169 protein-coding genes, 7 tRNA genes and 2 pseudogenes (2 of these 178 only partly in view) are annotated in these 230,686 nt (G+C 38.4%); 104 read left to right on the top strand and 74 right to left on the bottom strand.

The genetic code is table 11. The annotated features are described in order from the left end of the window. Positions 1 to 2,944: the 5' portion of an efflux RND transporter permease subunit gene (locus tag GQR87_RS13810; protein WP_158970267.1), read on the bottom strand. Its footprint begins 479 nt before the window's first position; only the first 2,944 of its 3,423 coding nucleotides appear in the window; it begins with the start codon at positions 2,942 to 2,944; its stop codon lies off the left edge, out of view. Between the two features lie 23 nt (positions 2,945 to 2,967). Further along, a complete protein-coding gene (locus GQR87_RS13805) occupies positions 2,968 to 3,264 on the bottom strand; it encodes a metalloregulator ArsR/SmtB family transcription factor (RefSeq protein ID WP_158970265.1) in 297 nt (98 codons plus the stop codon). A gap of 131 nt (positions 3,265 to 3,395) precedes the next feature. Between GQR87_RS13805 and GQR87_RS13800 the strand changes: the two genes are divergently transcribed. Both GQR87_RS13800 and GQR87_RS13795 read left to right on the top strand, forming a co-directional pair. Next, entirely contained in the window at positions 3,396 to 3,584 is a 189-nt protein-coding gene (locus GQR87_RS13800) for a DUF2892 domain-containing protein (protein ID WP_158970263.1), read from the top strand. A gap of 3 nt (positions 3,585 to 3,587) precedes the next feature. After that, a complete protein-coding gene (locus GQR87_RS13795) occupies positions 3,588 to 3,938 on the top strand; it encodes a rhodanese-like domain-containing protein (RefSeq protein ID WP_158970261.1) in 351 nt (116 codons plus the stop codon). A gap of 39 nt (positions 3,939 to 3,977) precedes the next feature. Here the strand turns inward: GQR87_RS13795 and GQR87_RS13790 are convergent, their stop codons facing one another. The 4 genes from GQR87_RS13790 to GQR87_RS13775 form a co-directional block, all read right to left on the bottom strand. Next, positions 3,978 to 4,430: an MOSC domain-containing protein gene (locus GQR87_RS13790; protein WP_158970259.1), complete on the bottom strand. Its 453-nt coding sequence runs from the start codon at positions 4,428 to 4,430 to the stop codon at positions 3,978 to 3,980. A gap of 1 nt (position 4,431) precedes the next feature. Then, positions 4,432 to 5,790: an MATE family efflux transporter gene (locus GQR87_RS13785; RefSeq protein WP_158970257.1), complete on the bottom strand. Its 1,359-nt coding sequence runs from the start codon at positions 5,788 to 5,790 to the stop codon at positions 4,432 to 4,434. Between the two features lie 202 nt (positions 5,791 to 5,992). After that, positions 5,993 to 7,213: a gephyrin-like molybdotransferase Glp gene (gene glp / locus GQR87_RS13780; RefSeq protein WP_158970255.1), complete on the bottom strand. Its 1,221-nt coding sequence runs from the start codon at positions 7,211 to 7,213 to the stop codon at positions 5,993 to 5,995. A 120-nt stretch (positions 7,214 to 7,333) separates the two neighbouring features. Beyond that, on the bottom strand, positions 7,334 to 8,194 hold the full coding sequence (locus GQR87_RS13775) for a TraB/GumN family protein (RefSeq protein ID WP_158970253.1): 861 nt from the start codon (positions 8,192 to 8,194) through the stop codon (positions 7,334 to 7,336). 387 nt (positions 8,195 to 8,581) lie between these two features. Here GQR87_RS13775 and nirB point away from each other — a divergent pair, with 387 nt between their 5' ends. The 3 genes from nirB to GQR87_RS13760 are packed head-to-tail and all read left to right on the top strand — an operon-like array spanning position 8,582 to position 14,324. Then, complete coding sequence (gene nirB, locus GQR87_RS13770; protein ID WP_158970251.1) at positions 8,582 to 11,173, top strand: nitrite reductase large subunit NirB; 2,592 nt, start codon at positions 8,582 to 8,584, stop codon at positions 11,171 to 11,173. 10 nt (positions 11,174 to 11,183) lie between these two features. Further along, on the top strand, positions 11,184 to 11,531 hold the full coding sequence (gene nirD, locus GQR87_RS13765; RefSeq protein WP_158970249.1) for a nitrite reductase small subunit NirD: 348 nt from the start codon (positions 11,184 to 11,186) through the stop codon (positions 11,529 to 11,531). Between the two features lie 3 nt (positions 11,532 to 11,534). Then, the gene (locus tag GQR87_RS13760; protein WP_158970247.1) at positions 11,535 to 14,324 is read left to right on the top strand and encodes a nitrate reductase; all 2,790 of its coding nucleotides are present in this window, start codon (positions 11,535 to 11,537) and stop codon (positions 14,322 to 14,324) included. 177 nt (positions 14,325 to 14,501) lie between these two features. Here GQR87_RS13760 and GQR87_RS13755 read toward each other — a convergent pair. After that, positions 14,502 to 15,706: pseudogene (locus GQR87_RS13755) on the bottom strand (IS256 family transposase). Between the two features lie 185 nt (positions 15,707 to 15,891). Between GQR87_RS13755 and GQR87_RS13750 the strand changes: the two are divergent. Both GQR87_RS13750 and GQR87_RS13745 read left to right on the top strand, forming a co-directional pair. Next, positions 15,892 to 16,927 (top strand): IS630 family transposase gene (locus GQR87_RS13750; RefSeq protein ID WP_158970245.1). Its coding sequence is split into 2 segments (ribosomal slippage): positions 15,892 to 16,350 and positions 16,352 to 16,927, totalling 1,035 coding nucleotides; the frame shifts between segments, so codons are not numbered across the junction. Between the two features lie 51 nt (positions 16,928 to 16,978). Next, on the top strand, positions 16,979 to 18,037 hold the full coding sequence (locus tag GQR87_RS13745; RefSeq protein WP_158970243.1) for a cupin-like domain-containing protein: 1,059 nt from the start codon (positions 16,979 to 16,981) through the stop codon (positions 18,035 to 18,037). 50 nt (positions 18,038 to 18,087) lie between these two features. Here GQR87_RS13745 and GQR87_RS13740 read toward each other — a convergent pair whose 3' ends face one another. Further along, positions 18,088 to 19,644, bottom strand: coding sequence for an EAL domain-containing protein (locus tag GQR87_RS13740; protein ID WP_158970241.1), 1,557 nt, complete (start codon positions 19,642 to 19,644; stop codon positions 18,088 to 18,090). A 97-nt stretch (positions 19,645 to 19,741) separates the two neighbouring features. Beyond that, on the bottom strand, positions 19,742 to 20,743 hold the full coding sequence (locus GQR87_RS13735) for a DUF3500 domain-containing protein (RefSeq protein WP_158970239.1): 1,002 nt from the start codon (positions 20,741 to 20,743) through the stop codon (positions 19,742 to 19,744). 266 nt (positions 20,744 to 21,009) lie between these two features. Here GQR87_RS13735 and GQR87_RS13730 point away from each other — a divergent pair, with 266 nt between their 5' ends. Then, the gene (locus tag GQR87_RS13730) at positions 21,010 to 22,662 is read left to right on the top strand and encodes a sulfatase (RefSeq protein WP_233267267.1); all 1,653 of its coding nucleotides are present in this window, start codon (positions 21,010 to 21,012) and stop codon (positions 22,660 to 22,662) included. 82 nt (positions 22,663 to 22,744) lie between these two features. Here the strand turns inward: GQR87_RS13730 and GQR87_RS13725 are convergent, their stop codons facing one another. The 4 genes from GQR87_RS13725 to GQR87_RS13710 form a co-directional block, all read right to left on the bottom strand. Further along, the gene (locus GQR87_RS13725; protein ID WP_158970237.1) at positions 22,745 to 23,413 is read right to left on the bottom strand and encodes an RluA family pseudouridine synthase; all 669 of its coding nucleotides are present in this window, start codon (positions 23,411 to 23,413) and stop codon (positions 22,745 to 22,747) included. 88 nt (positions 23,414 to 23,501) lie between these two features. Continuing rightward, positions 23,502 to 24,983 (bottom strand): tryptophan halogenase family protein, encoded by a 1,482-nt coding sequence (locus GQR87_RS13720; protein ID WP_158970235.1) that lies wholly within the window; start codon positions 24,981 to 24,983, stop codon positions 23,502 to 23,504. A 115-nt stretch (positions 24,984 to 25,098) separates the two neighbouring features. Then, entirely contained in the window at positions 25,099 to 27,639 is a 2,541-nt protein-coding gene (locus GQR87_RS13715) for a hypothetical protein (RefSeq protein ID WP_158970233.1), read from the bottom strand. A gap of 17 nt (positions 27,640 to 27,656) precedes the next feature. Continuing rightward, entirely contained in the window at positions 27,657 to 31,244 is a 3,588-nt protein-coding gene (locus tag GQR87_RS13710; RefSeq protein ID WP_158970231.1) for a TonB-dependent receptor, read from the bottom strand. Between the two features lie 793 nt (positions 31,245 to 32,037). Between GQR87_RS13710 and GQR87_RS13705 the strand changes: the two genes are divergently transcribed. Next, on the top strand, positions 32,038 to 33,543 hold the full coding sequence (locus GQR87_RS13705) for a tryptophan halogenase family protein (protein ID WP_158970229.1): 1,506 nt from the start codon (positions 32,038 to 32,040) through the stop codon (positions 33,541 to 33,543). Positions 33,544 to 33,546: 3 nt separating this feature from the next. Here GQR87_RS13705 and GQR87_RS13700 read toward each other — a convergent pair whose 3' ends face one another. Both GQR87_RS13700 and tnpA read right to left on the bottom strand, forming a co-directional pair. Beyond that, complete coding sequence (locus GQR87_RS13700; RefSeq protein ID WP_158970227.1) at positions 33,547 to 35,070, bottom strand: tryptophan halogenase family protein; 1,524 nt, start codon at positions 35,068 to 35,070, stop codon at positions 33,547 to 33,549. Between the two features lie 287 nt (positions 35,071 to 35,357). After that, positions 35,358 to 35,625: pseudogene (gene tnpA / locus GQR87_RS13695) on the bottom strand (IS200/IS605 family transposase); the annotation flags it as partial. A gap of 342 nt (positions 35,626 to 35,967) precedes the next feature. On the opposite strand from tnpA, the gene GQR87_RS13690 reads away from it, so the two are divergent. Further along, entirely contained in the window at positions 35,968 to 37,038 is a 1,071-nt protein-coding gene (locus GQR87_RS13690) for a cupin-like domain-containing protein (protein ID WP_158970225.1), read from the top strand. 70 nt (positions 37,039 to 37,108) lie between these two features. Here GQR87_RS13690 and GQR87_RS13685 read toward each other — a convergent pair whose 3' ends face one another. After that, positions 37,109 to 38,632 carry a tryptophan halogenase family protein gene (locus GQR87_RS13685; protein ID WP_233267266.1) on the bottom strand — a complete coding sequence of 508 codons (1,524 nt, stop codon included), beginning with the start codon at positions 38,630 to 38,632 and terminating at the stop codon, positions 37,109 to 37,111. 1,119 nt (positions 38,633 to 39,751) lie between these two features. Between GQR87_RS13685 and GQR87_RS13680 the strand changes: the two genes are divergently transcribed. Together GQR87_RS13680 and GQR87_RS13675 are read left to right on the top strand one after the other, a co-directional pair. Then, the gene (locus tag GQR87_RS13680) at positions 39,752 to 43,396 is read left to right on the top strand and encodes a TonB-dependent receptor (RefSeq protein ID WP_158970223.1); all 3,645 of its coding nucleotides are present in this window, start codon (positions 39,752 to 39,754) and stop codon (positions 43,394 to 43,396) included. A 65-nt stretch (positions 43,397 to 43,461) separates the two neighbouring features. Further along, on the top strand, positions 43,462 to 45,699 hold the full coding sequence (locus tag GQR87_RS13675; RefSeq protein ID WP_158970221.1) for a hypothetical protein: 2,238 nt from the start codon (positions 43,462 to 43,464) through the stop codon (positions 45,697 to 45,699). A gap of 89 nt (positions 45,700 to 45,788) precedes the next feature. Here GQR87_RS13675 and GQR87_RS13670 read toward each other — a convergent pair whose 3' ends face one another. After that, on the bottom strand, positions 45,789 to 47,255 hold the full coding sequence (locus tag GQR87_RS13670; RefSeq protein ID WP_158970219.1) for a tryptophan halogenase family protein: 1,467 nt from the start codon (positions 47,253 to 47,255) through the stop codon (positions 45,789 to 45,791). Between the two features lie 372 nt (positions 47,256 to 47,627). Between GQR87_RS13670 and GQR87_RS13665 the strand changes: the two genes are divergently transcribed. The 3 genes from GQR87_RS13665 (at position 47,628) to GQR87_RS13655 (ending at position 53,395) form a co-directional block, all read left to right on the top strand. Beyond that, positions 47,628 to 48,356, top strand: coding sequence for a SapC family protein (locus GQR87_RS13665; RefSeq protein ID WP_158970217.1), 729 nt, complete (start codon positions 47,628 to 47,630; stop codon positions 48,354 to 48,356). 263 nt (positions 48,357 to 48,619) lie between these two features. Beyond that, the gene (locus GQR87_RS13660; RefSeq protein ID WP_158970215.1) at positions 48,620 to 52,954 is read left to right on the top strand and encodes a PAS domain S-box protein; all 4,335 of its coding nucleotides are present in this window, start codon (positions 48,620 to 48,622) and stop codon (positions 52,952 to 52,954) included. A gap of 36 nt (positions 52,955 to 52,990) precedes the next feature. Then, a complete protein-coding gene (locus GQR87_RS13655; protein WP_158970213.1) occupies positions 52,991 to 53,395 on the top strand; it encodes a DUF1801 domain-containing protein in 405 nt (134 codons plus the stop codon). A gap of 176 nt (positions 53,396 to 53,571) precedes the next feature. On the opposite strand, the gene GQR87_RS13650 is transcribed toward GQR87_RS13655, so the two are convergent. Next, complete coding sequence (locus tag GQR87_RS13650; RefSeq protein WP_158970211.1) at positions 53,572 to 55,644, bottom strand: TonB-dependent siderophore receptor; 2,073 nt, start codon at positions 55,642 to 55,644, stop codon at positions 53,572 to 53,574. A gap of 142 nt (positions 55,645 to 55,786) precedes the next feature. Then, positions 55,787 to 56,302 carry a peptide-methionine (S)-S-oxide reductase gene (locus GQR87_RS13645; RefSeq protein WP_158970209.1) on the bottom strand — a complete coding sequence of 172 codons (516 nt, stop codon included), beginning with the start codon at positions 56,300 to 56,302 and terminating at the stop codon, positions 55,787 to 55,789. Between the two features lie 378 nt (positions 56,303 to 56,680). Between GQR87_RS13645 and GQR87_RS13640 the strand changes: the two genes are divergently transcribed. The 4 genes from GQR87_RS13640 (at position 56,681) to GQR87_RS13625 (ending at position 60,877) form a co-directional block, all read left to right on the top strand. Continuing rightward, positions 56,681 to 58,540 (top strand): TonB-dependent siderophore receptor, encoded by a 1,860-nt coding sequence (locus GQR87_RS13640; RefSeq protein ID WP_158970207.1) that lies wholly within the window; start codon positions 56,681 to 56,683, stop codon positions 58,538 to 58,540. A 67-nt stretch (positions 58,541 to 58,607) separates the two neighbouring features. Next, entirely contained in the window at positions 58,608 to 59,486 is an 879-nt protein-coding gene (locus GQR87_RS13635) for an EamA family transporter (RefSeq protein ID WP_158970205.1), read from the top strand. 156 nt (positions 59,487 to 59,642) lie between these two features. After that, positions 59,643 to 59,819, top strand: a complete 177-nt coding sequence (locus GQR87_RS13630; protein ID WP_158970203.1) for a Type I secretion system protein TolC — start codon at positions 59,643 to 59,645, stop codon at positions 59,817 to 59,819. A gap of 77 nt (positions 59,820 to 59,896) precedes the next feature. Continuing rightward, positions 59,897 to 60,877, top strand: a complete 981-nt coding sequence (locus GQR87_RS13625) for a transposase (protein WP_158970201.1) — start codon at positions 59,897 to 59,899, stop codon at positions 60,875 to 60,877. A gap of 632 nt (positions 60,878 to 61,509) precedes the next feature. On the opposite strand, the gene GQR87_RS13620 is transcribed toward GQR87_RS13625, so the two are convergent. Continuing rightward, complete coding sequence (locus GQR87_RS13620) at positions 61,510 to 62,784, bottom strand: DEAD/DEAH box helicase (protein WP_158970199.1); 1,275 nt, start codon at positions 62,782 to 62,784, stop codon at positions 61,510 to 61,512. A 191-nt stretch (positions 62,785 to 62,975) separates the two neighbouring features. Between GQR87_RS13620 and GQR87_RS13615 the strand changes: the two genes are divergently transcribed. From GQR87_RS13615 to GQR87_RS13605, 3 genes are all read left to right on the top strand, one after another. Continuing rightward, a complete protein-coding gene (locus GQR87_RS13615; protein WP_158970197.1) occupies positions 62,976 to 63,443 on the top strand; it encodes a CreA family protein in 468 nt (155 codons plus the stop codon). 147 nt (positions 63,444 to 63,590) lie between these two features. Further along, a complete protein-coding gene (locus GQR87_RS13610) occupies positions 63,591 to 64,208 on the top strand; it encodes an ANTAR domain-containing response regulator (RefSeq protein WP_199271620.1) in 618 nt (205 codons plus the stop codon). A 15-nt stretch (positions 64,209 to 64,223) separates the two neighbouring features. After that, positions 64,224 to 65,309, top strand: a complete 1,086-nt coding sequence (locus GQR87_RS13605; protein ID WP_158970195.1) for a CmpA/NrtA family ABC transporter substrate-binding protein — start codon at positions 64,224 to 64,226, stop codon at positions 65,307 to 65,309. A 100-nt stretch (positions 65,310 to 65,409) separates the two neighbouring features. Here the strand turns inward: GQR87_RS13605 and GQR87_RS13600 are convergent, their stop codons facing one another. Further along, positions 65,410 to 65,763, bottom strand: a complete 354-nt coding sequence (locus tag GQR87_RS13600; protein WP_158970193.1) for a DUF1428 domain-containing protein — start codon at positions 65,761 to 65,763, stop codon at positions 65,410 to 65,412. Positions 65,764 to 66,286: 523 nt separating this feature from the next. Here GQR87_RS13600 and GQR87_RS13595 point away from each other — a divergent pair. From GQR87_RS13595 to GQR87_RS13560, 8 genes are all read left to right on the top strand, one after another. Beyond that, positions 66,287 to 67,753, top strand: coding sequence for a NarK family nitrate/nitrite MFS transporter (locus tag GQR87_RS13595; protein WP_158970190.1), 1,467 nt, complete (start codon positions 66,287 to 66,289; stop codon positions 67,751 to 67,753). Positions 67,754 to 67,802: 49 nt separating this feature from the next. Then, positions 67,803 to 69,518 carry a bifunctional protein-serine/threonine kinase/phosphatase gene (locus GQR87_RS13590; protein WP_158970188.1) on the top strand — a complete coding sequence of 572 codons (1,716 nt, stop codon included), beginning with the start codon at positions 67,803 to 67,805 and terminating at the stop codon, positions 69,516 to 69,518. A gap of 975 nt (positions 69,519 to 70,493) precedes the next feature. Continuing rightward, the gene (locus GQR87_RS13585; RefSeq protein WP_158970186.1) at positions 70,494 to 71,897 is read left to right on the top strand and encodes a CmpA/NrtA family ABC transporter substrate-binding protein; all 1,404 of its coding nucleotides are present in this window, start codon (positions 70,494 to 70,496) and stop codon (positions 71,895 to 71,897) included. Positions 71,898 to 71,988: 91 nt separating this feature from the next. After that, positions 71,989 to 72,978: an ABC transporter permease gene (locus GQR87_RS13580; RefSeq protein ID WP_158970184.1), complete on the top strand. Its 990-nt coding sequence runs from the start codon at positions 71,989 to 71,991 to the stop codon at positions 72,976 to 72,978. Between the two features lie 46 nt (positions 72,979 to 73,024). Beyond that, a complete protein-coding gene (locus GQR87_RS13575; protein WP_158970182.1) occupies positions 73,025 to 73,870 on the top strand; it encodes an ABC transporter ATP-binding protein in 846 nt (281 codons plus the stop codon). 47 nt (positions 73,871 to 73,917) lie between these two features. Continuing rightward, positions 73,918 to 75,132: an alginate export family protein gene (locus GQR87_RS13570; protein WP_158970180.1), complete on the top strand. Its 1,215-nt coding sequence runs from the start codon at positions 73,918 to 73,920 to the stop codon at positions 75,130 to 75,132. 305 nt (positions 75,133 to 75,437) lie between these two features. Then, complete coding sequence (locus GQR87_RS13565) at positions 75,438 to 77,459, top strand: methyl-accepting chemotaxis protein (protein ID WP_158970178.1); 2,022 nt, start codon at positions 75,438 to 75,440, stop codon at positions 77,457 to 77,459. Between the two features lie 53 nt (positions 77,460 to 77,512). After that, positions 77,513 to 77,866, top strand: a complete 354-nt coding sequence (locus GQR87_RS13560) for a VOC family protein (protein WP_158970176.1) — start codon at positions 77,513 to 77,515, stop codon at positions 77,864 to 77,866. 100 nt (positions 77,867 to 77,966) lie between these two features. Here GQR87_RS13560 and rnhA read toward each other — a convergent pair whose 3' ends face one another. Then, the gene (gene rnhA, locus GQR87_RS13555; RefSeq protein WP_158970174.1) at positions 77,967 to 78,431 is read right to left on the bottom strand and encodes a ribonuclease HI; all 465 of its coding nucleotides are present in this window, start codon (positions 78,429 to 78,431) and stop codon (positions 77,967 to 77,969) included. 93 nt (positions 78,432 to 78,524) lie between these two features. On the opposite strand from rnhA, the gene dnaQ reads away from it, so the two are divergent. From dnaQ to GQR87_RS13525, 6 genes are all read left to right on the top strand, one after another. Continuing rightward, positions 78,525 to 79,232, top strand: a complete 708-nt coding sequence (gene dnaQ / locus GQR87_RS13550; protein WP_158970172.1) for a DNA polymerase III subunit epsilon — start codon at positions 78,525 to 78,527, stop codon at positions 79,230 to 79,232. 171 nt (positions 79,233 to 79,403) lie between these two features. Then, complete coding sequence (locus GQR87_RS13545; protein ID WP_233267489.1) at positions 79,404 to 80,816, top strand: TIGR03503 family protein; 1,413 nt, start codon at positions 79,404 to 79,406, stop codon at positions 80,814 to 80,816. Between the two features lie 156 nt (positions 80,817 to 80,972). Then, positions 80,973 to 81,049, top strand: a tRNA-Asp gene (locus tag GQR87_RS13540). Between the two features lie 69 nt (positions 81,050 to 81,118). Further along, positions 81,119 to 81,195 (top strand) — tRNA-Asp (locus tag GQR87_RS13535). Positions 81,196 to 81,226: 31 nt separating this feature from the next. Beyond that, positions 81,227 to 81,303 (top strand) — tRNA-Asp (locus tag GQR87_RS13530). Between the two features lie 135 nt (positions 81,304 to 81,438). Further along, positions 81,439 to 81,891 (top strand): DUF302 domain-containing protein, encoded by a 453-nt coding sequence (locus GQR87_RS13525; protein WP_158970168.1) that lies wholly within the window; start codon positions 81,439 to 81,441, stop codon positions 81,889 to 81,891. Positions 81,892 to 81,926: 35 nt separating this feature from the next. Here GQR87_RS13525 and GQR87_RS13520 read toward each other — a convergent pair whose 3' ends face one another. Then, entirely contained in the window at positions 81,927 to 83,372 is a 1,446-nt protein-coding gene (locus GQR87_RS13520; RefSeq protein ID WP_233267265.1) for an AraC family transcriptional regulator, read from the bottom strand. A 344-nt stretch (positions 83,373 to 83,716) separates the two neighbouring features. On the opposite strand from GQR87_RS13520, the gene GQR87_RS13515 reads away from it, so the two are divergent. The 5 genes from GQR87_RS13515 to GQR87_RS13495 all read left to right on the top strand — a co-directional run bounded on the left by GQR87_RS13515 (position 83,717) and on the right by GQR87_RS13495 (position 89,215). Continuing rightward, positions 83,717 to 84,466: a helix-turn-helix domain-containing protein gene (locus GQR87_RS13515; RefSeq protein WP_158970166.1), complete on the top strand. Its 750-nt coding sequence runs from the start codon at positions 83,717 to 83,719 to the stop codon at positions 84,464 to 84,466. Between the two features lie 111 nt (positions 84,467 to 84,577). Beyond that, positions 84,578 to 86,023: a sulfatase gene (locus GQR87_RS13510; RefSeq protein ID WP_158970164.1), complete on the top strand. Its 1,446-nt coding sequence runs from the start codon at positions 84,578 to 84,580 to the stop codon at positions 86,021 to 86,023. A gap of 175 nt (positions 86,024 to 86,198) precedes the next feature. Further along, positions 86,199 to 87,263, top strand: coding sequence for a CNNM domain-containing protein (locus GQR87_RS13505; protein ID WP_158970162.1), 1,065 nt, complete (start codon positions 86,199 to 86,201; stop codon positions 87,261 to 87,263). A 24-nt stretch (positions 87,264 to 87,287) separates the two neighbouring features. Continuing rightward, positions 87,288 to 87,980 carry a lipoprotein-releasing ABC transporter ATP-binding protein LolD gene (gene lolD / locus GQR87_RS13500; RefSeq protein ID WP_158970159.1) on the top strand — a complete coding sequence of 231 codons (693 nt, stop codon included), beginning with the start codon at positions 87,288 to 87,290 and terminating at the stop codon, positions 87,978 to 87,980. Further along, the gene (locus GQR87_RS13495; protein ID WP_158970157.1) at positions 87,980 to 89,215 is read left to right on the top strand and encodes a lipoprotein-releasing ABC transporter permease subunit; all 1,236 of its coding nucleotides are present in this window, start codon (positions 87,980 to 87,982) and stop codon (positions 89,213 to 89,215) included. The genes lolD and GQR87_RS13495 overlap by 1 nt, the downstream gene beginning before the upstream one ends. 143 nt (positions 89,216 to 89,358) lie before the next feature. Here the strand turns inward: GQR87_RS13495 and GQR87_RS13490 are convergent, their stop codons facing one another. Continuing rightward, a complete protein-coding gene (locus GQR87_RS13490) occupies positions 89,359 to 90,714 on the bottom strand; it encodes a dicarboxylate/amino acid:cation symporter (protein ID WP_158970155.1) in 1,356 nt (451 codons plus the stop codon). Positions 90,715 to 90,866: 152 nt separating this feature from the next. Here GQR87_RS13490 and GQR87_RS13485 point away from each other — a divergent pair, with 152 nt between their 5' ends. The 3 genes from GQR87_RS13485 to GQR87_RS13475 all read left to right on the top strand — a co-directional run bounded on the left by GQR87_RS13485 (position 90,867) and on the right by GQR87_RS13475 (position 96,988). Then, positions 90,867 to 93,080 (top strand): Ig-like domain-containing protein, encoded by a 2,214-nt coding sequence (locus tag GQR87_RS13485; protein ID WP_158970153.1) that lies wholly within the window; start codon positions 90,867 to 90,869, stop codon positions 93,078 to 93,080. Between the two features lie 607 nt (positions 93,081 to 93,687). Next, on the top strand, positions 93,688 to 96,330 hold the full coding sequence (gene topA, locus GQR87_RS13480; RefSeq protein ID WP_158970151.1) for a type I DNA topoisomerase: 2,643 nt from the start codon (positions 93,688 to 93,690) through the stop codon (positions 96,328 to 96,330). Between the two features lie 88 nt (positions 96,331 to 96,418). Further along, the gene (locus tag GQR87_RS13475) at positions 96,419 to 96,988 is read left to right on the top strand and encodes a DUF2058 domain-containing protein (protein ID WP_158970149.1); all 570 of its coding nucleotides are present in this window, start codon (positions 96,419 to 96,421) and stop codon (positions 96,986 to 96,988) included. A gap of 59 nt (positions 96,989 to 97,047) precedes the next feature. Here the strand turns inward: GQR87_RS13475 and GQR87_RS13470 are convergent, their stop codons facing one another. Next, positions 97,048 to 98,850, bottom strand: a complete 1,803-nt coding sequence (locus GQR87_RS13470) for a sodium:proton antiporter (RefSeq protein ID WP_158970147.1) — start codon at positions 98,848 to 98,850, stop codon at positions 97,048 to 97,050. A gap of 166 nt (positions 98,851 to 99,016) precedes the next feature. Between GQR87_RS13470 and GQR87_RS13465 the strand changes: the two genes are divergently transcribed. After that, positions 99,017 to 99,340, top strand: coding sequence for an MliC family protein (locus tag GQR87_RS13465; protein WP_158970145.1), 324 nt, complete (start codon positions 99,017 to 99,019; stop codon positions 99,338 to 99,340). Between the two features lie 52 nt (positions 99,341 to 99,392). On the opposite strand, the gene GQR87_RS13460 is transcribed toward GQR87_RS13465, so the two are convergent. The 3 genes from GQR87_RS13460 to GQR87_RS13445 form a co-directional block, all read right to left on the bottom strand. Beyond that, entirely contained in the window at positions 99,393 to 100,388 is a 996-nt protein-coding gene (locus GQR87_RS13460) for a family 16 glycosylhydrolase (protein ID WP_158970143.1), read from the bottom strand. 97 nt (positions 100,389 to 100,485) lie between these two features. Then, the gene (locus GQR87_RS22385; RefSeq protein WP_233267264.1) at positions 100,486 to 102,129 is read right to left on the bottom strand and encodes a hypothetical protein; all 1,644 of its coding nucleotides are present in this window, start codon (positions 102,127 to 102,129) and stop codon (positions 100,486 to 100,488) included. 80 nt (positions 102,130 to 102,209) lie between these two features. After that, positions 102,210 to 103,331 (bottom strand): DUF2339 domain-containing protein, encoded by a 1,122-nt coding sequence (locus tag GQR87_RS13445; protein WP_158970141.1) that lies wholly within the window; start codon positions 103,329 to 103,331, stop codon positions 102,210 to 102,212. Positions 103,332 to 103,638: 307 nt separating this feature from the next. On the opposite strand from GQR87_RS13445, the gene pnp reads away from it, so the two are divergent. Next, positions 103,639 to 105,759 carry a polyribonucleotide nucleotidyltransferase gene (gene pnp, locus GQR87_RS13440; RefSeq protein ID WP_158970139.1) on the top strand — a complete coding sequence of 707 codons (2,121 nt, stop codon included), beginning with the start codon at positions 103,639 to 103,641 and terminating at the stop codon, positions 105,757 to 105,759. A gap of 183 nt (positions 105,760 to 105,942) precedes the next feature. Here pnp and GQR87_RS13435 read toward each other — a convergent pair whose 3' ends face one another. Continuing rightward, a complete protein-coding gene (locus tag GQR87_RS13435) occupies positions 105,943 to 107,061 on the bottom strand; it encodes a DcaP family trimeric outer membrane transporter (RefSeq protein WP_158970137.1) in 1,119 nt (372 codons plus the stop codon). A 156-nt stretch (positions 107,062 to 107,217) separates the two neighbouring features. On the opposite strand from GQR87_RS13435, the gene acs reads away from it, so the two are divergent. Both acs and GQR87_RS13425 read left to right on the top strand, forming a co-directional pair. Further along, positions 107,218 to 109,158 (top strand): acetate--CoA ligase, encoded by a 1,941-nt coding sequence (acs, locus tag GQR87_RS13430; RefSeq protein WP_158970135.1) that lies wholly within the window; start codon positions 107,218 to 107,220, stop codon positions 109,156 to 109,158. 26 nt (positions 109,159 to 109,184) lie between these two features. After that, positions 109,185 to 109,844 (top strand): response regulator transcription factor, encoded by a 660-nt coding sequence (locus GQR87_RS13425; protein WP_158970133.1) that lies wholly within the window; start codon positions 109,185 to 109,187, stop codon positions 109,842 to 109,844. Here GQR87_RS13425 and GQR87_RS13420 read toward each other — a convergent pair. Then, entirely contained in the window at positions 109,792 to 113,220 is a 3,429-nt protein-coding gene (locus GQR87_RS13420; RefSeq protein ID WP_158970131.1) for a PAS-domain containing protein, read from the bottom strand. The two genes, GQR87_RS13425 and GQR87_RS13420, sit on opposite strands and share 53 nt — an antisense overlap. A 367-nt stretch (positions 113,221 to 113,587) precedes the next feature. Here GQR87_RS13420 and GQR87_RS13415 point away from each other — a divergent pair, with 367 nt between their 5' ends. Further along, on the top strand, positions 113,588 to 115,477 hold the full coding sequence (locus tag GQR87_RS13415; RefSeq protein ID WP_158970129.1) for a bifunctional acetyl-CoA hydrolase/transferase family protein/GNAT family N-acetyltransferase: 1,890 nt from the start codon (positions 113,588 to 113,590) through the stop codon (positions 115,475 to 115,477). Next, positions 115,474 to 116,397 (top strand): histone deacetylase family protein, encoded by a 924-nt coding sequence (locus GQR87_RS13410; RefSeq protein ID WP_158970127.1) that lies wholly within the window; start codon positions 115,474 to 115,476, stop codon positions 116,395 to 116,397. The genes GQR87_RS13415 and GQR87_RS13410 overlap by 4 nt, the downstream gene beginning before the upstream one ends. A 139-nt stretch (positions 116,398 to 116,536) precedes the next feature. Here GQR87_RS13410 and GQR87_RS13405 read toward each other — a convergent pair whose 3' ends face one another. From GQR87_RS13405 to GQR87_RS13395, 3 genes are all read right to left on the bottom strand, one after another. Further along, positions 116,537 to 116,974 carry a hypothetical protein gene (locus tag GQR87_RS13405; RefSeq protein ID WP_158970125.1) on the bottom strand — a complete coding sequence of 146 codons (438 nt, stop codon included), beginning with the start codon at positions 116,972 to 116,974 and terminating at the stop codon, positions 116,537 to 116,539. A gap of 201 nt (positions 116,975 to 117,175) precedes the next feature. Then, positions 117,176 to 118,912: a sodium:solute symporter family protein gene (locus tag GQR87_RS13400; RefSeq protein ID WP_158970123.1), complete on the bottom strand. Its 1,737-nt coding sequence runs from the start codon at positions 118,910 to 118,912 to the stop codon at positions 117,176 to 117,178. Further along, a complete protein-coding gene (locus GQR87_RS13395; protein WP_158970121.1) occupies positions 118,912 to 119,166 on the bottom strand; it encodes a DUF4212 domain-containing protein in 255 nt (84 codons plus the stop codon). The genes GQR87_RS13400 and GQR87_RS13395 overlap by 1 nt, the downstream gene beginning before the upstream one ends. Before the next feature lie 286 nt (positions 119,167 to 119,452). Between GQR87_RS13395 and GQR87_RS13390 the strand changes: the two genes are divergently transcribed. From GQR87_RS13390 to GQR87_RS13375, 4 genes are all read left to right on the top strand, one after another. Beyond that, positions 119,453 to 121,330 carry a putative nucleotidyltransferase substrate binding domain-containing protein gene (locus GQR87_RS13390; RefSeq protein ID WP_158970119.1) on the top strand — a complete coding sequence of 626 codons (1,878 nt, stop codon included), beginning with the start codon at positions 119,453 to 119,455 and terminating at the stop codon, positions 121,328 to 121,330. Between the two features lie 14 nt (positions 121,331 to 121,344). Next, positions 121,345 to 122,016, top strand: a complete 672-nt coding sequence (locus GQR87_RS13385; protein WP_370459608.1) for an exonuclease domain-containing protein — start codon at positions 121,345 to 121,347, stop codon at positions 122,014 to 122,016. Between the two features lie 152 nt (positions 122,017 to 122,168). Continuing rightward, a complete protein-coding gene (locus GQR87_RS13380; protein WP_158970115.1) occupies positions 122,169 to 122,717 on the top strand; it encodes a hypothetical protein in 549 nt (182 codons plus the stop codon). Between the two features lie 363 nt (positions 122,718 to 123,080). After that, entirely contained in the window at positions 123,081 to 123,632 is a 552-nt protein-coding gene (locus GQR87_RS13375) for an NAD(P)H nitroreductase (protein WP_158970113.1), read from the top strand. A 95-nt stretch (positions 123,633 to 123,727) separates the two neighbouring features. Here the strand turns inward: GQR87_RS13375 and GQR87_RS13370 are convergent, their stop codons facing one another. From GQR87_RS13370 to GQR87_RS13360, 3 genes are all read right to left on the bottom strand, one after another. Then, positions 123,728 to 125,065 carry a DEAD/DEAH box helicase gene (locus tag GQR87_RS13370; RefSeq protein WP_158970111.1) on the bottom strand — a complete coding sequence of 446 codons (1,338 nt, stop codon included), beginning with the start codon at positions 125,063 to 125,065 and terminating at the stop codon, positions 123,728 to 123,730. Positions 125,066 to 125,171: 106 nt separating this feature from the next. Continuing rightward, complete coding sequence (locus tag GQR87_RS13365) at positions 125,172 to 125,936, bottom strand: hypothetical protein (RefSeq protein ID WP_158970109.1); 765 nt, start codon at positions 125,934 to 125,936, stop codon at positions 125,172 to 125,174. Positions 125,937 to 126,006: 70 nt separating this feature from the next. Then, entirely contained in the window at positions 126,007 to 126,696 is a 690-nt protein-coding gene (locus GQR87_RS13360; RefSeq protein WP_158970107.1) for a sensor histidine kinase KdpD, read from the bottom strand. Between the two features lie 233 nt (positions 126,697 to 126,929). Here GQR87_RS13360 and cysB point away from each other — a divergent pair, with 233 nt between their 5' ends. The 4 genes from cysB (at position 126,930) to GQR87_RS13340 (ending at position 132,550) form a co-directional block, all read left to right on the top strand. Further along, positions 126,930 to 127,904 carry an HTH-type transcriptional regulator CysB gene (cysB, locus tag GQR87_RS13355; protein ID WP_158970105.1) on the top strand — a complete coding sequence of 325 codons (975 nt, stop codon included), beginning with the start codon at positions 126,930 to 126,932 and terminating at the stop codon, positions 127,902 to 127,904. Between the two features lie 386 nt (positions 127,905 to 128,290). After that, positions 128,291 to 129,319 (top strand): LacI family DNA-binding transcriptional regulator, encoded by a 1,029-nt coding sequence (locus GQR87_RS13350; protein ID WP_233267263.1) that lies wholly within the window; start codon positions 128,291 to 128,293, stop codon positions 129,317 to 129,319. 229 nt (positions 129,320 to 129,548) lie between these two features. Continuing rightward, complete coding sequence (locus GQR87_RS13345; protein ID WP_233267262.1) at positions 129,549 to 130,913, top strand: glycoside-pentoside-hexuronide (GPH):cation symporter; 1,365 nt, start codon at positions 129,549 to 129,551, stop codon at positions 130,911 to 130,913. Beyond that, entirely contained in the window at positions 130,910 to 132,550 is a 1,641-nt protein-coding gene (locus tag GQR87_RS13340; RefSeq protein WP_158970103.1) for a glycoside hydrolase family 43 protein, read from the top strand. Before GQR87_RS13345 ends, GQR87_RS13340 begins: the two co-directional genes overlap by 4 nt. A 75-nt stretch (positions 132,551 to 132,625) precedes the next feature. Here GQR87_RS13340 and GQR87_RS13335 read toward each other — a convergent pair whose 3' ends face one another. Together GQR87_RS13335 and pabB are read right to left on the bottom strand one after the other, a co-directional pair. Further along, positions 132,626 to 133,198 carry a CoA pyrophosphatase gene (locus tag GQR87_RS13335; RefSeq protein ID WP_158970100.1) on the bottom strand — a complete coding sequence of 191 codons (573 nt, stop codon included), beginning with the start codon at positions 133,196 to 133,198 and terminating at the stop codon, positions 132,626 to 132,628. A 20-nt stretch (positions 133,199 to 133,218) separates the two neighbouring features. Continuing rightward, on the bottom strand, positions 133,219 to 134,619 hold the full coding sequence (gene pabB, locus GQR87_RS13330; protein WP_158973012.1) for an aminodeoxychorismate synthase component I: 1,401 nt from the start codon (positions 134,617 to 134,619) through the stop codon (positions 133,219 to 133,221). A gap of 127 nt (positions 134,620 to 134,746) precedes the next feature. Between pabB and GQR87_RS13325 the strand changes: the two genes are divergently transcribed. Together GQR87_RS13325 and rmuC are read left to right on the top strand one after the other, a co-directional pair. Further along, complete coding sequence (locus GQR87_RS13325; protein WP_158970098.1) at positions 134,747 to 136,264, top strand: fumarate hydratase; 1,518 nt, start codon at positions 134,747 to 134,749, stop codon at positions 136,262 to 136,264. Between the two features lie 84 nt (positions 136,265 to 136,348). After that, a complete protein-coding gene (rmuC, locus tag GQR87_RS13320; RefSeq protein WP_158970096.1) occupies positions 136,349 to 137,830 on the top strand; it encodes a DNA recombination protein RmuC in 1,482 nt (493 codons plus the stop codon). Between the two features lie 64 nt (positions 137,831 to 137,894). On the opposite strand, the gene GQR87_RS13315 is transcribed toward rmuC, so the two are convergent. Beyond that, entirely contained in the window at positions 137,895 to 138,290 is a 396-nt protein-coding gene (locus tag GQR87_RS13315; RefSeq protein ID WP_158970094.1) for a DUF3718 domain-containing protein, read from the bottom strand. A 242-nt stretch (positions 138,291 to 138,532) separates the two neighbouring features. Between GQR87_RS13315 and GQR87_RS13310 the strand changes: the two genes are divergently transcribed. The 5 genes from GQR87_RS13310 (at position 138,533) to GQR87_RS13290 (ending at position 143,219) form a co-directional block, all read left to right on the top strand. Next, a complete protein-coding gene (locus GQR87_RS13310) occupies positions 138,533 to 138,931 on the top strand; it encodes a VOC family protein (RefSeq protein WP_158973011.1) in 399 nt (132 codons plus the stop codon). Between the two features lie 107 nt (positions 138,932 to 139,038). Beyond that, positions 139,039 to 140,409, top strand: a complete 1,371-nt coding sequence (locus tag GQR87_RS13305; RefSeq protein ID WP_158970092.1) for a DUF1800 family protein — start codon at positions 139,039 to 139,041, stop codon at positions 140,407 to 140,409. Next, entirely contained in the window at positions 140,406 to 141,560 is a 1,155-nt protein-coding gene (locus tag GQR87_RS13300; protein WP_158970090.1) for a DUF1501 domain-containing protein, read from the top strand. Before GQR87_RS13305 ends, GQR87_RS13300 begins: the two co-directional genes overlap by 4 nt. Positions 141,561 to 141,581: 21 nt before the next feature. After that, positions 141,582 to 142,265, top strand: a complete 684-nt coding sequence (locus GQR87_RS13295; protein WP_158970088.1) for a 2'-5' RNA ligase family protein — start codon at positions 141,582 to 141,584, stop codon at positions 142,263 to 142,265. A 63-nt stretch (positions 142,266 to 142,328) separates the two neighbouring features. After that, on the top strand, positions 142,329 to 143,219 hold the full coding sequence (locus GQR87_RS13290; protein ID WP_158970085.1) for a dienelactone hydrolase family protein: 891 nt from the start codon (positions 142,329 to 142,331) through the stop codon (positions 143,217 to 143,219). Between the two features lie 90 nt (positions 143,220 to 143,309). Here GQR87_RS13290 and GQR87_RS13285 read toward each other — a convergent pair whose 3' ends face one another. Further along, positions 143,310 to 144,806, bottom strand: a complete 1,497-nt coding sequence (locus GQR87_RS13285; RefSeq protein WP_199271619.1) for a sulfatase-like hydrolase/transferase — start codon at positions 144,804 to 144,806, stop codon at positions 143,310 to 143,312. A 27-nt stretch (positions 144,807 to 144,833) separates the two neighbouring features. Further along, entirely contained in the window at positions 144,834 to 146,363 is a 1,530-nt protein-coding gene (locus GQR87_RS13280) for a sialate O-acetylesterase (RefSeq protein ID WP_158970083.1), read from the bottom strand. A gap of 171 nt (positions 146,364 to 146,534) precedes the next feature. Between GQR87_RS13280 and GQR87_RS13275 the strand changes: the two genes are divergently transcribed. After that, positions 146,535 to 147,566, top strand: coding sequence for a LacI family DNA-binding transcriptional regulator (locus GQR87_RS13275; protein ID WP_158970081.1), 1,032 nt, complete (start codon positions 146,535 to 146,537; stop codon positions 147,564 to 147,566). A 133-nt stretch (positions 147,567 to 147,699) separates the two neighbouring features. After that, entirely contained in the window at positions 147,700 to 148,719 is a 1,020-nt protein-coding gene (locus GQR87_RS13270; protein WP_158970079.1) for a LacI family DNA-binding transcriptional regulator, read from the top strand. Positions 148,720 to 149,269: 550 nt separating this feature from the next. Here GQR87_RS13270 and GQR87_RS13265 read toward each other — a convergent pair. The 7 genes from GQR87_RS13265 to GQR87_RS13235 all read right to left on the bottom strand — a co-directional run bounded on the left by GQR87_RS13265 (position 149,270) and on the right by GQR87_RS13235 (position 160,940). After that, entirely contained in the window at positions 149,270 to 151,732 is a 2,463-nt protein-coding gene (locus tag GQR87_RS13265) for a GH36-type glycosyl hydrolase domain-containing protein (protein ID WP_158970077.1), read from the bottom strand. 49 nt (positions 151,733 to 151,781) lie between these two features. Then, the gene (locus GQR87_RS13260) at positions 151,782 to 153,335 is read right to left on the bottom strand and encodes an MFS transporter (protein WP_158970075.1); all 1,554 of its coding nucleotides are present in this window, start codon (positions 153,333 to 153,335) and stop codon (positions 151,782 to 151,784) included. Positions 153,336 to 153,740: 405 nt separating this feature from the next. After that, on the bottom strand, positions 153,741 to 154,442 hold the full coding sequence (locus GQR87_RS13255; RefSeq protein WP_158970073.1) for a DUF6445 family protein: 702 nt from the start codon (positions 154,440 to 154,442) through the stop codon (positions 153,741 to 153,743). A 2-nt stretch (positions 154,443 to 154,444) separates the two neighbouring features. Beyond that, positions 154,445 to 155,935: a tryptophan halogenase family protein gene (locus GQR87_RS13250; RefSeq protein ID WP_158970071.1), complete on the bottom strand. Its 1,491-nt coding sequence runs from the start codon at positions 155,933 to 155,935 to the stop codon at positions 154,445 to 154,447. Positions 155,936 to 155,960: 25 nt separating this feature from the next. Continuing rightward, positions 155,961 to 156,995, bottom strand: a complete 1,035-nt coding sequence (locus tag GQR87_RS13245) for a cupin-like domain-containing protein (protein ID WP_158970069.1) — start codon at positions 156,993 to 156,995, stop codon at positions 155,961 to 155,963. Positions 156,996 to 157,023: 28 nt separating this feature from the next. Continuing rightward, positions 157,024 to 157,749: a SapC family protein gene (locus GQR87_RS13240; RefSeq protein WP_158970067.1), complete on the bottom strand. Its 726-nt coding sequence runs from the start codon at positions 157,747 to 157,749 to the stop codon at positions 157,024 to 157,026. Between the two features lie 155 nt (positions 157,750 to 157,904). Then, positions 157,905 to 160,940 carry a TonB-dependent receptor gene (locus GQR87_RS13235; protein WP_158970065.1) on the bottom strand — a complete coding sequence of 1,012 codons (3,036 nt, stop codon included), beginning with the start codon at positions 160,938 to 160,940 and terminating at the stop codon, positions 157,905 to 157,907. A gap of 495 nt (positions 160,941 to 161,435) precedes the next feature. On the opposite strand from GQR87_RS13235, the gene astE reads away from it, so the two are divergent. Continuing rightward, positions 161,436 to 162,464: a succinylglutamate desuccinylase gene (gene astE / locus GQR87_RS13230; protein WP_370459607.1), complete on the top strand. Its 1,029-nt coding sequence runs from the start codon at positions 161,436 to 161,438 to the stop codon at positions 162,462 to 162,464. Between the two features lie 44 nt (positions 162,465 to 162,508). Here the strand turns inward: astE and GQR87_RS13225 are convergent, their stop codons facing one another. Next, positions 162,509 to 164,029 carry a tryptophan halogenase family protein gene (locus tag GQR87_RS13225; RefSeq protein ID WP_158970062.1) on the bottom strand — a complete coding sequence of 507 codons (1,521 nt, stop codon included), beginning with the start codon at positions 164,027 to 164,029 and terminating at the stop codon, positions 162,509 to 162,511. A 156-nt stretch (positions 164,030 to 164,185) separates the two neighbouring features. Continuing rightward, positions 164,186 to 164,929 carry a SapC family protein gene (locus GQR87_RS13220; RefSeq protein ID WP_158970060.1) on the bottom strand — a complete coding sequence of 248 codons (744 nt, stop codon included), beginning with the start codon at positions 164,927 to 164,929 and terminating at the stop codon, positions 164,186 to 164,188. 373 nt (positions 164,930 to 165,302) lie between these two features. Between GQR87_RS13220 and GQR87_RS13215 the strand changes: the two genes are divergently transcribed. Further along, positions 165,303 to 166,595, top strand: coding sequence for a JmjC domain-containing protein (locus GQR87_RS13215; protein ID WP_158970058.1), 1,293 nt, complete (start codon positions 165,303 to 165,305; stop codon positions 166,593 to 166,595). Positions 166,596 to 166,717: 122 nt separating this feature from the next. Here GQR87_RS13215 and GQR87_RS13210 read toward each other — a convergent pair whose 3' ends face one another. The 8 genes from GQR87_RS13210 to GQR87_RS13175 all read right to left on the bottom strand — a co-directional run bounded on the left by GQR87_RS13210 (position 166,718) and on the right by GQR87_RS13175 (position 175,939). Then, a complete protein-coding gene (locus tag GQR87_RS13210; protein WP_158970056.1) occupies positions 166,718 to 169,810 on the bottom strand; it encodes a TonB-dependent receptor in 3,093 nt (1,030 codons plus the stop codon). Between the two features lie 509 nt (positions 169,811 to 170,319). Continuing rightward, positions 170,320 to 172,137 (bottom strand): hypothetical protein, encoded by a 1,818-nt coding sequence (locus tag GQR87_RS13205; RefSeq protein ID WP_158970054.1) that lies wholly within the window; start codon positions 172,135 to 172,137, stop codon positions 170,320 to 170,322. A gap of 38 nt (positions 172,138 to 172,175) precedes the next feature. Next, entirely contained in the window at positions 172,176 to 172,922 is a 747-nt protein-coding gene (locus tag GQR87_RS13200; protein WP_158970052.1) for a PKD domain-containing protein, read from the bottom strand. Positions 172,923 to 173,033: 111 nt separating this feature from the next. Further along, on the bottom strand, positions 173,034 to 173,189 hold the full coding sequence (locus GQR87_RS13195; protein WP_158970050.1) for a DUF2897 family protein: 156 nt from the start codon (positions 173,187 to 173,189) through the stop codon (positions 173,034 to 173,036). Positions 173,190 to 173,202: 13 nt separating this feature from the next. Next, on the bottom strand, positions 173,203 to 173,877 hold the full coding sequence (locus GQR87_RS13190; RefSeq protein ID WP_158970048.1) for a M15 family metallopeptidase: 675 nt from the start codon (positions 173,875 to 173,877) through the stop codon (positions 173,203 to 173,205). Further along, on the bottom strand, positions 173,874 to 175,004 hold the full coding sequence (gene dapE, locus GQR87_RS13185) for a succinyl-diaminopimelate desuccinylase (RefSeq protein ID WP_158970046.1): 1,131 nt from the start codon (positions 175,002 to 175,004) through the stop codon (positions 173,874 to 173,876). The genes GQR87_RS13190 and dapE overlap by 4 nt, the downstream gene beginning before the upstream one ends. Then, positions 175,001 to 175,345: an ArsC family reductase gene (locus GQR87_RS13180; RefSeq protein WP_158970044.1), complete on the bottom strand. Its 345-nt coding sequence runs from the start codon at positions 175,343 to 175,345 to the stop codon at positions 175,001 to 175,003. Before GQR87_RS13180 ends, dapE begins: the two co-directional genes overlap by 4 nt. Before the next feature lie 87 nt (positions 175,346 to 175,432). After that, positions 175,433 to 175,939, bottom strand: a complete 507-nt coding sequence (locus tag GQR87_RS13175) for a PTS glucose transporter subunit IIA (RefSeq protein WP_158970042.1) — start codon at positions 175,937 to 175,939, stop codon at positions 175,433 to 175,435. 263 nt (positions 175,940 to 176,202) lie between these two features. Between GQR87_RS13175 and GQR87_RS13170 the strand changes: the two genes are divergently transcribed. The 5 genes from GQR87_RS13170 to aldA all read left to right on the top strand — a co-directional run bounded on the left by GQR87_RS13170 (position 176,203) and on the right by aldA (position 182,007). Further along, positions 176,203 to 177,261, top strand: a complete 1,059-nt coding sequence (locus GQR87_RS13170; protein WP_158970040.1) for a patatin-like phospholipase family protein — start codon at positions 176,203 to 176,205, stop codon at positions 177,259 to 177,261. Positions 177,262 to 177,535: 274 nt separating this feature from the next. Continuing rightward, positions 177,536 to 178,642 carry a mandelate racemase/muconate lactonizing enzyme family protein gene (locus tag GQR87_RS13165; RefSeq protein WP_158970038.1) on the top strand — a complete coding sequence of 369 codons (1,107 nt, stop codon included), beginning with the start codon at positions 177,536 to 177,538 and terminating at the stop codon, positions 178,640 to 178,642. Between the two features lie 11 nt (positions 178,643 to 178,653). Then, a complete protein-coding gene (locus GQR87_RS13160; protein WP_158970036.1) occupies positions 178,654 to 179,676 on the top strand; it encodes a zinc-binding dehydrogenase in 1,023 nt (340 codons plus the stop codon). Between the two features lie 36 nt (positions 179,677 to 179,712). Beyond that, positions 179,713 to 180,477: a 2,5-didehydro-3-deoxy-L-galactonate 5-reductase gene (locus GQR87_RS13155; RefSeq protein ID WP_158973009.1), complete on the top strand. Its 765-nt coding sequence runs from the start codon at positions 179,713 to 179,715 to the stop codon at positions 180,475 to 180,477. Positions 180,478 to 180,558: 81 nt separating this feature from the next. Continuing rightward, a complete protein-coding gene (aldA, locus tag GQR87_RS13150) occupies positions 180,559 to 182,007 on the top strand; it encodes an aldehyde dehydrogenase (RefSeq protein ID WP_158970034.1) in 1,449 nt (482 codons plus the stop codon). A 138-nt stretch (positions 182,008 to 182,145) separates the two neighbouring features. On the opposite strand, the gene GQR87_RS13145 is transcribed toward aldA, so the two are convergent. Beyond that, positions 182,146 to 183,942 carry a M61 family metallopeptidase gene (locus tag GQR87_RS13145; protein WP_158970032.1) on the bottom strand — a complete coding sequence of 599 codons (1,797 nt, stop codon included), beginning with the start codon at positions 183,940 to 183,942 and terminating at the stop codon, positions 182,146 to 182,148. A gap of 138 nt (positions 183,943 to 184,080) precedes the next feature. Here GQR87_RS13145 and GQR87_RS13140 point away from each other — a divergent pair, with 138 nt between their 5' ends. The 4 genes from GQR87_RS13140 to GQR87_RS13125 all read left to right on the top strand — a co-directional run bounded on the left by GQR87_RS13140 (position 184,081) and on the right by GQR87_RS13125 (position 187,394). Further along, positions 184,081 to 184,767 carry a flagellar brake protein gene (locus GQR87_RS13140; RefSeq protein ID WP_158970030.1) on the top strand — a complete coding sequence of 229 codons (687 nt, stop codon included), beginning with the start codon at positions 184,081 to 184,083 and terminating at the stop codon, positions 184,765 to 184,767. Between the two features lie 91 nt (positions 184,768 to 184,858). Beyond that, positions 184,859 to 185,320, top strand: coding sequence for a DUF962 domain-containing protein (locus GQR87_RS13135; RefSeq protein WP_158970028.1), 462 nt, complete (start codon positions 184,859 to 184,861; stop codon positions 185,318 to 185,320). A gap of 174 nt (positions 185,321 to 185,494) precedes the next feature. Next, a complete protein-coding gene (locus GQR87_RS13130) occupies positions 185,495 to 186,586 on the top strand; it encodes a sensor histidine kinase (RefSeq protein ID WP_158970025.1) in 1,092 nt (363 codons plus the stop codon). Continuing rightward, positions 186,576 to 187,394: a LytTR family DNA-binding domain-containing protein gene (locus GQR87_RS13125; RefSeq protein ID WP_158970023.1), complete on the top strand. Its 819-nt coding sequence runs from the start codon at positions 186,576 to 186,578 to the stop codon at positions 187,392 to 187,394. Before GQR87_RS13130 ends, GQR87_RS13125 begins: the two co-directional genes overlap by 11 nt. A gap of 62 nt (positions 187,395 to 187,456) precedes the next feature. On the opposite strand, the gene GQR87_RS13120 is transcribed toward GQR87_RS13125, so the two are convergent. Both GQR87_RS13120 and GQR87_RS13115 read right to left on the bottom strand, forming a co-directional pair. After that, on the bottom strand, positions 187,457 to 188,416 hold the full coding sequence (locus GQR87_RS13120) for an alpha/beta fold hydrolase (RefSeq protein ID WP_158970021.1): 960 nt from the start codon (positions 188,414 to 188,416) through the stop codon (positions 187,457 to 187,459). Positions 188,417 to 188,810: 394 nt separating this feature from the next. Then, the gene (locus GQR87_RS13115) at positions 188,811 to 189,107 is read right to left on the bottom strand and encodes a DUF2007 domain-containing protein (protein ID WP_158970019.1); all 297 of its coding nucleotides are present in this window, start codon (positions 189,105 to 189,107) and stop codon (positions 188,811 to 188,813) included. Between the two features lie 629 nt (positions 189,108 to 189,736). Between GQR87_RS13115 and GQR87_RS13110 the strand changes: the two genes are divergently transcribed. From GQR87_RS13110 to GQR87_RS13095, 5 genes are all read left to right on the top strand, one after another. Next, entirely contained in the window at positions 189,737 to 190,666 is a 930-nt protein-coding gene (locus tag GQR87_RS13110) for a DMT family transporter (RefSeq protein ID WP_158970018.1), read from the top strand. A gap of 49 nt (positions 190,667 to 190,715) precedes the next feature. After that, positions 190,716 to 191,897: an FAD-dependent monooxygenase gene (locus tag GQR87_RS13105; protein ID WP_158970016.1), complete on the top strand. Its 1,182-nt coding sequence runs from the start codon at positions 190,716 to 190,718 to the stop codon at positions 191,895 to 191,897. Further along, positions 191,897 to 192,073, top strand: a complete 177-nt coding sequence (locus GQR87_RS22185; protein ID WP_199271618.1) for a hypothetical protein — start codon at positions 191,897 to 191,899, stop codon at positions 192,071 to 192,073. The genes GQR87_RS13105 and GQR87_RS22185 overlap by 1 nt, the downstream gene beginning before the upstream one ends. 77 nt (positions 192,074 to 192,150) lie before the next feature. Then, positions 192,151 to 193,167, top strand: a complete 1,017-nt coding sequence (ylqF, locus tag GQR87_RS13100) for a ribosome biogenesis GTPase YlqF (RefSeq protein WP_158970014.1) — start codon at positions 192,151 to 192,153, stop codon at positions 193,165 to 193,167. Positions 193,168 to 193,224: 57 nt separating this feature from the next. After that, a complete protein-coding gene (locus GQR87_RS13095) occupies positions 193,225 to 193,620 on the top strand; it encodes a YkgJ family cysteine cluster protein (protein ID WP_158970012.1) in 396 nt (131 codons plus the stop codon). A 269-nt stretch (positions 193,621 to 193,889) separates the two neighbouring features. Here GQR87_RS13095 and GQR87_RS13090 read toward each other — a convergent pair whose 3' ends face one another. The 7 genes from GQR87_RS13090 to GQR87_RS13060 form a co-directional block, all read right to left on the bottom strand. Beyond that, positions 193,890 to 195,302 carry a sodium:alanine symporter family protein gene (locus GQR87_RS13090; protein ID WP_158970010.1) on the bottom strand — a complete coding sequence of 471 codons (1,413 nt, stop codon included), beginning with the start codon at positions 195,300 to 195,302 and terminating at the stop codon, positions 193,890 to 193,892. Between the two features lie 763 nt (positions 195,303 to 196,065). Continuing rightward, a tRNA-Gln gene (locus GQR87_RS13085) sits at positions 196,066 to 196,140 on the bottom strand. Between the two features lie 78 nt (positions 196,141 to 196,218). After that, positions 196,219 to 196,293: transfer RNA gene (locus GQR87_RS13080), tRNA-Gln, on the bottom strand. 4 nt (positions 196,294 to 196,297) lie between these two features. After that, a tRNA-Leu gene (locus GQR87_RS13075) sits at positions 196,298 to 196,382 on the bottom strand. A gap of 28 nt (positions 196,383 to 196,410) precedes the next feature. Continuing rightward, positions 196,411 to 196,487 (bottom strand) — tRNA-Met (locus GQR87_RS13070). A gap of 176 nt (positions 196,488 to 196,663) precedes the next feature. After that, entirely contained in the window at positions 196,664 to 198,274 is a 1,611-nt protein-coding gene (locus GQR87_RS13065; RefSeq protein WP_158970008.1) for a PH domain-containing protein, read from the bottom strand. After that, on the bottom strand, positions 198,267 to 198,809 hold the full coding sequence (locus tag GQR87_RS13060; protein WP_158970000.1) for a PH domain-containing protein: 543 nt from the start codon (positions 198,807 to 198,809) through the stop codon (positions 198,267 to 198,269). Before GQR87_RS13060 ends, GQR87_RS13065 begins: the two co-directional genes overlap by 8 nt. 521 nt (positions 198,810 to 199,330) lie before the next feature. On the opposite strand from GQR87_RS13060, the gene dapB reads away from it, so the two are divergent. The 4 genes from dapB to greA all read left to right on the top strand — a co-directional run bounded on the left by dapB (position 199,331) and on the right by greA (position 205,441). Further along, positions 199,331 to 200,134, top strand: a complete 804-nt coding sequence (gene dapB / locus GQR87_RS13055) for a 4-hydroxy-tetrahydrodipicolinate reductase (protein ID WP_158969993.1) — start codon at positions 199,331 to 199,333, stop codon at positions 200,132 to 200,134. A 276-nt stretch (positions 200,135 to 200,410) separates the two neighbouring features. Next, a complete protein-coding gene (gene carA, locus GQR87_RS13050; RefSeq protein ID WP_158969979.1) occupies positions 200,411 to 201,568 on the top strand; it encodes a glutamine-hydrolyzing carbamoyl-phosphate synthase small subunit in 1,158 nt (385 codons plus the stop codon). 58 nt (positions 201,569 to 201,626) lie between these two features. Next, positions 201,627 to 204,845, top strand: coding sequence for a carbamoyl-phosphate synthase large subunit (carB, locus tag GQR87_RS13045; RefSeq protein ID WP_158969977.1), 3,219 nt, complete (start codon positions 201,627 to 201,629; stop codon positions 204,843 to 204,845). 119 nt (positions 204,846 to 204,964) lie between these two features. After that, the gene (gene greA, locus GQR87_RS13040; RefSeq protein WP_158969975.1) at positions 204,965 to 205,441 is read left to right on the top strand and encodes a transcription elongation factor GreA; all 477 of its coding nucleotides are present in this window, start codon (positions 204,965 to 204,967) and stop codon (positions 205,439 to 205,441) included. 114 nt (positions 205,442 to 205,555) lie between these two features. Here the strand turns inward: greA and lnt are convergent, their stop codons facing one another. The 5 genes from lnt to miaB all read right to left on the bottom strand — a co-directional run bounded on the left by lnt (position 205,556) and on the right by miaB (position 211,085). After that, a complete protein-coding gene (lnt, locus tag GQR87_RS13035) occupies positions 205,556 to 207,085 on the bottom strand; it encodes an apolipoprotein N-acyltransferase (RefSeq protein WP_158969973.1) in 1,530 nt (509 codons plus the stop codon). Positions 207,086 to 207,127: 42 nt separating this feature from the next. Continuing rightward, a complete protein-coding gene (gene corC / locus GQR87_RS13030; RefSeq protein ID WP_158969971.1) occupies positions 207,128 to 207,988 on the bottom strand; it encodes a CNNM family magnesium/cobalt transport protein CorC in 861 nt (286 codons plus the stop codon). Between the two features lie 62 nt (positions 207,989 to 208,050). Continuing rightward, on the bottom strand, positions 208,051 to 208,554 hold the full coding sequence (ybeY, locus tag GQR87_RS13025) for an rRNA maturation RNase YbeY (RefSeq protein WP_158969969.1): 504 nt from the start codon (positions 208,552 to 208,554) through the stop codon (positions 208,051 to 208,053). 12 nt (positions 208,555 to 208,566) lie between these two features. Beyond that, entirely contained in the window at positions 208,567 to 209,610 is a 1,044-nt protein-coding gene (locus GQR87_RS13020) for a PhoH family protein (protein WP_158969967.1), read from the bottom strand. Between the two features lie 38 nt (positions 209,611 to 209,648). Continuing rightward, on the bottom strand, positions 209,649 to 211,085 hold the full coding sequence (gene miaB, locus GQR87_RS13015) for a tRNA (N6-isopentenyl adenosine(37)-C2)-methylthiotransferase MiaB (protein WP_158969965.1): 1,437 nt from the start codon (positions 211,083 to 211,085) through the stop codon (positions 209,649 to 209,651). Between the two features lie 255 nt (positions 211,086 to 211,340). Between miaB and kdsA the strand changes: the two genes are divergently transcribed. Next, the gene (kdsA, locus tag GQR87_RS13010) at positions 211,341 to 212,192 is read left to right on the top strand and encodes a 3-deoxy-8-phosphooctulonate synthase (protein WP_158969963.1); all 852 of its coding nucleotides are present in this window, start codon (positions 211,341 to 211,343) and stop codon (positions 212,190 to 212,192) included. Positions 212,193 to 212,344: 152 nt separating this feature from the next. Here kdsA and GQR87_RS13005 read toward each other — a convergent pair whose 3' ends face one another. After that, positions 212,345 to 212,656, bottom strand: a complete 312-nt coding sequence (locus tag GQR87_RS13005) for a hypothetical protein (RefSeq protein WP_158969961.1) — start codon at positions 212,654 to 212,656, stop codon at positions 212,345 to 212,347. Positions 212,657 to 212,875: 219 nt separating this feature from the next. Here GQR87_RS13005 and GQR87_RS13000 point away from each other — a divergent pair, with 219 nt between their 5' ends. The 16 genes from GQR87_RS13000 to GQR87_RS12925 all read left to right on the top strand — a co-directional run. After that, the gene (locus GQR87_RS13000; protein ID WP_158969959.1) at positions 212,876 to 213,784 is read left to right on the top strand and encodes a transcriptional regulator GcvA; all 909 of its coding nucleotides are present in this window, start codon (positions 212,876 to 212,878) and stop codon (positions 213,782 to 213,784) included. After that, entirely contained in the window at positions 213,765 to 214,415 is a 651-nt protein-coding gene (locus GQR87_RS12995; RefSeq protein ID WP_158969957.1) for an alpha/beta family hydrolase, read from the top strand. Before GQR87_RS13000 ends, GQR87_RS12995 begins: the two co-directional genes overlap by 20 nt. A gap of 124 nt (positions 214,416 to 214,539) precedes the next feature. Next, positions 214,540 to 214,911, top strand: a complete 372-nt coding sequence (locus tag GQR87_RS12990) for a DUF423 domain-containing protein (RefSeq protein ID WP_158973008.1) — start codon at positions 214,540 to 214,542, stop codon at positions 214,909 to 214,911. Then, positions 214,911 to 215,987, top strand: a complete 1,077-nt coding sequence (rlmM, locus tag GQR87_RS12985; protein ID WP_158969955.1) for a 23S rRNA (cytidine(2498)-2'-O)-methyltransferase RlmM — start codon at positions 214,911 to 214,913, stop codon at positions 215,985 to 215,987. Before GQR87_RS12990 ends, rlmM begins: the two co-directional genes overlap by 1 nt. 226 nt (positions 215,988 to 216,213) lie before the next feature. Beyond that, positions 216,214 to 217,005, top strand: a complete 792-nt coding sequence (locus GQR87_RS12980) for a hypothetical protein (protein ID WP_158969953.1) — start codon at positions 216,214 to 216,216, stop codon at positions 217,003 to 217,005. Positions 217,006 to 217,320: 315 nt separating this feature from the next. After that, positions 217,321 to 217,686 carry a DUF4870 domain-containing protein gene (locus GQR87_RS12975; protein ID WP_158969951.1) on the top strand — a complete coding sequence of 122 codons (366 nt, stop codon included), beginning with the start codon at positions 217,321 to 217,323 and terminating at the stop codon, positions 217,684 to 217,686. A 192-nt stretch (positions 217,687 to 217,878) separates the two neighbouring features. Continuing rightward, entirely contained in the window at positions 217,879 to 218,319 is a 441-nt protein-coding gene (locus GQR87_RS12970) for a DUF2059 domain-containing protein (protein WP_158969949.1), read from the top strand. A 221-nt stretch (positions 218,320 to 218,540) separates the two neighbouring features. Beyond that, positions 218,541 to 219,263 carry a FadR/GntR family transcriptional regulator gene (locus GQR87_RS12965; protein ID WP_158969947.1) on the top strand — a complete coding sequence of 241 codons (723 nt, stop codon included), beginning with the start codon at positions 218,541 to 218,543 and terminating at the stop codon, positions 219,261 to 219,263. Positions 219,264 to 219,559: 296 nt separating this feature from the next. Further along, positions 219,560 to 220,468, top strand: coding sequence for a 2-dehydro-3-deoxygalactonokinase (locus GQR87_RS12960; protein ID WP_158969945.1), 909 nt, complete (start codon positions 219,560 to 219,562; stop codon positions 220,466 to 220,468). Continuing rightward, on the top strand, positions 220,465 to 221,121 hold the full coding sequence (locus GQR87_RS12955; RefSeq protein ID WP_158969943.1) for a 2-dehydro-3-deoxy-6-phosphogalactonate aldolase: 657 nt from the start codon (positions 220,465 to 220,467) through the stop codon (positions 221,119 to 221,121). The genes GQR87_RS12960 and GQR87_RS12955 overlap by 4 nt, the downstream gene beginning before the upstream one ends. A gap of 58 nt (positions 221,122 to 221,179) precedes the next feature. Continuing rightward, positions 221,180 to 222,589 (top strand): solute:sodium symporter family transporter, encoded by a 1,410-nt coding sequence (locus GQR87_RS12950; protein ID WP_158969941.1) that lies wholly within the window; start codon positions 221,180 to 221,182, stop codon positions 222,587 to 222,589. A gap of 68 nt (positions 222,590 to 222,657) precedes the next feature. Continuing rightward, the gene (locus tag GQR87_RS12945) at positions 222,658 to 223,422 is read left to right on the top strand and encodes an SDR family NAD(P)-dependent oxidoreductase (RefSeq protein ID WP_158969939.1); all 765 of its coding nucleotides are present in this window, start codon (positions 222,658 to 222,660) and stop codon (positions 223,420 to 223,422) included. Positions 223,423 to 223,523: 101 nt separating this feature from the next. Then, a complete protein-coding gene (ilvD, locus tag GQR87_RS12940) occupies positions 223,524 to 225,221 on the top strand; it encodes a dihydroxy-acid dehydratase (protein ID WP_158969937.1) in 1,698 nt (565 codons plus the stop codon). Further along, entirely contained in the window at positions 225,221 to 226,171 is a 951-nt protein-coding gene (locus GQR87_RS12935; RefSeq protein ID WP_199271617.1) for a dihydrodipicolinate synthase family protein, read from the top strand. Before ilvD ends, GQR87_RS12935 begins: the two co-directional genes overlap by 1 nt. A gap of 260 nt (positions 226,172 to 226,431) precedes the next feature. Next, entirely contained in the window at positions 226,432 to 229,677 is a 3,246-nt protein-coding gene (locus GQR87_RS12930) for a chondroitinase family polysaccharide lyase (RefSeq protein ID WP_158969935.1), read from the top strand. Positions 229,678 to 229,751: 74 nt separating this feature from the next. Continuing rightward, a protein-coding gene (locus GQR87_RS12925) for a hypothetical protein (protein WP_158969933.1) crosses the window boundary here: on the top strand, positions 229,752 to 230,686 show its 5' portion. The gene runs 262 nt beyond the window's last position; only the first 935 of its 1,197 coding nucleotides appear in the window; its start codon is at positions 229,752 to 229,754; its stop codon lies off the right edge, out of view.

Genomic DNA, 230,686 nt, shown 5'->3' with positions numbered 1-230,686 from the left:
TAGCCGACATAATAATCAAGGCCAGGCCGCTACTTGAGGTTTGCCAGCGTAATACAAAAAAGATACCCACCAAGGCAAAGGCAAAGGCAATGCCCATATCACGGAACACATCAATGGTAATTAGCCATTCTCCTTCGCCGCCAAAATTAACCTCAACACCTTCAGGTAATGCCCAGTTGATCCCCGCCCCAGAACTTAAATAGGTACGTGACTGCCAGTCTGTTTGTGGAGTTTGTTGGCTCATCGCTTGATTGATTTTACTGGAACTGGCCATGTCACTTGTGTCGACAAAGTCACTACTAATATCGGCAATAATTTCGGCGGGTGTGCGCCCAGACAATTCAGCTGTAACATAAATAACAGGTCTTAAGTCCTTGTGTAATATGGGCTGACTCACAGTAAAAGACTGCCACTGGCCTAATTCTGCCAAACTGACTATTGGTTGCGGAGCGGCTTGTAAGCCTACGCCTGCATCTTGTTGAGCCACGCCTAGCATGCCTTTTAACGGTAAGGCATCAAAATCACTGATTTGATTGGCCGTGGCAAAAGGTAACTTTAATTCAATGTCTATTGGTGTGGTTTCGTTGTCTTGTTGAAAAATACCTGCACTTAAACCTGTTACTGCTAAGTCTAAGGTTTGATTAACGTCGGCAGTTGAAATACCAGAAAGCGCGGCTTTTTGTTTATTCACCACAAAACGCTGTATTTGTTGAGTGGCTGTCAGGCTTGAGTCAACTTCAACCACATAGGGTTCTTTTTTAAGTCTAGCCATTAACACTTCTGCAGCCTGTTGCTGAGTCGCTAGATCGACAAAAGGTTCGGCATAAATTTCGGCCACTAAGGTACTCAGTACAGGCGGGCCAGGGGGCACTTCTACTACTTTGATATGTGTATGTTTAGCCTGTAAAGGCGCTAGTAACTCTCGAAGACGTAAAACCACACCATGAGACTGATGTTCGCGGCTATCTTTGTCGACTAATATCAGTCTCACTTCAGCTTGGTTAGGATTATTGCGTTGATAATATTGGCGTACCATACCGTTAAAATCCATAGGCGAGGCTTCGCCTACGTAAGCCGCTAGCATGTATACTTCTGGGAGCTTTTTGGCTATTTCGATCACGTCTTGGGTTAAGGCCGCACTTTGTTCTAACGTGGCTGATTCGGGTAAGTCTATTAATAGTTGAATTTCATTCTTATTGTCAAAAGGCAATAGTTTTAGTGGTACACCCCGTAAAACGGGTAATAAGCTGGCAGCAATAAACAATACCAATACTGTCCAAAGACCTATTTTTGCCCGCTTTTTATTAGCAATGAGTGGGCTGAGTAATTTGTCGTACATTGATTGTTGGGTTGATTCAGCTTGCTCTTTAGGTTTTAGAATGCTCGATGCTAACCAAGGCGTAATTAAAAAAGCGACTATGCTAGATAAGACTACGCTAATAGGCACATTAAAAGCCATTGGTGCCATGTATGGCCCCATCATTCCAGTAATAAAAGCGAGGGGAACAAAAGCTAAAATAATGGTGATGGTTGACATAATAAGGGGTGAACGAATTTCTGCCATTGCCGCGACTATACGCTCGGCTTTAGTACGTTTGTCTTTTGGAATATTCAAAAAACGGCTGATGTTATCAATGCCAGTAATGGGATCATCAACCAACAAACCTAAAGATAAAATCAGGGCAAACAAGGTCACGCGGTTAATGCTATAGCCCAGCATGAGGTCTAGTAATAAAGTCAGCCCATAACATACAGGTACTGCCAAACCCACAACAATTGCGGCGCGCCAACCTAAAAATATGGCAATAAATATCACCACAGTGAACACAGCAAAGGCTAAACTTGTACTCAAGTTATTGACCTTTTCGTTGGCTGTTTGGCCATAATCTCTAAGTATTTTGTAGTGTATTTCTGCCGGTAAGAAGTTTGCTTTAAGCTCAGCCATTTTAGCTAAAACTTGTTCAGCCACCTTAACGGCATTGGTGCCTTTTTGTTTGGCTACACTAATAGTCACCATAGGGTTAGCTTGCTGACTTAGGGATTTATCAACAGCGCTTTGACTGTTGTTTTTGGCTTGATGGCTGTATTCAAGCCATTGATATGCAGATACTTCTTCTTGGCTGTCGGTGATCTTGGCAACATCTTGTAATAACAAGGCTTTACCGTTGATCATGTTAACCACTAAATTATTTAATTCGTCTATGCTGCGTATCACATCACCTGATTCAATTAATACCGCATTGGCGCCCATAATCACCCCAGAAGACTGGCGTAATTGATTCGATTGTCTAATGGCATCATAAACATTCAACGCACTGGTTTGATGTGCAGCAAGGGCAGTGACATCTAATTCAACTATTACTTTTCGTGTACGTCCGCCTACTACTTTTAATTCGCTGGTGTTGTCTATGCCTTGCAGCAGAGTCGATACTTCTTGAGCAATACGGCGCAACGCCACGTCGTTGTATTGTTGTTCATCACTGCTGATTAAGCCCAGCATGACGATAGGCACATCGTCTACTTCAATCGGTTTTAATAGCCAATTTCTTACAACCGAAGGGATAATATCTTGATTAGCGTAGAGTTTATTGTAAGTGTTTAATAAAGCATCTTCGCGATTTTCACCCACATAAAAACGTAGGGTGACGGATAACTTACCGTCTAATGAAGTGGAGTAAACATGTTCAACCCCAGAAATTTGTGTCAGCAATTTTTCTAATGAAGTCGTGACTTGGCGTTCAACTTGACGGGCCGTTAAATTGGGTACGTCTACCATAACTTCAATCATAGGCACGACTATTTGCGGCTCTTCTTCACGGGGAGTGGCTTGTAAAGCGATAAAGCCTGCAAGCAAAGAAAACAAAAATAAAAATAGCGGTAAGCCACCCTTTAAAGTGTAACGAACAGCCTTGTCGAGAGGATGAGAACTGAATGGATCAGGCATGGGGTATCTCCATTTTTAAAAAATTAAGCACCACAGAAAAACTCATAGAGTTTTTGTATGATCTGAATAACCCGAGGATCGCTAACTGAATAATAAATACTTTGGGCATTTCGTCGACTATCAACCAATTTATGTTTTCGTAGTATTGCCAAATGTTGTGACAAAGCTGATTGGCCTAGAGGAATACTTTGATTCAATTCAGACACGCTGCGCTCTTGATCCATCAAAGTACATAAAATCATTAAGCGGTTTTTATTGGCCAATATTTTCAAAAATGACTCGGCGTGACCGGCATTATTAGCTAGCTGTTCAAGGTTCATATTTATCCTAATACAGGAAATAACTGAGAATATGTTGCCAGTATAACAAGTATATTAGAATTTACTAATATTAGTTGCTTCTTATATTAGTAAGAGATAATATAAATGTAACTTGATACTGGAAAGACAAAATGAAATTACACGCCGCGTTACGTTTATTTGCTGGTAGTATGCTTTTACTATCATTAGCTTTAACATACTGGGTTCATCCAAATTGGGTTTTCTTCAGTATATTCATTGGGCTGAATTTAATTCAATCAGCATTTACTTGCTGGTGCCCTGCAATCGCAATGTTAAAAAAATTAGGTTTAAAGGAGTAAGGTATGTTGAAACCTGTAGGTGATTTAATTGCACAAGTAAAACAAAACATTCGCTGTATTGATGCGCAAACTGCTGCTGATGAACGAGCTGCTAATAAAGGTTGGTTGATTGATGTACGTGAACCTTCCGAGCATTTAGCCTTGCCAGCAGAAGGGGCGATAAATATTCCCCGAGGTTTACTAGAAATGAAAATGATGGAGCTAGAAAAAGATCCTCAGCGTCCAATCTATTTACACTGTGCTACTTCTGCTCGTGCTGCCTTAGGGGCAGAACAATTACAAAGGGTAGGCTATGAAAATGTGTCGGTCATTACCTGTAAAATGGATGAAATTCAGCGTTGTTGTAACATTTAAAAAGCGTTCATTAGACTGTCTATGTTAATAAATTAATGTCTATTTTGATGGATTTAAGTCTAAAATTTGTACGGTATCGCCAACTGATATTCGCCCATCGGCGAGGACTTTACAGCATACTCCTCCTCGCCAGTCGGGCATTAATGCTTGAGTGAGCCCTTGATGTTGGGCATCCATTCTTGGACAGGGATCCGTTTCTCGGGTGATCAATAACAGTAACTGGCCAATTTGGATTTGCTTACCCAGATAACTGGCATCAAAAGAGATCCCATCAACCAGTAAATTTGCACGGCGGTATGTCCAAGGCATTGGAGTATTTAACTCATCACATGCAAGTTGCCATTGATCTTGACTCAAGACAGTCACTTGCCGTTTACCGGGTTTACCTCGACAATCACCATCAACACCCGCCACACGAGTTACCATGCTTGTTGTTTTAGTTTGCATGGGGGCGGTTGAGTGTTCGTGATAAGCGATATCCAGTAATTGCATGTTAGGCTTTTCTTTGCAGTTGAACATGGTGATTTTGAATATACTTGAGACGAATACCTAACGTAATCGCCGCACAGGTTAAGCCACAAATAAAGCCAATCCAAAAACCTGCTCCGGCCATTTTAGGTACTATCCAATCGGTTAAGCCTAAAACACAACCAATGCTGAGTCCTACTAGCCAATATGAGGTAAAACTTAGATAAAACATAGCAGCAGTGTCTTTATAACCCCTTAATGCTGTACCCGAAATAACCTGGATAGCGTCAGAGAATTGAAACAAAGCAGCCAATAATAATAGACTTGATGCCAACTCAATCACCAAGGGATCAATACTATAAAGCTCTGCGATAGTATTGCGAAAAATCATGGTGAAACTGGCAGTGAAAGTGGCAATAGAAATACCTACCAAAAAGGCGCAACGGGTGGTGATTTTTGCTTGCTCTGGTCTGTTTTCTCCCAACAAATAACCGATACGAATACTGGTAGCCATGCCAATACTTAAAGGGATCATAAACATCAGGGCAGAAAAGTTTAGCGCCACTTGATGAGACGCCACCACAATTGAGCCAAATGGCGCCAATAATATGGCTACAACGGCAAACAAAGTGACTTCAAATAGTATGGTCATAGCGATGGGTAAGCCTAGTTTTAAGCATTCTTTGATAACCGTTAGATCGGGTAAATATAGATGACGATATAATTCATACTTGGCTAAGGCTTTTGCTTTTAGTGTGTATAACCAAGTGCCGATAAACATGGCGACAAATACCAGCGCTGTGGCCACCCCGCAGCCAGCACCACCCATTTCAGGTAAACCAAATTTCCCATAGATAAGTATATAATTGGCGGGAATATTCACCAATAAACCAATGCCCATAATGATCATACTGGGTTTTGTGATGGATAAACCTTCACAATAATTACGTAGTACTTGGTACAAAGCAAAAGCAGGCATCGAAAACAACACATACTGGATATAATCTACCGCTATTTTGCCTAGCTCTTTCTCCATTTGAATATAATGGGTGAGGGGTTCAAACAAAAAGCCAAATACCACTGCAATGGCTGAAAAGGCCAAGGCTAACCAGACCATTTGCTGAGTGTAGTTGGCGACTTTGCTGACATCTTTCGCCCCATTTAAGCGAGAAATAATAGGCGGCAAGGCTAAGGTAATGCCTTGTATAAATACAATAATTGGTAGGGTAAAACTGAAACCAATAGCTACAGCCGCCATATCGGTAGCCGAGTATCGACCCGCCATTATGGTGTCTGACACACCCATTAAAGTTTGAGTAATTTGTGCTATGAGTAACGGCCATGCAAGATGAGCAATGGTTTTTAGTTCTTTTTTAAATGCCACTTAGGGTCTCGAATGTAAAAGTAAAAGCAGCGACGAATGTTTAGTTTCGAGCTACTAGTTAAAAAGTAAAAGCAGTGACGAGTGACGAGCCCCGAGCTGCGAGTGTAAAAGTGAAAGAAGCTATGCGTGTTTAACTAAGCGCATGATAATTATGCTATTTTTAATTATTTAGTATTTTCATCATTGACTAGCTTCTTGCATCTTAAAAAGGCTCAATTTTAACGGGCTCACCTTGGTTGATGTTAGCTGACTCTTGTGGCAGCATCATATAACAGTTTGCGTTAGCGATGGAGCTCATTATGCCTGAGCCTTGTTTGCCGTTGGGCTTTACCCATAATTCACCAGTCTCATCTCGGTAAAAAATACCTCTTTGATAATCTGCACGGCCTGGGCGTTTACGAATGGTTTCGGCTGCCTTGGCAATAAAATAATGAGGGCTAGAGGTTTGTTGCCCAGTTAATTTTTCTATTAGTGGTGTCACTAATTGTTCAAAGGTTACATATGAAGACACTGGATTACCTGGTAAGCCACAAAACCATGCTTGTTTGAGTTTACCAAAAGCAAAAGGTTTACCCGGTTTAATGGCGACTTTCCAAAAATTGATTTCGCCTAATTCTTGTAGAATATCTTTGACATAATCCGCATCACCCACAGAAACTCCGCCACACGAAAGCACTAAATCACAGTCTTGATCTGCTTGGAAAAATACTTTTCTTAGGGATGTTTTGTCATCCTTCACAATACCGTAGTCTATGACTTTTACTGGGTAATCCTCAAGCAGTGCCTGTAAGGCGTATCTATTACTTTCATAAATAGCACCGGGTGCTAAATCTTGCCCCGCTGGCGTGAGTTCGTCACCAGTAGCGATTAAACCGACTGTTAATTTTGTTGTGACGTCTACTTCAGCTACACCAATCGAAGCAATTAATGCTAGGTGTGCCGCTGTAAGTTTTGTGTCTTTTGCTACAACTACTTGACCAAGTTGAATATCTTCGCCGGCTTTTCGAACACTATTGTCTTCGTCTGGGATCTGTTTAAAGGTAATAGTATTCCCATCTGCTTGGGTATTTTCTTGCATCACTACAGAATTAGCGCCAGTGGGAATAATTGCACCTGTCATTATGCGTACACATTGTCCTTCAGCAACAGTACCAGTAAAGGGTTGTCCGGCTAATGCTGTTCCCATTAATTGTAAGTTGTTACTTATGGCTAAGTCTTCACAGCGCATGGCATATCCGTCCATTGCCGAATTATCTGCCGGTGGCACTTGAATTTTCGATACTATATCTTTGGCTAATACTCTGCCTCGTGCAGAAACAAGTGTTACTTTTTCCTGAGTATTTGGGCATTCAAGCTGTAATAAAATAGCAGAGATAGCCTCTGAAATAGGTAACAGACCGGGATTATCACAGGTGTGTAGCATAGGAGAATTTTCACTTAACTAAGAGTATGGCTTGGCTATTAATAATAGCCAACACTATGGCAAAAATGATTTAAAAGAGGAAGAGCAAAAATTTAAATTTTGCTCTTTTAATGTATCATTTTATAACTTTTCTATTTTGTAGCCCTTGGCTTTCAATTTAGTTAATACACTATCGGGGCCTGCTAAATGCATAGCACCCACTAAAATGAATTCAGTGGCTGGGGTTTTTAGCATACTTTCTATTTCCGGTAGCCAATTGTTATTCCGTGTTACTAGAAGATCTTGATAAATTTGTGGGTAATCAGTTTTAAATTCTTTAATACTGATATCTGTCATGGTCTGCATGTCACCAGCGCGCCATGCCAGACGGAGTTTTTCTATCATGTCTGGCATTTTTTTAATGTCTTTTAAGGTGTATTCAATCATTTTATCTTCATCTCCTTGACCAAGATCCATTAAAAACTGGATCTGTTGATCGGGAGATTCTAGCCATAATTGTGCTTTGTTTTGTTTGCTAGCCAAATTGGAATAATATGCATCTACGCCTTCACTACTTAAGCCAATCAATTTTAGTTCAATCATACTTAAACTAATGGCCAGTAAGCTGGGTTTAAAGTTAACGAAATTTTGTATGGGTAGACCACGAGCTGCTAAATGCTCAAGTAAAGCCTTATAAGTGCTGGGTTTGAGTACTTTATCTAATGTTGTGCCGTCAGAGTACATCATTTTTGACATTAACTGTTGCGCAAACTCAGGGGATGTTACAGCTTTCATATCCGTCTCAAAAACGAGTTTGTCTGAGGCTTGGTAAGCTTGGTCATATTCTTTTGGTAGTGGGTAATCCTCTGCAGTTAATACATGCATAGTACCGCCTATAAAAATTTGCTTATTTTCAGATGTGACCTTCCAGACTGAAGCTGCTTGAACGTGTAATGCGAAGAATGTGCCGGTGATGAGTGCGATCTTTTTTAGTAAGGCCATGAAATTATAATAATCCATTAAGTGAAGGGCAAAAAACCTGCTCAGCATACAGTTAGTTATTTACTAAAGGCAACGGCTAAATTGTAAAATCACAAGATTCTGTATTTACTGAACCAATTTGGTGCAAACGCCCCAAATTAAAGCGATATGTATAAGTGAAATAAATAGCTTTATTGTTAACTATATGAATTATAAGGGATAAAAAACTGGCATTAAATCTGTATATGTAAATGCACTAAACAAATCAAAGCAGTTTGTTTGATACAACTTATTGTCCGTGTCTTCACAATAGCGTGAGGTTATGGTCTGGCAAAGAAGCCCACCCTAATTTATTACGATTAATTAGTGTGGGCTTTTTTGTTTTTAAAGCAATTACAGAGGTGAATAATGTCAAGTTCAGTTAATCTAGGTAGCGCGCAAAAAATGCGTATTGTAGTAGTAGGTAATGGCATGGTGGGACACCACTTTGTTGACCAACTGATTCAACAAAATACAACAGATAATAGTACAAAATTAGATGTGGTGGTTTTGTCTGCAGAACCTCGCTTAGCATATGACAGGGTTCATCTTTCAGAATATTTTTCAGGTAAAACAGCTGACGAATTAGCCTTAACTACTCCTGAATATTATGAGCAGCATAATATTAATTTTGCCTTGAATGCTAAGGTCGTCAACATCAATAAGTTGGCAAAATCTGTTACCACCGAGTCTGGTGATGTGTATGAATATGACAAGTTAGTGTTATCGACTGGCTCTTATCCTTTTGTTCCTCCAATTCCTGGTAACGATCAACCACATTGTTTAGTTTATCGTACTATTGAAGATTTAGAAGCCATCAGTGCTTCATCTGAAGTCAGTAAAGTGGGCGTTGTAGTGGGCGGTGGGTTGTTAGGTTTAGAAGCAGCCAATGCATTGAAAGAAGCAGGTCTTCAAACTCATGTGGTTGAATTTGCTCCACAATTAATGGCTGTGCAAGTAGATGGTGGTGGTGGACGTTTATTACGTAGCAAAATCGAAGCTTTAGGCGTGCAAGTGCATACCCAAAAAGCCACCCAAAGTATTGAAGCCGGTGATACCTGTCGTTATAAAATGTGTTTTGCTGACGGTGAAGAATTAGAAACAGATATGATTTTGTTCTCTGCAGGTATTCGACCTTCAGATGCCTTAGCCAGAGAATTTGATATTGCCATTGGTGAGCGTGGTGGAATAGTGGTAAATGACCATTGTTTAACCAGCGATGCAGATATCTATGCTATAGGTGAGTGCGCCCTGTGGAATAACTTTATTTATGGTTTAGTCGCCCCTGGCTACACTATGGCTAGAGCCGCAGCTAGCCATATCACAGGGGGAGATGTCACTTTCCAAGGTGCTGACATGAGTACTAAGTTAAAACTCATGGGGGTAGAAGTGGGGTCAATTGGTGATGCCCATGCACGTACCGAAGGCGCACTTTGTTATACTTACGAGAACCAACCTGAAGAAGTGTATAAGAAGATTGTGGTTGATGCTGCTCAGAAAAAATTGATAGGTGCTGTATTAATTGGTGACACCAGTGACTACGATACTTTGCTGCAATACGCGTTAAACGATATTGAATTACCAGAAAGCCCAGAAGGACTGATTTTACCTGCAGGTTCGGGTGATGCACCGGCATTAGGTGCCGATGCCCTTCCAGATACAGCGACCATTTGTTCATGTCACAATGTGTCTAAAGGCGACATTATTGAAGCGGTAGATCAAGGCGCTTGTGATGTGGGAGCTGTGAAAGGTTGCACTAAAGCGGCGACTGGCTGTGGTGGTTGTGCTGCTTTACTTAAATCTGTGGTCGACAGCGAGCTAACTAAGCGAGGTGTTGAGGTAAAAAAGGACATATGTGAACATTTCGCTTACTCTCGCCAAGAATTGTTTCACCTAGTTAAAGTCGGCAAAATTAAAACGTTTAATGATTTAGTAGCAAAGCATGGTAAAGGCCTAGGTTGTGAAATTTGTAAGCCTGCCGCAGCATCTATTTTAGCCTCGGTTTGGAATGATTTTATATTGAAGTCAGATCACGTTAGCTTGCAAGATACCAATGATACTTACCTTGGTAATATGCAAAAAGACGGTACTTATTCGATTATCCCTCGTATCGCTGGTGGCGAAATCACCCCAGAAAAACTCATTGTTTTAGGCCAAGTTGGTAAAGACTATAAGCTTTATACCAAAATCACCGGTGGACAACGTATCGATTTGTTTGGTGCTCGAGTAGAGCAATTACCTGAAATCTGGGAAATTTTGATTAATGCTGGTTTCGAAACCGGTCATGCTTACGCTAAATCCCTTAGAACCGTTAAATCTTGTGTGGGTAGTACTTGGTGTCGTTATGGTGTGCAAGATTCTGTTGGCCAAGCCATTGACTTAGAAAACCGTTACAAAGGTCTACGTGCCCCGCACAAATTTAAATTTGCTGTTTCTGGTTGTACCCGCGAATGTGCCGAAGCACAAAGTAAAGACATAGGCATAATTGCCACAGAAAATGGCTGGAACTTATATGTCTGTGGTAATGGCGGTATGAAACCTCGCCACGGTGACTTGTTTGCCACCGACCTAGATACCGAAACTATGGTCAAATATATCGACCGTATTTTGATGTTTTATGTACGTACCGCAGATCGTTTACAACGTACTTCTGTGTGGATGGAAAACCTTGAAGGCGGCTTAGAATATTTACAACAAGTGGTAATTGAAGATTCACTTGGATTAGCTGCCGAGCTTGAAGAGCAAATGCAACACGTTGTTGATACTTATCAATGTGAGTGGAAAACGGCGATTGAAAACCAAGAGTCGCGTAAACGTTTCCGTCAATTTGTGAATAGCGATAAGTCTGACTTAAACATTGTGTTTGTAGAAGAAAGAGATCAAATTCGTCCTGCTACTGAACAAGAAAAACAACAACATGCACAACAAAAAGCTGAAGAGCTTGCTGTAGAACTGGTTTAAGGAGCTGACAATGACAACACAAAATGATTGGATTAACGTTTGTACACAAGCCGATTTAGTGTCTAACTCTGGTGTTTGTGCACTAGTGAATGAACAACAAATCGCTATTTTTAAAATGATAGTCGATGGCCAAGCACAACTTTTTGCAGTGAGTAATTGGTGTCCGTTTGGTAAAGCTAATGTGTTATATCGTGGCTTATTAGGTTCGGTTGAAAATAAAAAGGTGATTATTTCTCCTCTATATAAACAACGTTTTAGTTTAGAAACGGGTATTTGTTTAGATGACGAAGCAGTTAAACTGACGGTTTATCCTATTCGTATCGAACAAGATCAAGTGCAATTAAAGCTGGCTGATTAATATATGGGTATTATCAGCACAACTGCTGAGAAAAACATAGAGAACACCAAACTAGCTTGTCAGCCCTCTTTAGTGAACACAAGCTGCCCATACTGTGGTGTAGGTTGTGGTGTGGAAGTGTCGGTTGATGAAAATCGCCAACTGACTGCTTTACAAGGCAGTTCAGATCATCCGGCTAATTTTGGTCGCCTGTGTGTTAAAGGCAGTAAATTATTAGAAACCAATTCGATAAATGGCCGTTTACTCGTGCCCACTGTCAATGGTGAAAAATCGACTTGGAGTCAGGCTGTAACAACAGTTGCGGATAAGTTTAAACAAGTCATTGCTGAGCACGGCCCTGATTCTGTGGCTTTTTATGTGTCGGGGCAATTGTTGACTGAAGACTATTATGTGGCCAATAAATTAATGAAAGGCTACATAGGCAGTGCCAACATAGATACCAACTCTAGATTGTGTATGTCTTCAGCCGTCGCCGGTTATAAGCGGGCATTTGGCGCCGATGCCGTGCCTTGTTGTTATGAAGATCTTGAATTAACTGAATTATTAGTTTTAGTGGGTTCAAATGCAGCTTGGACTCATCCCGTTTTATTTCAGCGTATAGAAAGAGCTAAAAAGCTTAATCCTGAAATGAAAGTGATCACTATTGATCCTAGGCGAACGGCTACTTCAGAAATAGCAGAAACTCATTTAGCCATTAAACCCGGTACCGATGTGGCTTTATTTAACGGCTTAATTCACTATTTAGCTAATAATGGAGGACTAGACCCAAGTTATATTGACTCTTTTACCCAAGGCTTTGAACAGGTACTTAACGAGTCAAATAGTTGGACTTTGGAGCAGGTCGCCGATACATGTGATATTCAAAAAGCAGAGATCCTTAAATTTTATCAACTTTTTAGCCAAACAGATAAAGTCGTCACCGCATACTGTATGGGGGTGAATCAATCGACATCTGGTACCGATAAGGCCAACAGTATTATCAATGCTCATTTGGCCACAGGTAAAATAGGCCATGAAGGTTGTGGACCTTTCTCATTGACAGGGCAACCTAATGCTATGGGAGGCCGAGAAGTAGGGGGATTAGCCAATATGTTGGCTAATCATATGGATATTGAAAATGCTCAGCATAGACAAATTGTACAGGATTATTGGCAGTCACCGACTATAGCGAATAAAGCCGGCCTTAAAGCCGTAGATATGTTTGATGATATTGACACTGGCAAAGTCAAAGCGGTTTGGATTATGGCCACCAATCCAATGGTCAGTATGCCTAATCGTCAAAAAATCGCGGCGGCACTACAAAAGTGTGAGTTAGTGGTGGTGTCTGATTGTGTGGATAAAAACGACACACTGGCCTTTGCTGATGTGACCTTTCCGGCAACGGGCTGGTCTGAAAAAGACGGCATGGTGACCAACTCTGAACGCAGAATGTCACGACAAAGAGGCATGTTAGCCCCCAGTGGTGAAGCCAAACATGATTGGCAAATTATTTGTGAAGTAGCAAAATCCATGGGACATTCTCAGGGGTTTGAGTTTACTCATCCAAGTGAAATATTTGCCGAATATGTGGGCTTAAGTGCAGCCGAAAATAATGGTACTAGAGATTTAGATTTATCAGGTTTGATGGCCATGTCGTTACCAGAGTACGACAGGTTTAAACCTATTCAATGGCCAGTTAATAAACAGGCTCCAGATGGGACTAAACGTTTATTCACCGACGGCAAGTTTTATACAAAAAGTGGTAAAGCCCAGTTTGTATTGACTGAGTACACCCCTCCAGAACAGCTGACTACGGATGAATTTCCCTTTGTGTTAAACAGTGGCCGTATTCGTGATCAATGGCACACTATGACACGTACCGGCAAAACGTCCGAACTCACCTCTCATGTCAGTCGTCCATTTTTAGCGATACATCCAGAAGATGGGGCAAAGTTAGAGTTGAATGATAATGACTATGTCAACTTAACGGCTGAACATTTAAGTGATGAGCAGTCAAATGTATGCCTATCAGTGGTACTGGATGATAAGCAGCGCAAGGGCGAAGTGTTTGCACCGATTCATTGGAGTGCCACTAATAGCTCTAGCTCAAATATTACTGCTTTATATACAGATGCCAATGATAAGGTATCTGGTCAGCCTGAGTTAAAGCATGGGGCGGTAGCCTTAAGTAAAATGAGCTACCCATTACAAGGGCAGATCTTTGTAAAGCAGCCATTGGCGGTAGAATTGCTAAGAGAGAAGTTTAACTATTTTGTTACTAGCCCCGTTGAACAAGGCACATGGATCTATTTTGCTACCGAACATAGCGAAGCCGAAGTGAAGTTATGGTTACAACTTAATTTACCTTTATATGATGAGTGGGTGAGTGTGACAGGCGGTGAGATAGCCAGTACCTTTGCCTTAAGAGAAGGAAGGTTGTCATTAAGTGTGTTTATGGCCGAGGGTTTTCTCGATGTTGACACGACTTGGATAAATAGTTTATTTGCAGGCGGTGAAGTCAGTCTTGAACAAATCCATGGTTTATTGAACTTACAGCCTGATGAAGCATTTAAGCAAGGTAAGTTAATTTGCAGTTGTTTTAAAGTAGGTGAAAACAGCATCATTGATGCCATTCAACAAGGTTGTGATTCAGTTGATAAATTAGGTAAACAACTTAAATGTGGGACTAATTGTGGTTCATGTAAATCTGAATTAAGTCAGTTGGTAAATCAATACAAAAGTTTATCCGTCACTACTCCCTCTAAAGACCCAGAATTGTTGGACATAATGATCCCGGTTGCAGAAATCGATTAAAAACTTAGAAATAGGCGCTGACTATAAAGTTACTAATAATGACAAGTAATATCAGTCTTTATTGTGATCTAGGAAAATGTAAATAGATAGTCTGTTAAGTAAAGCCAGATATTAAAAAATATTAACTGTTTTTATACAAGCGTGAGGATGTAACAGATTCTGTGTAACTGCCATTAGTTAAATATGTCCTTCGAGTCTAGACTCGAACTCAATCATAAATCGGATCATTGCCTGACGCCAGTTTTGGATCGGCATGGTCCATTTTTTAGATGCATCCATAATAGCCAGGTACACCATTTTCTTAGCTGAATCATCATTGGGAAATACTTTCCGCTTCTTCAACGCTTTTCGAATGACGCTGTTAAGTGATTCGATTGCATTAGTGGTGTAAATTACTTTACGTATATCGCTAGGGTACTTAAATATTGTATTGAGATTGTGCCAATTAGCATGCCACGACTTGCTGATTTGTGGATATTTGTCATCCCAGGTTTCGCCAAAACGCTGCAGCTCAAGTAAGGCTTCATCCTCAGTGTTGGCTTGGTAAACCTTTTTCAGTTCAGTGGTCACGATTTTGTAATCTTTCCAAGGCACAAACCTTAACGAATTACGCACCATATGTACGATACAGAGCTGAACCTGTGTTTGAGGGAACACTGCATTTATGGCCTCTGGAAAGCCTTTTAGGCCATCGACACAAGCGATAAAGATATCTTTTACTCCACGGGTTTGTAATTCCGTGAGGACGTTTAACCAGAACTTGGCTCCCTCGTTCTCAGCTATCCACATGCCCAACAAGGTTTTGTGCCCGTCTAGATTGATACCCAAGGCTAAGAAGATAGATTATTCATCACCCTATTATCTTGGCGTACTTTAATGACAATGCAGTCCATATAAACGATTGGATAAACGGTATCCAGTGGCCGAGCCTGCCATTCAGTGATTTCGTCAATGACGGCATTGGTGACTCTTGATACCAAGGTGGGAGATATTTCTGCACCGTACCATTCATCAAATGCTTCGACAATTTCACGGGTACTCATGCCTTTAGCGTATAACCATAGGATTTTTTCATCCATTGAGGTAAAACGAGTTTGTTGTTTTTTGACAAGCTGAGGCGCAAAAGAGCCATCTCTATCACGAGGAGTATCAAGCTCAAACTCACCGTCCTCGGTCTTTATGCGCTTACTAGTTTTACCATTACGGCTATTGCTGACAGCTGATTTTTCATGTTTGCCATAGCCTAAATGCTCATCCATCTCCGCATTCAATGCTGCTTCGACCGTGATTTTTTTGAGCATCTGACTAAACTCATTTAAATCTTGAGGGGTTTTAATACCTTTCGCTGCTTCTTTAGCAAACGCTTCTAATTCTTTATTCATTTTCATTGCCTATCCTTAAACTCTGCTTAGAGTAAATTATGATAGGCAGTTACACAAAGTATGTTACAGGCTCCAAAGCGTAGTTTAAATAAACTTACAATAGGAGGGTATGTAATTTATAGTTATACCATTTTCACTAAGTTTGTGATCTAATTGAGTTATGTATTCTTATCTTAATTCTTCTCATGCATAGCTTAAAAAATATCGATTTTTCGACACTCATAGCGAAGGAAAAAAATGCTCGGATGCGAGTCAGATTAATGGCCCTTTCACATATTCAACAAGGCGTTAATCGCACGCAAGCGGCTCGGTATCTGCACGTCAGCCGTAGAATGGTGAATGAGTGGGTGAAGCGCTTCAACCAAGATGGTTTGGACGGATTAAAGGAAAAGCCGCGCTCTGGTCGGCCTTGTGCTTTATCAGCTGAGCAACTGCAGACGTTGAAAATTTACATTGAGTCTCATGCCATAAAACCTGATGGTGGAAGGCTCAAAGGCACACTCATCATTGACTATGTGAAGCAAGAATTTGATATTACCTATGGCCTGACTAACATATATCGTCTACTGCATCAGCTAGGGTTTTCTTGGATAACCAGTCGCTCTAAGCACCCTAAGCAGTCCCAAGAAGCTCAAGACGAGTTTAAAAAAACTGCAGATTGAAACGATCAAATTGATCCCAGGCCATGTCACACTGGATAAAGTCGATATTTGGTTTCAAGATGAGGCTAGAATAGGTCAACAGAACACCACTACACGTTTATGGGCGAACAAAGGTAGTCGCCCTAGAGCGGTCAAGCAACAACAGTTTGAGTATGCGCATTTATTTGGGGCTGTATGCCCAGCGACAGGTGAAACAGAAGCCTTGATAACCCCTGTGGTGAACAAAGACATTATGAGACAACATTTACAATTAATATCAAATCGCACACAACTGGATCGCTATGCAGTAGTGATTATGGATGGTGCGGGTTGGCATACAGACGATATTGCGCATGACCTAGATAACGTGAGTATCATCAAGCTTCCGCCCTATTCTCCAGAGCTAAACCCAATCGAGCAGGTATGGCAATGGCTTAGGCAAAATGAGTTGGCCAATCAATGCTTTGATAGCTATGAGGATATTGTCATACAATGCAGTCGGGCATGGAATAACTTTATCAGCGATAAAGAAAAGGTTATCAAATTGTGCGCCAGAAATTGGGCACAGGTGGGAAATTAATTATCGTGATTGGTATTAGATGTTTAATCAGAATTCAATAAAGGGGCGAGGGTGCAAAAAGTTCAAGAATATGATTTATCGCTAACGGCTACTACGGCTAATGAAATTATTACAGGTTCACATAAACCTGTTGTTTTGAAAAACTTTGTCAGCAATTGGTTATCGGTCAAAGAAGCAAATAAATCTGAGCAATGCTTGTATGATTATTTACTCAAATTATCTGCAGGAGGGACAAACGGAATAGAGGCGTTTGAAGCTCCAGAAGATACTCATGGCCGTTATTTTTTTGGCGAATCATTTGAAGATTTTAACTTCAATAAAGTTGATTATTCCTTTTCTAATTTTTTACAACGAATAAGTCATATTGCCCAATCGAAATCTGACAACGCGTCCATTTATGCTGGAGGCGTTGTATTGTCTGAGCATTTAAGTGATTTTGCTAAAGATAACACACTTGAGTTTGATTTTGGCCGTGACGTTTCACCAAGAATGTGGCTGGGGAATTCATCCGTTATCTCTACACATTTTGATACTACCGATAATATAGCTTGTTTAATTAGTGGTAAAAGAACCTTTACTTTATTTCCAACAGAACAAGTTAAAAATCTTTATCCTGCTCCATTTAATCACACTATAGCAGGTGCAGCCGTGAGTATGGTAGATATCACATCTCCAGATTTTGACAAACATCCACGGTATCAAGAAGCTTTAGATAATGCATATGTGGCTGAATTGGAGCCTGGAGACGCAATCTATATTCCGAACCTTTGGTGGCACAATGTTCGTTCAGAGGGGGATTTGTGTATGCTGGTCAATTATTTTTGGACTGCTGATACTAGAAAGTTAGAGTCTCCAATGAATTTTTTGTATCATGGTTTGTATACGTTATCTCACCTTTCTGAGGAAGAAAAGTCAGCTTGGAAAGCACTGGTAGATCATTTTGTATTTAAAATTAATGGTGAACCGATGAGCCATCTACCTACAGATAAACAAGGGATATTTGGAACTGTTACACCGGATCATGCATACGATATCCGAGATTATGTATTAAGAGAAATGGGTTTTGATTTTGATTTTGTGACAAAAGGAAAATATTCCAAATCCAAATGATTTTTAATATTCATATGTAATGGCTCTTATCTTTTAACTAAAGAGCCTAATTATTCACCTTTATCATTAGTAAATCGATAGTCACTATTGTCTGTTAGATATTTTTGAAATTCGCTAAAGGGTAGGGCTTTGGCGAAGTACCAGCCTTGGCCATATTTGATATTCATTTTTAATAATTCGTTTACTTGTAATTTATTTTCCACGCCTTCCGCCACTATTTCTGCCTTTAATTTTTCGGCAATAGAAATAATCGTTGGAATAAAAGTGGAACGAATTGAGCCCGTTTCAATCTCGTCGACAAAAGATTTATCTATTTTTAATGTATCTATATCTAACAATTTTAATTGGGATAAATTGGAGTAACCTGTACCAAAATCATCAATAGAAATTTGTATGTTAGTAGCTGAAAGTGCCTCTAATGTATTACTTACTTGATTAAAATGTAATTTTTCATCTTCGGTGACTTCAAAACAAACTTGCAGGTCGGCTGGTATGTTTTCGAGTAATGTTAGCGCTTTCAGAATATCTTGGTTATTGATGTCTTTAGGAAAAACGTTAATAGACAAATAAAAGGGGGCACCGTCTGTTTGTATATGGCTAAAATCTTTAATAGCTGCGCGAATGAAATATTCTGTCATGGGCCAAGACAGGTTGAGTTCGCTCACGACTGGGATAAATTTATCTGGGTATAGTGGCCCCATTTTATCTTCAAAACGAGCAAGTAATTCACAGCCTATTACTTTCCCCGTTTTTAATTCGACTATGGCTTGATAATGAGGGATAAAACGATTTGCAGGCAAACCTGAAATAATCCTTCTATTCATACTACGTAAGTAGTTAATGTACTTATCATAAATATATAAAACTGTGATGCCGGTAAACACAGATACTATGAACAAGATTATCAGCAGAGTACTGAATTTTAGTTCGGTAAAGTTTTGTTGCTTTATCGCGATACAAATTTTACCGCTAGGATCACAAAACTCTAACGCATGTGAAAAAATGCCAATGTAAAAGTGTTTTATATCATTTGATGCTTTAGCTTGAAAAATACCTTGCTCACCATGCAGGTGTATATAATTGTCTTTCTTTTTGGCAACAATTTGATAATGATTAAAGGTTTTGTATTCATCTAATAAGCCGTTAAAGGAAAGCACAATATTGTATTTATCTTTACGAATTAATACCCCTTTAACAGACTGGTCTAGTGTTTCTAAGGTATGACCAAACCAAAACTTGTGACCTTGATGAAAGAAGTGATGTTGTCGTTCTTTGACTGGGTTTGTGAGTATGCCTGCGCCTGTGGTACAAATTAACGTATCTTCTATGAAAAAACCTATATCCCTAATATCATTTGATTTAAATTGCGCCTTGCGCATTTGTAATAAATTTTCTTCAGAACATGTATTCAAGCCCAATTGATTTAGTTGATTAATTACCGCGAAGCCGGTAGAAGCACTATTTAATAAGTCTTGAAAAATTTTGTCGCCTTCTTCTGCCATTTTGTTTTGTAAAACATGTGAATATATGAAAAAAAGCAAACATAAACTTGAACCAATTCCAGTTAGGCAGGCTAAAAATTTGTGGAATAAGTCAGTCTTTACCATTAAAAAACCTCATTAGGTAAGGGAGTATAAAACAAGGCTACTCTATTACACATTCTGAGAGGTTGAAACCGCTAGATTGCATATGTTAAAGATATTTTTAATGTTGATGACTTGTATGGTGTTCTTTGAGAATATCCCGGCCAAAATCGCCTTTAAAGTCTCGCCAAACTGTGTGGATATGATTACCATTTTGCTGCACGTTGTCGTATTCAATTAAAAAAGTGTCTCCTTGGATACGATAATAATGTTTATTATCGACTTGCGTGCTGCCAGCCCAAGCAAATTGTAAGCTGTTAAGTGATTGTTTTTGGATATTCTGATAACGGCTTAGGGCGATATTTTCAGGCATATTGTCTAAATATACAGAAATTAATTTTAACATCAGTTGTTTCTGCGCGGAGTTGAGGTCTTGATAGAAAATACCTTTATTTTCTAGCGGGCTGACAACGCTTTTATTTTTGGTCAGAATATCGCCATATGCTTTATCTGAAATAATAGCTAATGTTTGTTGCTTAGCCGACAGACTGTTAATTAATTCTCGCCCAAGATCTTCTTCTTTTTGCAGGACTCTTAATCCTTGTTTTTCGCCAGTCGCCACTTTAGCTGGGTTGGCTCCCCAAAAGTTTGGTGTGACTGCTGATAAATTACCATCTTTAATTGTGAAATTTAGGGATAGATGATGGCCTTCAAAACGCCAGCCCCATATAGCGTCTTGGCTTGGTTTACCAAATATACTTATGTAGTACAATTCATCGTCTCGAAAAGCTTTACCACTTAATAAAAATAATACTTGTTCGAGACCAATTATGTTTGTTGCTTTTTGATAACCCTGTTTACTTAAACTGAGATGTAAAATAGCTAAGCCCTGTTGTTTTTGCTGTTCATTTAATTGTTTTAGCGGAATGCCTTTTCTGGCGGCAGGAACAAACTTCCAATCGAACCTTTGTTCATCAGAATATTTAAAGATAGCTGTAGATTTTTGCATAGGGGACAGAGAGTCGACAAATTCTTGTGCTGAGTTATTTATTTGACTGGCACTGACTAATGTAGAAATAGCGTAAAACAAAAAAGAAAATAGAATGATAGTTGATTGAGTCATTTGTAATGATAGTTAACTAAAGTATGCGTCATACTAGCTGCAATCTCAGTATATTTATAGTGTTATGGTTTTGTTAAAAAAGAGTGGGGTCGAACGTTAACAATTAATGTTTTCTTGTTTTAAATTTTACCATTGTAAGTCATTGGTTTTATTAGGATTGGCAATTATTAACAAAATCATTGTTATCATATATAAAAAGTAGTGTTTGTATTTCAAGGTTATAATCGATTACACTTGTTCAGAATTGTGACAATATGGAAAATATAATGAATAAAACGTTAAAAATATTGAGTAGTTACACCTCAATCAGTTTGCTTAGTTTGTTCTTGGTTGGTTGTGGGCAAGATAGTACAGCTACAAAATCAGCTGTCAAAGATGTCGTCAAACAAGAAAAGAAACCTTATAACATTCTTTACATCATGACAGATGATCACGCTGCACAAGCCATAGGTACTTATGGTAGTCGTTTAGCCAAATTAAACCCTACACCTAATCTTGATAAATTAGCCAGTGAAGGCATGGTGTTTGAAAATGCGTTTGTTACTAACTCTATCTGCAGTCCAAGTCGTGCCACAATCTTGACTGGGCAATATAGTCAAACTAATGGAGTACAAGATTTAAAAGGTGGCATTGGTAAAGACCAACAATATTTACCTACTGAAATGAAAAAAGCCGGTTATGAAACGGCTATTGTAGGTAAATGGCATTTAAAACAAGAACCTGGTGCTTTTGATTATTACCAAGTGTTACCTGGTCAAGGGCATTACTTTGATCCTGACTTTAGAGTACAAGGTGATAAACCATGGCCAAATAATACCACTGAATATAAAGGCCACTCTTCAGACATAATTACTGATATCTCGATAAATTGGTTAAAAAATCGTAAATCTGATAAACCATTCTTCTTAATGCATCAGTTTAAAGCGCCTCATGATTATTTTGAATATGCCCCTCGTTATAATGATTATTTAGCTGATGTGACTATTCCAGAGCCAGTAGATTTATACGGTGTACCGGATACCTTTGGCTCAAAAGCGACCCGCGGTGAAAATGATTCATTAATTCATGAAATTGGTACCTCTATATCCAAACGTAATCCAAGACGTAACTATGGTCAGTATTATAAAATTGATCAAAGTTTGCCTGATGATGAATACACACACCAAGCTTATCAAGAATATGTAAAAGGCTATTTACGTTGTATTAAAGGTGTAGATGACAATATTGCCCGTTTAATTCAAAGCTTAAAAGATCAAGGTTTATACGACAACACCATCATTGTTTATACCTCTGACCAAGGCATGATGTTAGGTGAACATGATTATCAAGATAAACGTTGGATATGGGATGAATCTATTCAAATGCCGTTTATTGTTAGACACCCAGGCATCGACAATGCGGGTCAACGTAGTGATTTATTGATTAATAACACTGATTACGCACCATTTTTGCTAGATTTGGTAGGACAAGAAACACCTGAATATATGCATGGCCGTAGTTTTACCCCTGCACTTAAAGGTGAAACGCCTGACAACTGGCGTACTGCTACTTTTTATCGTTATTGGACGCATCGTATGTATCATGAAGTTCCGGCGCATACAGGCTTACGTAGTAAAGATTATAAGTTGATATTTTTCTATGGTGATAACTACCGTGAAAAACAATTTCCATTTTACGATCAGAAGTGGGTTAAAAAGACAGGTCTTGAGCCAAACAAAATACCTACACCAGCAGGCTGGGAACTTTACGATATGAGAAATGACCCTGATGAATTGGTCAATATCTACAATGATCCTAAATACGTGGGTGTGATAAAAGAGCTTAAAACAGAGTTAGTCAGACAGCGAGAGTTGTATAACGAAACTGATGTTAACTATCCAAGAATGGAAGCGATCTTTAATAAACATTTTAATGACTAATAGCTAGTCTGCCAAATGACTAAAAAAGCCCTGAATATTTACATGTTCAGGGCTTTTTTTATTGATGAAAATACAAAGCTAGTTAAAAAGGGCAGGGGCAATCTATTCTCATTGATTGTTGATTTGTTGGGTGTTTAAAACTAATTTTCGAGGCGTGTAATAACAGTCTTGGCGCCATTGCCTGAGTTTGAGCGGTGCCATAAAGATCACAACCTAAAATCGGGTGACCTATGCCTTGGCTATGAATTCTTAATTGATGAGTTCGTCCTGTTAAGGGAGTGAACAATACGCGAGTTCTATCTGGGTTATTGAGGCGTTCAATAACCTGATAATGAGTCGTAGCTACTTTACCCGTTTGAGTACAAATTTTGAGTCTAGGAAAGTTAGCGGGATCTTTTGCTATAGGCATATTTATATGGCCTTCATCATTCACTAAATGACCGTGCAAGATACTGATATATTGTTTTTGGATTAACTTGTCTTGAAATTGTTTGGTTAGATTAGCGTTTGCCGACTTGTGTTTAGCTAATAACAAAAGTCCTGAAGTACCAAAATCTAATCTGTGTACAAGGGTTATGCCTGCAAAATCTTGGATCAAGCGAAAATGTACCGAGTCTTTATTTAACGGGTTTTTACCCGACAAGCTCAGTAAACCACTGGGTTTATTGATCACCAATATATGTTCATCTTCATACAAATATTCAATTTCTTGATGGCATTGTGGCGCGATAAAATTATCTACAACTGACATGTGAGACTTGTATAGTGAGGTATATTTTTATACTAACATGAAGTTTAAGGCCTTTGATTCATTATCAATAGGCCTAGTTTCTGCTTGCTTAGTTTTTTGCAGCGCAATATAGATCGATAAATTTTTGATGAGAGGGCAGGGAGGATGCGCGTTTATATTCAAGTTCTCGCATATCATTCAAAAATTTAAACAGCTCATTGTCACTCATATTATCCACAATAGGATGATAGTTTTGTGGGATTAATCCTTGGCCGATCATGACTTGCATCCAAGAGTCTTCAAATAATTCGTCATTTTTAAGGCATACATGACCCGATTGTTTAAACAATTCAATTCTATGTTTGAGTGAATCAGGCAATTGCATTTCTTGTTGATATTGCCAATAGGGACTGTCTTTTCGTTCGGTGACCACATAATGTAAAATAATAAAGTCGCGAATAGAGTCGATATCCACAGCTGTTTGCTGATTGAATTCGTTTATATCTACTTGGCGTAGTCCATTGACCGGAAATAACTTAAGTAGTCGTATTATTGATTGTTGAATAAGGTGAATGCTGGTTGATTCTAAAGGTTCTAAAAAGCCAGAAGAAAGCCCAATGGCGACACAGTTTTTATTCCAATGCAGTTTACGTGTACCTGTTTTAAAAGCTATTTTTCGTGGTGAGGTAAGTGTTTCGCCTTCAATATTGTTGAGTAGATGCTTTTCGGCATCTGTATCAGACATAAATTTACTACTGTAAATTATGCCATTGCCCACGCGGTGTTGTAAGGGAATTTTCCATTGCCAACCACTATCATGAGCAATAGAGCGGGTATACGGTTTGGGGGATTCAGTTGATTTTGTTTGCACAGCAATAGCACTGTCATTTACTAACCAATGTGACCAATCTTCGAAGGGAGTATTTAGCGCCTCACCAATCAATAACGCCCTTTGACCGGTACAATCTATAAATAAATCGCCTTCAAACTTTTGTCCAGATTCAAGGGTTAAACTTCCAATTTCTCCAGAGTTTTGCAATAAGTCAACGCTGGCTATTTTCCCTTCAACTCTTGAAAAGCTAGTATTTTTTTCACATAACGTTCTTAGGTACGCCGCATATTTTGTTGCATCAATGTGATAGGCATAATTAATACCCTTATTTTTGACTCGAGCGAATTTATCCATTTGCGCCGCCACTTGTTCTACACAAAAGTCCCCAAATTCATGTTTTAAACCGAGTTTTTTACCTCTTAACCAAAAATGTTGGAAATCAGCTGCCCAACATCCTTTGCCAGTTTCACCAAAGGCATGAAAATATTTATGCTCTTTAGTTTTCCAATTTTCGAAGCTAATCCCTAGCTTAAAAGTGCCACCCGTTGCTTTTAAAAGTTCAGCTTCATTGATGTTCAATATTTCATGGAAAAATTGTAGGGTAGGGATAGTAGCTTCGCCTACGCCAACCGTAGCAATTTCGTCAGATTCAATTAATACTACTTGGGTATTTTTAATTAACCGAGACATAGCTACCGCTGTCATCCAGCCTGCTGTACCACCGCCGGCTATTACTACTTTTGTTATATTTTCTTGCACTGTATTCTCTAACTTACTTTAAAATTATAGGTTTATTGTAAAGATTATCTTTGCTAACAAAAAGGCCTAGTGAAAATCACTAGGCCTTTAAATTTAGCTTATCAGAAATCTAAGATTACTGAGGTACTGGGAATAACTTAACGTTATCTATATAGAATGTTTGGTTAGCTGGAATATTAATTTCCACGCGAACTTTTGCATTTTCCCAATCAAACTCTACATCGCTTGCATACTGACTACCGTTCCAATCGGTACCAACAGATTGTGTATTTAAGTGATATGAGTAGGTATTCCAAGCAGTTGCACTTGGTTTAGAAAATGCGCCTTTACGTACCCAGTTACCCGACTCTTCATCTACTATTCTTGCTAGTAGTGGAGAGGGGTCAGCTCCATTTATTCCCGCATAAGTTGGGTTGCGTAAATCAAACTGCAAGATATAACGCATGCCTTTTTTGATCCCACCTTGAATTAGGGTGTTTGAATCCAAATAAAGCACACCACCACCTGCGCCACCTGCTGCTTCAAGTCCATATTGCAGGTCGTCTGAGTTTTGAACTTTATTAGCATCTTCAGTAACCGCTAGGGTTACATCTCCAGATACAGCCCAACCGCCTGCAGTACCAGAGGTAAATACACCATCTGGGACTAAATCGCGAGATTTAGCATATCCGAACTTCACTAAAGAGAAGTTATCGTATGTACCTGTGGCTAAACGATAAGTCACATCGAATGTTGAATCCTGCTGGAAGAACTCGTCAGCGTCCAAATAGGTTAAGGTATGTTCTACCCAATTTGTTGTGCCGCCATTCGGTGATTCTTCGATTTGGAAGCTATCGCTGGTGTCGCCATTTTTATTAAAAGTAACACGTACACCGCCCCAAGCTGTGGTCTGTTTACCGTAGAAGTTGATGTAGTAATCATCACCTTCTTCGATTCTGCCTTGGTCAATACCTGTTTGATCAATTTCAAAGAAGGTACTGTCCGCCGATACGTTCAGACCATACTCACCAACAGCAGCTGCTTCAGCGGCAACGGAGACAACGCCGTCTCCACCCATCCAAGCACTTCCGTCTAGGCTACCTGTTTCAAATCCATTGTGAGCAGGCTCAGCTTTGTGGAAAAGGTTGTGGTTAGCACCAGTTAACGTAATGTTTAATGTATGCTCTTCTGATGTGAACAAACCATCTGTCAACTTATAAGTGTAACTTAATACCTGTTCTTCACCTGGTGCTAAGTTTAAGAACCCGTATGGGTCAACTCTAACCACGTTAGGATTAGACAAATCAACACCATAACCATCACTACCAGCAGTTGCTACAAAATCAACCACTTCCATATTGTCGCCATCCAGGTCAATTGCCCCGGACTGTAAACTAAATACAGAAGTAAATGCTGAAGTTGACATCGATACTTCTGTTGTCGGCTCATTGAACTCCGGCGGATTAACTAAATCTGCACCTTTGATATTCACGAAGAAACTACGGTCAACAGTGTTGTTACCATCTGTAACTTGAAAAGTAAATTCTAAATCTACTTCTTCTCCACGAATTAACAAATCAGCGTAAGGTGCTGGATCTATTTCTACCGTGTACTCTGTCACACCACGTTCTTCTGTCCATCTAGAAACTGAATTTACGTCGTTAAACACACCTGCAGGCATACCAGCTGGACCTGTTATACCAATAATACTTAAACGTTCTACAGCATAATGTGCTGTCTCGTAAATTTCGGTTAAGTCGCCTTTTTTAGCTATTAGCTCTTGAATATCTTCAATATCCTGATCATAAATACCATGTGCAATATTGAATCGAACAGGTGCTGATTTTTCAGAAAGCGATATTGAAATTTCGCTTTGAGGGATGCTTTCACCAGTATCTGGATCAATTACTACCTCATCGCTGTCTATAAACCTTTGAAGGAATACAGGTGCGGCATCTTCACCGTCGATAACAACTTTAATACGTCTATCAATAGTGGATACACCATCTGTCACTTTATAAATAAGGTGAAGCTGGGATGTTTGTCCGTTTATCAAAATAGGTGCAAAGGCAGAGGGTGTTACCATTAATGAGGTTTCTTTGATTTGGAAACCATAAATCACTTCATTGGTAATCGGTAAGTTTTGATACTCACGTATATCTTCTTCTTGTTCAAAGCTGGTATTAACGATATTACCTTCTGCGTCAATTAAGCCCAGTGCCTCTAAAATAGGATTACACATTTCAGGGTAAACTGGTGCTATTGCAACGGTACTTGAACAATTTGGGCCTTCCCACACAAATTGAACATCTTTAACTTGTAAGTTAGACCCGTTGTCAGCATCGGTAATACCCGTTAATAAATCAATTTCAATATGCGCAACAGGTTCAGGGTTTCTTGCATCGTTACTTGGGAAGTCACCTGCACTTTCCTTAAAACGATATTCCCATTCCATCTTGCCATCTGCATTGTCATAGGTAGACGTCATCCACTTAATTACATCATCAGCATAAGCAACAGCGTCGCTATTACCTTCAACTAAAAGAGCAGATGCATCCAAAATAGGGGCAGTTTTATTTTCTATTTTAACAATATCTTTATTATCAGATCCTCCACCGCAACCATATAGTGCGGTCATGATGGCTGGAACTAATAGATTTTTATATTTAAATTTCATTTTAATCATCCTTCACTCTAGAAGTTAACACGTAGGTCTAAACGGTAAGTTCGGCCGCTAAACTGCAATAGCGAAGTTCTGCTTGTATCTGCATCATCATTAAGGGCATTACCCTCGTTAAACAGAATTGAATTGCCTTGCGCATCTACATCACCTAAATCATGTTCACGACTGGTGTAGTAACGTCTTGTTTCTTCGTTAGTCACATTAATGGCTTGGAAAGAAACCCGAATATCGTTCGATATCTGGTAACTCGCCGATAAATCAAGCGTGCCATTACCTTCTTGCCATACTGAACCTTCGTTACTAAAGCGATCCACTAATTCATCAGACTTACCTCGGTAAGCTAAACGAATTTGGTGTCCGTCTTGTTCCCAGAAAACCGTCGCATTGTAACTATGTTTAGGTGTCCATGCTTGTGGAAACTCAGGTAAAATTTTACCTTCTTCAATAGTAGACTCTTGTTCGTCTGTCTTAGACTCTTGGTAGGTATAGTTCATGGTAGTACCTAAACCACTCCAAATTCCCGGTAAGAAATCATAAACTTGTGAATAAGAAAGTTCGATACCGGTAATAGTTGCGCCCACACCGTTAATAGAACGGCGTGCGTCATATCTACCACAGTAATTGATTAAGTCAGAATCATCATAAAACCAATCATTACTTACTTGGTTTACTGCTGCCCTAGCCGGCGCACAAGCTGCATTTCCAATACTTGTAAAACCTGTTGGATTAACAGCAAAATACTCACGGATCTGCTCTTCGCTTATGATCAAGTTACCGGCATCATAATCAGTTAAATCTTTGTCCCGTAAATCATCTACGTATACCACCGACGATTCTTCTTCAATAAAGTCAGACATGTCTTTATTGAATATAGCTACAGATACCATGCTGCTAGGATTAAAGTACCACTCCAAAGATAAATCTAAATTGATAGACTCTTGTGGTAACAACTTAGGGTTGTTTAGTGTAATGTTGGAACCTCGCGTGGATAGACCAGGATCACCCCAAATACCTTCGTTTAATTGGAAGCCTGGTTTTAAACTATCAATTGGCGGACGGGACATGGTTTTTGACACGGCAAAACGGCCAATTAAGTCCTGAGACATTTGATAATTTAGGTTTAAGCTAGGTAAAAATAAATCATAAGTGTTAGTTCCGCGTGTTTTGAAAGTACGTAAACTGTTGTCGATGTTTGCATCAGGATCATCGGTAAAAATATCATTTACCAATGTTGATGGATCACTATGGCGCCAGTTCCACCAAGCGCCACTTTGGCTGGCGTTTTGGGTTGTACGCCAATCAAAACAAGGGTAACCCGCTGGGTCTTGAGGAATACGGGTAGGATTTTCTGGATCAGTTGTTCTATCCCAACCTATGCCGTCAATACGGTTTTCGCGCATTAAGGCTTGTCCGTTGGGGTCATACAAGTTGTCTGTGTTACAACTTTCTAAATTTGGATTACGTAACTCTTTCCACACAAATGGATCGAAGTAACGGTTTAAGTTGGTACTAGCGAATTTAGCTCCTGAACTACCAGAGGTTTCAAGCTCAGTCTTCACATAACGAATACCCACATCACCGGTTAGTTTTCCATCTAGGTATTCAAAATTGGCTTTAAAGTAAGCGGCAGTGTTTTCTAAAATAGCTTGGCGAGTACGAGAGTCATCTACTTCTATGTTGTTGCCATCAATACCGTAAGCCATTTCGATAAGCTTTTGGTCATCAACCATGGTCCAACCATCGGTAATATTGTTACGTGAAATACCGAAAGTAGACATAAAGTTATCTACTGGGAATGTTTCATCAGAAATAAAGTTAGCGGCGCTAATAGTATTGATTCCGTCGCCAGCTACTATACCTTTCAGACCGATAGCGTTTCCTTCTGGGTCATAACGCACCACCACTACTGGCTCTACTGTCGTACGGAATTGACCATTTTGGTCATCAACATATTTATCACGCTCTGACCACTTTGCACCAAACTCAATTTTAGTAATACCAGCAAAATCCATGTCGTAATCAAAATCTACAAACGCGGTCTTCTGAGTGTCTTTTACTTCACGGTCACTTAAGGACATCCAATTCACTGCTTGTGCCGCGATATCGTCTGGGTTAAAGGCTGAACGCCCCATGTTATCGCCATTGTCTTCAGGATCCATCAAAGATGCATAACCATCACCAAAGACCATTTCACATAAACCACTTGTACAATCGTAGCCAGCTGGTTGGATACCTGTATGTGGAGTGCCGAAAGCATCAGCTCGCGCTTTTACTTGTGATTGAACGCCATAGCTGTTTAACAGGTTCATAGACACTGTATTAGTAGGCTCTAAGTGAGTTTCAGAATAGTTTAGGCCAACTTCAACTTTAAAGTCTTCAGTAATGTATTGAGAAATATTTAAGTTGGCTACTTTGTTTACTGTGGTACCGCCACCATTTCGACGTTGCATACCGCCGTCAGCAAAACGGTTAGTGTTCTTAACTAAGTTTCTTGACTCAGTGTCTACTACCCACCAATCTTCTTGCGGATCTGAGTAAGTCGGATAGTTGTCTTCACCACCACCGGCCGAAGTCGGATTGTATATACCTTCTTCGTAATTTGGTAGGTGGTTGTTAGGGCGAATATTGACCCCGTGGTTGGTGTCCACTACATCTTGTTTCGCCCAATTAAGGTTTAAAACGATGTTAGTGTCATCTGTGGGTAGGTATTGTATAGAGGCATCTAATCCCTGACGATTACGCTCGTTAGTGAATAAAGAATACTCGATTCCTTTAGCAGCTAATACGGAGAAATCATTTATGATATTACCGTCTAGATCCCTTGCTACATGTCCAGTAACTACATCATATTCGTTAATACTCATTTGATCGCGACGAATAGATGAGGTTTCATCTACAGCGGTAATCAAAATGCCTAAGGTTTCATCTAACAATTTGTGAGAAAACGTACCTGAAAGCTTATAGTCACCTTTTTCGGAGAATTCATTGTAACGACCTTGCAAGGTTAAACGACGCACATCTTTACTGATGTCTAATGGTTTAACTGTATTAAGTTGAATTGATGCACCTAGTGAACCTTCATCGTGATCAGCACTTGGGGTTTTAACAACATTAATACTAGACAATACGTCAGAAGAGAAAGCACTTAAATCTACCGATTGGTTAAAATCAGCGGTAGTAAGTGTCACACCATTCAAACTAATGACGTTTTGGTTCGGGTTAGCACCACGAACCGTGACCATAGTTCCTTCACCATCTGTACTTTGTACAGATACACCGGTTACCCGTGATAGAGCATCAGCGATGTTTTGGTCGGTAGATTTACCAATGTCTTCGGCAAAAATCGAATCAGAAACGTTTCCGCTTAATCGTTTTTGGGCCATTGATTTTAGTAAGCTGCCTTTAAAGCCAGTTACTTCAATGATCTCTGTTTCATCATCATTTTCATTTATTGTGTCATTGCTTGCGACTTGACTGGTTTTAACACCTGCCACTTCAGCTTCTTGAATTTCGTTTTCAGCCGCATAAGCGACCGAACCACTAGCTAACATAGCTAATGTCAAAGCACTAAGCTTGAACTTCATTCGTGTATTATTCATGTATGCCTCCGAGTAGACGGTTTTAACTCTGATCGCAGCTGACTCTATATTTGCCGTTTTCAGCGTTTCTCTAAATATTGTGTTTTTATGATTTAATTATTTTAAATTCAAAACTAATTTATCGTATATAAATATCACCTAGTTGATTATAGCTAAAGTAGCGTAAAACAATTTATCAGCATAGGAGATTGTTAACAATATTGATAAGTGTTAATTAAGTCAACAATTCTTTTACAAAAATACGTATGTTAATGATTGTAAGGAACACAGCAATACACTCTTAAGCTGCTTGTATTTAGTTTGTTTTAATGTTTTTTTTACCTTTTTATAGCATTCTGTGTTTACAGTGAAATAATACTAAATAACATTGTTAATATTGATTTGCCTGTAAATTTAACTTTTTAAACACGCACCTTTGGTTGTTTTTTATGCGTGCTGGCATGCTGTTATAGGCAAGATGCCGTTGATTGGTGAAATAGTCAGCCACAAGGTGGCTGTACTCTCAGTTTTAATCTATTTGTGTAATATTGAAGTTCTAGCGCTATGAAGGTGTTTAATCTAGTTCATTCTGTGTATCGAACTCAGCATAAAACTGAATTAAAATAACTTTTAATATCATTTATTTACTGATGTTAGGTCTTGCTAATTGAAGCCTTGATAACGAAATATTGTTGTTGTACTGTCAGATTGCTGAGTCTTGGTGGATTCACACAATGTGCATGTATGGAGTATTAAATACTGCGCAATAACGCTATGTTGATTATATAACTATTAAAAGTGTAAATTCTGAGCCATGAAAAAAAACACATCTTCTGAAAAAAATATCCTAATTGTGGGCGGTGGGACTGCAGGATGGATGACAGCTAATTTATTAGCAAAATCACTTTCTTCACAAGGTTTTAACATTTCACTGCTGGAGTCTAGCAATATTCCTACAGTTGGAGTGGGCGAAGGCTCAACACCCTATATAAAGAGGTTCTTCGATACCTTAGGCATAAGTGAGCAAGAATGGATGCCGGCATGCCATGCTACATACAAAGGCGGAATTACGTTTGACAATTGGTCTACAAAAAATGGCCATTCAAGTTACTTTCACCCTTTCACAAGCTCGTTAGATGCAAATAGCTTCGATGTGTTTAAACAGGTCACTATGTTAAGACATGCTAATTATCATGTAGATGCTCACCCTAATAGCTACTTTTTACAGGCCGAATTGATTAAGCAGGGTCGTTTACCCGTTTCAAATAATCAATCTAAAGTTAGCTCTATATACGCCTACCATTTTGACGCTACCAAACTAGGTGCGTTTTTAAAACAGCATGCAGCAACACTAGGAGTGAAGCATGTAGTTGATGAAGTCAATCAGGTGAATTTAGGCAATTCAGGGGAGATTGCTTCAGTAACTACTAAAGCAGGGCGCACAATAGAGGCCGATATATTTGTTGATTGCACCGGTTTTAAAGCGCTGCTTATACAAGAAACATTAGGTGTTGAGTTTAATTCCTTCAAAGATAACTTATTTAATGATTCGGCCGTAGCTATAGCGACGGTGAAAAAAGAGCAGTATGCCCCTCACACCGTTTCAACAGCGTTAAGTACAGGTTGGAAGTGGGATATCCCCCTGACTTCCAGAACCGGAAATGGTTATGTATATAGTAGTGATTTTTTGTCTGCAGATTTAGCTGAGCAGGAATTAAGGCAAGCTATCAATGCTACTGACGGTAATACAGATGCAAGGCACCTTAAAATGAAAGTAGGCCGCTTGGAAAAACATTGGCATAAAAACTGTGTAGCTATTGGATTATCTCAGGGATTTATTGAGCCATTAGAGGCAACTGCTTTACACATAGTACAGTTGTCGATTGAGCAATTTATTGTGCAATATGAACGTGGTAACTATACAAACCAATATCAAGATTTTTTTAATCACGGGGTTAATCATGTGTTTGAACATATTCGTGATTACATTGTGCTGCATTATTTAACAAATAGTCGAGACGACAGTGAGTATTGGAAAGCCTGTCGAAACGACATTAAAATATCAGATCGGTTACAAGCCGCAATGGAAGTTTGGTGTAATGGTGGCGATTTAGATGCTGAGCTTAATCACCAACAAGTAACACAATATTACTCGTCAATGTCTTGGCATGTGTTACTGGCAGGCATGGGAGTATTTCCTGAACTTAATGTCGCACAGGAAAATCCTCATCTCCAAGCTCAACAAGTACTTAAAGATTTAAGGAAAGAAATTGGCAGCCATACCCATTTCTTTCCATTAAGCTCTAACAATAGGGGCTAATAATTAACTCGAATATTTGGCTTTTAAATTGTTTAGAAAATCACTGTGAGCTGGAAGTTTAGCCACCTCATTTTGAATTGCTGAATGTACATTTTTTAATACTTGGGCCGCCGCTTCTCCCGATACGCCTGGCAGTGAAAAACGTTCATAACTATCCAGGTATTTTTGGCCAATTAATATTTGCACCCAACTTTCGAAACTAAACAACTCACGGGGATCAATATTGATATAACCTGTTTTAGAAAATTCTGCTAAACGTAATTCTAGTTCTTTAGGTATTGTCATTGTTTTGCAATCCTTCCAAAACTTTGAGTCATCTCTTTGGTTTACGTGGTAGTGCAAGACGAGAAAGTCTCTAATTCCTTGGGTTTGAAATGCAAAAGTGGTATTAAACATTTTACTATCGTGCCAATTACCTTCATCTAGTTGTTCTCTAAGCAATAAGGCATACCTATAAATTAGATGAATGCTGGTTGACTCCATAGGTTCCATAAAACCACTGGATAGCCCTATGGCGACGCAGTTTTTGTACCAAGGTTTGGTTAAGCAGCCAGTTTTAAAGGGAATGATCCTAGGTTCGGTGATCGCTTCTCCATCAAGTTGAGACATTAATTCTTGCCGTGCTTCTTGGTCAGAGATGTATTTGCTGCAATATACATAACCATTACCGGTTCGAGTTTGTAAGGGAATTTGCCAACGCCAACCTGCTTGCATTGCAATGGCTTTAGTATAAGAAGCCAGAGAATGCGATTCATTTTTGGTTTGTACTGCAATCGCTTTGTCGCAAGGTAAAAACTCTGTCCAATCTTCAATTTGTTGACCTAACTCTTGTTGGATTAAACGGCCTACACTTCCCGAACAGTCGATGAATAGATCGCCATCTATTTGTACATCATTATCTAAGGTTAAACTGGAAATATCACCCGTAGGGGATAATTGCACATCCTTAACTGTTGCAGTGATATGTTCAATTCCATTTTTAACACTAAAATCTTGTAAGTATTTGGCCATAAGGCTTGCATCAAAGTGCAATGCAAAAGACAAATTACACAATGGATAAAACCCTTTGTCGTCTGCATCTTTAGGTTTAGGGGCCGGTGGCGCAAACCTGTTGTTGTAAGCAGCTACCGCAGAAGGGAAAAATGGAGTAATACTTGTACTACCGGTTTTATGAGCCGTTCTAAACCAAAAATCTAAAAATGGTATTTGATCAACTTTAGTCCCCAGTTCGCCAAATGCATGCATATATTGCTCGCCTGGTTTTGACCAGTTTTCAAAATGAATACCATACTTAAAACTACCGTCAACTTTAGTGATCAGATCACTATCATTTAATTCCAAATATTCTATTAGTGAATATATAGGTGGAATACTGGCTTCTCCTACGCCAATTGGCTGTATTGTGTCTGATTCAATTAATGTGACGGTATAATTAGTTTGCGCTAAATTTTTGGACAATATTGAGGCTGTTACCCAGCCGGCTGTGCCTCCCCCTAATACCACTATTTTCTTTGTTGTGTTGGTCAAGGTCGCTCCTCAATGGGTTACAAAAGGTGTACTAAAAAACGTTGTGTTATTTCAGTATTTGAAATGAATTATAAGCATCTCTGAATTATTCATCTATAAAACTTTCTATTTAAAGTCATTTCTATATCTAGATTTATAGAATTTAAGCTAATTAAATGTGGGCATTATGTTTCTTTATGAGAGGCCGTGCTGATGTTTTAAACGTCTTAGTCATTAATAATCCCAAATTAATTAGCGAAGAAACCATCTGACCGAAATTCACCACCCCACAACTGCTTTTTAACTTATGGACATTCTTTAAATATATCTTTTAATCATGGTAACCAGCTTAGTAACACTATAAGTTGGAACTGATTGAACCAAAAAATGAACATGATCTAAATCAGTACCTATCTCAAGGAACTTAATTTCATATCGTTTTTCTATTTCTAAACATATCTCTTTTAGTTTTTCATCTACTTTTGGATCAAATTCAACCTTTCTATATTTTGCAGGGAAAACTAAGTGGTACATCAAAACGGTTACATTATAACGCTTGTGAATATATTCGCTCATGCGAATACTCTATAAGATTACGCCGCAAGCGGCGAGGAATCAAACCCGAAGAAGATTAATACACGGCATGTGAAGGCTAGAGCTTTATTGCAATATGCTTGAGTCACAATCAAAACTAACTTTATAAGTGCACAATTTATCTTGGGTTATGTATTCAGCCTTAAACTTTAGCAGAATCACTCATTAATCGATGTTTTCACCAATAATTCATAAAATATAATTTAAAATAAAGTGTAAAAATGTTTACGTGAATTTATACTTGCTGGTTAACTCCCAATGGGGGCTTTTATTAATTTGAGAGTCTAAGTAAGTATTAATAGTTATTTAATATGGAAGTTTACAGTGCAAAAAGTCAAAGAGTATAATATATCGGCCGCGAATGTTTCGCTTGAGAATATCATTAAAAATTCACATCAACCTGTTGTTTTTAAAGGGCTTGTAAGTGATTGGCAGTCGGTTAAAGAGGCAAGAAAGTCAAACGAGTGTTTAAATAAATATTTGACTCAATTATCTTCTAAGCCATCCAATAGAATAGAAGCATATGAAGCAACTGAAGAAAGTAACGGGCGTTACTTTTTTGGTAATTCATTTGATGAGTTTAATTTCAATAAAGTTGCTTATTCTTTTACTGATTTTTTACAAAAAATTCAGTACATTTCTCAACAAAACTCAAATAAGACGTCTATTTATGCCGGTGGTAAACAACTTTCTAAACATCTTGATAATTTTGCTAGGGACAATGCGCTTAGTTACGATTTTGGGCGACCAGTCGAACCTAGAGTTTGGCTTGGGAATTCGTCCGTCATTTCTACACATTTTGATACCACTGATAATATTGCGTGCCTTGTGAGTGGTAAAAGAACATTTACCTTGTTTCCAACTGAACAAGTGAAAAACCTTTATCCTGCGCCGTTTAATCATACGATTGCGGGCGCAGCAGTCAGTATGGTTGATATTTGTAATCCTGATTTTGAACAACATCCACTTTATCAAGAAGCACTGGATAACGCATTCGTTGCTGAATTAGAGCCTGGGGACGCAATTTATATTCCTCTCCTTTGGTGGCACAACGTTCGTTCAGAGGGAGACCTTTGTATGTTGGTTAATTATTTTTGGACCGCTGATACTAGAAAATTAGAGTCTCCTATGAACTTTTTATATCATGGTTTATATACGTTATCTCATCTTTCACCCGAAGAAATACTGTCTTGGAAAGCCTTGATAGATCATTTTGTCTTTAAAACAAATGGAGAGCCTATGACTCATTTGCCTACAAATAATCAAGGGATATTTGGTGAGATCACGGCTGAACATGCATACGATATCCGAGATCTAGTGCTAAGAGAAATGGGCTTTGATTTAGAGTTTGTTAAAAAAGGAAAATATTCGACTCCAAGCTCAGCAAGTACTTAAAGAGCTAAGGAAAGAAATTGGCAACCATACCCATTTTTTTCCCTTAAGTTCTAGCAATAGGGGCTAATAGTTAATCCGAATATTTGGCTTTTAAATTTTTAAGGAAATCACTATGAGCTGGAAGTTTAGCGACTTCACTTTCAATGGCTGAGTATACATTTTTCAAAAATTGAACTGCTCCATCTGCTGGGATATCGGGTTGAGCGAACTTTTCGTAACAGCTTAAATACTTTTGCCCAATCAAAATTTGTACCCAACTTTCAAAGCTAAATAACTCTCTAGAGTCAATATTAATAAAGCCAGTATCTGAATATTCTTTAAGCCTTGATATAAGTTGCTCTGGCAAATCCATATTGCGGGAGTCTATCCAAAACTTGGAATCGTCACGTTGGTTAATATGATAATGCATGACAAGAAAGTCTCGAATGCTCCGAGTTTCAAAAGCAAAGGTGCTGTTAAATATTTTCTTGTCTATCCCTTTATCTCCATCTAATTGTTTGCGCAATAAAAGTGCGTACCTGTAAATTAAATGAATACTGGTCGATTCCATGGGCTCCATAAATCCACTCGACAAACCAATCGCTACACAGTTTTTATGCCAAGGCTTGTCTAAGCATCCTGTTTTAAATGGAATGATCCTAGGCTCTGTAATGGGCTTTTCTTCTAACGAAGACATCAATTCTTGCAATGCTTCTTGGTCAGATATGTATTTACTACAATAAACATAAACATTACCTGTTCTACTATGTAGTGGTATTTTCCAACGCCAACCAGCTTTCATAGCAATGGATTTTGTATAAGAAGGTATGTTTGTCCCGTCATTTTCGGTTTGTACAGCAATAGCTTTGTCACAAGGCAAATAGGCTGACCAATCTTCAATCTCTTGTTCTAAAGCTTGTTTGATCAATCGTCCAGAGCTGCCTGAACAATCTATAAATAAGTCACCATTGATTTGGTCACTACTATCTAAAATGAGACTAGTAATGTCTCCAGCCTTAGAAAGCTTTACGTCAGTGACGGTTGCTGTGATATGTTCAACACCATTATTAACACTAAATTCTTTTAAATACTTAGCCATAAGGTTTGCATCAAAGTGCAAGGCATAAGCTAAATTACATAAGGGGTAAAAAGCGTTGTCTGGTGCTCCTTTGGGCCTAGGTGCAGGAGGTGCAAATTTATTGTTATACGCAGCAACCGCAGATGGGAAAAAAGGCGTGATATTAGTACTACCGGTTTTTTCGGCAGTTTTAAACCAGAAGTCTAAGAAGGGGATTTGATTTAGTTTGGTTCCTAATTCACCAAACGCATGCATGTAGTGCTCGCCAGGCTTAGACCAGTTTTCAAAATGAATGCCGTATTTAAAACTTCCATCAATTTTAGCCACTAAATCGCTGTCGTTAAGTTCTAAAAATTCTATTAATGAGTAAATGGGCGGAATACTAGCTTCACCTACACCTACTGGTTGAATTAAATCAGACTCAATAATAGTAAGGGTATAATTGGTTTGCGATAAGTTTTTTGAAAGTATCGAGGCTGTAACCCAACCAGCAGTCCCCCCACCTAAAATCACTATTTTCTTTTTATTTTGTGTCAAGTTAACTCCTCAGTGGCATGTGAATTAGCATGCAGTGTCGAACTATTAATTTAAAATGAATTATAAGTACAGCATATATATTCATCTATAAAATTTCACATTTAAATTTAGTGGTGTTTTACATGGTTTGGGATCTACATATACAAAGTAGTGTTTAAAAGCCTTGTAAAGAGATGTCTGAGCTATCTAGAAGATGCCTATCATCAGATACATAATTATTCTTCATGCAGAATACCGATAAAATAGTTTTAGTTTTATTCAATTAAAACCTTTAGCTCAAGCATAAATATTCAAACTATTAATTAATTTAAGGTTAGCGCTGATTGAAGCTATTTTCTGGTGTATCGCGATATCGTAAAATAATGGTATTTTTTTATTTACATTAATGACCTCGTTTTTTCAAGTTAACATGCCAAATCACTGTAGTTCTTTGTTCGTTTAAATATAAATGTTTTGTTTGTAATTTAAATTAACCTTGTTACTTAGTTACTAAATAATTTTATTTTTAATCACATAATTTAGTTTTTTGGAAAATTTATAGTGAGTCCTATTTTTACCTCTATTTTAATGGTTTTATCATTTGTATAGGAATGTTAAGGCTTAAATTTTATATAGATAAGCTGACATGACTTCAAATATCCTGAAGTGTCGATATTTATTGAAATGGCTGCTCCTTTAATTACATAGTTTTTACAACTGGCGAGAGACGGGGAATCTCACTTTTGTAAATGCAGCCTGTTTTTTGTACAATGTTCAGTCATTGCATTTGGTGTATTGTTAACAATTGTGGTTTTTGTTTATATTCAAACTTACAAGTGAAAAATTTTTATTTTTTAGTATTGATCCTATAAATTCTAGCTTTTAGGGTTGCTTTGTTTTTATTTTTGTATGTAAAAGTAGTTATTCCCATATAAAGTTCTGGTGTTTTTTGGTTGTTTTTTGTCATCTATTTGTTAATCAGGAAAACATGGTTAAATGAAGATTGTTAACAAAAAGTAATTGACAAGTGAAAGTCTGCAAGTCTAAAGTGGCGATAAATCGCGTTATTAGATTTGGTTTTATCATTACTGGATTTAGTAAGCCGATGACATTCAATAACTAGAACTTTGGGACACTGAAATGACACAGACCAAACACAATTTTAAACTCAGCTCTATATGCATAGCGGTCTTGGCCGCAACAAGCATAAATGCTTTCGCTCAACAAGAAGACAAAAAAGAAGATGGGCTTGAAGTAATCGAAATTACTGGTATCAAAGGTAGTTTGAAAAAATCTATTAACGATAAACGATTTGCTTCAGGCATTAGAGACACAATTAACGCTGAAGATATAGGTAAGTCTACCGACCAAAATATCGCAGATGCTCTAGGGCGTGTGACAGGTGTAACTGTGGTGAGTAATGATGGGGAAGGTACTCAAATCACAGTACGTGGTGCTGATGCTAACCAAAATGCTATTACCCTTAACGGACAAACTCTTACTTCTACCGATTTTTCACAGGCTGTAGATTTAAGCTCTTTTTCTGCAGATACACTTTCTAAATTAGAAGTGGTTAAAACCGCTAGTGCCGATCATGACGAAGGTTCGTTAGGTGCATCAGTTAACTTAGTGACTGTAAGACCTCTTGATGTAGTCAATGATGTTCGTTCGGCAACGGTGCAAGGTCGTTATAGCGACTTCTCTGAAGAAGCCAATCATAAATTCCAGTTTTCAGTTAGTGAAAAATTCTTAGATGAAACTTTAGGTGTAGCATTAACTGTCGTTGATGAAACTAATGCTTATCGCCGAGATCAATATAGTGCAAATAATTATCAGGCGACACCGACCTTAAGACAAGGGCTTGACCAAAACGGTAATGTGATTTCTAATTTTAGAGCAATTGAGCCAGCAAACACTCAATATGAATTGCATGAAAACGAAAGTAACCGTCAAGGTTTAAGTTTAGGTGTTCAATATTTACCCACTGATACATCTGAATTAATGTTTGATGTGAATTTTAGTAAACAAGATTTAGTACGTACTTATGATTCTATTCAAGCCCGTGCAAACGCTGGTAAATTAAATCAAATTGAAGGCCTACCTTCTGCTGATAACCGTCCAGTTGCTCCGCAAACTGATCCTTATGAGTGGTATCAAGTAGATACTAGTACCAGTACTATGATGAAACGTCAGAATCGTTATGGCGCAGGTAATATGGCTCGCTCTGATGGTGGTACTGATAATGAAAACTTTAGTGCGACATTAAACTTTAAAACTGAGCTGACTGATTCATTACGTATGTCTGCTTTAGTGGGCATGTCAAAAAGTACATCTAATAGTAAACCAGGCAATGCTTATACTGTTATGCAAAACTGGGCACAAGTGACGCAGGGCATGCTTTATGATGCCGGAGCAGATATTCAGCCTGTAGGTTACGATTGTACAACAGGTGTAACCTGTACCATGATCCATGGTGAAGATATTATAGATTTTGGTGATAACCTCGACGATTATTATGATGAAGAAGGCGTGCTTAGAGCGGCCAATTGGGATAACACTGGTTTAACTGGTTTTAACCCTGCGGATACAAAAAGCTTTTTCTTAGGTTATATTCGGGAAACAGATGTAACCGTTGAAGATGAAATTAAAAACGCACAAATCGATTTCGATTACGATTTAGATGCGTTTGGTATCACTTCTGTTGAGTTTGGTGTAAAAACATCTACCCGTACTAAGTTTGTTGATAATCAAGCATATAACTATACGTCAGTTGCAGAAGGTTCGGTAGTAGAGCAACCTGATGGTTCTTTAGTGACTATTGTTAGCGGTACAATGATGGATATTACCGGTGACCTAATCGCTGGTGAGCCTATGGAATATGATAATTTCATGGAGTCCTTAGGATACGCTTCTAGTAGTGCTACCAGTGGTTGGGCACCGATTGATATTAAAAAAGCGAGAGAATCATTATTAGGGGCTGATGATCTGGTTAGAGACGTAGACAATACAGAAACTCGTTCTGCTGATATAGATACTTCTGCAGCGTATTTAAAGTTTAATTTTGAAGCCTTAGATGGCGCATTAACGGGTGACATAGGTCTACGTTATGTGAAAACAGAGGTTGAAGCTAATGGCTACAATGGCTTTAGTTTTTATGGTGATCCTAACCGCCCACAATTTGAATTTGATTTTAACCGCGTTACCTTAAGAGATTTACGTAATACTGATTTACCCCAATGTCGTCCATTTACACCAAGTATGGAAGGTGGTGGATATAACAATAAATATCAACGTGTTGATGGTTTAGGTTGGGACACTAGCGCAGGTCCAGATCCTTCTACATGGGTACGTATTCCAGATCAAGGCGCTTGTCATGATCCTGAGTATGCAACTTTTGCTCAAGCTTATGACGATTTCTATAATGATGAAACAAACACGTTAACCAGGCCTGCTAACGCAGATTATGGTATTAATTGGTTTAACATGTGGATGTATACAGATGTTAGAGGTAGCCGTTTTTACGCATATGATGAATTACCCACTTGGGATGGAGGCTTTGCAGCTAATGATACGACCCCGTATGACACAGTAACTGATAATAAATCTTTAAAAGCTACGCCTACTTCTGGCACTCATAGTTACTCAAATGTATTGCCGAGCTTAAACTTAAATTACGCTTTTTCTGAAGAAATGATTGGTCGTTTCGCTATTTCTAAGACTATGACTCGACCAGAAATTGATTTACTGCGTCCTGGTTATAAAGTCACAGAAGGGGGGTATTGGGGCACGGGTAATCCAAATGTGGGTTCCGTTACGTCGTATAATACTCAGTTAGAACCGCTTACATCGAATAACTTAGATCTATCCTTTGAATGGTATTTCTCTGATACGGGTATGTTGAGCGTGGCGTTGTATCGTAAAGACATGTCTAACTTTACTGATTTACAAACTTCCAATCAATATATCTTAGATGTGCGTGATGACAATGTTAATCCTGCAAGTGTCAATGACCTAGTAATGACGGTAGATGAAACTGATAGTGCATCAGAAAACTATGGTCTTGAAGGATGTCTTGGTTTAATGACCACTACTGATTTTGCTTGGTGGGCAACTGATCCGACTATCATGAGTAATGATTTACGCGACCTTTGTGCCAAGCCTAGTGTGACTAAAACTGTTAACGCTGAAGATGCCACTATTACCGGTCTTGAGATTGGTTATGTGCAAACTTATGACTTCTTATCAGAAGACTTTGGCTTACCTGAGTGGACCAATGGTTTTGGTTTATCTGCCAACTATACATATCAAGATAGCAGTTATGATTCAGAGATTGATGACGCCAACCCATTTGCTTATCCAGTTGCCGATACACCAGAGCATAGCTATAACGCATCGTTTTTCTGGGAGCAAAACGGTCATTCTATTAACGTGAGTTTCCGTGGCAGTTCTGATTCATTAGTGGGGCGCGACTGGAATACTAATCAAGGGGGACGTTATTGGAATAATGGATCGATCTGGAATGAAGGTAGGCAAACGCTAGACTTGTCAGCAAATTGGCAGGTTATGGACAATGTGTCTGTTAGTTTCCAAGCGATCAACTTGACCGATGAGGCCTATAGAACTTATTTCACTAGCCGAACTTTACAAGTTCAATCAGATGGGAACGGAGGTTTTACTAATCTAGTAGAAGGTAATCCGTTAGAGGGGGATGCCCCTCAACATCGTACGTATACACGTTATAAAGTAGGTACAACATACCGTCTTGGTGTCCGTGTAAACTTCTAAGAATACTACGATATGTGCGGGCTAAGGCCCGTGCATGGAATTGACAGATATTGGTAAATATAATTATGAAAACATTTAAAAAATCTCATGCTTTATTAGCCGGCTCGGTGTTATTAGCCTTAACTGGTTGTAATACACCTGATTATGAATATGAAGCAAAACCAAATACTAGTGCTCCTACCCACGGTGGTGATATTTTTGTATCTTTACCTGAAAAGTGGGAATTAAAAGTTGTTGATTTATTAGGTACAACTACCTCAGGTAATACAACCAACGATACTGTGGCTAAAGACGCAGATAAGGATTACTTGACAGTTAAAGACGTTGTTTTGACTGCGTCTATTAAAGATACATCAGGAAATGTTATCACCAGTGATTTGGAGCTGGTAGCTGGCGCAGTAGTGATAGACGGTAATTTTATTAATTATCGTCCAATTTTGGCAGAAGCTCAGGTTGATAGCGATCAAATATTATCAGTTGTTGCTGAGTATAATATTTCAGATGGTGAACATAGTGTAGCGCGTAAAGTGACGGTTGAGTTGGTAGGTGAAGACTTTGCACCGGAATTTGAAGCTGGGCTATCAGCTGGTGGCACGTTAGATAATGACACCATTAGCTTGGAATTATTAACGGGAGTCACAGATCAAGATGCTCAAGATGCGGTATTGTCTGCATCTAATATCGTTGCTGACGCAGCCAATCCATTTGACCTAGCCTTTTCTATAGTTGATGTTGAAAAAGTGAATGATATGGGTACACCTGACGACGCAGAGGATGATGTGACATATACAACACAACAAGTAGAGTTTGATGTCACTTCAATTTCTAGCTTGTTAACACGCGGTTTAAGTTATGACTTTAAGTTTACCTATGATGTGAATGATCATAATCACGCACTTTCACGTGATTTATCTCTTACCCTTTTGGCGGTTGAAGACATACCTGGTTCACCTAAAGTAGAAGAATATTTTACTAATGAAATTGTTCCTGAAACCTCAGGCGTTACTGTTGTTGATTTAAAACAGGGGATTGTTGAGCGTGAAGGAGATGAAATTGTCATTAGTGATGTAACAGTCAATGGTAAAACTTCTGATCTAGATTTTGGTATTTTAGATATTGATGAAGCAAACGGTACTGTGACAATCGATTCTCATGCTTTTTTCACAGAAGCTAAAGTGGGTAAAACATTTAAAGCGGCTGAAGTGATTTATACCGTAGCGGATGATAATGGTAACGTAACTGATGGTAAGCGTACTTTATCTATCATGGTTGAAGGAGAACAAGTTAACTTAGGGGCTGTTGTTGCGTCGAATGTTGATTTAGAAAACCCTTTATATGTTGGTCAATTTACCCAAGCTAATCTTGCTACTTTTACCTTCGGTTACGCCCATAACTGGAACTGTGGTGGTGATCAAGGGATCTTTATTTCAGAAGACGCTGCGCGGTCTGGTAATTATGGGTTACTGCTCGATGGGGCTATTTGTTATATTGGTCTTGATGACATTGCTACCCTAGAAGCAGGTCAAAAATACGCATTTTCTTATGGTTTAAGAAACCCAGAAGACTTGCCTAGTTCTGCTAACCCGTTTTCTCCAGTTTGGGTAACTAACACTACTTTAAACAATAAGTTTTGGAATGCAGCTCGTCCTGCGGTACAACCAGCTGGTGAGTGGAAAGAAATTATCACTCTAGTCGGTACGCATATGGGTGCATGGGCTGGTTATGAAGGTTCAACTCTGCAATGGGATATTGGACAATATGATCCAAGAGCGGTACATCACTTTGATGACATTTCTGTGGTTGAATACGGCGGTATCGACACGGCTGTGCATGATATCTTAGTAGATAATATAGGTTTGTTTGAAAATAACGAAGCTATTGTGTCTAACGCAGGTGTTGTGGAAATTCGTGATGACGCTGGCGATAAAAAGCTGTTCGTTGATGTTGGCGCTGAGTCATCAGTCACAGTGAGTTTACCTCTTAAAGCTGGCGCGATTAAATCTAATGCTCGTTACGTTTTATCTATAGAAGGTCAACTAATCAATCATGCTGCTTTGGGGTTAGCTGATTCTGTTGGTTATAGCGTGAGTTTATCAAATGGCGTAGACAGTATTGCTGCTAGTAATAATCCTATTACTTGGGCTGCTAACATTATGCCACAAGATGTGATTATTTCTGAGAATTACGGCAGAAGCGCTGAAATCGATTGGTCGCAAGAAACGATGACCCTTGATATCACATTTACTCAAGCAAATGCTCAATATTACATTAATAATCTACGTTTGATTGCTATTCCAAACTAGATAATAATTAATAAAAGCCCGGTGGATTGTTTCATCGGGCTTTTTTATTGGGTATAGAATAGTGTCTTTAAATTTTAGTTTAATTCAGGTTATTTACTAATAGACTTTAAATACTCACCGTGAGTGGGCATTTGTTGCACTTTTGCTTGAATATCATTTTCTATTTGCTTTAAAAAATTTGCTAATGCCGGTTCAGTTAATTCATCTGCAATAGGGTGATGTACATCTGGCACTAGACCTTGACCTATCATTACTTGTAACCAAGAATCGACAAATATTTCATTTCTTTTTTGTACAAATCGGCCTGTCTTTTTAAATAATTCCATTCTGGCTTTTAAAGAATCAGGTATATTCATATTTTTACAAAACTTCCAAAAAGGTGAGTCTTCCCTTTCTGTTTGGCAGTAATGCAAAATGATAAAGTCTTTAATTTCATTGTAGTCACGGCACATATAATCATTATACTCAGCCACTTGCAATTCGTTGATATCATTGCTTGGGAAATATTGGATCAACTGCATGATCCCTTGTTGAATAATGTGTATAGCAGTGGATTCTAAAGGCTCGATAAATCCGCCGGCTAAGCCCATGGCAATACAGTTTTTGTTCCAAAGCTGTGTTCTATGACCTGTTTTAAATTTGATTACTCTTGGTTCAGTCAGAGTTTCCCCTTCAATGCTGGATAACAGCATACTCTTTGCTTCATCATCATTCATATATTGACTGGAATAGACTATGCCATTACCCATACGGTGCTGTAAGGGGATGCGCCATTGCCAACCTGCATGATGAGCTATGGAACGAGTGTAAGGGGCTGGCGAATTGGTTAATTTGGTTTGTACGGCAATCGCGCGATCCATAGGTAACCAATGTGACCAGTCAGTGAAAGGGGTTTTTAAGGTTTCATCAATAAGTAGCCCCTTAAATCCAGAGCAATCAATGAATAAATCCCCTTCAATTTTTTGCCCGTCTTTTAATTCAAGGCTAGTGATATTGCCGTTCATAGGATCCGTATGAACTTGATTGACCATGCCCTCGATACGAGTGACGCCATTTTTAATGGATTCTTGTTTTAACATCTTAGCGTAAAGGCTAGCATCTAGATGATAAGCAAAGTTCACCCCGTTTGCTTGATGGGCAAATTTATTGTCAAGTGCAGCTTGAGCTTCAAAATTATAACGGCTAAAAGGTTTGGAAATACCTAAATCAAGGCCTCGTTTCCAATATTCATGAAAATTGGCTGCCCACATGCCTAAACCTGTTGAACCAAAACCATGAAAGTAACTGGCATCTTGTTTATGCCAGTTTTCAAATTGGATACCGAGTTTGAAAGTGCCAGAGGTTTGTTTGGTAAACTCAGTTGAGTTGAGACCTAAAATGTCATTAAAAAAATGTAAGCTGGGAATAGTGGCTTCACCGACACCTATTGTACCAATTTGATCAGATTCTACTAAGGTAATATCTAGTTTGGTTAGAGTTTTTGAAATCATTGCTGCTGCCATCCAACCAGCAGTACCACCACCTAGGATAACCAATTTATTTATCTTGTTGCTCATTTAAACCTCACCATGATTTTATGAATAACCCAATTCACATTTGCTTAATATTAAGTAAAATAGCTAACTGGATGCAGATTGTTAACAATACATAATAAAGGACTAAATTAGAATATGTGTTACATGATATTGCTCAAATATGCTGGTTTAAAAATTTCTATTAATACTTGAATACATCATTATTTGGCGTTTTAGGGATTTAAATTAATTGTTAACAATTGGTTTCATTTCTGATCTACGTTAATATCTAGCAACAGAATTATCAAATCATACACTTACTTTGCAGACTCGAATAATATTCAGTCAATGTGAGCTGTTAGTTTAAAAAAACAAAATACCTCTGCGGTATTAATTAATTTAATTGAGGGATATATGACTGAATCAACAAATAGTACTTTTGAGTTGTTAGACAGCAAAATACATAAAAATCTTAAGATCGACACTAGTCTATTAAATACCAAACTTAATAGAGTAAATGTGTCGAGTGTTATTGTTAGTGAGTTAAATACCTTAGTTCACGAATACGCTATTTTTATGACTAAAAGCCCTAGTTCTGGTGAGCTGCAATTAACCGCTGTTTTAGGTTTTGACGCTGGCGAAAACTTGTATTTAGATGGTAATAATTGGCGTGCGACATATATGCCTTTAGATATTATTCGACGTCCATTTCAAGCTTACATGCCTGATAAAAATAAAATGGATCAAGGGCATCTTGCAATTGATGTTGCTGCTGAACAAGTGAATAAAAAGAAAGGTGCAGCCTTGTTTGATGAACAGGGTAATAAAACAGAATATCTGCAGAAAATAGAGACGACTTTTTCACAAATAATGGGAGGAGTGCCTTATACGGCCGCATTACTTAAAGAAGCCGAAGATCTAAAACTGATTGAACCTGTGACAATAACAGTAGAGATCCCAAATAGAGGCAAAGTCGATTTAAATGGATTATACGGTTTTGATAAAAAGGCCATTGATAAATTAACCGGCGCAGCTTTGAAAAAAGCCCATCAATCCGGTCTTTTACAAGTTATTCATCTTATGTTGAGCTCAACCATACATTTACAAAAGTTGATAGGATGGTCGGCGGCGAACAACAAATAATTGCTCGTTATTAAGCATACATTTTCAGATTATTATCAATAATATTTACCAAGGACTTGCTACCAACAATTAGATGAGTTGTATTCCTAGAATAACAATTCATATGAGGTATCAAGTTCTTTCGCTATCCCCCTTCGGTATCATTTTTTTATTCTTCCATTAGGTATATTGCTTAATACCCGTTGCTAGTATTGATACTGTTTAGAATTGAGTGCGATCTATACCCTAGACTGCTATTAATTTAATAATGTGGATATTGTGCCATGGCACTGCGTATATTTTTGGATTGGTTGATTAGCATTCAATGGATAGTTTTATGCCTTTTTAGCCGCGCAATTTTTGCTGTCAACTCTGATTTCACAGAATTTAGTCAAGAAACAATTAATGTGAGTTACCTTACTCTAGGAATAATATCGGCTATTGTGCTGATCCTCTTGCTGGTCCTAAAGTTTAAATTATCTAATAGTCGCAAAACATTAAATAATAAACATATACAACTAAACCAACAGCTGGCATTACAAAGCGAAGTTAAGTCAGGAATAGTGCATATAAACACTGCTGGACATATTGTTTATATAAACAGTACTGCAGCCACTTTACTAGGCGGTAAAGCAGACAAGTTGTTACAGCAAACCTTCGCCAGTTTATTCAGCGAGAATTGCCAAGAGCATGTCAAGCAGGCTCTTTCGGTCTCTCAATACTCCAGCTTTCAAACATATTTAGCCACCAGTCGTCGCCATTTACACTTAGGGTTTAGCCAAGCAGATCCAGCTTTAACTGGTGTAGCTTATGTGCTGTCTTTAGTGGATGTGACTAATTATCAAAATAGAATTAACCAGGTCGAGAATGACATTAGTAATTTAGATGAGGCATTAATTAATAGTGGCGTAGCTAAATTAAGCTTGGATTTTGTAAATAATACTTTTACTGCTGATCCTGTATTTGTCGCTTTGTTTGCAGATCTCGATCTTGAACTGAACGAAATAAAATCTCTTAATCAAAGAATAACGAAAGCTCACCTATATGAGTGGGAACAAGCTTTAGCTAAAGCAGTCACCAGCCATCAATTAGATATTCGTTGTGAATTAATCTTTGATTTGAGTCAACAACCAGTTGTTAATGGTAGTCAGCCTATTGAACAAAGTGCTGTAAAAGTTGTACCTATTAGATGTGTGGGCCTAAGTCGTGAGAAAAATGCGGAAGGTCAGACAGTTAAAATGGATTTATTGGTGCATGATTTAACTGAATTAACTCAACAAAAAAATGCGAATCAAGCGCAACAAATACAAATTAAAACCTTGCTGACATCGAGCCCCAACCCTATTTATATTACCGATAAAGATGCCAATTTAATTGATTGTAATTTGGCTTTTGAACGTTTATTTAAACTAAAGCAAAGTAATATTTTAGGTAAATCGATTGAAGAACTGGCTTTATGGCCTGAAGAAATCAATAAGTTACATATGGCTAAGACGAGAAATACTGTTGCCGTTAGTTTATCTAAGGACAAGGAATTTGTTAGCCAATTGGCCGATGGCAAACCTTTAACTTTAAAGTTAAAACTGCAGGAGATGATAAATAGCAATAAACAAAGCACTGGTATGTTAGGTGTGCTGCAAGATTTGACTGAATTAACTCAAACTAAAGCAGAGTTGCTACAAACCCGTAAACACTTCACTACTATTTTAGATTTAGCGCCACTTTCGGTGGCTACTATTGATGCGGATGATCGTATTGTTAGCGCCAATATTGCTATGACTGACAAACTCGGCGTCAGTGAACGTGATCTTAAACAAGGTACATTTTATCAACTATTTAATGATCCTAGTAATGCAGGTAAAGCGGCTAAGTTGATCCAACAAACAGGACGGTTACGCCAGTTTCATGCGCATATTAAAGGCAAAAATGGTGAATTATATGCCAGTGAATTACATGTTGATCTGTTAAATAAAGAAAAACAAGAATACCTATGCTGGATTTCGGACAGGGCAGGGGAACAATTTCAACAAGATAAATTTGAGAGTTTGTTACAACACAGCAGCATGCCAATGGCTATTTTATCTGAGCAAGGATTTACTCAGCTTAATCCGGCAGCTTGCGAGTTTTTCAAAATAGAAGATCAACAAGAGTTATTGGGGGAAATGCCTTATTCACCAAAACTAAATGTAGATGAAATAGCGGCAACTGAGCTAGAAAGGCAAGTCACTAAAGTTAAACTAGATGGCAAGGCGAAGTTTTTTAGTTGGCAGCATAAAGTAGGAAATGAAAACCTTCCTTGCCAAGTTACCTATGTGCCTATGTATAAAGGCCAAGAGTTTGATTCAATTTTGTGTCTTTGGATGGATTTCAGACAAATCCAACAAGCTGATCAAGCAAGAAAAGAAGCTATTCATCTTCATCAAGAAGCTGAAAAACAAGTGGCAGAAAAACAGCAGCAATTACAATCTAGCCAAGCCCAACTTGTATCTAAGATGCAAAATCTAGCCAAAACAGAATCTCAATTACAAGCTGCTCAGGATGACTTGAGTGAGAAACAACAAGCCTTTAGTAGTTTGCAAGAGGCCCATGATAGTGTCACTCACAACTTACAAAGTTTACAAAAAGAATATAAACAAAACCGTTCTATGTTGGCGGAGGCGCAAGATGCCAATAGCGAACTGACAGCTCAATTAGAAGAGTCAATTGAAAAAGTAACAGGTTTACAAAATCAACGTAATCAAATTTCTGATGCTCTGCAATACAGCGAGAAAAAATTCAAAGCCGCACAAAAAAATCTGCAAGAAAGCGAAAAAAATGCCGAAAACTTACAACAGCAACAAATGGTTCAACAAAATAAAATGCAAGATTTTGTCGCTGAAATAGAACAATTACAACATTCTATCGAAGAAAAAGATCAACAGATCAATCAAGTAGGCAGTCAAATTAGTTCGTTACAATCCCAGTTAACCAGTTCAGATAATACCAGTGAAAAACTAAGACAGTCATTAATCAATCAACGTAAAGCTAGCGAACAAGCAGAATTACAACGTCGTCAGTTAGAACAAACTTGTAAAATGGCGCAGTCGGAATTAACCAATAAAGTGCGTCATGTTGAACATTTGCAAAATGAAATGCAAAAGTTTGAAGAAATGTCGACTCAGCAAAAAGGTGACATGCAACAACAACAGACGCAGTTGATGCAAGAGTTACAAGCTAAACAAGAGCAGTTACAAGAAACTGAACATGCTTTATTAAAAACAATTCAACAAACTGAAGCTGAAAAACGTGAGAAAAAAACACAACAGGCCTTGTTAGAAAAATTACAAACTGAGCTGTCTGAAATGGAACAAAGCAGTACTCAGCAAAAGCAAAAAATCGCTCAAACAGATCAAGATTGGCAACAACAACAACAAGCATTACAGAGTGAAGTGCAGGCTAAACGGCATGAATTAGCTAACACCCAAGGCAAGTTAGCAGAGATACAAAGCCAAGCCGATACCGAAAAATTAGCCCGTTTAGCTCATCAACAAAAACTAGAACAATTAACTGTTGAACTGTCTGATGTTGAAAATAGAGCTAGTAAGCAAAAAGAAATGATTGAGGGTAGTGACGAACAATGGCGTAAACATCATGCTGAGATTGAATTACAAAAACAGCAATTGCAGCAAGCTTTACTTGACGCTGAAAAGCAAAATACCCAACTTCAAGAAACCTTAGCCGGTAATTTACAACAGTTACAAGTTGCAGAGTCACAAGTATCTGAAACGCAATCAGGTGAACAAAAATTACAACAAGAGCTAGATGAAGCACGTAAGCAAGCAGAGCAGTTAGCTGAACGTTTAAAGCAACAAGAGCTACAAGAGAACAAACTCCAACAACAATTAAAGCAGCAGCAAAATTCTTTACAGGGTAGTGAGCAAAATATTCATTCTTTAGAAGCCAAACAAGCTGAACTGACTCAGGCATTAGCCAGTGTGCAAAAAGAATATGCTGACAGTAAAGAAAGTCTGAATGATAAACATAGTGATCATGCTGAATTATCTGCGCAGCTAAAAAACTTAGAGCAAGAGTTACAAACCAGTAAACAGCAACTGGATTCTAAAGAATCAGCCTTACAAGAGGCTAAACAACAACTCGAAACGAAAGAATCAATGTTAGCGGCTCAAGAATCTGAATTACTAGAAGCTCATAAAGAAGAGTTACAACAGGCTCAAGAACAAGAAATAGACAGCCCAAATGAAAGGTTACAGGCTATTGCTCAATTAACCATGCCGAGTGAGCCTGCTGTGTGGTTTGACTTGTTGCATTATCTACAGAAACAAACAAGTAACGAACCTTTACCTGTGGCACTGAAAGCCTTAATGGAAGAATTTGAACAAGCTATCGAACTGACAGAACAAGCTATTGACGAAGAAGACGTCACCAGTATATTACGTGGCGCCCGTAAATTATCTTTTGTGGCACAAAGTGTAAATTCTGCAGCCTTAACTGATGTAGTGAGTCGATTAGAAACAGATTGTCAGCAAGGTTTAGTAGACAATATCTCTATTTCTTGGCCTACTGTGAAACGTTCACTAAACAATAGTTTACGGGTGATATATTCTCATTTGAAAAATTAATGTTTGGTTTTTACAGAGTTCAAAAGGAATCTTGTTATGGAGCTTGGAGTACAACAAAAATTTGCTACTTACCCACCTGAGGTAGCGGTGTTGTTACACAATTTACGTGACCTTATTTTTACTGTAGCTGAACAACAGAAAATTACTGATATCAGTGAAACCTTAAAATGGGGTGAGCCCAGCTACTTGTGTAAAAGCGGCAGTACCATTCGATTTGACTGGAAAGCCAAAAATCCTGCTGAGTATTGTCTGTATTTTAATTGTAAAACTCGTTTAGTTGATACATTTAAAGAACTGTACGGTAACACTTTTACCTATGCCGGAAACCGCGCCATAGTGTTAACTATAGGGCAACCCATCCCCAGTAAAGAACTCGCTCATTGTTTGTCTTTAGCCTTAGGTTACAAAAAATTTAAACATTTGCATTTGTTGGGCGCATAACTTTACGGTTAGCTTGATATATTGTTCGTTCAGTAAAGAAAAAAATAGAATAAAACGGAATAATGCAGACTTGAGCTGACAGGGGCAAGTGCAGCAGCTAAATGTAGTGAAAACATAAGGTTAATAAAACAAAGCCTGTGAGGGCTTTGTTTTATTTATATACTTTAAAAAAGCTTCTAAAACTTATAGCTGACACCCATCTCAAAAGAACGTTCTGGTCCAACATAAATGCCTTGGCGTAAGCCTGTAATATAGCGCTTATCTGTGATGTTTTTCACCGCGCCAAACAAGCGTATATTATTAGCTAAAGAATATTGTGCGGTTAAATCTAGCAAAGTATAAGCTGGGATCAAACCACCCCAAATACCGCCTGCCGCATCAGTTGGAATAACTTCAATGTTAGTCGCATCGCCAAATTGTTCACCTTGATGGTGAGCCGTAAGTGCAGTGCTGATACCTTCATGTTGATAGTTGAAGGACAGGTTGGCTATTATTTTTGGAGTATAAGGCAAGCGATTGCCTAAGTTCTCGCCACTTTTAAACTCTGAGATAGGCACCCAAGTGGCGTTACTATCGATACTGAAACCAGAACCCAGTTTATAACCTAACATAAACTCCATTCCACGGTGTTCAGTTTTACCGCCATTAGACTGAGACAAAGTGGGATCGCTGTTGCCAGTAACTACTTGGTTACTAAAATTCATGGCAAAAGCCGCTACTTCGTAACTTAATGCACCTTGATTGCTGCGTAGACCAAATTCATAATTCGTTGAGTTCTCGCCTTCTAACTCTTGATCTGTTAAACCATCGAGTGCTACACCATTAGTGGCCGGAGAAAATGCACGATAGACACCACCATATAACTGGGCAGATTGGTTAAGATTATAAGTGGCGCCTACACCTGGTAATAACTCAGTATTACTGGTTTTAGCGGTACTATTATTATCGGTCAGTATGACTCGAGTTTGTTCGTATGATTCAACTCGCAAACCAGGTGTCACAGCAAAACGCTCGCTCAGTTCAATACGGGTTTGACCATGGGCTGCATAACTGTCTGCAGAATCAATACGGTGACGATCATTTACTCCGGTACGATCAGCAGAACGTACTGCACGTATGCGCGTATCATTTGCTTCTTCTTGCATGTAACGTACGCCAAATTCACTATTGGCTGGCATACCCAAGAATTTGTGATCTAAGGTTAAACGGGTTTCTATGCCCACTCGATCAAATGTACGGTTATTGCCGGTTAATGAATCAGTAAAGACCCATCGACCTGCTTCATTAGAAGCGTCAGTATCGACATTATAACGCCAGTAATCACGTGTCACTTCACTCCAATATACCAAGGTTTTTAATGTTGCTTGGTTAGAAAGTGTTATCTCATGATTAATATCGAAAGCAGTACGGTCTGTTAAATATTTATCGTCTGCTCCAGGGTTGTAATTTTCTCCGGCCAAATAATCATCTTTCAACATACCGCGATAAGAAATATCGGCGTCATTTTCATAGCGAGATATTTTAATGCCAAGCTTTTGATCATTACTTAGAATGACTCCTGCTTTTGCCATGACATCGGTCATTTCGTAACCTTTATCCATAAAACCATCACTGGAGGCATGAGTTGCCACTATACCGGCAAAAGCATCACCTGATGTGTTTTTACCGCCAGCTTCTAGACTGACTTCTTGCATATTAAATGAACCAACTCTACCTGTTAGCATTGCACCATCGTCAGGGGTTTTAGTTTGATAGTTGACTACGCCACCAATAGTGGAAGGGCCATAGCGCAGTGATGAAGATCCTTTTAGGACTTCGACTCGCTCTATACGTTGAATACGAGGATTATAGTAGCGATCATTGCCAATAAATAAACCTGGAGCGACAGGCACACCATCTTCTAACATTAAGGATTTTGATTCGCTGGCAGACAAACCTCGGATACCAAAGTTGGCAACTATAGCTGTTTCTTCTTCACTTTTAGTGTTTATCCCTGGGATGCGGCGCAGAATATCTTCGGTAGATAAAGGCTGAATTTTTTCTATTTGTTTTCTTTCTACCACTACAACAGAACCTGTGTGTTCTAGTATCACAGAATTAGCACTACCTAATACTTGAATAACTTCTAAGGTAGGCATAATGGTCTTATCTTTGTTTTCAACTGCATCGCTTTTCTGCTGAGCAACAGTATTTAGTGATACTAAGGCTAGCGTTATGGCTACCGAGAGAGAAGATTGTCTGGTCTGCATATTTGGAATACTCACGTCAAATTAAATTATAGATTCTTAATTGTCGTGATTAGAACATTAACCCTAATGAGAATCAATATCGTTAAGGTTTAATTTTCTACTGAATCAATATAACTATTAATAAACTGGACTAAAGGCGTAATTAATCGGATTTGTATTTGTGCAAAATTGTCTTGGGGATATGGCAGTAATCGTTTGGAAAGCGGCTTAATCTTTCTTGGTGCTCTTCATCACTTTTTACATAGTTAGACAGAGGTAGGAGCTCAACCACTATCTTAGCTGCGTCGTCACGTTGTTGAATATATTGCCCTGCTGATTTCAAGTGACTATCAAGCGTGCTGTATATGCCTGTGCGGTATTTTTTCCCCACATCCTCACCTTGTTGGTTAATACTGTATGGATCAATAATTTCAAAAAAGTAGCCAGTTAGTTGATTAACATTGATTGTGTTTATATCAAAGGTGACTTTTACGCACTCTGCATAACCATCATATTCGCTATGGGTGGTTTTGCTTAAACCATTGGCTCTGCCAGCTTCGGTTGCAGTTACTCCTGGTAGGTGTTTAAAAAACTCTTGCACACCCCAAAGGCAACCACCTGCAAAATAAATGATTTCAAGCTGGGAGTTTGTATGCTTGTTTTGTTGCTTTGTTTTCATGTTTAGGCTGCTTGAAAAAGTATTAGAGATTAAGGGCTACCGGTTTTTGCACAGAGGCAGGATTGTTGGCAAAACTATTGGCGCTAGCAAAGTAGTAGGTGTTTACAACATCAAAAAATTAAATACGAACCATTATCATGTGAAATGTTTCACTCGGTAATATACAATGCCGATCATGACATATCAACCAAGCTTAACATTATCTTAGGGTAAGTCAGTTTGCTTGTTTCAGCCTTTAAAGTTGCCTTATGGCAGCAGTCGAAGAAATTCATCCCCAGTTAGTTAAAGCCAGTGTTGAGTGGCAAATAATCGCTCTTGCTTATGGCTAGATCATACTGGGTGAAATTGCCCATAATTGTGTTAAAGAGAGAAGATTAAATGAGCCAAATTAGACCAAGTGTTTTGCTTGCTTTGTTATGCAGCGCAGGAACTTGTGCAGTAGCATCCAGTGATACTAATGACGAAAATAGTGGCATTGAGAAAATTACAGTTAAAAGTTCCGCTACAGCTAATAAAGAACCTGTAGGCACCTTTGTTTCCTTAGTTTCAAACTTGGAATATGATCCGCGTGTTGATTTACAGTCACGAAATATGGGCGAGGCGCAAGCTGATGTGACCATCCGTGGTGGGATATTTGAAAATACCGGTTTTCGGGTGGGCAGTGCCACTTTACTCGATCCGCAGACCGGCCATTACTTTGCTGAAATTCCTATTGCTCCAGAAATGTTGAGCGGGCCAGAAATATTGACGGGGGCAGATAATGCCCTTTATGGGGTTAATAGCTCGGTAGGAACGGTTTCCTTTGGCTGGAAACCGATTAAAACCGCAGGCAGTGTTTCCCTCGGTGCAGGTAATCACAACTTTAACTTAGGCAGAGTACATGCCGGTTTCAGTGTGCCACTGGAAAACAGCAAGGATTGGCTTATCGGTTTTGAAGGTGAATACTCTTTTTCTGAAAGTGACGGCACTATCGAAAATGGCGACCACGATTTCAATCGAGCCTCTGGCCGTGTGCAACTTGTAGGGCCATCATCTCAAACTGATTTGTTTTTTGGCTCCCAAGATAAGTTTTTTGGCTGGCCAAACATGTATACGCCATTTAATGTTAATGAGACTGAAGACCTGAGTACACAGTTGTTAATGCTTAATCATAAACAGTATTACGCTAGCGATAGTAGCTTTGAGGTTTCCGCATACAGCCGTCGCCATAAAGATCATTATGTTTATTCTCGTGACAACCCTAGTGCATTTCAGGCCTTTCACGAAACAGAAGTTAAATCTGTGGCGTTTTCTGGACGTCATAGTCAAACTCAATCGTTTGCCCTGAATTATTCAGCACAGTTTATGGAAGACTCAATCGAATCCACTACGCTAGAAAATAACTTTACTACTCGCCAATATTACAAAGCGAGTGTTTTGCCTGAATACCAAATGAGTCTAAAAGATGATCAGCAATTAAGGTTTCGCCTAGGCGCAGCTTTTGATGATACCAATCGCGATGATTCTGAGGTTTCATTACTGGGTGATATAACCTGGAACTCATTCAACAGTGACAATACATCCCAGAGCATTTATCTGTCTTATGCACAAGCCAGTCAAGTGGCGGGCTATACTGCTATTGGTGGCAGTAATAGCAGTGGTTTATTCAGAAGTAATTATGATCTTGAACGAGAAACGACTACAAACTTGGAATTGGGCTTGGTATTAGACGGATTATCTTGGACCTTTGATTCTGCGATTTTTTATCGTAAGGATAATGACTTAACCGATTGGACCTATAGCTTAAGTTCAACCTCGGCTCGTTCCGCTAATCCGGTGGATATCGATACCTTAGGCTTTGAAGTACTTGCCACTAAACGTTTCGCCAATGCAGAGATCATCAGCAGTTACACTTTTTTGGATAAATCTGAAGACTATGGCTCTGCGGATATTGATGCCAGTTTTTACGCCTTGAACTATCCAGATCATCGCCTAACACTCGGTGCCATTTGGCATCCGACAGATATGGTTGAAATCAGTGTGGATAACGAGTGGCGTAAACAGCAGGAAAATATTCTGCGCAATGGTGACGATCAGGCTTTATTCACTCACTTAACATTAAAAGTTTCTCCTGCACAGGTTCAAGGTTTAGAACTGGTTCTTGCTGCAGACAATCTTTGGGGCGAATCTTTTGAAGAAATTCCCGGTACACCCGGACGAGGGGAGCAGTATACTTTGACTGTGACTTACCGCTGGTAAAGGTTTAAGTAAGTACTTTGTTTAGGGCGATACACAAATTGAAATCAATTATTAGAGGTTATGTTTAATGATCTATTTAGTGATCACCACGCTAATTTGGGCTTTTTCTTTTGGTCTTATTGGCTCTGCGCTTAAAGGTCTGGATCCTCTGCAAATAGCGGATACTCGTTTATTGATTGCGCTGCTGGTGTTTTTGCCATTTCTGAAATTGGCTCACACCAGTTGGCAGGAAAAATGGCAGCTTACGCTCATTGGTGCGGTGCAGTATGGCGTAATGTATACCTGCTACCTTTCGGCCTTTAGCTTTTTACCCTCACATTTGGTGGCGCTATTTAGTGTGCTGACGCCACTTTACATTGTGATTATTAACGATCTTCGTCAGCGTAGTTTTACCCCTTGGTATTTGTTGGCAGCAATCCTCTCTATTTTTGGCGCCGCAGTGATAAAAATTGGCGATATAGATCCAAGGGAAATTTGGCTAGGCTTTGGCTTGATGCAAATATCCAATTTAGCCTTTGCTTTTGGTCAAGTATATTATCGTGACTGGAAACGAGCCCGACCAAATATAAGCGATAGCGCAGTATTTGGTTTGTTATACCTAGGCGCTGCTGTTTTCACTAGCATTGCTGTGTTACTCATTTCTCAGCAACCGCCCATTCCTATCAGCGCCACACCAAGCCAATGGCTAGTTTTGGTTTATCTGGGGTTGGTTGCATCTGGACTGGGTTTCTTTTTTTGGAACAAAGGCGCCACACAAACAACAGTGGGTGTACTCGCCGCAGCTAACAATGCAGTGGTGCCACTGGCAATGTTTGCTTCTTTGTTTATTTTTGGTGAAGCCAAAGGCGGAACAATAGAAGAATTAGTTAGGCTTAGCGCCGGATCGGTATTGATAGTAGTAGCTTTGTTTATAGCCAAAAATAGAGCCAGTACGCAACGTGATTAACAGCATAATATGTGTAGTAAGGTAAATTTAGATAGAAACTCGGAATTGCAATATCACAAGAATGATATCACAAGAATGACACCCATTATAAAAATTAGCAAAAGTTCGTTTATGTTCTAAGCTTTAAAGTATTCAAACAACCAAGGATGGTGAGTTATGCCTCAGTCACGTAAATCCCAAATTTCTCTTATTGATACGCCTTATTATCATTGTGTTTCTCGCTGTGTTCGCCATTCATATTTATGCGGTGAAGATAAGTTTACGGGGCAAAGTTATGAGCATAGGCGTGCTTGGGTAGAAGAGCGTTTATTGCTTTTGATATCACAAGAATGACACCCATTATAAAAATTAGCAAAAGTTCGTTTATGTTCTAAGCTTTAAAGTATTCAAACAACCAAGGATGGTGAGTTATGCCTCAGTCACGTAAATCCCAAATTTCTCTTATTGATACGCCTTATTATCATTGTGTTTCTCGCTGTGTTCGCCATTCATATTTATGCGGTGAAGATAAGTTTACGGGGCAAAGTTATGAGCATAGGCGTGCTTGGGTAGAAGAGCGTTTATTGCTTTTAGCCTCAGTATTTGCCATAGACGTATGTGCTTATGCAGTGATGAGTAACCATACGCATATTGTTTTGTGTGTTGATAAAGAAGAGGCAGATAACTGGTCATTGAAAGAAGTACTTTATCGTTGGCATCAATTACATAAAGGAACCTTACTTAGTCAACGATTTATGCGTGACGAGGCACTCAGTCAAAGTGAGCTATTTACCTTACATGAGACAGTTAATATCTATCGTCAACGTTTGTACGATATCAGTTGGTTTATGAGAAGCCTGAATGAATACATAGCCCGTGAGGCAAATAAAGAAGATGACTGTACCGGTAGATTCTGGGAAGGACGATTCAAATCCCAAGCCTTGCTAGATGAATCAGCAGTACTAGCCTGTATGGCCTATGTGGATTTAAATCCAATTCGAGCCAAAATAGAAAAAACGCCCGAAACCTCAAAACACACCAGTATCCAACAGCGTATCCAGGCTTTACTGCAAGAAGAACAACCCAAAAAACTCATGCCTTTTGTGGGTAATCACAGACAAGATATGCCTAAAGGCATTCCCTTCAACATAATAGATTACTGTGAATTAGTAGATTGTACAGGTCGATGTATTCGAGATGATAAAGCAGGGCATATCGAACACCATCACAGCGCTATTCTTCAGCGTCTAGGCCTTAATTCTGACCAATGGTTGACCCTAACCACAGAGTTCGAAAAACACTTTCATACTGCGGTGGGCGGTGAGCATATGATGCAACAATTTAAACAGCATACACATCATCAACGAATACGGGGCATGGCAAAGGCCAGAGTTTTGTTACAACAAGCCTAAAGCCATTAAATTTGATACTTTATTATTAAACATATCAAGCTAACTTGGCGACTTTTGTTGTTTTATATTTCAGTTAATTCAGATGCTTAGCTAAAAAAACACTGCTCAACGTAAATTCATCACAATTTTTTCTTTAATAAACTCACAAGTAAAAATATTTATAAGATTTTGTACTTATTGATTTATTCGTATTTATGGAAATTATTACTTTGGGTGTCTAGGTTAAATTAGTTGTTTTATATTTCAGTTAATTCAGATGCTTAGCTAAAAAAACACTGCTCAACGTAAATTCATCACAATTTTTTCTTTAATAAACTCACAAGTAAAAATATTTATATGATTTTGTACTTATTGATTTATTCGTATTTATGGAAATTATTACTTTGGGTGTCTAAGTTAAATTGGGTGTCTAAGTTAAATTAATAAAGTCAAATAAGCGCATTTAAATTCTCGCTGAGTGGCAACTTATCAATACGGATTGGTATGACTTTCGTCTGCGTATTTCATGGCTTTACGGCGAAGCCGTGCTTTGCGAATGAAGTGAATAATCTCAGTGTATTAAGTACATAAATAAATGCATTTATGCCCAGCTTGGGCTAAGCATAAATGGCTTGTTTTACACGACTAAAGGATTATGCTTTTTTCCCTTTAGGTGCCGCTTTTTTGGCTTTGTTACCAGTAGTTTTCTGGAAACTAATTTGTATCGCAGAGGCTTTGTTAGATCGGCTATTACGAGCATTTCTGCTAACACTTTTTAACAGACTCACTCGGTTACTTACTTCAAATCCTGGTTTCACAATACGTTTAATTTTGCTGTCAATTAAACGTTCTATTTTAGCCACAGTGTTTTCTTCTTCACGACTCACAAAAGAGATAGCGTAACCTTCTTTACCCGCTCTACCTGTGCGACCTATACGGTGTACGTAGTCTTCTGGTAAGTAGGGAAGGTTGAAATTAACGACATAATCTAAGCCTTGGATGTCTAAACCACGAGCGGCTACGTCAGTGGATATAAGCACTTGTAGTTCGCCTGATTTAAAGTCAGCAATGGCACGGCGGCGAGCGCCTTGGCTTTTATCACCATGGCAAACAGCCGCATTCATTTTACTTTTCTTTAAAGCTGCCATTAACATATCAGCTTGTTGTTTAGTGCTGGTAAATACTAATACTTGATACCAGTTTTGCTCTTTTAATAAAGCTTTAAATAAGTCAGTTTTTCGCGCTTCCTCTACCGGATACATAACATGAGCAACGGTTTCGGCAGTAGTATTAATCTTAGTCACTCGGATCACCGAATGATTACGTAATACTTTGTGCGACAGTTCGTTTAATGCCGGTGATGAGGTGGCTGAAAATAATAAGGTTTGATGCTGCTTACTGGCATTATGCAAAATATTTTGTACATCGGCGACAAAGCCCATATCTAACATACGGTCAGCTTCATCTAGTACGACAAATTCTACATTGGCTAAATTAACGTGACTTAACGTGATATGTTCTAACAAACGGCCTGGTGTCGAAATCAAGATATCGACACCATTTTTAAGCTTAGCTGATTGTCCGCCCATTTTCACTCCACCGTATAAAGCGGTTACAGATAACTGGGTGAACTGTGCATAAGCACCGATAGTATTAGCTAACTGTTCTGCTAACTCTCTGGTGGGCGTTAAAATTAATGCTCTAGGGCTGCCAGAAAGGGTGGCTTGAGGATTATCCAGTAATTTTTGTAGAATAGGCAAAGCAAAGGCGGCAGTTTTACCTGTGCCGGTTTGTGCGTTTACTAATAGGTCTTTACCACGTCTAGCTGGTATTATGGCTTGTTCTTGCACTGGGGTCATTTGACTGTACCCACAAGCCTCGATAGCTTGTTGCAGTTCGTTGGCTAAACCTAAATTGGAGAATTTCATATCGAGGATCCTGTATATGTGCTAATTCGATGGCGGAATATACAGTATTTTAACGAATAAAGTCAGCAAGATCGGCTTTTTTATGTACTAATATGTATATAAAAGTCTGATTATGAGAGTTCGTGGAAATATAGTAGGGCAGCTAGCCAATATTGATAGTTTAATCGCCAATAAAATTGAGAAAATAGAAAATGAATAAATCCATAGTGTGTCTGATATGTTTATTGTTAGTGGCTTGTGATAAAAATGAGGTCGGGGATATTTCGTTAGGGGTATTTACCACTAAAGACATAAAATTGAATACCTTAGTTGATCCAATAGTCACTGGTGTCACATGTCATGTAGCGAGTATCGAAGCTGATTTGAGTTTTTCTGACCCTTCTGATAGTTCTATTGCTTGTCGCCAAACGGGCGAAATTACCGCACAAATGATTGCGCAAATTGATAAATCAAAATCAGGCGAGGTAGTGTTTAAAAAGTCTAAAAGTGTGTTTTTTAAAACTATGAAAATCCGTCGTATTTATGATCAACAAAGTCAAACCTTGATGTATGTTTCATATTCAACCAAAGAAACCTCTGGTAGTTTTAAACATAGTTTGTCTACCGTTCCGCTATGGGGAACGCAGGCCTATCAAGTCACTTCTGTCCCTGCTTCATAATGGTGCATCAGCACTGTTATAGGCTGTGGCAAGCTAAGTATTGTCAAAGTAATGAACTTAACATACTGATAATAAACAATTATGTATTTGGCTTAGTGATTGCACTAATAATTTATTAGTTTATTTATTTTCCCTTGGGTAATCCAATTGCAATACGACGATTCACCTAGCAAGCAACAAACAGCATCTACAAAATTACGCATTTTATTAATAGACGACAATAAACAACGTGTCGCTTCGTTGACTGACGTATTAGATAACTCTCGTTATATTGTCAGTCATTTGGCCAGTCCTACGTCACATTTATTAAAACATGTGGATCTGATTAAACCCGACATCATAGTGATTGATATTGAGTCACCCAGCCGAGATATTCTGGAGAGTCTTACTGCTATTTCACAATATGCACCTAAACCCGTGGTGATGTTTTCTGGAGAGGAAGGTACAGATACTATCACTCAGTCAATCGAGTCTGGTGTCAGTGCTTATGTAGTAGGCGATTTAGAGCCCAAAAGAGTAAAACCTATCTTAGATGCAGCTGTTGCTCGTTTTAAAGCGTTTCAAAAACTTAAAAATGAATTAACTGAGACCAAACAAGCGTTAGCTTCTCGTGATTTAGTGGAGAAAGCGAAACGGTTATTAATGAAGAAAAAGAACTTAGATGAAGACGCCGCCTATAAAACTATGCGCAAAACCGCTATGGATACTGGGCAAAAGTTAGAAGATGTTGCTAAGACACTTATTTCTTTATTAAATACATTTTAATAATTAGGTTAATTTATGATTAAACTAGAACAAACAGAGTTTACTTTAGGTTTTATACCTTTAACTGATTCCGCGCCATTAGTGGCAGCAAAAGAAATGGGATTTTTCGAAAAATGGGGCTTAGATGTTAAGTTACAAAAACAAAATTCATGGGCGACATTACGAGATAAACTACATACAGGAGTGTTAGATGCAGCTCAAATGTTAGCGCCTATGCCCCTTGCCAGTTCTTTGGGTGTTGGCTGTCCCAAAACTGCAGTTATCACCCCGTTAGTACTTAGTTTAAATGGCAATGGCATTACACTTTCCCAACAACTGCATAATGAAATTTTAACTGAAAATAATATCAACCAAATAACCTTACCCTTAGCTGGTTATTTGTTGCGTAGTATTATTAAAAAACGCAAAGTACAAAACAGGCCTAAGTTAAGATTTGCCACTGTATTCCCTTATAGCTGCCACTTTTATCAACTTAGAGATTGGTTATCTTCTGCCCAAATAACCCCTGATGAAGTTGATATTATTGTGGTGCCACCAGTCAATATGGTGGGGCATTTGGCCAGTGATGATATCGATGGTTTTTGTGTTGGTGGCCCTTGGAATGCCCAAGCTGTAAGAGCAGGAATCGGTTTTACTGCTTTAACCTCTTATGATATTTGGCAGGACTCGCCAGAAAAAGTGTTGGGTATTTTACAAGCTTTCTATGATGAAAAACCCAACACAGTTTTAGCGTTACTTTGCGCATTAAAAGAAGCGTGTATTTGGTTAGAAGACACGCCTAATCGTTTTGAAATTGCTCGATTATTAAGCCAGCAACAATATTTAGATGCACCTGTAGATGTGATCGCCCCTTCATTAATAGGCAGTTGTTTAACCGATATATCTAGTCCACCTAGGGCTGTGCCTAGTTATAATCAATTTTATCGAACAGATGATATTTTAATCAATATACCAGAACATGTGAGAGGTGAGTGGTTGTTATCAAAAATGCTTAATGCGGGGCAATTGCATAATATTGAAGTACCAGATGATATCGTTAAAACGGTATTTAGGCCAGATATCTATGAACAAATGAGGGTGTTACTTACTGCTAAAAATTAATTATTTATCTGAAAAATAATTTGGCTCATAATCTATTAAATTATGTTGAATTGTAAAAGCCGCAGAGTGCTTTCATTTTGCTTTGCGGCTTTTTATCCAATTACAATTCGGATATTAGGGTAAATCCACCGTATATTAAACGTTTGCCATCAAAGGGCATAGGATGACTATCAGGATGCATTCTGGGATCATTCATTGAAGACTGCCAACCTAAGTCTCTTGCTTCTTTAGACGGCCAAATAATCCAAGAAAAAACAACGGTTTCATCTTCTTTCTTCTTTACGGCCATTGAAAAAGAAGTGACTTCACCCTCGGGTACCTCATCTCCCCATGTATCCACTACTTGTACTGCGCCATTTTCTGTAAATACGCCAGCCATTATTTTTGCATGGTCGATATATGCTTGTTTATTTATATTGGGTACTGCTGCTACGAAACCATCTATATAAGACATTACTAACCTCTATTGTGAATGAAAAAAACGAACAAATACTAATCGCATAAATGTTAGTCAAATATGTGAATATTAAACAGCTCTTCAATACTTTAATTTGTTTTCATTTAAGCCCTTTAATAGTGCAAGTCTGCACATGTCTGGGTTTTAACACTCAATACACTATTTATATATTAATCTAAGTTGTTGACTTTGTTGAATAAAAAAACTTGGCCTTGATTGTGCTTTATGACTTTTGAGTGTTGTGTACCTTTCGTTTTGATTAGGTGCTCTTTTTACAGAACAATTTTGTTCATTATGCTTAAAATAAAAAGTGATTAACGTTTAAGTATGTTGATTGCTAATAGGCAACGTAGCCCACAAACATTTACTATTTGGTAAATGTTTGTGGGTTTTTTTTTGTAATATTAAGTTTGAATTGGTTGATAACTAATCACTAAAGTTTTTCAAGCTGACTTGTCAATCTGCGCATAAATGTTTGTGCCAAGGTTGAACATAATCGTACTAACAAAGGTTAAATCTAATGAGTGTTGAAAAATTTAATTTACTCTCTTTCACTGGCAAAATGAAAACGCTGCACCTTTCCTGGATGGCCTTTTTTATCACCTTTATGGTGTGGTTTAATATGGCTCCTTTGAAAGGGGCTATTATTGATGGTGTGGGTTTAACCCTTAGCGAATGGAAAACGTTGCTGATTATAAATGTCGCGTTAACTATACCTGCCAGGGTCATTATTGGTGCCCTAACTGACAAGTTTGGCCCTCGATTAGTTTATTCATATTTATTGGGCATTTGTTCTATTCCTTGTTTTGCATTTGCCTTAGCTGACAGTTTTACCCAATTATTGATTGCTCGATTTGCATTAGGTTGTATCGGTGCCGGTTTTGTTGTGGGTATCAGAATGGTCAGTGAATGGTTTCCACCTAAAGAATTAGGTACGGCCGAAGGTGTATATGGCGGATGGGGTAACTTTGGTTCTGCCGCAGCGGCTTTTACCTTACCTACCTTAGCGATTTTATTTGGCGGCGATGACGGTTGGCGTTATGCCGTGGGTATAACCGGTTTAATGAGTTTATTGTTTAGTGTGATTTATTATAAGAACACCACAGATACACCTAAAGGTTCCACTTATTTTCGTCCTAAAAATTTAGGTGGCATGGAAGTCACCAGTGTCGGCGATTTCTATTTATTACTGTTAATGAAAACCCCTATGTATTTAGCCTTAGCACTATTAAATTGGAAGTTGTCTCCCGAAGGTGTGTCACTTTTAAGTGAAAATATTGTATTAGCTATTTATCTTGGCTTAGCGGCTTTATATGTTTATGACTGTTTTGCAACTTATAAAGTTAATAAAGAGATTTTTGTTACGCCAGTAGCTGAAGTCCACCGTTATTCATTCAAACAAGTCGCAGTGTTAAATATTTTGTATTTTGCGACTTTTGGTTCTGAGTTGGCCGTTATATCCATGCTGCCTGCATTCTTTGCTGAAACCTTTGAGTTAAGTATGGCTACGGCAGGTTTGTTGGCGGGTATGTATGCTTTTATGAACCTAATGTCTCGACCTGGTGGAGGGCTTTTATCTGACAAATTTGGTCGAAGAAAAACCTTGTTAATTTTAACCGCAGGTTTGGCACTCGGCTATTTTTGTTTGAGTTTAATTGATGCCACTTGGCCTATTTGGTTAGCGGTTGTTGCTGTTATGGCATGTTCGTTCTTCGTACAATCAGGAGAGGGCGCGGTGTTTGCAGCAGTACCATTAATTAAACGTAGATTAACTGGACAAATTGCAGGTATGACAGGGGCTTATGGTAACGTAGGGGCTGTGGTTTATCTTACGGTTTATTCGCTAGTCGATACCTCAACCTTTTTCTTGGTGATAGCTGGCACAGCGATTATTGGCTTTATTGCTTTATTGTTTATGAAAGAGCCGTCTGGAACTATGACTGAAGTGCGTGAAGATGGTAGTGTTGAATTGATCAAGGTAACTTAACCGGAGTTCAGGTTAGTTAATTTTACTTTTACTTTATGAGTTATTTGAATTGGAAAAACTAAAGTTAGAATTCGGCGGTTTTTCCAGTCAAGGAGTGAAGGCTGAGAATCAAGATGCCTTCGCCGCTTATTTACCCAAAGATCATGATCTGGAAAGCAAAGGGGCTGTCGCCACTATTGCTGATGGCGTAAGTGTTTGTTCACGAGCCAAAGAAGCTGCCAATACTTGCGTCAGTAATTTTATTCAAGATTATTATCAAACCCCACCTACTTGGACAGTCAAAAGAGCTGTCGGCCAAGTCTTACAAGGGCTTAATCGTTGGTGCCACGGTCAACATGACTATGAAAATGGCGGTCATAGTCAATTGGTCACTACTTTTAGTGGCATGTTATTTAAATCGACTTCAGGGTTTATTGTTCATGCAGGCGATAGTCGAATTTATCGTGTGCAAGGTAATGAATTAGAACAACTGACAACGGATCATGTTTTCCCACAAGGCGGCAAAAATGTCTTAACACGTGCAGTAGGAATAGACGCTCATCTAGACGTAGATTACAGCACAGTCGATCTTACAAGAGGTGATATTTATCTGTTCACTTCGGATGGAGTACATGAGTTTCTAACGAACAAAAAATTATTGGCGCTAATTCATGACTCTGATTACGGGTTAGAGCAGCGAGCACATAATATTGTACAAGCAGCACTTGATGCGGGCAGTGACGATAACGTAACTTGTTTATTGGTTTATGTTGTTGAATTACCTACAGCCAGTTTAGACGAACACTTTCGACAAATTAGCCGTTTGGCTATGCCTCCGGCTTTAGAAGTTGGTATGAAGCTAGAAGGTTATCGAGTGGTACAAACCTTGTTTAATGGTACTCGAAGTAGCTTGTACAAAGTTATTAATGAAGAAGATGATAAGGTATATGGTTTAAAAATTCCTTCCCAATATTTTGCTGATGATCCCGTTTATCTGAGTGGTTTTTTACGTGAAGAGTGGATAGGTCAGCACATTAAACATCATAATGTGATGGCTGTGTATAAACGCCCTGACAATGCTAAGTTTATCTATCACTTATGTGAATACATAGAAGGTCAAACGCTAAGACAATGGATGGTAGACAATCCTCAACCTAGTCTTGAACAAGTGCGCAAGATCATTAGCCAATTGGTGGCAGCTTTACGAATATTACAACGTAAAGATATGGTGCACAGAGATGTCAAACCTGAAAACGTAATGATTAGCCATAATGGTGAAGTAAAGTTAATTGATTTTGGCACTGTATTGGTCAATGCCTTAGCCGAAACGAACTCATTGCCTGATGAAGATGTAGCTGTGGGGTCAGTGCATTATATTGCTCCAGAATATTTGTTAACACATAAAAGTGATCATCAGAGTGACTTATTTTCTGTGGCCGTAGTGGTGTATGAAATGTTAGCGGGCCAGCTTCCATTTAAAGACTTTAAATATCAGGATTATATCCCTAATTCATATGACGAATGGCAGTATCAAAGTATTCGGTTGCTAAGACCTGATTTACCATTGTGGGTCGATTTAACTTTACGCAAAGCTCTACAGCCCAATCCTAAGTATAGGTATGAGGCGTTTTCTGAACTGCTTATGGATTTAGACAAACCCAATCAGGTGATGTTAGGGGCCTTACAGAAACAACCTTTAATCAAACGAAACCCTATCTTGGTGTATCAGGGGCTGTGTGTGATCCAGTTTGTGCTGATTATTATCTTAGTGATTCAACTGACGTAATATTATAAGGGGATTAAGAAGTCTCAGCTTCTTCGAGCAGGCGTTGATTAGCGCGTTTAATTATTCTTATTGCCACTTTCTTCAATATTGGGCAGTCTGTATTTAATTTGTTATGGACTTCAATGATGCCCCTAGCTGCTGCACGAACTAATAATGCTTCTGATGTTTCAAGTAACTACATAGAACGTTCATCTCGTGCAAGTCCGTAATATATGTGATGTAGTGAGAATTCGGCTTCGGGATTGCGATTTTTAACGTCTTGCTCTAGTTTGGCCCTCAAATCTTGGTTAAATTCATGCTGTTGTTCAAAAAATTCTTACCATTTGTTCAGCTTATTAGCATCGACATCTGGTAAATTTGCTAGGTCAATAGCTATGCCTCTGAATTTATTGTATTTATTTTGTCTGCTAATTTGTGCTCCACTGTTCGGAAAACTAATTGGTTATTTGTTTCATCAAAATGAAGATGTAAATCCTGTTTCTGAAACTTCATACCATTCTCTTGAAAAAAGTGTATTTGTTCCTTTAACTTATCATTTTTAGATAGCTGAGACTCTCAATGATTTGATGTAAATAACTGAACTCTAAAGACCAGTGTACTGTTAATTAAATTTTCAAAACTTCAATGTAAAAAATGTTGAAACGCAACAGGTTATTCTGAAACTAGCACTGTGGTAGTGCGTCTTTGCACAAGTTTGGTTTTTAAGTTATTTTTAGTAATAGTTGTTATTTTGTTTAACTCTTTGAAATTATTGTTATTTTTAAAGTTGGCATTGTAGATGCAATATGTTTGCTCGAGTGTTGTGTATCTATTTTAATATAGGTGCTTTTTACAGAACGATTTCGTTCAAGTGCTTAACATATTATCCGTAATTCCACAGTGTTGTGTTTATTCCGGTTAGGCAATGTAGCCCACAAATATTTATCTTTTGATAAATATTTGTGGGTTTTTTTTTGGAAAAAATTCGGAGTTAAAATGGCTAACAAACAATTATTAAAATCATTAAAACTTGCTGTTAAATCACTCCGTATAGGTGTGGTTTCAACAGTATTAAGCGGCTCATTTATGGCCGCTCATGTGTCTGCTGAAGAGTTAGGCTGGGCTGAAAAAGAAGAACTAAAATTTGGTTTTATCAAATTAACCGATATGGCGCCTTTGGCCATAGCGTATGAAAAAGGATATTTCGAAGACGAAGGCTTGTATGTCACTTTAGAAGCACAAGCTAACTGGAAAGTTCTATTAGATCGAGTGATTGATGGCCAGTTAGATGGGGCTCATATGTTAGCAGGCCAACCTCTTGGTGCAACCATAGGGTATGGCACTAAGGCTGATATTATTACCGCCTTTAGTATGGATCTGAATGGTAATGCAATTACCGTTTCTAATGATATTTGGCAACAAATGAAAAAACATGTGCCTCATGTTGACGGCAAGCCAGTTCATCCCATTAAGGCTGATGCTTTAAAACCAGTGGTAGATGATTTTAAGAGTAAAGGTAAACCATTCAAAATGGGTATGGTTTTCCCAGTGTCTACCCATAACTATGAATTACGTTATTGGCTAGCTGCAGGTGGTATCCACCCTGGTTATTATTCTCCGCAAACGGGTGATACCAGTGGCCAAATTAGCGCAGATGCCTTGCTATCTGTGACGCCTCCACCACAAATGCCTGCCACTATGGAAGCCGGTACTATTTATGGATATTGCGTAGGTGAACCATGGAACCAACAAGCTGTATTTAAAGGTATTGGTGTACCTGTAGTGACTGATTACGAAATTTGGAAGAACAACCCAGAAAAAGTATTTGGCGTGAGCAAAGGTTGGGCTGATAAGTATCCAAATACTCATATTCGAGTGGTCAAAGCAATGATCAGAGCGGCCATGTGGTTAGATGAAAACAACAATGCTAACCGCCCAGAAGCTGTGAAAATTCTCTCTAAAAGCCAATACGTTGGAGCTGATTACGAAGTGATTGCTAATAGTATGACTGGTACCTTTGAATATGAAAAAGGTGATAAACGAGATGTACCTGATTTCAACGTATTCTTTCGTTATAACGCGACTTATCCTTTCTACAGTGATGCTATTTGGTATTTGACTCAAATGCGCAGATGGGGGCAAATTTCTGAGCCTAAATCTGACTCTTGGTACAAAGACATTGCCAAACAAGTATATCGACCTGATATATATGCTCAAGCAGCTAAAGCCTTGATTAAAGAAGGCAAGGCAAATGCAAAAGACTTCCCTCAGTTTGCTTCTGAGACTGGCTTTAAATCACCGCAAACTCATTTTATTGACAACATAGTGTACGACGGTACTGCGCCAAACGCTTACCTAGATAAATTTGCGATCGGTCTTAAAAGCGATAGCAAGCTCTAACTACTCGCACCTTAACTACGACAACTTTAACTGAGATATAAGTGGGGCTTATACATAAATGTATAAGACCCCTTGCTCTGGAGTAATTAAAATGACTAAACAAGTCGCGGCACTGACAATATTGCATCAAGTTAAAGATGCTAATTTACCGAATATAGGAAAAGTTCTGGGTAATTTAGCGTTGCCACTTATTGGTATTGTGTTGTTTTTAGGCCTATGGAGTGTAATGGCCAAAAACATAGATACTTCGTTAGGAAAATTCCCTGGACCCGCCGCCGTATGGGAACAAACCATAGGTTTGATTGATGAACATGCTGCTCAAATGGACAAAGCAGACAAGTTTTATGCACGTCAAGAAGAGCGTAATGCGGCCCGTGTGGCGCAAAATCCTAGCTATGTGGCAAAAACCAGAGCGTTCACAGGTGCTCCTACTTTTTTCCAACAGATTTGGACCAGCCTTTATACCGTAATGGTTGGATTTATTGTGGCCTCTTTATTAGCCATACCTATTGGCATTATTTGCGGCTTGAGTAAACAAGCTTATTCAGCCATTAACCCATTGATCCAATTATTTAAACCTGTCTCTCCATTAGCATGGTTACCGCTGGTGACTATGGTGGTAAGTGCTGTGTATGTGAGCACTGATCCTATGTTTTCAAAATCATTTGTCACATCAGCTGTAACCGTATCACTTTGTTGTTTATGGCCAACTTTAATTAATACTGCTGTTGGTGTTTCTGCCATAGATAAAGATTTACTGAATGTCAGCAAAGTCTTGCGCTTAAACGCTTTAGATCACGTTTTAAAAATTGTTATTCCTTCGTCAATTCCTGCCATCTTCACCGGTTTACGCTTGTCCTTGGGGATTGGCTGGATGGTGCTAATTGCCGCAGAAATGTTGGCGCAAAATCCTGGTTTAGGAAAGTTTGTCTGGGATGAATTCCAAAATGGTAGTTCAGAATCTTTAGCTCGGATTATGGTGGCGGTACTGACCATTGGAGTTATCGGATTTGTACTAGATAGATTGATGTTGTCACTGCAAAAGAAAGTCAGTTGGGACAAAAATGCAGTATTAAGATAGCAGTATTAACACCAGTACAAAATTTTACGAATAGCAGGAGAATATTATGAGTGCGACACATCATTTAGAACTGACGCAAGTAGGCATTGATTTTCCTACACCTAAAGGGCCTTTCACTGCGTTACAGGATGTAAACCTGAAGATTGCTAAAGGTGAATTTATATCACTGATTGGGCACTCTGGTTGTGGTAAATCCACAGTATTAAATATAGTGGCAGGTTTATATCAGGCGACTCATGGAGGGGTGATTTTAGATGGTAAAGAAGTGAGTGAACCAGGCCCAGAGCGTGCAGTGGTGTTTCAAAATCATTCATTATTACCTTGGTTAAGTGCCTATAAAAACGTAGAGCTAGCGGTTAAACAAACGCAAAAAGGCCGCTCTAAACAAGAGATGAAAGAGTGGGTGGAACATAATCTTGAATTGGTTCATATGACTCATGCTGCGGATAAGTTACCCGCTGAAATATCCGGTGGTATGAAACAAAGAGTAGGGATCGCCAGAGCATTAGCTATGGAACCTAAGGTGTTACTAATGGATGAACCATTTGGCGCCCTTGACGCTTTAACCCGTGCTCATTTACAAGACTCTGTGATGGAGATCCATGCTGAGTTAGGAAATACGGTGATCATGATTACCCACGATGTAGACGAAGCTGTGTTGTTATCAGACCGCATCGTCATGATGACTAATGGCCCAGAGGCGACAATAGGCGAAATTTTACCTATTGATTTAGCCCGCCCAAGAAACCGCATAGCCTTGGCTGATGATCCTAAATATAACCACTATCGCAGTGAAGTTCTCAAATTTTTATATGAGAAACAACGAAAAGTGGAATCAGTCAGTGAACATAAAGCTAAGAAAGTGAAAGCTAAGTCGGCCAACGTGGCTTAGGCCAATATACACAACAAAATCAATATTATTAAACTTAAGAGAAGACTATGAAAACACTTAATAAAACTAAATTAACCCTAGCATTAACAACCGCTATGTTAGCAAGTGCTACAAGCCAATCAGTTATGGCAGAATCAGTGACTGAAGCTCTGACATCTGGTAAGGCTAGTGTCAATATGCTGCTACGTTATGAGTCGGTCGAACAAGAAAATAGCGCAAAAGATGCCAGCGCATTAACATTACGTACTCTTTTGGCCTACAAAACGGGTAGTGTAAACGGTTTTTCAGCTACTGTTGAAATGGAAGATACTCGCATTGTCATGGGGCAAGGTGATTATACCGTTGGACCTACTGGATATAACTCAGGTATTTATTCTGTGATTGCGGATCCTGAACATACAGAGCTTGATCAAGGTTTTATTCAATATTCAGCAGAAGGGATCACCGCCAAATTAGGTCGCCAAGTAATGACTATGGATGGCCATCGTTTTATCGGCCATGTGGGATGGCGTCAAGATAGACAAACCTTTGATGGTTTGAGTGTTGCTTATGCTCCTAGTAAAGATCTCACTTTGAATTATGCTTATATTGATCAGCGTAACCGTATTTTTGCTGAAGCTGCGGATTTAGATGCTAAAGATCATCTACTTAATGCTTCTTATAACACCTCTGTGGGTAAATTAACTGCATATAGTTATTTGCTCGAAATGGATAACGGCACTGAAAATAGTTTAGATACCTTTGGTGTCAGTTTTGTTGGCAGCACAGCTGCCGGTGAAACTAAAATTTTATACGCTGCTGAATATGCTTCACAAAGTAATGAAACGGCGAGTACAGATTACAGTACTGATTATATAAACTTGTCTATTGGTGCTGTTTTTACTGGTATCACAGCTAAATTAGGTTACGAGTCATTAGGCTCAGATGAAGGTATGGTTGGTTTTGCTACACCTTTGGCCACCTTACATAAATTTAATGGTTGGGCTGATATATTTTTAGGTACGCCTGACGAAGGTTTAGTGGATGTCAATGTTACGATAGCGGGTAAAGCTTTTGGTGGTGGCTGGACTGTGATGTATCACGATTTTTCTGCAGATGAGGCCAGTGACACTGTGGATGATTTAGGCAGTGAATTAGATTTGTCTTACGTTAAAAGCTATAACAAATATTATTCAGCAGGGATTAAATACGCGGCTTATTCAGGTGACAGCGGTAAAGTTGATACCGATAAACTATGGGTTTGGGTGGGGGCTAAGTTTTAATTTTAGCTATTTATATTCGAAAAAATCGTTAAATGATGCTATGACTATAGTGATTATTAATATAGTTATCAGAAAAAAATCATTGGTATGTTCAACCCACTTAATATAAGTGGGTTTTTCTTTTTAGAGACTTAATTCTGACAAGTCCTAAAAAAATATGTTTTGTTGTCGATATTAATAAACTATTGATTGTTAAATTAGTCGATTAAGTCCTCACCAACCGCCGCCGCTAAAAAGTGAATATGAATGTCAATTCTAAGCGCACTGCCAACAGTCTCATCAATCTTTGCAAAATAGGAATTTAAATGAGTTTTAAACAAATTGTTTCTCGCAATGTTTCAATGTTAATTGTTGTACCCTCTATTTTACTGATGGTCTTAGTGTTGATTAATATATTCTCCTTTACTAAAAATATGTATCAATCTTCTGCGGGAATAACATTATTATATGTCGCTGATAATGCTGCTGATTTAGTTCATGAATTACAGAAAGAGCGTGGGATGTCTGCAGGTTATTTAGGGGCGAAAGGCAGTAAATTTAAAACTGAGTTGAAACAGCAGAGAATATTAGTTGATAACAAACTCAAAAAGTATCAGGCATTCGCTGAGCAAAATCAGGATGATTTAGCGGACACTATACAATCAAATATTCAGAAAGTTATCTTTGCACTCAAACAATTATCTGTGATTAGGCAGCAGGTAGATAATCTATCTATTAGCCTGCCAGATGCCTTGGCGTTTTATACTCAACAAAATTTAGCTTTAATTAATCAACCCTTAAAATTAATTGACTTATTAAACAGCTCTCGTTTAGTGCAAGGATTAACAGCCACCTATAATTTAATGCAAGTCAAAGAAAAATCAGGGGTTGAGAGAGCCGTTCTGACAAATATACTCGCAGCAAAGTCATTGTCTGAAGCAAATAAAAGAAGGATGTATACATTGATAGCACAACAGAGTGCGTATCAGGATGCTTTTTTAAAATCGATGCCTACAACTGGTGATTGGCTTGAGGGATTTAATCAGTTTAAAAATAGTATAGAAAATGAAACTATTATTAAGTTACGTGAACAGGTGATTAAAGATGCTTTGACTGATTTATATAGTGTGTCAGCCGAGCAATGGTTTGAAGCATCAAGCAATAGAATTGCTGAATTAAAGTCACTTGAAACAGCAGGCTTTAAAAAAATGCATTTGGAGATTAATAATATTTATTCTAAAGCCTTAAGTTTAATAAGTTTCGAGATCATTTTAATGTTGTTTGTGCTGTTTTTGACCTATTTAATCTTTGCCTCGGTGAAGCTAATGCGTAAACAAGCAGATTTGATTAGTCAAACTGTAAATGAGATCCAAAAAAATCGTAATTTAACTTTACAAATCCCTGTTTTATCACAAGATCATCTTGGCCAATCAGCGGCTAATTTCAATCGATTATTAGAAATGGTGAGAGGCGATTTAGTCAAAATAGCTGAAGTGGCCTTTAACGCAGTCACATCTACCCGTGCAACTATTAGCTCAGTTGCTGAAAATGACGATAGTATTGAAAAACAATTAATGGCCACAGAAAGCGCATCTACAGCAGTGGAAGAAATTTCAGTTAGTGTGGCAGATATAGGCTGCCAAATTAAAGACTCAGCCAACTCCGTTTCTTTAGTGGTTTCCGATTGTGATGCTGGCCGATTGTCGGTGAAAAAGGCTTTGAATAGTATCCAAAGTGTCGCTTCTGAAATCGATAATTTAAAAGACGTTATTAATGCTTTAAACGAAGGCGTGGTTAATATATCTTCAGTATTGGTTGTGATTCAATCTGTTGCTGATCAAACAAATTTGCTTGCCTTAAACGCGGCAATTGAAGCCGCAAGAGCTGGGGAGCAGGGTAGAGGATTTGCTGTTGTGGCTGACGAAGTCAGAGCATTAGCTAAGAGTGTGCATACTTCAACCGAAGAAATTGCGATAATTATAAACTCACTGCAAATTGATTCTAATAAAGCGATGCAGGATATTCAAGAAGGGCAAGAAAAATCACGGGAAGCGGTTCAATTATCGAGTTCGATTGATCAAGTCTTTAATCAGATCTTACTGAGTATACAAAAAGTTGAACAGACTAGTAATTCAATTAGCAGCACTACAGAACAACAGATATTGGTCACTCAAGGAGTGAGTCAAAGTGTAAGTGAAATTGGGATTATGTCTCGCGATAATATGCAAGGTGCACAAAAAATAGGACGTTCAGCTAGCCAACTTTCTGATGTGACTTTATCATTATTGAACGTTGTTAAAATGTATAAAATTGAAGAGTCAGATCGTTTCATTATTTCTGAGCATTAGAAATAATGACTATGCAGTGTTACTTTTATTAAAAATGTATAACAGGTGAATATATGAACCAACATCATAAAATTAATTATATTGAAATTCCTGTCAAAGCGATGGCTTCTAGCAAGGCTTTTTTTAGGAAGGCTTTTGGCTGGGACTTTGTTGATTATGGTGATGACTATGCCGCAATCAAAGGTGCAGGAATAGAAGGGGGGTTATTTGTTTCTGAAAACTACGTGGCTGTTGAAAATGGCAGTGTGTTAGTGGTTTTATACAGTGATGATTTAGTCAAAAGCCAAGCTGAAATTGAAGCTGCTGGTGGTAAGGTTAAAGTGCCTACTTTTGAGTTTCCTGGTGGACGTCGATTCCATTTTTGTGACAGAAACGGTAACGAATATGCTATGTGGAGTGACAAGTAAGACGGAGCTCGAAATCATTTTGAGCAACGAGCAACGAGCAACGAGCAACGAGCAACGAGCAACGAGTCGAATGTTTATCCCTCGTAGCTCGAACCTTTTATTATTCGCCGCTAAATCCAGTGTCTTCTAACTGGTTTTTACTTTCAGCCCCTTGCCGAGCTAATTGATCACAGGCTTCGTTTTCTGGGTGGCCTGAATGACCTTTGACCCAAAACCACTGAACTTTATGGCGGTTGACTTGCTCATCTAAACGTTTCCACAGATCCACATTCTTGACTGGTTTTTTGGCTGAGGTTTTCCAGCCATTTTTTTTCCAGCCTTTAATCCATTGGTTAATGCCGTTTTTTACATATTGGCTATCTGTGGTTAGGTTGGCCTCACAGGTTTCGTTTAAACAGGCTAACGCTTCAATGGTGGCTAATAATTCCATCCTATTATTGGTAGTGTGTTTAAAGCCTTGGCTCAGCTCTTTTCGATGTTTATCAAAAATGAGTACCGCGCCGTATCCTCCCGGTCCAGGATTGCCTAAACAAGAACCATCGGTATAAATATCTATTTTTTTCATATGTTTTTTATATTAAATGCAAATGTTTATAATTAAGGGCAGTATAATGTCGTTTATTAATAATGACATCAATTCAATCGAAACGAGTGAGTAATGAGACAAATTGTATTAGACACAGAAACCACGGGCATTGACCCTAAACAAGGGCACCGGATCATAGAAATTGGTTGTGTTGAGTTAATTAATCGTCGATTAACCGGAAATACTTTTCATGTTTACATCAACCCTGAGCGATTAGTCGAGCAAGAAGCTATTGAAGTACATGGCATCACTAACGAATATTTAGTTGATAAACCTGTATTTAGAAACATAGCGCAAGAGTTTATTGATTTTATTCGAGGCGGCCAGTTAGTCATCCACAATGCTCCCTTTGATGTGGGGTTTATGGACCATGAGTTTGCTAGATTAACCGGACTAGCTGAAAACAAAACCGAGAATATGTGTACTGTACTTGACACGCTCGGATTGGCAAGGCAATTACACCCAGGTCAAAAGAATAATCTTGATGCTTTGTGTAAACGTTACGGTATCGATAACTCCCACCGAGAAAAACATGGGGCATTATTAGACGCCGAAATATTAGCTGATGTTTACCTGATGATGACAGGTGGGCAAACGGATCTAAACCTAAGTGGCAAGGCGAGCGGCGAGGGCGGAGTACAAATGGAAACTATTCGTAGATTACCTGCAGAGAGAAAACCATTAAAGGTTGTGTTTGCTACAGCCGATGAATTAGAACAGCACGAATCTCGTCTTGACTTAGTTTTAAAAGAAGGCGGTAGTTGTCTTTGGCGACAATAATAAATAACAAACGGGTGGAAAGGCATGATTAGAAGACTAAAAACTGCATTTATACTTATCAATTTATTGATTTGTAGCGGCTTTAGTTATGGATTCAGTGCCATTCCACTTGCCTCACAGTCTAGCGCTGCCAATCTTGAATTAGGTAGTAATGACTTAACATCACAAGATATGGCGTTAAAACCGAAAAAAGAAGTCTCTCCATTAACTCAATTAGGTAATGAGTTTCACAATAGTATTGAGTTGTTACAGAATCGCTTCAGGATTGATTATGAAGTTGATGAAATTACTATGGTTTTCTTCCGTGAGTATGGTTCTGTTCCAATTATATTAGTCCAGCCTGACGGTTCAAAAATATTTCAGTCTGCGGCTGATGGCGAAAATATCTTTTGGTTTGATACTAGCACTTACGACATGATCAGTATTAAAAAACCTAAACTTGGGCCATGGCAAGCAATCGGTAATATCGTGCCTGGCAGCCGAGTGATGGTGATCAGTGATTTGGCTTTACATGCAGAGCATTTACCCGAACTGATATTTTCTGGGGAAATTCTTAAGCAAACTGCTTATTTGACTAACTCAGGTGAGCCAATTGATTACACCGCATTTCGAGACGTGGTGGAGTTAACTATTTCTTTAGCAAGTACCAATAATCCTAATTACAATAATTTTGGCGCAGGCTCACATATAGTGGCTACTTTTCAAGATAATGGTAAAGGCATGGATGAGGTGCCATTAGACGGAGTATTCACCGGACAATTTAATTTGTCGATTGCTGATGGTGAGTGGATCCCTACTTTTAACGTTTCTACCCCCATGTATTCTAGAGAACAAGTCGATCCTACTATCATGTTGTTACCTAACCCAATTTCAGTGGAGGTAGACATAGATGATGGTAAAGCTGGATATCATATTCTTAAAGTGGATGCAGACCGTGAATATGTGGATATATCGAGTTTGTTAATTGATGGCAAAGTACGTTATCCAAACGGTGATATCCAGAATTTCTCTATTACGGAAATGTCTGATGATGTTCGATTACATGAAATTGTGAATTTTGATTTTGGTCTGCATAGGGTCAAGTTGACGGCTTTTGGTAATACCTTAGAAGGCCGAGAGTTTATTTTAGACGTACCTGAATATTCGTTTTTAGTAGAAGAGCCTCAACCTGAGGTTATCCCTCCTGCGGCAGGTACGACAGATCCCGCAATCAATCCTATGGATGGACAGAGCATAGACCCGAATATCGGAAGTACAGCTGCAGAGCCATTAATTGTTGAAGAAAAAATGACAACGACAGCTTTAGTTTCTTGGATCGTCGGCCTTAATTTATTTTTACTGATTATTGGAGGAGGATTAATTTGGTTTATCGCCAGCGATAAAAAATTAAGTTTTGCTTTATTTAAAAAATCGACAAAAGAACAAGCTAAAAAGCAAGATGAGAAAAAACCAGGTTTATTCACTAGGTTATTTACTAAAAAAACAAAAGAAACTAAGCCTACCGAAGATAACAATAAAGAATCGCCAGCGCCGAAGGATGCAACAGATAGTGGATTTGTCGATTTAGCAATGCCTAAGGAATAGGCTAATTGGTCAATACTCAAGCAATCAAACTAATTTACTCACTTTTCGTAAAAAAAGCTATTGACTCAACCTTAGGTAAGCCGTATTATCTGCGCCGCGGTTGAGGAGGGGTTCATAGAGTTTCTTCATTAACTGTTTGATATTATTAAAGATTGTGGAGTGGTAGTTCAGTTGGTTAGAATACCGGCCTGTCACGCCGGGGGTCGCGAGTTCGAGTCTCGTCCACTCCGCCAACTTTAACAGTATCGATTTATTTAAGGCTTATTTATAAGTGTTAAATAAATAAAGTTTTGATTACGGCTGGAGTGGTAGTTCAGTTGGTTAGAATACCGGCCTGTCACGCCGGGGGTCGCGAGTTCGAGTCTCGTCCACTCCGCCAACATCAAAACAACAATGTGATTTAAATGCGGGGAGTGGTAGTTCAGTTGGTTAGAATACCGGCCTGTCACGCCGGGGGTCGCGAGTTCGAGTCTCGTCCACTCCGCCATTAAATTCACATATTAATTTCTGCGTATTGCCCCATTCATTTTTCATCTCATTTTTTTAAAATAATTTTCTGTTAGTTTCTCAGGATGGTATTGTTTACTCATTCAATCTTGAAACGTTACTAATAGGTTTATTTATGCTTAGCAAACTCTACTTCACAGTTTCAGTTTTATTTACTTCTTTATCGTTTAGCTCGCCACAAAGCTTGATCACAGTTGAAAGTCATTATTCAGTGAAAGAAACAGCAGACAGGTTTGAATCGATTCTTGTCAATAAAGGGCTGACCTTATTTGCTAGAATTGACCACCAAAAAAATGCTGCCGGAGTTAACTTAACGTTAAGGGCTACAGAGGTGTTCATTTTTGGTAACCCTAAAGTAGGTACGCCACTCATGCAATGTGCCCAAAATGCGGCAATTGATTTACCACAAAAGATACTTATCAGTGAAGATGCGGATAAAAAAGTGTGGTTCTCCTATAACAACCCTGAATACATTAAAATACGTCATAATATTCAAGGCTGTGACAAGGTCATCAGTAAAATTACTAAAGTTTTGAATACCTTAAGTCTTGCTGCCACAGATAAATAAAATTGATTATGGCAGAGGGGATGCCTAAAAAGATATTATACCTCTGCTGATTTTGCTTTTTGTTGAAACTCTTTTGGTGTCATGCCAGTTTGTTTTTTAAATACAGTAGAAAAATAAGCTGAGTTATTAAATCCTACTTCATATGCTGTTTCTGTCACCGTCTTTGATAATAATAGGTTCTGCGCTTTATGGATTCTGACTTCAACTAAATAATGGTTGATAGTTTGTGCAGTGACATTTTTAAATGTTTTCATCAGATGTGAGCGGCTAGCTCCGACTTTTTCTACCACATCATTAATAGATATGTCTTTATCGTAATGAGATAGCACAAAGGCTTTGATACGCTCTACAAGGGCTAGATCAGCTAAAGACTCTGGTATTTCTTCTTCTATTAATGCTAAGTGCTCGGCTTCTTGCAACACTATGCTGTCAATTTCATTAATTGAAGCAGATTGATCAACTAGTTTACCTTTTTCTTCTAGGCGGCCAATTAAGCTGGCAGCATTACCTGATTTGTATATCACTGAGTCAAATAACATAAACAGTATTTCTTTCGCTCGTATTCTGTATATATCTAAATTTTCTTGAGAGAAGGTTTTAAGTGCCGTAAATAGCTCATAAAAATTTTGTTTGACTAAACCGAGGCTAGCTGTGTTGACTACTTCGAGTAGAGCTTCTCGTTCTTTGAAGGGGTAGGCTTCATTTAATTTGGCCGGATAGAATTCAGTAAAGTCGGTTTTGGATGGTGCCGCATATTGGGCTATCGCTAGAGATTTTTGATGTTGTTGGTGTTGTTTGATTTTTTTATTGGTTCGCTGAATGTCTTGGTATACAGCCCATGCCCAAATTAATGCAGTTAAACTAGAGCCTGCATAATAAAGCACCCATTGTCTAGTGGCATTGCCTATGATGATGAATATACATAAAGCTAAGACTCCATAAATATGTACCACTACATTCGTTTTTAGATTTTTTCTTAACAGTAGTAAACATGGGATCAACAACTGTAAGGTGACTAATACAATTTGAGAATAAAAAATATGCTTATGCTGGATGCCTGTTGAGAGAAACACTAACCAAGGGATTTTATTCCCCGAATAAAAATGTAATGGAGGAGCCGATAAGAAAAATATTGACCACGACAGACCTAATATTACTGGGATGGCTAACACATAGCGTGATATTTTTATCTCAGCTTGCAGCAGAATACCAAATAATAATGCAGGCATACCAATACTAAATAATAACACGCTGCGGATAATGTCATACCAACGTTTTGTTTCATCGATTGGGATCACATTAATCAAAGGGCCACATAAAAATAAAATAAAACAGCAAATGAAAGTGGCGTAAAAAGCATAAGCAGGACCGACTCTATGTCTAACAAGTGTAAAATATGCCAGCACCATGGCGAATATATTTGCTGCGCAAAAAGGGATTATGGTGCGTAAAAAAAGATCCCAATTTATCTCTGTATACACATGTCCGCCTGTCAATTTTTGTCTGTTAATTTAACATTGGCTGCCACTATAGGTCGCTCTAGGTAATAAAATCAACTGCTTGTTTGGTTATATAGTTAAACAAGTATTTTTCAGTCTTATTTTGACAATATCTAAATTAGCAAAATATCGAAAGCTATAATTTATGTACATTCTTAATTCAAGTTTTTAACAATTTTTACATTTTCAGTGTCTTTTAAGTTACTGTTAATTAATGATAAATACTTTATTTGAAATTATTTTGGAGTATTTTGAATGCTTATCTTTAGACTGCAATTTATTCTTCTGTCACTCCAATTTATTCATGTTATTAAACTAAATTTATTATGAACAAAACGCATATTTTGCAAAGTGAATTTGTCCGAGATGCTGAGGTTATGCATGTTTTTAATATGTATAACTTAGTGCCTGAAGTCATGTTTTGGGTAAAGGACATAGAGCATAGGTTTATATTTGCTAACAAAAAGTTTTTGCAAACAAATAAACTTAAAAATATTGATAGTTTGTTAGGCAAAAATGATTTTGATATAGAGCCTAAAGAAACAGCGATCCAGCTTAGATCTGATGACAAAAAAATTTTGCAGGGGCAATCTTTAATAGAAAGGGTAGAAGTGAGAAGTAAAGCTGATAGAACTTATGCTTGGATTTTAACTTCAATCAAACCTATGTATAACCGAAATTTTCAAACTATTGGCTCATATGGTGTTTCCAGAATCATTGCAAATGGGCACATCAACTTATTCAGGGCTAATAATATGCAAGCTGCTATTGATTATATTACAGCCAATTTTAAACAAAATATAAACATTGAAAGGTTAGCGGATCTCGTGCATTTATCTGTTAGTGCGTTTCAACGTAATTTTAAAAAAATAGTCAATAAAACCGCTTCTCAGTTGATTGCAGAAGTGCGTATGGATCATGCGAAAGCATTGCTTATTGAGACAAAATTAACCATTGCTGATGTGGGTTATGCAAGCGGTTTTTCAGACCATAGCTATTTTAATAGACAGTTTAGGCGCTATTTTAATATGTTACCTTCTGAATATAGAGAGAAGTATCAAACATTATTGGTTTGATAAAATATTTTGTAAAAACACCACTATGTTAAACACTCATCATTAGGCTCAGAGTTATAGTTTGATAATAAAATTAAGAGTCTGATGTTCACTACTTGAATGGATCGTTAAATGAATTTTTCATCGTTATTTTCTAGTTTATTTTTATTAGTTTTAGTGACTACTTCTGTTACTGCAAAGGACGAACGTCCCAATATTATTGTGATCCTGGCTGATGACTTGGGTTACAACGATGTTGGTTTTACCGGTAAAACTGAAATTAACACCCCAAATTTAGACAAATTAGCCGCTGATGGCATTATTTTCGAAAATGCTTATGTTACACACCCTTATTGTGGACCCAGTAGGGCGGGCCTCATTACTGGGCGTTACCAGGCTCGTTTTGGGATGGAAAATAATGTTTCTTATTCCCCCTATGATAAATACATGGGATTACCTTTAGAACAAAAAAACTTCGCTAACAGGTTACAAGAAGTAGGTTATCAAACTTCTGTTTTTGGTAAATGGCACTTAGGCGGGGCTCCTCATTTTCAACCGAATAATAGAGGTTTTGATTATTTTTATGGCTTTTTGGATGGTGGACATAATTATATGCCTGGAGAAGTTACAGTCGGAGGCGAAGGATACTTTCTACCCATAATGCGTAATACAAAGGTTGCTGAATTTGATGAATATTTGACTACAGCTCTGAGCAATGATGCAGCTAGGTATATAGCGAGATCTAAGGACAAGCCGTTTTTAATGTATTTGTCTTATAATGCCCCTCATGCGCCGTTACAAGCTCCGCAAAACTTTATTGATAAATATGCTCACATAAAAGATAAAAACCGTCGTATATATGCCGCTATGGTTGATGCCATGGATGAAGGTGTAGGCCGTGTTGTCACTGCACTTAAAGATGCAGGTGAGTTTGATAACACGCTAATATTTTTCTTATCGGATAATGGGGGCGTTTATCCTGAAGAATGGTTGCCGACTTTGGATTGGGCGGATAATTCACCTTTTCGACGGGGTAAGGTTGCGCTATTAGAAGGAGGCATACATGTACCTTTTATTGCACATTGGCCAGATAAAATTGCTAAAGGGAGTAAATTTAAAGGGTTAATTTCATCATTAGATATTGCTGCAACCGCTGTTGCCTTAGCGGGCGCTAAAGATGGAAATAATGAATTAGATGGAGTTAATCTTGTTCCTTATATGACAGGTAATAAAACAGGTAACCCGCATCAAGCCTTATTTTGGCGCTTAGAAGAAGGCCCAAATATTTACGCTGTTCGAACACCTGAGGCAAAATACATGAAGCAAGGATTACCTGGAGTAGGTAGAAGTTATTTTGATATGTTAGCTGATCCAACAGAAAACAATAATTTGGTTGATCAATTTCCTGCTAAACAAGCCAAATTAGCCAGCTTATGGAATGAATGGAATAGTAAAAACACCAATAGCGTGTTGTATCAGTCTTGGGAGTATAAAAAAGCCCGTAATGATTTTTATGATGAGTTACACAAGAAAAACTTACAGCAAGCTAAGGAAACTAAGATTGACATTATCGAATAATATATTGGGTATTGTTGTTTATGTGATGGATGTTAACTCTAAAATATAAGATACCAGGCAAAGGGTAGATTGAAACAATCTAGCCTTTTTATTGCTACGTTATTCGGTCAGTTTTTGCTATGCTTGAAGACTATTCTGAAAAATATGTTTATGTGAATACTGAGTCAACATCTAAATGTTTCTGTTATTACTTTATATCTTTATCGCCTTAGGCTTTTCTTTCATTTGTTCTATTGCTGAAGCTGTCATTCTTAGTGTATCGCCCGCCTATATTTCTGTTTTAAAGAAAAATAAGCATGCAGCTGGTAAGTTGTTGGCTAGCCAAATAAAAGATATTAATCAGCCCCTATCTGCCATTTTAAGTTTAAATACTATTGCTCATACTATGGGGGCTGCAGGCGCCGGGGCACAGGCTGCTGTGGTATTTGGCGATGCATATTTAGGTTTGGCGTCAGCAATATTAACCTTATTGATTTTGATTTTTTCTGAAATCATTCCCAAAACCTTAGGGGCCAGTTATTGGCGGCAATTAGCGCCTTATACTGCTTACTTCTTAAAGTATCTTATTTTTGTTTTGTATCCTTTGGTCAAACTGGCTGGAAAATTAACATCTAAGCTGCATGATGAATCACCTCTTAAAGGTCTGAATAGAGAAGAGTTGGCGGCTATGGCTACCTTATCTTTAGAAGAAGGCCAATTAGCCGCCCGTGAAGCGACGGTTATGCAAAATTTGCTAAATTTAAATCAAATAAAAGTCAAAGAATGTATGACCCACAGAACAGTGGTATTTTCAGTTTCAGAAGATATGTTGCTATCTGAATTCATGCAAAAACATATTGATATATCATTTTCGCGGATACCTGTTTATGAAGGTAATGAAATTGAAAATATTAGTGGTTATGTACTACGTACCGATTTGTTGTTAGCTCATGCCAAAGGACAAATAGATAAACCATTATCTGCTTTTCGAAAGGATATGGTGACAATTTTAAGCAGTATGTCTTTAACTAAGGCTTTTGAACCTTTACATACAAAACGTGGAAACATGTTGTTGATAGTCGATGAATACGGCGGCTTAGAAGGTATATTGACTTTAGAAGATTTGGTTGAAAGCTTGTTTGGTATAGATATCATTGACGAGAGTGATCAAGTGATTAGTATGCGTAAACTGGCAAAGATTTTAGCCAAACGTAGAAACAAAAAACGTTTAAGTAAATTAACCCGCTCCACAGACTTTTAATGAAATCAGGAATAGACGTTAACTATGAGTGAATTACTCAAATGTACTGAGTTAAGTAAGGAATATCACGAAGGTGAGAATAGTGTAAAAGTACTGAAAGGCATTAATTTTACTATTCGCCGTGGTGAACAAGTGGCAATTGTCGGCAGTTCAGGGTCAGGAAAAAGTACGTTATTACATTTACTTGGCGCTTTAGATAAACCCACTTCTGGTGAAGTGATATTTGAACAACAAAATATATTCCAATTTAATGAAAATCAACAAGCGCAATTTCGTAATCAATCTCTAGGATTTGTTTATCAGTTTCATCATTTATTACCTGAGTTTAGTGCTTTAGAAAATGTGGCTATGCCTTTATTTATTGCTAAAAAGCCGATAAAACAAGCTAACTCTTTAGCTTTGGCTATGTTAGAAAAAGTAGGCCTTTCGCACCGTTCAAATCATAAACCTAGCGAATTATCGGGCGGAGAGCGACAAAGAGTCGCGATTGCCAGAGCCTTGGTATCTCAACCTAAATTGATCTTGGCTGATGAACCCACTGGAAATTTGGATCAAAAAACCGGTGAAAATATTTATCAGTTGTTGAATGAATTGCGGGAACAAACGCAAACAAGTTTTGTGGTGGTAACCCATGATATTCAATTAGCCAATCGATTAGATCGAAGCTTAAACTTAGTTGATGGTGAGTTGACTGAAACGACACTGGGTGTCGCTTAATGCATTTAATCTGGTTATTAGCTTGGCGTTTTCGCTCTGACAAACGACAAAACGGATTTATTTCATTTATATCTGCGTCATCTACCTTTGGTATTGGCTTAGGTTGTTTTGTGTTGATTATTTTGCTTTCTGTGATGAATGGTTTCGAAAGTGAGTTAAAAGACAAATTATTATCTGTGATCCCTCATGCTGAATTTAAATCAGTGCATCCCCAAGGTATAGAAAATTGGCAACAAGAAGTGAGCTTATTACAATCACATCCTGAAGTGACCTTTGTTGAACCTTATATTAAAGCGACGGGTATGTTGCAAAAAGGCAATAAAATGAAGGCTGTTGAGATCACTGGTCTAGATATGGAATTTGCTAATAAAGGTATTTTGCCTAGCTTGTTACCTGCAGCGCAATGGCAAAGGTTTGTAAAAGACAAAAACGCAATACTGCTAGGTAGTGGTGTGATGGCTAAGCTTGGCTTAAAGGTAGGCGACAGAGTACAAATATTGCTTCCACAGTTATCTAGTGATCTTAGTTTAAGTGCCCCTAAAACACTGAATTTAGATGTGTTAGGTAGTTTAGATTTTAGAGGTGAATTAAGTAATCATATTGGTTTTATTCATATGTCTTTGGCGGCTGAAGCTCAAAATATTGATTTTGGTGCTCAGGGTATCAGGTTACGTTACCGAGACCCTTTTATGGCGTCTTCCTTAACCAGAGAAATAGGCTTTAATTTAAAACCTGAAGTATATATGTCTAATTGGACTATTAGTGATGGTAACTTATATCAAGATATCCAACTTGTCAGAGCCGTGGTTTATATTGCTTTGAGCTTGGTGATAGCAGTGGCTTGTTTCAATATAGTCTCTACTTTAGTGATGGCAGTGAATGAAAAACAAAGTGAGATAGCTATGTTAAAAAGCATGGGGGCTAAAAACGGTCTAATAGTTTTGGTGTTTATGTTACAAGGTACTTTTAACGGTTTAATTGGCACCGCGCTTGGGGTGTTTCTGGGAGTGTTAATGGCAATGAATTTAGCTGATATTGCCAGTATGGTTGAACAGTTATTAGGGGTTCAGTTTCTATCGGGCGATATCTATTTCATTGACTTTTTACCATCAGAGTTACGTTGGCATGAAGTGTATATGACCGCCTTTATCGCTGTTGTTCTGAGCATACTTGCGACTTTATATCCGGCATTTAAAGCGGCTAAAATCAATCCCGCTAAAGTATTGGGCCACTAGGTGATAATGATAAGCAGGAGCTACTAGCTTAGAGCTGCATGAATATTAAAAACAGCAGGCTTTTTAATATTTAATCAAAAGTCATTTTAATACGAGAGAGCCAACTTATATCATAGCTAGCACCTCGTATTTTGCATCCGGCTCTAACTCTTTTCGAAATTTATTTCTTCGTCTTTAATTCCAGCTTCTGGGTCGTTATATACTTTAAGATCTAGTTCACCTTCACTTTTGGCTACAATGCAAGCCACCATACAATCACCCGTTACATTTACTGCGGTACGTGTCATATCTAATAAGCGATCGACACCAATAATCAAAGCAATACCTTCAACTGGCAGTCCCACTTGAGTCAGGACCATTGCCAACATAATTAAACCAACACCAGGTACACCAGCAGTGCCAATTGAAGCCAGAGTCGCTGTGATAATTACCATCATATAATCGCTTAGAGCTAGATCTACAACATAAACCTGAGCGATAAATACAGTGGCGACACCTTGCATGATGGCGGTGCCATCCATATTGATAGTTGATCCTAGTGGAACGGTAAATGATGCCACAGAAGATTTTACTCCTAGCTTTTTGGTCGCTGTTTCCATCGTAATAGGTAAGGTGGCGCTGCTACTTGATGTACTAAACGCAAACAGGGCGGCATCGCGCATTTTGTACAGCAATATTAATGGATTTAAGCCGCTCAATAACTTGAGTAATATAGGATAGGTCACTAGTCCATGAATAAATAAAGCAACTAACACTAATAAAAAATATTTAAATAGACTGAAAATGGTTTCAAAGCCGATAGTAGAGAATAATTTAGCCATTAATACAAATACGCCGTAAGGGGCTAAATTCATTAAAATAGCGACTAACTTCATGACAACTTCGCTTAAATCTTCAAAAACGTTAGTTAACCTTTTGCCTGCTTCTCCACACATAGACATAGCAATTCCGAATAATACTGAAAACACTATGATCTGTAACATATTGCCTTCAGCCATGGCATTGATCGGGTTAGTTGGCATCATATTGATGATAACTTGACCTAATGATGGGGCTTGTTTAGCTTCGTATACTGCCTGAGATGTTAGATTTAACCCTTCGCCAGGAGCAACTAATAAGGCTAAAAAGATAGCTAAGCTGATGGCAATTGCGGTAGTACCTATATATAGAACAATTGATTTTCCACCTAAACGGCCTAATTTAGACGGGTCTGATAAACTTGAGGTACCACACACTAATGAAACAAAGACTAAGGGCACAACTAACATTTTTAAGCTAGCAACAAAAATTTCACCCCCAACATTAAATATACCTTCGACTAAAAGTGCATACGTTGATATGTGCATCCCGAATACACTAAAAGATAAATCTCCGCTATCATCAAATGACAATTGTAACAAAGTGCCAATCAGGATCCCGGAGATCATACCGATAAAGATCCTAGCGGTTAGACCGAATGTGTGAGTTGAAGGTTTATGGGAATGATTGCTTTTAGTCATGAAAATCCTAAGCTTTGTTATTGATTTAAATTGCTATTGAAATTGGTTTATTAAACTAATCTGACACTAGATTAGCAAGATTGTCTATTAAGCTGAACTATATTAAGTGAATTAGTCACGAAAGATTGGCTCAAGTAAGTAAAGGAAGGTATATGATTTTACGGTTTAAGACTCTGTTAGGAATATTTATTCTGTTCGGTTTAGTTGCTTGTGGTGGTGGAGGCAGCATAGAACGTGATGGAGGAACGACTGGTGGTGGCACTGGCACAGGTGATTCTACTACTGTGACTCGTACTATCAATTTAGCTTTTACTAATACTACTACGGGAGAAGTTTCTAGCCAATTGAGTGGGGAAACACCGTTAAGCCTAACAGCGACTGCCACTGATTCTAATGGTAATGCGGTGGCCGATACGTTAATTACCTATACTTTTCAACCCGAAGGCTTAGCTATTTTTGCCAATGATTCTGGCACTTCTCGCACTAATAGTGCCGGTGTGGCGGTACTTAATATTTTAGTAGGGGACGATTCAGGAGCGGGCGAGATTACTGCGAGTTTAAGTTCTGGAGAAACGGCCACAACCACTTTTGAGTCGGCTGGTACTATCCAGGTTAATGAAGAACCAGAGCCTGCTTCATTACAGCTATTTTCTAGTTCTATACAGCTAGCATCAAGTGGTTCTGACGAAATAGAACTACTTGCTTTGGTAAAAGATGAAAATAATGTATTAATTGAGAATATCAATGTGATTTTCTCAGCTGACGAAGGAGCTAATTTAGAATTGCCAGAAGGTGGCAGTGTAGCTGTGACTGGAAAAGATGGGATTGCGAGAGCATTTTTAAATACTTTAAATCAACCCGAAAATAGAACGATAAGAGTTATTGCAACAGCTGCAGGTTTACCTGAGTCTCAAACTCTTGATATTCAAGTAGTAGGCACCGAAATTAATATTAATGGGGCGACTTCGTTGATTATTAATGATTCTGCGCCAATCACAATTAATTTGGTTGACTCTGATGGTAAAGGTATTGCGAATGAAACTGTTAATATTTCAGCCCAAAATGGCATATTAAGTGATGTGATTGCCACGACCTCTGAAACTGGTCAAATTTCGGTGGATTATACCGCTAGTATCGCTGGACAAGATACCATTAGCGCAACAGCATTAAACGCCACGGGTATTTTTGAATTAGTAGTGCAGCAAGATGATTTTTCATTTACTTCAGAACCTGACGATGTGGTTTATTTAGGCGATGATGCCGTATTATCTATCACTTGGCTGAAAGACAATGCTGCATTTGTCAATGGAGACGTGACCTTGTCTTCGTCTCGTGGGGTAGTGATAACACCCAATTCAGTGACAGATATCAACGGGGTGGTGAGTTTTACCATTCAATCAGATAATGCTGGTTTTGCCTCTGTATCAGCCACTGGGGTAGATGGCAATGGCGAACAAGTGACGGCAAGAACACAGATAGAATTTGTTGCCACTGAAGCCGATAATATCATAGTGGATGGTACCCCTGATTCAATTGGGCCTAGTGGTCAAACAAGCACAATTACTGCTGTTGTCAGAGATCCAAATGGTAATTTAGTGAAAGGCAAAGTCGTCAATTTTGTTGTAGACGACGTAAGTGGAGGTAACATTTCGCCTAGTCAAGCGACCACAGACAGAAGTGGTATTGCTTCTGTGGTGTATACCTCGAATGCGGTGAGTAGTTTTGAAGCTGTAAAGGTGCATGCCACGGTGGCTGATACACCATCGGTTAGCGGATATACTTTACTCTCTGTCGGTGATCGAGCTTTTGATATATCTATAGGAACGGGGCGCTTAATTGAAGCGCCTGAGCAATCTTCTTACGCAAAAGAATTTAGTATTTTTGTAACAGATCCTGATTCTAATCCAGTACCCAATGCGACAATTACTTTTTCAGCTCCTCCTGTTAAATTTATTGACGGCGGCGTGTACCGAAAAGGTAATTGGCTTTGGGACGATATAGAGGATATTTGGTATCAAAATATTACTGCATTTTGCAACAATGAAGACATTAATGGAAACGGTATATTAGATGCAGGAGAAGACGAAAATGGTGATGGTTTGCTTACGCCAGGTAATGTGGTCTCTATCCCTGCTAATGGTACGACAGATGCAAACGGCCAAAAATTAATTAATATTTTATATGCCAAACAGTTTGGCGGTTGGGTAGAGGTAGATATAGCGGCAAAAGCCGAGTCAGCGGGCAGTGAGTCAAAAGAAAGTCAAAGATTTTCTCTATCTGTGTTGGCAGCTGATTTAAAAGAAGAAGGTTCACCACCTCCTCACAGTCCTTATGGTTCAAGTGCAAACTGTACCGATACTAACTAAATAATTAGCCCGGTTTTACCGGGGTTTTTTGTGTAAGGATTTTTTAATTCAAGGTGTAGCACAAATCAAAAAAAGTGAGTATTTTATATATTGATTTAAAAAATCATATTTAGCTAGCTACATAAGTGACGTCAGAGTCTCTATGTGTGGCGATGCAGCTTTATTTCAGGCCTAGGTTAACCTAGGGGTTACTTTATTAAAATATTGCTTAGCAGCTTGTTTAGAGTCGATTGGAGATTTTTGCATTTTAATCAAACGAAAAAGTAATATGGTTAAATAGCAGAAGGTAAATAAGTGAAGCTTCTTAATAAACTGGTATAACGTTTTTTGTTAACTATTATTTAGCCAACTTAACACTGTGGACAATGAGGCTAATTTTGACAAATTTTATGTTTGAAATTTAGTGGATTAGATTTGAATTTTTGTGGTTTAAAAAATATACAGAATCGGAGTTCGTTAAAAAAAGAATATAAGATAAGTATAAATAAGCACTTGTTTTCTCTTCATTTTGTCGATATATGTTAAAAAGCATTTTTGATGAGTAAAAACTTAGTGTTAACTACTCATTTGATAAAAACCTATTTAAATCAAAGGTTAAAACCAATTTATGGCCAAATCTCTAGTCATTGTCGAGTCACCGGCAAAGGCAAAAACAATCAATAAGTATCTCGGCAAAAACTTTATAGTTAAATCGAGTGTGGGTCACGTAAGAGATCTTCCTCATAAAGCTGTGGGCAAAGTTGCGCCTAAAAAACCAGCAAAAGAACTAAAACTTTTATCCGATAAAAAACGCGAAAATTACTTAAAAGAGTATGAATATAAAAAGTTAGTTGATCGTATGGGGATTGATCCTAAGAACGATTGGCAAGCTCATTATGATGTGCTCGAGGGTAAAGAAAAAGTCGTTAATGAACTGAAAAAGCTAGCCAAAAACGCAGATACCGTCTATCTCGCAACGGATTTGGATAGGGAGGGGGAAGCTATTGCTTGGCACCTCAGAGAACTCATTGACGAACCTGGTAAAGATTTCCAGCGTGTTGTGTTTAACGAAATCACCCAAAATGCGATTCAAGAAGCATTTGCAGCGCCAACCGAGCTGAATATAGAAATGGTCAATGCTCAGCAGGCTAGGCGTTTTCTTGATCGCGTTGTGGGTTTTATGGTCTCGCCTTTATTGTGGAAAAAGGTAGCTCGAGGATTATCAGCAGGTCGTGTGCAATCGGTTGCTGCTAGGCTTGTAGTTGAGCGTGAAAGAGAAATTAAGGCGTTTGTTCCTGAAGAGTTTTGGGACATTCATGCTGATTTAAATACCGCTGATAAAACCAATTTACGTATGTTGGTTGCTAAAGAAAACGGTAATGCTTTTAAACCGGTAAATAAACAACAATCTGAAAAGGCGGTTAACTTTTTACAAGGTGCAGATTACCAAGTGGTGAGTCGTGAATCTAGACCTACACAAAGTAAACCTTCTGCGCCATTTATCACCTCTACCTTGCAACAAGCGGCAAGTACCCGTTTAGGCTTTGGTGTGAAAAAAACCATGATGATGGCTCAGCGTTTATACGAAGCGGGTCACATCACGTATATGCGTACAGATTCAACTAATTTAAGTACTGAAGCAGTTGAAAGTTGTCGTGAATATATATCTGAAAACTTCGGTGCTAAATATTTCCCAGAGAACCCAATCAAATATGGTAGCAAAGAAGGTGCACAAGAGGCTCATGAAGCGATACGTCCTTCAAATGTGTTACTTAAGTCTGAAGCCATAACTGAAGTTGAGCGCGATGCGCAGCGATTATATGAGCTAATTTGGCGTCAATTTGTGGCTTGTCAAATGACCAACGCTAAATATGATGCGAGTACTATTCGAGTGAAAGCAGGGGATTTTGAATTAACTGCTAAAGGTCGTGTATTAAAATTCGATGGTTGGACAAAAGTGCAAAATCCTCAACGTAAAAAAGGCGATGAAGATTTGTTGTTACCCGATGTCAAAGAAGGTGAAAACTTAGCACTAAAAGAACTTGATCCGAAACAACATTTTACTAAGCCTGTGGCTAGATTTAATGAAGCATCTTTGGTTAAAGAACTGGAAAAACGAGGAATTGGTCGACCTTCAACTTACGCTAGTATTATCTCTACTATTCAAGATAGAGGTTACGCTCGTATTGAAAACAAACGTTTTTATGCAGAAAAAATGGGCGAAATAGTTAACGATCGTTTGTTAGAAAATTTTGATGATCTCATTAGTTATGACTTTACTGCCAACATGGAACAAAAGCTCGATGATGTAGCTGAAGGTAATGTGTTGTGGAAAGAAGTACTAAATGAGTTTTACACTGATTTTGAACAAAAATTAGCACTTGCTGAAAAACCACCTGAAGAAGGTGGTATGCGTTTGAATCAAGCCGTACCAACTGATATTAAATGTCCTAAATGTGGACGTCCAATGAATGTTCGTACTGCTAGTACTGGGGTATTTTTAGGTTGTTCTGGTTATAGTTTACCGCCGAAAGAGCGTTGTACCGGTACCATGAATTTAACCTCTGGTGACGAAGTTATTAAGGTCGATGATGAAGAAGAGTTAGAAACAGAATTGTTACGCTCTAAACGTCGTTGTGGTATCTGTGGTACTGCTATGGATAGTTACCTTGTTGACGAAAACCGTAAACTGCATGTTTGTGGTAACACTCCTACATGTGAAGGTGTAGAGGTTGAAGAGGGAACGTTTAAAATTAAAGGTTATGAAGGTCCCATTATCGAGTGTGATAAGTGCCAATCTGATATGGAACTTAAAAGCGGTCGTTTTGGTAAATATTTTGGTTGTACTAACGAAGAATGTAAAAATACTCGTAAGTTACTGAGAAATGGTGAAGCTGCACCACCGAAAGAGGATCCTACTGATTTACCTGAATTAGAATGTGTTAAGTCTGATGCCCACTTTGTATTGCGCGATGGTGCTTCTGGTATTTTCTTAGCTGCACATAATTTCCCTAAATCTAGAGAAACTCGTGCGCCAAAAGTAGAGGAGCTCGCCCGTTTTAGGGATCGTATTTCGCCTAAGTTTTATTACTTAGCAGATGCCCCTGCTGCGGATCCAGACGGTAGTCCCACTATTGTTCGTTATAGTCGTAAAACCAAACAACAATATGTGATGTCAGAAAAAGAAGATGGTAAAGCATCTGGTTGGTCTGCTTGGTATACCGACGGAAAATGGAAAGCAGAAGATAAACGTAAAAAACCTAAAGAATAAAGATTTTATTTATCCTCTCATAACGGCAGCTAACGCTGCCGTATTTATTTAAATTTAAAAAATTTCAATTTTAATATGGCATAAAACTATGGCACTTTCTCTTCAAGAACAATTACTTAAAGCGGGTTTAGCGGATAAGAAAAAAGCTAAACAAGTTAGGCAACAAAAGCATAAGCAGGCCAAAGCCAAACAAAAACACAATCTTGTTGAAACCAATGAAGCTAAATTAGCGGCTGAAAAAGTGGCTGAAGCAAAAAAAGCTAAAGACAGAGAATTAAACCAACAAGCTAAGCTAGAAGCTGAAAAAAAGGCTATTGTTGCGCAAATAAAACAACTCATTGAAGCCAATAAACAACGTAAAACTGGCGGTTCAAAAGGCCAAGAAGATGTGGTGTGTAACTTCACCGATGGCACATTGATTAAACGTATGTATGTTAGCCCTGCGGTACAAAAACAAATTACTCAAGGTAAGTTGGCTGTGGTTAAGTTAGGCGCTGGTTATGAATTAGTGCCTATGCCTGTAGCTAATAAAATTGCTGAGAGAGACGAATCTAGTGTGGTTTATCGAGCCGATAATATCAGTGCTGAAGATCAAAAAAGCAGTGAAGAAGACGATTGGTATGGTGATTATGAAATTCCAGATGATTTGAACTGGTAAATTCGTAACTTAGCCATGTTTAGAAAAAGGCTCACAGCACATGATGTGAGCCTACCCTGTTAATTTTTATCTTCTTCGTTATTGGCTTTAATCAAACTGACTATCCGCCAATCTGCTTTTGGAATAATTTTATTCGAAGTGGTATACATGTTTACTCGCCCTTTGGGGTCGATGGCACACAAAGGTAATAGTTGGCCATTATATTCTTCTAGGTAATCTTCGAAAGAAAACTCATCTGAAATACGCGTGGTTTTAATTATGGCTCCTTTTGTTAGATAGCCGGTGAGTTTGCCATAACTGATATTTTCAGCAAACAGTCCTAACTTTTTCGCATAGGACTCAGAGACTTGATGGCTAGTGAGTTTTTTGGTTTCATTGTTACTTAACCCTAACACTGAACCTTTGCCTAGTTGATGCTCAAAATGATAAGTCACTAGTGGATTAAGTTGTTTGTAAGGCGACATAACCAACACTGTGCCGTATAAAGATAAATCCATAGTACGAGAAGCATGATCTGATATAGGATTACCAAAATAATTAGGAATACCCTCCATGCGGGCAATGCTTATACTTTCCCAGTTAGTATCGGCAATACATACTGTCACCTCTTGCTTAAGTAACTCTTTGGCAAATTTACGAGCAAAAATACCGCCACCAAACATTAAAAAGCCATAAGGTGGGGGAGCTCGAAGACCTAAATATTTTGTTACCTGCACGGCCGTTAAGCTTTGTAATACTACGGTACAAATAATCACTAAAAATACCATAGGTACGAGTAGGTCAACTTGTGCATAATTTAATGCTTCAAGCTTTAAAGCAAATAATGCCGACACAGCTGCAGCAACAATTCCTCTTGGTGCTATCCAGCTAAGCAATGCTATTTCTTGCCATTTTAAACCTGTGCCTAAGGATGAGATGATGACTGAAATAGGGCGGGCTATAAAAACAATCCCAATTAATACCAGTATTGAGCCCCATCCCAAATTTAAAATTGCACTGAGTTCAATACGTGATGCTAACAGAATAAACAAGCCCGATATTAATAAGACACTCAATGTTTCTTTGAACTCTAATATACCTTCAACATCAACTCTTTTCATATTGGCTAACCACATACCCATTATGGTCACAGTCAATAAACCTGATTCGTGAGCAATCATATTAGATCCTTCAAAGGCACCTAACATTATGGTAAGCACAGCTGTATTAATAAGATAATGAGGGATCACATTATTTCTCAATAATAGTCCCATAACATAACCAAAAAACGCGCCAAACCCGACCCCTACAGAAACCGTTAAGGCAAAAGCAAATAAGGTATGGCTTAAAGCATCTTGAGTAGAAATAATATATTCAAATACTAATACAGCCAGTAATGCCCCAACAGGATCGATTATTATCCCTTCCCAGCGTAAAATATTGGATATTTTACTGTTTGGTCTGACGGTGCGAAGCATAGGGACGATAACGGTAGGCCCAGTGACAGTAACTATTGCTCCAAATAAAAACGCCATTTGCCAAGACATGCCCAAAGCAAAATGGGCTAGGGGAGCGACAATAACCCAAGTCACTAAAGCTCCTATGGTACACATATTACGCACCATAGAGCCATGTCCACTGAGATCACCCATTTTTAGGGTCAGTGCCCCTTCAAATAAGATAATAGCCACAGACAAAGACACAATGGGGAACAATAAATCCCCCAATAACAAGTCTGGATCAATGAACCCAGCGACTGGGCCAACCAATAAACCGGCAATTAAAAGGGGTAATATGGCTGGCAGTTTAACTTTGTATGCAAAAAATTGGCAAGCGATAGAGATAAGCCCTACTGCTACTAACAAAATAATGGGATCGCTCAAGTTTAGTCCTTTTTTGTACTATTGGCTGGTATAGGTGCTATCTGAGCACAGTTTTGTTGACTTATTCAAGAATTAATAAAATTGATATTGTTGGCAACTCGCTATTGGTAATGTGTAAAATCTGAATAATGTAAGCTGATACACCTATCTAAAAACAGGAAAATTAATGTTTCGTTTTCATAAAAAATATATTTTGTTGATAGTTTCGATGGTTTTGACTGCTTGTGGTCAGTCTACAGAAATGACCAGCGAGCAAGAGTATTACGAGGTGACTTATGATTGCGAACGAGGTCAGCCTATTTTAGTTCATTTTTATAAAGAGCAAGAATTAGCTGAATTAATACGTGAAGGACAAGTGACTGAGCTAAAACAAGAACCTTCTGCTTCAGGTTATTATTATACAAATATGAAAGTGAGTATTCGTGGTAAAGGTAATGAACTTACCTTAGAAATAGGCCGTATGGCAGCGATAACTTGTAGAGCTAGATAATATTCGCTTTTAAGCTCGGTTTTAGATTGAGCTTAAAAGCACTATTTAGAGATTACAGATTATTTTGTCTTAGTTCTTTTTTTGTCCATACTCTGACGTAGTCAACCGTCATACTCGGCGGATCTTGGTTGAAATCTTTTGGATGAAAACCTTTAATATCGGAAGTAGGGTTAATAGGAATAAAACCATTACATTTAAATTCAGTATAGGGTTTTCTTAAACCTAGCGATAAAGCAACTTGCATAGGTCTTTGGTGCCAATACTTATTTTCAGCACGGCCTACTTCTGTATGATCAACATACCAAATAATTTCTTGTTCAGTCACTTTAGCGCCATACACGTGAAATTGTTTGCCGGGATCTGCAGTTAACACATTGACGTTTTCTTGTTCATGATATTTGCCTGGTCTACGCCAATCCCGGCCTGTTGAATTGGCCTTGGCATCTTTTTTGGTTAAAGCTGCATGTAAATTATGGTCGGTTATTTTTTCGTTGCCAGCCTTAAAATTTTGCCTTTGTTGCATTTCGACTACATCAATTTCACTGTATCTGACGGCCCCTTCAGTTAATTGAGTATCATCAAAATTACTATACATCCAAAAGGCTGGTGAAAAGCCGGGAAATTTTTTCGAGCCTAAAATTCGCGCTTCGTAATAACCGATAGTACCTGCGGCTTTACTTTGTAACATAGCTGATTTGAAATATAAGGCAGAATTGGGAATTGAGTTACCTTGAGAGCAGGCATTACTGATGTTTCTGTTATGTGGGTTGTACACCATCTGAATGGTTAAGTTTCCGTCTTTTTGATAGGCGTTATTTTCATTATCCCAGCTCCAAGTTTGAACATGCTTAGGATTTTTTATCCACTTATCGTAATCTATAAATGGACTATTAAATTCGTCAGAACGGCTAGGATCTAACTGCCAGACTTCGTTAGCGCTGGTATTAAATGGTTGTGTATCTGTAGCGTAATTATTTGTCGATATTAAGCACAAGCAAACAGATAGTGTCGTTTGGATTAGAAGTGGTAAGTTTAATTTATGTTTCATTCGGGCAAAAACTCACTATATAAAAGAATATTTCGAGTATAACAGAGAAACATTTAAATAATATAAACGTGTGATGTTTGTTGTTTTTGACATGTATTTAAATTGTTTGATTCATGCGTTTTTGATAAATAAATGCCGCGGCTAACATAAATATACCAATACTGATCATAAGTACTACTTTTTGCCATAACAGGGCATTTACAGTGTCAAGTATTCCTAATTTTAATAATCCTGCAGCCATAAAGGCTAGGGCAAGTTTGGCAATAAACTTACTGTGTTTGTGGGTAAAGAATAAATAACTTCCTTGCAAAATTAAGCAGGGGGTAATTAATAAAGCCAGCTCCCATTTAGCCAATAAAAATGCAAAATTTATAGATAATAAAATATGCAGTAAAGTGTAGCTAATTTTACTATTACTGATGAATTTTAAGTGTAGGCGACTAAGTAATTGGGCTTTAATTAAAAAGGTAAGCAAAACAGCTAAACTTAGAGCCAGCCATATACTGCTACTGATGTCTTGCCCAATGCCAGTGACTGAACTACATAACCACGACAGTAAGATATTAAAGAAATTGATATAACCCAATGTACGTCGATTTCGAATTAAAATTTTATGACTTAATAAATATAAGGTTAGAGCAAATATATAACTACTGGTCGCTATTCCAGCCCAAACAATATTCGTCCATTCTTGCATATAGATAGCGATACATCCGGCTAGGTAATATAGGCTAATGGATGCAATTTTTTTGTCTAATAATGGAAGATGACGCTTGTGAATTTTGATTAAAAAGTAACTGAATAGTGTCAATCCCATTACGTTAGCTAAAACACTTAATAACAACTGACTCTGGTAAAAGTCGATGGTAAAAACAAGGTTATATACTGCCGCGAGAATAAAAATAAGCAAAGCTTGAATTCTTAGCAATCTATGTTGAATTTGTTGCCCTAATAGGTAACTTATCAATGCTGAACACCACACAGCAATAGCCGATAATTCGCTATAGTGTTTGAAAGCAGAAGGTAAAAATGTCAGAGGTAAAATAAGATAAAACGCCAATCTGAGAGTTTCTGCTATATGTGCTAGTGTGCCCGTTCGTCCAGTTCGGCGGTAAAATTCTGCTAATAACCAACACTCTAGGAAAACAAAAACTAATGATGTTTTAGCGTAATTAGGTAAATCTCTAAACGACAGTGATTGCACCTCTATGATCCCTAAAATGCTAATCGCTATGACAGTTAAACCAGTTAAATAAACCATTACTTCTGAGACTTTACAGACTTTTCTATAAGATTTAGACAGTAACAAAACTTGTAATGGTAATAGGGCTATTGCCATCCATTCAGCCAATTGAAGCCATAGTAGGGATAATATGAATAGGCTCAGCCAGATTGATTCAATAGGTCTTAATTTTTGCTTAAGTTGAATTTCCCAGCCAGTTTTGTTTGCATCAATATTTAATATTTTTCTACTCGCAAATATTATTCCGCCAATACTGGCAACCACTAAGTTACCTTGTAGTGTGAGTAGTGCGGGATCGGGAAAATAGGGAAAAATGGCAAATATCCCATGGGCCAGAGAAAACACCAATAATGAATAAGCTTCAATACGCACTGAGTAGTAATTTTCTTTTAAGGCTAGGTATAAAATAAATAAGCCTTCTAGGGCAATAGCAAAGCCCCAATAGTCGGGGACTAAACAGCTAATAATAGCGACTAACAGCCAAGTGCTGGCATACATAATATGTAAATTACAGGTATAAGAGTTTTGTTTCTTTGCATGGATAGCTAGGTAAGCACTAATGCTTAGATTGATAAAGGCTAGGCTAGGCTAGGCAGTATCCACAGATTGTTGAATTCAGTTTGATATAAAATACCAATATTGGCGAATAAGGTAATCACAGATAATAAGATAAAGTCTTTACTAAAACTGTTCTGAGAAGTAAACAAACGACACAAATAATATAAAAATAAGCAGTAAAAACCTTGACTGAATAAAGCGATAAAAGTGGAGTGAGAAGCAAATAGCAGTAAAAACTCTAGGCAAGAATAGGTAACAAAAATACTGGTATAACTTAACCACGGCCAATTTTTCTGATTGGCTTGATAGAGACTGGTTAGCACTATAAAGCCTAAACCAATTAAATAATAAATAGTACCTAGCTGATCTAATTGGGATATCAAGGGAATAGCTGCCCCGCCTATTATAGATAAGCTGCTGACAATCTTAGTGTCGAATTTGTTGGATAAAATAAATCCCATAATGGCAATAATAAAATAGCTTAGTAATACCAACCAATCAGGGAGAAGTTGGTAAAAACTGCCAGCCATATAAACGGTTATATAGTTAAGCAATAAACCCAAGGCAATAATAACGGAATTAAATTCTGGGTACTGGTTACGTTTTGCAAAATAGGCTCCGAATAAAGTGGTAGCCAAAGCGACGATAAACAGTAGTAATGTTTTACTGCCCGCGCCTAATTCAGCTACCAAAAGTTGAGTTAAATAACCAAATCCAGCAACTAATAATACTATGCCAATTAACATAAAGACAAAAATGGGAGCTTGGTTTTTTGCTTGATAATGTTTATATAAATTGATCACAGGCGAAGCAAATTGAACACAAGGAGCTAATAAACTGGAGAGTTGTTGATTGGCTTCTCTCATAAAATAGGCAATATATGAAGGGGTATGAGTCTTATGCGATTCCTCCAGGATTGCGGCTAGATGTATTTCAGGAGAGATATCTTTGTTGTGGGACTTTAATGACTGTGGAGCAATTTGTTGTCTATCGCTTGTAACTGTGTTTTGGCTGTTGAGATCAGCAGTATTTTTCAGTAAACCAATCTTTTGTTCTAATTTATGCAGGCGAGTAGAAAAGTCTACGCGAGTGAGTTCTAATTCCCGTTGTAAATCTTCAATTTGTTGATCCTTCAAAGACACATTTTTCCTTTTTTTGGGTTAATCAGCCATAAATAACGAAAATAGCACAGAATAATGGGTTCGACTAATTTGAAAACACCTTGAAATCACAAGTTAGAAAAAATATAAAAGCATTGAGTTTGGTAAAATAATAAACCTTTAAGTGCTACTGGTCACATATCTCATAATTAAGTTTTTAGAATATTCTCAAATGACTGTTTTTACTCGGCTTGAGCCGCTATACTATGCGCCGCATTTAGAAGCGATATAGAAAAAGCAAAATGAGTAGTTCCATATGTGCTACTCGACATTAATTTAAAGGAAAAAAATGACTCCTATTACTAAATCTTTTCAGTATGGTCAGCATACTGTCACTCTTGAAACTGGCGTAATTGCTCGTCAAGCTACAGCCGCTGTATTAGCAAGCATGGACGATACAAGTGTATTAGTTTCTGTGGTTGGTAAAAAAGACACTAAACCTGGTCAAGATTTCTTCCCACTAACAGTGAATTATCAAGAGCGTACTTACGCTGCAGGTAAAATTCCTGGTGGATTCTTCAAACGTGAAGGTCGTCCTTCTGAGTACGAAACATTAACTTCGCGTTTGATTGACCGTCCAATTCGTCCTTTATTCCCAAATGGGTTTATGAACGAAGTACAAATTATTGTAACTGTAGTTTCTGCTAACCCAGAAATTCCTACCGATATTATCTCTCTTATTGGTACTTCTGCCGCTCTTGCTATTTCTGGTATGCCTTTTAATGGTCCTATCGGTGCAGCACGTGTTGGTTATAAAGATGAACAATATGTATTAAACACTCGTACTTCTGAACTTGAAGATAGCCAGTTAGACCTAGTCGTTGCTGGTACTGAAGGTGCAGTATTGATGGTTGAATCTGAAGCCGATATTTTATCTGAAGAAGTGATGCTTGGTGCGGTAATGTACGGCCATGAGCAATTACAAACAGTCATTGGCGCGGTAAGTGAGTTTGCTGCTGAAGTCAATACTCCTTCTTGGAATTGGCAAGCTGTTGAAGAAAACACTGCTCTTAAAGCTAAAATCAAAGAACTTGCAGAAGCAGGTATCACTGAAGCTTACCAAATTTCTGACAAGATGGAGCGTAAAGACGCTATCGTTGCGTTAACAGAAAAAACAGTTGCTGAAATAACTGCTGCTGATGAAGAGCAAAGTGCTAAAGAAGTATCTGAATTAGTTCACGAACTAGAAAGTGATGTTGTACGTTCACGTATTCTTGCTGGTCAACCGCGTATTGATGGTCGTGATCCTGCGATGATCCGTGCTCTAGACGTCGCCACTGGTTTGTTACCACGTACTCACGGTTCTGCTTTGTTCACTCGTGGTGAAACTCAAGCAATCGTAGCTGCTACCTTAGGTACAGAACGTGACGCACAAATGATTGATGGCTTAAACGGTAAAACTGATAGCCGTTTCATGTTGCATTATAACTTCCCTCCATACTGTGTGGGCGAGACTGGTTTTGTTGGTTCACCTAAGCGTCGCGAAATCGGCCATGGTCGTTTAGCAAAACGTGGTATTCAAGCGGTAATGCCGTCTGAGAAAGATTTCCCATACGTAGTACGTGTTGTATCTGAAATCACTGAATCAAATGGTTCGTCTTCAATGGCCTCTGTTTGTGGTACTTCTTTAGCATTGATGGATGCTGGTGTACCTATCAAGGCATCTGTTGCTGGTATTGCAATGGGCCTTGTGAAAAATGATGAAAATTTTGTGGTTCTTTCTGACATTCTTGGTGACGAAGATCACTTAGGTGACATGGACTTTAAAGTAGCCGGTACTACTGGTGGTATTACTGCTCTACAAATGGATATCAAGATTGAAGGTATCACTAAAGAAATCATGCAAGTCGCGCTTAAACAAGCGAAAGAAGCACGTTTGCATATTTTAGGTGTAATGGACCAAGCGATTGCTGGTCACCGTGAAGAAATGTCTGAGTTTGCTCCACGTATTTATACAATGAAAGTAGAAACAGATAAAATCCGTGACGTAATTGGTAAAGGTGGCGCGATGATCCGTGCTATCACCGAAGCTTCTGAATGTAATATCGAAATCGAAGATGACGGTACTATTAAGATCTTCGCTACTGAACTAGCTAAAGCTGAAATTGCCATCTCTAAAATTGAGCAAGTGACTGCTGAAGTTGAAGCCGGCAAAACTTACTCAGGTAAAGTGACTCGTATCGTAGATTTCGGTGCATTTGTTGAAATATTACCTGGTAAAGAAGGGTTAGTGCATATTTCTCAAATCGCTCACGAACGTGTTAACAAGGTATCTGACTTCTTAGAAGAAGGCCAAATCCTAGACGTGAAAGTAGTTGAAATTGACCGTCAAAACCGTGTTCGTTTAAGCATAAAAGACTTAATCGAAAAACCAGCACCAGCAGAAGCGCCTGCTGAAGGTAACGAATAAGTTATCGCTGAGTTAAGTTAAAACCTAAAAAGGAGCCGCAAGGCTCCTTTTTTATTGGTATTACACATCAAACTGAATACTACCAATTCCATTAAATTCTCGCTGAGTGTACATTTATTGGAGTTGGTATTATTTTATATCCATTAAGATTTATTGCCGGATTGGGGCTAACAAGTCTTAAACCTATAAGGTGAACTTCACTGAAGTTTGCAGATAGCTCGAATCAAGATCTAAACCTCCGTCATCGACAACATATTTACCAAGCTCAACACCAATTATCATGTTAGGCGTGTATTGCCTGATAAGGTTAACAGCGTAATGAGAACGGTCATGTCCTAGAATATCGGTTTCACCATTACCGTAAAAAATTGTACTGCGATACTCATCGCTCCACATTCTTCTATATCCAACATACCAAGCCGTTGTGTCCTCTGTTTTTGTTTCATTGCTTATTGGGTCAACAACAATATCTGTAGCTAACGTGATTCCGGCGTAACGACCTGATTCGCCAAGTGTTAACTGAAAACGAATATCGTCTTTACCAATTGAGTTTATTTTACCGGAAAGGCTAATCGCTGTCGCTGTGGCATCGATTCCACCTTGGTCTACTTTTCTTAATAATCCTGCTACGCTCGCTTGTCCCCAATCACCTTGAAAGTTATATCTGGCTACAAAATCTGGCATCTTACTATCTGGATCATTATTGCTGCCAGTTACGCCAACATTGCCCGATACTCCATTGCCGTCATTGTCTCCAAAGGTCTGTGAGTTTTCTAAAGCAAATTGCCAATTCCCAACGGAATATCGGATCTGCACTTGTCTTATAAATCCTTCTGCAACCATTGGTCCACCAAAATCTAAAGATTCAACCAAAGCAGCTAGAGGCATAAAAGTTGACCATGTTTGACCGATTAACCAGTTTTTGTTTTTTACGAAAGCATGACGTAAACGTGGGTTCACAGAATTACTAATAATTTCGTTCCCGCCGCCACCGTAAAAATCCATTTCAACAAAGCCAGTCCAATCACCATGAATATAAGAAATGTTGAAGCGGCTTTCTTTTATATTTAATCCCAGTTTAGAAGTATCTACTGCCCCAGGATTATTGCCTATCCAATAATCCTGGTAATTTAAATCTCCACTGACATATCGTGCATCAGCTTTTAAATAGCCGCCAAACTTGATCTTGTTACCATTTTTGAAGTCTATTTCGAATGGCGCTGCATTGGCCGTTGAACTAATGAGCTGAGTACCCACAAGCAATAGACCAAGTGCTGTGCTTTTCTTTATGATGTTATTCATGTGTTTGTCCTAGAGTGTTAAATCTTTGTAAACTTTGAACCAGAATTATCAAATTGCATATAAGCTCATGGTCTATAAGACTAAAGTCCCATTTCCATGTTTTCTGATGAGAATAAAGTATCTCAATGAAATTTATACAGAATATGGAATGTAGACATGGTAGAAAAAATATATCCGGTGCCTGAACAGGCAAAAATAAATAGTCATTTAACCGAACAAGCTTATCTTGAACTCTATAAACAGTCGGTGAAATCACCAGATGAATTTTGGGCTGAACAAGCGAAAAGATTAGACTGGTACAAAGCCCCCTCTATTATTAAAAACACTTCTTTCGACCCAAATAACTTATCTATCAAATGGTTCGAGGATGGTCAGCTTAATGTATCTTATAACTGCATTGACCGTCATCTTGAAAACCGCAGTCATGTTACTGCCATCATTTGGGAAGGAGATGATCCTCAGTCCTGTGAGTTAATTAGTTACCAAAGCTTACACGACGAAGTGTCAAAACTAGCAAATGGACTAAAAAAATTAGGCGTAGTAAAGGGCGATCGTGTGGCTATTTATATGCCTATGGTTCCTCAAGCTGCTTATGCAATGCTGGCATGTGCAAGAATAGGGGCGGTGCATTCAGTTATTTTTGGTGGGTTTTCCCCAAACTCAATTGCAGATCGTATCGAAAACTGTGGCGCAAAAGTCTTAATAACCGCCGATCAAGGTATGCGTGCAGGCAAAACGGTACCATTAAAAGCGAATGTTGATGTGGCACTTGAAGAGCATGAATGCGCAACTTTGGAACATGTTGTTGTGTTTAAACATGTTGGTTCAGAGGTAGATTGGCATGCAAAAGATTTCTGGTGGCATGAACTTGTAGCAGATTGTCCCGCTGAGTGTGAACCAGAAGTCATGAATGCTGAAGATCCTTTATTTATTCTGTATACCTCAGGTTCAACCGGGCAGCCTAAAGGGGTGGTGCATACGACAGGTGGTTATTTGTTATACGCAGCCATGACACACGAATATGTATTCGACTATCACAAAGGTGAAGTTTTTTGGTCCGCAGCTGATGTTGGATGGATAACAGGTCATAGTTATATGATTTACGGGCCATTGGCAAATGGAGCAACAACTTTACTATTTGAAGGTGTGCCTACCTATCCGGATGTTCGCCGGATAGGGCAAATTGTCGATAAACACAAAGTTAATATTTTATATACGGCTCCCACTGCTATTCGAGCATTGATGGCCCAAGGTGATCGTGCGGCACAGGGGATCAGCGGAGAATCTCTGCGTTTATTGGGAACCGTTGGTGAGCCGATTAACCCTGAAGCATGGAATTGGTATTACGAAAAAATTGGCAAAGGACGATGTCCTATTGTTGATACTTGGTGGCAAACTGAAACAGGTGGATTGATGATTTCACCTTTACCAAGTATCACCCCTTTAAAACCTGGTTCTGCAACACGTCCATTGTTTGGTATTCAACCTGCATTGGTTGACAGTGAGGGCACAGAACTAGAAGGAGCGACAGAAGGTAATTTGATAATAAAAGATAGCTGGCCTGGACAAGCGCGAACTGTTTATGGTGATCACCAACGTTTTATTCAAACTTATTTCACCACTTATAAAGGTAACTATTTCACTGGGGATGGGGCTAGGCGAGATGAAGATGGCTACTATTGGATTACTGGACGAGTAGACGATGTTCTGAATGTCTCTGGCCACCGTCTAGGTACGGCTGAAATTGAAAGTGCTTTAGTTTCACATGAAGCCATTGCAGAAGCAGCTGTTGTGGGTTATCCCCATAATATAAAAGGCCAAGGGATCTACGTTTATGTCACGCCAATTGAGGGCGTAGTATGTGATGATGCGCTTACCAAAGATGTGATCAATTGGGTCCGTAAAGAACTTAGTCCAATTGCCACACCTGATTTGATTCAGTGGACTCATGCATTACCCAAAACCCGATCGGGGAAAATCATGCGCAGAATTTTGCGTAAAATTGCTGCTAACGAATATGAACAATTAGGTGATACATCGACATTGGCAGACCCATCAGTTGTTGATACACTGATCCAACAAAGGTTGAATAAATAATAAAACGATAACTTTATGGGAACACTATGCTAAGGCTACTAATTGCTGATGATCATCCATTATATCGTGACGCTCTTAGTAGTGCCTTAGCGTCCCATTTTGACCCCTTAGAGATAATAGAAGCGAGCGATCTGACCGAGACTGTCAGCCTTCTTCAACAAGATCTAGATATTGATTTATTGCTACTCGACCTACATATGCCGGGCAGTGGCGACTTGTTCGGTTTAATTCACATACGCAAACTATTTGCAGACCTCCCAGTTACCGTGATATCAGGTATAGAAGACAAAAATATTGTGTCTAAAGTTATTAATCTAGGGGCATTGGGTTTTATACCAAAAACAACCGGCGCGGCACAAATTGCCGAAGCAGTTAATACTATGCTTGAAGGTGATGTGTGGTTGCCAGAAAGTTTTGCGGCAAGCGAAGTTGAATTAGACAGTGAATTTACCGAGTTGGCTGATAAGGTATCCAGCCTGACCCCAGCCCAGTATAAAGTGCTATGTTATATGCGTGACGGATTATTAAATAAACAAATTGGCTACAATCTGAATATTGCTACGGCAACAGTTAAAGCCCATGTCACCGCAATTTTCAAAAAATTACATATCAATAACCGGACTCAAGCTGTGCTTATTGCTTCGCAACTTGAATTAGCGCCGCCTGTAACAGAGCTCTCAACTTAGCCGGTTTAACTGGTTTATTTAGATAAGCACAATTGGCTTCAGTACAACGAGTGTGGATATCTTCCTGTTCATTTGCTGTGACCAGTATCGCTGGAATAGCATAATCCAATTTTTCACGAATAAGTTCGATTAATTGCAAACCGTTGTAATCCTCCTGCAAATGATAATCCATTATTAATACTTGGGGGATGGAATTATCAAGAGTTTTAAAAGCTTCCTGAGTACCACGGGCTCCCGTAAAATTTACCGACCACTTGCTTAATAAAGCATTCATCCCGTCAAGGTTTTCTAGTTTATCATCTACACAAAGTACCCTAAGGCTTGCTAAGGCCTGAGACGATTTAGGCTTTTGTTCAAGCATCTGTGATGTTTGTGCATTAATACGGGGTAATAGAATAGAAAAACAACTTCCTTTACCCAGCACAGATCTTACCGTTAAGGGGACATCTAGCTGTTCACTTAGCCTAGCAACAACACCAAGCCCTAAGCCAACTCCCTGTTCGGAATGGTCTTTTATACGGTAAAAATCTGCAAATATTTTGTCTTGCTCAATATCGTCAATTCCACATCCAGTATCCCAGACTTGGATCAGAACACTCGTCTGACGTTTACGTACGCTAAGTAAAACTTTGCCCTTATGAGTATATTTAATGGCATTGGACAGTAAATTTTGCAGTATTCGGTACAAGTAGGTACGATCGCTCTGCACCCATAGGTCTTGTAGTCGGCCATGTAAATTTAGTCCCTTTGCTTGTGCGCACATATTGAATTCTTCCATAAGCGGCCTAATTAAAGGCAGTAACGCTATGGAGCTCATTTTAGGTTGCATCTCTCCTTGGTCAAGCCGAGCGATATCTAATAAAGTACCGATCAACACTTCACTAGCATTTAAACTATCACCTAGTTTTTTTACAAGTTTATTAACATCCCCTGTTAACTGTGTTTCTTGTATAGCACTTAAATATAATTTGGCGGCATTTAGAGGTTGTAATATGTCGTGACTGGCTGACGCCAAAAAACGGGTCTTGCTGGCATTAGCTTGCTCAGCTACTTTACGAGCATTAACCAGTTTCTTTTCTGCTTCACCACGTCGAGCGATTTCTGTATGTAACTCTGCATTAATAGTTTGTACTTCTTGGGAGCGTTTTTGAATTCTGTTTTCAAGATCAATATTCGCTTCCTTTAGCGCATGTTGGATCTCTATGTGTTCAGTCACATCATTAAAACTGGTGACAAAACCTCCACCAGGGAGGGGATTGCCCACCATTTCAATCATTTTTCCATCACTTCGTTGGCGTAAAAAGCGATGACTGGTGCCCACTTTCATATGTTGTAAACGTTTTTGTACTAGTAACTCTATATCTCCAACGCCACACTCACCGTGATCGGCATTATAACGTATCAGGGTTTCTATTGGTGTACCGACACTAATCAATTCCCTTGGATAATCAAATAAATCAAGGTAACTTTTGTTCCAAGCGACCAGATTGAGGTCTTTATCAATTACACTTATACCTTGTTCCAAACTTTCTAAAGAAGTAAATAAAGCGCTAATGTTAAATTGAATTGCTTGAGTAGTGTCGTCGAAGAAGTTAACCACCTCTTCAAAGTTCATACGTTTACCACTTAATATACTGTCAATAAGTACTTTAGCGCTGGACGCACCAATACCTCCGCCCAAGGCGCGTTCGCAAAAGACTAAGAATATTTCATCAGGACTGTCAGTTAATTCGAGAGTGACTTTGTGTTGCAGTTGATAGTCCTGCAGTAATTGTTGGCTGCGATTTTCGCCTAAAAATCTCGACAATAAAGTACCAAGATCACCTATGGTAGTGGTATGGTTTTGTTTATTAATATTCTCACTTCGCCCATTCAACGGGGTAACAAAGGCTTCAGCCTGAACACGATCAATCAATCGTGGTTCGGACAAAATAGAAAATGCAATATATGCAATGCCGTTAGCCATCAAACTGAGTATTGCTCCTTCGCTAATGGCTGTATTTTGCAATATTAGATCTGCCTCGCCATTGATCATGGGTAATATCAGCCAAAGCACCCACACGACAACACCCACAATGAGTCCAGCATATACGCCATGAGCGTGCCCACGCTTCCAATACAAGCCACCAACAATCGCAGGGAGTAATTGGATAACTAATGAAAAAGCAATCAAACCTATGGAAGCCAGAGAACGACTTCCCGTCATTTGCTGTTGATATAGGTAAGCTAGTAAAAGTATCCCTGCTATGACTCCTCTGCGGATAAACAAAATGGGCCGAGTGTAATCTGGCGCAGACTGATGAGGCTTGCTGGCAGATAGTAATGTTGGGAGGATGACATCATTGGTCAACATAGTACTTAGAGTCAGAGTGGCAACAACTATCATGGCAGTAGCAGCAGATAAGCCACCTAAAAAAACTAACATTTTGAGCAGCAAAGAATCGGACATAATGGCGATACCCAGTACATAAGTATCAGGCTCACTTTCTGCGCCCAGCATGGCTTTCCCAGCAACCGCAATCAAAGGAATAACTATAGCAATAAGAGACAAATACAAGGGAAATAACCAGCGTGCGGTTTTTAAATGAGACAGGCTTAAGTTATCGACTACTGCTACATGAAATTGTCGAGGTAAACAGATCACTGCAGCAGCCGCCATAAAGGTTTGTGCCCAAAAAGGAACTGTCATAAAGTTATTTATGGCTTGTTCAGTGCTAAATGAGGTTAAAATCGCTCCTTTATTTGCTTGTTGCCACCAGAAAAAGCCATAAGCGGCTACAACAATAAGCGCGAAAAGTTTGACCAAAGATTCAAAGCTAATCGCCAACATCAATCCCCGGCGATATTCGGTCACATCAGTGCGTTGGGTACCAAAGTAAATAGAGAAAATGGCTATAAATAAAGTCACACCAAGCACAATACCATTGGCATTGTGCAGTTCAGAGACTAATAAAAACGCTGAGCCTATGGCCTTTAACTGCAAAGCGATATAAGGAATGGTGGCCAGTAATGCGATGATAGTAACGAGTAGTGCAACAAGTTGTCGCTTGCCGTAGCGTGACGAGATAAAATCGGCGATAGTTGTGATATGTTGTTTTTTACTGACTCCGGTCAGCTTAAGTAGAAATCGATAAGCAAATAAATACAACAAGGTAGGGCCAAGTAATATAGGCAGGTAGTTCCATGTATTACGAGATGCTTCTCCTACTGAACCAAAAAAAGTCCAAGCAGTGCAATAAATAGCTAATGCTAAAGAATAGATCACTGGGTGTGAAGTGATTATTTTGGCCAAGCCAGAATGTCCGTCACCCCATCTGGCGATCCAAAACAAAGCGGCCAAATAGCCAATTGCCAGTATCACCCAACCTATGACCATACTCTTCTTCCAACAATTAAATACTAATGTTTATGACTTTAACATAGCTTGATTCAAAATCTTACTAAGACCATGGTCTCGTTTACTTCGACATTGACTGCCCCTAATATCGACTTTAAATTCATTACGTCACTGTGTTGACTAAACGCTGCTATAACGTAACTATTATGGTTAGATTTTATTGTCAGCAACATCCACAAAGAGACGATTAATACAGATACGTGGCTTGAATTCCAAATAAATTAGCTTCGCGCTTATCACTGGATATTCTCAAACTAGAATATATAAAAAAACGGCTCTGGTTCTAATAAATTCGCCGTTATTATTGATAAGATAATCACTAAACATTTTTCTAGAGTGGTGTTTCATGCAGTTGACCAAATATCGATGCACAAATAAAGTTGATTGGCATAGCATGCTCAATTCAGGTAGCCGCGTGTTTATTGGCTCAAATGCAGGCGTCCCTAATGCACTAATTGATAGCCTTATTGAAGATGGTAAACACTTAAACGATATTGAACTAACTCATATAAGTACATTGTCAGATAATAAATGGGCTTTGCCTGAATATGCTGCAAAGTTTAAAGTAAATACTTTTTTTATTTACGGCGACCTGATAAGGAAAGCGGTTGAAGAAGGCCGCGCAGACTATACACCGTGTTTTTTATCAGAAATATCAGGTTTGTTTACTGATGACACCTTACCTCTGGATGCGGCTTTAATTATGGTCTCGCCACCCGACGAATTAGGCTATTGCTCCTTGGGAGTCTCGGTGGATGTTGTGATGTCTGCGGCACGTGCTGCCAAGCATATTATTGCCCAAGTGAACCCACTCATGCCAAGAACATGTGGACATTCATTTTTACATATCAGTGAATTTAGTGCATTTATCGAATGCGAGCAAAAATTACCTGAAGTCAGTTTGCCAGAAGCAACTAAAATTGTTGATCGTATTGGTCAATATTCAGCTATGTTGATAGATGACGGCGCTACCTTGCAATTGGGCATAGGCAAAATTCCCGATGCCGTTACCCGTTATTTATATCAACATAAAAACTTAGGCATCCATTCTGAAATGATCAGTGATGGTTTGGTAGAGCTAATTCAACGTGGCATTGTGAACAATAGATACAAGACTTTTCATCCAGGTAAAACTGTGGTCAGCTTTTGTTTTGGCTCACAAAAACTGTATGATTTTGTTGATATGAATCCACATGTTGAATTTTATCCTTCTGCCTATGTGAATAAACCCACCAATATTGCTAAAAACGACAATATGGTGGCCATTAATAGTGCTCTTGAAGTGGATTTAAGTGGTCAAGTGGTGGCCGATTCTATTGGATATCGATTTTACAGCGGTATTGGTGGGCAAGTTGATTTTGTCACGGGGGCGTCGAAAAGTAAAAACGGTAAACCTGTCATAGCCTTACCTTCGACGGCCAAAAATGGTGAAGTATCACGCATAGTGGCAACGTTATCGGAAGGCGCGGGTGTGGTTACCTCGCGAGGTAATGTGCACTTTGTAGTGACTGAGTTTGGTATTGCCAGTTTACAAGGTAAAAGTGTGCGTGAGCGAGCCCTTGAATTAATTCGGGTGGCACATCCTAAATTTAGAGATGGACTTCTTGCACAGATCCGTAAGCAGTTCTGGGTACCTAATTACCAAAAACAAACGCCGACCGATATCCCTGAGTTAGGTGAAATGCAAATTTCTCGTATTCAAATTCAAAATCAACGGTTTTATTTACGTCCTCTCAATCCTTCTGATGAACGTCGTTTGCAAGAGTTTTTTTATTCCCACACCAAAGAAACTATCAATTTACGTTATAACTTTGTACCTGGTCCCATGACTCGCGAGAAGTCATGTGATCTTGTCAGTGTTGATCAAAGTAAAGATGTGGCATTAACCATTGTTCGTCAAGATGGCTCTAAGGTGCGCCTTGAAGCGGTCGGACGGTATTATCTATATCCACAACAAAACTCATGTGAAGTGGCGTTTGTTACTCGTGAGACTAATCAAGGTAAGGGCATGGCCAGTCGTTTGTTAAAAGCCATGATAAATATTGCCGAAAAACGTGGGCTTAAGAATATGTTTGCATTGGTAAAAAATAATAATCTGCCGATGATTTCTGTGTTTGAACAATTTGGTTTTGTACGGGCGTTAGATTCAGACCCTGGCGAAATTGAACTAATCAAATACTTAAACACCGAGAGCAAAGTTGATAAAGTTGAGCCTGATAACGGAGAATTATCATGACAGTCACTATCATAGGAAGTCATAAGTGCAATTTGCATAATATGGGTGATGAACATCCCGAACAGCCAGATAGAATGTACAAAATTAACGACCAGTTTATTGCTTCGGGACTAGAATATGTTTTACGTTTTGCTGATGCAAAACCCGTTCAAATGTCGTCTTTAGAACGTGCTCACGATAAGGCTTTTATAAAAAGTGTATTTGATCGTGCACCTAAAGAAAAAAACGAAAGGGTGTGGTTAGACGACGACACCATAATGATGAACAAAAGTTTAGATGCAGCCTTATATGCCGCCGGCGCGGTTGTTGATGCAGTCGACTTAGTTATGAAAAAAAAAACCAAAAGTGCATTTTGTGCTGTGAGACCACCGGGTCATCATGCTAGTCGGAGCAAATCATCAGGTTTTTGTATTTTTAATAATATTGCTGTTGGGGTAATGCATGCCTTAGAAAAATATGGTTTAGAGCGGGTGGCTATTGTTGATTTCGACGTGCACCACGGTGATGGCACGCAAGACATTGTCAAAGATGATGAGCGAATTATGTTCTGTTCGTCATTTCAACATCCGTTTTATCCCTTTACTGGTGATGAACCGACTCGTGAGGGTATCATTAATGTGCCTATTCCGGCCGCCACTAAGGGAGTTAATTATCGAGAAATGGTAAAACATTGGTTTACAGCTATTGAGCAGTTTAAACCCCAAATGATTTTTATTTCTGCTGGTTTTGACTCTCATGCCGAAGACGAAATGGGTCAACTTTGTTTAGTAGAAGATGACTACGTCTGGATAACTAAAAACCTGAAAACCTTAGCAGAAAAACACTGTAACGGCAGAATAGTATCTGTGTTAGAAGGTGGCTATGCACTTAGTGCACTTGCGCGAAGTGTGGTGGCTCACGTTAAAGTACTTAACAGTTAATACACAGATTGATTGGTGATAAGACTATACTCATCACACTCGTTTGTTATACCAATTCTATTAAATTCTCGCAGAGTGACTACTTTTCAATACTGATTGGTATTAGAAGAAGCTTAGTTATTGCCAGCCTCAGGCAATGTTATTGAGTTTCTGTATAAAACTCTGAAATATAACTTCCACCTTTGATATTTAATACAAGTCGCAGTTTGTAACCTTGTCCTGAATCACCAATTAAATCGCGTAGATTAGTTTCTGAATGCCAATAATAAGGACTTTGTAGCATGCCTAAAGGATAGGGGGTTGGATTATTATTTTTATCAACCAAAAATAGCGTTGCGCTGTCTAGCGGAAAAGTTGCGTTGACTGTTGTTAAGTTGTTTTTGTCAAAGACATTCACTTCGAACTCGCCAGCTCTTAAAATACAGGTTTGATTGATCACGTCACAGTTGTTAAATGGCAGTAACTGAATGACTTTTTGTTCTTCAGCTTGGCCTTCTGCATAATAATCTGCCGCTATATAACCAATTACAGCTAAAATTGGCGCCACCATAAATGCAGTTCTTGTATGTTTATTCATTGTTTTATCTTTTTTAGGGCTTGAATGATTTTTTGATATCAAATAAAAGCGGTTTTAACTGAATTATTTTTATTTATGTTAACTGATTTTTATTAAAAATTTTGGATTTAAACATTTAAAAAATAAAGGCTAAAGAGCAACTCTTTAGCCTTTGATTACTATTTAATCATAATAATGATTGGTCCAGTAGACATAGTATGCCTAGTGATTGCTGACTGCACCTGTGCCACCGGGGCTGCGCATGTTTTCGACCAAGTCTTGCACATGTTTAGGTGCAGGACCGGTAAACTGTAACACGATAAAGGCAACGGCAAAGTTTACTAAGGCTCCCACAACTCCGAATGCATTTGGCGAGATGCCAAAGAACCAATTTGGCGCCATATCTCCCAAGAATGAGGTACCTGGCACAAACATAATTCCTTTATGTTGGAATACATAAAGCATGGTTATACCAATACCAGAACACATACCTGCTACTGCTGCAGTGCCACTCATTTTCTTAGAGAATATCCCCATCATTAGTGCAGGGAATATTGATGCCGCTGCCAAACCAAAGGCCAGCGCCACCGTTCCCGCGGCAAATCCAGGCGGATTTAAACCAAGGTAACCCGAGACTAAAATTGCAATTGTCATGACTATTCGCCCGGACAGTAACTCATTTTTTTCTGACAAATTAGGCGTCAATACTCCCTTCATTAAATCATGGGAAATTGAGGATGATATTGCCAGTAATAAACCTGCAGCGGTGGACAGTGCTGCAGCTAGACCGCCGGCAGCCACTAATGCAATGACCCAGTTAGGTAAGTTAGCAATAGCAGGGTTTGCTAGCACCATAATATCATTATCCACTTTGACCATTTCATTAGTTGTGGCGTCAGCTGAATATTGTATTTTACCATCACCATTTTTATCTTCAAATTCCAAAAGACCTGTTTTTTCCCAGTCTTTAAACCACTGAGGACGCTTTTCATAGTCTAAATGTTGGCCGGCAGTAGGTTCGATTGTGTTCATCAAGTTAAGACGAGCCATTGCCCCTACAGCGGGAGCCACTGTATACAACAATGCGATGAAAACTAATGCATATCCTGCAGAAGAGCGAGCTGCTTGTGCTGAAGGAACAGTGAAGAAGCGCATGATGACATGAGGTAAACCCGCAGTCCCAATCATCAGTGACATGGTATAGGCGAACATATCTAATGAGCCATTCATGTTACTTGTAGTGTATTCTTTAAAGCCTAATTCAGTCACTACTAAGTCTAATTTGTCTAACAAGTAAACACCGCTGCCATCAGCAAGTGTAGAGCCTAAGCCAAGTTGTGGAATGGGATTACCAGTTAATTGGAAAGAAATAAAGACAGCAGGAATGGTGTAAGCAAAGATCATCACAACGTATTGCGCTATTTGTGTATAAGTAATGCCTTTCATACCACCTAGCACTGCGTAGAACCAAACAACGGCCATACCTATACCTAAGCCTAAACCGTAGTCAACTTCTAAGAAACGAGAGAATGCAACACCCACACCTTTCATTTGACCAATGATATAGGTTAACGAAGCAAGAATTAAACAAACAACAGCAACAATTCGAGCGGTTTTTGAATAATAACGATCAGAAATAAACTCAGGAACAGTAAACTTACCGTGTTTTCGCATATAGGGTGCGAGCAACATAGCGAGTAGTACATAACCACCGGTCCACCCCATTAAAAATACAGAACCACCATATCCTAAAAAAGCAATCAAACCAGCCATTGAAATAAATGACGCAGCACTCATCCAATCGGCACCAATTGCCATACCGTTTTGCAAGGGAGTAACGCCGCCGCCTGCTACATAAAAGTCACTGGTTGAAGCGGCACGAGCCCACCAAGCTATTGCGAAATATAAGGTAAAAGTACCGAAGACCGCTATGTAGGTATATAGTTTTAACTCATCCATTACGATTCATCCTCAGTCTGGTATTTTTTATCAAGCTTGTTCATTTTATAGCCATACCAAAAAATCAAACCTACAAAAACATAAATTGAACCTTGCTGAGCAAACCAGAATCCAAGTTTATATCCACCTAGACGAAACTCGTTTAGGGGTTCTACTAATAACAAACCAAAGCCAAATGATACGATAAACCAAATGACTAGACATATTGCTATTAGGCGCAGGTTTTCCTGCCAATATGTTGTCTTCTTTTCCATTTTATTCTCCTAGCACTGCATGCTATTTAATTTATTACATACACCGTTTTTTGTAATAACTTCTTTTTTGAGAAAAAGTTTGAATATAGATATGCCGCCAAGTGCTTTCTATAACAAATCTGAAAACAACCGATAACAATTTATATACAACTCTAACTGGCTGCAACACTACCAAGCTTTGTTTTTTGCAGATATACCACCTTGGTCTTATACCTACATTTATCAGTTGACTTAATCGCTAAGTCACCCCAAGTTAGTTGTATAAACGTTACCAAAAGGTCTTGATATGGATAATGAATTAGCTGAAGTCACTACTTTTGTAGGTACGATTCCGCCCTTTGATTTATTACCTGACACCTTACTGGATAAAGTGATAAGAGAAATTAGCATTAGCTATTTAAGGGTAGGCGAACACTTATCACCTGATGACATTGAACAACCACAATTGTACATTTTGCGTAAAGGCGCTTTGCGTTATTTAGATGCTAATAAAGAGCTGACAGAAAAATATGCCGAAGGTGATATTTGCGCTATTTTTTGTCAAAACAGAATTGACTTAAATACAAATATTGCCGTAATTGTTGACGAAGACTCTTTAATTTACAGCCTAGATTATAAAACGCTTAAAACCCTACTAGTCAATTCACCTGAGGTGATTGATTTCTTAGAGCACTCTTCAGAACAACGTCTTCATAGCAAAAAAAGTAAACTCAATGAGGCTGCTATTTTGTCGTCTTCAATTAGTAATACCTCTGTTGAAGATTTTTATCATCATCCAGTAGCCACCATACCCCCATCTTCTACTATTCAAGAGGCGGCCATTAAAATGACTAAACAGGGATTTTCTTGCTTAGTGGTGGTTGATGAAAACAATATCAATAAGCTAGGTACGGACATGAGGTTAGGTATAGTAACCGACAAAGATATTAGGCGTCGTTGTGTGGCCTTAGGTTTGCCTATTACTAATCCAGTAAACGATATAATGACAGAGGCCATTGCTACCATTGATATTAAGTGCAATGCATATGACGCATTAATTGCCATGACTAGCAAACATATCCATCATTTACCGGTCACCAAACTTGGTAAACTAGTGGGCATGGTAAGTGTGACTGATTTGGTAAATAATGAAGAACATAATGCCGTTAACATGACCAGTATTATTCACAAAGCTAGTTCAGTTGCAGAGCTAGTGACAGTCAGCAAGTTGTTGAATAAATTACAAGTTAAGCTTACCACTCTTGGCGCGAATGCCGATCATATTGGTAAAAGCATAAGTGCTATTACTATGGCATTTACCATACGACTAATTGAAATGGCTGAACAAAAGTTGGGAGCAGCACCGGTTCCCTATGCTTGGTTAGCTGCAGGATCTCAAGCTAGGCAAGAGCAATTAGCACACTCAGATCAAGACAATGCTTTAATTATTTGTGACAGCATGAAAGCTGAGGATGACGTTTGGTTTATAAAGTTAGCAAGCTTTGTTAGTGATGGTTTAGACGAATGTGGGTTTATTTATTGTCCTGGCGATATCATGGCAACTAACAAACAATGGCGTCAACCCCAGAAAATATGGCAACAATATTTTGATGAATGGGTAGATATTCCTAGCCCCAAATCTTTGCTGAATAGCAGCGTGTTTTTTGATCTAACTACTATTTATGGTGATGTAAACTTGCTTGAAAAGGTACGTCGGAGGATGTTAGAAAAAACCAAAGTCAGTAGCCTATTTATTGCTCATATGACCTCTAATGCATTGCGATCTCGGCCCCCTTTAGGTTTTTTCAGAAACTTTGTGTTAATACAAGACGGTAAACACAATGCGACACTTGATTTAAAACATAATGGTATTGCGCCTATTGTTGATTTAGCTCGTATTTACGCGTTAAGCGAGGGGGTTGCTGCGGTAAATACACTCGAACGATTACAGCTATGTTCGGGCACTCAATCATTAACAAAATCTTCAGCTGAAAACTTAATAGATGCCTATGTATTTTTAACATCTGTCAGGCTCGAGCACCAAGCCAAACTGTTATTTAAGAAACTTCCTGTTAACAGCTACATTGATCCTAAAAATATTTCGACTCTAGAAAGAGAACATTTAAAAGATGCTTTTAAAGTTATTAAGTCGATGCAAGATTATCGACAATCAGCTGTTATTTAGGGGAGGGTACATTGTTGCTCGATAATCTATTTGGTTTTGAAGCGCGAAGAAAGCGTCTTTTAAAAAAAGTAACTAATGGGCCTCTATATGATTATTTATCTGTGCCTTTTCCTAGCAAAGAAACCTGTTTATCAGACCTACCTATTTTGTCTGTCGATTTTGAAACCACAGGGTTAAATGCTGTAACCGACAAGTTGCTCAGTGTTGGTTTTGTGAGAATCGATAAACGACAAATTAAGCTAAAGAGTTGTTACCATCAAATTATCGACACAAAAGATCGTCTTGCTGCAGAAAATGTAATAATTCACCAAATTACTGATCAACAAAAATCTCAAGGAAAACCATTACGAGTAGTTGTTGAGGCTTTGTTAGATGAAATGGCTGGTAGAGTTATGTTGGTTCATTTCGCTCGAATTGAAACCCAATTTTTAAAACAAGCTTGTCTAGAATTATATGGCGTGGCTCCACCATTCATGGTTTTAGATACCTTGGCAATAGCGAAACGTAAACTAGATCAAAGAGACATAGCTTATGATCCGCAAGAATTAAGACTTCCAGCTTTGCGGCACAAACATCATTTACCAAACTATTTTGCTCATAACGCGCTAAATGATGCTGTCGCTACCGCAGAGCTATTTTTAGCGCAGCAAAAAATAGCCGCGATAAGGTTAAAAGATTTATTGTAAAACAGGCAATGATAGTCCATTTAACCTATAAATTTTTGAACAATTATTGACCTTAAATAAACTTAGGTATATTGTTTGTATATACAAAGTATATCGTGTTGTTTTGTTAAATTTTAGATGTTCAACCCTAATTATTTAAAGAGAGTAAAGTTATGGCTAAAAAAAGTGCAGGTAAAACCGAAATAAAAGAAACGGTACAGCTAAAGAAAATAGATAAAAAGCTACAATCTACCCAACAAAATTTGCAGAAACAGATTGTTGTATTAAGTAAAAAAGTTGAAAAACTAAGCACAACAACAAATAAAACTGTGGCTAAATTACAGAAAAAACTGGAGCATGCTTTTAATCAAAAGTTACTAACAATACAGGCCGATTTTGATAAACGTATTGTCGATTTAATTGCAGCTCAAGAAAAATCAGCTTCTCAGCCGGTAAAATCAGTAGTAAAGAAATCAGCGCCAGCTAAACCTAAGGTCGCAGCAATAAACAAAACCAAAGCCGCTACTGCAATGAAAAAACCGACCATTGCTTCACTAACTGGAGTGGGGCCTATGACTCAGAAAAAATTGATTGCAGCGGGTATTACTACTTTAGAACAAATCGCTCATCCAACTGTGGGGACCGCTACAGAATTAAAACAATTTGAAAAAGTGCGGGGTTTTAATAGTTGGCAAGCACAAGCTAAAACACTGCTGGCTTAACCAATATCATTAATATAGATCAGGCGTTTAGGCGCCTTTTTTATCTTTATGTTATCAGCAAGTGACTACATAACCTGAGCTCGGGATAAGCCGAGCCTCTCGATAACGCGCTTTTTGTGCCTAGCGGCGTTGGATTTACTAGTAATAGCCAGCTATTACGTACGAAAACCGCCTTGCTATAAACGAAAAATTTCGTCATCGAATAAACCTTAACCCCAATATAACTGGGGGCATATTTTTAAGTGTTTGAATCGTTGGTAAAGTTCAATTCAAAACGACACTCATTATCCCGAGTTCAGGTTACATATTTTTCTAAAATGATATAATCGTCAGTCATAGTCAATTTTTAGCAAAGAGAAATATATGCAGGCGTTAGATCTACTACTTAATCGACACTCTCAACCTCGCTTGGAACATCCAGCTCCTGAAGGTCAAGTCCTAGAAAATATTATGCAAGCCGCATTAAGAGCCCCAGATCATGCCAGTTTAACCCCCTGGCAGTTTATAATATGTCAAAAAGCCGGCCTGACTCGATTAGGCGAAATATATAAGCAAGCGGCTATTGCCGCAGACAAACCTGATAAAGACATAGAGCGTGCTCCTCAATTGCCTATTCGAGCACCTATGGTTATTGTTGCTATCTCTAAGTATCAGGAACACGCAAAAGTACCTTGGGTGGAACAGGTCGCTTCTGCTTCCTGCGCCGTACATAGTATGCAAATGGCTGCGTTAGCTCAAGGCTTCGCTGGTGTCTGGAGAACAGGCTGGTATGCGCAAGATCCTATGGTGAAACAGGCTCTTAAGTTGTCAGATAAAGATGAAATTGTTGGTTTTTTATATTTAGGAACGGCCTGTACACAAGCCATGCCTAAAGCTGAAAAAAATAGCGCTGATTATTTCGAGTTTTGGCAGTAGAAATTACTTATTACCCCTGCTCGAAGTGGCAGGGGGAATTTTTTTGAAGGTTTATTTTTGAAGGTATATTAAAGGGCTGTTTGAGCAAATATTAACTATTCGTCTTCGGTATCTTCACTAGGTTTGGCTACCACTCGTGGTTTACGCTTTAACGGTATATCACCAACTTCTTTACCTTGCATAGTTTTAACCCGAGCGACAGCTTTTTGAGGCTTAGATTTTGGCTTGATATTTTTGCTGGTATCCTGTTTGCTGTTAGTTAATTTAGTCCTTGCAGGTTTTAGCCCACTAAATTTCGCTTCAAGCCCTTCGATAACACTGAATTCAATAGTTTGCTGTAAAAAACTTTTAATGGCTGAGAAGCTGTACCAGTCTTTTGGCCCTACAAACGAAATAGCTTCACCTTTGTTGCCTGCTCGTCCTGTACGACCGACTCTATGCACATATTCGTCGGCTAATTTAGGTAGATCAAAGTTCACCACTAAAGCGACATTAAGTAAGTCTAAACCTCGAGAGGCTATATCCGTAGTAACTAATATATGTTGTTGGCCGCGGCCAAATTCACTCATTATATTGTTGCGCTGGCCCTGAGTTAAATCACCACTTAAAGCGATGGCATATAAACCTTGTTCTTTAAGTAAAACGGCTAATCTTTCAGTATCAGAACGGGTGGCAGTAAAGACGATTATTTGCCTATATTCTTGTTGGTTTATTACATGGGAGAGTAACGCTTCTTTATGAGTGACATTATCAGCAAGATAAAACTTTTGTTTAATATCTTTATGTTCTTCACTTGAAGAGCCTACGCTAATGCGTTGTGGCGCTTGTAGTAATGTTTGTGTCAGTTCATGCATAGCAGCGCTATCAAGAGTGGCCGAAAACATCATAGATTGACGTTTACGATGATCGGCTGCTTGATTAATTTGACGAAGTTCAGAAGCAAAACCTAAATCGAGCATTCTATCCGCTTCGTCTAATATTAATAACTCTAATCCATTTAAGAATAAAGACTTACCAGCGAGGTGATCCACTACGCGCCCTGCGGTACCAACAATAAATTGTGGGTGATGCTTAAGGGCTTTCACTTGATCATTAAAGTTTTCGCCACCTAAAACTAGCGCCGCTTTTAGCGGCTGTTTGGCTATTAACCATTTAAGTTGTAAAAAGACTTGTTTAGCTAACTCTCTGGTCGGGGCTAATATCAATACTCTAGGGTCACGACGACTAAGAGGTTGTTTAGTTAACACTCTATGTACTGCAGGTAAAAGAAACGCTAATGTTTTACCTGAGCCAGTTTTAGAGGATGCAATGAGATCTTTGCCCATCATCCCATAGGGAATGGCCTTACTTTGAATTTCAGTTGGCGATGATAAACCTTTGATTTCAAGTGATTTTAATAAGTTATGATGTAGGGAAAGGTCGGTGAATTGCAAAGATAAAACTCTCAAATTTAGAAATTAATCTAATTATACTAGGAACCAGCTAATTGTGTGGGTTTATTTGCTGTTGGTATTTTAATAAAAGTAAATAATATTTGAATTACCACTTTTTCTTTTCTGAAAAAAGTTCGTCTAGTTCATTTTTTTCAGACGCTTGTTTTTTCGCTACATCACTTTTATTTGCACTTTTAAGCGAGTTTTCAAGGTTTTCTAATTGCTCTTCTAATTGTGTTTGTTTGGTGATCATGTAAGCCGTGGGACTAGGTTGTGATGATAGTGCGCCTATTGCTTTTTCTAGGCATTGTCTAGCAGAACCTAATTGATTATTCCGTATAGAAACGTCAACTCGTCTTACTAAAGTATCTACATTAGCTCTTAATTGTAAACCTTCTAATAGTTTGTCTTCAGCTAAAAATACTCGGCCTTCTATGCGCCCTTTTTTGAACTCAGCTCGTAAAAGGGAACGAAGGGTTTTTACACCACGGATAAATTGAATAACTTGTTTGTCACCTTGTGGCAGTTTAAAGCTATCTTCATTAGGTGCTGGTGTGTTGATATCAATTGCTTTAATATTTTTTTCTAGGCTTTTAATTCGCTCAGTGGTGGTTGCTGTACCTTCATTCATCTTGTTTATTGTTTTTAACGCAGTCAGTATGCGCCGCTGCATAATAAAAATTAATCTTTGCGAGGTAGGAATTGCTTCAGAGGCTAAAATGGTGGCTTCTGTGCCTTCAACAATATTTTTTTGTTTAGACAACTCAGCCCGTCGTTCCGACTCTATTCGGTTGTTATGTTGTTGTATCGCATTGACTATGATGCCAACAAGCACCAAAACGACAATTAATACGATTATTATTGTGAACATCTATTTAATTCCAACATACTCATTAGTTTTCTTATCTTTAGTCAACATAACAGAACTGGGTAAACTTGTACTAAGGTAACTTTAATATAAAAATACTGCCGCCTAATGCTCCGCCATTCTCTAACGAAATAGAACCAGCTAAATCATGGTTAGTGTGAGCATCTGCTATTAACCTTGCGAAGAACAGTCCAAGTCCTGTACGACCTTGGCTTAGATCGAAGTTTTGCATTGTGATGTTGTTGGTATCTAACATTGATTGCGGATAACCAGGTCCATCATCTTCTACCTTGAAGACTAAAAATTCATCTTCTGTATATATACTCAGCAGAATTTTTTTCTTACTGTAACGCATTGCATTGATTAAAACGTCATTTAATAGAATGCCAACTAAATCTGCATCTAGATACCATACTAAATCGGCCGTTTGCTCAACTTCTAAAATCATATTTTTATGATTAATATAACTTTCATTAGTGGAGACCAATTCTTCAACCATTTCATCTAAGTAATGTTCATCAATATTTAAAGGCAAGTTATTTAATCCTGCACGATAAAGTGATAACAATTGTACTAATCCTGTATTCAAACGTGCCGCTTCATAATGAGCCGATGCTAGATGGTCGTTAGTTATTTTGTCTGCTGCGACAACCGATTGGCTAAGATTTTCGATTGATTGTAGTAATAAACACAAAGAATTCTTCATGTCGTGCACAGCAGAGCCCAAAACTGTTGAGAAATCTATTGCGTTGGGATTGTCCATTTTGAGCTCCATAGAATCAGTTTAAACATAATAAAATTTATCTTATGTTATTGATATATATAATGATACTAACTAATTTAATTAAATGGTCATACACCTGTTTGTTTTCAGAAATATTATATTTATTAAGGATAATTAGAACATTTTTCCAAAAAAAAATGGAATTTGCTTTCTCTAAGTTATATAACGTTTTATTATATACAAATTCCACAGTATAAAAACAAGGCTTTGCCATGAAATTACAACAACTCCGATACATTGTTGAAGTACTTAACAATAACTTAAACGTCTCAGCTACGGCTGAAAGCTTGTACACCTCTCAACCGGGTATTAGTAAACAAGTTAGGATGTTAGAAGACGAGTTGGGTGTACAAATTTTTGGCCGAAGCGGTAAACATCTCACCCATGTCACTGAAGCAGGGCAAGATGTGATTAATATTTCTCGAGAAATATTAGCTAAAGTTGAGAGTATTAAAGCTGTATCTAGAGAGCATACATTGCCAGACCAAGGTAAATTAAATATTGCGACCACTCATACCCAAGCTCGATACGCGCTGCCTGAAGTGATTAAAGGATTTATGAATAAATATTCTAAAGTTTCTTTACATATGCACCAAGGTACACCTTCACAAATCAGTGATTTAGCCGCTAAAGGTGAAGCAGATTTTGCTATCGCTACTGAGTCATTACATTTATACAACGACCTAGTGATGTTGCCTTGTTATCATTGGAATCGCAGTATCATTGTTAACCGCGAGCACCCTTTAGCAAAAAAAGCCACTATCACCATTGAAGATATTGCTAGTTATTCTTTAGTCACTTATGTGTTTGGTTTTACTGGGCGTTCTTCACTTGATCAAGCTTTTAGTAATGCAGGGCTTGAGCCTAAAATTGTATTTACAGCGACAGATGCTGACGTGATTAAAACATACGTGAGACTTGGTGTCGGTATAGGTGTTATTGCGTCTATGGCGGTAGATGATAAGTTAGATTCAGACTTAGTCAAAATTGATGCAAGCCATTTATTTGAATACAGTACAACTAAAATTGGTTTCCGCAAAGGTTCGTTTTTACGTAGTTATATGTATGAATTTATTGAACGTTTTGCCCCTCACCTTACTAAATCTGTTGTTGAAAAAGCCATGATGCTTAAAAATAATGATGAAGTTGAAAAAATGTTTAAAGATCTAACTCTACCTGTTAGATAGTCAAAATATCTACTTCTTGAATATAACAAAAACCGTCTGCTGACGGTTTTTTTTTAAATGAATAGGCAACAACTGCTCCAGTTACAAAATAAACTGATAAATATTAATAAGGCAATATATTTTTATCAGGGTAGGTTACTAGCATCTTATGTTGGCATTAACGGTATGGTTTAGTTGCACCCTTATGTAATATTACAACATGTAATATTACAACTTTTAGAGTAAAGTCAAATGCATTTAAGTTAAACTAAAAATATAAAATAAGGTTTGACCATTGGGCTTGCGCAGCAGCAAACTAACAGATCTTACCAAATAACATTCACACTATTTAAAGGAACAAATGCATAGATTTAACTTGGTCAATCAACTTTAGGCTAAGTAGTGATATGCAAAAAAATATTATGTCTCGGGTAAAGTTAAAAGATATTGCAGAACGTGCCGGTGTATCCATGATGACAGTATCAAGAGTGATGACTAATAATGCAAAGGTTGGAGAAAAAACTCGCGCTAGAATTATGAAAATCGCGGAGGATATGAGTTACTCGCCTAATATTGCGGCTCGTAATTTAGCAAGTTCTAAATCACTTTCTGTGGGGATTTTATGCGAATTTGCTAACGCCTCCTATGTTAATAAATTTTTAGTTGGCTTGTTACGAAGCTCCCGATTGATTGGCTTTCACATGGTGATCGACGAAACTACCGGAGACAAGAAAAAGGCATTGGATATTGTCAATAAATTGTTAAATGTAACGCGCGTTAATAGTTTAATATTGTTACCGCCTATCTCCAATGATCCTGCCATTATCAGTTTACTGGTAGAAAATAAAATTCATTTTGTACGCATTGCACCTGATAACGAGTTTGATGTTTCTCCTTATATTTGTATGGATGATTATCAAGCCGCGTATGATGTAACGCTCAATCTAATCCAAGCTGGACACAGACATATTGCCCATATTATCGGTCATCCTGATCAGGGGGTTAGCCAGCTTAGATATCAAGGGTATTTAGCCGCACTGCGCTCACAGAATATTGTTCCTCGTCCTGAATACGCAGAACAAGGATATTTTACTTATAAATCTGGGTTAGAAGCCGCTAAAAAATTATTGGAACTTCCGACCATCCCAGATGCAATTTTTGCTGCTAACGATGAAATGGCTGCTGCTGTTATATCTATGGCTCACAAAAAGCACCTTGAAGTCCCAGCCCAGGTTTCAGTTGTGGGTTTTGATGACACTGAACTTGCATCATCTATTTGGCCCTCTCTGACAACTGTCCAACAACCTATTTCAGCTATGGCTGAATTAGCACTAGAGATCCTAGCCACTGATCACGATAAAACAGACAGGCTATCGAACCGAAACATATTGGACTACAAAATTTGCGAACGAGAATCTAGTAATAAAGTTGTATGAAATTTGTTAATTAGTGATTGACAGTTTTAAATCTAAGTCATATTGTTAGCGCTAACATTGTTGTTCCGCAGATGATCAAATAGCCTACGTTTCTACTTCTAATGCTTTGCTCTTACTTTGTGTAATGACAGTTCACACCTAATACCTATAAAAAACTGAACCCAGCAAGTTATGTGTTTTGTTAGGGGTATTATTTGTTTGATAAACAATAAGAATATTGGAGAGTAAAATGTCAACAGTGTCAAAGATGTCAGAAATGCCATTATCAAATGCATCATCTGCAAGTGGGACAATTAATACCAAAGAGAAATTAGCCTATGGCATGGGTGACACGGCAGCCAATATCGTTTTTCAGGTCGTCATAAACTTTATGATGTACTTTTATACCGACGTGTATGGAATTGAAGCCGCTGCGGTTGGTACATTATTTTTAGTCGTTCGCCTGTTTGACGCATTTACGGACCCTATTATGGGAGGTATTGCCGATAGAACACGTACTCGATGGGGGCGTTATCGTCCTTACCTATTATGGATGAGTTTACCTTACGGCATATTAGCGATTATGGCTTTCTCTACCCCAGATTTAAGTACTTCTGGAAAGCTAGTTTACGCCTATGTAACTTACGCATTGTTGATGCTTTTTTACACAGCGACTAACATTCCCTATTCGGCTTTAGGTGGTGTTATGTCTAGCTCAACTCGAGAACGCGCATCTATTCAATCTTACCGTTTTGCATTAGCGATGATAGGCGGAGCTGTCGTTACGGCTAGTATTATGCCTATGGTCGAATGGCTAGGCCAAGGGGATGAACAAAAAGGTTTTCAACTTGCGATGATAGTATTGGCCGCGTTAGCCGTATTATGTTTCATTATTTGTTTTTATTTTACTCGAGAGCGAGTCGAACCTGAGTCTACAGAAATAAATACGTCTGTTTGGGCCGACGTGCTTTTAATCTCAAAGAATGACCAATGGCGAATTATCGCTCTAATCACACTGCTGTTATTAGTCAGTGTCGCGATGAAAGGTGGTGTTACTCCTTATTACGTTGAATATTACCTAGGTCAGCCAGATATGGTTAGTATATTTATGACCAGTGGAATGTTGGCCGGTGTCGCTGGCGCATTGTTTTCGAATTGGGCCAGCAAAAGAATGTGCAAAATTAAAGTCATGAAGCTAGCGACCATAGGTATCATTATTTTTAATGGGCTATTGGCTATTATCCCTGGTGAATTTTATTGGATGGCTCTTGGTGTTGCAGTTCTTGCAAACTTTGTACACATGATTTTTGTACCTCTACTGTTCTCTACCGTTCCTGACACAGTCGATTATGGGGCAAAGAAATTTGGTCGTTCGGCAATGGCGATGAGTTTTTCGGGGCAATTGTTGGCGCTAAAATTTGGTATTGCCTTAGGTGGGGCTTTCACTGGTTGGTTGCTCGCATTCTATGGATACCAACCGAACGTTACACAAACTGACAATGCTTTATTTGGTATTGTTTTTATATTTTCAATAAGCACTGTGCTTGCTGGTTTTGCAATGATTGCGGTGTTACATCGTTATAAGCTTACAGATGGATACGAGACAAGAATATGAGTACATCATTAATACAAAATCCCATTCTTGCTGGATTTAACCCCGATCCCAGTATCGTCCGTGTTGCCGATGATTATTATGTCGCAACATCGACTTTTGAATGGTATCCCGGTGTACAAATTCATCACTCTAAAGACTTAGTTAATTGGCGTTTGGTTTCACGTCCTTTAAATCGGTCGTCACTACTTGATATGCGAGGAAACCCAGACTCGTGTGGCGTTTGGGCCCCTTGTTTAAGTTACGATAAAGGGATGTTTTACTTAATATATACGGATGTAAAACGTTTTGATGGGAACTATAAAGACACTCACAATTATCTCACCAGCTGTGAAACAATTGATGGTAGATGGAGCGATCCCGTCTATATGAATTCTAGTGGTTTTGATCCCTCTTTGTTTCATGATCAAAATGGTAAAAAATGGTTTGTTAATATGGTTTGGGATTATCGCCATAATAAACATCCGTTTGCTGGTGTGGTATTACAAGAATATTGTACTGTCAGCAAAAAACTAATCGGCAAAGCTAAAAATATCTTTTCTGGCAGCAAACTTGCGCTAACCGAAGCGCCTCATTTGTATCAGCGCAACGGCTATTATTATTTAGTCACAGCGGAAGGCGGCACTGGTTATAACCATGCTATGACCTTGGCTCGCTCAAAAAATATTGATGGTCCTTATGAATTAGATCCCGATGGTTTTATTCTAACAGCCAAAGATAATCAAGATTTACCATTGCAACGGGCAGGCCATGGAGACTTGTTTGACACGCCAGATGGCGAAACCTATTTAGTGCATTTGTGCGGACGGCCACTTTCAGGCCCAAGACGCAGCCCACTTGGTCGTGAAACTGCGATCCAAAAAACACAATGGACTAAAGACGGCTGGCTTAAAGTAATAGGTGAAGCGGGGGATAGACTGCCATCATTGAATGTTATTGGGCCTAACTTGCCTGCTCATCCTTGGCCTAAAGATGATATCCAGCATGACTTCGACAGTGAAGTCTTACCAAGTGCGTTTCAGTGGCTAAGAACACCAGAACCTAGCGACATCATGAGTCTTACTGCTCGTAAGGGGTGGTTACGTTTAATTGGTAAAGAATCTATAGGTAGTTTGTTCACTCAAGCATTGGTGGCCAGACGTCAACAATCGTTTAGTTATGTTGCCGAGACATGCCTTGATTTTAGCCCTGAAAACTTTCAACAAGTGGCGGGACTCGTATGTTATTACAATGGCCACAAGTTTCATTATTGTTATGTATCTGTAGATGATAATGGTCAACGATTTGTCGATATTATGCAGTGTAACGCTGAGCAGTCTTTGGCTCTTAATTTTCCGCTAAGAGAAGGGCATATAAACGGCTATGAAACCGACGCAAGGTTTACTTTACCTAAGCAAGGTAAGGTTTTTTTACGTGCTGAAGTGAATGACGATACTTTGCATTTTTTCTTCTCAATTGACGGTATTGAATACACTAAATTACCCGTTAATCTTGACTATTCCATTGTCTCTGATGAAGCTGGGAAAGGTGAAGGTGCCAGCTTTACTGGGGCTTTTGTAGGTATGGCTTGTCAAGATACATCTGGCATGAATGTGGTTGCCGATTTTGATTACTTTAAGTATGAAGAAATACAGTCTTAATATTCGCTAAACTCGTTAATTCAAAAAAGCTCTGTGTTGCTTTTTTAGACCTTAAATGACTGACCTGGACATAGGTTAGTCATTTATATGCTGTGAAAGGGTACGAATAAAGGTTGCGGTAGCACCCCATATAGTATGTTGTTGCCATGGAATAAAATGAATAGGTTGTAGAGTTTTGTTGCGCTTAACCCAATGGGTAAGATGATTATTTTGGTCTAACAAGTAAGGCAGCGGCACTTCAAATGTACTATCCACTTCATTTTTATCAATAATTAAGGTTAAGGGGGAATTAACAAAACCAATGAAAGGTGTCACTTCAAAGCGACTAATTGTTCGGTATAAAGGCAAGCTGCCTATTACTTCGATTTGACTAGGTAATATACCCACTTCTTCTTGTGTTTCTCGAATAGCAGTATCTAACAGCGAGTTATCCGTTATTTCTTGTTTACCTCCTGGGAAACTGATTTGCCCAGCATGATGTTTTAAGTGTTTAGCTCTTAAAGTAAATAATACGGATAATTGGTTATTATGTTCAATGATAGGCAACAATACTGCAGCAGCTTTACCCGGTTTTGATAATGGGTAATCTGCATCATGATAGATGTTTCTGGCATGAAGAAAACGAGTTAAAAATTGTGTTTTGTTCATTTGATAACTACTTTTTATCCTCAGATAAGGGGAAGCACAGGTAATATTTTAGATACTTTATCTAAACTTTCTTGATATTCATCTTTGGCATTCGAATCTATCACTATACCGCCTCCAGCCCAACAGTGAATTTGCTTGTTTGATTCAGTTTTTTCACATAATAAAGTACGAATACAAATGCTAGTGTCCATGTCACCTTGTAAGCCTGCATAACCAATACTACCACAGTATATATTACGATTATTAGGCTCTAATTCATCAATGATTTGCATAGCTCTAATTTTAGGGGCTCCAGTAATGGAGCCTCCAGGAAATGCGCCTTGCAATATATTCAGTGGTGTACTGTCTGTTTTTAGCTTGCCGGTGACAGTACTGACTAGGTGATGTACGGCATTAAAACTTTCTATCTGGAATAAATGTGGCACTTGTACGCTGCCGGCATGGCAATGTTTACTCAGATCATTACGTAATAAATCTACAATCATTAAGTTTTCAGCGCGATCTTTCTCAGAACTTAATAGTGCTGCAATATGTTGTTTATCTTCTGCTGCAGTTTTACCGCGAGGCCGAGTACCTTTAATGGGTTTAGTTTGTACCAACCTATTTTTAACCGAAATTAATCGCTCAGGTGAAATGCTGATAATGGCACTATTGGGCATACGGATAAAAGCAGAAAATGGCGCTTGGTTTGCTTTACTAAGTAGTTTGTAAGCAGACCATTCATCTCCTCGATAGGTGGTACTAAATCGCTGAGCCAAATTGACCTGATAACAATCTCCAGCTTGCAAATAATCAATGATTTTAGATATTTTTTGCTGATATTGTTGTTTGTCCATATTGGCTTGCCAAGCTTCATTTAAGGAAAAAAAGCTCTGCTTAGATATGGTTGGCTCTAGGGCTTCAATTGCTGAAACGCTTGGATGGGGATAATTTGACATGCTGCAAAGGTAAAATTTGCCCGCTTTTTTATCCTTAATAATACTCCAAGTGTAAATGCCAACTGCCATATCTGGCGTTCTATATTCTTCGGGTCTTTGGCTTGGGATATTTTCAAATTGTCTGCCCAAGTCATAAGCAAAATATCCCATGGCACCAGCAATAAAAGGTAAATCTGAATCAAGTTGGGTTTCACTGATATATTGATTTTTCAAGGCCTGTAGCAGAGTTAACGGGTTTGTTGTTTTCTGCTCAGTTTGTTGCTTAGCCTTATGCCATATTTTACTGGATGCACCATTAGTTGTAATGGTGGCTATGGGAGCTGCCACCAAAATATCAAATTGAGCATCTTGGTGAATGCCATCTGATGAGTCTAATAATATAGACCAATTGTCGGCCGCAAAGTGCTCAAAAATATCAGCAATAGGGAGAGAAGGAGATAAGTTAAGTGTGTTAATCGATATTAAAGGTTTTTCTTGGTTCATCATCTGTTGATTTTGTGTACTTGCAAAATTACTTGCTTAATTGGGGCGGATTTCTCATGGAGCTAATAGCTATAGCAGGTTATCATAATAGTAAGAAAAATTATCCCTGAAAATTCAAGAGGCATTTATGACTGTTATTCGTCAGCAAGATTTTATCGACAGTATCGAGGAATCTTTGCAATTTATTTCTTATTACCACCCACTTGATTACATTAAAGCTGTTGAAAAAGCTTATAACAAAGAGCAAAGCCAAGCAGCGAAAGATGCGATGGCGCAAATCTTAATTAATTCTCGAATGTCTGCTGAAGGTAAACGTCCATTATGTCAAGACACGGGTATTGTGACCTGTTTTGTTAAAATTGGTATGGGTGTGCAATGGGATAAAACTGATTTAACGGTACAACAAATGGTGGATGAAGGCACTCGACGTGCTTATTTGAATCCAGATAATCCTTTACGGGCCTCAATCGTGTCAGATCCTGCTGGTAAACGGATTAACACTAAAGATAATACCCCAGCTGTAGTGCATATTGATACAGTTGCAGGTGATCATATAGAAGTGATGATCGCGGCTAAAGGTGGCGGTTCAGAAAACAAATCAAAAATGGTGATGCTTAACCCCAGTGATGATATTGCTGACTGGGTAGTGAAAACATTACCTACTATGGGAGCTGGCTGGTGTCCTCCTGGAATGTTAGGTATAGGTATTGGTGGTACGGCTGAAAAGGCTGCGGTATTAGCTAAAGAAAGTTTGATGGATCCTGTGGATATTCAAGAGTTAATGGACCGAGGCGCAGAAACCACAGAAGAAAAACTTCGTTTAGATATCTTCAAAAAAGTGAATGACTTAGGTATTGGTGCCCAAGGTTTGGGGGGCTTAACTACAGTCGTAGATATCAAAATTAAATCTTTACCTACTCATGCGGCTTCTAAACCTGTAGCAATGATCCCGAATTGTGCGGCTACTCGCCATGCTCATTTTCATTTAGATGGTACTGGACCTGCTGAGTTTACCCCGCCAAAATTAGAAGATTGGCCAAAGGTGACATGGGAAGTAGGACAAGGAACTCGCCGTGTCGATTTAAATACAGTGACTAAAGCCGATATCCAAGAATGGAAAGTAGGTGAAACCGTGTTGTTGTCTGGCAAAATGTTAACCGGTCGCGATGCTGCCCATAAACGTATACAAACTATGTTAGATAATGGTGAAGGTCTTCCAGAAGGTGTTGATTTCGAGAATAAATTCATTTATTACGTTGGCCCTGTTGATGCGGTTGGTGACGAAGCGGTAGGGCCTGCAGGCCCTACAACCGCTACTCGTATGGATAAGTTTACCGACATGATGTTAGAACAAACTGGAATTAGTGGCATGATAGGTAAAGCTGAGCGTGGCCCTGACACAGTTAAAAGCATAGCTAAACATAAATCTGTTTATTTGATGGCTGTGGGTGGCGCTGCTTATCTAGTGTCTAAAGCTATAAAACATGCCCGTGTGGTGGCTTTTGAAGATTTAGGTATGGAAGCTATCTATGAATTTGATGTGCAAGATATGCCAGTGACAGTTGCCGTTGACAGCTCAGGTGCCAATGCTCACGAAACGGGTCCTGCGATCTGGAAGGTTAAAATAGCCGAGCAAAATAAGTAACTACTAGCACCTTTGATTGCAGAGATAGTTAGCTGACTATCTCTGTTGCCCTTCTTTGTATTTTCTGAATGATTAAATTTTATTATGAATCAATTTAACGATCCTATTAGTTTGGCGATCTTAGCTGGTCTATTTCTGGCCGGGCTTTTACTGGGGGCATTCTTTGTTGCTATCCGAAGTAAAACTAAATGCACTCAGTTACTTGAGCAAGCCCATGTTTTGAGTCAGCAACAAGAAACTGTCTTAAAGGGACAAGTTTCGCAACAAGATATAGTGATTAGAGAATTATCGCTAGAACAAAAACAGGCTAGGGACACTCAATTGACCATGCAAAATAGGTTAGGTCAGTTAAGCCAACAAGTGGAACGTATTGCTGAATTAGATCAAGAAAAACAACATTGGCAACAAGAATATTTACGCACAAATAAAATAGTTGCTGATCTTCGTACTCAGCTTGGCTCTCAAGCGGCAAAGTTTGAGCAGGAACAAATAGCCAGCAATGAAAAACTACAATTGTTGGAAAATGCAGAAAGAAGGTTACAGGAACAATTTGAGAATTTAGCTAATAAGATTTTTGAACAAAAACAACAGAAATTCAGCCAATCTAGTAAAGATGGTTTAGCAAGTATCCTGCTACCTTTTAAGGAACAAATTGAAGGGTTTAAACGTCAAGTGACCGATCAATATGTGAAAGAAGGGCAAGAACGAGCATCGTTAAAAACAGAGATTTTAGGCTTAAAAGAGCTGAATCAACAGATTACCCATGATGCCGCCGCATTAACGAAAGCACTAAAAGGTGATAATAAAACCCAAGGTAATTGGGGCGAAGTGGTACTGGAAAGAATACTAAAAGAATCTGGTTTAAGAGAAGGGCACGAATTTGATACTCAAGTCTCTCTTAAAAATGAAAGTGGCAAACTGTATCAACCAGATGTAGTAGTGCATCTACCAAATGACAAAGATGTTGTGGTAGATTCGAAAGTGTCTTTATCTGCATACGAGCGTTATTTTAATGAGCAGGATGATGAACTCGCACGGAGCATTCATTTAAAAGAACATGTGAATTCATTACGTAATCATATTAAAGAATTAGGCAAAAAAGATTATCAAGATTTAAAAGGTATTCGTACGTTAGATTATGTGTTGATGTTTATTCCCATTGAGTCTGCTTTTTTACTTGCCGCAGATCAAGCTCCAGACCTGCTCAAGTTAGCCTTTGATAACAATATAATGTTGGTCAGCCCTACTAATTTATTGGTGGCATTAAGGACTATCAATAATATTTGGCAGTATGAATATCAAAACCAAAATGCGCAAAAAATTGCTGAAAATGCAGCTAAGTTATATGACAAATTTCATGGTTTTATGGCTGATATGGATAAAGTGGGTAAAGCCATTGAGTCGACCCAAAAGAACTTTGAAGGAGCAATGAATAAACTGTCTAGCGGCAAAGGTAATCTTGTTAGACAAGTCGAACAGTTTAGAAAGTTAGGTGTACAGAGTAATAAAAAATTGGATACTAACTTATTAGATCAAGCAAGTATTGGCAATGATGAGGCGGAATAAAAAAAGGCCTAACAGAGGCCTTTTTTAGGGTAGATATTATCTACCGTCCATGTTGACTGGTTAATTAAAGACGATCGGTTAGTTCTGCAAAAAGTGGTGAACTATTTAAACCATTCTCAGTGGCCCAAGCTGACACTGTTTTACCATCTTTTTCTGGTGCACTTAAATCACTTTTAGGCATTTTTTTAATCATCAATGTACCTGTTTCTATGGCGTCATTTAACATAGCTGTTCGAATTAGGCTGTTACCTCCACAAGAAACACCTGAGTAATAATCTTTAATTCTTAAACTAAAATCAGACTGTACACGTTTCATTTTTTTACGTAGCTCACCTTTGTCATCAGCTTTAACAATGGTACAGATATTTTGTAATGCTTCGCCAACATCAGCTTGAGCGTTGCTAGCAAAGATTAAAGAAGTAGTGGCGATTACTATAGATGTTTTAACTATTTTCAACATGGTTAAATCCTCTGTGTTGATGTTCAATTAAGTTCTTTCCTGAAACCGTAGTTGGTTTCGATGGGTCTATTAGAAGTTAAATTTTTGTTTGGAAAAACCTGTTATGTGATACTTGGGTATGGGATGTTATAAGTTTGTAAATTTATTTTGTGTTTATTAACAAGATTTGGAGTTAGTCTTTTACTAGGGAAATGGTTATGCTGTGGAGAACAGTTTATCATCATATATTAAAGGAGATTAGGTTGTTAAAAGCTATTCATCATGCAGCTATTATTTGTTCAGATTATGAAAAGTCGAAATATTTTTATACAGATATTTTAGGATTAGAGGTGATTGCAGAGAATTATCGAGCTGCAAGAGATTCCTTTAAGTTAGATCTGGCATTACCTAATGGTAATCAAATTGAGTTGTTTTCCTTTCCTAATCCACCTGCTCGGCCAAGCCGTCCAGAGGCGCTAGGTTTAAGGCACTTAGCATTTTGTGTCGACTCTGTTGAGCAGGTTGTAGAGTACTTAGAATCTAAATTCATCTCTGTAGAGCCGATTCGGATTGACGAGTTTACCAATAGGAAATTTACTTTTTTTAATGATCCAGATGGCTTACCGCTGGAGTTATACCAAGATTCTAGCCAATCAAGTTAACCTTTCATTCATTAATCAAATATTAATTGTAAATAATTTGTAAGCGTTATTGCCTAATTTATGAATGGGCATAGAGTGATGTCAATAATCATTGATAACGAGTTCATATGATGTCAAATACTCGATCTTTTATTGCCGCCCATAGATTCGGTTATGGGGCCAATGCCAAAACCATTAGAAAAATTAAACAACAACCACAACAATGGCTTCTCAATCAGATTACAGCTGATAATGCTTTAAAAGAATTAACCTTATTGGATATGCAATGGAATAGCCAATTGGCTGCTGAACAATTGAATTTATACCAACAACAAAAAAAGCAGGAAAAAACGCCAAAAGCATCCCCTCAAGCAAACATGATGTTAATGGCGAGTCAAAACACCCAAAAACAAATCAACAAACAATTGCAAAAAGCGATTAGTGCTACTGTCGTTCATTCTATTGTGACTGATAGTCCTTTTTATTGGCGATTGGTGGATTTCTTTTCCAATCACTTTAGCGTCACTGGCAATGGACCTAGGATGCGAGCTTTAGCTCCTACCTTAGAAATAGAGGCTATTGCTCCTTATATTTCAGGATCATTTGCAGATATGTTATTGGCTGTAGAAAGCCATCCTGCTATGTTGCTTTATCTTAATAATGAACAATCTATTGGGCCCAATTCTAAAGCAGGTAAAAGAAGCAAAGGTAAAAGAGGCCTGAATGAAAATTTGGCTAGAGAGATTTTGGAGTTACATACTCTAGGTGTCAATGCAGGTTATGATCAGGCTGATGTGACTGAGTTAGCGCGAGCAATCACGGGGTGGGGAGTAGAAGGTAAAGGTTCTGCTAATTTTTCATTTAAAGCCAATTTACATGAGCCCGGACGTCGTGATGTTTTTGGAAAAATATATCAGCAAGACGGTGTAAAGCAAGGAGTACGGATACTGAATGATTTGGCGGTCAATGCTAAAACCGCTGAGTTCGTCTCGAGAAAGTTAGTTAATCATTTTGTTAATGATAATCCACCACAAGCCTTAGTTGACACTATGGTTGCTGTTTGGCTGAAAACTAAGGGTAATTTACCCCAAGTGCTACAAGCTATGATTGAGCACCCATTGAGTTGGTCAGAACAAGGCGCTAAGTTTAAAACCCCTAGAGAATTTGTGATCTCAACATGTCGCGTTTGTGGAATAAAAAAAATTAATCCCAATTTTTCTAAAAGTTTAAGCATATTGGGTCAGCAACCTTTTGCTGCTGGTTCACCCGCAGGTTATAAAGATACACAGGAATATTGGGCAGGACCACGGGCGATGATGGGGCGAATCGAATGGGCTGAGCATGTCAGTAAGTTTGTAAAAAATAGTCCTGTGGAACTGGCGCAAAATGCTTTAGGCCCTCTAATGGATGAACGCACTGAGTTATTGATTTCACGTGCAGAAAGTAAATCACAAGCTGTTACTTTATTTTTAATGAGTCCGGAGTTTCAAAAAAGATGAGCATGCAAAGACGAGACTTTATCAAAGCGGGAGTGGCAGGCTGGATTATATTTCAAACAGCTGCTAGTCGAGCTTTAGCCAATCCTACTCAGTCTTCAAAAAATCCTAAAAAAATTGTTTGGGTGATGTTACGTGGTGGCATGGATTCGTTACATGCAGTATTGCCAATTGGTGATCCTGATTTTATGCATATTCGAGGTTCATTAGTTGCACCAATTAAAGACAAGTTGTTACCTATGCACAATGGCTTCGCCTTACATCCGGCGTTAAAAAATTGTCACAATTGGTATCAGAATAAAGAGTTTTTACCAGTTGTCGCAGTAGCTTCTGGTTATCGGAAACGCTCACATTTTGATGCCCAAGATCAAATGGAAAGTGGCTTAAATAATACTGATTATGAAAGTGGTTGGTTAGCCAGAGCTGTGGGCATGTTAAAGGGGCATGGATTAGCCATCGCACAAACCGTGCCTATTGCTTTAAGAGGGGAGGAGCCTAGTCAAACTTGGTTTCCTTCGCATTTTACTGCATCAGATGACGACTTAATTGCTCGTTTACGCTCACTTTATGCTGGCAATAAAGAGTTTTCAGGGTTACTAGAAAGTGCGGTAAACAATCGAGATATGTTGGATATGGATGGAGAAACTCGAGCAAGACCCAATTTTTCATATTTGGCTAAAAATTGTGGGGAGTTATTAAGCAGAGATGACTCGGCAAATTGTGCCATGTTGGAATTAGGGGGGTGGGACACTCATAATAATCAACAACAACGCTTGAATAGACAATTTTCTATGCTTGATAATGGATTAGCAGAACTTAAAAATGCTTTAGGTGACACTTGGCAAGATACTGTTGTATTGGTGACTACTGAATTTGGTAGAACTGTAGCAGTTAATGGCACCAAAGGGACCGATCACGGTACAGGCTCTACTATGTTTATGTTAGGTGGTGCCGTTAAAGGTAAACAAGTATTAGGTCAGTGGCCAGGCTTAGCTAAAGAAAGCTTGTTTGAAGAAAGAGATTTAACGCCAACTACTGATGTCAGAAGCTGGATGGCCAGTGTATTACATCAACATTGGAATTTACCTTTGGATAAGATTGCGAAAGTATTTCCTGATGTGGAGCCTGCTGCTCAGGCTATCGTAAAAGCTTAAAAAATTATAATCACCAGACGAATGAATAAATATTATCAAAATATGTGGCAGCAAGGAATGGCTGCCTACCAACAGCAAGAATTTAAACTAGATAAACAGATTGCCAATGCCGGTGATACTAGGCGAGGGATCACTTTATTAGCGCGGCTATCTCAACCCGTTAAAGACAAAACTAGTCAGTTTTTAACTGAACTTGATGTGATTTGTCCCGGGCAATACCTCTATCCTCAATCTGATATGCATTTAACCATTATGTCTATTGTATCTTGCTGCGAAGGTTTCATGTTTGATGCAGATACTGCACAACAATACTTGCTAGCATTAGCCCCAAAATTAGCAGTAGTCTCTAGCTTTAATGTTGAATTTTCAGGTATCACAGTGTCAGATGCGGCAGTGTTATTGGCTGGGCATACTGATCAATTGCAATTAGCAGACCTTCGTTCTCAAGTAAGAGAAGCGATAACAATCAGCGGCACAGCCCATAGTATGGACAGCCGCTATAAAATAGAAACGGCCCATTCGACTATTTTTCGCTACCAAACACAACCAACAAACAGTCATAGTTTGATCCAGTTTTTGCAGAAAAACCATCACAGGCAGTTTACTCATATGCGAGTAGGATCACTGGATCTGGTGTTTAATGATTGGTACCAAACCAAAAAAAATACACGACTTATTGGTCATATAGACTTAGCAAAAAAATAGTCTTGTTTTTATTAAAATAACAATGGATTATAAGTTAATTACTTTCTTCAATCTGGAAACCCCATGAGCAAAATATTAAAAAATGACATTCCACAAGAAGCCTTTGATTGGTACGACGAATATGCTCATGGAGCAATAGACCGAAGAACCTTTATTAAAAAATTGACGAGCTTGGTGGCTGTGGGTTATTCCATGAGTGTTTTGACTTCTGCTTTACTCCCTAATTATGCATTAGCCGAGCAAGTGTCATTTAATGACGAAGATATTAAAGCCAGTTATGCAAATTTTGACTCGCCAATGGGTCATGGCAAAGGGCAGGGGTATTTGGTTACGCCTACTAACAAAAGTGGCAAACTACCCGTTGTTTTAGTGATACACGAAAACCGAGGGTTAAATCCTTATATTAAAGATGTGGCTCGTCGTTTAGCTAAAGCAGGCTTTATTGCATTTGCACCTGATGTTTTATTTCCTTTAGGTGGTTATCCAGGTAATGATGACGAAGGACGAGCCATGCAAAAGTCTATGGATAAAGATAAAGTTCAACATGATTTTGTAGCGGCGGCTGAATTTTTGAAATCCCATAAAAGCAGTAACGGTAAACTTGGAGCTGTAGGCTTTTGTTTTGGTGGTTACATAGTGAATTATTTAGCAGCGGTTAGTTCTGACTTGATTACAGCAGGTGTGCCTTTTTATGGAACCCCAGCCGTGGCTGAGCTTAGAAACAATATCAAAGCACCTATGTTAATTCAATTGGCTGAACTAGATACTCGAGTCAACAACACTTGGCCTGACTACGAAAAAGATTTAGTGCGCTTGCAGGTTCCTTATCAAATGTTTATGTACAAAAATGCCAATCACGGTTTTCATAACGACTCAACCAGCCGTTATGATAAAGAAAACGCTGAACTAGCTTGGAGTCGAACTTTATCCTTCTTTAACGAGAAGTTAATTTAATTAAAAAATAGAACTCGGGTTAAATAGCCTCTAGATTTATCTTTAGAGGCTATTTTTAATGACTTGTTTTTTGAGATAAATATTCTTTAATCAATTGTCAATTAACTTGGCCAGCTGTTGTTGGAAATACTTTTCTTGCACCACAGGATCTTTAAATTGTTTTCCGTATTCTTGCAGAGATTTTGCTAGTGCTTGAACATGTGTTTTATTTTCAGTTAAGTGGATTACATTTTTTACTTCGTCTGGGTCATTGAATGTATCAATTAACCAAGGTTCGGCTGGTTTTATCGCCGAAGACAGTACTAATTTATAACGGTCACTAAATGCACCCACCCAGCCTTGAATTCTTACAAAGGTTACATCTTGCCACTTTGTTCCAGTCGTTTTATTAATTAGGGGCGTTAAATCTCTGCCATCTGTTATTGCAGGATCATAATTTTTGACTGCTAGTAGTGATAAAAATGTGTCCATCCAATCTGTAGTATTCGCTGCTTCATGCACTACTAAGCCTTTTTTTATGCCATTTGGATAGTGCATAACAAATGGAATTTTAGCCGACCCTTCTTGTGGGTTGCCTTTATTGATCCTGTGGTGTTCACCTAATAAGTCGCCGTGATCAGAACTAAATACAAGAAGAGTATTGTCTAGCAGATTTTCATTACGTAACTTGCTTATAAGGCGGCCTAAGTTGTCGTCTAATAGTTTCACCATACCAAAATAATTCTGTAGTGATGCCTGCATTTTTTTTGGTTGTTTTTTAGGATCAGTCTGTTGCCAAAGAGGATCTGTATCTTTGATTTTTTTATAGAAGGTTTTAGGCATTTCGAATTTCACATCGGCGTACATTGTGTCGTAGGGTGGACGAACTTTGTCTGGACCATGAGGATCAGGGTAACTGAGCACATAAAAGAACGGCTTGGTTTTATGCTCATCAATAAAATCAATGGCTCGGTTAGTTAACCAATCGGTAGTGAATGTTTTATCATTTGCTGATTGTGCTTTGCTTGCATAATTGGGGTTATCGCCACCCCCAACCACATAAGGTGTGCCATCTGATTTGATATTCAAGTTTTTCCAGTGACCCCGATTAAACATAAAACGATTATCTTTAAATCCATAATTATGTTTCGGAGCCCAGCCAGGTTTATCCTCGCCACTTAAATGCCATTTACCACCATATCCTGTTTCATAACCGTTTTCGGTTAACACGTCTGCTAGAGTCGGCACATCTTGTTTCATTATGTAATTGTTCTGAGGGACGCCGGCATTTTGTGGATACAAACCGGTAAACATCGAACTACGTGAAGGACTACAAACCGGTGAAGAGGCATACATACTATTAAATAAAACCCCATTTTTGGCGAGATAATCCAAGTTCGGTGTGGTGACGACTGTGTCCCCCCACATTAATGCTTGGTCTTTAGACAGTAAATCTCGATAGGCGCCTAACGTTCGGAAGTTGTGCTCATCAGTAATGATCAGTAATAAATTAGCTTTAGTTGTGGGCTGGCGATTTTGAGCTTTTACTGTTAATGAAGTAAATATGGCTAGGCCTATAATGGGCAATAGGTATTGTTGTATTTTCATAATCATTCTCGGTTTATTTATTCTGGATTATTGTTGTTTTTGCGACAGAAGAGGCCAAGTATCTGTTCTAAATGGGGTGACGGGCAGTCCAATTTTATCGTACAAATTGACCACTGGATTATTTTCCCATCCGTATCTTACTGCAACCGGGTGTGAAACCGATTTGGCAAAAACTTCAATTTTGTTTTTACCAATAATTTTAGCTTGGGCATTGACAAATCTTTGATCTTTTCCGGCAATGTAAAATCCTAATACTGTATTAGTATCAAATGAATATAACTTGCTGCTTACATCTTTAAAGGTGACTTGTACCTTATTATCAATAATTTTAAAGCTGTCATACATAGGACTGTTTGCTGCCATTTGATAACCATAATCTTTTAGCAATGGGTGACGAACAAGCCTATTGGCTGCTTCTTGCTTATTACGTGGGTGGATGTCTTTGGCTTCACCTAAATCAATAACAATAGCTTGTCCTGTATTAGGCAGTTCAAGGGCCAGTGTTTGAGCCTCTCTCAGTTCAGCCCAACTGCTGCCTGCCGAAGGGGATTGTACTTCGTCATTAAAATCAGCCAACTGTACCCAATAAAATGGAAAGTCACCTTGGCCCCAACTTTCGCGCCATGAATTAATCAGTAAAGGAAACAATGAACGATATTGATAACCTCGACCTAAATTACTTTCGCCTTGGCACCAAATAACTCCTTTCATGCCATAACCCACTATGGGGTTAATGACGCCGTTAAAAATATTAGCAGGGCGCTTTTTGCCGGTCAGTACATTATCTGGCTTAAACTGCCTTTGACCAGGTTGGCCATCGGCTTCCCATTGAGCAAAGTCCTTGAGTGCTTTGCTAAACTTTTGTGGGGTAAATTCGGCTGCCTTTCTATCCCACTCAGCTAACATGGGCATAAATGATTTATTATGTGATAAAGCGTCTCTAGAAATAAATGCTTCGATGGGGGAACCTCCCCAAGTGCTATTAATTAGGCCTACTGGTACATCTAATATTTTATGTAGTCTTCGACCAAAAAAATAACAAGTTGCTGAAAATTCCGCTACGGTATCTGCAGAAACCGTTTGCCAATTAGCATCAAAGTTGAATTGCGGTTTATTCACACCAACACGAGGTACCGTGATTAGTCGAATGTCCCGATAGTTTGCAGATGCTATTTCTAATTCTGAATGGTTTGATCCTCCCACACGCCAGCCCATATTTGACTGACCAGCACAAACCCAAACTTCTCCCACTGCTACATTATTAAAGGTAAGTTGATTTTTACCTGACACACTAAGTTGGTAACGACTTCCTGTTTCTATTGGGTTTAATGATACTCGCCAATTTCCAGAAGAATCGGCTTGTGTGATATGACTCTGGCCGGCAATAGACACATTAACCTTTTCACCACTATCAGCTTTACCCCAAACTGTATTTTTCTGCAGTTGTTGTATTACCATGTTATCGCCAAAAATATTAGGCATAACAATATTGGCTTGTGAGGTTAGGGGAGCGGTGACTATACTGGCAAAAAACAATAAGTGGAGTATTTTTTTCATTTGAACAGTTATTTTAGTTATTAAATTGTTAATCTCACCCTATAGATTTACAGATAAATTGTCACTATTAAATATGCAAAGGTTGTGTAAAGAGTTATTGTGAAATTATGTTAAATGAAAACGTTTTCTATGCTAGTCTTCGTATTCTTCGTCTTTTGAACGGATAATATATTGCCGGTTTTAGGTATTAAAGATATTGCGGCTTTGGCTAATGTCTCTCCCGCTACAGTGTCAAGGGTGCTAAATTCGCCAGAATTGCTCTCTGCTAAAACGTTAGCCAGGGTACAAAAAGTCATTGATGAACATGGCTACACTCCAAATCGTTTTGGTACCAGTTTGCGCACTAAAAAAAGCGGAAATATAGTGGCTATTATTCCTCACATCACTAAACCTGTTAATGCTGGAATTATTCGGGCTATCGAAGAAGAGGCACAAAAATTTGGTTACTCAGTGCTGCTTGGAGATACCCAAGGTTTGCGCGAACGAGAATTACATTATGGTAGTTTAGCCCGCCATGGCCAAGCCGATGGTGTTTTATTGTTTGGGGCAAATTTACCTTTTGAATTGAACGACAAATTACCCATAGAAAAACAGCTGCCTCCACTGGTTAATGCTAATGAGTTAGTGCCTGATGTCGATATCCATAAAATATTTATCGATAATGAAGCCGCAGCGATTGAAGCCATGCAACATTTATTTGCATTTGGACATACTAGGATTGCAGCAGTAGTAGGACCCAGTGATGTCCCCAGTTCTAATGAGCGTCTTTGTGGTTATAAAAGAGCTTTGGAAATGCAAGGAATTGAATTTTCTACAGACCTGGTAATTCAAGGTGATTATACCTTACATTCAGGAGTCGAAACGGGCAATATTTTATTGAATTTACAACCTCGACCCACTGCTGTGTTTGCATTTAGTGATGATATGGCAATTGGAATTATGCAAGTTTTACACAAAAATGGGGTGGTGGTACCTGCTGATATTTCTGTCATTGGTTTTGATGATATCAGCTATGCTGAGTTTGTTAGGCCTTCTTTGACTACTGTGCATCAGCCGTTAAAAGAAATAGGGCAAACTTGTGCTAACTTATTAATTCGCAGCATAAAAAATCCTGACTTAAAGCCCGAAAAAATTCAGTTAACCTATACCCTTAAAGTTCGTGACAGTACTGGCCCTGTAAATAAAAATAAAACAGCAGAATAGAAGTGAATTTTTTGCTCCTTTATAACCTATAACCGAAAATTACTATATCTTTGAAGGATTTATTTAGATGAAAACGTTTTATATGCTAAAATATTTTTAACTTGTAATATATCATATTTTCAGGAACCTTGATTTGGCTACTTTAGGGATAAAAGACATTGCTGCACTTGCAAAAGTATCTCCGGCTACTGTTTCTCGTGTGTTTAGTTCTCCTGATTTGGTTTCAGAAAAAACCCTCAAAAAGGTCAAAAAAGTAGTAGATGAATTAGGTTACCGACCTAATCGGATGGGGGCTAGTTTACGCACTCGTAAAAGTGGCAACATAGTAGCCATTATTCCAGACATCACTAAACCTGTTAATGCTGGTATTATTCGTGCCATAGAGCGCGGCGCACAGAGTGCAGGATACTCAATACTTTTAGGGGATACTCAAGGCGTTGAGGAGATGGAGCAGCATTACGCTGATCTAGTTACTCATGGTCAAGCGGATGGTATTTTGTTATTTGGCTCTAGACTTCCTTTCAAAATTGATCCAAACCTTCCTCTTGGTCCACAACTCCCTCCTTTGGTAAACGGTAATGAAGGTATTGAGTCTGATGAAATAGTTAAGGTTGCGGTAGATAATGTTGCAGCTGCTAAAGCGGCAGTGGATTATTTAATTTCAATTGGTCACAAGCGTATTGCCGCTATCACCGGACCGAATGATGTCCCCAGCTCTAATAAACGAATTAAAGGTTATTTCCAAGCATTAGATGAAGCTAGTATCACTGCAGACAGTTCGCTTTTAATTGAAGGGAATTATGATGTTAAATCTGGGGTTGATTGTGCTCAAAAGCTTTTATTATTGCACCAACGTCCTACTGCTATATTTTGTTTTAATGATGATATGGCAATAGGCGCTATGCAATTTTTACAGCAGCAGGGATTTAAAATTCCCGAAGATATATCTGTCATGGGCTTTGATGATATTAACTATGCTGAATATGTCACCCCGTCTCTAAGCACAGTACATCAACCATTACAGGAAATTGGTGAAACGTGTATTAACTTGTTATTAAAACAGCTGAGAGGTGAAAAAGTTGAGCCAGGCTCGCAATATTTGCCTTTCACATTAAAAATAAGAAATAGCACAGGTATTGCTCCCAAACTTTAAATGTAAATTAAAAACTAACAGGTGCTCAAATATCTCTTTTTTCATGGTTTATTTAATAGTACCTCTAATTTCCTTAACTACCTGCAAATACTCCTTTGACTCTATAAAATCTATTGAAAAAGTTTGCGTAACTTGTTTTGCCATAAATGGCAATGCAACAAGGGTGAAACACTTACCGTGCATAAAAGAGACGGGGCTTGTTTTAACATGCTCTTGTTACTTTCTTAGATGTTGCTCTTTTTTCAGTAATAGACCTATTACTAATATTGTTGAAGGCAAAAGTAACAGCCATAAAATCATGGTACTTTGCTCGTTAGTAAAAAGAGGATCCTGTCAAGAACTATGATTCATTCATGCTTTAGGACAAATTTAATCATCGTTAAGTAAAACGATTTATCTCTTTTGAGGTATCCACCAATTTATCTAAAATACCTCTAGCCCCTAGATTTTAAATTTGGTGTGCCTGTTGCGCTAAAAAACTGCGCAAACAAAGCAGTGGTAAATGATTTAAGTTTCATCATTTACCTATTGTTAGATTTACGCTCTTTAACTAAACGAGAGTCGCAATAACGTTATGTTGGCCATTGAAGATAGCTGCATTGATAACGCTGCCTGCAACCGGTTGGTCATCTACAATCAGTTCTATCGATCCTTTGCTTAAACCATTTGGATTGCGTAGTTCAATATCATAATGAGCACCACGGAATTCACGCTTGATTTTAACTTTATCCCAGCTAGGTAAAATACAAGGGTCGATACGTAAACCTTCATAAACTGGGCGAATACCTAAAATATACTGAGTAGCTGCATAGTAGTTCCAAGCCGCTGTGCCTGTTAACCAAGAGTTTTTCGCTTCTCCTGGATTGGCTGAGTCGGTACCTGCAACCATTTGGCTATATACATAAGGTTCGGTTTTATGCAGAGTTTGTACTTCTTGTAAATACGCTGGGGTAATTTTGCTGTAATACTCATAAGCTTTTTCACCACGACCAAGCATAGCCTCAGAAATAGTGATCCAAGGGTTGTTATGACAGAAAATACCGGCGTTTTCTTTATACCCAGGTGGGTACGAAGTGATTTCACCTAAGTATTTGTTATAAGTGCTAAAAGCAGGTTGGTTTAACATGATGCCAAAATCAGTCGATAGATGTTTTTCTACCGAGTCTAAAGCTTGTTTAACTTTACCATTATCCATGCCGATACCCGCCATAGCGCAGAAACCTTGCGATTCTATGAAGATCTTTCCTTCTTCATTCTCGTTGCTACCAACTTTTTCGCCTCTGGCATCATAAGCCCGTAAATACCATTCACCATCCCATGCATGTTGTTCTACTGTGCTGCGCATTTTGTCTACATGAACTAGGGATTGTGCCGCTAATTCAAATTTGCCAATTTGCATACATAAATCAACAAATTCTTGGCCATACAGTACAAACTGGCCAGCAATCATGACTGATTCAGCAACATCTGATGCGCCACGTTGTGTGGTTTGATAAGACTCATTAGGATCTTCAGAGAAACAGTTCAGGTTTAAACAATCATTCCAATCGGCTCGACCGATTAACGGCAAGCCATGTGGACCAAGATTATTGACAACATGATTAAACGCGCGAACTAGGTGGTCAAAATGGACATGGGTCGCTTCTTCTTGATCATCATAAATAACCATTTCATCGAGAATACTGAAGTCGCCAGTTTCTTTAATGTAGTTGGTAGTAGATAACACCATCCACATAGGATCATCGTTAAAGTTACCACCAATATTGGCATTACCTTTTTTAGTTAATGGCTGATATTGATGGTAAGCCGAACCGTCAGGTTTTTGTGTGGCAGATAAGTCTAAAATACGTTCTTTTACTTTATCTGGCACCATATGCGCAAACCCTATGGTGTCTTGATTTGAATCTCTAAAGCCCATACCGCGGCCAATACCTGATTCGTAGAATGAAGCACTACGAGATAAGTTAAAGGTCACCATATTTTGGTATTGATTCCAGATATTGATGGCACGGTTAAACTTATCATCGGGCGTTTCAACACTAAATTTAGATAATAGGTTGTGCCAATAGTCATTTAGTTTGGCTAATTCAGAATTCACTTTTTCGTGGCTATCAAAACGGGCGATCATCGCTTTAGCGGGCGTTTTGTTAATCACATTTTTAGCTTGCCACTTTTCGTCTGCTGTCACTTCTATGTAACCTAAAATAAATTCAAGGGATTGACTTTCACCTGGTGCCAATTCTAATTTTAAATGTTGCGAAGCAATGGGAGACCAGCCTCTGGCAAACGAATTAGTGGCTTGGCCATTTTCTACTACTTGCGGGCGATCAAACCCCCGGTACTGACCTAAAAAACTTTCCCGATCTGTGTCGTAGCCATCAAGTTTACGGTTAACTGAATAAAAAGCGTAATGATCACGACGTTCTCGATATTCAGTTTTATGATAGATAGTGCTGTCTTCAACTTCTACTTCACCTGTAGACAAATTACGTTGAAAGTTAGCGCCATCGTCTTCAGCGTTCCACAAACACCATTCAATAAATGAAAATACATCAACGGTTTTTGTTGATTCATTGTTGTTAGTCACCACTAATGAATGCACTTCAGCTTTAGTGTCTAAAGGAATAAAACTCGTGACTTGGGTGGCTATGCCATTTTTACTGGCGTTAAAACGACTGTATCCCATACCATGACGGCAAGAGTATTCGTCTAATTCAGTGTTAACTGGACGGCCTGTAGCAGACCAAAACTCATCATCACAACGGATATAGAAATATCGTCCGCCATTGTCTAAAGGTACACTGTTGTATCTATATCTGGTTAAACGACGAAACTTAGGGTCTCGATCGAAACAATAACCACCTGCAGTATTAGAGATTAATCCGTAAAAACCATCATTACCTAAATAATTGATCCACGGAGTAGGTGTGTATGGAGTGATGATGACATATTCGTAATTTTCATCGTCAAAATAGCCAAATTTTGAGTTTGTGTCGGGAGTAGTAATTTGCATAATAAAAAATCTCTCTAGGTAAAAATATTACCAATATAAAGTGTGTTATTTATTCTGTGATTTGTTTTGCTGCGTTTCTACGAGCAATAAGATCTGCGGTCATTTGTGTCTGCATCTGATCGGTTATGGGATAGAACATCATCAAAATAGCGCCCATTACCCCAAATGCTGCTGGGATAAAACTCATCAATAAGGCCATACCTGGTAATGATGCTTCAACCGTCGAAGGATCCATGCCGTCATATCCATAGCCAGCTAAAACCACTAACATTAAGGCCCCAGCGAATCCGCTACCGGTTTTTTGTACAAAGGTACCTGCCGAATAAATAAGGCCAGTTGCGCGCCTGCCGTTTAACCATTCGTTGTAATCGGCTGAATCACCTAACATTGAGAAAAACAAGGTTGGCATCATGGCTGCAAAAAATTCGGCTGAACATCCAAGTACAAATATAGCTGTGACATCTTGTCCTGGTATCCAAAAGAACCCGCAAGTCAGCACACTACTAAGCAGTAAAGCGATAATAAATAGCTTTTTACGGCCTAATTTTTTAGCTAAGAAACTAGTACATAGTGCACCTAAAATAGACACCACAAGTAAGCCTATAAAATATTGTCCCGCTAATAGTTCGTCACCTACAAAATATTTAAAGTAATAAGCAATTACCCCGTATTTGATGCCGTTAAACATCATAGTTAAAAACCCCAAACCAAGTAATATCAACCAAGGTTTATTGGTAATTAGGTCTAACATATCCTGCTGTACCCCAGATCCTTCTGCTACTGAATTTTCTTTGTTTTTTCTAAGTAGACGTTTGATAAACCAAATCATTGTGCTCATAACAACTACAAACACTAAACCTGACAACCAGTTTCTGTAATGGAAAAATGCAGTCATTACTGCTAATGGGATTAATATGAAAAGTAATTGTTTACTAAGGTCTTTTAATTCACTGGAAAAACTTTTTTGTTGTTTGATAACAGGAACGACACGTTCTTTGGTGGTGGCTACAGAAATCACCATTAAGGCGAATAATAAGCCAGCAAAAGCGTACATAGTATATTGATATCCTATTGCATCATCTCCATCGCCAAAGTACTTAACTAGATCAGGTAAGAATCCCATAACAAAGAGACCACCCATAAAGGCACCAGCAAATCTAAAGCCAGACAAGCTAGTACGCTCATCGTCATCTTCAGTCATGACACCCATAAGGGCGGAATAAGGCACATTGTTAACTGTATAGGCTAAAGTTAGGCCAATATAAGTCACGTAAGCGTAGATTAACTTGCCATCATCACTAAGATTGGGGGTGGTAAAACAAAGCACCATAAATAAACATAAAAAAGGCGTAGACCAGAATATCCAGGGGCGAAACTTACCCCATGATGTATTGGTACGATCGGCAATCATACCCATGATGATGTCTGTTATCCCATCAGTTAATCTTACCACTAAAAATAACATGGCTGCTGCAGAAGCTGCCAAACCGAAAGTGTCGGTATAGAAAACAGCAAGATAAGCCAATGCTCCACGCCAAACTAGATTGGCTGCGGCATCTCCCATGGCATAACCTACTTTTTCATATAGGGGGAGTTTCATCATAGTGATGCTGCCACTAAAGTAATTGTCTGTGCTGTTGATTGCATAGGTTTCTCCTGCTTAAACTTAAGTGACGATTGTGGGATTTAAATATTTAGGACAGTAAAAATAACTCACTTATCCATTGTTACAATATTAGCTAATACTTAGAGGTTATAAAATACACCTAAATGTAAACGTTTTCAAGGCGTGTTTTGTTTATTTGTTAAATTAAAGTAACACGACTTCAGTCTGTTTTATCGGTGTTTTATCGGTGTTTTTTTTGGGGGGAGGTGTTCTTGTTTTTGTAATTGTTAAAATTTTGTGGCGGCTCATTAGCTGTCCATAAAAACAATTTGAAATCGATTACATTTTTGTTTGTTAAACAATATTGTCCAGCTAATTTGGTTATTTACTCTAGAGTTCAGTTTATTCGCAATCAATGAAGCTGCTGATGGTTAAACGTATTTTAGATTGGGAAGTATTATCAAATAAATCAGCTGGAATTGACCCTGAATGTAATGAATTACGCCGATAAATAATAATGCGATTAAATACGGCTTGCTGTTGGGATATTCGCTCGAACAAAGGGGTATTTCCATTTATATACCCATCCGAAATTTTAGGTATATTAGGTCCATCATTTTCAGCTTCAAGCGAGCGCAAGTAAGTAATATGCCTTGCCTCATTAATACTCTCAAATCCCGTTTTTTTGTGACGATAGAACGAAGTTCCGCCCAAGTCTTCTTTAAATAAATAATGAACTGCAGCAAGACCGTTTTCATTTAACGAATCAAAATGTGGGATCCGTTGTAATAACTTGAGTTGATCGGGGGGAGTGGTGATAACAGAATAATGGCATATAGAAAATTTAAGGTTCGGCGTGGGAACTTGAAAAAAATCGACCATTTTCTCTTTTAAAGTTCTTAATATCAGTTCTTGATAAGCCAAAGGGGCAGGAGCTCTTGGTCCTGGATAAAATGGTGAGTTTTTAACATATTGACATTTTTTAGCATCCGCAACTAATGCTTCGGGATCCTTAACAAAGTTATCGACCACTAATATTGGAGCTTGTTCTTGGCCAAAATATTGTTCATTTATACTGATTGAATGGTGTGCTGATATATCCATGTTTAGCTTACTCTGTCACTTTTACAATATTGAGTTACAAATTTTGCATGATCGGGTAACTTCTCTACAACTTGAGTGATTTTAGTGCGTATACCCTGTAAGTGTGCAGTTAGTTCTTGATCTGGCATGGTAGAAAAAATCTTATGGTAGGATTTTGGAGTGATGCCTTGCCCTAACATCACATGAGTCCAAGATTCAAGTCTAAATAGCTCTTGAATTTCTTGAAATGCTAAACCATTTTCTTTAAATAATTCAATGCGATGGGATAAGGAATCTGGCACTTTCATATTTTTACAGTAACGCCAAAATTCACTGTCTTCACGAGATGTTGCATGATAGTGCAAAATGATAAAATCACGGACATTTTCTATTTCAGCGATAGATTGTTGGTTGTATTCATCTGTTGCAGATTGGTTAATTCCAGCAAATGGAAATATCTTCATTAATCTAATAATGCCACTCATGAATAAATAAATGCTGGTTGACTCGAGAGGTTCAACAAAACCACTTGAGAGCCCTAACGCAACGCAATTTTTATTCCAGAAGACTTTACGACGACCGGTTTTATATTTAATGACTCTTGGATCAGTCAGAACTTCTCCTTGTACATTATCTAACAGGTGCTGCTTTGCTGCTTCATCAGTCATAAAGTCACTACAGAATACATTACCATTGCCTACTCTGTGTTGCAGAGGGATATGCCATTGCCAGCCAGCCTGATGTGCGGTGCAAGTTACTAAAGGTTTAGCAGGTTCAATTGATTCAGTTTGCACAGCAATAGCGCTGTTACAAGGTAACCAGTGTGACCAATCTTCATATTCAGTTTTTAGGGTTTTGTCGATCAGTAGTCCGGCAAAACCAGTGCAGTCGATAAATAAATCACCCTCAATCAGTTCACCTGATTCCAACAGCAATGATTTTATATCACCACTTGGGTGCTGCTGTACTTGTTGTATTTTTCCTTCAACTCTTGTGACCCCTAATTTCTCACTAAATTTTCGTAAATATTGGGCGTAACGTGTGGCATCTAAATGGTAGGCATAATTAATACTACCACTTTTAGATGTGGCAAATTTATTGGCTTTTGCTGCTTGAACTTCTAAGCTATATTCGCCGAATTCAGCATTGACACCTTTATTTTTGCCGTGTAACCAGAAGTGTTGAAAGTCTGCCAGAAAACTTTTCTGCCCAGTTGTACCAAATGGGTGGATATAATGGTCGCCAATTTGTCCCCAATTTTTAAATAAGATACCCAATTTAAAGGTCGCTTCTGTGGAACGCATAAACTCTTGTTCATCGATGCCTAGTAACGAGTGAAAGACTCGCATAGGGGGGATGGTTGCTTCCCCCACCCCGACAGTACCAATTTTTTCTGATTCAATTAAAACTACATCGACTAATTTTCCTAGCTGTTTAGATAAAGCCGCCGCCGCAACCCAACCTGCAGTGCCACCACCAGCGATAACAACTTTTTTTACTTTATTATTTTGCAAAAGTATTCACTCTCTATGTAATAATTTAGCGGTTGAGTTTATTCAGAAGTAGTGCTCTCAACATTCTGCTTTTTCTGCCATCGATTTCACCTAAGTATCCTTGTGCCTCTGTAGGTAAATGTTCAGATGCTTGTTTAGCATCATCAAAGATGTAGTAATCAAATATATGTTTCCAAGCTTGTTTTTCATGTTCAGGCTTATCACGCAGACTGAGTAATGCGTGATATAAAACATTTAAAGCTGGACCCATATGTTTTGCTGAATTACTCCACCAATAATTAACCAACACATTAAAAGGGGTTTGTGACTCTACTTGGTGCCACCACATGCTGGGTAAAAATAAAGCGTCTCCGGCTTCTAATTCTGCAATTTGACCTTGTTCTTCTGCCTGAGCAAATTTAGGGTATTTTACATAATCAGGATTATCAAAATCGACCATGCTTAATGCTTGTCCTCCAGGAGTTGGGCTCAAAGGGCCTGGATAGAGATTCGCTATTTGATCAGGAGGGAAAAGGGTAAATTTACGTTTTCCTACGGCACAACAAGCTAAATTATCAGATGCATCATAATGACAACAAGCTGTGGTGCGATTTCCAATCCAAATACTTGTGCGTTGGTCTTCAAGCGGTAATTCGGACTCAGGCCTAGGGATAGTAATATCATTTTCTTGTCTAAAATTAGGAAAGTGAGTATCAATTAGATTAGATGCAATATAGTAGGATCTTGGTTTCTTTTGATTAATCTCTTGTTGAATGAGATCAAGCACATTATCAATGGTTGTTTTTAATTGACTAAAGTTAAGGTCAGTACCATCGTCACTATAGAAAAACCTACCTTTTATTTCTGGTTCGCCAATACAGGCATTTGAAGGACTACCATTATAATGGGATTTTAAATAATGAATGGCCTCATCTTCAGACTTCATTCCAAGTTCAACTAGTTTCCAGTCTTTGACTAGACCTTTAATAACAAGAGGCACGCCAGAGGAATAAACATCTTTATCTAAAGTCCCTTGTGTATTATTAAAAATTGTCTTTGTTTTAGTTTTAATGTTTGACATAAATTGAGCTTATTGTGTCTATTTATGGTTATTTTGACATAGTATTTTTGATTTGTGTCAACTTACGAATATTGCTCATTGAGGCAACCACTGCGTAGGCCATAGCCAAAAAACCAAATTTATTTAGTGTTTCTAATTGTTCGCCATCGAGAGCAATGAGTTTATTTTCATTAATTGTATAATTTCCTACAAGTTTTTGTTTTTGCTCATTATTTAAATTAATTTCAATGTTGACTGGTTCAATTAAATCTAGTTCAGAAAACAGCTTAAACATATGATCTTGTATGCTAATTCCTTGATGAATGATTTTTAATATACTCGAAACATGTTCCAAATAGGGGCTATTGCCGCCATGCTCTAAAAATAAAGGGTATCCCTCTTTTTTACTGACTTTAGGATGCTCCAGGTCTATATGAATTACTGGGGGGGAATTTTGGGTTTCGTCAGTTCGTAAACCAATTAAAAATGGGCCTTTTGCTATTACAGCCGGTACATAATGGGCTGCCCAGCCAGATTTAACATCGGGATTTAAAAACAGATTTTCATCTTGGCTTAGACCCAATAATACCGTGGCTTGGAATTTGTCAGTATCTGAATTCTTTCTGAATAATATCGGATATTCTTTTTGTAGTTCACTAAATTCAGAAGGGAAGGCTAATACACTACCTACATTTTCGCCAAATGTAGCGGAATAGTGTGTCATTACACGTAAGTCTTGATGAGATAAATTTGTTAGTAATTCGTTATTTGCCATTGTTATTATAATATACCTCAAAAATATATAGTCTAGTTTATTGCTTAATTAAATAGGGATAAATATTTGCGCGTTAACTAGCATAAATAAAGCCGCCTTACAGCGGCTTTTTAGCTTATCAAAGATAAGGTTTTTAAGTAACTATTAACATTTAATTAAAATGTATAACGTGCACCCACTTGGTAACGAGCGCCTAAGTCCCATAAATCCCACATCATTTCGTAGTTACGACCATGTGAACGGCTGTTTTCACCGGTAATGTTAAGACCTTCTAAAGACAATGATAATTCTTCAGTCACAGCGTAGCTTACATTAATGTCGATTTGTGAATAAGCTTCAATATAACGAGGATTAGCAAAGCTACCACGACTAGATTCAGCTAGATACTCATCACGCCAGTTATATGAAATACGAGCTTGAAGGCCATCTTTCTCGTACATTGCAATCAAGTTAGCAGTATCACTTAAACCGATTAATGCAAATTGAGATACATCCGGGCTGCCTTCGTTATTATAACCTACATCACCGCGAACGATTGTGTAGTTGGCTTGAACACCAAAGCCAGTCTCACCAAAGAAGTGTTGAACAGCGAATTCTGCACCGTAAATTTTAGCTTCTTTACCGTTATTAGGTGTAGATGTTCTGAAATCATACTCAGGATCTGCTGAATTAGACTCTACATCCCATCCGGCTTTTTCACCTAGGAAAGTATTCGCATCTGTTGTGTAGTCAGTACCATACTGTGCAATATACTCTGGGTTACTACCTGCATTATGCTCATTGAAGACCAACATCCCATGTAAATTCTCATCGTTTAATGCTAATCCACGAGAAACTAGCTCTGCAGCTGCGGCTTCTGCTCTTGGACCGTTGCTAACATCACGGATACCTAACAATGACTGATTTACCTGTTGAGTACCAATGAAGTTATAAACATTTTTCTCAAATATACCAACAGACGCATAGCTGTAAGGTGAATAATACCACTCTAGAGATAAATCAAAGTTGGTTGATTCTAGTGGTAATAATCCTGGGTTAGAAGCTGATGCAAGTGGTGCATTTCCTAGCAGAGTTGAACCGCCTACAGCAGAAAAACCAGATGCAGATACGCCTAAGTCACTTAATCCAGCTCTTGCAATCGTTTTACTGAAGGAGAAACGACTGACTAAATCATCAGAAATATTTAGGGTGAAATCTAGACTAGGTAACAAGTTGTCATAACTATTATCAGCTGTTGCTAAACTTGAAGGTTGGTCATCATCGACTCGAATAGCAATATCATTATCACTTTCCCATATACTTTTATAACTCGCTGCTAAAGAGCTTGAGAATACATCTGTAGACTCATAACGCAGGCCAGTTAAAATGTTAAAAGGCATATCGCCTAATTCACCATTTAAAGCCACTTGGAAATATAACGCTGTGGTTTTTTCATTAACAAGGTTGTCAGCGGTTTGGCTCATAGAAGCAGGTAAAATGTCTGAATAACGAGGTATATTTTGAGCTGCCTCGTATAACTCTACTGCATTCGCAATAAAGCCATAACCACCAGATATAGGTGAGAAATCATCAAACTGTCCATCAATATCAAAAGGTTGGACTAATTCACCAAATTCACCAGGGTAGCCACCATTCCAGTTGCCTAAAGCGACATTTTCTGCAGCATAATTAAGAGTATGAGATTCCATATCTCTTGTTTCAAGACCAAAATCAAAGCGCCCATTGTCAAATTGATAGGTAGCATCTAATTTAATTTGGGCAACTGAGGATTTTTGATCGGCTTGACGTAAGTTGAACATGGTTGAACTAATATCACCATTGTCGACCATGCCGTTAGCATTGGATTCAAAACCTACATTACCGCCGAAGTTGTCATCATAAGTGTTAATATAAGTTGGGAATTCACTTCCAAAAAACCACTCTCTTTCGACTACGGTAGGATTAGCCAGTGCCATACGCACTGAACCAGCCCCATAAGGACCTGTACCACGGCTGTGCATTTCTGAATCATGTGCATCTAAGCTAATTTTAAAATCATCATTCACTTGATACTCTAAGTTAATCCCCAAAGAGGATAGGGTATCGGTTTGATCGCTATCTTGCTGCTCATGACCTGCATCAACACCGTTTGCATAAGACTCTGTGGCGTAGATCATGGTCGCGATTTCTGAATTATCAAATTCAACCGCTTGAAGATTGCCACCCTGTTGCATCCAGTTGCCGGTTTGACCTAAATGGCGTTGAATTTGGTTTTCTGCGAAAGTGTAGTCTACCGAACCAGTAAAATCGTCTGTAGGAGCAAACTGTATGGTTAACTGGGCGTTATCGCGGGTACGTTGGGTATCAGTGAATTCATAACGTAAATCATAAAAACGAGAATACAACTGACCTTGATCTGGGGCATTAGTTACCACAGTGTCAGCGTTATTCCAAGTTCTACCAGGAGCAGCAATATCATCCCAAGTGTAAATGCCCCAGTCATTGACTGTAGCACCAACGGTACCTGAATCACGTTCTTGGTGACTTACACTTAAACTCACACCAAAAGTAGCATCGTCATTTGCATAACTAACTATTGACGATAGCTCTGGTGTAATATCACTACCTGCACGGTTAGTACTATCCATTACCGCTTTTGCGCCAAAACTAGCAACAAAGCCTTCATTATCTAAAGGTTTTGCAGTTAGTACGTTAATAGTTGCGCCGATACCGCCAGTTGCTATGTCTGCTTTACCTGTTTTGTATACTTCAACAGCACTCACACCTTCTGATGCAAGGTTAGCAAAATCAAAGGCTCTTGAACTTCCACCATCACCATTAAAAGTAGAGGCAGATGGCATAGTACGACCATTTAAGGTCACCATATTATAACCGGCGCCAAAACCACGTACTGTTACTTGTGAACCTTCACCATTGTTACGGCTGATAGATACACCCGTAATACGTTGTAGTGATTCAGCTAAGTTAGTGTCTGGGAATTTACCAATATCTTCAGCAGATATGGCATCTACAACACCCATAGAGTCGCGTTTTACAGCTGTTGAAGCTTGTAAACTACTGCGTATCCCAGTGACTTGGATAACTTCAGTACTCTCTTCTTGTGCTACAGCAGGAGCCATAACGACTGTTCCAAGCATTAACCCAATGCTCTTGGCTAATATAGATTGTTTAAATTGAGTGTGTGGTCTCATGTATTTAATACCTTTAGTTGTTTTTGTGGTTGTCTAATGCTTACGTGAAATTATGAAAAACAAATCACCAATCCTTGTAAACGTTTTCATAAGTTAAGGTTAAATGTTAATTTTGTCAAACATTTTGTTATAATATTGTTATTTAAGTTTTTAGGGAATTTAATTGAAAATTTTTAATTAAACGTTATTTTTTTTTAAAATAATTTTATTCATCTTATTGTTATTAATACTAAATATATTTTATTTGTAGATAAAGTGATGGTTGGGGGTTGTCGTTTATTTAAATTTAATTTGTTTGTTTTACCCTTAATTTTCCCACCTCTGTTTTACTTTTATATTTTATGAAAATGATTTCATGAAAGTGTTATTTTTGTCTGTGTTTTCTGTTAAAAATTGTAATATATTTCTTAAAATAAAATGATTACAATCAGTTACTGTATTCTGTTGTTTTCTTCATTTATTAAGATTAATTTGGAATATTCATATGAGGGAAGTGTGGAAATAGTGAATGAGTTATTAGAGCAAGGGCAATTTCTTGCTTTGTCTCGTGCTAAGCCTGATGCATTTTTATCACCTTCGTGTTTTACCATTGCTGATCATACACAAGTGACTATCTATGCAGCGGGCATTATCTGTTTTGAACCTCAATCTTTAACCAGCAAAGACATTATTTTATCTTCTGGTATTCATGGCAATGAAACTGCGCCCATAGAAATTTGTGAGGAATTTGTCAAAGACATTTTATTAGGCAAACTAGTGGTGGGGCACAGGGTCTTGTTTATCTTCGCTAATTTAAAAGCAATGGATTTAGCTAAACGATTTGTGGATGAAAATATGAATAATGCGTTTAGTCGGGTAGGGAGTAACTTTACTGCAAGTTATGAATACACTCGAGTTAAACAAATTGAACAAGTTGTTCGACATTTTTACGCAGGCAAGAGACATGAAAAAAATCAGCAACGGTTACACTACGATTTACATACCTCTATACGCACTTCTAAAAATGAAAAGTTTGCGATATATCCTTATTTACATGGTAAACAATGGTATAAGTCGCAATTACAAATGTTGCTAGCTTGTGGTGTAAACACTATTTTATTAGCAGCTGGTCCGACTAATGCTTTTGGCTATTTTACTGCTAATGAATTTTCAGCGCATTCTTTAACAGTTGAATTAGGTAGGGTGAGGCCGTTTGGATTCAATGAAATGAGTCGTTTTGAAAAAGTAGTCACGACATTAAAAAAGCTCATTTGTAATCAACCATTAATGCTCAAAACCTATTCTGCAGAAGATTTTTTTATCTATAAAGTGAATCAAGTTATTAATAAGCAAAAAGCAGATTTCATTTTTAACTTTTCAGAAGACACGCAAAATTTTACTGATTTCCCCAAAGATCACTTGATAGCGACAGAAACAGGCAAGGAGTATCGAATAGCACACTCAGGTGAAGCGATCGTTTTTCCAAACGCTCAAGTTGAAATTGGCCAAAGGGCATTATTAACAGTGATCCCGACTAGTATTTAATATTAGTGCTAATAGCCAGCATAATAAAAGGTAAACTCAGTAAGTTAATTAATCACATTGGTTTTACAGTAATTGTTGATAAACTCTTGATGTGTGGGAAGTTTATCTACTATTTTTGTTATTTTATTTCTAAAAGTACTCAAAAATAAAACTAATTCCTGTTCGCTCATTGCATGCACTATTGGGTTGTATTGTTCAGGCATAATGCCTTGACCAAATAATACTTGAGTCCAAGAATCCACTCTAAACATTTCTCCATCCTTTTGCATCGCATGGGCATTTTCCTTAAATAAAGCAAGCCGATGGGCTAGGCTGTCGGGAATTTGCATGTTACGGCAATAGTGCCAAAATTCTGAATCGTCTCTTTTTGTGACGTTATAATGCAAGATTATAAAATCTCGTAGTCTTTCCATTTCATCTTTCGTTTGTTTGTTATATTCATCAACAGCTGATTGGTTAATTTGATATTTAGGAAACATTCGAATAAAGCGGATAATTCCACTGGTGATCAGGTGAATACTGGTTGATTCTAAGGGTTCAATAAAACCACTAGATAAACCCAAAGCAACACAGTTTTTGTTCCAAGCTTTTAAACGTCGGCCGGTACTAAACTTGATTAATCTTGGGGCTGTAATTGGCTGCCCTTCGATACTATCTAGCAACATTTGTTTGGCATCTTCATCAGCAAGGTACTGACTGCAATAAACCAAACCATTTCCCATCCGATGTTGTAAAGGTATTTGCCACCTCCATCCTGCTTGGTGGGCAATAGCTCGGGTATAAGGAATAGCTTCACCGACTAATTTTGATTGCACAACATAAGCTCTATCACAGGGTAGCCAGTGCGACCAATCTTCGAATCCGGTATGTAATGTTTTTTCAATGAGTAAACTTTTAAAACCAGTGCAGTCGATAAATATATCACCCTCAATTTGCTCGCCTGATTCAAGTTGCAGTGAGGTGATGTAACCTGTTTCAGGGTGTGTAATGACTGCTGATATTTTGCCTTCTGTACGTTTTATACCTCTTTTTTCAGAGTATTGGCGTAAAAACTTTGCGTAGGCGGTGGCATCGATATGTAAAGCATAATTTAACTCTGCTTGCGTTGATTTAATAAATTTTCCAGCTAGGGCGGCTTGTCTCTCAATACTGTACTGGGAAAAGCTAGCTGAATGTCCTTCCTTTAAACCTCTTAGCCAAAAATGATGAAAGTCAGCAAAAAAGCTCTCTTGTCCCATTTTACCAAAAGCATGCATATAGCTTTCGCCAATTTTTTGCCAGTTTTCGAAGTTGATGCCTAATTTGAAAGTGGCTGCAGTTTCTCGCATCAATTCCTGTTCATCTAAACCTAATAAATGATTAAAGGTACGAATAGTTGGGATTGTGGCTTCGCCTACCGCTATGGTGCCAATATTATCTGACTCTACTAATTCTACATCTACCACTTGGCCCAATTGTTTAGCGATAGTCGCGGCTGCTATCCAGCCAGCTGTGCCACCGCCTGCTATGACTATTTTTTGTCTGTCTCTGTTTTTCACAATCGGTCCGTTATTTGTATATTTCATTTGAAAGAGACGCTTTAATTTGGCGAATTCGTATTTTCCTAGCTAGGCCTAAAAGTCTCTTTCTGTGAGCGAGTAAATGTACACCCACGACTTCTGGCTCAGAGAATACGAAACAATCAACAATGTGTTTCATGGCTAATTATTCTTGAGCTTAAATTATGCAGAAGTAACTTGTTGTTGCATTTTTTGATTTTGCCAATTAACCAATTTTTGTATATTGCTCAAGGATGATCTTACAAGATAAGCTGCTTCTAAAAAGCCAGCCCTGTGCAGTGCCTGTAGATTTTCGGCTGATAATTCGTTTAATTTTGTTTGACTAACCGTATAGTTGCCATGGAGTTTGTGTACTTGATCACCTTCTAAGGTCACTTCTAGTTCAATCGGTTCGATTAAATCAAACTGTTTGAATGCGGCAAACATAGTTTTTCCCACTTCGATACCATCCATCATGTGAGTGAAAATATTACTTATATGTTCTAAATATGGACTATTTCCGCCGTGTTCTAAAAATACGGGATGGCCTTTTTCGGTATTGACCCTAGGGTGATCCATGTCGATGTGCACTACCGGCGCTTTTTCAGAACCCCCGTCTGCCGATTGATCTTGAAAACCAATTGCAAATGGTCCTCGTGTAATCGCACCGGGTATATAGTTAGCTTGCCAATTACCTGCTTGCAAAAATAAGTTGTCGTTTTGAAATAGTCCTAACATGACAACTGCTTGGAATTCTTCAGAATCCGGGTATTTGCGAAAAAATATTGGGTATTCTTTTTGAATATCACCAAATTCAGTGGGGAAAGTCATGACTGTACTTATATTGTCACCGTAGTCAGTTGAATAGTCGGTAATGATTTTTACGTCATGGTGAGTCATATTGTTGAGTAATTGATGATTTGGCATAGTAGTTTTAGATCTTGTTGATAATACTTTTATTTAAACATAATCAAATCAAAAGCATAAGTAATAGTTAATGTGAATTTAAAGTATTTACAACTAAATAACATTCAAATTGAAAGCAAATATTTTGCATATAAAATAATTGGCTGAAATTTAATCGTATAACACTCTTTTATATGAATAATCGCAAGCTAAGTGAGCTGTTTTGTTTGTTAAATTTTCTGATATATATTACTTCACTTATAAATATAGTGTTTGTGTATAATGATTTGCTAACAGGGGAATACAAAGATTGATACTGTAAATTCCCCAACTATTTAAACATTTATACCAACACAACAAACAACATTGACTTATATAAGTAGAAGAAAACCCTATGCAGAAAACTGACTTCGGCGCTTTACTTGGTTATGGTTCTTTACAAGAAGAACAACGAATACCCAGCTTAAATGGAGATGAGTTAAACGACCTTTTAAGCCCTGTTTCTGTTGCAGAGTTTGTGAACACTTATTTTGCGAAAACCTCGGTACATATTGAAGGTTATGAGCAAAAATTCGAACAGATTTTTAGTTGGGAAAAACTAAACCAAGCTCTTAAACGGGGAGAAAATATCCCTGATAAGTTATATAACATAAAAGCCTCATTCGCTGGAGGAGAAGACTCAGGCGATCCCCATGATGCCAATGAGGTTGATCATAGTCAGGTAGTCGAAGTGTTAAATTCGGGTGGAACGATTTGTATATCGAATATTCAAATGGCTGACCCATTTCTTGCCAAATGGGCACTTGCTATCTGTGGTCAACTTAACTTTACCGGTACAGTGGGTATTAATTGTTATATTTCTCAGGACGGCTCTGGTTTCCCCATGCATTACGATGCCCGAGTGGCAACCACTATTCAGATAGCTGGGAAAAAACTATGGAAATACTCAACAAAAGCTGCAAAACCTTGGCCAAAAACTAATGCGGTCTACCAAAAAGGAAAAACCAACAATTCAGCCGGTGATTTACCACAGGATATGGATATTAGAGAAGTTGTACTAAGCCCTGGAGATGTTCTTTGTTTACCTGCTGGAGCTTGGCATTCAGCTCGTGGTATTGGTTGTTCAATGGCGTTAAATTTGTCTTTTTCTCCTCAGAACTACCTTAAACATATTTTGCCAATGCTTGAACGTTTTGCAGATAATAACCCTGAATGGCGAGGAGGTCCTCCAGTCATTGCACAAAGTATTAAAGGACAGATACCCGTTGAAGTATCAACTTATGTTCGCGAACGCTTGTATGAATTTAACACTATAACCCAGCAAGTTTTAGCTAATTCAGATGCCCTTGTTGAACCCTGGGCTCGCTCTTTAACTCGTGCATCGTACAGTGGTAAAACTCAAGTAAAATCCATACCAGAGGTTGGGCCTGAACAATTGTTCACTGTTGCAGCGCCGCCACTTCGTTATATAGAATTTAAAGGGTTGTTACTTATATCTTTTAATAACGAAATACATAAATTTCCAACTAGCTTAGCGCCTATTCTTGAGCGACTTTGTTCTAAGCCTGTTAATTTTAGCATTCCTGAAATTATTGCATTGCAACAAACAGCTAATGGCTTAACACCAAATGAAGCAATACATTACCTGCAAGTGCTGTATAAGTTCGGCATCATTAGCTTGGCGTAATTAGTTTAATTAATAGATGATAATGAATTATAAGAAAGCCGCTTAGATAGCGGCTTTCTTTATAGTTAAAACAGTTTCTTTGCGAATAATTGAGCAAAGAAACCATTTAGGTTTACATGGTATTAGAAGTTATATCTAGCACCTAAGGTATAACGAGCGCCTAAAACGGTTACGTCATAAGGTGTGCGGATAGAACGACCGTTAACACGTTGATCTTCATCGGTAATGTTAAGACCCGCGAATGTCACCGTTAAGTCTTCCATCACGTCGTAACTGACGGTGAAATCCCACTGTGAATATTCTTCTACGTATCTAGGCTGTGTACCAGCTGATTGTAAAAACTCATCTCGCCAGTTATAGGCTAAACGTGCTTGCCATCCGTCTTTCTCGTACATAGCTACAAGGTTAGCAGTATCACTTAAACCAGTTAAAGCAAACTGAGATACAGTAGGTGCGGCAGTGTTATCGTACTTTACGTCGCCACGTACCAAGGTGTAGTTCGCTTGTAAACCAAAGCCCGTATCAGCAAAGAAGTGTTGTGCAGCAATTTCAGCGCCATAAATATTTGCATCTTTATTGTTTACTGGGCGTGAAGTTAAGAACTCATAAAGTGGATCATCTTCATTTGGGTAAATGTCATAACGAGCACCCATATCAAATTCGAAATCTGACTGATTAGCAAATTTGTTCATTTCAGTGAAGTAATCTGCTTGGCCATTTGGAAAATCTTGTGGGTTATCTAAAATAGCCGTCATCACGAATAAGTTAGTTTCGTCGAGTGTTACACCAATATCAGCTAATGCTGCCACCGCTGCTTGGGCGCGTGGGCCCGCTGTTGGATCACGCAAATCGAATTGTGATAACCTAACTTGTTCGTTACCAATAAAGTTACTTACACGTTTGTCAAAATAACCAACAGAAACATAGCTAGTATCATCAAAGTAATATTCCACTGATATATCAAAGTTAGTAGATAATAGCGGCACTAAGCTTGGGTTAGACGCTGTAGCAGTAGGTATACCACCCACTAATGTGGCGGCATTGTAACCACCGATACCAATTGACGCACGAAGATCATTATAACTTGCTCTAGACATTGTTTGACCAAAAGACATACGCGCTTTTATCTCATCTGTCACAGCTATATCGATATCTAAGCTAGGTAATACATGGTTGTAACTATTTTCTTCCATCACGCCATTGGTCGTCGAACCATTTTCAGTGACAAAATCGTTGTTATCTTGCCAGCGTGTAGTAGCAGGCACGGCTTGTATAGAAGTCGATTTAACATCGGTACTTTCATAACGAACACCGGCTAAAACATTGGTTTGCATGCCGCCCATTTCACCCGATAATGAATACTGGAAATAAGCTGAAAATACATCTTCTTCGACAGTATGGTCGTTGTCACGTACACCAGTGTCATCAAATTCAGTTAAGAAAGCGTGGCCGTATTTTTCATTGCCCCATCTGACGATATCAGTAGCGTTACCACGGAAAGAAGTAATACCATGATCGCCCATATCATAACCGTCAAATAACCCCATTAAATCAAACTCTTCTAGAGATCCTGGAGGGAGTTCACCTGGATTAGCAATACCCCAGTCACCACCTTTAAGTAAGCTACCAGATTGCTGTTGATGCATTTCAATAGAGCGAGTTTCGATACCGAAGTCGAATTGCCCATCATCAAGGACGTAACTACCGTCTAGTTTTGCTTGCTGAATATCAGTGGTTTGTGAAGAGCCTTCAATTCTCATGAAGTTAGTTCCCACATCGGTGGTGTCCCATTCACCATTACATTCAGGTAATCCTGCTGGTCTACTTTTAGCACAATCATCAATAGTGACCGCTAATGTTGGGATATCGCCAGTGAAGTCATAACTTTGGGTTAAGCCAAGTGGAGAAGCTAAACCTGCAATCATTCTACCTGCACCAATACCACCCATGTTATCAGGTAAACTTTCTGCTTTAGAATCATGTACATCTAAGCTAACTTTGAAATCATCATTAACTAAATATTCTAAATTTAAGCCAATTGAATCAATCGTATTTTTTTGGTTGCTCCAAATTTGTGTGGCAGTGTTATCTTTAGCGCCGCCAACAGCCTCATTCATTAGTACCATAGTGGCAACAGGTTGGTCAGTATCAAAGGTAACAGAGCTAAAGCTTCGGTTGGCCCAGAAACCTGATTGTGCTTCTTGCTCTTGAATTTTGTTATTGACGTATGTGTAATCTACGGTGGCAGTAAAGTCTTCGGTCGGGGCTAATTGCAATGTTAACTGAGCATTGGTGCGGTCACGTTCAAAGTCGGAGTGATAAAAACGTAAATCATTTGGGCGAGCAAACAGTTGTCCATCTGCAGGTACATTGGTTATTTGGCCATTAGTGTAATCTGCATTTTTTTCACCGTTTGGTCCATCTACGATCGAAAAAGACTGGTACTGCATAGTATCAGTATCAGCATTATAGCTAGGATTCCAGGTTTCGTAGTTCCAGCCACCTGTACCTGCGCGTGAAGCACCGCTATGACGAGATTGTTGACTGATAGTTAAGCCTACACCCCAAGTTGCGTCGTCGTTGGCATAACTAAAAATACCTGATATTTCAGGTGTTATGCTGTCACCTTGCTCTACTGTAGTATCAGCCAATAACTTACCGCCGACACTGGCATTAAATCCTTCTTTGTCTAACGGCTTAGCAGTAATAATATTGATAGTTGACCCAATACCGCCAGCGGTAATGTTGGCTTTGCCAGTTTTATATACTTCAACCGCACGCACACTTTCTGAGGCTAAGTTAGCAAAACTAAATGCACGACCCGAGCCGCCGCCATTACCATAGGCATCGGCTGCTGGCATCATACGACCATTCAAGGTCACCATATTATTATCGCCGCCAAAACCACGCACTGTGACTTTGTCACCTTCACCGTTATTACGGTCAATTGAAACACCTGTAATACGCTGCAATGATTCAGCTAAGTTTGAATCAGGGAATTTACCAATGTCTTCTGCAGAGATTGCATCGACGATACCTTTAGATTCACGTTTAATACTCATTGATTCTTGTAGGCTACCTCTTATCCCTCTTACCTGAATAACTTCTGTGTCGTCAGCTTGTTGTGCTAGGGCGGGAACCATGGTAACTGTACCAAGCATTAAACCTACGCTTGTTGCCAGCACGGATTTTTTAAATTGATTTGGTGATCTCATTGTACTTGTCCCTTTCGTTATTTTTTATTAACAGTGTTGTGTACATTGCTTCATTGATAAACAGTATCTTTCAACTGTAATCGATTCCAAAGGTAAAATTATGGTTAATAAATGTCAATAGCTTGTTAAAACCGCTCATTGTGTGTAATTTTGATAATATCGTGTGTTTTTGTTTGGTGGAGTTGTATTTTGTATATAAGTATTTGAATAATAAATGTTATTTTTATTATTTTAGAGCGTGTTTTATCAATTTTTTTATTTTTTATGTAAAATGTTTTTTATGTTATTTTTTTTGTTTGTTGTATTTCAGAAGAAAACTAATTTTATCTAATACATCAGTAAATCAGATATTTACTGATGTATTTAAGTCGAAGGGTTATGATATCTTTTCTACTGTTTGAATTACTTCGATTACGATTAAACTTTTCTATTTTGCTTGTATCTCATTAGATCTCTAGATAACCCAAACGCCTTCCTTGAAGGCGTTTTTTTAAATATGAAAGTTGATTTTATTTTGCTAAAACTGGCTGGCGCTCTTTCACCCATTGATTGCCCAATGCATCATTAATTATGACTTCCAAATAAACAGTATCATCAGCTGTTTCTGGGAAAACATAATCAATAATATTAAAGCTATAAGTGATGTACCAATTTGCATCATCATTTTCATTAGTAGGTTGTAATTGCCGTTCAAACTTGTCAAATTCCTTGGTTCCATCTTCATTAACAAAACGTATAGATACATTTAATGGATATGAGCCAAAAGTTGAATAGGCATAAATGTAGAGTTGATCACTTGACGTTAAAGGCAGTACTTGGATTAAAGGTTCATAAAAACCAACAGTAAAGTTTTTCATGACAACACTGCTACCGTCATCAGTTTGTTCATCTTGATCAACTACACCATCGACATTAAGATCTCTTTGATTGGATTCCTCGCCACCTTGTTGTAGTAATAGGGATGTGTAGTCGTAAATGGTATAATTGGCATTACAACTTAGGTTTAATAAGTATTCACCTTGCTCATTAGAAAATGCAAAATCGTATCCTGCATAAGGTAATTCGCCAGTTGGGATGGCATAAATTAGGTTTTTAACAGCCGGAGATCCGGCTTGGTACTCAGTTTTACCCGTTACTTGGCATTGCTGTGCGCGGTCAACAGTGACAATTTGCACTTCAGGATTTGCGCAATTCTCGCTTAAGGTAATTTCAGTGGCTTTATAACCAAAATTGTCAGTATTGTAGACATAAAGTTCAGCTGTTGAATCAGCTTGGGAAGATGTCTGTAATACCTTGATATCAGCTCGGCCGTTAGTGTCAGTAATAAAGTAACTAGAACTAAAGTCAAAAGATTGATCTTTATCACTTAAAAATCCTATTGTACTGCTTAAAACCTGTTGCTCATTATTTTGAACTTGAATGTTGGCGCACATATAAGTGGGCTCTTCAAATACAAGGGGGTAATCAAGATTCCACCATTTACGTAAAAATATCTCATTGGTTACCATTATTTCTAATGTAAAAGTGTGAGTACCGCAATCAAAATCAGTATTATTAGCGGCTACCTGAATGCCATTACCATCATAAACAGTGCCTTGACCTAATAAATCCCATAGGCCCGTGTTAGGGTTAGATGTGTAAACAGGTACTTGAAAGCCATCTTTACTTTCGTCACTGTCACCCAGTGAAGCCATAATCGGACAACTGGCAGTTGGAATTTCACGGTTAATAATCACAGGCTCTTCATCATCTAATTTAGTGCTGGTAGATGACAAGCCTCTAGTTGTAATGCGTTCTGCACGTTTCCTTTGTATGGCTTTTACAAGGGGCTCCCCTGTGTTTGTCTTGACTTCAGCGTAATCAAAAGCAACGGATACCAGTCGCTGTCCCGATGAGTCTTCATATTCTCCAGGGAAAAACTCTGCGTCTTCTGGGTTATTTGGATCATAAGATTTAGCGGCAACAGAAAGTGTTGTAGTGTCATCAGGTAATAGGCTACTGGGAATACTAATGGCTAATCCACCGGCACCGCCTTCATCTTCTAATGCAAAATTAAATCCGTCATTATTAATCCCAGAAATGGTTTGTGCTGTGGATACATTAACTTGGCTTACAACAAGCTGTTGTAACTTAGCATCAAAAATCACGTTGTTTTGGATCTTTAATCGACGGGAGTAACTGGTATATCCAGAAGCAGAAACTTCTATATTAATATAGGCTGGATCAAAACCTGTTAACTGGGTAGAAAAACGTAATTCATTGATATTCGGAATTTGCGAGGCTTCAGGTGTGCTTGAAGTCAATACTTGGTCAGTATCATCTAGCATAGTCACTATTATGTTTACATCTTCAGGTTCTATGTTTGTTACTGAGCCAGAGGTGTTAAATGAAAAATAGTGCCACTGACACTGCTTTCAATTTGCTCCGCGGGTGTGGTTGCTATTGCCGATATTATTACCGTGTCTGCAGGACTATCTTCATAACTATCATTTACTATTAACGTTGCGGTATATTCACCGGCTACATCTGGGGTTAAGCTAGGTGTGGCAGTATTTGCTGATGAAAGGGTTGTGCTACTGCCGTTTGGGGGGGTTAAGGACCAAGTGTAAGTTAATGGATCACTGTCACCATCACTACTGGCTATCCCTGAAAGTGTAACGCTTTGGTTAACTTCGGTATTAACACTTTGCCCAGCCTCAGCAATGGGAGTTTGATTAACTCTTATAATATTGACATTAACTGTGTCTGTATCTGTTGCACCATTATCGTCAACGACTTCGATAGTAAAGGACAAGGTTTCATCAGAGCTCACATCTGGTGCTAGAAAGGACGCAGTATTGCTGGATGAAGCATTTAAGGTGACATTGGTGCCTGCTGTTTGAGTCCATTGATATTGACTAATACTACCATCAGAATCACTGGCTGTAGCCGTTAGAGTGACAGTCGTTTGTTCGTCAGCGGTTATATTGCCAGCGGCACTGACTGTTGGACTCTGATTAGTTAGTTCTGAAATTTTATCCTTGGCCGATTCACTACAAGCTGAAACCAGAAATAGTAAGCTTATGCTGAGAGTTAGGTTAGCAAGGTTTTTTTTAGTTGCCACAGAAGACATGCGAAGTTCCTTTTCATCAATTATGAGTTGAATAAATAATAGCTAGTTGTCGATTAGTGTCCAGTGAAAATTTATGAACATTTGAAAATATTTGAGAGTCAGTGAGGGACTTTATTGGTCGTTATCTTCAAAGCGATCGTAATTCGCGTTATTATCTTTTTTGACTTTTGGTAGTTTGTCTTTGGCCGTTTGTTGTAGCAACAAGATATTGCCAATAATAAAACCTAAAATCAAAATAATAATGCCGCTGACTATCCAAGTATTCATGCTGTTCCTGTATTTAAAGCCCTTTATTTAACACAAAACGATTAAAAATAGTCTGCAGATTAGTGAGCACAGCTTCTGCACCATATATGTCTGAATTTATTATCGTTTCTTGTAAAGTTTGTAAGTCTAATTGGGCTACAATTTGTTCGGCGATTGGTGAATAACTTAGATGCCAAGGTTCGGCTGCTATACCGCCTTTATATTGATGATATGGCCGCGTAAACCCAAACTCATGAGCATGTTCAGATAACCAGATATTGAGTTTGGCACAAGGTCCTTCAGCTTCATACTCACTGCAAACCAATTGAAATTTGTGTTCGCTTTGTTCTACTGCGTGTTTATCATATACATCTAAATCCGTGCCCCAATGGTGGCGACTGGCGCCTGGTAACGCAGACCAAGTTAAAATTTTACAGGCCTTATCAAAATCTGTAAGTGTAGATATGTCTAAGGGGGTTTCGTTAATATCGAGAACCGGTGTTTTACCCGACCATTTGTTTTGCCAAATAAGTAACTGGCGCTCAAAACCGCGATAACTACTGACAATTTGTAAGTCTATGCCGTCTTTAATCGCAGCCCTCTGCATTTTTTGAAAGGCGTCACATACCTTAGGTAATAGTTTAAAACCTTGCTGACATTCCACCAACAAAGTTTCATCTTGTCCTACAATATGTGACTTAGGGATCATGCTAATAATCGCTGTAAAATATCTTGATAGATGTCAGCTAACGTTTCTAAATCAGACATTTTTACACATTCATCTATTTTATGAATAGTGGCATTGACTGGGCCCAATTCAATTACCTGTGCACCCGTTGGTGCGATGAAGCGACCGTCTGATGTGCCACCTGCTGTTGATAATGTTGTTTCTCTGCCCGTGCAATGTTTAATTGCTTGCTGGGTTGCTTCAACTAACTTTCCTGAGTCAGTTAGAAAGGGTTGGCCATTGAAGGTCCAATCAATATCGTATTCAAAATCGTGCTTATCTAATATATTTGTCACTTTTTCTATTAGCTGCTGGTCGGTCACTTCGGTAGAAAAGCGGAAGTTAAAACATACTTTTAATTCGCCTGGAATAACATTTCCAGCACCTGTGCCACCATTGATATTAGAGATTTGAAAACTAGTGGGAGGAAATGAAGCATTACCGTTATCCCAGTGAGTTTTAGCTAGTTCATCTAATGCTAATGCTGATGAATGAATAGGGTTGTTTGCTAGGTGAGGGTAGGCCACATGCCCTTGTATACCTTTCACTACTAGATCACCCGTTAAAGAACCACGACGACCATTTTTAACTATGTCACCCACTTCTGTGGTACTGGAAGGTTCGCCAACTAAACACCAAGTCATTTTTTCATTTCTGGCTTCTAAGGTGTCAATCACTTTAGTGGTGCCATTAATAAAAGGCCCTTCTTCATCACTAGTGATTAAAAATGCAATAGAGCCTTTGTGATCAGGGTTGTTTTTCACAAACTTTTCGGTGGCCACTAACATAGCCGCGAGGCTACCTTTCATATCAGCGGCACCTCTACCATGTAGATAACCATCTTTTTCTGTCGCAGTAAAAGGAGGTGTTTGCCATGCACTTTCAGGACCAGAGGGCACAACATCTGTATGCCCAGCAAAACAAAATACAGGATCTTCTGTGCCTTTACGTGCCCAGATATTTTTAGTGTCATTAAAGGTCAAATCTTCAATGTTAAATCCTAATGGCTGAAGAATTTCTGCCATTAGATCCTGGCAACCAGCGTCTTCTGGGGTAACTGACTTTTTGTTGATTAAGGCTTTGGTAAGGCCAATGACTGAATCTGTCATAATAAAATCTCTTCATATTGTTCGGCTTTAAAGCCTATAAAGTATTGCCCTTGATGAATTAAAACAGGACGTTTAATCATAGCGGGCTGTTCAAGCATCAAGGCAATTGCCGATGCTTGATCTAGGTTTTGTTTTTGTTGTTCTGATAATTGGCGAAAAGTAGTACCACGTTTATTCAACAATACTTCCCAGCCAAGATTTTGTTCTGCTTCTGTTAACCACGCAATATCTAAACCATCTTGTCGGTAGTCATGATAAGTAAATTCTATATTATTATTGGTTAACCAAGTTTTGGCTTTTTTAATACTATCGCAGTTTTTAATGCCATACAGGGTAGTCATGTCATTCCGTTTATATAAATCAATTTGTCGCGGACTATAACGAGAAAGGGCTGTTCAGGTAAAGGTTAGGGCTGTATTTTTTCGAAATTAAATATAAACCGTTAGAATACTATCCTCTCCTGCGATGACTGAATAATAGTGTCCTTGTATACCTTTTACTTTGTCACTGTTGATAACTGTAATAGGGCACAACACACTGGATAATTGTTGTTTCATTTTGACTAATGAGAACTCAGCTAATATATCACCTTGTTTAAAGGTATCACCGGTTTTTACTGTTCGTTTAAAACCTTCTGCCATCATAAGATGAGAATCTATGCCCAGTTGAATTTGTAGTTGTAAGCCATTTTGAGCTTTAATTCTAAGTTGATTAGCTAATGTTGTAAAAGACAAAACCGAACCATTAAAAGGCGCTATGACTTGATATCCAGAGGGATTGATGGCTATACCTTCACCAAACAGTCTTTCTTGAAATAGTGCATTAGGTACTGTATCTAAAGTCATAACTGTACCACTGATTGGACTTCGAATAGATAATGCCTTGGTATGTTGAGGTATGTTCTCAATCTCTACTAATTTAGCTAATGTCGCCATGTATAATTATTCTTGTATCTGTCTATTTAGTCAGTATAACCTTAATACAACTTAGGTATAAAACAGAAATACTGAACAAGATCAGTGAAATAGTGAGTTTATCCACCATATCTGTGGATAACTCTGTTGAGTACTGTTTATATGTGTCTTAATTTATTGATATATAAGGATAAAGTTATGCTGTTCGGAAAATGCACTATTCCCCCCAATGTGGATCAATTCCGGCTAATTAGCTTGTTTTATGCGCATAATGAAAATGAGTAATGTCAGTGTTAGATATTTATGCAGGAAAAAAGGCTTTTAAAAGGATTCAACAACAGGGGTTTAGTGCTGATTTGTTTGATTATATTTTAGGGGCTTCTGGAGGGCCTAAATGGTTTATATTAGCGGGTCTTGATCGTTTTATTTTTGCTGAGTTTTTTGCCAATAGGCACAAACCGATTCAGGCTATTGGTTCTTCTGCTGGTGCTTTTCGTATGGCATGTTTTGCTCAAGATGATCCTCTTGCTGCGATTAATAGGCTAGCAGATAGATACTCTCATACTGTTTATTCTGACAGACCCAATTCTAAAGAAATAACAGAAAAAGGTAACGCTCTGTTAGAATTTGTTTTGGGTGATGATGGAGCACAACAGATCCTAAAGAATAAAATAGTAAAAGCGCACTTTGTTGTGGCTAAATGCAAAGGGCTCACAAAATTTTCCTCTAAAAGTTTGCAAATGACGGGCTTAGCAATGAGTGCTGGGGCTAATTTTTTTAATCGTAAATATTTATCTCATTTCTATCAAAGATATATTTTCTCTAGCCCTAATAGTCACTTAGAAATTAATGATCCTTATCAAATGGGCTGTACTACAGTGTCATTAAAGCAAAATAATTTAAAAGACGCTTTAATGGCTTCTGGCTCAATTCCAATTATTATAAATGGGGTGAAAAATATTGCTGGTGCCTCTAAAGGGGTATATAGAGATGGGGGGCTCATAGATTATCATTTCGATCTGTCCTTTGGTCCTAGTGATGGTTTGATTCTATATCCCCATTTTTATTCTAAAGTTATTCCAGGTTGGTTTGATAAATCTTTAAAGAATCGTTTAGCCCATAGCAGTAGTTACGACAACGTAGTCATGTTAGTGCCTTCTGATGAATTTATTTATAATCTGCCATTTCATAAAATTCCGGATAGAAAAGATTTTGAAACAATGCCGTCTACACAGCGAATTAGTTATTGGCAAGAGGTTATTGGTAAAAGCAATCAGCTTGCAGATGTGTTTCAAATTATGTGCCAAAACAATGATTTTTTACATAGTATTAAGCATTTATGATTGAATAATGTAAATCATGAATCAAATAGTTTTGCATATGTAAAATATAATGTTTATTCATGATGTAAGGTGTGTAATAATATTTGTAATTGATCTCTCATCCTTGGTTTATTGGAAAATCAATTTAGTCAAATTCGGTAACTAGTTCGTTTTTATTTGTAATAACTCTTTTTTTATTGTTTTCAGGTATTTCTATCAATTATTACCTTTACAAACCACACTTAGTTGCTGTAAATTGTTAACAATAAACTGTAATTAATTGGTTTAGTCTGGAATGAATAAAAATAAAATCACTTCAATTGATATTGAATTATACAACATACCTCTTTCAGAGGTGTTATCTGATGCTAAACATGGCGACCACACTCATTTTGAATTAGTGCTTTGTCGTGTGACCTGTGAAGATGGTACCCAAGGCGTAGGTTATACCTATACCGGAGGGAAAGGTGGTCGTGCAATTTACTCTTTATTACATGACGAGATGCGCCCACTATTAACCGGTAAAGACGCATCAGAGATAGATCTTATCTGGGATAAATTACAGTGGGAATATCACTATGTAGGGCGTGGTGGCATTTTAAGTTTTGCTATCTCTGCTGTAGATATTGCTTTATGGGACATCAAGTGTAAACGCCTTGGCCAACCACTATGGAAAGTTGCAGGCGGCGCCAGTAATAAAACCAACTGTTATGCTGGTGGTATCGATCTTAACTTTACCGAACAAAAACTACTTAATAATATTCAAGGATATTTAGACCGCGGATTTGAAGCCGTTAAAATTAAAGTCGGCAAAGATGATTATTTAGAAGATGTGAGCCGTGTGGCTGCCGTTAGAAAGGTAATAGGTCCAGACCGTGTATTCATGGTTGACGCTAATTATTCTTTATCAGTGCAAGATGCAATTCGCTTTGGCAAGGCTATTGAAGAATATGATATTACTTGGTTCGAAGAACCAACCATTCCTGATGATTATCTCGGTTTTGCTGAAATATCAGACGCTATTAATATTCCGTTAGCTATGGGAGAAAACTTACATACTTTTCATGAATTTGAATACGCAGTCGCCCAAGCTAAATTAGGCTTTTTACAGCCTGATGCGTCTAATATAGGTGGCATTACTGGCTTTTTACAGGTCGCTAAATTAGGAGCCAAACATGGTCTTCCTTTATGTAGTCATGGCATGCATGAATTACATGTGTCTTTGTTAGCGTCTCAAGCTCACTCCGCTTATTTAGAAGTACACTCTTTTCCAATTGATGAATACACCCATCATCCGTTACAACTCGATAATAATGGCTATGCAGTAGCTCCAGATGTGCCCGGTACTGGGGTAGTGTTTGATGATGCGTTGTTAGCACCCCATTTAGTCATGAAATCTTAAGGTAAAAAATTATGCAAGCTGCTCAATATATAGGTAACAAATCATTCTCAGTGGTCGAAGGAACGTCTATCGCTCCAGAAGCGGGTGAGGTTCGTTTGAACGTGGGTTATGTAGGTATCTGTGGTACAGATATGCACATTTATCATGGCGTAATGGATCAACGTGTGTCTATTCCACAAACTATCGGCCATGAAATTTCAGGCGTTGTAGCTGAAATTGGTGCCGGTGTGACCGGTTTCACTGTTGGCGAAAAAGTAGTTGTTCGTCCTCTTGATTGGTGTGGTGAATGTCCTACTTGTAATGCTGGTTTAACGCATATTTGTCAAAACCTTAAATTTATGGGCATTGATACTCCTGGGGCTTTCCAATCAAGTTGGACTGTAAAAGCACGTACTTTACATAAATTACCTGCAACCGTTGACCTTAAACAAGGTGCACTAGTTGAGCCTTTATCTGTTGCTTGTCACGATGTGCGTCGTTCACGCTTGAAAGCAGGTGAAAAAGTGGTAGTACTAGGTGGTGGCCCAATTGGTCAACTTGTTGCCGCTGTAGCAAAAAGTGTAGGTGCTGAAGTATTGGTTTCTGAACCTAACGAAAGCCGTCGTGCATTTGCCGACGAACTAGGTGTTAAATCAATTAACCCTATCGAACAAGACCTAGCTGCTTTTGTAGATGAGTGGACAGGTACTAAAGGCGCAGACGTAGTATTTGAAGTGTCTGGTGTAAAACCTGCGATTGATGCTATGACTCAAGTCGCTGGTCGTCGCGGCCGTATCGTTATGGTGGCAATTCATAGCACTAAACCTGAAATTGACTTGTTCCAATTCTTCTGGAAAGAATTAGAACTACTTGGTGCGCGTGTATACGAAGCAGAAGATTTTGATTGGGCAATTGAATTAATTGCATCAGGTCAAATTGATCTTAAACCATTTATTAGCTCAGTCAGTCCGTTAGCTGATATTGGAACTGCATTTGCTAGCATGGATGGGAATCCTGAAGGCATGAAAGCATTGGTTGAATGTAACGCAGAATAGTTTGATTTTAGACACAGGATTTTAGAAATGAATAAGATGTTTGAAAAATTTAGTTTAGAAGGCAAAGTTGCTTTAGTTACCGGTTGTAAACGTGGCATTGGTAAAGGTATTGCTTTAGGTTTAGCTGAAGCAGGCGCCGACATTATTGGTGTATCTGCTAGTTTAGAGCTTGAAGGCTCTGATGTTGAAAAAGAAGTAAAAGCTCTAGGCAAAAACTTTAAAGCTTACCAATGTGACTTCGGTGATCGTGATGCTTTATATGCTTTCATCAAAGAAGTTAAAGCGGACTTCCCAAAAATTGATATCTTAATTAACAATGCAGGCACCATCCTACGTGCCCCTGCTGCTGAGCATGGCGATGATTTATGGGATAAAGTAATTGATGTTAACTTGAACTCTCAATTTATTCTTAGCCGTGAAATTGGTAAAGAAATGGTTAACCGTGGTGAAGGAAAAATTATCTTTACCGCTTCATTGTTAACTTTCCAAGGTGGTATTACCGTTCCTGGTTATGCGGCAAGTAAAGGCGCAATTGGTCAACTAGTGATGGCATTGTCGAACGAGTGGGCTGGTAAAGGCGTTAATGTTAATGCGATTGCACCTGGCTATATCGATACAGATAACACGGAAGCACTTCGTGCAGATGCTGAGCGTAATGCTGCCATCTTAGGGCGTATTCCACAAGGTCGCTGGGGAAATCCTGAAGACTTTAAAGGTCCAGCTGTTTTCTTGGCTTCAGAAGCAGCAAGTTATGTGAATGGCGCTATCTTGTTGGTAGACGGTGGCTGGATGGGTCGATAGTTTACTATCGATACTGAAAAAGTTAATTAATCCGATTAATCGCCTAACGGTTAGTCGGATTTTTGTTATAGGAAATTATCTATGAACTTTCAAAATAATGTAAATTTCATCAATGGTGAATATATTGCCTCTAAAGCCGAAGGCATCATTGAAATATTAAGCCCTTCTACGGGCAAAAAAATTGGTGAAATCCCTAAAGGTTGTGCTGAAGATGCACAATATGCCCTTGAAACTGCAGATGCAGGTCAAAAGAAATGGGCTAAGCTAACCGCTCGTACTCGCCAGAATATATTACGTAATTTCGCCAATAAAATTCGCGAAAATAAAGATATTCTTGCGCCTATGTTAGTAGCAGAACAAGGTAAATTATTATCAGTGGCACAGATGGAAGTAGACGTTACTGCGACTTTTATTGATTATGCTTGTGACAATGCGTTAACCATTGAAGGGGATATTCTTCCTTCAGATAATCTAGATGAAAAAATTTATATTCATAAGGTGCCGCGTGGTGTTGTAGTCGGTATTACTGCATGGAATTTCCCTTTAGCTCTGGCCGGTCGTAAGATTGGTCCTGCGTTGATCACAGGTAACTCTATTGTGCTAAAACCCACACAAGAAACTCCATTAGCGACGACTGAATTAGGTCGGATCGCTAACGAAGCTGGTATTCCTGCTGGCGTGTTGAACGTCATTAACGGTTCTGGCTCAGTAGTGGGCCAAGCCTTGTGTGAAAGTCCAATTACTAAAATGATTACCATGACAGGCTCTACTGCGGCAGGTAAGCAGATTTATAAAACTTCAGCTGAGTACATGACCCCTGTCATGCTGGAGCTAGGTGGTAAAGCACCTATGGTGGTTATGGCAGATGCTGACTTAGATAAAGCAGTTGAAGGTGCTCTATGGGGACGTTTTGCTAACTGTGGACAAGTGTGTACGTGTGTTGAGCGTTTATACGTGCAAGAAAGTGTATATGAAAAATTCATGGCTAAGTTTGTACCAGCGGTTGAAGCCCTTAAAGTGGGTGACCCAATGAACCCAGAAACTCAAATGGGCCCTAAGTGTAACCAACGTGAAATTGATAACATAGATCACATAGTTCAAGAAAGCCTCAAACAAGGTGCGACTCTAGCTACTGGTGGTAAAGTTGCTTCGGTAGCAGGTTTTGAAGGCGGTTGTTGGTATGAACCCACATTATTGGTTGATGTAGCGCAAGATAATATTGCTGTACATGAAGAAACCTTTGGCCCTGTACTACCTATCGTTAAAGTTAAAGATATGGATCAAGCCATTGAATACTGTAATGACAGTATCTATGGTCTTAGTGCCTATATTTTCACTGAAAACTTCTTTGATATTAATAAAGCAATCAACGAATTAGAAGTCGGTGAAGTCTATGTAAACCGTGGTATGGGTGAGCAACACCAAGGTTTCCATAATGGTTGGAAACAAAGTGGTTTTGGTGGCGAAGACGGTAAATTCGGTCTTGAGCAATACCTAGAGAAGAAAACGGTTTATATCAACGAAGCGTAAGTTTTATTGAGTAACCAATGATTTAAATGGCTAAGGTGAAAACCTTAGCCATTTTTTTATGCGCGATGAAAATAATAAGGTTGGATATAATAAGTTAAGCTTTTAACTTTTCTAGCATCTAGCATCTAGCATCTAGCATTATTTTAACCAACTCGAAGCTAACTCTTGGTCAAAGATTTTTAACGAAATTGAATCTGTTATCACGGGGTTGACTGTAAATATCAGTTTTTTCACTTTCTTATCTCTTAATACGATTAACTCTACAGTTTGTTCTACTCTTAAGTTATTTAGAATATGTTTTATCTCTGTTTTACTAACTTGCCAATTATTCAGTGCAATCAGTACATCACCTACTTGTAGTCCAGCTTTATAAGCACTGCTGTGTTCGGTCACTTGATTAATGACAACACCTACTTCTTTATCAGTGACTTGGGCGCCAAAATCAAATAAGAAAGGTTCGCTGTTAGTGTCCCCCCCTTTATCATCAATACTGGCTTTAGCGCTGTAATTGACTTTTACTCCGTACTTATTTAATAGGTTTTCGAAAGGTAATTCAGCAGTAGAATATAAAGCCGAAGACAAAAACTCACTGAGATCGAGCCCCAGTTGTTCTTTTAATATTTTATCTATGACCTGGTTGTTAGTGGGGATATTAGTTTTGCCATGAGCCTGCCACAAATAGCGCATAACATCATCTAAGCTAGATTTTTGATCACTGCCTAAGCGAATGCTCAAATCCAAACACATAGCGAGCACTGCACCTTTATTGTAATAACTGACAATATTATTAATGGCCCCTTCGTCTTGTTTATAAAACTTGGTCCAAGCATCAAAGCTAGATTCGGTAATACTTTGTTTAAGCCGACCTTGGTTACGGACTAAACGAGTGAGATTTTTCGCCATTACTTTTAAGTATTCAGCCTCTGTGACTAAACCAGAGCGTAATAGAGATAAATCGTCGTAATAACTGGTAAAACCTTCGTAAATCCATAATTGTTCGGTATATTTTTCGCTATCTAATGTTGCCGCAAATAAAGCCTCTGGTTTAATTCGTTTCACATGCCAGGTATGAAGAAACTCATGACTACACAGGCTGAGAAATAATTGGTATCCATCAGTCATTTTTTGTTTTTGATAAGGACTGGGTAAATCTTTACGACTAAACATTAAGGCTGTCGAACTTATATGTTCTAAGCCACCAAAAGCATTATCAGTTAACAGGGTAATAAATTGATAATGTGTAATGGGCGGATTGTCATTAAAGAATCCAATTTGATGCTTACAGACTTTAGTTAGATCTTGTTTTAAACGTTGAGTATCTGCTTGATGACCGCCAGCTAAAATAAGTTCAAATTCTACCCCAGATGTATTAAATTTGATGGTATTAAACTCACCCAATAATACGGGATGGTCAATGAGTTCATCATAATTTTTCGCCCAATATTCTCCAAATGAATGGGATAAAGGCTGGGTAGATGGCATAGTTGTGGCAACTTGCCAGTGGCCTAGTGCATTATCTTCTGGTTTAATGAGTTCTATGGAAGATGGTTGATCCGTTTGGCCTTCAACAGCTAAAAACATATTGGTACCATTAAAAAAAGCATATTCGTCATTGACGTAGGCACCTCTGACAGATAAATCGAAAGCATAAACCTGATAATAAACATGTATTCTTGTGGGGCAGGACGCTAGTTGCCAGCTTTGTTTATCTAGTTTATTAATGATTATTTGTTGCCCATAATCATCTTCTGCATTAAGTGTGATAATATTTTTGGCAAAGTCTCGGATCATGTAACTACCTGGGATCCAAGCGGGTAAAGAGAGTATTTGTCCTGATTTTTCAGGCTTATCTATAGTTAATTTAACTTGGAGAATATGTCCTGCAATTGAGAGTACTTTCACTTGATAGTGGATGTGTGACTGTGGTTTATGCATAGATTATTCTCTTGTTATTTTTAAAAAGTTTTAGTTGACCTAATAATTACATAATTTAATTCTTAGGTTGTTGTTTTTATAAAGTTTATTTACCCTCCATGGGTAATAAAAACAATAATTTCTGGGAACACTAGGTAAATGGCAATTTTGCACGAAAAAGTAGGATTAACGAATGCAGACGTTAGAAAAATAAAATCTATGCGTCCAGGCCGCCCTGTGGACTTACAGATTACAACTAATAACGGTATAAAACGTGTGCGCAGTGAATTTGTCGGCATGGACGGTAAACGCTGCCTTATCATTAAATTTCCAGATGAAAATAAATGGGGCAGGTTAAAAGAATCCATCTTTAAAGATATGAACATGATTGTTAGATATATTCTTGAAGATGATACTGGTGAAATTATTGCGTTTAAAGTGAAAGTTTTATTAGTTGCTACAACACCAACAGATTTAATCTTTACGTCTTTCCCAGTGGCTATTCAAAGTCATGATCTGCGAGCAGAGCCTAGGGCTCAGACAAGTATTGCAGTAAAACTAGAAGATGTAGCAACAGGTGAAATATTATGTAAATGTGTGGTGGTTGATATTTCTAAGAATGGCTGCCGTATCAGTATCGATAAAAAAGTGTTAGAAAATAAACCAGAATTATATCAAACAATTAAAATGCATTTTTTAGCTTCAACAAATAATGTGAATCAATTAGTTGGAACCATTCAAAGTACTAAAGTTGATGAAGTTTCAAGGTTTTATGGGATTAAGTTCGCCACTGAAGAATCAGAAGTGAAACAATTATTAAAAGAAATCATGGTGGTGGCTGATTAGTTTTAGTTATTGATAAATTAGTGTTAGTTTTGATTGATGCTTGACTGCCTAATTGTTAGATTAAAGTTAATGGGAATTATTTGAGATTAATATGCGACAAATAGATAGATTACTTAGGGAATATGGCGAGAGTCATCAAAATAGGTCGAATATTTATATTCACGCAGTAGCTGTGCCGGCAATTTATTTTGTCACTTTAGCTTTGTTATGGTCAATTCCTACTCCCAGTTTGTTAGATTATTTTAGTGTCTCTTGGGCACATGTCTGTGTTATCCCTGTTTTATATTATTACTTTAAATTGTCGGGGCCTATTGGTGCGGCAATGACGTTTTTGACTATTATTTCTTTTTTCTGCATCAAACTATTAGTGATGCTGAATATATCAGTCTGGCAATTTAGCTTAGCTTTGTTTGTTATTATGTGGATCTTACAGTTTGTCGGACACCATATTGAAGGTAAAAAACCAAGTTTTCTAAAAGATATACAGTTTTTACTAGTGGGACCTGCATGGTGGTGGGTACATTGGTTGAAAAGGTTAAACATTAATTATTAAGAGCAATCATTAATAATTTTTCTTTCACTGAGCAATTAGCAGCTTTGCTTGGTTCAAGCAGATATTCCCTATAACACTTGCGATAAAATGGTATTTAGTTAAGACCAAGCTCAAACGTGTTACTTGTTAATTTAGTACAATCCGTGTTTAATTTTTTGTAATTTGGGGATATACGTGCCGCAATGGGAAAAGCTGGTTGATAGTCGAGAAAGACTATTTTGGACTTTGCATACTGCAGGTTGGGCTGGTTTTGCAATTATCTATTATATAGGTTCTTTTTTACACGATATGCGTAATATTTGGGTCTTTGTGATTGCGTTGAATGCCTATGCGGGTTGGTTGTTAACAATTCCTCTTCGTTATATTTATCGCAAAGCGTTAACTCTTAAGCCTATGCAAATGTTGTTGCTGGTGGCTATTAGTTTATACATAACAGCTCTATTTTGGGCCTTGATTAAAAACATCAATTATTGGGAGATTTATAAAAAAGGTTATCGCCCTGAAGACTGGTATATGTATTTCTCCAACACAGTGAACTCTATTATTATGATTGGCTGTTGGACAGGAGCATATTTTGGCATCAAAAATTATCAGATGTTGCTTAAGGAAAAACAAAATGTGTTAAAGGCTTCTTCTATGGCCCATCAAGCGCATATTAAAATGTTGCGTTATCAACTTAATCCTCATTTTTTGTTTAATACACTGAATGCTATTTCTACACTTATCTTGATGAAAGACAATAAAACAGCTGGGGCTATGGTGAATAGACTGAGCGACTTTTTACGTTATTCTCTAGATAAAGATCCCATTAGAAAAGTGCCTTTAATGCAAGAAATACAGGCCTTAAAATTATATCTGCAGATTGAAAAAGTCAGGTTTGAGGAAAGGTTAACTGTGATTTGGGACATAGAAGAAGACAGTTCTAAGGCATTAGTACCAAGTTTAATTCTACAACCACTTATAGAAAACTCGATTAAATATGCCATTTCTAAAATGCAAGGAGATGGAGAGATCCATATCTCAGCTAAATCTTTTGCTGGGGATTTAATGTTAGTAGTGACTGATAATGGTCCTGGCGCAGAGATAAATAATGGTCAATTGCCCACTAGACCTGGTGGAGGAGTGGGGTTAGTCAATATTAAAGATCGTCTTGAAGCCTTGTATAAAGATGATTATTCGTTTGTAATTTGTCATAACATGCCAACCGGGATCAAAATTAATATTCGTATACCTTACGAAATAAGCGAGAGCATAATTGAAAATTAATACATTGATAGTGGATGATGAGCCTTTAGCACGAAAGGGCTTGTCTATACGTTTATCTGAATATGACAATATTGAATTAGTCGGTGAATGTAAAAATGGCAATGAGGCCATTGATCTTATCCCTAAAGTTAAACCTGATTTAATTTTTTTAGATATACAAATGCCTGGCTTAAATGGTTTTCAAGTTATTAATCGGTTAAGAGAGTTACAACAATCTATTCCATTAATTGTCTTTGTTACTGCTTACGATTCTTATGCAATTAAAGCGTTTGAGATACACGCTTTAGATTACTTATTAAAACCGGTTGATGATGACAGATTAAATGAGGCGATTAATAAAGCCTGTATGACGTTGGCCATCAAAGAAAAAAGCGGACAGAATGAAAAGTTAGTGCAACTAGTGGCGGGTTTGACTGGCGATGATTGCGAAGATATTTTACGTAAACTGGCGAGTGGAGAAAATATTGAAAGTCAGGTGTTTCCTGACGTTTTGGCGATTAAAGATGGCTCTGAGGTGACTCGAGTTGCAGTCAAAGATGTGCAGTGGATTGATGCCGCTGGTGATTATATGTGTGTGCATGCTGCCGAGCAAACTCACATAATGCGTCGTACTATGAAAGAGTTAGAGAAAGACTTAGATCCTAAAAAGTTTGTGCGTATTCATCGTTCGGCCATAGTGAACATAAATTACGTACAAAAATTGGTGAGTCATATCAGTGGCGAGTACCATCTGATTTTAACTAATGGCGAAGAATTAAAGGTCAGTAGAAGTCATAGAGATAGAGTTAAAACAATGATAAAACTCTAATTCTGTTTTGGAAATTTAAAACAATTAGTTGACTGAAAGCATGATAAAAAAGACTCATAGCATCAATGACTATTAATAAAGTTAATAATCTTTTGGTTAGTGATTTTAGCTTGATCAACACTCAAAAAATGTCCAGCATCTTTAATAATCTTTGTCGTCACATTAGGTAAGTGTTTGTTTGCCGTTTCGATACTATCCTTATCATTGATGATGTCCTTATCGCCAATGAGAAGTAGCACTGGGATATTAATCTTAGCTATTTCTTCATCTGAAAAAGGCTGCATATGCCGTGCTAATGACGGAAAAGATGCATTCTTTATTGCCCTAAAATACTGGTCTATATAAAGTTGATCTAGCTTCTCTAAATTGTTAGACATTGTACTTAGAATATCGGGTAAATCTTTTTTATTAGGGCTTGTCATAAATAGTAAATTTGAAAACATATCAAAACTTGGACTAATCCAAGTGAAAGTTTGAGCGGGACTTAATAATGCTAAATGAGAAAACCTAGACTTATCTGTTGCTACTAGCTGTGTGGCTAACCAGCCCCCTTGTGAAGCGCCAACCAGTATAATCTTCGCTAGTTTTAATTGGTCAAATACTTCAAAGTGCCAATTAACTGCTTGTTCAACTGAGTTCAGCTCTTGGCTTGGACTAGACTTTCCTGAATCCCAGATATAATCAATAGCATAGACACGGTAGTCTTTTGATAGTGCCTTTATATTTGGATACCACATGGTCGAACTTGCATTCATTCCGTGTAATAGAACTAAGGGAGGAGCTTGGCTTGGGCCAGCAATGATAATATGTGCTTCACCGGCTGATGTTTTGAGCCGCCTTTGTTCAAAGGGGACTTCCCACAAAGTTAACGTTCGGTTATAGAGCTCATCGTAACTTAACTCGTCTGCTGATTTTTCGACTAGATGTTTATACTGCCCACCTGATCTTTGTTTAGAATTACCTGTGTCGCAACCTGTGATAAGGATAATTAACAATAATAGGATGAAAATAGTCGAATGCATAAATTAACTAAGGCACTTATTAAATAGGGAAACCAAGTTCACAATGAGTTGTACTGGTTTAAGGTTAGAGAAACATATTCTTGTCAGTGATTATATATTAACGAGTTAGTCGTTATTTTTCAGCCATAAACAATACACTAATTCTGAGCAAATTAGACGTTTATTACCTGAGCTCGAGTTAATAAGTGTCGTGTAAATTTAATATTATATTTAAATCCAAAGGTTAAAAATATACATTCATTTTAATTTGTATCACTTCTTACTTGATGATGAAATTTTCGTGGATAGTAAGGCGAGTGTTGTTACCCTACAGCGGGCTATGGTTAGTCAATGCAGCACCGCTAGGCAAAAAAGAAGGTTATTCACAGACTCGGCTTAACCGGAACTCTGGTGATTATTCTATGTTTTCGTTTTGACAACTCCAGCAAACCTCAAATGATTCTGCATTCTGTTCAGAACATTTAGAGCATATCCATTTTTTATCTTGGGTTGTATCGAAAGATTGGAGTAGTTCTGAGGCGTTTGTATAGTCTTTGTCATCTACCCAGAGTTCAAGCCAAACCTGATGTCCAGGAATAGCACTTCCTGATGTATGCCCGTTCCTAATTTCGACTTCTATTCCTGCGTTTTCTAGTACATTTTTTGAATTTATTGCTAATAGGCGATTTTCATTAGTATATATTTGTCTCATAAATTATTCCTTTAAACACGCTAAGACTAGAAATATAGTCTTAGCCAAGTATACATAAACCAGTGCTAATACCAATCTAGTTAAATAATTGGTCGCATTCTGAGTAACTAACCTGAATACTGGATAAGCCGAACCTCTCGATAACGCTCTTTTTGTGCCTAGCGGCGTTGGATTGTCTAGCAATAACACGTTATTACGTACGATAATCCGCCTTACTATACACGAAAAAATTTCGTCACCGAGTAAGCATTCATGTGAGGTGAATTGGGTGAATGTTATTAAGTTATTGAATTTTAATAATAAATTAAGATTGGACGATACTTCTTATCCAGAACTCAGGTTAACTACTAATTTAGCTAGAATGGTATAAGTCAACGGAATTTCATTCTACTTTAGCTTATAAAATAAAGGCAACTGAACAGAGGGGATGTTAAGTATTAGTAGCAGGTAAGATTAAAATAAACAATGGCTGGGTTTCTACCATCTCTTTAAACTGGGCTTAGGTTATGTAATGTTTTTTATCAGAACCATGCTGTTTAGTCTGTATCACGCTGCCCCAATCTGCTTTTTTGCTGTATTCTTGATGTCACTTTGCAAATTCAATTTTTATATATTTTTCTGAAGGTCTTGTGCGTAAAACTGATTTGGATCCTAATAAACATTGGTATGGATTTGCCTTATCTTTGTTGACTGCTTTGTTGTGGGGTGTACTTCCCATATTTTTAAAATTGAGTTTAGAAGTCATGGATGCTGTGACTATCACTTGGTATCGATTTCTAGTCGCGGGTGTTTTTGTTTTTATAGTTCTGTATAAAAGCCGCTCCCTACCTCAATTAGCTGTAATTAAAAGTCGTAAAGGTGGCTGGTTAATTTTAGTCAGTTTTTTATTAGTGGCTAATTATGTGTCATATGTTCAAGGTTTAGAGTATTTAAATCCTGAATCAGCATTAGTTATTATGCAGCTTGCGCCATTTTTATTGATGTTGGGTAGCATTATCTTCTTCTCTGAACGATTTAGTCGCTTAGAGTGTGTTGGGGCTTGTTTATTGCTTTTAGGTTTAATTTTATTTTTTAATGATAGATTAGCCACATTGTTTTTAGCTTTAAATGAATACACTCTGGGTGTGTTAATTATTGTTTTCTCAGCTGTTGCTTGGGCTGGTTATGCTTTAATGCAAAAGTCATTATTAAAATCTTTTTCAGCTAAACAATTAACTCTATATATTTATTTGATTGGTATGCTTATGTTACTGCCATTTGTTAACGTCCAGCTTTTGTCTGGTCTTGATGCAGTGCATGTATTCGCATTAATTTTTTGTTGTCTCAATACTATAGTGGGCTACGGTGCTTTTACTGAGGCTTTAAGTATTTGGCAAGCATCGAAAGTCGGGGCGATAATTACTTTGGCGCCGGTTTTTACCTTTATCAGTATGTATTTTGCAGTAGAATTCATGCCACAGCATTTTGTTGCCAGCGAACTAGATAAGTGGGCCTATATTGGTGGGGCGATTGTGGTTATGGGCTCTGCAATCACTTCATTAGGCAAGGCTAGCCGTTAGGTTTTCAATTATTTCTAATATTTGAATTTGTACCAAGAAGGAAATGAGTTTGTTTGATTTTTGTGTAGTAGGTGGAGGAATGGTAGGTTCGGCTATTGCCTTAGGATTGGGAGCGATGGGTTTTGATGTTGCCTTAATCGAAACGAACAAACCTGCTGATTTTTCTGCTTCTCAAGCTCCAGACATGCGAGTCTCTGCTATTAGTTTAACTTCAGAAAAATTACTCACGGATCTTGGTGCATGGTCTTTTATCGAGAAAATGAGGCTGTGTGAATACAAACGTTTATCAGTATGGAATAAAAGTACTTGTCGCACTGATTTTGATTGTCACTCAGTAGGCACCAGTCATTTAGGCCATATTGTTGAGAACCGAATTATTCAATTAGGACTACACCAAGCTATAGCTGAGGTGGGTAATATCCGTTGTTTTTGGAATCAACCTTTAGTATCAATTAACCCTAAAGGTCAAACTCAGTTGATACTTGCTGATGGTCAACAGATCGATAGCAAAATTATCATCGGAGCTGATGGTGGTAATTCTAAGGTTCGACAGGCAAGTAATATTGGTGTGCAAGGATGGCAATATGCGCAACAGGCATTAGGCATTACTATTAAAACGGATATTGCTAGTCAAGATATCACTTGGCAACAATTTACCGCTAATGGTCCTCTGGCTTTTTTACCCTTGTATGACGGATATGGTTCGTTAGTTTGGTATAACAGTGTGAAAAATATTAAGTGGTTAAAAACCTTATCAAATGAAAAACTTAAACAACAAATCATTCAGGTTTTTCCTGACGAATTAGTAGATTTTGAGGTGTTATCAACAGCCAGTTTTGGTCTAACTAGAATGCACGCTAATCAATATTATAAACATAACAGTGTGTTGATCGGAGATGCGGCGCATACTATCAACCCATTAGCTGGGCAGGGAGTGAATTTAGGTTTTAAGGATGTTGGGTCGTTGCTTACCCAATTAGCAAGCTGTGTTAGAGTGCATGGCCGTTCACAGGCATTAACGGATACTAATCGACAGCTCTGGTTAAATGCCTACGAGAAAGATCGTCGCACGGATAATTTAATTATGATGACAGCTATGGATAGCCTTTATGCCATTTTTAGCAACGATAATACTCCTTTATCATTACTCAGAAATTTAGGTTTAAAATTAGCTAACAGTTCAGGCCCGCTAAAAAAACAAGCATTAAAGTATGCTATGGGATTAGTGTAATGACGGTATTGCTTATCTTAGGTGTATTATTTATTGCTCTAGTGGTACTAGTGCCATTAATTGAGCGAGCTAATTTTAATTTGTCCAATCAACAAATGAGTAAGTTTGGTCGTTGGATCTTACCCTTATTAGTGATTTCAGTTGTTATTCAACTCATCATGCATTACACAGGCTAAAGGCATAGGTATAATACTATTATTCAGTTTTATCCGATTTATCGGATAATGATATTTAAAATACGAAAGGCGAAAAAATGGCAGTTCATTGGTACCCAGGGCATATGCATAAAGCCCAAAAAGAAATTAAACAAGTTTTGCCTCAAGTTGATTTATTGATTGAAGTGTTAGATGCACGTATTCCTTATTCAAGTGAAAATCCAGCGATCGCTCAAATGCGAGGTGATAAACCTTGTATTAAAGTCTTGAGTAAAACGGATCTAGCTGATCCCGAAATCACCGCAATGTGGCAAGAATATTTAGAGCGTGAAAGATCAGTAAAGACGTTCGCAGCCACCACTGAACAACCTGCCAAAATGAAACAGATCATCGACTTATGTCGTAAAATGTTGCCTGAAAAAGACGCTAGCGTAAAAACTATTAATACCATGATAGTCGGTATTCCAAACGTAGGGAAATCTACCCTAATTAACATTTTAGCTGATCGCGTGATTGCTAAAACGGGTAATGAAGCTGCGGTGACTAAAAATCAACAACGTATTAATTTAGGTAATGGCATTACCTTGTTTGATACCCCAGGTATTTTGTGGCCAAAAGTCGAAAACCCTAACAGTGGTTATCGATTAGCGGCGACTGGAGCGATTAAAGATACGGCAATGGAATATGATGATGTAGGTTTTTATGCCGCAGATTATTTAATTAAGGCTTACCCAGAACTATTAAAAGATCGTTTTAAACTAGAACATATCCCAACGACTGAAATAGAGTTTTTAGAAGTTGCGGCAGGTAGTCGTGGTGCCTTAATGGCGGGTGGTAGAGTTAACTTACATAAAATTTGTGAAGTATTAATTAATGAACTCAGATCGGGCAAGTTAGGGCGTATCAGTCTAGAAACTCCAGATATGGTGCAGCAAGAAGAAGTTGAGATGGAAAAAATTGCTGCCAAAAAAGAAGCAGATAAAGTAAAACGTAAACAGAGTTTCAAAACAGGCTCGTTAACCCCAGACAAAAAAGATCGTAAAGAAAAGCGCCAATCAGATCGTGCTGCACAATCTGCCCGGATGAAAAAAGAAAATCGCTCTCGTTCTAAATAACCCTTCTTGGGCAGTGAAGTTCAGGTTTAAGGTAGTTAAAATGAGTTCTAGCCAAATATGAAAGAATGTACTCAGTGTGGAAAGTGTTGCATTAAATATAGTCATGGCGACCTTTCTGCATCTGACAGCGATATGGATATGTGGCAGTTGTTTCGTCCAGATATTGCTGAATATGTAAAAGGGGGCTTAATTTGGTTTTCACCTAATAGTGGAAAACTATTAGACCTATGTCCATTCTTACGTGGCTCTACTAGTACAGAAACAGGCAATATTTTTTATACTTGTGATATCTATCATGATCGTCCCGAAGATTGTAGGTTTTATCCTGTTACGGTTAAACAAATGATTAATGACGAATGTGAAATGTTAGAGCAGGAAGACCTACTTGAACCGGTGAAAGCTCAAGCAGATTTAGATAAGATATTGAAGGACAGCCGACCTAGTTTTGATTAACTTTATTTAACCTGAGTTCTGGATAAGAAGTATCGTTTAAGCTAAATTTATCATTAACATTCAATAGCTTAATAACATTTTCCCAAATCACCTCACCTAAATTCTTACTCGGTGACGAAATTTTTCGTGTATGGCAAGGCGGATTGTCGTACGTAATAACGTGTTATTGCTAGACTCTCCTCCATCGCGGCTAGGAAGCCCAACGCCGCTAGGCACAAAAAGAGCGTTATCGAGAGGTTCGGCTTATCCAGTCTACAGGTTATTTAGTTTTATTTATTATCCCAAATGCCATCTTCTGATTTACCCTGTATTTCACAATCACCCGTTTGATAACTAATTTCCTCGCCATTATCACGCTTTTTGAAATAATCTTTACTGATAGACACTATAGTGGGAGTCATCAAAACTAGGGCTATTATATTGATCACTGTCATTAGGCCTAAAGCCATATCTGCCGCTGCCCATACTTCAGGTAGCGCAGCCATTGACCCCCAAAGGATCATCATTAAATAACCGGCTGTATAACAGGTTCTACCGACTTTATTGTCCAATTTAAACATATGTAAGTTACTTTCGCCGTAGGCGTAGTTAGCTACCACTGAAGTAAATGCAAATAAGCTAATGGCTGCTGCTACAAAGTCGGCGCCTCCTGTGCCTAAATGTGAGCTCATTGCATCTTGAGTTAAGCGAATACCTTCCATTTGTTCACTACTTGAACCACCAGCTAGTAGGATGACTACAGCAGAACAAGTACACAAAATCATAGTGTCGATAAAAACGCCTAACATTTGTACATAACCTTGGGATACTGGATGATTGGGATTTGGAGTGGCACTAGCAGCTGCATGAGGCACACTGCCTGAGCCTGCTTCGTTAGAATATAACCCCCTTTGTACGCCGTGTTTAAATGCAGCACCTATGGCACCGGCACCGGCTTCATTTAAACCGAATGCAGAGGAAATTATATCCCATAACATAGCAGGCACTAAGTCTGCGTTTAGAATAGTGATCACCACTGTGACTAATACATAGGTAACAGCCATGAAAGGCACAACCCATTCGGCAAACTTAGCAATGGCGCGTAAGCCTCCAATAACAATCAAGCCAGCTAATAATATTATGACTAAACCTGAGTAAAGGGTAGGGATCTCGTATGCGTGATTTAGTGCATCAGTTATTGTGTTGGCTTGTACTGCACTAAAAATGAAACCATAACCTAAGAATAAAAATAGCGAAAATATCACAGCTAACCAGCGTTTATTTAAACCTTGCTGGATATAATAGGCTGGGCCACCTCTATATTCACCGTTCGCATCTTTGACTTTATATAATTGACCTAAGACACTTTCTGCAAAGCCCGTTGCCATACCTAAAATGGCAATCACCCACATCCAAAATATTGCCCCTGAGCCACCGAGTGATATGGCCACAGCTACGCCTGCTAAGTTTCCTGTGCCCACTCTGGCAGATAAACTAGTACATAAGGCTTGAAATGAACTTATACCTGCTTTATCACTTTTAGTACTGCCTTTCATCACTGAAAACATATGTCTAAAGTGGCGGATTTGAATAAAGCCTAATTTAGATGAAAACCACACACCTGCAATTAACAACATATAAATCAGAATTTGGCCGTTGCCCCAGAGTACGTTATTAATAAACGCTACGATTTCATTGATCAAAATAAATCCTATGATTATATGGTGGTGTTGATGATGTTGAGTATAAGAAGTCTGCCGTTTTCAGGCTTTTATGTCTAGTGCTATCCATAAATGGATTTTTTCGTTTATCGCTGGGATAGTTGGAATTGAACCAACGCATTGATGCTGGGATCAAAAAAGCTTGTTATAAAGCTGGGTTAATTTGCTGATGGGTTAGGATAGCTGGATTTGAACCAACGTATAGATGCCGGGATCAAAAAAGCTTGTTATAAAGCTGGGTTAATTTGCTGATGGGTTAGGATAGTTGGATTTGAACCAACGCATAGATGCCGGGATCAAAAAAGCATGTTATAAAGCTGGGTTAATTTGCTGATGGGTTAGGATAGTTGGATTTGAACCAAGGCATAGATGCCGGGATCAAAAAAGCTTGTTATAAAGCTGGGTTAATTTGCTGATGGGTTAGGATAGTTGGATTTGAACCAACGCATAGATGCCGGGATCAAAAAAGCTTGTTATAAAGCTGGGTTAATTTGCTGATGGGTTAGGATAGTTGGATTTGAACCAACGCATAGATGCCGGGATCAAAAAAGCTTGTTATAAAGCTGGGTTAATTTGCTGATGGGTTAGGATAGCTGGATTTGAACCAACGTATAGATGCCGTGATCAAAAAAGCTTATTATAAAGCTGGGTTAATTTGCTGATGGGTTAGGATAGCTGGATTTGAACCAACGTATAGATGCCGTGATCAAAAAAGCCTGCTGTAAAAGCAGGCTTAATTGGTGTTTGGCTGGGGTAGCTGGACTTGAACCAACGAATGGCGGGATCAAAACCCGCTGCCTTACCACTTGGCTATACCCCAATAAAACAGGTGTACTATAAATAAACAGCCGTTTATTTATATAATAAATTGTCAATTAAACAATTTACTAAAAAATAATGGCTGGGGTAGCTGGACTTGAACCAACGAATGGCGGGATCAAAACCCGCTGCCTTACCACTTGGCTATACCCCAACAATGGTGCGGAAGGAGAGACTCGAACTCTCACGCCGTGAAGCACTGGAACCTAAATCCAGCGTGTCTACCAATTCCACCACTCCCGCATACATAACTTTGTTCGTTAAAACAAAGTGGTGGCTACACCGGGATTTGAACCTGGGACCCCATCATTATGAGTGATGTGCTCTAACCAGCTGAGCTATGTAGCCATTTGTTTTACTCCGTTACCGAAGTGGCGCGTATTATGCTGATCTAGTATTTAGTCGTCAACAGTTTTTTTAATTAAAAAAACTGTTTGCTCAGTATCTAAACATCTTGCTGGTCATTTAAGCAAAAAATGGCGATTTAATCGATTTATACGCTTTATTTTTTATAAAAACTTATTTCACATCCAAGACTTTTTACTTGATTCAACCTTAAATAGACACTCATTTATTAATCTATAGGCGAATGATTCTTCTATTAAAGGAATTTTTAATGCACCAGAAGCCAAAACAAACTTGATTGAAGCTAATTTTCTTTTTTTCATCAATAGACTTTGCATAAATTGTGTTTGTTGGATTTTAAATAATGGGAAACAGAAATAATCGACACCTAATAAACCTTTACGAATATAAACATAGTTTTCATCTGTCGCTATGCCCCAGCGTTTCCAACGTAAAAAAACTAAACCACACACCATCAGAAAGACGATTGTAATAATGGCAGCCAGTGGCCAATTATTATTAACTAAAACAAATACACAGACTAATAGCCAAATGGGCAAACAAATAAAAGCTATATTTCTAAATATAAAACGTCGACTAATTGGACAAAATTTTTGCTGTTTTATAAGTGCGGCTAGATTGTTTGCAGGATAAACATCATCAATTAACTCTTGGCACTCATTGGGTTTAATAGAGGGCACTATAATTTTGTTGTTTGTGGCTGAATTTACATTATTTGTTTGAATAGAGTTATTTTGTTCAAAGGTTAAATTAATTCGTTTCAACAGGACATCTAACCAGTCTTGCTTTTGTACAATCATTTGTAAACGGCTCAAACGCATACTGACTTCGTGTTTAGTCAGTAGGCCGCTGCGTCTAATATATCGGTCGTCTATTTTATTTAAGGTGTAGCCGTAAAAACTGATAATTGAGCCTATAACGGAAAGGCTGACCAGAAGTAACATAATTAATATAGTAATACTCAACGCATAAAGCGTCACTTCTATTATAGAGTGGGTTTGCAAGTTAAAAAGTGTGCTTAAATCAATGCCTATATTCTCTAAGCTCTCACTTACAGAGCGTATGATCTTATCGTAAAAAGGAGCTAAGGCGCCTAAAAAGATCCAAATTCGATTGCTGGTGATGCCATGAATAATTAGATCTGACAAACTTCTACTATTTATACATATTTCGGCTGTTGATTGAGAGTTGGCTTTCCCCTCCACCTTATCGGATAAATTTACTGTTGGATCTACATTTTGTGCGTAATCTAGAATATGAGTTTTTAGTTGCTCAGCAAACGCGATATCAAGAGCAATAAGTTTGGCTTCATTTTTTGCTGAGCCAGCGGTATCTAATTGTAAACACACATGGCCCGTTAAACGAAAATAGACGGGTTGTTCAAGCTTGACATTTTGTACACGTTCGAAGGGCAGGTTGAGATGTTTCTTATTTATCACCCCAGAGCGTATTTCAATATTACTAGCCGATAATCTAAATCTATATACCTTGTAATTTAATATCGCGAATAACAACAATATCCCTAAAACGACAGCCACAGCAGGTAACCAAATTAAAGGGTTTTGCAAAATACTTTTATAATTAATGGCTAACACAGGGATCAGATAAAGTGCATTACTAAATATTTGTTTAACACTGCTGGCGGCGAAATATAGAATTGCGATAGGTGATAAACGTTGCCATTTATGTAATGAAATTTGTTCTTCGGCAACTGTATCTTTATTTGTTGAGTTATTGATTAACTCATTAGCTGGCGTTTTATTATCCATTTTTAGCGACGTCTTTGTGCTCTAAAATAAATTGACGTAGTTGTTGGGCTGTTGTCAAAGGTAAACCTGGTATTTCAAAGGTGTGCATTGCACCTCCTGCGCTAAATACCTGTAAACTGGCTAAATCTGTTTTGCGTTCTATGGGGCCACGTTTTAGTTCAATGTGTTGAATTCGAGTTATAGGCTGACTCACTGTTTTTCTAAAAAACAAACCACTTGAATAATGTAAATCTAATTCTCTTAATGCATAACGTTTGTGTAAATCAGCTTGGTAGTTGTAATAACCTAATAAAACGCCTAAAACCAATACCCCTAATGTAATATAGGGTAATGCTGTGAGCAAACCTTCAGGTAAATCAATATATGGTTGTATATACAAACAACAGCCAATAATTAAAATTGTGCATATTACGACAGCGTGAATAGCTAAGTTGATACGTACGTATTTGTCAGAAAGACATGTTTGCTCTAATACCTCTATTTGCGGGATAAGATCACAATTGATTGTTTGGTTGCTAAAATCTTCTTTTATCATTGTTATTTAGTCGTCTTGTTTTGTGCCAGCAGTTTAACGCAAATTTAACAAGCTACACATAATTCCGCTGAAATATGTAAAGAAATAACCATCAAGATGTGCCTGTTTTATGTGCAACTTATTTGGCCTTTAAAGACAGCCTAGTGTTTTCAAACTTACTTAACCTGAGTTCTGGATAAGCAGTATCGTCTAATTTTAATTTATCATTACAATTCAATAGCTTAATAACGTTTACCCAAATCACCTCACCTGAATGCTTACTCGGTAACGAAACTTTTGTGTATAGCAAGGCGGATTGTCGTACGTAATAACGTGTTATTGCTAGACTCTCATCCAACGCGGCTAGGCAGCCCAACGCAGCTAGGCACAAAAATAGCGTTATCGAGAGGTTCGGCTTATCCAGTATTCAGGTTACTTATTCCCACATAAGGTTATATATAACTATAGCTGTGCTGCATCAAATCAATAATTAAGGCACAATTAGCTTAATTGAAGTCTTCTTTTTAAAGTAAAAAATAATTATGAGTAATATTGCAATTTTTGGTGCCAACGGGCGCATGGGTCGAGTATTAATTGAAGCGATTGAACAAAGCCCTGAAAACAAATTAACGGCAGCCTCGGTAAGAGTAAGTTCTTCGTTATTAGGTGCCGATGTGGGGGAACTGGCTGGTATTGGTAAAATAGGCCTGACAGTGTGTAGTGATTTTTCAGAACATCTTACTAATATTGATGTGTTGATTGATTTTACCTTACCTGCCGCGCTAAAAGACAACTTGGCCTTATGTATCAGGCACAATAAACCTATTGTGATTGGCACCACCGGTTTAACAGCAGAACAAAAAGAATGGTTAAATGAGGCAGCCAAACTCATACCTGTCGTCTTTGCGGCTAACTATAGTGTGGGGGTGAACCTAATGCTTAACTTAGTTCGCCAAGCAGCTGCTGTTATGGCCGATACCGCCGATATAGAAATTTTAGAAGCTCACCATAGATTTAAAAAGGATGCGCCTTCAGGAACCGCGGTAGCCATAGGCGAAGCGATAGCTACCGAGATTGGACGTGATTTATCTACTTGTGCTGTTTATGGTCGCGAAGGCGATACCGGTGAAAGAGACCATAATACTATTGGTTTTGCCACAGTTAGGGCAGGAGATGTAGTCGGGGAACATACTGCATTATTCGCTGATATTGGCGAACGGTTAGAAATTACCCATAAGGCATCGAGTCGATTAACCTTTGCAAAAGGTGCGGTTAAGGCTGCTAACTGGTTAATAGGTAAACCTGCAGGCTTATACGACATGGAGGATGTGTTAGGTTTTAAATAGCTGTTTTTGGCGCTTATGACTAAAAATACGTGTTAAGCGCTTATTTATGCATTTTTTGTAATTGGGGTTGGACGTGTTCCACCCTTATATGTATAATATTGCGAATTTGCCAAATTTCAGTGGGGTAGTCCTTATTTCACTATTTTTCATAAGCAAATTGACTAAAATTTTTATGTGAATCAATGTGTTGCATAAAATTTCTTTAGAGTGGTGTTTTTATAATTAAGCATGGCTCTTTAGGTTAAACTTTTTAATTTAACTAACCTGGAGGTTGATTTGGCTAATACTGCCCTTTTAGTACTTGAAGATGGCTCTATCTTTAGAGGTACTGCGATTGGTGCTTCTGGTAAATCTGTTGGTGAAGTAGTGTTTAATACTTCAATGACAGGCTATCAAGAAATCTTGACTGACCCATCTTATGCACAGCAAATCGTTACGCTAACTTATCCTCACATTGGCAACACCGGTGTTAACCAAGAAGATTGTGAATCAAACAAAATATGGGCTAAAGGATTAGTTATTCGAGATTTACCTTTGATTGTGAGTAATTTCCGTAGTGAGAAAAATCTTTCTGAGTACTTGCAAGAAAATAACATCCTAGCCATTGCTAATATTGATACTCGTCGTTTAACCCGTATTTTACGAGATAAAGGCGCGCAGAATGGTTGTATTATTACTTGTAATACAGCCGACGAGATTGTCCAAAATGAAGCTGAAGCATTAAAGGCTGCCAAAGAGTTTGCCGGTCTTAAAGGTATGGACCTAGCGAAAGACGTCACTTGTGATGCAGCCTACGATTGGACTGGTGGAAGCTGGGAATTAGGTACTGGATACCGCTCTTCAGCAGATAATTCACCAGAAAATATGCCTTTTCATGTCGTTGCTTATGATTTTGGTGCGAAACACAATATTCTACGTATGTTAGTGGACCGTGGTTGTCGATTAACTGTTGTGCCTGCTAAAACCTCTGCTGCTGAAGTACTGGCATTAAAGCCTGATGGTGTGTTTTTATCCAATGGTCCTGGAGATCCTGAACCATGTGATTACGCTATCGCAGCGATTAAACAAATTTTAGAAACTGATATTCCTATTTTTGGCATTTGTCTTGGCCATCAACTATTGGCTCTGGCCAGTGGTGCCAACACTATAAAAATGAAGTTTGGTCATCATGGTGCTAATCATCCAGTGAAAGATATCAAAGGTAATCGTGTAATGATTACTAGTCAAAACCATGGTTTTGCGGTTGATGAAAGTTCTCTGCCTGCTAATTTAGAAGTGACTCATATTTCTTTGTTCGATAAATCGTTACAGGGAATTCATCGTACAGACAAGCCTGCATTTAGTTTTCAAGGTCACCCAGAAGCTAGCCCAGGGCCACATGATGCTGCGCCATTGTTCGATCACTTTATTGATTTGATGAAAGCGGCTAACTAATAGTTACCTTGTTAGATGACAGTAATAGATATTAAAAGAGTTTAGAGTAAACAATACTATGCCAAAACGTACCGACATAAAAAGCATCTTGATCCTAGGCGCAGGCCCAATTGTTATTGGTCAAGCCTGTGAATTCGATTATTCAGGCGCTCAAGCCTGTAAAGCACTTCGGGAAGAAGGCTACCGAGTTATTTTAGTTAACTCGAATCCTGCTACCATAATGACCGATCCAGAAATGGCAGATGCAACTTACATCGAGCCAATTCATTGGGAAGTGGTTAAAAAAATCATTGAAAAAGAACGACCTGATGCTGTACTTCCTACTATGGGCGGACAAACCGCTCTCAATTGCGCCTTAGATTTAGAAAAACATGGCGTATTAAAAGAGTTTGGCGTAGAAATGATTGGTGCCACAGCTGACGCAATCGATAAAGCGGAAGATCGTGAGCGTTTTGATAAAGCCATGAAATCTATTGGTTTAGAATGTCCTAATGCTGAAATCGCTCATACTATGGAAGAAGCATTTGACGTAAGTACTCGTATTGGTTTCCCTTGTATAATACGCCCTTCATTTACTATGGGTGGTTCAGGTGGCGGTATTGCGTACAACAAACAAGAATTTGAAGAAATCTGCCGTCGTGGTTTAGATTTATCTCCAACCAGTGAATTATTGATTGATGAATCTTTAATTGGTTGGAAAGAATATGAAATGGAAGTGGTCAGAGATAAGGCTGATAACTGTATAATTGTTTGTACCATTGAAAACTTTGACCCTATGGGTGTGCATACCGGTGATTCAATTACGGTTGCACCGGCCCAAACTCTTACCGATAAAGAATTCCAAATCATGCGTAATGCCGCGATTGCCGTATTACGTGAGATTGGTGTTGAGACAGGTGGTTCTAACGTACAATTTGGGGTAGACCCTAAAACTGGTCGTTTAGTGATTATCGAGATGAACCCAAGGGTGTCTCGTTCTTCAGCTTTGGCTTCTAAAGCGACAGGTTTCCCAATTGCAAAAGTTGCCGCAAAATTAGCTGTCGGTTATACCTTAGATGAGCTAGCAAATGATATTACTGGTGGCTTAACACCAGCATCATTTGAACCCACTATCGATTATGTTGTCACTAAGATCCCTCGTTTTAACTTTGAAAAATTTGCTGGTGCAAACGATCGTTTAACCACACAAATGAAATCTGTTGGTGAAGTGATGGCGATTGGCCGTAACCAACAAGAGTCACTACAAAAAGCTTTACGTGGACTTGAAGTGGGTGTGAATGGCCTTGATTCAATTATTGATATCAATGATCCAGAAGCTAAAAATATTATTGTCCGTGAATTGCGTGAACCAGGTGCAGAGCGTATTTGGTATATAGCCGATGCTATGCGAATGGGAATGTCAGTGGATGAAATTTTCACTTTAACCAACATAGACCGTTGGTATTTAGTGCAAATTGAAGAATTAATTCAACTTGAAACGCAAATTGCGGAAGCGGGTTTACAATCCATTGACCAAGACTTAATGACAACTCTTAAGCGCAAAGGTTTTGCTGATTCTCGCATTGCAGAATTAACCGGTGTGGATGAAGCTGATGTGCGTGAAATTCGCCGTGGTTTTGACATCCATCCTGTGTATAAGCGTGTCGATACTTGTGCTGCAGAATTCTCGTCTGATACAGCTTATATGTATTCAACTTATGATGAAGAATGTGAAGCTAATCCAAGTGACAGAGACAAAATCATGATCCTAGGCGGCGGACCAAACCGTATAGGCCAAGGTATTGAATTTGATTATTGTTGTGTGCATGCGGCTTTGGCTATGCGCGAAGATGGTTATGAAACCATTATGGTTAACTGTAACCCTGAGACGGTTTCTACTGATTATGATACTTCTGACCGATTATATTTTGAGTCTGTCACCTTAGAAGATGTGCTTGAAATTGTACGTATCGAAAAGCCTAAGGGTGTTATTGTGCAATATGGTGGGCAAACTCCACTTAAACTTGCTCGTGCTCTTGAAGCAGCTGGCGTACCTATTATCGGTACAACACCAGATGCCATTGATAAAGCTGAAGATCGTGAACGTTTCCAAAAAATGGTTAACAAGTTAAATCTTAAACAACCAGCGAATGCCACTGTTAGCAATATGGAAGAAGCCCTTGAAGCAGCCGGTGGAATTGGTTTCCCTCTCGTTGTTCGCCCTTCTTATGTATTAGGTGGCCGAGCGATGGAAATTGTTTATGACCTGAAAGATCTTAAACGTTACCTTACAAATGCGGTTAAAGTGTCGAATGACTCTCCTGTATTACTAGACAGATTCTTAGATGACGCGATTGAAGTAGACGTGGATGCCATTTGTGACGGCGAAGAAGTGGTCATTGCTGGGATAATGGAGCACATTGAACAAGCAGGGGTGCATTCAGGTGACTCAGCATGCTCGTTACCCCCGTATTCATTAAGTAAAGACATTCAAGATGTGATGCGCGAACAAGTGAAAGCTATGGCGTTAGAATTGGGCGTAGTTGGTTTAATGAATACCCAGTTTGCGGTAAAAGACAATGAAGTTTATTTAATTGAAGTTAATCCACGTGCTGCTAGAACTGTACCTTTTGTTTCAAAAGCGACAGGTATGGCAGTGGCTAAGATTGGTGCTAGAGCTATGGCCGGTCAGTCTTTAGCTTCACAAGGGGTCACTAAAGAAATTATTCCACCTTTCTATTCAGTGAAAGAAGTAGTGTTACCTTTTGCTAAATTCCAGGGTGTTGATCCATTGCTTGGTCCTGAAATGCGTTCAACAGGTGAAGTGATGGGAGTGGGTGATTCTTTCGAAGAGGCTTACGCTAAAGCTAATTTAGGTGCTAGCCAACCTATCCCTGTCGGGGGAAAGGCATTGTTGTCTGTTCGTTTAAATGACAAAAATCGTGTGATCGAATTAGGTCAAGCTATGGTCGCTAAAGGTTTCTCCTTAGAAGCGACAAGTGGTACGGCAATTGTGTTAAACGATGCAGGTGTACCTTGTAGTATCGTCAATAAATTAAGTGAAGGACGTCCGAATATTGTTGATGCCATTAAAAATGGTGAATACAACTATATAGTCAACACCACTGAGGGTCGTCAAGCCATTGATGATTCTGTTTATATTCGTAAAGAAGCCTTGCTGAATAAAGTGGCTTATACCACTACTATGAATTCAGCATTTGCGACGGTAAATGCTAATGAAGCAGATGATAGAGCTCGCGTGACTTCAGTACAGGATTTACATAAGCGTATTCACTAATATTCATATTGTGGCTAAATTGATATTTGGATTTAGCTAGCAGTTGAAATAAATTATTTAGCACCTATCTAGTTATTAAGATAGGTGTTAAATAAGAAAAAATAAGAGAGTGTTGATAGATGACTCAATATCCAATGACAGCAAAGGGTGCAGAACTGCTACGTGCTGAACTGAATCATTTAAAATCAGTTAAAAGACCTGAAATTGTTAAGTCGATTGCTGAAGCTAGAGAACATGGCGATCTAAAAGAAAATGCTGAATATCATGCTGCTCGTGAACAACAGAGCTTTTGTGAAGGGCGTATTCAAGACATTGAAGGCAAATTGTCGAACATACAAATTATCGACGTAACAAAAATGACTAACAATGGAAAAGTTATTTTTGGTACTACAGTGACTATTTTAAATTTAGATACTGACCAAGAAACAACTTATCGGATAGTAGGTGAAGATGAAGCAGATATTAAAAATAACTTAATTTCTGTTGGTTCACCCATAGCTCGTGGTTTAATTGGTAAGTCTATCGATGACGTTGTGGTTATTCAAACACCTAAAGGTGCAATCGAATATGAAATTTGTGCAGTTGAGTATATTTAATCCTCACTCCATTAAATTAACACTGAGCGTACATTTATTTATTGGAGTTGGTATCACAACTAACAGCATGAAAAATTAAAAAGAGGCTTAAGCCTCTTTTTTATTGTCTTTAATTTATTTTTTTCGGCGCAGCATAGCTAAACAAAACAGTGTGAAACTCACTATCCAGGCTGGCCAATTAGCGAAATTTCTAAAAGGTGTATTACCCTGGACTAGTTGAATCGAGTCACTTAAGGCCGCGGCTTCAAATTGTGGTAAACGGCTTTGTATTTCACCCTTATGGTTGATAAAGGCAGTAATGCCATTATTGGTCGCTCGTAAAACAGGTAAAGCAAACTCTTTCGCTCGCACTTGAGCTATTTCTAAATGTTGAGCTGGCCCATGTGACGCGCCAAACCAGGCGTCGTTACTTACGGTAATAATAAAATCAGTATTGAAATATAAGTTCGATGATATTTGCTCTGGAAAGGCTATTTCAAAACAAATTGCTGGTGCAAAGTTAAACCCGTTCGCTTTAATATTACTTTGTTGATAATCGCCACGACTGAATGATGACATTGGTAAATCAAAAATAGGGGCTACAGTTCTAAGCCAGTTTTCAAATGGTATAAACTCACCAATGGGTAATAAATGATGTTTAGCAAATCTATTACTGTGATTATAAAAATACTGGCCCTTAGTTTCAGTCGACTTTTCAGAGTTAGCTTCTTTTAAACCTAAACCAATTAAGTAGTTGTATGCCTCTCGGGTTTTAAAATTGTAGTCCACTATTCCTGTTATTAAGCCAGTTTGAGTTTCAGCCGCCACAATATCCAGTGCTAATAAATACTTCTTAGCTACCGTCTCTAATTGGGGTACGGCTGCTTCAGGCCAAATGACCACGTCATTTTTTAACCATAGAGCATCCGTCATATTCCGATATTTGTCCATAGTCGGCTGATCATGCTCCGGGGCCCATCGCAATTCTTGTTGAATGTTACCTTGCACCATAGCAATTTGGGCTTCTTTACCTGATGGGATTGCCCATTGATATTGATTTAGACTATATCCGCTAACAAATATCACTAAGGTTAAGGCTAAGCTATGTAGCCATTTTTTATCTCTTATAGTTAATGCCCAAGCGCTTGAAATAAGAATAATTAAGCCTGTAGTACCAAATTCACCTATTACGGGTAGCCAGCCACTTAGAGGGCTGGATATTTGTGAGTAACCTAAAGATAACCATGGAAAACCAGTAAATAATACACTTCTTAACCATTCAACTACTAACCAAATAAAGGGAAAGGCTAAAGGCCAATAATTTTGCTTAAAATAACGATGCAAAACAAAACAGGCTAATGCAGGGTAGAGGGCTAAATAAGCACTAAGTAATAACATTAAACCAAGTGAGGCAATTAACGGGATACCACCAAAATCAGCAATACTTACATGCACCCAACTAATACCAGCTCCAAACCAACCTAAACCAAAGCAAAATCCGAGTTTAAAAGCGTGTTTCTTTTCGGTATTTGCTAATAGATAGATAAAAAATGGTAAGCAGAGAAATAATACAAACCAAAATGAAAAGGGGGCATAAGCAAAGGTGAGTAAAGCACCTGAAATACAAGCCAATAAACACTTTAAATTAGTGGGCAAGGTTTTCATTTCTCGATGATTACTCAATAGTTGCAGATTGGAGGGGACTGGTTAGTCATCGATATCAGGTAAGGTAATTTTAAGTTGTACTAATCGCCTTTTATCTGAATTAGTAACTTTGAAGTTAATACCTTCAATGTCTACTTCTTCATCTCGCTGAGGCATGTGGCCAAAAGCTTTAAGCACGATCCCACCTATAGTATCAGCTTCATCTACATCAAAAGTAGTTTCAAAAAACTTATTAAAATCTTCTAATGTAGTAAGAGCTTTAACTGAATAGGTATGTTTATTTAGAGGTCTGATGCCGTCATTTTCATCGTCTTCCACATCATGCTCGTCTTCGATTTCGCCAACGATTAATTCTAATATGTCCTCGATCGTGACAAGGCCTGATACTCCGCCATATTCATCCACGACAATAGCCATGTGATAACGTTTTTGCCGAAACTCTTTTAATAATACGTCTACTCGTTTACTTTCTGGAACTATCACAGCTGGGCGCAGAATATTTTTTAGTTCGAATTCATTACCTGGAAGAAAAGCATACTCAAGTAAGTCTTTTGCCAGTAAAATCCCTTCTATATGATCTTTGTCTTCATTGATCACAGGAAAACGGGAGTGAGCGGATTCAAGAATAGTGGGTAGAAATTCTTCTACAGTTTGGTCTATTTCTATGGTTCTCATTTGTGCTCTAGGGATCATTATATCCCTTACACGCATTTCGCTGACTTCCATCACACCTTCCATCATTTCACGTGTTTCAGTGTTAATGACTTCTCTTTCTTGTGCATCTGCGATGACGTCAACTAATTCTTCTTTACTTGTCGGTTCTCCCGTAAAAGATTGGACTATTTTTCCAATCCAACTTTTATTGGCAGAACCGCTTGTAGACGGGGGATTATCTTCGCTCATGGTCTCGTATTTTTCGGTTAAGTTAACTAAAAATTAATTTTAGTTGATTCGAATGTGCATCATTAATGATTTTGATAGGGATCGTCAATGGCTAATTTCTGTAAAATGCTAATTTCTAATGTTTCCATTGCATCAGCTTCGTCATCTTCTATGTGATCATATCCCAATAAATGCAAGGTTCCATGCACTATCATATGGGCCCAATGATCTAAGTTCTGTTTGCCTTGTTTTTCAGCTTCTTGGGCGACAACTTGGGTGCAAATGATCAAATCACCTAATAAATTGATGACTTGTTGATCTGCTGCATTGTCTTTTAAAGCCATTCCCTCGGCTACAAAAAGCTCTGGTATTTCGAAAGGAAAGGACAAAACATTGGTTGTTTTGTCCTTTCCTCGATATTGATGGTTAAGTTGACGTATTTCATCTTCATCTACAATACGTATGGTGATTTCTTTGTTTTGTAGATTTAATTGAGATAAGACAGTGTTTGTCCATAACTGAAAATTTTCTTCACTAGGAATATTATTATCTTCAGTGGCCAGTTGTATATCGAGTAAAGCTGTCATAATCGATAAATTCTAATTTGTTTGGGTTTGATTAGTTAAAGCTTCTTGCTGTGCTTTTTTCTCAAGCCTTTCGATTTCACGTTGTTTTTCATGGGCTTCATAAGCCATAACAATTCGTGCCACAACAGGGTGTCTTACTACGTCTTCAGCGCTGAAAAAATTAAATGAAATGTCTTCCACACCATTTAATACATCAATGGCATGTCTTAAGCCAGAGCGCACACCTCTAGGCAAATCTACTTGGGTAATATCGCCAGTTATGACAGCTTGCGAATTAAAACCAATACGAGTGAGGAACATTTTCATTTGTTCCACTGTAGTATTTTGGCTTTCATCAAGAATGATAAACGCATCATTTAATGTACGGCCACGCATGTAAGCTAATGGTGCAACTTCAATAACGTTTCGCTCGATCAGTTTTTCAACTTTTTCAAAACCTAACATTTCAAATAAAGCGTCGTAAAGTGGGCGCAGGTAAGGATCCACTTTTTGCGATAAATCGCCAGGTAAAAACCCCAACTTTTCACCTGCTTCGACAGCAGGACGAGTTAACAAAATACGTCTGACATCTTGACGCTCTAATGCCTCAACTGCACAAGCCACGGCCAAATAAGTTTTACCGGTTCCTGCAGGACCTACACCAAAACTAATATCATGGGTAAATACATTACTGACATAATCATTTTGATTAGGATTGCGAGGTTTAATCACACCGCGTTTGGTTTTGATCTGTAGTTCTTTGCCATAGGATTTGCTTTGTGGCTGTTCCAAACTTTTAGATTCTTGAATGGCTAAATGTACTTTTTCTGAATCTAAATCGGGTAATTGACCACGTATAGGTTGAGTTTCAACATATAGAAGTTTTAACAGTTCAGTTGCACTGGTAACTTGTAGAGATGGACCAACAATCTTAAATTCATTATTTCTATAAGTAATTTCAACCCCTAATCGACGTTCAATTTGTTTAACATTGTCATCTAAGGGGCCACATAAACAGGCTAAACGTTTGTGATCTGATGGTTCTAATACTAATTCGTTACTAACAAGTTTACTCAATGAAATTTCTCTTTTGGTAATTAGCTAAATTTATAGGTCTATAATTGTGCTGGCGAAAAGGTGGCTACACCCAAATCATCTGTTGTTGCATTATTTTTTGCTAAAATAGCTTCTGGAGATAAGTCATTCCGTAGGGCCATTTCAGCTTCTGTTCTGACAACATTACCCCGTAATGAATTAGCAAAGACTTCGGTGATTTTGATATCAACAAAGTGACCAATCATATCTGGTGTGCCTTCAAAATTGACCACACGGTTATTTTCAGTACGACCTGATAATTCCATAGGGTTTTTCTTGGATGGGCCTTCAACCAAAATACGTTGTTCAGTGTCTAACATGTTACGAGCAATACGTAATGCTTGTTGGTTAATGCGCTGTTGTAACAAACTTAAACGTAATTTTTTGGTATCTTCAGTGACATCGTCTGGTAAATCAGCTGCAGGTGTACCGGGACGTGCGCTGTAAATAAAGCTAAAACTAAGATCAAAATCCATCGCTTGAATTAAGTCCATTGTGGCTTCAAAGTCGTCATCTGTCTCACCAGGGAAACCAATGATAAAATCTGAAGACATACTTAAATTCGGACGAATTTTTCTTAATTTGCGGATCTTAGATTTATACTCAATAGCCGTATGGCCGCGCTTCATCATATTAAGAATTCGGTCAGCACCAGATTGTACAGGTAGATGTAAGTGATCGACTAATTCAGGAATAGTGGCATAAGCATCGATAATATCATCAGTAAATTCTACTGGATGAGACGTTGTATAACGAATTCGGTCAATACCATTAATAGAGGCGACTAATTCCAACAACTCGGCAAAAGTACACACTGTGCCATCAAAATTATTGCCTCTAAATGCGTTAACGTTTTGCCCTAACAGATTCACTTCACGAACACCTTGTTCGGCAAGTTGGGCTATTTCTAGTAACACATCATCCACTGGGCGACTGACTTCTTCTCCACGGGTATATGGCACCACACAGAAAGTACAATATTTTGAACAGCCTTCCATAATAGAAACAAAGGCCGTAGGTCCATCAGCTTTAGGTTCGGGTAAACGGTCAAACTTTTCAATCTCAGGAAAGCTGATATCAATAACTGATTTACTGCCGCCTTTGATTTGATTAATCATTTCGGGTAAACGATGCAATGTTTGTGGACCAAATACCATATCGACAAAAGGCGCGCGTTTACGAATAGTGTCACCTTCTTGTGAAGCGACACATCCACCTACACCAATAATCAAGCCTGGTTTGTCTTTTTTAAGATTTTTCCAACGACCTAATTGATGGAATACTTTTTCTTGGGCTTTTTCACGAATTGAACAAGTGTTTAGCAAGATAACATCCGCTTCTTCAGCTGTTTCTGTAGCCTCATAACCGTGAGTAGAGTCTAATAGGTTTGCCATTTTTTCCGAGTCATACTCGTTCATTTGGCAACCCCAAGTTTTAATAAATAGCTTTTTTGTCATGCGGATTTTACTAACCTTTTTCAATCATTTCAGCATCTGTATAAATAACATTTTATACAGCAAAATCGAACCGCGCATTTTACGGGTTATTTAGTGTAATCGCTACTTTTATGCCTGAAAATATGCAGATTTGTTACTATTTATATTAGTCAAATTGTAACAGTTTAAGTTGTTGGTCCACTTTTCAGATATGCACCAAGGGATGGGCTTGATATGCTTCACTTAATTAACAACCCAAAGTAGAAAAACAAACTTATGCAAAATTTACAAAATATCGCTATTCAGGAAATTGAAGTAGCAAATGACAAGCCATTTGTATTATTTGGTGGCATGAACGTTCTAGAGTCTCGTGATATGGCCATGGCTATTGCTGAACATTATAAAGAAGTCACCACAAAATTAGGTATTCCTTATGTGTTTAAAGCTTCATTTGATAAAGCTAATCGTTCATCGGTTAATTCTTATCGTGGCCCTGGTATGGAAGAAGGCCTGAAAATTTTTCAAGAGATCAAACAAACATTTGATGTGCCAGTGATAACAGATGTACATGAAACCCATCAAGCAGCGCCAGTTGCAGAAGTAGCGGATGTGATCCAACTTCCTGCATTTTTGGCTCGTCAAACGGATTTAGTGGTGGCTATGGCAAAAACCAACGCCATTATAAATGTTAAAAAACCACAGTTTTTGGCGGCTCACGAAATGCGCCACATTATTACTAAGTTTGGTGAGGCGGGGAACGATAAAATAATTTTATGTGAACGTGGCTCATGTTATGGCTATAACAATTTAGTAGTAGATATGTTGGCTATGGATGAAATGAAAGCTTATGCACCTGTTATTTTTGATGCCACCCATGCTTTACAAAAACCAGGTGGTAGAACTGACTCTGCGGATGGTAGACGTGCTCAAGCGGCTCAGTTAGCTAGAAGTGGTATGGCTTTAGGGTTAGCTGGTTTATTTATTGAAGCGCATCCAAATCCTAATGAAGCAAAATGTGACGGACCTTGTGCCTTAGCATTAGATAAACTAGAACCGTACTTACAACAAATGAAAGCGTTAGATGAGTTAGTTAAAGGTTTCGAACCTTTAGATACTAGTGCTCAATAACAGTAAATAAAAAATGTTTAAAAGTATGAACCTAGGGAATGGGTGGTAAGTTGTGCTGTGTGACTGGCATATATTAAATGAATAATATTGCGGCCACACAGCGTCTAACTTACTAAGAGGTTGTTAACAGGCAGATAAACAAAATGTAATATTTAGTCTTTTATCACGACTTTAAATTTGAATTTAGGTAGTGTTTTATCAACTTCTTGAACTAGTTCATCTGCTTTAAATTGCACTGTATCTGCATTTAGTTGTTTGGCAATAGTCTTTTGGATAGCAGGTTTTTCTACATCACCTAACATAGTCGCGATTACGCTGTTGAATTCAGTTAATAAGTCAAATTCAACCTTGTTCTCAACAGGCGCTTCAGCTGGCTTAGCAATTTTGGCGTTAATTGTTTGAGAAAATAAAGCAGTAACCAGAGTGATGGCTGCGATAGTACTTTTTGTAAATAATGTTTTCATATTGTTAACCTTAAGTTTAGTAATGTTAAATTTATATAAATGTATTTTTTTGTTAATCTGCTAAGTGGTGTTAATTATTGTTTTAAAACGATTATTTCTACCACGGCTCGAATTGTAGCTAGTATTTTATGCTAGATAAAATGACTTTTTTTGTGGTTGTGCATTAGAAAAACTAATGCTTTAATAAGCACTTATATATAGTCATAGATACATATAAGCATGAATCGTCGATTACCCCCGTTAAATGCCTTGAAAGCTTTTGAAGTCGCCGCTAGGCACTTAAGTTTCACCCGTGCAGCTGATGAATTATTTGTGACCCAAGCCGCAGTCAGTCACCAAATAAAAGCCCTCGAAGAGTTTTTATCCATGAAACTTTTTATTAGAAAAAAACGTGCCTTGTTTTTGACTGAAGAAGGCCAGAGTTATTACCTCGATTTGAAAGATATTTTTAAATCCCTCAATGAAGCAACTGAACGTTTGTTAGTGAAGGGCGAAAAAGGCGCAATTACCGTGGCTTTACAAACTAGTTTTGCCATTCAATGGTTAGTGCCAAGACTTAATCAATTTAGCTTATTGAACCCAGATATAGATGTGCGTATTCAAGCTGTAAACGGTAATGAAGGTTTTTTAGTGGATGACGTAGATGTCGCTATTTATTATGGACGGGGAAAATGGCCGGGTTTAGTGGCTGATAAATTACACACCGAATATTTAGCACCCGTATGTTCACCTATGTTGTTTCAAGGTGACTTACCTTTAAAACATTTAGATGACCTGGGTAAACATACTTTATTACACGACTCGACCCGTGAGGCATGGCAAGAGTGGATCAGGCATTTTAATGTACTGGGCGTTAATGTTAATCATGGGCCGATTTTTAGTCATTCAATGTTGGTACAACAAGCTGCGGCATTAGGTCAAGGTATCGCGCTTGGTCATAGTGTTTTAACTCGAGGTGAAATAGAAGCCGGTCGTTTGATTTGTCCGTTTGAAGAAAAACTTATCACTAAAGATGCTTATTATTTGGTGTGCCATCAATCACAAGCCGATTTGGGGAAGATCACTGCTTTCCGAGATTGGTTATTAACCGAAGTAGAAAAAGAACAAAATGATCAAAACTTTAATTAATCCAGCCTTGTCCTTGGACAAAGCAAGCCCTATTGCTACGTTTGTTTTTGCTCATGGTGCAGGGGCTGGCCAAGATAGTGAGTTTATGCAGTATATGGCTGAACAGCTAGCCATGAGAAATATTAATGTTGTGCGCTTTAATTTTGCCTATATGCAGTTAGCACTAGAGTTAGGTAAACGACGGCCGCCAGACAGAGCCGACAAGTTGTTAGCGCATTTTAATCAAGTACTAAGTGAACTAGATACTGATTTACCCATATTTATTGGCGGTAAATCAATGGGCGGGCGAATGGCCAGTATGCTACTTGAAGAGTCTAAAGCCAAGGGTTGTATTTGTATGGGCTATCCCTTTCATCCTCCTGCTAAAACAGAAAAATTACGCACCGAACATCTTGCAGACATCACAAAACCTATGCTGATTTTACAGGGTGAACGAGACACGTTTGGCAGTCGTGAAGAAGTGGTTAACTATCCTTTGTCAAAACAGATAAGTGTCCGTTATTTAGTCGATGGTGATCATAGTTTTAAACCAAGAAAAGCCTCGGGTTATACCCTTGAACAGAATTTAAACATAGTGGTGAAAGCAGTTGAGGACTTTATCAAATCTCAAGTGACAAAAACTAAGTTATGATTGACTCAACTGAACTCGAGTGAAGTGTATCCACTACAGATAACAAACCAACAAGGGCGGTTGTTTTGCTATAATATACCGCCAATTTTTTCCTTATTTATCAAATGAAGATCCCAGTTCTATGATGAAAATATTATTAAGTGTTGCCGCATTAAGCGCCATGTTATCCGTTATTTTGGGAGCGTTTGCCGCTCACGGTCTAAAAAACACTTTGTCCGAAAGTATGTTGAATACCTTTCAAACAGGTGTGCAATACCAGATGTATCATAGTCTGGCGATTATTCTATTAGTCATTTTACATCGTCAAATGCCACAATCTTTATTGTTATGGAGCGGCGGTTTTATGCTGGCTGGCATAGTGTTTTTTAGTGGTAGTTTATATATGTTAGCTATCACTCAAGTGAAATGGTTTGGTCCCATCACACCCTTAGGGGGGTTATGTTTTATTACTGGTTGGGCACTTTTATTGGTATCAACAATTAAAGGGAGTAACTAATGGCCGGTTTATTATTATATTGTCGTAGTGGTTTTGAGAGTGATGTGGCCAATGAAGTACAAGATAAAGCCAGTGCACTAGAAGTTTACGGTTATCCACAAGCTAAAAATAATACTGGTTACGTGTTATTTAACTGTTATCAGCCAGAACAAGCAGAATTGTTAGCTAAAAAATTAACCTTTGATAGTTTGGTATTCGCAAGACAAATGTTTGCTTGCCAAGCTGTGATTGAAAATATGGATGTGGCCGATAGAGTCAGTCCTATTTTGGCTGCTTTTGATGGTTTTCCTTTATGCGGCGAGTTAAGAGTCGAATACGCTGATACCACAGAGGGTAGAGAGTTATCTAAGTTTTGCCGCAAAATTAGTGTGCCTCTAAGACAAGCTTTACGTAAACGTAATAAATTAACAGCTAAAGAAAACAGCACTAAACCGGTAGCACATATCTTTTTTACCAGTAATGACACTGCTTATGTGGGTTACTCATTTAGTAATAATAATTCGCCTTTACCATTAGGCATATTGCGTTTGAAGTTTCCTCATGCAGCGCCTAGCCGTTCTACCTTAAAATTAGATGAAGCCTTTCAAGTGTTCATCCCTAAAGAAGAGCACGATACTAGGTTACAAGGTGGTTTATATGCCGTCGATTTAGGCGCATGTCCTGGTGGCTGGACTTATCAATTAGTACAAAGAGGTATGTTTGTACAAGCTGTCGATAATGGTGCAATGGACGAAGCCTTAATGGAAACAGGGCAGGTAACTTATTGTCCTGAGGATGGTTTCAAATTTCAGCCAAAGAAGAACAACATCTACTGGCTGGTATGCGACATGATCGAGCAACCGCAACGTGTGGCTAAATTAATGGCCACCTGGGTAGCCGAGGAACGCTGTAAAGAAGCTATGTTTAATCTTAAGTTACCAATGAAAAAACGTTATGAATCGGTACAAGGGGCTTTGCAAATTATTCAACAAGTGATGTTGGCTAATGAAATTAAAAAATATGAGCTGCAAGCTAAACATTTGTACCATAACCGTGAAGAAGTCACAGTGCATTTAAGGTTAATCCCCAAGAAATAACAGCAAGAAAAGCATAATAAAAAAAGAGCAGCAGACTGTTGCTGCATGAGGCTGTTTAAAAGCAGTCCCTAGCAGCTGCTAAGTTGATAAAGTCAAAGGGGTTACTGCCTTTAGGTTAGTATTCATTTGATTGCATTATTCGTACTAAATCATAGCGTGAATTCTCAATTCTATTAATTCAATTCGATGCTATAGACTTTTTAAAATTAACAAATGGAAATATAGATTGTTTAAGTTACTAAAGATCTTGGCCATATTGCCAGTGGCAATAGCTTTGTCTGCTTGTTCTACCGATTCATCTGAGGTAGATAACCAAGATATATATTTATCGATAAAAATGACAGAAGAATCCCCCACTGGACTTATCAAAATTAATGCTGAGTTTAGAGAAAAACACGCCCTAGGTAATAGCATTATTTTAGTCGATGGTGATCATTTAGTGGTTAGCTTTAATGGTACGCCTGAAGCGCTTTCTGAAGACAAAGATATTATCGATACTGACTATGAAGCAAGTATCCAAACTGAAGGGGAGTTAGGGGTTTTCAATTTTTCTTTTAATCGTACCGGTTTTGAAAGTGTTAGTTTCGATATAGATGCACCTGCTAGTTTTCAAATTTCTAGTCCACAAGCTGGCGACACATTTTATGATGGTGAAACACCTAAGTTAAATTGGTCCCCTGCTAACCCAGAAGGGCAGGTTAGTGTGGATGGACATATTAAATGTTTCGCAATAGAAGAAGATCTAGAGCTTGATACCGATAATGAAAATGAAACATGGACGGCTCTAGATACAGGCTCTTACTACGTGCCACTGGCGGAGTTAGCACGTAATATGCGATTCGAAGTGAAGATTGAAGATGATGTTTTGCTTACATCTAAGGCTTGTGAATTTGATATAAAGTTATCTCGAGAAAATACAACATATTTATCGGATTATTTCGCCAGTAATAGCAAGGTTAGTATGCAAAAGTATGACGTGGTAAAAAATATGAAGTTCTATATCAATGGCTTTGATTAAGTATAGAGTTCAAATTATAGAAAGGTTTATGCTCAGTCTAAAATAGCCAATTACAGTGATAGGTACAAACGGATTAAAGCCTTTTAAAATTCGGATTACATACCAATATTTCTGGTTTTTTTGAGCCTGTAACTAATTTTGTGTAACTGCCTATCACGACATACTCTAGCTAGGTTAAAACAGCGCAATAAAATTGAAAAAACTTGATGTTCAAGGCAAAGTAGTAAAATAGAAAATGCGGCGGCTAAAACCGCTTTTATGTGTGCCCATCAAAATCAAACGGGTATGTATTTGAATTATTACAAGGAGAGCAATATGACTGAAAATCGACAAGAGTATTGGGGAATGCCTTTAAATACCTATTGTATGATGATTCATCTAAGTCAATTGACTAGTATCATCATTCCAGGACTAGGTTTTATTCTACCTATAGTGATGTGGGCAATGAATAAAGATCAAAATGAGGAAATTGATAAACACGGCAAAGCTACGATCAATTGGTTAATCAGTTTATTTATATATTCTATAGTTTGCGGAATTTTGGTTTTTATATTTATAGGGATCATAGGCTTGTTGATATTAGCCTTGCTTAATTTTGTCTTTGCGATTGTTGCTAGTATTAAAGCGAATGATGGTCAATTATGGGTTTACCCTCTTAGTATTCAGTTTCTGAAATGGTAGGTGCTTTCCTTAACAAATTAATATACCCAACTAAGACTGTGGGCTATTTATTTTGCGGTATTTCGAACTCAAATACTTGAAACTGTCAAGGGAACGAGTTGGTTTATAGAAGTTACTGCTTTTTCTGGTGTCTATCTACTCATGTCATTCTGCTTTACAATAACGACAGAATTTAATGATTTAGGAATAAAAATGAAAAAAGTCATGTTAGGCCTTATGCTGTTAACTTGCTCTTTGGCATCTCAGGCTCAGCCAGCTAAAGAAGATAGTGTTAAAGAATTAATGAATATTTCTGGTGCAGAACAAATGGGCACTATGATGATGAACCAGATGATACCTGCTTTAAAACAAGCGATCCCAGAAGCGTCTGAAGAGTTTTGGCAAGATGTGATGGTTAGTATGGATATGAAGGATTTAATGAATAACATTATTCCTGTGTATCAAAAGAATTTATCAGAAGTTGATATTCAAGCGATTTTAGCTTTTTACAAAACACCTTCTGGACAAAAATTATTGGCTTCACAACCGGCCATTATGCAAGAGTCTATGCAAATTGGTCAGCAATGGGGACAAAGAGTGTTTCAAGAAGTGATGCAGAAACATGCTAAGTTAAAAGCTGAAAAGGCGAATTAATTCGTAACTAATAAAATTAATTACCATAAAATCAGGAGCTTAAATGCTCCTTTTTTTTGCCGATTTATGACACATTAATTGTAAGGTAGTTGACAACACACACTTATATTCAGCTTTTTACATTCAGGCAACTCTTTACTCTAAGTGGCCGTAAGTATTGAACTTGTTGCAACATCAAGGTAGCCTTCTTACTTGATTTTCATCATTTTTTATAAGTTTATATGGCACCCCAGACAGCGACCGCTAATTTAATCGAGACTATAGCTAAAAAAATTCTGAGTTCTGAGTATCCTGAAAGCACATTATTACCCAGTGAAAATGAGTTGGCTAAAGATTTTAAGCTATCTCGTACTACTGTTCGCAGTGCCCTGCAAGCTTTATCTGCTAAAAGAATGGTGACTATTATTCCGAAAAAAGGCAGTTTTGTTAATGCTAGTGAAACTTGGAACTGGCTCGATCATGATATTCTCGGTTGGCTTAGTAGTATAAAAGTGAACCATAGTGATCTGTCACATCTTATGGCTGCTCGTCTTATTTTTGAACCAAATACATCAGCTCTAGCAGCACTTAATGCTACAGCTAAAGATCTTTTCCTGATGGAAGAGGCTTGTGATGAAATGCAGCAAGGGGTTGAGCAAGGTGATCGTTCTTTGTTTAATCAAGGTGATATTAAATTTCATCGGGCGTTATTAATCGCTTCACATAATCCATTTATTATTGCTATTGGTGATGTATTGTCTAAAGGTTTGGTTTTGTCTTTCAGTCATACTATGGATAAAAATTTACCAGAAAGTAAACCTGCAGTAGCAGAACATGTTAAATTGTTAGAGGCAATTCGGTTACGTCAACCTGATGCGGCAAGAGAGCAAACTCGGGTGATAGTTTTAAACGCTATTAGAAAAAACCAAGAAGCTGAGCCTAACTATATCTCCCATATTGGCTGACCTCATATCTAAAATATAACTGATAGTTAAGTTCAATTTTCCCCTTTATTGATTCACCCAATCGACTTATTCACTAAGAATATTTGTCTATTGAATGCTGTTTTAAATCATTTCTCTTTGAAAGTTTCAGCTATATTTCTTGTCTACAGCACCTTTAATTTTAACAAATAAATAACCTTTTAAATCAACAGGTAAAACTAATGTTAATACAGTTGGCCTTTTAAATATTGACATTCTTTTAGGATAAATCTATCTTGTACTACAAGTTTCATTTTTAAGTATTACAAGGTGTGTGGATGGCTGTTAATTGGATCTCTGTTGACTGGGGAACAACAAACTTTAGAGCGTGTTTAATTGGTCCCAGTGGTGAAGTTGTTGACAGAATTAATGCTGACAAAGGTTTTCTCAGTGTTGCCGCTGAAGGTTTTGAACAAGTATTGACTGATTTATTGCAACCTTGGTTGGTTAAGTACAAGCAACTGCCAATATTAATGGCCGGTATGGTGGGGTCTAAAAATGGTTGGAAAGAAGCGCCATATGTAAACACTCCGTTAAATATTCAGAAACTAGTTAAAGGCCAGAGTATTTTTTCTTTGTCCAGAGGAAATAAAGTACTGATTATTCCAGGTGTTTGCCACCTAGATGTCAATGATCGTGAAGATGTAATGCGTGGAGAAGAAGTCCAAGTTTTTGGCCTAGCCGCTAAGCTCAAATTGAACCAATTTGATGTCATTTTGCCAGGCACTCATAGTAAACATGTTAGTTGGAAAAATAATCAACTGACCAGTGTTAACACTTATATGACAGGTGAACTTTATGCTTTGTTGAGGGCCCACTCTATATTAGGCAAAAATTTACCTAGTCAAACTAAAGATGTTGATTTAGCTGTTTTTTCTAGTGGTGTGACGGCTGGCAATTCGATGACTTTAAGCCACGCTCTGTTTATGGCAAGAACCCAGGCTTTATTCAATAAAGTTCCTCAAGACTTAGTGCTTTCTTATCTTTCAGGGATATTAATTGGTAATGAATTAGCCGATTTAAAATTGACAAGTCCTGTCTATATTGTCGCAGAAACTCAGTTAGCTGAACGCTATGTTAAGGCTCTCAAAATACTAGAATATACTGCTATTGCCGTTAACGCCGAACAGTGTTTTTTAGCAGGTATGCAAAGTGTCTTTCAAACGTATCATAAGGAACTAGCATGAAACTAGAGACCTCGAATTATCAAACTACTTTCAAATCATTACCTTTAGTCGCGATCTTGCGAGGTGTTAAACCTGAAGAAGTACTTTCTATTGCACAAATATTATTTGACCAAGGGTACAGGTTTATCGAAGTCCCCCTTAATAGCCCTGACGCATTAGTCAGTATCAGCAAGTTAGTTGATTATTTTGCTGAAAAAGCTTGGATAGGTGCGGGTACGGTTACCACCATGCAACAACTTGACGCTGTGTTGCAAACAGGCGCTCGGCTTATAGTTACACCTAATACTAATCCGGCAATCATCAAAAAATCGGTCAACGCAGGTTGTGTGGTGATGCCTGGTGCGATGACAGTAACAGAAGCCTTCTGTGCTATTGAAGCAGGCGCCGAAATTGTCAAATTGTTTCCTGGCGAAATGTTAACCCCATCTGTTGTCAAAGCACTACGTGCAGTGTTACCGGCTGATGTTATGTGTATCCCAGTAGGTGGTATTTCGGCTGACACCGAGCAAATGAAAACATATATAAGCGTAGGTGCTAATGGCTTTGGTCTAGGATCGGGCCTTTATCGACCTGGAATGACTATCGAACAATTAACCTTAACGGCTAAAAACTATATTACCGCTTGGCAAAGTGCTTGTGGGCAAATGGCGTGAAAATGCTGCTTCAATTGTTTAACACAATTGAATTTTATTGAGTAAGAGGAAAAACTAAATGGACATCATGCAGTTAGGCGTATTTGTATCCTTAACACTTGCTGTTGCTTTTATTACTTATCAAAAGTGTAAGGGTTTTGAACGAGGCAATTCAAGTAAAGAGTACTTTTTAGCCAATGGTGGTTTAAGTTGGGTGTATATTGGTGGCTCGATCGTTTTGACCAATATTAGTGCTGAACAAATTGTCGGTATGAATGGGCCACAAATGTTACTTGTGGCTTGGTGGGAGTTAGCCGCTGCATTTGGGCTTATTATTCTGGCCCATGTATTTATTCCAATTTATTACAAAACCGATTGTCTTACCACCAGTGAATTATTAGAGAAAAAAACCAACAGTAAAAGTGTTAGAGCCATAGTGTCTGTGCTGTTTTTATTAGGTTATGTTTTCATTCTATTGCCGACCATTTTGTATACTGGCTCTTTATTCATGAAGACCATGTTTGGCCTTGATTTACCCATTATTGTACTTTCTATACTATTTGCTATGGCTGGGGCTGCATACGCTATCTTTGGTGGCCTAAGAGCCATTGCTATATCTGATACTTATAATGGTATTGGTTTGCTTATTATGGGCACACTGGTCACCGTTTTGGGTTTATATGCCATTGATTTTGATTTAACCGGTTTACCTGCTGAACGTATGACTATGATTGGAGATCAAGATTCCTATATTCCCTTTGATACTGTTTTTACTGGCTTGCCATTAATTTGTATCTTCTATTTTTGTACTAACATGGTTATCACCCAAAGAGCTTTGGCAGCCAAGAATATTAAAGAAGCCCAAAAGGGCGTGTATATGGCAATTGTGGCTAAAATATTCATGCCGGTTATTGTGGTGTTGCCTGGCCTTATTTCATACAAATTATACGGTGATATAGGGGATTCTGCTTACGGAACATTAGTCGGAAATATTCTCCCTTCTTGGCTTTCTGGTGCATTTGCTGCGGTAATGGCTGGGGCTGTATTATCGTCTTTTAATAGTTGTATTAATTCAGCAGCCGCACTTTATGTATGTGATATCCATCAAAACTATATTAATAAAGGCGTCAATGTTCAAAAAATAGGCATGCTTACCTCTTTAATTTTAGCTATTTCTGGGCTGATCATGGTGCCTATCTTTCAAAATGCAGAAAGTGTTATCAATATGCTTCAGCAATTCAATGGTTTATACAGTATGCCTGTTTTGGGGGTGTTTATTTTAGCTATGACTATGAAGAATATTAACCCTACTGCTATTAAATTTGCTTTGCTTATGGGGACTGTGGTTTACGCAGTCTTCACTTTTGTTTGGTCGCCATTACATTATATTCATTTGATGGCGATCAGCTTTATGACCACAGTAATCATAGGAATTGTACTGGATAAATTACTCACCAGTCCCAGGCCGGTTGTTACGGTCAATAGTTGATACAAAATAGATTAATAGATTAATAGGTTGATGGCTAAAAGAGCCATCAAAATGAGGATAGAAACATAATGAGTCATGAACGAGCCGTTGCTTTAATTACAGGTACCAGCCAAGGTATTGGATTGGCTATCGCTGAAGCTTTTTTGGCAGAAGGCTATCTAGTTGTTGGTTGTGGTCAAAGACCTGCTAGTGCAATTGATAACTCAGCATTTGAAACGCGTTATCCAGATCAGTATTTTTATCGTCAATGTAATATGTGCAACCTTGAAGAAATAGAACTATTGGTTGACTACACAATACAAGAATTTGGCCAGTTAAACGCAGTGGTTTCTAATGCCGGTAAAAATGTGTTTTCTGGGGTGGATTGTTCATTAGACGATTGGAATCAAAACTTTGACCTTAATCTTAGATCTCATTGGTGGTTAGCTAAAGCTTGCCGCAATGCATTAACGGCAAGCAAAGGCGCTTTTTTGGTCATGACATCTAACCACGCTTTTAATAGTTTACCGGGTTGTGCGCCATATAGTATCAGTAAACATGCCTTAGTCGGTTTGGTGCAAAGCATGACCTTAGATTGGGGCAGAGACTTTAGAACCGTAGGAATTGCCCCAGGTTTTATTGATACAGAAGGTAATCAAGCTTGGTTTGATAGTCATCCTGAACCTGACCATATTCGGCAAAAAACAATTGAACAACATCCAGTAGGCCATATCGGTAAACCACAAGATGTGGCTGAGCTTTGCTTATTTTTAGCCAGTAAAAAAGCCTCGTTTATTGCCGGTACCACCATAGTGATAGATGGCGGTAGAAGTACAGTGATGGCTGATGATTAACCATTTTTCTATCAACAAATCCGAACATATATATATCTGTGAGCTGCCTATTAACGGCCAGCCTCTCCATCATTTTGATACTTCATTTCTAAGGAAAAATCATGAGTAATTGTAATTCTTGTGGCGGCGGTTGCGGCTCTCAATCTCACCATAATGACATTTTAAAAGGCGATAGCGGAGCATTAAAACGCGCTTTATATAAATCAATGGGACACACAGATTCACAATTACGTAAGCCTGTTATTGCTGTGGTCAATAGTTACACCAATGCAACGGCTGGTCATGTTAATTTGAATGATGTCACGGCTAATGTTATCAAAGGAATCGAAGCAGCCGGAGGGGTGGCCATGTCTTTTGGCACTATTGCCCCATGTGACGGTATTGCTGCCGGTCATTTAGGCATGCGTTTTGTTTTAGCTGCTCGTGAGGTGATCACTGCCTCTATTGAAGTCATGACACGGGCACATAATTTTGATGCCATTGTTTTAGCTGGTTCATGCGACAAAATAGTCCCTGCTATGTTGATGGCCGCTGCTCGTTTAGATATTCCGGCTATTATGGTTAATGGTGGCCCCATGTATCCTGCTGAATATAAAGGCAAACATTGGGACGGTAATATTGTTTCTGAAGCTATAGGTTGGAAAAAACGTGGCTTAATTGACGATAAAGAATTTCGTGAAATTGAAGACATCGCTGAACCAGGTCCTGGCTCTTGTACTATGTACGGCACAGCCAATACTATGTGTTGTTTGGCTGAGACCTTAGGCATGATGTTACCTGAAAGTGCAACGGTTCCTGCAGTTTCACCACAAAGAATGGACGTTGCTTACAAAACTGGCGAAAGAATTGTCGAACTAACGCAGCAAGGGATCACTGCCCGTCAAATAATTAACAGTGATTCAATTTATAACGCCATATGTTTGTTGGTGGCTACCGGCGGTTCAACTAATGCTATTCTGCATTTACAAGCATTACATTATGAAGCCGGTCTAGGTAAATTATCTCTACAAACCTTTGATGAAATCAGTCGAAAAATACCGACTATTGCTTCTATTTATCCTGCCTCAGAATACGACATGATTGATTTCCATGAAGCTGGCGGTATTGCTGCGGTAGAACGTGAATTAAGACCTTTACTTAAATTAAATGCATTGACTGTGGTTGGTACTAAAGAAGAAACATTAGCCAAAGTAGCAGATTCAAGCCGACGTGAAGTGATCCGTCCATTGTCTGATGTTTTTAGTTCAGAGGGTGGGGTGGCAATATTACGCGGTAATTTAGCTAAATTAGGTGCGGTAATTAAACCTGCGGCAGTACCTGCTCACATGTTTGAATTTAGTGGTCCTGCAGTGACCTTTGATTCAGAAGATGAAGCGGTTGAAGCCATCATGGAAGGAAATATAAAAAAGGGTAGTGTATTAGTGCTTCGTTATGAAGGACCAAAAGGTGGACCTGGTATGCCTGAAATGTATGAACCAATGAAATACTTAGAAGGTATGGGCTTATCTGATCATTGTGCTTTGATCACAGACGGACGATTCTCTGGTTCAAATAGGGGCTTATTTGTTGGTCATTTATCACCTGAAGCGGCCGATTGCGGCATGATCGCGCTGATTGAAGCGGGTGATAAAATTAGTATTAACATTGAGACTCGTGAACTGACTTTACATGTTGATGATGAAACGCTAGCTGAACGTGAAAAGTTATGGAAACCTCTGAGAAAAGAAGTACCTAGAGGATTTTTAGATATTTATCGAGATCGTGCAGCGTCAGCAGCAGAAGGGGCGGTATTAGCCTAATGAACGCTAGCCTAGCAGAAGATAATTTAATGACAAATGTCAAAAAGCCAGCTGATTTGTTTGGCATTAACCCCATTGCCGCTATGCCTTTTAATCAGCAAGGTGAGATTGATTTAGTCAGTTTTAAAAGCATGCTTGAGCATTTGGCTACAACAGCTTGTCATGGGGTAACTTTATTCGGTATTGCCAGTGAGTTTTATAAGCTAAATGACGCAGAAAAACAGCAACTAACTGAAATATTTATTAGTACTTTAGCTGATACAAATATTTATCGCTGTATCTCTGTTACCGAACACTCGACAGAGCTTGCGGTTAAAAAAGCCAAAATGTATCAGCAATCAGGTGCTGATTGTTTAATGTTATTGCCACCATTTTTCTTGAAACCTGATAATGCTCAGATTAAAGAGCATATTTGTTCGGTGTTAGCTGCAGTGGATATTCCGGTTTTGGTGCAATACGCGCCAACTGAAACCGGGCTGCCTATTACTCCACAAGAAATGCAGTCAATGTCTGCGCAATATACAAATTGTGTATTTAAGATTGAGTGTAATCCACCTGTTGATTATACCAAGGAGCTATTAGCTCTTAAACCTGATGCTGTCGTTTTGAATGGCTATGCGGGTTTATATATGTTGGACATGCTGAAAGTGGGGGGAAAAGGTGTGATGCCTGGTTGTTCTTTCACTGAAATTTATGTCGCTATATATAATATGTGGTGTGCAGGTGAAGTAACTAAAGCGCAGGCACTGCATAGCAAGCTGTTTGAATATATTTCTCATTGGATGAAACATTGTGAACGTATTATTCAAGTTGAGAAAACTATTTTGTATAAACGAGGCATTATCGCTAATGATTATTGTCGTAAACCCGGTTTTAGTTTAACTGAGGAAGATGAGTTGCTGATCACTGGGTTTTTGCAAGACTTCGATGATATTTTGCAAGGCGCATAGCAGCCAGTTGACTGATTATAAGTGAATAGTACTGAAAGCTAATAAGTTGAGCCTCTCGATAATACTTTAGGGGTTCTACATACAGTAGGGTTTTGTGCGTAATAAGCGGTTATCAATTACAAAATCCTACCTCCAAGACAGTAAATATTTAAACGTTATTTTTAAGCAAAACTAATAAATTACATATTTAGCAACAACATAAAATAGATCTTGTCTGATATGTGATATAAGGTAAGTGTTAAGATCAGGGGGATATCCAAATGAAACATATTTTTAAACGACTGGCTGGGGTAGTGTTAGCCGTTGGTGTAACGGCAACCGCTCACGGTGCAGAAACCCTAGAATACCCTATCAAGGTGATGGAAAGTTTCGAACAAGGGCTCCCCGATTATTGGTCGATCACAGGAAAAAATTACAGTCTTGACAATAAACGAATGAAACACGGAACTCATTCTTTAAAGTGGAACTGGCAAGGGAATGACAGCATAACTGTACATACACCTATCGGTTATCGAAAGCCTATCGATTTATCTAAAGCCCCGTCTACTGGCCGATTTCAATATTTGAAAAATGGCCATAGTTCATATGAATCTAAAGAAGTGCTGGAGACCCCAAGAGGTTTCTTCATGTGGATATATAATGATAAAGCGACCACCCAAAGGTTAAGTTTTGAATTTGGCCGTGGTGCAGAAGTAGATGTTGAGTTTGACTTTAATTTAGATTTTGTTGGTTGGCGTACTGTTTCTGTTAATTATGACAGAGGTGATATGCAAGGTGTACCCCATCCAGATATGGATACCTTGACTATTAGAGCTCCGGCTACTGGAGCCGGTACTTTTTATCTAGATACAGTCGGTTTGTCAGTACCAGTTAATCCGAAAACCGTTGGCCCCAATCCTCAATTACCCAACCTTGATCCCCATGAAAGATTAGTGTCTAACTACGATCATAAAATGCTGATGTTTCATGGTTACAAACCTACATTTCAATTAAAACCCTTAACTAAAGATAGTTTGGCACAAGTTAATAACTTAACTGCAAAGGCCGAGCAATTTATATTCCCTGACTATGAGAGAGAAGCACAGTCCAAGAAGTCTATTTCGTCAATCACCAAGAAGTTTAATGAATTTGAAATTAAACGAGAAGGCGAACAGATATTCGGTAAACCTTTGGTGAAAACCAGCCTGTTTCCAGAATATTTTGTTGAAACAGGTTTAGGCAAAAAGCTTAATGCAAGTGTTATGGAATGGCGTTGGGACTTCAATAATTTACTGTTGAGTATGGCTAAACAATATCAAGTAGCTAAATCTACAAAGGATAAAGAGCAGCTAGAAAAAATGTTTATTGATTTATTCGACTACGGTATTGATCAAGGTTTTGCAGAAGGTGCAGGACTGGGCTGGATCCATCACTATGCCTATGAAATTAGAGAAGTAGCACCGGCATTTTTATTGATGCGTGATGTGTTGGCTCGTCATAATCGTTTAGGGCAAGCCATAGCCACCATGAAATGGTTTTATGGTTTTGGCCAAGTTTACAGTGAAGATGTGGTTTATGGCGTTAAAGGCAGAAAAGCCGCTGATGCAGATGATACCCAAGGTTTCTTATTGCCTCGTTTATATATGGCACTGGCCATGGAAAACTCAGCAGAAAAAGTCCGGGACCTTGAACATTACGCCTCGTATTTTGCCAATGTGACTACTGCTTATGCGCCGGCACTTGATGAAGTGTTTAAAGCAGATGGCTTAACGTTTCACCATGGTGGACATTCACAAGGCTATGGTGGTCGAGCAGTGAAAGCCGCTGCTGCGGTAATGTATTTACTGAAAGACACTCCTTTTGCAGTAGAAGATGAAGTATTTGGACGTATGAGAAAGATCACCAATACCTTGTTTGATACTTTATTCGGCAAACAATATATTGGGGCGCGAGCATTTACGAATACTCGTTTTACTAACTATGAATTTCCGGCCAACATGTACGATTTACCGGCTTTAATTGCGCTTAGTGCACCTACATTTGATGCTGAAATGGCAGGTTTGTACCAAGAGCTTTACACTAACAATAAAAAGAATGATGCCTTTCATGATTATTGGCTGAATAAACTTAAACAAGCAGGGGATATTGGTGAGTATCATTATGCGCCTAGCCGAGTTTTACCCTACAGTGCGTTAGCTACCATTAGAGACGATAACAACTGGATGGCGACAGTGCGTGGTCACAGCAAGTATGTATACCCATATGAGAGCTGGGGCTGGTTTGCTTACCCAACATTTATTGGTTATGGCTATTTGGATGTTTCTTACCCTAATCATTTAGATAGTACTCAAGCTGATAATAAAACCACTTGGCATGCTGGTTACGACTGGCATCGTTGGCCAGGAGTCACATCTGTTAATGTGCCTTACGCACAAATTCAAACTCACCCTGGTCAAGTAAAAGACGAAGGAGGCGAATATCCTTTTTCTGATCAAGCTTTTGTTGGTGGAGCTGAATCTACACTAGGCAACGCCGTTTTTACCTTTCCGTTTAAAGGTCATGATGTCTTTGGTTTGCAGAGTTTTACTGGGATTAAATCTTACTTTTTATTTGAAGACTTTATTGTTGCCTTAGGCTCAGATATCAAAAGTGATATTGCACAACATGCAGTAGAAACCACAATTTTGCAGAATCCTTTTAATAAAGGTGATAGTAAAAGTGGCAGTCAATTTATGTCTAATCAACTGGATGAAAAAACCTTTCCTTATGTAAATAAAATATCAGACAGCGAACCTTTGTGGTTGGTGGATAGCCGCCAAACGGGGTATTACATCCCACAAATCCCACAAGGCAGTGAGTTGCTGATGCAACGTACAGAGCAAACTAACCCTGATTACAAAAATATCGAAGCAGTTAAGGGAAACTTTACCACCTTGTTATTTGATCATGGCATAAAACCGAATAATGCACATTATGAATATGTGGTTATGCCAAATAGTAGCTCGGCTGATATGCAAGATTTTGCCAAAGCTATGCAACAGAAGAATAACCAGCATCCCTATCGAGTATTGCAACAAGATAAGCGCGCCCATATTGTTCAGTCGCCTGAAAAGTCTACCACGGCTTACGCGGTATTTGATGCCCAAACGATATTACCTAAAACAGTGGTAACTAGGGTGAATAGACCAGCTACTTTTATTGTCAAAGAAACGAGTCAGGGCATACAGCTAGCGGTTGCCGATCCAGATTTAAATATCTATGACGGGCAAGATGATTTAATGCCTGATGGTAGTCGAGTTGAGCTGTCTATCTATAACCACGAGTGGTTTTTTTGGCCAAGTCGCAGCAGTAAAGTACAGCTAACACTTAGTGGCGAATGGAAAATTTCTCAACAGGTAAAAGAAATTGAAACCGTTGAACGTAAGAAAGCGACAATTATCAAAGCTAGTGAAACTGAAACTATTATTGAGTTTGAATGTAAAGATGGCTTAACAGCAGAAGTATTGTTGTCGAAAGTGACACGTTAAAAAATTAGTATTCCATAAGCGATGAACTTTTAGTTTTCATTACTGACATAAAAATAGATAGGATAAAACTACAAATGCGAGCTCTAAAATTATTTATTTTTGCATTAGCAGTTAACTTGTTTTTGCTGGGGTGTGCAAAACATTCTAGTTTAACCACACATCAGGTAGCTAACCTGCAATATGGTGATCCGGGGTGGGTGTTTGATGAAACTAAAGCCGATCCAAAATATCCTGATATGGTTGAATGGGCAAAAGCAGGCGTCAGAGGCGGTATTCCTTTTCGAGACACAACACCTATTGTAAAAACAATTAACCCGGGAACAGACAACATCCAAGGGGCTATTGATCAAGTAAAAAACGGCGGAGTGATTATTTTAAAATCGGGTACTTATACCCTGAATCAGCCTGTGTATTTAAAATCAAATATTATTCTGCGCGGCGAAACAGGTGATCCTAAAGATGTGGTTATCAATATTAACTTTCGTCAGACATGGCAAGGGTGGGCGTCAAAGCGTTATGGCTTAGTCATGCATGATGTTAAAAGTGCTGGGATAGAAGATGTCACCCTGCTTTATCTAGTACCGAATTTACAACCCAAAGACCACAATAATTATAGCGACAAGTGGGTTCAAGGTGTGATGAATAATGATGTGGACCGAGATGACCTGTATGTAGGGTTAATCAAAGTGTCTGGCACTACATCTGACTCTTGGGTTGATAATTGTCGACTTTTGGAGTCTGGTACTGACCCAATACTCACCGAAAAAACAACTAAACATTTAACCTTTCGTAATAACTTTGTGGACCGAGCTTACAACAAAGGTGGCCGCGGCAATGCTTATTTTGATATGCGTGGGCAATATATTTTAGTGACGGGTAATACCATTAAACGTATACGCCATCTTGCGATTGAGATGGGGGCAAAATATGTGGTGGTTTATAACAACCACATAGAAGTGGATGTCAATTTTCATCAAGGTGATTTAGGCCATAACTTGGTTGAGAATAA

The organism is Paraglaciecola sp. L3A3 (assembly GCF_009796765.1).
Lineage (GTDB): Bacteria > Pseudomonadota > Gammaproteobacteria > Enterobacterales > Alteromonadaceae > Paraglaciecola.
The sequence above is the reverse complement of the archived record's forward strand: the minus strand, read 5'-3'. Positions and strand labels throughout refer to the sequence as shown.

What these genes read in the sequence shown, in the direction of transcription:
- GQR87_RS13805 (WP_158970265.1), bottom strand. Translation starts at nt 3,264, where the DNA reads ATGAACCTTGAACAGCTAGCTAATAATGCCGGTCACGCCGAGTCATTT.
- GQR87_RS13800 (WP_158970263.1), top strand. Translation starts at nt 3,396, where the DNA reads ATGAAATTACACGCCGCGTTACGTTTATTTGCTGGTAGTATGCTTTTA.
- GQR87_RS13795 (WP_158970261.1), top strand. Translation starts at nt 3,588, where the DNA reads ATGTTGAAACCTGTAGGTGATTTAATTGCACAAGTAAAACAAAACATT.
- GQR87_RS13790 (WP_158970259.1), bottom strand. Translation starts at nt 4,430, where the DNA reads ATGCAATTACTGGATATCGCTTATCACGAACACTCAACCGCCCCCATG.
- glp (WP_158970255.1), bottom strand. Translation starts at nt 7,213, where the DNA reads ATGCTACACACCTGTGATAATCCCGGTCTGTTACCTATTTCAGAGGCT.
- GQR87_RS13775 (WP_158970253.1), bottom strand. Translation starts at nt 8,194, where the DNA reads ATGGCCTTACTAAAAAAGATCGCACTCATCACCGGCACATTCTTCGCA.
- nirB (WP_158970251.1), top strand. Translation starts at nt 8,582, where the DNA reads ATGTCAAGTTCAGTTAATCTAGGTAGCGCGCAAAAAATGCGTATTGTA.
- nirD (WP_158970249.1), top strand. Translation starts at nt 11,184, where the DNA reads ATGACAACACAAAATGATTGGATTAACGTTTGTACACAAGCCGATTTA.
- GQR87_RS13760 (WP_158970247.1), top strand. Translation starts at nt 11,535, where the DNA reads ATGGGTATTATCAGCACAACTGCTGAGAAAAACATAGAGAACACCAAA.
- GQR87_RS13740 (WP_158970241.1), bottom strand. Translation starts at nt 19,644, where the DNA reads ATGGTAAAGACTGACTTATTCCACAAATTTTTAGCCTGCCTAACTGGA.
- GQR87_RS13735 (WP_158970239.1), bottom strand. Translation starts at nt 20,743, where the DNA reads ATGACTCAATCAACTATCATTCTATTTTCTTTTTTGTTTTACGCTATT.
- GQR87_RS13730 (WP_233267267.1), top strand. Translation starts at nt 21,010, where the DNA reads ATGAATAAAACGTTAAAAATATTGAGTAGTTACACCTCAATCAGTTTG.
- GQR87_RS13725 (WP_158970237.1), bottom strand. Translation starts at nt 23,413, where the DNA reads ATGTCAGTTGTAGATAATTTTATCGCGCCACAATGCCATCAAGAAATT.
- GQR87_RS13715 (WP_158970233.1), bottom strand. Translation starts at nt 27,639, where the DNA reads ATGAAATTTAAATATAAAAATCTATTAGTTCCAGCCATCATGACCGCA.
- GQR87_RS13710 (WP_158970231.1), bottom strand. Translation starts at nt 31,244, where the DNA reads ATGAATAATACACGAATGAAGTTCAAGCTTAGTGCTTTGACATTAGCT.
- GQR87_RS13705 (WP_158970229.1), top strand. Translation starts at nt 32,038, where the DNA reads ATGAAAAAAAACACATCTTCTGAAAAAAATATCCTAATTGTGGGCGGT.
- GQR87_RS13680 (WP_158970223.1), top strand. Translation starts at nt 39,752, where the DNA reads ATGACACAGACCAAACACAATTTTAAACTCAGCTCTATATGCATAGCG.
- GQR87_RS13675 (WP_158970221.1), top strand. Translation starts at nt 43,462, where the DNA reads ATGAAAACATTTAAAAAATCTCATGCTTTATTAGCCGGCTCGGTGTTA.
- GQR87_RS13670 (WP_158970219.1), bottom strand. Translation starts at nt 47,255, where the DNA reads ATGAGCAACAAGATAAATAAATTGGTTATCCTAGGTGGTGGTACTGCT.
- GQR87_RS13665 (WP_158970217.1), top strand. Translation starts at nt 47,628, where the DNA reads ATGACTGAATCAACAAATAGTACTTTTGAGTTGTTAGACAGCAAAATA.
- GQR87_RS13660 (WP_158970215.1), top strand. Translation starts at nt 48,620, where the DNA reads ATGGCACTGCGTATATTTTTGGATTGGTTGATTAGCATTCAATGGATA.
- GQR87_RS13655 (WP_158970213.1), top strand. Translation starts at nt 52,991, where the DNA reads ATGGAGCTTGGAGTACAACAAAAATTTGCTACTTACCCACCTGAGGTA.
- GQR87_RS13650 (WP_158970211.1), bottom strand. Translation starts at nt 55,644, where the DNA reads ATGCAGACCAGACAATCTTCTCTCTCGGTAGCCATAACGCTAGCCTTA.
- GQR87_RS13645 (WP_158970209.1), bottom strand. Translation starts at nt 56,302, where the DNA reads ATGAAAACAAAGCAACAAAACAAGCATACAAACTCCCAGCTTGAAATC.
- GQR87_RS13640 (WP_158970207.1), top strand. Translation starts at nt 56,681, where the DNA reads ATGAGCCAAATTAGACCAAGTGTTTTGCTTGCTTTGTTATGCAGCGCA.
- GQR87_RS13635 (WP_158970205.1), top strand. Translation starts at nt 58,608, where the DNA reads ATGATCTATTTAGTGATCACCACGCTAATTTGGGCTTTTTCTTTTGGT.
- GQR87_RS13630 (WP_158970203.1), top strand. Translation starts at nt 59,643, where the DNA reads ATGCCTCAGTCACGTAAATCCCAAATTTCTCTTATTGATACGCCTTAT.
- GQR87_RS13625 (WP_158970201.1), top strand. Translation starts at nt 59,897, where the DNA reads ATGCCTCAGTCACGTAAATCCCAAATTTCTCTTATTGATACGCCTTAT.
- GQR87_RS13620 (WP_158970199.1), bottom strand. Translation starts at nt 62,784, where the DNA reads ATGAAATTCTCCAATTTAGGTTTAGCCAACGAACTGCAACAAGCTATC.
- GQR87_RS13615 (WP_158970197.1), top strand. Translation starts at nt 62,976, where the DNA reads ATGAATAAATCCATAGTGTGTCTGATATGTTTATTGTTAGTGGCTTGT.
- GQR87_RS13605 (WP_158970195.1), top strand. Translation starts at nt 64,224, where the DNA reads ATGATTAAACTAGAACAAACAGAGTTTACTTTAGGTTTTATACCTTTA.
- GQR87_RS13600 (WP_158970193.1), bottom strand. Translation starts at nt 65,763, where the DNA reads ATGTCTTATATAGATGGTTTCGTAGCAGCAGTACCCAATATAAATAAA.
- GQR87_RS13595 (WP_158970190.1), top strand. Translation starts at nt 66,287, where the DNA reads ATGAGTGTTGAAAAATTTAATTTACTCTCTTTCACTGGCAAAATGAAA.
- GQR87_RS13585 (WP_158970186.1), top strand. Translation starts at nt 70,494, where the DNA reads ATGGCTAACAAACAATTATTAAAATCATTAAAACTTGCTGTTAAATCA.
- GQR87_RS13580 (WP_158970184.1), top strand. Translation starts at nt 71,989, where the DNA reads ATGACTAAACAAGTCGCGGCACTGACAATATTGCATCAAGTTAAAGAT.
- GQR87_RS13575 (WP_158970182.1), top strand. Translation starts at nt 73,025, where the DNA reads ATGAGTGCGACACATCATTTAGAACTGACGCAAGTAGGCATTGATTTT.
- GQR87_RS13570 (WP_158970180.1), top strand. Translation starts at nt 73,918, where the DNA reads ATGAAAACACTTAATAAAACTAAATTAACCCTAGCATTAACAACCGCT.
- GQR87_RS13565 (WP_158970178.1), top strand. Translation starts at nt 75,438, where the DNA reads ATGAGTTTTAAACAAATTGTTTCTCGCAATGTTTCAATGTTAATTGTT.
- GQR87_RS13560 (WP_158970176.1), top strand. Translation starts at nt 77,513, where the DNA reads ATGAACCAACATCATAAAATTAATTATATTGAAATTCCTGTCAAAGCG.
- rnhA (WP_158970174.1), bottom strand. Translation starts at nt 78,431, where the DNA reads ATGAAAAAAATAGATATTTATACCGATGGTTCTTGTTTAGGCAATCCT.
- dnaQ (WP_158970172.1), top strand. Translation starts at nt 78,525, where the DNA reads ATGAGACAAATTGTATTAGACACAGAAACCACGGGCATTGACCCTAAA.
- GQR87_RS13545 (WP_233267489.1), top strand. Translation starts at nt 79,404, where the DNA reads ATGGCGTTAAAACCGAAAAAAGAAGTCTCTCCATTAACTCAATTAGGT.
- GQR87_RS13525 (WP_158970168.1), top strand. Translation starts at nt 81,439, where the DNA reads ATGCTTAGCAAACTCTACTTCACAGTTTCAGTTTTATTTACTTCTTTA.
- GQR87_RS13515 (WP_158970166.1), top strand. Translation starts at nt 83,717, where the DNA reads ATGAACAAAACGCATATTTTGCAAAGTGAATTTGTCCGAGATGCTGAG.
- GQR87_RS13510 (WP_158970164.1), top strand. Translation starts at nt 84,578, where the DNA reads ATGAATTTTTCATCGTTATTTTCTAGTTTATTTTTATTAGTTTTAGTG.
- GQR87_RS13505 (WP_158970162.1), top strand. Translation starts at nt 86,199, where the DNA reads ATGTTTCTGTTATTACTTTATATCTTTATCGCCTTAGGCTTTTCTTTC.
- lolD (WP_158970159.1), top strand. Translation starts at nt 87,288, where the DNA reads ATGAGTGAATTACTCAAATGTACTGAGTTAAGTAAGGAATATCACGAA.
- GQR87_RS13495 (WP_158970157.1), top strand. Translation starts at nt 87,980, where the DNA reads ATGCATTTAATCTGGTTATTAGCTTGGCGTTTTCGCTCTGACAAACGA.
- GQR87_RS13490 (WP_158970155.1), bottom strand. Translation starts at nt 90,714, where the DNA reads ATGACTAAAAGCAATCATTCCCATAAACCTTCAACTCACACATTCGGT.
- GQR87_RS13485 (WP_158970153.1), top strand. Translation starts at nt 90,867, where the DNA reads ATGATTTTACGGTTTAAGACTCTGTTAGGAATATTTATTCTGTTCGGT.
- topA (WP_158970151.1), top strand. Translation starts at nt 93,688, where the DNA reads ATGGCCAAATCTCTAGTCATTGTCGAGTCACCGGCAAAGGCAAAAACA.
- GQR87_RS13475 (WP_158970149.1), top strand. Translation starts at nt 96,419, where the DNA reads ATGGCACTTTCTCTTCAAGAACAATTACTTAAAGCGGGTTTAGCGGAT.
- GQR87_RS13465 (WP_158970145.1), top strand. Translation starts at nt 99,017, where the DNA reads ATGTTTCGTTTTCATAAAAAATATATTTTGTTGATAGTTTCGATGGTT.
- GQR87_RS13460 (WP_158970143.1), bottom strand. Translation starts at nt 100,388, where the DNA reads ATGAAACATAAATTAAACTTACCACTTCTAATCCAAACGACACTATCT.
- GQR87_RS22385 (WP_233267264.1), bottom strand. Translation starts at nt 102,129, where the DNA reads ATGTATGCCAGCACTTGGCTGTTAGTCGCTATTATTAGCTGTTTAGTC.
- pnp (WP_158970139.1), top strand. Translation starts at nt 103,639, where the DNA reads ATGACTCCTATTACTAAATCTTTTCAGTATGGTCAGCATACTGTCACT.
- GQR87_RS13435 (WP_158970137.1), bottom strand. Translation starts at nt 107,061, where the DNA reads ATGAATAACATCATAAAGAAAAGCACAGCACTTGGTCTATTGCTTGTG.
- acs (WP_158970135.1), top strand. Translation starts at nt 107,218, where the DNA reads ATGGTAGAAAAAATATATCCGGTGCCTGAACAGGCAAAAATAAATAGT.
- GQR87_RS13425 (WP_158970133.1), top strand. Translation starts at nt 109,185, where the DNA reads ATGCTAAGGCTACTAATTGCTGATGATCATCCATTATATCGTGACGCT.
- GQR87_RS13420 (WP_158970131.1), bottom strand. Translation starts at nt 113,220, where the DNA reads ATGGTCATAGGTTGGGTGATACTGGCAATTGGCTATTTGGCCGCTTTG.
- GQR87_RS13415 (WP_158970129.1), top strand. Translation starts at nt 113,588, where the DNA reads ATGCAGTTGACCAAATATCGATGCACAAATAAAGTTGATTGGCATAGC.
- GQR87_RS13410 (WP_158970127.1), top strand. Translation starts at nt 115,474, where the DNA reads ATGACAGTCACTATCATAGGAAGTCATAAGTGCAATTTGCATAATATG.
- GQR87_RS13405 (WP_158970125.1), bottom strand. Translation starts at nt 116,974, where the DNA reads ATGAATAAACATACAAGAACTGCATTTATGGTGGCGCCAATTTTAGCT.
- GQR87_RS13400 (WP_158970123.1), bottom strand. Translation starts at nt 118,912, where the DNA reads ATGGATGAGTTAAAACTATATACCTACATAGCGGTCTTCGGTACTTTT.
- GQR87_RS13395 (WP_158970121.1), bottom strand. Translation starts at nt 119,166, where the DNA reads ATGGAAAAGAAGACAACATATTGGCAGGAAAACCTGCGCCTAATAGCA.
- GQR87_RS13390 (WP_158970119.1), top strand. Translation starts at nt 119,453, where the DNA reads ATGGATAATGAATTAGCTGAAGTCACTACTTTTGTAGGTACGATTCCG.
- GQR87_RS13380 (WP_158970115.1), top strand. Translation starts at nt 122,169, where the DNA reads ATGGCTAAAAAAAGTGCAGGTAAAACCGAAATAAAAGAAACGGTACAG.
- GQR87_RS13375 (WP_158970113.1), top strand. Translation starts at nt 123,081, where the DNA reads ATGCAGGCGTTAGATCTACTACTTAATCGACACTCTCAACCTCGCTTG.
- GQR87_RS13365 (WP_158970109.1), bottom strand. Translation starts at nt 125,936, where the DNA reads ATGTTCACAATAATAATCGTATTAATTGTCGTTTTGGTGCTTGTTGGC.
- GQR87_RS13360 (WP_158970107.1), bottom strand. Translation starts at nt 126,696, where the DNA reads ATGGACAATCCCAACGCAATAGATTTCTCAACAGTTTTGGGCTCTGCT.
- cysB (WP_158970105.1), top strand. Translation starts at nt 126,930, where the DNA reads ATGAAATTACAACAACTCCGATACATTGTTGAAGTACTTAACAATAAC.
- GQR87_RS13350 (WP_233267263.1), top strand. Translation starts at nt 128,291, where the DNA reads ATGCAAAAAAATATTATGTCTCGGGTAAAGTTAAAAGATATTGCAGAA.
- GQR87_RS13345 (WP_233267262.1), top strand. Translation starts at nt 129,549, where the DNA reads ATGTCAACAGTGTCAAAGATGTCAGAAATGCCATTATCAAATGCATCA.
- GQR87_RS13340 (WP_158970103.1), top strand. Translation starts at nt 130,910, where the DNA reads ATGAGTACATCATTAATACAAAATCCCATTCTTGCTGGATTTAACCCC.
- GQR87_RS13335 (WP_158970100.1), bottom strand. Translation starts at nt 133,198, where the DNA reads ATGAACAAAACACAATTTTTAACTCGTTTTCTTCATGCCAGAAACATC.
- pabB (WP_158973012.1), bottom strand. Translation starts at nt 134,619, where the DNA reads ATGAACCAAGAAAAACCTTTAATATCGATTAACACACTTAACTTATCT.
- GQR87_RS13325 (WP_158970098.1), top strand. Translation starts at nt 134,747, where the DNA reads ATGACTGTTATTCGTCAGCAAGATTTTATCGACAGTATCGAGGAATCT.
- rmuC (WP_158970096.1), top strand. Translation starts at nt 136,349, where the DNA reads ATGAATCAATTTAACGATCCTATTAGTTTGGCGATCTTAGCTGGTCTA.
- GQR87_RS13315 (WP_158970094.1), bottom strand. Translation starts at nt 138,290, where the DNA reads ATGTTGAAAATAGTTAAAACATCTATAGTAATCGCCACTACTTCTTTA.
- GQR87_RS13305 (WP_158970092.1), top strand. Translation starts at nt 139,039, where the DNA reads ATGATGTCAAATACTCGATCTTTTATTGCCGCCCATAGATTCGGTTAT.
- GQR87_RS13300 (WP_158970090.1), top strand. Translation starts at nt 140,406, where the DNA reads ATGAGCATGCAAAGACGAGACTTTATCAAAGCGGGAGTGGCAGGCTGG.
- GQR87_RS13295 (WP_158970088.1), top strand. Translation starts at nt 141,582, where the DNA reads ATGAATAAATATTATCAAAATATGTGGCAGCAAGGAATGGCTGCCTAC.
- GQR87_RS13290 (WP_158970085.1), top strand. Translation starts at nt 142,329, where the DNA reads ATGAGCAAAATATTAAAAAATGACATTCCACAAGAAGCCTTTGATTGG.
- GQR87_RS13285 (WP_199271619.1), bottom strand. Translation starts at nt 144,806, where the DNA reads ATGAAAATACAACAATACCTATTGCCCATTATAGGCCTAGCCATATTT.
- GQR87_RS13280 (WP_158970083.1), bottom strand. Translation starts at nt 146,363, where the DNA reads ATGAAAAAAATACTCCACTTATTGTTTTTTGCCAGTATAGTCACCGCT.
- GQR87_RS13265 (WP_158970077.1), bottom strand. Translation starts at nt 151,732, where the DNA reads ATGCAAATTACTACTCCCGACACAAACTCAAAATTTGGCTATTTTGAC.
- GQR87_RS13260 (WP_158970075.1), bottom strand. Translation starts at nt 153,335, where the DNA reads ATGATGAAACTCCCCCTATATGAAAAAGTAGGTTATGCCATGGGAGAT.
- GQR87_RS13255 (WP_158970073.1), bottom strand. Translation starts at nt 154,442, where the DNA reads ATGGATATATCAGCACACCATTCAATCAGTATAAATGAACAATATTTT.
- GQR87_RS13245 (WP_158970069.1), bottom strand. Translation starts at nt 156,995, where the DNA reads ATGTCAAACATTAAAACTAAAACAAAGACAATTTTTAATAATACACAA.
- GQR87_RS13240 (WP_158970067.1), bottom strand. Translation starts at nt 157,749, where the DNA reads ATGGCAAATAACGAATTACTAACAAATTTATCTCATCAAGACTTACGT.
- GQR87_RS13235 (WP_158970065.1), bottom strand. Translation starts at nt 160,940, where the DNA reads ATGAGACCACACACTCAATTTAAACAATCTATATTAGCCAAGAGCATT.
- GQR87_RS13225 (WP_158970062.1), bottom strand. Translation starts at nt 164,029, where the DNA reads ATGAAATATACAAATAACGGACCGATTGTGAAAAACAGAGACAGACAA.
- GQR87_RS13220 (WP_158970060.1), bottom strand. Translation starts at nt 164,929, where the DNA reads ATGCCAAATCATCAATTACTCAACAATATGACTCACCATGACGTAAAA.
- GQR87_RS13215 (WP_158970058.1), top strand. Translation starts at nt 165,303, where the DNA reads ATGCAGAAAACTGACTTCGGCGCTTTACTTGGTTATGGTTCTTTACAA.
- GQR87_RS13210 (WP_158970056.1), bottom strand. Translation starts at nt 169,810, where the DNA reads ATGAGATCACCAAATCAATTTAAAAAATCCGTGCTGGCAACAAGCGTA.
- GQR87_RS13205 (WP_158970054.1), bottom strand. Translation starts at nt 172,137, where the DNA reads ATGCTAGATGATACTGACCAAGTATTGACTTCAAGCACACCTGAAGCC.
- GQR87_RS13200 (WP_158970052.1), bottom strand. Translation starts at nt 172,922, where the DNA reads ATGTCTTCTGTGGCAACTAAAAAAAACCTTGCTAACCTAACTCTCAGC.
- GQR87_RS13195 (WP_158970050.1), bottom strand. Translation starts at nt 173,189, where the DNA reads ATGAATACTTGGATAGTCAGCGGCATTATTATTTTGATTTTAGGTTTT.
- GQR87_RS13190 (WP_158970048.1), bottom strand. Translation starts at nt 173,877, where the DNA reads ATGATCCCTAAGTCACATATTGTAGGACAAGATGAAACTTTGTTGGTG.
- dapE (WP_158970046.1), bottom strand. Translation starts at nt 175,004, where the DNA reads ATGACAGATTCAGTCATTGGCCTTACCAAAGCCTTAATCAACAAAAAG.
- GQR87_RS13180 (WP_158970044.1), bottom strand. Translation starts at nt 175,345, where the DNA reads ATGACTACCCTGTATGGCATTAAAAACTGCGATAGTATTAAAAAAGCC.
- GQR87_RS13175 (WP_158970042.1), bottom strand. Translation starts at nt 175,939, where the DNA reads ATGGCGACATTAGCTAAATTAGTAGAGATTGAGAACATACCTCAACAT.
- GQR87_RS13170 (WP_158970040.1), top strand. Translation starts at nt 176,203, where the DNA reads ATGTCAGTGTTAGATATTTATGCAGGAAAAAAGGCTTTTAAAAGGATT.
- GQR87_RS13165 (WP_158970038.1), top strand. Translation starts at nt 177,536, where the DNA reads ATGAATAAAAATAAAATCACTTCAATTGATATTGAATTATACAACATA.
- GQR87_RS13160 (WP_158970036.1), top strand. Translation starts at nt 178,654, where the DNA reads ATGCAAGCTGCTCAATATATAGGTAACAAATCATTCTCAGTGGTCGAA.
- GQR87_RS13155 (WP_158973009.1), top strand. Translation starts at nt 179,713, where the DNA reads ATGTTTGAAAAATTTAGTTTAGAAGGCAAAGTTGCTTTAGTTACCGGT.
- aldA (WP_158970034.1), top strand. Translation starts at nt 180,559, where the DNA reads ATGAACTTTCAAAATAATGTAAATTTCATCAATGGTGAATATATTGCC.
- GQR87_RS13145 (WP_158970032.1), bottom strand. Translation starts at nt 183,942, where the DNA reads ATGCATAAACCACAGTCACACATCCACTATCAAGTGAAAGTACTCTCA.
- GQR87_RS13140 (WP_158970030.1), top strand. Translation starts at nt 184,081, where the DNA reads ATGGCAATTTTGCACGAAAAAGTAGGATTAACGAATGCAGACGTTAGA.
- GQR87_RS13135 (WP_158970028.1), top strand. Translation starts at nt 184,859, where the DNA reads ATGCGACAAATAGATAGATTACTTAGGGAATATGGCGAGAGTCATCAA.
- GQR87_RS13120 (WP_158970021.1), bottom strand. Translation starts at nt 188,416, where the DNA reads ATGCATTCGACTATTTTCATCCTATTATTGTTAATTATCCTTATCACA.
- GQR87_RS13115 (WP_158970019.1), bottom strand. Translation starts at nt 189,107, where the DNA reads ATGAGACAAATATATACTAATGAAAATCGCCTATTAGCAATAAATTCA.
- GQR87_RS22185 (WP_199271618.1), top strand. Translation starts at nt 191,897, where the DNA reads ATGACGGTATTGCTTATCTTAGGTGTATTATTTATTGCTCTAGTGGTA.
- ylqF (WP_158970014.1), top strand. Translation starts at nt 192,151, where the DNA reads ATGGCAGTTCATTGGTACCCAGGGCATATGCATAAAGCCCAAAAAGAA.
- GQR87_RS13095 (WP_158970012.1), top strand. Translation starts at nt 193,225, where the DNA reads ATGAAAGAATGTACTCAGTGTGGAAAGTGTTGCATTAAATATAGTCAT.
- GQR87_RS13065 (WP_158970008.1), bottom strand. Translation starts at nt 198,274, where the DNA reads ATGGATAATAAAACGCCAGCTAATGAGTTAATCAATAACTCAACAAAT.
- GQR87_RS13060 (WP_158970000.1), bottom strand. Translation starts at nt 198,809, where the DNA reads ATGATAAAAGAAGATTTTAGCAACCAAACAATCAATTGTGATCTTATC.
- dapB (WP_158969993.1), top strand. Translation starts at nt 199,331, where the DNA reads ATGAGTAATATTGCAATTTTTGGTGCCAACGGGCGCATGGGTCGAGTA.
- carB (WP_158969977.1), top strand. Translation starts at nt 201,627, where the DNA reads ATGCCAAAACGTACCGACATAAAAAGCATCTTGATCCTAGGCGCAGGC.
- greA (WP_158969975.1), top strand. Translation starts at nt 204,965, where the DNA reads ATGACTCAATATCCAATGACAGCAAAGGGTGCAGAACTGCTACGTGCT.
- lnt (WP_158969973.1), bottom strand. Translation starts at nt 207,085, where the DNA reads ATGAAAACCTTGCCCACTAATTTAAAGTGTTTATTGGCTTGTATTTCA.
- corC (WP_158969971.1), bottom strand. Translation starts at nt 207,988, where the DNA reads ATGAGCGAAGATAATCCCCCGTCTACAAGCGGTTCTGCCAATAAAAGT.
- ybeY (WP_158969969.1), bottom strand. Translation starts at nt 208,554, where the DNA reads ATGACAGCTTTACTCGATATACAACTGGCCACTGAAGATAATAATATT.
- miaB (WP_158969965.1), bottom strand. Translation starts at nt 211,085, where the DNA reads ATGACAAAAAAGCTATTTATTAAAACTTGGGGTTGCCAAATGAACGAG.
- kdsA (WP_158969963.1), top strand. Translation starts at nt 211,341, where the DNA reads ATGCAAAATTTACAAAATATCGCTATTCAGGAAATTGAAGTAGCAAAT.
- GQR87_RS13005 (WP_158969961.1), bottom strand. Translation starts at nt 212,656, where the DNA reads ATGAAAACATTATTTACAAAAAGTACTATCGCAGCCATCACTCTGGTT.
- GQR87_RS13000 (WP_158969959.1), top strand. Translation starts at nt 212,876, where the DNA reads ATGAATCGTCGATTACCCCCGTTAAATGCCTTGAAAGCTTTTGAAGTC.
- GQR87_RS12995 (WP_158969957.1), top strand. Translation starts at nt 213,765, where the DNA reads ATGATCAAAACTTTAATTAATCCAGCCTTGTCCTTGGACAAAGCAAGC.
- GQR87_RS12990 (WP_158973008.1), top strand. Translation starts at nt 214,540, where the DNA reads ATGAAAATATTATTAAGTGTTGCCGCATTAAGCGCCATGTTATCCGTT.
- rlmM (WP_158969955.1), top strand. Translation starts at nt 214,911, where the DNA reads ATGGCCGGTTTATTATTATATTGTCGTAGTGGTTTTGAGAGTGATGTG.
- GQR87_RS12975 (WP_158969951.1), top strand. Translation starts at nt 217,321, where the DNA reads ATGACTGAAAATCGACAAGAGTATTGGGGAATGCCTTTAAATACCTAT.
- GQR87_RS12970 (WP_158969949.1), top strand. Translation starts at nt 217,879, where the DNA reads ATGAAAAAAGTCATGTTAGGCCTTATGCTGTTAACTTGCTCTTTGGCA.
- GQR87_RS12965 (WP_158969947.1), top strand. Translation starts at nt 218,541, where the DNA reads ATGGCACCCCAGACAGCGACCGCTAATTTAATCGAGACTATAGCTAAA.
- GQR87_RS12960 (WP_158969945.1), top strand. Translation starts at nt 219,560, where the DNA reads ATGGCTGTTAATTGGATCTCTGTTGACTGGGGAACAACAAACTTTAGA.
- GQR87_RS12955 (WP_158969943.1), top strand. Translation starts at nt 220,465, where the DNA reads ATGAAACTAGAGACCTCGAATTATCAAACTACTTTCAAATCATTACCT.
- GQR87_RS12950 (WP_158969941.1), top strand. Translation starts at nt 221,180, where the DNA reads ATGGACATCATGCAGTTAGGCGTATTTGTATCCTTAACACTTGCTGTT.
- GQR87_RS12945 (WP_158969939.1), top strand. Translation starts at nt 222,658, where the DNA reads ATGAGTCATGAACGAGCCGTTGCTTTAATTACAGGTACCAGCCAAGGT.
- ilvD (WP_158969937.1), top strand. Translation starts at nt 223,524, where the DNA reads ATGAGTAATTGTAATTCTTGTGGCGGCGGTTGCGGCTCTCAATCTCAC.
- GQR87_RS12935 (WP_199271617.1), top strand. Translation starts at nt 225,221, where the DNA reads ATGAACGCTAGCCTAGCAGAAGATAATTTAATGACAAATGTCAAAAAG.
- GQR87_RS12930 (WP_158969935.1), top strand. Translation starts at nt 226,432, where the DNA reads ATGAAACATATTTTTAAACGACTGGCTGGGGTAGTGTTAGCCGTTGGT.